Source organism: Tenggerimyces flavus, from assembly GCF_016907715.1.
GTDB classification, from domain to species: Bacteria; Actinomycetota; Actinomycetes; order Propionibacteriales; family Actinopolymorphaceae; genus Tenggerimyces; species Tenggerimyces flavus.
This window is the reverse complement of the sequence record NZ_JAFBCM010000001.1, coordinates 5,461,629-5,687,496: the sequence shown is the minus strand read 5'-3', so window position 1 is coordinate 5,687,496 and position 225,868 is coordinate 5,461,629. Positions and strand designations below refer to the sequence as shown.

General features: G+C 69.3%; 223 protein-coding genes, 1 tRNA gene, 1 pseudogene and 2 riboswitches (2 of these 227 only partly in view). Of the genes and pseudogenes, 149 read left to right on the top strand and 76 right to left on the bottom strand.

The window, feature by feature from the left end; all coding sequences use genetic code 11:
- From JOD67_RS26615 to JOD67_RS26595, 5 genes are all read left to right on the top strand, one after another.
- On the top strand, positions 1-50 hold the 3' end of the coding sequence (locus tag JOD67_RS26615) for a hypothetical protein (protein ID WP_205120435.1). 1,912 nt of this gene lie to the left of the window's left edge; the window shows 50 of its 1,962 coding nt (coding positions 1,913-1,962); its start codon lies off the left edge, out of view; its stop codon occupies positions 48-50.
- A 107-nt stretch (positions 51-157) separates the two neighbouring features.
- A complete protein-coding gene (trpD, locus tag JOD67_RS26610) occupies positions 158-1,186 on the top strand; it encodes an anthranilate phosphoribosyltransferase (RefSeq protein WP_205120434.1) in 1,029 nt (342 codons plus the stop codon).
- A gap of 8 nt (positions 1,187-1,194) precedes the next feature.
- Complete coding sequence (locus tag JOD67_RS26605) at positions 1,195-1,521, top strand: ArsR/SmtB family transcription factor (protein WP_205120433.1); 327 nt, start codon at positions 1,195-1,197, stop codon at positions 1,519-1,521.
- A 13-nt stretch (positions 1,522-1,534) separates the two neighbouring features.
- A complete protein-coding gene (locus JOD67_RS26600; protein ID WP_205120432.1) occupies positions 1,535-1,963 on the top strand; it encodes an SRPBCC family protein in 429 nt (142 codons plus the stop codon).
- Between the two features lie 34 nt (positions 1,964-1,997).
- Positions 1,998-3,083: a DUF2510 domain-containing protein gene (locus JOD67_RS26595; RefSeq protein ID WP_205120431.1), complete on the top strand. Its 1,086-nt coding sequence runs from the start codon at positions 1,998-2,000 to the stop codon at positions 3,081-3,083.
- A gap of 3 nt (positions 3,084-3,086) precedes the next feature.
- Here the strand turns inward: JOD67_RS26595 and JOD67_RS26590 are convergent, their stop codons facing one another.
- Positions 3,087-3,368: an Lrp/AsnC family transcriptional regulator gene (locus JOD67_RS26590; protein WP_205120430.1), complete on the bottom strand. Its 282-nt coding sequence runs from the start codon at positions 3,366-3,368 to the stop codon at positions 3,087-3,089.
- A 118-nt stretch (positions 3,369-3,486) separates the two neighbouring features.
- On the opposite strand from JOD67_RS26590, the gene JOD67_RS26585 reads away from it, so the two are divergent.
- Positions 3,487-4,227: an NPP1 family protein gene (locus JOD67_RS26585; protein ID WP_239554064.1), complete on the top strand. Its 741-nt coding sequence runs from the start codon at positions 3,487-3,489 to the stop codon at positions 4,225-4,227.
- On the opposite strand, the gene JOD67_RS42085 is transcribed toward JOD67_RS26585, so the two are convergent.
- Positions 4,224-5,027, bottom strand: a complete 804-nt coding sequence (locus JOD67_RS42085; protein ID WP_205120428.1) for a rhomboid family intramembrane serine protease — start codon at positions 5,025-5,027, stop codon at positions 4,224-4,226. The genes JOD67_RS26585 and JOD67_RS42085 overlap by 4 nt on opposite strands.
- 13 nt (positions 5,028-5,040) lie before the next feature.
- Positions 5,041-6,858 (bottom strand): DEDD exonuclease domain-containing protein, encoded by a 1,818-nt coding sequence (locus JOD67_RS26575; protein WP_205120427.1) that lies wholly within the window; start codon positions 6,856-6,858, stop codon positions 5,041-5,043.
- Between the two features lie 105 nt (positions 6,859-6,963).
- Between JOD67_RS26575 and JOD67_RS26570 the strand changes: the two genes are divergently transcribed.
- Positions 6,964-7,722: an SDR family NAD(P)-dependent oxidoreductase gene (locus JOD67_RS26570; protein ID WP_205120426.1), complete on the top strand. Its 759-nt coding sequence runs from the start codon at positions 6,964-6,966 to the stop codon at positions 7,720-7,722.
- On the opposite strand, the gene JOD67_RS26565 is transcribed toward JOD67_RS26570, so the two are convergent.
- Positions 7,719-8,720, bottom strand: coding sequence for a Gfo/Idh/MocA family protein (locus JOD67_RS26565; RefSeq protein WP_205120425.1), 1,002 nt, complete (start codon positions 8,718-8,720; stop codon positions 7,719-7,721). The two genes, JOD67_RS26570 and JOD67_RS26565, sit on opposite strands and share 4 nt — an antisense overlap.
- Positions 8,721-9,138: 418 nt before the next feature.
- Between JOD67_RS26565 and JOD67_RS26560 the strand changes: the two genes are divergently transcribed.
- The 6 genes from JOD67_RS26560 (at position 9,139) to JOD67_RS26535 (ending at position 18,322) form a co-directional block, all read left to right on the top strand.
- On the top strand, positions 9,139-12,396 hold the full coding sequence (locus tag JOD67_RS26560) for a GH116 family glycosyl hydrolase (protein WP_205120424.1): 3,258 nt from the start codon (positions 9,139-9,141) through the stop codon (positions 12,394-12,396).
- Between the two features lie 96 nt (positions 12,397-12,492).
- Positions 12,493-12,753 (top strand): hypothetical protein, encoded by a 261-nt coding sequence (locus tag JOD67_RS26555; RefSeq protein ID WP_205120423.1) that lies wholly within the window; start codon positions 12,493-12,495, stop codon positions 12,751-12,753.
- Positions 12,750-14,054 (top strand): NYN domain-containing protein, encoded by a 1,305-nt coding sequence (locus tag JOD67_RS42080; protein ID WP_205120422.1) that lies wholly within the window; start codon positions 12,750-12,752, stop codon positions 14,052-14,054. Before JOD67_RS26555 ends, JOD67_RS42080 begins: the two co-directional genes overlap by 4 nt.
- Before the next feature lie 1,038 nt (positions 14,055-15,092).
- Positions 15,093-15,329 carry a hypothetical protein gene (locus tag JOD67_RS26545; protein WP_205120421.1) on the top strand — a complete coding sequence of 79 codons (237 nt, stop codon included), beginning with the start codon at positions 15,093-15,095 and terminating at the stop codon, positions 15,327-15,329.
- Positions 15,330-15,613: 284 nt separating this feature from the next.
- Positions 15,614-15,774: riboswitch (cyclic di-AMP (ydaO/yuaA leader) on the top strand.
- Between the two features lie 101 nt (positions 15,775-15,875).
- A complete protein-coding gene (locus JOD67_RS26540; protein ID WP_307782562.1) occupies positions 15,876-16,856 on the top strand; it encodes a C40 family peptidase in 981 nt (326 codons plus the stop codon).
- A gap of 95 nt (positions 16,857-16,951) precedes the next feature.
- Positions 16,952-18,322 (top strand): gluzincin family metallopeptidase, encoded by a 1,371-nt coding sequence (locus tag JOD67_RS26535; protein WP_205120420.1) that lies wholly within the window; start codon positions 16,952-16,954, stop codon positions 18,320-18,322.
- A 10-nt stretch (positions 18,323-18,332) separates the two neighbouring features.
- Here JOD67_RS26535 and JOD67_RS26530 read toward each other — a convergent pair whose 3' ends face one another.
- From JOD67_RS26530 to JOD67_RS26505, 6 genes are all read right to left on the bottom strand, one after another.
- Entirely contained in the window at positions 18,333-19,223 is an 891-nt protein-coding gene (locus tag JOD67_RS26530) for a nucleoside hydrolase (RefSeq protein ID WP_239554062.1), read from the bottom strand.
- On the bottom strand, positions 19,223-19,672 hold the full coding sequence (locus JOD67_RS26525; RefSeq protein WP_205120419.1) for a nucleoside deaminase: 450 nt from the start codon (positions 19,670-19,672) through the stop codon (positions 19,223-19,225). The genes JOD67_RS26530 and JOD67_RS26525 overlap by 1 nt, the downstream gene beginning before the upstream one ends.
- Positions 19,659-21,044 (bottom strand): purine-cytosine permease family protein, encoded by a 1,386-nt coding sequence (locus tag JOD67_RS26520; protein WP_205120418.1) that lies wholly within the window; start codon positions 21,042-21,044, stop codon positions 19,659-19,661. Before JOD67_RS26520 ends, JOD67_RS26525 begins: the two co-directional genes overlap by 14 nt.
- Positions 21,045-21,130: 86 nt before the next feature.
- On the bottom strand, positions 21,131-21,511 hold the full coding sequence (locus JOD67_RS26515) for a polyketide cyclase / dehydrase and lipid transport (RefSeq protein WP_205120417.1): 381 nt from the start codon (positions 21,509-21,511) through the stop codon (positions 21,131-21,133).
- 4 nt (positions 21,512-21,515) lie between these two features.
- The gene (locus tag JOD67_RS42075) at positions 21,516-22,652 is read right to left on the bottom strand and encodes a glycosyltransferase family 4 protein (protein ID WP_205120416.1); all 1,137 of its coding nucleotides are present in this window, start codon (positions 22,650-22,652) and stop codon (positions 21,516-21,518) included.
- 20 nt (positions 22,653-22,672) lie between these two features.
- The gene (locus tag JOD67_RS26505; protein ID WP_205120415.1) at positions 22,673-23,284 is read right to left on the bottom strand and encodes a UdgX family uracil-DNA binding protein; all 612 of its coding nucleotides are present in this window, start codon (positions 23,282-23,284) and stop codon (positions 22,673-22,675) included.
- A 51-nt stretch (positions 23,285-23,335) separates the two neighbouring features.
- Here JOD67_RS26505 and JOD67_RS26500 point away from each other — a divergent pair, with 51 nt between their 5' ends.
- Positions 23,336-24,310, top strand: a complete 975-nt coding sequence (locus tag JOD67_RS26500) for a DUF3500 domain-containing protein (protein WP_205120414.1) — start codon at positions 23,336-23,338, stop codon at positions 24,308-24,310.
- Positions 24,307-25,224 (top strand): DUF3500 domain-containing protein, encoded by a 918-nt coding sequence (locus JOD67_RS26495; RefSeq protein ID WP_205120413.1) that lies wholly within the window; start codon positions 24,307-24,309, stop codon positions 25,222-25,224. The genes JOD67_RS26500 and JOD67_RS26495 overlap by 4 nt, the downstream gene beginning before the upstream one ends.
- On the opposite strand, the gene JOD67_RS26490 is transcribed toward JOD67_RS26495, so the two are convergent.
- The 5 genes from JOD67_RS26490 to JOD67_RS26470 all read right to left on the bottom strand — a co-directional run bounded on the left by JOD67_RS26490 (position 25,221) and on the right by JOD67_RS26470 (position 28,156).
- A complete protein-coding gene (locus JOD67_RS26490; RefSeq protein WP_205120412.1) occupies positions 25,221-26,240 on the bottom strand; it encodes an NYN domain-containing protein in 1,020 nt (339 codons plus the stop codon). The genes JOD67_RS26495 and JOD67_RS26490 overlap by 4 nt on opposite strands.
- Positions 26,241-26,328: 88 nt before the next feature.
- Positions 26,329-26,763 (bottom strand): YbaB/EbfC family nucleoid-associated protein, encoded by a 435-nt coding sequence (locus tag JOD67_RS26485; protein ID WP_205120411.1) that lies wholly within the window; start codon positions 26,761-26,763, stop codon positions 26,329-26,331.
- Between the two features lie 39 nt (positions 26,764-26,802).
- Complete coding sequence (locus JOD67_RS26480; protein ID WP_205120410.1) at positions 26,803-27,156, bottom strand: hypothetical protein; 354 nt, start codon at positions 27,154-27,156, stop codon at positions 26,803-26,805.
- Positions 27,156-27,845: a WXG100 family type VII secretion target gene (locus JOD67_RS26475; RefSeq protein ID WP_205120409.1), complete on the bottom strand. Its 690-nt coding sequence runs from the start codon at positions 27,843-27,845 to the stop codon at positions 27,156-27,158. The genes JOD67_RS26480 and JOD67_RS26475 overlap by 1 nt, the downstream gene beginning before the upstream one ends.
- An 8-nt stretch (positions 27,846-27,853) precedes the next feature.
- Positions 27,854-28,156 (bottom strand): hypothetical protein, encoded by a 303-nt coding sequence (locus JOD67_RS26470; RefSeq protein ID WP_205120408.1) that lies wholly within the window; start codon positions 28,154-28,156, stop codon positions 27,854-27,856.
- Between the two features lie 321 nt (positions 28,157-28,477).
- On the opposite strand from JOD67_RS26470, the gene JOD67_RS26465 reads away from it, so the two are divergent.
- From JOD67_RS26465 to JOD67_RS26450, 4 genes are read left to right on the top strand one after another with little or no spacing between them, the layout of a single operon-like run.
- Positions 28,478-28,915: an SRPBCC family protein gene (locus JOD67_RS26465; protein WP_205120407.1), complete on the top strand. Its 438-nt coding sequence runs from the start codon at positions 28,478-28,480 to the stop codon at positions 28,913-28,915.
- A 2-nt stretch (positions 28,916-28,917) separates the two neighbouring features.
- The gene (locus tag JOD67_RS26460; RefSeq protein ID WP_205120406.1) at positions 28,918-29,184 is read left to right on the top strand and encodes a hypothetical protein; all 267 of its coding nucleotides are present in this window, start codon (positions 28,918-28,920) and stop codon (positions 29,182-29,184) included.
- Positions 29,181-30,125 carry an ROK family glucokinase gene (locus tag JOD67_RS26455; protein WP_205120405.1) on the top strand — a complete coding sequence of 315 codons (945 nt, stop codon included), beginning with the start codon at positions 29,181-29,183 and terminating at the stop codon, positions 30,123-30,125. The genes JOD67_RS26460 and JOD67_RS26455 overlap by 4 nt, the downstream gene beginning before the upstream one ends.
- Before the next feature lie 12 nt (positions 30,126-30,137).
- On the top strand, positions 30,138-31,205 hold the full coding sequence (locus JOD67_RS26450; protein ID WP_205120404.1) for an ROK family glucokinase: 1,068 nt from the start codon (positions 30,138-30,140) through the stop codon (positions 31,203-31,205).
- A 333-nt stretch (positions 31,206-31,538) separates the two neighbouring features.
- On the opposite strand, the gene JOD67_RS26445 is transcribed toward JOD67_RS26450, so the two are convergent.
- Both JOD67_RS26445 and JOD67_RS26440 read right to left on the bottom strand, forming a co-directional pair.
- Entirely contained in the window at positions 31,539-31,781 is a 243-nt protein-coding gene (locus JOD67_RS26445) for a hypothetical protein (RefSeq protein ID WP_205120403.1), read from the bottom strand.
- 13 nt (positions 31,782-31,794) lie between these two features.
- Positions 31,795-32,601 carry a helix-turn-helix domain-containing protein gene (locus JOD67_RS26440; RefSeq protein WP_205120402.1) on the bottom strand — a complete coding sequence of 269 codons (807 nt, stop codon included), beginning with the start codon at positions 32,599-32,601 and terminating at the stop codon, positions 31,795-31,797.
- A gap of 193 nt (positions 32,602-32,794) precedes the next feature.
- Here JOD67_RS26440 and JOD67_RS26435 point away from each other — a divergent pair, with 193 nt between their 5' ends.
- Positions 32,795-33,016 carry a zinc finger domain-containing protein gene (locus JOD67_RS26435; RefSeq protein WP_205120401.1) on the top strand — a complete coding sequence of 74 codons (222 nt, stop codon included), beginning with the start codon at positions 32,795-32,797 and terminating at the stop codon, positions 33,014-33,016.
- Positions 33,017-33,536: 520 nt separating this feature from the next.
- Here JOD67_RS26435 and JOD67_RS26430 read toward each other — a convergent pair.
- Positions 33,537-33,800: a phage major capsid protein gene (locus JOD67_RS26430; RefSeq protein WP_205120400.1), complete on the bottom strand. Its 264-nt coding sequence runs from the start codon at positions 33,798-33,800 to the stop codon at positions 33,537-33,539.
- A gap of 193 nt (positions 33,801-33,993) precedes the next feature.
- Positions 33,994-34,743 (bottom strand): GntR family transcriptional regulator, encoded by a 750-nt coding sequence (locus tag JOD67_RS26425; RefSeq protein ID WP_205120399.1) that lies wholly within the window; start codon positions 34,741-34,743, stop codon positions 33,994-33,996.
- A 146-nt stretch (positions 34,744-34,889) separates the two neighbouring features.
- Between JOD67_RS26425 and JOD67_RS26420 the strand changes: the two genes are divergently transcribed.
- From JOD67_RS26420 to JOD67_RS26350, 15 genes are all read left to right on the top strand, one after another.
- Complete coding sequence (locus JOD67_RS26420) at positions 34,890-35,891, top strand: Gfo/Idh/MocA family protein (protein ID WP_205120398.1); 1,002 nt, start codon at positions 34,890-34,892, stop codon at positions 35,889-35,891.
- Positions 35,892-35,908: 17 nt separating this feature from the next.
- Positions 35,909-36,841, top strand: coding sequence for a 5-dehydro-2-deoxygluconokinase (gene iolC / locus JOD67_RS26415; protein WP_239555570.1), 933 nt, complete (start codon positions 35,909-35,911; stop codon positions 36,839-36,841).
- Positions 36,828-37,715: a Cgl0159 family (beta/alpha)8-fold protein gene (locus JOD67_RS26410; protein ID WP_205120396.1), complete on the top strand. Its 888-nt coding sequence runs from the start codon at positions 36,828-36,830 to the stop codon at positions 37,713-37,715. Before iolC ends, JOD67_RS26410 begins: the two co-directional genes overlap by 14 nt.
- Entirely contained in the window at positions 37,712-38,584 is an 873-nt protein-coding gene (iolB, locus tag JOD67_RS26405; RefSeq protein ID WP_205120395.1) for a 5-deoxy-glucuronate isomerase, read from the top strand. The genes JOD67_RS26410 and iolB overlap by 4 nt, the downstream gene beginning before the upstream one ends.
- Positions 38,581-40,449, top strand: a complete 1,869-nt coding sequence (gene iolD / locus JOD67_RS26400) for a 3D-(3,5/4)-trihydroxycyclohexane-1,2-dione acylhydrolase (decyclizing) (protein ID WP_205120394.1) — start codon at positions 38,581-38,583, stop codon at positions 40,447-40,449. The genes iolB and iolD overlap by 4 nt, the downstream gene beginning before the upstream one ends.
- A 12-nt stretch (positions 40,450-40,461) precedes the next feature.
- Positions 40,462-41,958 carry a CoA-acylating methylmalonate-semialdehyde dehydrogenase gene (locus JOD67_RS26395; RefSeq protein ID WP_205120393.1) on the top strand — a complete coding sequence of 499 codons (1,497 nt, stop codon included), beginning with the start codon at positions 40,462-40,464 and terminating at the stop codon, positions 41,956-41,958.
- Positions 41,959-41,989: 31 nt separating this feature from the next.
- On the top strand, positions 41,990-43,012 hold the full coding sequence (locus tag JOD67_RS26390; RefSeq protein ID WP_205120392.1) for a sugar ABC transporter substrate-binding protein: 1,023 nt from the start codon (positions 41,990-41,992) through the stop codon (positions 43,010-43,012).
- Positions 43,012-44,043: an ABC transporter permease gene (locus JOD67_RS26385; RefSeq protein WP_205120391.1), complete on the top strand. Its 1,032-nt coding sequence runs from the start codon at positions 43,012-43,014 to the stop codon at positions 44,041-44,043. The genes JOD67_RS26390 and JOD67_RS26385 overlap by 1 nt, the downstream gene beginning before the upstream one ends.
- Entirely contained in the window at positions 44,040-44,888 is an 849-nt protein-coding gene (locus tag JOD67_RS26380; protein WP_205120390.1) for an ATP-binding cassette domain-containing protein, read from the top strand. Before JOD67_RS26385 ends, JOD67_RS26380 begins: the two co-directional genes overlap by 4 nt.
- Positions 44,885-45,763, top strand: a complete 879-nt coding sequence (locus JOD67_RS26375) for a TIM barrel protein (RefSeq protein WP_205120389.1) — start codon at positions 44,885-44,887, stop codon at positions 45,761-45,763. The genes JOD67_RS26380 and JOD67_RS26375 overlap by 4 nt, the downstream gene beginning before the upstream one ends.
- A 149-nt stretch (positions 45,764-45,912) precedes the next feature.
- Positions 45,913-46,461, top strand: coding sequence for a hypothetical protein (locus tag JOD67_RS26370; RefSeq protein ID WP_205120388.1), 549 nt, complete (start codon positions 45,913-45,915; stop codon positions 46,459-46,461).
- The gene (locus tag JOD67_RS26365; protein WP_205120387.1) at positions 46,454-47,074 is read left to right on the top strand and encodes a DUF416 family protein; all 621 of its coding nucleotides are present in this window, start codon (positions 46,454-46,456) and stop codon (positions 47,072-47,074) included. Before JOD67_RS26370 ends, JOD67_RS26365 begins: the two co-directional genes overlap by 8 nt.
- Positions 47,067-47,348, top strand: coding sequence for a hypothetical protein (locus tag JOD67_RS26360; RefSeq protein WP_205120386.1), 282 nt, complete (start codon positions 47,067-47,069; stop codon positions 47,346-47,348). Before JOD67_RS26365 ends, JOD67_RS26360 begins: the two co-directional genes overlap by 8 nt.
- The gene (locus tag JOD67_RS26355) at positions 47,348-47,680 is read left to right on the top strand and encodes a hypothetical protein (protein WP_205120385.1); all 333 of its coding nucleotides are present in this window, start codon (positions 47,348-47,350) and stop codon (positions 47,678-47,680) included. The genes JOD67_RS26360 and JOD67_RS26355 overlap by 1 nt, the downstream gene beginning before the upstream one ends.
- A 224-nt stretch (positions 47,681-47,904) precedes the next feature.
- On the top strand, positions 47,905-48,072 hold the full coding sequence (locus JOD67_RS26350) for a hypothetical protein (protein WP_205120384.1): 168 nt from the start codon (positions 47,905-47,907) through the stop codon (positions 48,070-48,072).
- Here the strand turns inward: JOD67_RS26350 and JOD67_RS26345 are convergent, their stop codons facing one another.
- Positions 48,073-48,510 carry a hypothetical protein gene (locus tag JOD67_RS26345; protein WP_205120383.1) on the bottom strand — a complete coding sequence of 146 codons (438 nt, stop codon included), beginning with the start codon at positions 48,508-48,510 and terminating at the stop codon, positions 48,073-48,075.
- Positions 48,511-48,980: 470 nt separating this feature from the next.
- Here JOD67_RS26345 and JOD67_RS26340 point away from each other — a divergent pair, with 470 nt between their 5' ends.
- From JOD67_RS26340 to JOD67_RS26285, 12 genes are all read left to right on the top strand, one after another.
- Positions 48,981-49,667, top strand: coding sequence for an endonuclease/exonuclease/phosphatase family protein (locus tag JOD67_RS26340; protein ID WP_205120382.1), 687 nt, complete (start codon positions 48,981-48,983; stop codon positions 49,665-49,667).
- Positions 49,668-49,758: 91 nt separating this feature from the next.
- Entirely contained in the window at positions 49,759-51,048 is a 1,290-nt protein-coding gene (locus JOD67_RS26335; RefSeq protein ID WP_205120381.1) for an ABC transporter substrate-binding protein, read from the top strand.
- Positions 51,045-51,971 (top strand): carbohydrate ABC transporter permease, encoded by a 927-nt coding sequence (locus JOD67_RS26330; RefSeq protein WP_205120380.1) that lies wholly within the window; start codon positions 51,045-51,047, stop codon positions 51,969-51,971. Before JOD67_RS26335 ends, JOD67_RS26330 begins: the two co-directional genes overlap by 4 nt.
- Positions 51,964-52,866, top strand: coding sequence for a carbohydrate ABC transporter permease (locus JOD67_RS26325; protein ID WP_205120379.1), 903 nt, complete (start codon positions 51,964-51,966; stop codon positions 52,864-52,866). The genes JOD67_RS26330 and JOD67_RS26325 overlap by 8 nt, the downstream gene beginning before the upstream one ends.
- A 33-nt stretch (positions 52,867-52,899) precedes the next feature.
- Entirely contained in the window at positions 52,900-53,688 is a 789-nt protein-coding gene (locus JOD67_RS26320; RefSeq protein ID WP_205120378.1) for a VOC family protein, read from the top strand.
- Complete coding sequence (locus JOD67_RS26315) at positions 53,685-54,614, top strand: aldo/keto reductase (RefSeq protein WP_205120377.1); 930 nt, start codon at positions 53,685-53,687, stop codon at positions 54,612-54,614. The genes JOD67_RS26320 and JOD67_RS26315 overlap by 4 nt, the downstream gene beginning before the upstream one ends.
- An 8-nt stretch (positions 54,615-54,622) precedes the next feature.
- Entirely contained in the window at positions 54,623-56,008 is a 1,386-nt protein-coding gene (locus JOD67_RS26310; protein WP_205120376.1) for a GH1 family beta-glucosidase, read from the top strand.
- A 9-nt stretch (positions 56,009-56,017) separates the two neighbouring features.
- Positions 56,018-56,740 (top strand): SDR family NAD(P)-dependent oxidoreductase, encoded by a 723-nt coding sequence (locus JOD67_RS26305; protein ID WP_205120375.1) that lies wholly within the window; start codon positions 56,018-56,020, stop codon positions 56,738-56,740.
- Between the two features lie 115 nt (positions 56,741-56,855).
- Entirely contained in the window at positions 56,856-57,368 is a 513-nt protein-coding gene (locus JOD67_RS26300) for a 2,4'-dihydroxyacetophenone dioxygenase family protein (RefSeq protein ID WP_205120374.1), read from the top strand.
- Between the two features lie 30 nt (positions 57,369-57,398).
- Positions 57,399-58,367 carry a LysR family transcriptional regulator gene (locus JOD67_RS26295; RefSeq protein ID WP_205120373.1) on the top strand — a complete coding sequence of 323 codons (969 nt, stop codon included), beginning with the start codon at positions 57,399-57,401 and terminating at the stop codon, positions 58,365-58,367.
- 129 nt (positions 58,368-58,496) lie between these two features.
- Complete coding sequence (locus JOD67_RS26290; RefSeq protein ID WP_205120372.1) at positions 58,497-59,672, top strand: ADP-ribosylglycohydrolase family protein; 1,176 nt, start codon at positions 58,497-58,499, stop codon at positions 59,670-59,672.
- Between the two features lie 10 nt (positions 59,673-59,682).
- Positions 59,683-60,120, top strand: coding sequence for a DUF6210 family protein (locus JOD67_RS26285; RefSeq protein ID WP_205120371.1), 438 nt, complete (start codon positions 59,683-59,685; stop codon positions 60,118-60,120).
- Between the two features lie 16 nt (positions 60,121-60,136).
- Here the strand turns inward: JOD67_RS26285 and JOD67_RS26280 are convergent, their stop codons facing one another.
- Positions 60,137-60,940 (bottom strand): hypothetical protein, encoded by an 804-nt coding sequence (locus JOD67_RS26280; RefSeq protein WP_205120370.1) that lies wholly within the window; start codon positions 60,938-60,940, stop codon positions 60,137-60,139.
- Positions 60,941-60,979: 39 nt separating this feature from the next.
- Positions 60,980-61,741, bottom strand: a complete 762-nt coding sequence (locus tag JOD67_RS26275; RefSeq protein WP_205120369.1) for an alpha/beta hydrolase — start codon at positions 61,739-61,741, stop codon at positions 60,980-60,982.
- 144 nt (positions 61,742-61,885) lie between these two features.
- On the opposite strand from JOD67_RS26275, the gene JOD67_RS26270 reads away from it, so the two are divergent.
- Together JOD67_RS26270 and JOD67_RS26265 are read left to right on the top strand one after the other, a co-directional pair.
- Positions 61,886-62,644: a lysophospholipid acyltransferase family protein gene (locus JOD67_RS26270; protein ID WP_205120368.1), complete on the top strand. Its 759-nt coding sequence runs from the start codon at positions 61,886-61,888 to the stop codon at positions 62,642-62,644.
- A 232-nt stretch (positions 62,645-62,876) separates the two neighbouring features.
- Complete coding sequence (locus JOD67_RS26265; protein ID WP_205120367.1) at positions 62,877-63,902, top strand: 6-phosphofructokinase; 1,026 nt, start codon at positions 62,877-62,879, stop codon at positions 63,900-63,902.
- On the opposite strand, the gene JOD67_RS26260 is transcribed toward JOD67_RS26265, so the two are convergent.
- Positions 63,872-64,018, bottom strand: a complete 147-nt coding sequence (locus JOD67_RS26260; RefSeq protein WP_205120366.1) for a hypothetical protein — start codon at positions 64,016-64,018, stop codon at positions 63,872-63,874. The two genes, JOD67_RS26265 and JOD67_RS26260, sit on opposite strands and share 31 nt — an antisense overlap.
- A 39-nt stretch (positions 64,019-64,057) precedes the next feature.
- Here JOD67_RS26260 and JOD67_RS26255 point away from each other — a divergent pair, with 39 nt between their 5' ends.
- Positions 64,058-65,371 carry a class II 3-deoxy-7-phosphoheptulonate synthase gene (locus tag JOD67_RS26255; protein WP_239555546.1) on the top strand — a complete coding sequence of 438 codons (1,314 nt, stop codon included), beginning with the start codon at positions 64,058-64,060 and terminating at the stop codon, positions 65,369-65,371.
- A 78-nt stretch (positions 65,372-65,449) separates the two neighbouring features.
- Positions 65,450-65,869, top strand: a complete 420-nt coding sequence (locus JOD67_RS26250) for a hypothetical protein (protein WP_205120364.1) — start codon at positions 65,450-65,452, stop codon at positions 65,867-65,869.
- A 475-nt stretch (positions 65,870-66,344) separates the two neighbouring features.
- Here the strand turns inward: JOD67_RS26250 and JOD67_RS26245 are convergent, their stop codons facing one another.
- The 6 genes from JOD67_RS26245 to JOD67_RS26220 form a co-directional block, all read right to left on the bottom strand.
- Complete coding sequence (locus JOD67_RS26245) at positions 66,345-67,178, bottom strand: class I SAM-dependent methyltransferase (RefSeq protein ID WP_205120363.1); 834 nt, start codon at positions 67,176-67,178, stop codon at positions 66,345-66,347.
- Positions 67,179-67,221: 43 nt separating this feature from the next.
- A riboswitch (guanidine-I (ykkC/yxkD leader) is annotated at positions 67,222-67,326 on the bottom strand.
- Positions 67,327-67,339: 13 nt separating this feature from the next.
- Complete coding sequence (locus JOD67_RS26240; protein ID WP_205120362.1) at positions 67,340-68,137, bottom strand: M55 family metallopeptidase; 798 nt, start codon at positions 68,135-68,137, stop codon at positions 67,340-67,342.
- Between the two features lie 9 nt (positions 68,138-68,146).
- A complete protein-coding gene (locus JOD67_RS26235; RefSeq protein WP_239554056.1) occupies positions 68,147-69,403 on the bottom strand; it encodes a mandelate racemase/muconate lactonizing enzyme family protein in 1,257 nt (418 codons plus the stop codon).
- Positions 69,387-70,217, bottom strand: a complete 831-nt coding sequence (locus JOD67_RS26230; RefSeq protein ID WP_205120361.1) for an RraA family protein — start codon at positions 70,215-70,217, stop codon at positions 69,387-69,389. The genes JOD67_RS26235 and JOD67_RS26230 overlap by 17 nt, the downstream gene beginning before the upstream one ends.
- A gap of 72 nt (positions 70,218-70,289) precedes the next feature.
- Complete coding sequence (gene add / locus JOD67_RS26225; RefSeq protein ID WP_205120360.1) at positions 70,290-71,288, bottom strand: adenosine deaminase; 999 nt, start codon at positions 71,286-71,288, stop codon at positions 70,290-70,292.
- A gap of 307 nt (positions 71,289-71,595) precedes the next feature.
- Entirely contained in the window at positions 71,596-72,636 is a 1,041-nt protein-coding gene (locus tag JOD67_RS26220; protein WP_307782560.1) for a threonine aldolase family protein, read from the bottom strand.
- 224 nt (positions 72,637-72,860) lie between these two features.
- Here JOD67_RS26220 and aroF point away from each other — a divergent pair, with 224 nt between their 5' ends.
- Positions 72,861-73,895 (top strand): 3-deoxy-7-phosphoheptulonate synthase, encoded by a 1,035-nt coding sequence (gene aroF, locus JOD67_RS26215; RefSeq protein WP_239554054.1) that lies wholly within the window; start codon positions 72,861-72,863, stop codon positions 73,893-73,895.
- Here aroF and JOD67_RS26210 read toward each other — a convergent pair.
- Positions 73,892-74,701, bottom strand: coding sequence for an MBL fold metallo-hydrolase (locus tag JOD67_RS26210; protein ID WP_205120357.1), 810 nt, complete (start codon positions 74,699-74,701; stop codon positions 73,892-73,894). The genes aroF and JOD67_RS26210 overlap by 4 nt on opposite strands.
- Complete coding sequence (locus tag JOD67_RS26205; protein WP_205120355.1) at positions 74,701-75,291, bottom strand: dihydrofolate reductase family protein; 591 nt, start codon at positions 75,289-75,291, stop codon at positions 74,701-74,703. Before JOD67_RS26205 ends, JOD67_RS26210 begins: the two co-directional genes overlap by 1 nt.
- A gap of 74 nt (positions 75,292-75,365) precedes the next feature.
- On the opposite strand from JOD67_RS26205, the gene JOD67_RS26200 reads away from it, so the two are divergent.
- The 4 genes from JOD67_RS26200 (at position 75,366) to JOD67_RS26185 (ending at position 77,517) form a co-directional block, all read left to right on the top strand.
- Positions 75,366-75,869, top strand: a complete 504-nt coding sequence (locus tag JOD67_RS26200) for a winged helix-turn-helix transcriptional regulator (protein ID WP_205120353.1) — start codon at positions 75,366-75,368, stop codon at positions 75,867-75,869.
- A 5-nt stretch (positions 75,870-75,874) separates the two neighbouring features.
- Complete coding sequence (locus tag JOD67_RS26195; protein ID WP_205120351.1) at positions 75,875-76,396, top strand: hypothetical protein; 522 nt, start codon at positions 75,875-75,877, stop codon at positions 76,394-76,396.
- 119 nt (positions 76,397-76,515) lie between these two features.
- A complete protein-coding gene (locus JOD67_RS26190) occupies positions 76,516-76,788 on the top strand; it encodes a hypothetical protein (RefSeq protein ID WP_205120349.1) in 273 nt (90 codons plus the stop codon).
- Between the two features lie 72 nt (positions 76,789-76,860).
- Positions 76,861-77,517, top strand: a complete 657-nt coding sequence (locus JOD67_RS26185; protein ID WP_307782559.1) for a molybdopterin-dependent oxidoreductase — start codon at positions 76,861-76,863, stop codon at positions 77,515-77,517.
- Between the two features lie 51 nt (positions 77,518-77,568).
- On the opposite strand, the gene JOD67_RS26180 is transcribed toward JOD67_RS26185, so the two are convergent.
- From JOD67_RS26180 to pknB, 5 genes are all read right to left on the bottom strand, one after another.
- Positions 77,569-78,912, bottom strand: coding sequence for an ABC transporter substrate-binding protein (locus tag JOD67_RS26180; RefSeq protein ID WP_205120346.1), 1,344 nt, complete (start codon positions 78,910-78,912; stop codon positions 77,569-77,571).
- A 12-nt stretch (positions 78,913-78,924) separates the two neighbouring features.
- Positions 78,925-79,767: a carbohydrate ABC transporter permease gene (locus JOD67_RS26175; protein WP_239554053.1), complete on the bottom strand. Its 843-nt coding sequence runs from the start codon at positions 79,765-79,767 to the stop codon at positions 78,925-78,927.
- Between the two features lie 99 nt (positions 79,768-79,866).
- Complete coding sequence (locus JOD67_RS26170; RefSeq protein WP_307782558.1) at positions 79,867-80,694, bottom strand: carbohydrate ABC transporter permease; 828 nt, start codon at positions 80,692-80,694, stop codon at positions 79,867-79,869.
- A gap of 607 nt (positions 80,695-81,301) precedes the next feature.
- Positions 81,302-82,210, bottom strand: coding sequence for a DMT family transporter (locus JOD67_RS26165; protein ID WP_205120340.1), 909 nt, complete (start codon positions 82,208-82,210; stop codon positions 81,302-81,304).
- Between the two features lie 421 nt (positions 82,211-82,631).
- The gene (gene pknB / locus JOD67_RS26160) at positions 82,632-84,593 is read right to left on the bottom strand and encodes a Stk1 family PASTA domain-containing Ser/Thr kinase (protein WP_307782557.1); all 1,962 of its coding nucleotides are present in this window, start codon (positions 84,591-84,593) and stop codon (positions 82,632-82,634) included.
- Between the two features lie 266 nt (positions 84,594-84,859).
- On the opposite strand from pknB, the gene JOD67_RS26155 reads away from it, so the two are divergent.
- The 3 genes from JOD67_RS26155 (at position 84,860) to JOD67_RS26145 (ending at position 86,980) form a co-directional block, all read left to right on the top strand.
- Positions 84,860-85,234, top strand: a complete 375-nt coding sequence (locus JOD67_RS26155; protein WP_205120339.1) for a hypothetical protein — start codon at positions 84,860-84,862, stop codon at positions 85,232-85,234.
- A gap of 191 nt (positions 85,235-85,425) precedes the next feature.
- Complete coding sequence (locus JOD67_RS26150) at positions 85,426-86,619, top strand: NAD(P)/FAD-dependent oxidoreductase (protein ID WP_239554052.1); 1,194 nt, start codon at positions 85,426-85,428, stop codon at positions 86,617-86,619.
- Entirely contained in the window at positions 86,612-86,980 is a 369-nt protein-coding gene (locus JOD67_RS26145; protein ID WP_307782556.1) for an Rv2175c family DNA-binding protein, read from the top strand. The genes JOD67_RS26150 and JOD67_RS26145 overlap by 8 nt, the downstream gene beginning before the upstream one ends.
- Positions 86,981-87,290: 310 nt before the next feature.
- Here JOD67_RS26145 and JOD67_RS26140 read toward each other — a convergent pair whose 3' ends face one another.
- A complete protein-coding gene (locus tag JOD67_RS26140; protein WP_307782555.1) occupies positions 87,291-88,781 on the bottom strand; it encodes an IS1380 family transposase in 1,491 nt (496 codons plus the stop codon).
- Positions 88,782-88,901: 120 nt separating this feature from the next.
- On the bottom strand, positions 88,902-89,645 hold the full coding sequence (locus JOD67_RS26135) for a hypothetical protein (RefSeq protein ID WP_205120338.1): 744 nt from the start codon (positions 89,643-89,645) through the stop codon (positions 88,902-88,904).
- 37 nt (positions 89,646-89,682) lie between these two features.
- On the opposite strand from JOD67_RS26135, the gene JOD67_RS26130 reads away from it, so the two are divergent.
- From JOD67_RS26130 to JOD67_RS26120, 3 genes are all read left to right on the top strand, one after another.
- Positions 89,683-90,075, top strand: a complete 393-nt coding sequence (locus tag JOD67_RS26130) for a guanyl-specific ribonuclease (RefSeq protein WP_205120337.1) — start codon at positions 89,683-89,685, stop codon at positions 90,073-90,075.
- Positions 90,072-90,500, top strand: a complete 429-nt coding sequence (locus JOD67_RS26125; protein WP_205120336.1) for a barstar family protein — start codon at positions 90,072-90,074, stop codon at positions 90,498-90,500. Before JOD67_RS26130 ends, JOD67_RS26125 begins: the two co-directional genes overlap by 4 nt.
- 81 nt (positions 90,501-90,581) lie before the next feature.
- On the top strand, positions 90,582-91,343 hold the full coding sequence (locus JOD67_RS26120) for a mechanosensitive ion channel family protein (RefSeq protein WP_205120335.1): 762 nt from the start codon (positions 90,582-90,584) through the stop codon (positions 91,341-91,343).
- A 77-nt stretch (positions 91,344-91,420) separates the two neighbouring features.
- Here JOD67_RS26120 and JOD67_RS26115 read toward each other — a convergent pair whose 3' ends face one another.
- On the bottom strand, positions 91,421-92,482 hold the full coding sequence (locus JOD67_RS26115; protein ID WP_307782554.1) for a polyprenyl synthetase family protein: 1,062 nt from the start codon (positions 92,480-92,482) through the stop codon (positions 91,421-91,423).
- A 169-nt stretch (positions 92,483-92,651) separates the two neighbouring features.
- Here JOD67_RS26115 and metF point away from each other — a divergent pair, with 169 nt between their 5' ends.
- Positions 92,652-93,569, top strand: coding sequence for a methylenetetrahydrofolate reductase [NAD(P)H] (metF, locus tag JOD67_RS26110; protein ID WP_205120333.1), 918 nt, complete (start codon positions 92,652-92,654; stop codon positions 93,567-93,569).
- Here the strand turns inward: metF and JOD67_RS26105 are convergent.
- The 4 genes from JOD67_RS26105 to JOD67_RS26090 form a co-directional block, all read right to left on the bottom strand.
- Positions 93,566-94,804, bottom strand: coding sequence for a phytoene desaturase family protein (locus JOD67_RS26105; RefSeq protein WP_205120332.1), 1,239 nt, complete (start codon positions 94,802-94,804; stop codon positions 93,566-93,568). The genes metF and JOD67_RS26105 overlap by 4 nt on opposite strands.
- Before the next feature lie 60 nt (positions 94,805-94,864).
- Entirely contained in the window at positions 94,865-95,461 is a 597-nt protein-coding gene (locus JOD67_RS26100; RefSeq protein WP_205120331.1) for a DUF4126 domain-containing protein, read from the bottom strand.
- An 18-nt stretch (positions 95,462-95,479) separates the two neighbouring features.
- Positions 95,480-96,814 carry an MFS transporter gene (locus JOD67_RS26095; protein ID WP_205120330.1) on the bottom strand — a complete coding sequence of 445 codons (1,335 nt, stop codon included), beginning with the start codon at positions 96,812-96,814 and terminating at the stop codon, positions 95,480-95,482.
- Positions 96,815-97,117: 303 nt separating this feature from the next.
- Positions 97,118-97,522 carry an SAV_6107 family HEPN domain-containing protein gene (locus JOD67_RS26090; protein WP_205120329.1) on the bottom strand — a complete coding sequence of 135 codons (405 nt, stop codon included), beginning with the start codon at positions 97,520-97,522 and terminating at the stop codon, positions 97,118-97,120.
- A gap of 333 nt (positions 97,523-97,855) precedes the next feature.
- Here JOD67_RS26090 and JOD67_RS26085 point away from each other — a divergent pair, with 333 nt between their 5' ends.
- From JOD67_RS26085 to JOD67_RS26075, 3 genes are all read left to right on the top strand, one after another.
- On the top strand, positions 97,856-98,695 hold the full coding sequence (locus JOD67_RS26085) for a DUF4097 family beta strand repeat-containing protein (RefSeq protein WP_205120328.1): 840 nt from the start codon (positions 97,856-97,858) through the stop codon (positions 98,693-98,695).
- A gap of 80 nt (positions 98,696-98,775) precedes the next feature.
- Complete coding sequence (locus JOD67_RS26080; protein WP_372442347.1) at positions 98,776-99,543, top strand: methyltransferase domain-containing protein; 768 nt, start codon at positions 98,776-98,778, stop codon at positions 99,541-99,543.
- A gap of 141 nt (positions 99,544-99,684) precedes the next feature.
- Positions 99,685-100,122, top strand: coding sequence for an SCO2097 family morphological protein (locus tag JOD67_RS26075; protein WP_205120327.1), 438 nt, complete (start codon positions 99,685-99,687; stop codon positions 100,120-100,122).
- 2 nt (positions 100,123-100,124) lie between these two features.
- Here the strand turns inward: JOD67_RS26075 and JOD67_RS42070 are convergent, their stop codons facing one another.
- Entirely contained in the window at positions 100,125-101,372 is a 1,248-nt protein-coding gene (locus tag JOD67_RS42070) for an amidohydrolase family protein (protein ID WP_205120326.1), read from the bottom strand.
- Positions 101,373-101,496: 124 nt separating this feature from the next.
- Between JOD67_RS42070 and JOD67_RS26065 the strand changes: the two genes are divergently transcribed.
- On the top strand, positions 101,497-102,099 hold the full coding sequence (locus tag JOD67_RS26065) for a TetR/AcrR family transcriptional regulator (RefSeq protein WP_205120325.1): 603 nt from the start codon (positions 101,497-101,499) through the stop codon (positions 102,097-102,099).
- Positions 102,100-102,106: 7 nt separating this feature from the next.
- Here JOD67_RS26065 and JOD67_RS26060 read toward each other — a convergent pair whose 3' ends face one another.
- The 3 genes from JOD67_RS26060 to JOD67_RS26050 are packed head-to-tail and all read right to left on the bottom strand — an operon-like array spanning position 102,107 to position 106,812.
- Complete coding sequence (locus JOD67_RS26060; protein WP_205120324.1) at positions 102,107-104,485, bottom strand: transglutaminase TgpA family protein; 2,379 nt, start codon at positions 104,483-104,485, stop codon at positions 102,107-102,109.
- Positions 104,482-105,762 carry a DUF58 domain-containing protein gene (locus JOD67_RS26055; protein WP_205120323.1) on the bottom strand — a complete coding sequence of 427 codons (1,281 nt, stop codon included), beginning with the start codon at positions 105,760-105,762 and terminating at the stop codon, positions 104,482-104,484. The genes JOD67_RS26060 and JOD67_RS26055 overlap by 4 nt, the downstream gene beginning before the upstream one ends.
- A 21-nt stretch (positions 105,763-105,783) precedes the next feature.
- A complete protein-coding gene (locus JOD67_RS26050; RefSeq protein ID WP_205120322.1) occupies positions 105,784-106,812 on the bottom strand; it encodes an AAA family ATPase in 1,029 nt (342 codons plus the stop codon).
- 466 nt (positions 106,813-107,278) lie between these two features.
- Between JOD67_RS26050 and mraZ the strand changes: the two genes are divergently transcribed.
- The 6 genes from mraZ (at position 107,279) to JOD67_RS26025 (ending at position 111,863) form a co-directional block, all read left to right on the top strand.
- The gene (gene mraZ / locus JOD67_RS26045) at positions 107,279-107,710 is read left to right on the top strand and encodes a division/cell wall cluster transcriptional repressor MraZ (RefSeq protein ID WP_205120321.1); all 432 of its coding nucleotides are present in this window, start codon (positions 107,279-107,281) and stop codon (positions 107,708-107,710) included.
- 208 nt (positions 107,711-107,918) lie between these two features.
- A complete protein-coding gene (locus JOD67_RS41355) occupies positions 107,919-108,044 on the top strand; it encodes a hypothetical protein (protein ID WP_275577180.1) in 126 nt (41 codons plus the stop codon).
- Position 108,045: 1 nt separating this feature from the next.
- Complete coding sequence (gene rsmH / locus JOD67_RS26040) at positions 108,046-109,011, top strand: 16S rRNA (cytosine(1402)-N(4))-methyltransferase RsmH (protein ID WP_205120320.1); 966 nt, start codon at positions 108,046-108,048, stop codon at positions 109,009-109,011.
- The gene (ftsL, locus tag JOD67_RS26035) at positions 109,008-109,547 is read left to right on the top strand and encodes a cell division protein FtsL (RefSeq protein ID WP_239554047.1); all 540 of its coding nucleotides are present in this window, start codon (positions 109,008-109,010) and stop codon (positions 109,545-109,547) included. Before rsmH ends, ftsL begins: the two co-directional genes overlap by 4 nt.
- The gene (locus JOD67_RS26030) at positions 109,544-111,562 is read left to right on the top strand and encodes a peptidoglycan D,D-transpeptidase FtsI family protein (protein WP_205120319.1); all 2,019 of its coding nucleotides are present in this window, start codon (positions 109,544-109,546) and stop codon (positions 111,560-111,562) included. Before ftsL ends, JOD67_RS26030 begins: the two co-directional genes overlap by 4 nt.
- 1 nt (position 111,563) lies before the next feature.
- A complete protein-coding gene (locus tag JOD67_RS26025; protein ID WP_205120318.1) occupies positions 111,564-111,863 on the top strand; it encodes a hypothetical protein in 300 nt (99 codons plus the stop codon).
- 772 nt (positions 111,864-112,635) lie between these two features.
- Here the strand turns inward: JOD67_RS26025 and JOD67_RS26020 are convergent.
- From JOD67_RS26020 to JOD67_RS25985, 8 genes are all read right to left on the bottom strand, one after another.
- Positions 112,636-113,661: a LacI family DNA-binding transcriptional regulator gene (locus JOD67_RS26020; RefSeq protein WP_205120317.1), complete on the bottom strand. Its 1,026-nt coding sequence runs from the start codon at positions 113,659-113,661 to the stop codon at positions 112,636-112,638.
- A 5-nt stretch (positions 113,662-113,666) separates the two neighbouring features.
- Positions 113,667-114,503 carry a carbohydrate ABC transporter permease gene (locus tag JOD67_RS26015; RefSeq protein ID WP_205120316.1) on the bottom strand — a complete coding sequence of 279 codons (837 nt, stop codon included), beginning with the start codon at positions 114,501-114,503 and terminating at the stop codon, positions 113,667-113,669.
- Positions 114,500-115,381 carry a carbohydrate ABC transporter permease gene (locus tag JOD67_RS26010; protein WP_205120315.1) on the bottom strand — a complete coding sequence of 294 codons (882 nt, stop codon included), beginning with the start codon at positions 115,379-115,381 and terminating at the stop codon, positions 114,500-114,502. Before JOD67_RS26010 ends, JOD67_RS26015 begins: the two co-directional genes overlap by 4 nt.
- Positions 115,382-115,445: 64 nt before the next feature.
- Positions 115,446-116,825, bottom strand: a complete 1,380-nt coding sequence (locus JOD67_RS26005; protein WP_205120314.1) for an ABC transporter substrate-binding protein — start codon at positions 116,823-116,825, stop codon at positions 115,446-115,448.
- Positions 116,826-116,858: 33 nt separating this feature from the next.
- Positions 116,859-118,181, bottom strand: a complete 1,323-nt coding sequence (locus JOD67_RS26000; protein ID WP_205120313.1) for an ADP-ribosylglycohydrolase family protein — start codon at positions 118,179-118,181, stop codon at positions 116,859-116,861.
- A 79-nt stretch (positions 118,182-118,260) separates the two neighbouring features.
- Complete coding sequence (locus JOD67_RS25995) at positions 118,261-119,364, bottom strand: MFS transporter (RefSeq protein WP_275577530.1); 1,104 nt, start codon at positions 119,362-119,364, stop codon at positions 118,261-118,263.
- Positions 119,365-119,375: 11 nt separating this feature from the next.
- Positions 119,376-119,921 (bottom strand): TetR/AcrR family transcriptional regulator, encoded by a 546-nt coding sequence (locus JOD67_RS25990; protein ID WP_205120311.1) that lies wholly within the window; start codon positions 119,919-119,921, stop codon positions 119,376-119,378.
- On the bottom strand, positions 119,918-120,241 hold the full coding sequence (locus JOD67_RS25985; protein WP_239555516.1) for a DMT family transporter: 324 nt from the start codon (positions 120,239-120,241) through the stop codon (positions 119,918-119,920). The genes JOD67_RS25990 and JOD67_RS25985 overlap by 4 nt, the downstream gene beginning before the upstream one ends.
- 357 nt (positions 120,242-120,598) lie before the next feature.
- Here JOD67_RS25985 and JOD67_RS25980 point away from each other — a divergent pair, with 357 nt between their 5' ends.
- The 10 genes from JOD67_RS25980 to JOD67_RS25935 all read left to right on the top strand — a co-directional run bounded on the left by JOD67_RS25980 (position 120,599) and on the right by JOD67_RS25935 (position 132,943).
- Positions 120,599-122,107 (top strand): UDP-N-acetylmuramoyl-L-alanyl-D-glutamate--2,6-diaminopimelate ligase, encoded by a 1,509-nt coding sequence (locus tag JOD67_RS25980; protein WP_205120309.1) that lies wholly within the window; start codon positions 120,599-120,601, stop codon positions 122,105-122,107.
- Positions 122,108-122,112: 5 nt separating this feature from the next.
- The gene (locus JOD67_RS25975) at positions 122,113-123,510 is read left to right on the top strand and encodes a UDP-N-acetylmuramoyl-tripeptide--D-alanyl-D-alanine ligase (RefSeq protein WP_205123177.1); all 1,398 of its coding nucleotides are present in this window, start codon (positions 122,113-122,115) and stop codon (positions 123,508-123,510) included.
- Entirely contained in the window at positions 123,507-124,595 is a 1,089-nt protein-coding gene (gene mraY, locus JOD67_RS25970; protein WP_205120308.1) for a phospho-N-acetylmuramoyl-pentapeptide-transferase, read from the top strand. Before JOD67_RS25975 ends, mraY begins: the two co-directional genes overlap by 4 nt.
- Complete coding sequence (gene murD / locus JOD67_RS25965; RefSeq protein WP_205120307.1) at positions 124,592-126,040, top strand: UDP-N-acetylmuramoyl-L-alanine--D-glutamate ligase; 1,449 nt, start codon at positions 124,592-124,594, stop codon at positions 126,038-126,040. The genes mraY and murD overlap by 4 nt, the downstream gene beginning before the upstream one ends.
- Before the next feature lie 81 nt (positions 126,041-126,121).
- Positions 126,122-127,510, top strand: a complete 1,389-nt coding sequence (locus tag JOD67_RS25960; protein ID WP_205120306.1) for an alpha/beta hydrolase — start codon at positions 126,122-126,124, stop codon at positions 127,508-127,510.
- Between the two features lie 648 nt (positions 127,511-128,158).
- Complete coding sequence (locus JOD67_RS25955; RefSeq protein WP_205120305.1) at positions 128,159-128,365, top strand: hypothetical protein; 207 nt, start codon at positions 128,159-128,161, stop codon at positions 128,363-128,365.
- 12 nt (positions 128,366-128,377) lie between these two features.
- A complete protein-coding gene (gene ftsW, locus JOD67_RS25950; RefSeq protein ID WP_205120304.1) occupies positions 128,378-129,664 on the top strand; it encodes a putative lipid II flippase FtsW in 1,287 nt (428 codons plus the stop codon).
- Positions 129,661-130,776 carry an undecaprenyldiphospho-muramoylpentapeptide beta-N-acetylglucosaminyltransferase gene (gene murG / locus JOD67_RS25945; protein ID WP_307782553.1) on the top strand — a complete coding sequence of 372 codons (1,116 nt, stop codon included), beginning with the start codon at positions 129,661-129,663 and terminating at the stop codon, positions 130,774-130,776. Before ftsW ends, murG begins: the two co-directional genes overlap by 4 nt.
- Positions 130,773-132,197 (top strand): UDP-N-acetylmuramate--L-alanine ligase, encoded by a 1,425-nt coding sequence (gene murC / locus JOD67_RS25940; RefSeq protein WP_205120303.1) that lies wholly within the window; start codon positions 130,773-130,775, stop codon positions 132,195-132,197. Before murG ends, murC begins: the two co-directional genes overlap by 4 nt.
- On the top strand, positions 132,194-132,943 hold the full coding sequence (locus tag JOD67_RS25935; protein WP_205120302.1) for a cell division protein FtsQ/DivIB: 750 nt from the start codon (positions 132,194-132,196) through the stop codon (positions 132,941-132,943). The genes murC and JOD67_RS25935 overlap by 4 nt, the downstream gene beginning before the upstream one ends.
- A gap of 161 nt (positions 132,944-133,104) precedes the next feature.
- Here JOD67_RS25935 and JOD67_RS25930 read toward each other — a convergent pair whose 3' ends face one another.
- On the bottom strand, positions 133,105-133,926 hold the full coding sequence (locus JOD67_RS25930; protein ID WP_205120301.1) for an MBL fold metallo-hydrolase: 822 nt from the start codon (positions 133,924-133,926) through the stop codon (positions 133,105-133,107).
- Positions 133,927-134,114: 188 nt separating this feature from the next.
- Between JOD67_RS25930 and ftsZ the strand changes: the two genes are divergently transcribed.
- From ftsZ to JOD67_RS25900, 6 genes are all read left to right on the top strand, one after another.
- Positions 134,115-135,497: a cell division protein FtsZ gene (gene ftsZ, locus JOD67_RS25925; protein WP_205120300.1), complete on the top strand. Its 1,383-nt coding sequence runs from the start codon at positions 134,115-134,117 to the stop codon at positions 135,495-135,497.
- An 82-nt stretch (positions 135,498-135,579) separates the two neighbouring features.
- On the top strand, positions 135,580-136,299 hold the full coding sequence (gene pgeF, locus JOD67_RS25920; RefSeq protein WP_205120299.1) for a peptidoglycan editing factor PgeF: 720 nt from the start codon (positions 135,580-135,582) through the stop codon (positions 136,297-136,299).
- 13 nt (positions 136,300-136,312) lie between these two features.
- Positions 136,313-137,005, top strand: a complete 693-nt coding sequence (locus tag JOD67_RS25915; RefSeq protein WP_205120298.1) for a YggS family pyridoxal phosphate-dependent enzyme — start codon at positions 136,313-136,315, stop codon at positions 137,003-137,005.
- A 43-nt stretch (positions 137,006-137,048) separates the two neighbouring features.
- Positions 137,049-137,567, top strand: a complete 519-nt coding sequence (locus JOD67_RS25910) for a cell division protein SepF (RefSeq protein ID WP_205120297.1) — start codon at positions 137,049-137,051, stop codon at positions 137,565-137,567.
- Positions 137,568-137,636: 69 nt separating this feature from the next.
- On the top strand, positions 137,637-137,927 hold the full coding sequence (locus tag JOD67_RS25905) for a YggT family protein (protein ID WP_205120296.1): 291 nt from the start codon (positions 137,637-137,639) through the stop codon (positions 137,925-137,927).
- A gap of 97 nt (positions 137,928-138,024) precedes the next feature.
- Positions 138,025-138,840 (top strand): DivIVA domain-containing protein, encoded by an 816-nt coding sequence (locus JOD67_RS25900; protein ID WP_205120295.1) that lies wholly within the window; start codon positions 138,025-138,027, stop codon positions 138,838-138,840.
- A gap of 139 nt (positions 138,841-138,979) precedes the next feature.
- Here JOD67_RS25900 and ileS read toward each other — a convergent pair whose 3' ends face one another.
- Complete coding sequence (ileS, locus tag JOD67_RS25895) at positions 138,980-142,117, bottom strand: isoleucine--tRNA ligase (RefSeq protein ID WP_307782552.1); 3,138 nt, start codon at positions 142,115-142,117, stop codon at positions 138,980-138,982.
- 19 nt (positions 142,118-142,136) lie between these two features.
- On the opposite strand from ileS, the gene JOD67_RS25890 reads away from it, so the two are divergent.
- The 6 genes from JOD67_RS25890 (at position 142,137) to JOD67_RS25865 (ending at position 145,684) form a co-directional block, all read left to right on the top strand.
- Positions 142,137-142,427 (top strand): DUF167 domain-containing protein, encoded by a 291-nt coding sequence (locus tag JOD67_RS25890; protein ID WP_205120294.1) that lies wholly within the window; start codon positions 142,137-142,139, stop codon positions 142,425-142,427.
- Positions 142,428-142,488: 61 nt separating this feature from the next.
- Positions 142,489-143,208 carry a TraR/DksA family transcriptional regulator gene (locus JOD67_RS25885; RefSeq protein WP_205120293.1) on the top strand — a complete coding sequence of 240 codons (720 nt, stop codon included), beginning with the start codon at positions 142,489-142,491 and terminating at the stop codon, positions 143,206-143,208.
- Between the two features lie 41 nt (positions 143,209-143,249).
- Positions 143,250-143,789 carry a signal peptidase II gene (gene lspA / locus JOD67_RS25880; protein WP_205120292.1) on the top strand — a complete coding sequence of 180 codons (540 nt, stop codon included), beginning with the start codon at positions 143,250-143,252 and terminating at the stop codon, positions 143,787-143,789.
- The gene (locus JOD67_RS25875; RefSeq protein ID WP_205120291.1) at positions 143,786-144,724 is read left to right on the top strand and encodes an RluA family pseudouridine synthase; all 939 of its coding nucleotides are present in this window, start codon (positions 143,786-143,788) and stop codon (positions 144,722-144,724) included. The genes lspA and JOD67_RS25875 overlap by 4 nt, the downstream gene beginning before the upstream one ends.
- A 143-nt stretch (positions 144,725-144,867) precedes the next feature.
- Positions 144,868-145,173, top strand: coding sequence for a chorismate mutase (locus tag JOD67_RS25870; RefSeq protein ID WP_205120290.1), 306 nt, complete (start codon positions 144,868-144,870; stop codon positions 145,171-145,173).
- Positions 145,174-145,210: 37 nt separating this feature from the next.
- Positions 145,211-145,684 (top strand): GNAT family N-acetyltransferase, encoded by a 474-nt coding sequence (locus JOD67_RS25865; RefSeq protein ID WP_205120289.1) that lies wholly within the window; start codon positions 145,211-145,213, stop codon positions 145,682-145,684.
- Here JOD67_RS25865 and JOD67_RS25860 read toward each other — a convergent pair.
- Positions 145,657-146,283, bottom strand: a complete 627-nt coding sequence (locus tag JOD67_RS25860) for a hypothetical protein (RefSeq protein WP_205120288.1) — start codon at positions 146,281-146,283, stop codon at positions 145,657-145,659. The genes JOD67_RS25865 and JOD67_RS25860 overlap by 28 nt on opposite strands.
- Positions 146,284-146,573: 290 nt before the next feature.
- On the opposite strand from JOD67_RS25860, the gene dnaE reads away from it, so the two are divergent.
- From dnaE to JOD67_RS25845, 3 genes are read left to right on the top strand one after another with little or no spacing between them, the layout of a single operon-like run.
- Positions 146,574-150,104, top strand: a complete 3,531-nt coding sequence (gene dnaE, locus JOD67_RS25855; RefSeq protein WP_205120287.1) for a DNA polymerase III subunit alpha — start codon at positions 146,574-146,576, stop codon at positions 150,102-150,104.
- A gap of 36 nt (positions 150,105-150,140) precedes the next feature.
- Positions 150,141-150,752 (top strand): hypothetical protein, encoded by a 612-nt coding sequence (locus tag JOD67_RS25850; RefSeq protein WP_205120286.1) that lies wholly within the window; start codon positions 150,141-150,143, stop codon positions 150,750-150,752.
- Positions 150,753-150,789: 37 nt separating this feature from the next.
- Positions 150,790-152,670 carry a DUF3352 domain-containing protein gene (locus JOD67_RS25845; RefSeq protein ID WP_205120285.1) on the top strand — a complete coding sequence of 627 codons (1,881 nt, stop codon included), beginning with the start codon at positions 150,790-150,792 and terminating at the stop codon, positions 152,668-152,670.
- A gap of 181 nt (positions 152,671-152,851) precedes the next feature.
- On the opposite strand, the gene ybaK is transcribed toward JOD67_RS25845, so the two are convergent.
- From ybaK to JOD67_RS25825, 4 genes are all read right to left on the bottom strand, one after another.
- Complete coding sequence (gene ybaK, locus JOD67_RS25840; protein ID WP_205120284.1) at positions 152,852-153,352, bottom strand: Cys-tRNA(Pro) deacylase; 501 nt, start codon at positions 153,350-153,352, stop codon at positions 152,852-152,854.
- Between the two features lie 10 nt (positions 153,353-153,362).
- A complete protein-coding gene (locus JOD67_RS25835; protein ID WP_205120283.1) occupies positions 153,363-154,907 on the bottom strand; it encodes an outer membrane protein assembly factor BamB family protein in 1,545 nt (514 codons plus the stop codon).
- A gap of 140 nt (positions 154,908-155,047) precedes the next feature.
- Positions 155,048-155,713 (bottom strand): LON peptidase substrate-binding domain-containing protein, encoded by a 666-nt coding sequence (locus tag JOD67_RS25830; RefSeq protein ID WP_205120282.1) that lies wholly within the window; start codon positions 155,711-155,713, stop codon positions 155,048-155,050.
- A gap of 64 nt (positions 155,714-155,777) precedes the next feature.
- Positions 155,778-157,148: an MFS transporter gene (locus tag JOD67_RS25825; protein ID WP_205120281.1), complete on the bottom strand. Its 1,371-nt coding sequence runs from the start codon at positions 157,146-157,148 to the stop codon at positions 155,778-155,780.
- 104 nt (positions 157,149-157,252) lie between these two features.
- Between JOD67_RS25825 and JOD67_RS25820 the strand changes: the two genes are divergently transcribed.
- The 10 genes from JOD67_RS25820 (at position 157,253) to hisH (ending at position 169,615) form a co-directional block, all read left to right on the top strand.
- Entirely contained in the window at positions 157,253-158,122 is an 870-nt protein-coding gene (locus JOD67_RS25820; protein ID WP_205120280.1) for a helix-turn-helix transcriptional regulator, read from the top strand.
- 73 nt (positions 158,123-158,195) lie between these two features.
- Positions 158,196-160,355 carry an MMPL family transporter gene (locus JOD67_RS25815; protein ID WP_205120279.1) on the top strand — a complete coding sequence of 720 codons (2,160 nt, stop codon included), beginning with the start codon at positions 158,196-158,198 and terminating at the stop codon, positions 160,353-160,355.
- A gap of 139 nt (positions 160,356-160,494) precedes the next feature.
- Positions 160,495-163,737, top strand: coding sequence for an ATP-binding protein (locus tag JOD67_RS25810; RefSeq protein WP_205120278.1), 3,243 nt, complete (start codon positions 160,495-160,497; stop codon positions 163,735-163,737).
- Positions 163,738-163,821: 84 nt separating this feature from the next.
- The gene (locus tag JOD67_RS25805) at positions 163,822-164,739 is read left to right on the top strand and encodes a phytanoyl-CoA dioxygenase family protein (RefSeq protein ID WP_205120277.1); all 918 of its coding nucleotides are present in this window, start codon (positions 163,822-163,824) and stop codon (positions 164,737-164,739) included.
- A 243-nt stretch (positions 164,740-164,982) separates the two neighbouring features.
- Positions 164,983-166,311: a histidinol dehydrogenase gene (gene hisD / locus JOD67_RS25800; protein WP_205120276.1), complete on the top strand. Its 1,329-nt coding sequence runs from the start codon at positions 164,983-164,985 to the stop codon at positions 166,309-166,311.
- Complete coding sequence (locus tag JOD67_RS25795; protein WP_205120275.1) at positions 166,304-167,149, top strand: inositol monophosphatase family protein; 846 nt, start codon at positions 166,304-166,306, stop codon at positions 167,147-167,149. The genes hisD and JOD67_RS25795 overlap by 8 nt, the downstream gene beginning before the upstream one ends.
- The gene (locus JOD67_RS25790; RefSeq protein WP_205120274.1) at positions 167,149-168,231 is read left to right on the top strand and encodes a histidinol-phosphate transaminase; all 1,083 of its coding nucleotides are present in this window, start codon (positions 167,149-167,151) and stop codon (positions 168,229-168,231) included. Before JOD67_RS25795 ends, JOD67_RS25790 begins: the two co-directional genes overlap by 1 nt.
- Positions 168,228-168,830, top strand: a complete 603-nt coding sequence (gene hisB, locus JOD67_RS25785; RefSeq protein ID WP_205120273.1) for an imidazoleglycerol-phosphate dehydratase HisB — start codon at positions 168,228-168,230, stop codon at positions 168,828-168,830. The genes JOD67_RS25790 and hisB overlap by 4 nt, the downstream gene beginning before the upstream one ends.
- On the top strand, positions 168,831-168,977 hold the full coding sequence (locus JOD67_RS25780) for a CG2302 family histidine operon protein (protein WP_205120272.1): 147 nt from the start codon (positions 168,831-168,833) through the stop codon (positions 168,975-168,977). It begins immediately after the preceding gene.
- On the top strand, positions 168,974-169,615 hold the full coding sequence (hisH, locus tag JOD67_RS25775) for an imidazole glycerol phosphate synthase subunit HisH (RefSeq protein WP_307782551.1): 642 nt from the start codon (positions 168,974-168,976) through the stop codon (positions 169,613-169,615). The genes JOD67_RS25780 and hisH overlap by 4 nt, the downstream gene beginning before the upstream one ends.
- On the opposite strand, the gene JOD67_RS25770 is transcribed toward hisH, so the two are convergent.
- Together JOD67_RS25770 and JOD67_RS25765 are read right to left on the bottom strand one after the other, a co-directional pair.
- Positions 169,612-170,010: a type II toxin-antitoxin system VapC family toxin gene (locus tag JOD67_RS25770; protein WP_205120271.1), complete on the bottom strand. Its 399-nt coding sequence runs from the start codon at positions 170,008-170,010 to the stop codon at positions 169,612-169,614. The genes hisH and JOD67_RS25770 overlap by 4 nt on opposite strands.
- Entirely contained in the window at positions 170,010-170,264 is a 255-nt protein-coding gene (locus JOD67_RS25765) for a type II toxin-antitoxin system VapB family antitoxin (RefSeq protein ID WP_205120270.1), read from the bottom strand. The genes JOD67_RS25770 and JOD67_RS25765 overlap by 1 nt, the downstream gene beginning before the upstream one ends.
- A 121-nt stretch (positions 170,265-170,385) precedes the next feature.
- Here JOD67_RS25765 and JOD67_RS25760 point away from each other — a divergent pair, with 121 nt between their 5' ends.
- Genes JOD67_RS25760 through JOD67_RS25745 form a run of 4 tightly spaced genes read left to right on the top strand, consistent with a single transcriptional unit; the run spans position 170,386 to position 173,433 of the window.
- Positions 170,386-170,901, top strand: a complete 516-nt coding sequence (locus JOD67_RS25760) for a SigE family RNA polymerase sigma factor (protein WP_205120269.1) — start codon at positions 170,386-170,388, stop codon at positions 170,899-170,901.
- Positions 170,898-172,013: a hypothetical protein gene (locus JOD67_RS25755; RefSeq protein ID WP_205120268.1), complete on the top strand. Its 1,116-nt coding sequence runs from the start codon at positions 170,898-170,900 to the stop codon at positions 172,011-172,013. Before JOD67_RS25760 ends, JOD67_RS25755 begins: the two co-directional genes overlap by 4 nt.
- Before the next feature lie 14 nt (positions 172,014-172,027).
- Positions 172,028-173,101 (top strand): winged helix DNA-binding domain-containing protein, encoded by a 1,074-nt coding sequence (locus JOD67_RS25750; protein ID WP_205120267.1) that lies wholly within the window; start codon positions 172,028-172,030, stop codon positions 173,099-173,101.
- Positions 173,098-173,433, top strand: coding sequence for a hypothetical protein (locus JOD67_RS25745; protein ID WP_205120266.1), 336 nt, complete (start codon positions 173,098-173,100; stop codon positions 173,431-173,433). The genes JOD67_RS25750 and JOD67_RS25745 overlap by 4 nt, the downstream gene beginning before the upstream one ends.
- Here the strand turns inward: JOD67_RS25745 and JOD67_RS25740 are convergent.
- Entirely contained in the window at positions 173,395-175,485 is a 2,091-nt protein-coding gene (locus tag JOD67_RS25740) for a S9 family peptidase (protein ID WP_205120265.1), read from the bottom strand. The two genes, JOD67_RS25745 and JOD67_RS25740, sit on opposite strands and share 39 nt — an antisense overlap.
- A gap of 60 nt (positions 175,486-175,545) precedes the next feature.
- On the opposite strand from JOD67_RS25740, the gene JOD67_RS25735 reads away from it, so the two are divergent.
- From JOD67_RS25735 to JOD67_RS25710, 6 genes are all read left to right on the top strand, one after another.
- Entirely contained in the window at positions 175,546-176,085 is a 540-nt protein-coding gene (locus tag JOD67_RS25735) for an isochorismatase family protein (protein ID WP_307782550.1), read from the top strand.
- The gene (gene priA / locus JOD67_RS25730; RefSeq protein WP_205120264.1) at positions 176,082-176,801 is read left to right on the top strand and encodes a bifunctional 1-(5-phosphoribosyl)-5-((5-phosphoribosylamino)methylideneamino)imidazole-4-carboxamide isomerase/phosphoribosylanthranilate isomerase PriA; all 720 of its coding nucleotides are present in this window, start codon (positions 176,082-176,084) and stop codon (positions 176,799-176,801) included. Before JOD67_RS25735 ends, priA begins: the two co-directional genes overlap by 4 nt.
- A 1,192-nt stretch (positions 176,802-177,993) precedes the next feature.
- Positions 177,994-180,279 (top strand): HAD-IB family hydrolase, encoded by a 2,286-nt coding sequence (locus JOD67_RS25725; RefSeq protein WP_205120263.1) that lies wholly within the window; start codon positions 177,994-177,996, stop codon positions 180,277-180,279.
- Complete coding sequence (locus JOD67_RS25720; RefSeq protein ID WP_205120262.1) at positions 180,276-181,457, top strand: zinc-dependent alcohol dehydrogenase; 1,182 nt, start codon at positions 180,276-180,278, stop codon at positions 181,455-181,457. Before JOD67_RS25725 ends, JOD67_RS25720 begins: the two co-directional genes overlap by 4 nt.
- A 24-nt stretch (positions 181,458-181,481) precedes the next feature.
- Positions 181,482-183,062 (top strand): NPN-dependent hydroxyacid isomerase, LarAH14/15/16 family, encoded by a 1,581-nt coding sequence (gene larAH, locus JOD67_RS25715; protein WP_205120261.1) that lies wholly within the window; start codon positions 181,482-181,484, stop codon positions 183,060-183,062.
- Entirely contained in the window at positions 183,063-183,998 is a 936-nt protein-coding gene (locus JOD67_RS25710) for a lysophospholipid acyltransferase family protein (protein WP_205120260.1), read from the top strand.
- 3 nt (positions 183,999-184,001) lie between these two features.
- On the opposite strand, the gene JOD67_RS25705 is transcribed toward JOD67_RS25710, so the two are convergent.
- The gene (locus JOD67_RS25705; RefSeq protein WP_205120259.1) at positions 184,002-184,661 is read right to left on the bottom strand and encodes an alpha/beta hydrolase; all 660 of its coding nucleotides are present in this window, start codon (positions 184,659-184,661) and stop codon (positions 184,002-184,004) included.
- Between the two features lie 187 nt (positions 184,662-184,848).
- Between JOD67_RS25705 and JOD67_RS25700 the strand changes: the two genes are divergently transcribed.
- The 12 genes from JOD67_RS25700 (at position 184,849) to JOD67_RS25645 (ending at position 196,504) form a co-directional block, all read left to right on the top strand.
- On the top strand, positions 184,849-186,441 hold the full coding sequence (locus JOD67_RS25700; RefSeq protein WP_205120258.1) for a DUF222 domain-containing protein: 1,593 nt from the start codon (positions 184,849-184,851) through the stop codon (positions 186,439-186,441).
- Positions 186,442-186,576: 135 nt separating this feature from the next.
- Entirely contained in the window at positions 186,577-187,677 is a 1,101-nt protein-coding gene (locus JOD67_RS25695; protein WP_205120257.1) for a hypothetical protein, read from the top strand.
- A 69-nt stretch (positions 187,678-187,746) separates the two neighbouring features.
- Positions 187,747-188,673, top strand: coding sequence for an alpha/beta fold hydrolase (locus tag JOD67_RS25690; RefSeq protein ID WP_205120256.1), 927 nt, complete (start codon positions 187,747-187,749; stop codon positions 188,671-188,673).
- A gap of 79 nt (positions 188,674-188,752) precedes the next feature.
- Positions 188,753-189,613 (top strand): phosphotransferase enzyme family protein, encoded by an 861-nt coding sequence (locus tag JOD67_RS25685; protein WP_205120255.1) that lies wholly within the window; start codon positions 188,753-188,755, stop codon positions 189,611-189,613.
- A gap of 102 nt (positions 189,614-189,715) precedes the next feature.
- The gene (locus JOD67_RS25680; protein ID WP_205120254.1) at positions 189,716-190,687 is read left to right on the top strand and encodes a Gfo/Idh/MocA family protein; all 972 of its coding nucleotides are present in this window, start codon (positions 189,716-189,718) and stop codon (positions 190,685-190,687) included.
- Positions 190,684-191,433 carry a creatininase family protein gene (locus JOD67_RS25675; RefSeq protein WP_205120253.1) on the top strand — a complete coding sequence of 250 codons (750 nt, stop codon included), beginning with the start codon at positions 190,684-190,686 and terminating at the stop codon, positions 191,431-191,433. Before JOD67_RS25680 ends, JOD67_RS25675 begins: the two co-directional genes overlap by 4 nt.
- Before the next feature lie 18 nt (positions 191,434-191,451).
- The gene (locus tag JOD67_RS25670) at positions 191,452-192,213 is read left to right on the top strand and encodes an amidohydrolase family protein (RefSeq protein WP_205120252.1); all 762 of its coding nucleotides are present in this window, start codon (positions 191,452-191,454) and stop codon (positions 192,211-192,213) included.
- Positions 192,210-193,319, top strand: coding sequence for a mandelate racemase/muconate lactonizing enzyme family protein (locus tag JOD67_RS25665; protein WP_205120251.1), 1,110 nt, complete (start codon positions 192,210-192,212; stop codon positions 193,317-193,319). Before JOD67_RS25670 ends, JOD67_RS25665 begins: the two co-directional genes overlap by 4 nt.
- Positions 193,316-194,197: an amidohydrolase family protein gene (locus tag JOD67_RS25660; protein WP_205120250.1), complete on the top strand. Its 882-nt coding sequence runs from the start codon at positions 193,316-193,318 to the stop codon at positions 194,195-194,197. Before JOD67_RS25665 ends, JOD67_RS25660 begins: the two co-directional genes overlap by 4 nt.
- On the top strand, positions 194,194-194,946 hold the full coding sequence (locus JOD67_RS25655) for an amidohydrolase family protein (RefSeq protein WP_205120249.1): 753 nt from the start codon (positions 194,194-194,196) through the stop codon (positions 194,944-194,946). The genes JOD67_RS25660 and JOD67_RS25655 overlap by 4 nt, the downstream gene beginning before the upstream one ends.
- A gap of 67 nt (positions 194,947-195,013) precedes the next feature.
- On the top strand, positions 195,014-195,988 hold the full coding sequence (locus tag JOD67_RS25650; RefSeq protein ID WP_307782549.1) for a dihydrodipicolinate synthase family protein: 975 nt from the start codon (positions 195,014-195,016) through the stop codon (positions 195,986-195,988).
- A gap of 3 nt (positions 195,989-195,991) precedes the next feature.
- On the top strand, positions 195,992-196,504 hold the full coding sequence (locus JOD67_RS25645) for a GNAT family N-acetyltransferase (protein ID WP_205120247.1): 513 nt from the start codon (positions 195,992-195,994) through the stop codon (positions 196,502-196,504).
- Here the strand turns inward: JOD67_RS25645 and JOD67_RS25640 are convergent.
- The 3 genes from JOD67_RS25640 to JOD67_RS25630 form a co-directional block, all read right to left on the bottom strand.
- The gene (locus JOD67_RS25640) at positions 196,486-197,205 is read right to left on the bottom strand and encodes a class I SAM-dependent methyltransferase (RefSeq protein WP_205120246.1); all 720 of its coding nucleotides are present in this window, start codon (positions 197,203-197,205) and stop codon (positions 196,486-196,488) included. The two genes, JOD67_RS25645 and JOD67_RS25640, sit on opposite strands and share 19 nt — an antisense overlap.
- Before the next feature lie 259 nt (positions 197,206-197,464).
- A complete protein-coding gene (locus JOD67_RS25635; RefSeq protein WP_205123172.1) occupies positions 197,465-197,794 on the bottom strand; it encodes a LamG-like jellyroll fold domain-containing protein in 330 nt (109 codons plus the stop codon).
- Between the two features lie 681 nt (positions 197,795-198,475).
- A complete protein-coding gene (locus JOD67_RS25630; protein WP_205120245.1) occupies positions 198,476-198,949 on the bottom strand; it encodes a hypothetical protein in 474 nt (157 codons plus the stop codon).
- A gap of 178 nt (positions 198,950-199,127) precedes the next feature.
- Between JOD67_RS25630 and JOD67_RS25625 the strand changes: the two genes are divergently transcribed.
- The 3 genes from JOD67_RS25625 to JOD67_RS25615 all read left to right on the top strand — a co-directional run bounded on the left by JOD67_RS25625 (position 199,128) and on the right by JOD67_RS25615 (position 200,626).
- Complete coding sequence (locus JOD67_RS25625; RefSeq protein WP_307782548.1) at positions 199,128-199,520, top strand: STAS domain-containing protein; 393 nt, start codon at positions 199,128-199,130, stop codon at positions 199,518-199,520.
- Between the two features lie 46 nt (positions 199,521-199,566).
- Positions 199,567-200,148, top strand: a complete 582-nt coding sequence (locus JOD67_RS25620; RefSeq protein WP_205120243.1) for a TetR/AcrR family transcriptional regulator — start codon at positions 199,567-199,569, stop codon at positions 200,146-200,148.
- 154 nt (positions 200,149-200,302) lie between these two features.
- Positions 200,303-200,626: a DUF1330 domain-containing protein gene (locus JOD67_RS25615; protein WP_205120242.1), complete on the top strand. Its 324-nt coding sequence runs from the start codon at positions 200,303-200,305 to the stop codon at positions 200,624-200,626.
- 3 nt (positions 200,627-200,629) lie between these two features.
- Here the strand turns inward: JOD67_RS25615 and JOD67_RS25610 are convergent, their stop codons facing one another.
- The 3 genes from JOD67_RS25610 to JOD67_RS25600 all read right to left on the bottom strand — a co-directional run bounded on the left by JOD67_RS25610 (position 200,630) and on the right by JOD67_RS25600 (position 202,748).
- The gene (locus tag JOD67_RS25610; RefSeq protein ID WP_205120241.1) at positions 200,630-201,400 is read right to left on the bottom strand and encodes a hypothetical protein; all 771 of its coding nucleotides are present in this window, start codon (positions 201,398-201,400) and stop codon (positions 200,630-200,632) included.
- Positions 201,401-201,477: 77 nt separating this feature from the next.
- Positions 201,478-202,077, bottom strand: coding sequence for an Hcp family type VI secretion system effector (locus tag JOD67_RS25605; RefSeq protein ID WP_205120240.1), 600 nt, complete (start codon positions 202,075-202,077; stop codon positions 201,478-201,480).
- Between the two features lie 14 nt (positions 202,078-202,091).
- The gene (locus tag JOD67_RS25600) at positions 202,092-202,748 is read right to left on the bottom strand and encodes a type VI secretion system tube protein Hcp (RefSeq protein WP_205120239.1); all 657 of its coding nucleotides are present in this window, start codon (positions 202,746-202,748) and stop codon (positions 202,092-202,094) included.
- A gap of 350 nt (positions 202,749-203,098) precedes the next feature.
- Here JOD67_RS25600 and JOD67_RS25595 point away from each other — a divergent pair, with 350 nt between their 5' ends.
- The 8 genes and pseudogenes from JOD67_RS25595 to JOD67_RS25560 form a co-directional block, all read left to right on the top strand.
- Positions 203,099-205,069: an ABC transporter substrate-binding protein gene (locus JOD67_RS25595; RefSeq protein ID WP_205120238.1), complete on the top strand. Its 1,971-nt coding sequence runs from the start codon at positions 203,099-203,101 to the stop codon at positions 205,067-205,069.
- A 30-nt stretch (positions 205,070-205,099) separates the two neighbouring features.
- The gene (locus tag JOD67_RS25590; RefSeq protein ID WP_205120237.1) at positions 205,100-206,092 is read left to right on the top strand and encodes an ABC transporter permease; all 993 of its coding nucleotides are present in this window, start codon (positions 205,100-205,102) and stop codon (positions 206,090-206,092) included.
- Positions 206,089-207,270, top strand: coding sequence for an ABC transporter permease (locus JOD67_RS25585; RefSeq protein ID WP_205120236.1), 1,182 nt, complete (start codon positions 206,089-206,091; stop codon positions 207,268-207,270). The genes JOD67_RS25590 and JOD67_RS25585 overlap by 4 nt, the downstream gene beginning before the upstream one ends.
- An 8-nt stretch (positions 207,271-207,278) precedes the next feature.
- The gene (locus JOD67_RS25580) at positions 207,279-208,412 is read left to right on the top strand and encodes an ABC transporter ATP-binding protein (RefSeq protein WP_205120235.1); all 1,134 of its coding nucleotides are present in this window, start codon (positions 207,279-207,281) and stop codon (positions 208,410-208,412) included.
- Positions 208,412-209,455 (top strand): ABC transporter ATP-binding protein, encoded by a 1,044-nt coding sequence (locus JOD67_RS25575; RefSeq protein WP_205120234.1) that lies wholly within the window; start codon positions 208,412-208,414, stop codon positions 209,453-209,455. Before JOD67_RS25580 ends, JOD67_RS25575 begins: the two co-directional genes overlap by 1 nt.
- 56 nt (positions 209,456-209,511) lie before the next feature.
- The gene (locus JOD67_RS25570) at positions 209,512-210,315 is read left to right on the top strand and encodes an IclR family transcriptional regulator (RefSeq protein WP_307782547.1); all 804 of its coding nucleotides are present in this window, start codon (positions 209,512-209,514) and stop codon (positions 210,313-210,315) included.
- Between the two features lie 57 nt (positions 210,316-210,372).
- Positions 210,373-211,383: an acyltransferase domain-containing protein gene (locus JOD67_RS25565; RefSeq protein WP_205120233.1), complete on the top strand. Its 1,011-nt coding sequence runs from the start codon at positions 210,373-210,375 to the stop codon at positions 211,381-211,383.
- Positions 211,384-211,401: 18 nt separating this feature from the next.
- Positions 211,402-211,671, top strand: a pseudogene (locus JOD67_RS25560) (hypothetical protein); the annotation flags it as partial.
- A 64-nt stretch (positions 211,672-211,735) separates the two neighbouring features.
- On the opposite strand, the gene JOD67_RS25555 reads toward JOD67_RS25560, so the two are convergent.
- On the bottom strand, positions 211,736-212,482 hold the full coding sequence (locus JOD67_RS25555) for a hypothetical protein (RefSeq protein WP_205120231.1): 747 nt from the start codon (positions 212,480-212,482) through the stop codon (positions 211,736-211,738).
- A gap of 74 nt (positions 212,483-212,556) precedes the next feature.
- Here JOD67_RS25555 and aroH point away from each other — a divergent pair, with 74 nt between their 5' ends.
- The 6 genes from aroH to JOD67_RS25525 all read left to right on the top strand — a co-directional run bounded on the left by aroH (position 212,557) and on the right by JOD67_RS25525 (position 217,001).
- On the top strand, positions 212,557-212,958 hold the full coding sequence (gene aroH, locus JOD67_RS25550) for a chorismate mutase (RefSeq protein ID WP_205120230.1): 402 nt from the start codon (positions 212,557-212,559) through the stop codon (positions 212,956-212,958).
- Entirely contained in the window at positions 212,955-214,037 is a 1,083-nt protein-coding gene (locus JOD67_RS25545) for a prephenate dehydrogenase (protein ID WP_205120229.1), read from the top strand. The genes aroH and JOD67_RS25545 overlap by 4 nt, the downstream gene beginning before the upstream one ends.
- 28 nt (positions 214,038-214,065) lie before the next feature.
- Positions 214,066-214,764, top strand: coding sequence for a (d)CMP kinase (cmk, locus tag JOD67_RS25540; RefSeq protein ID WP_307782546.1), 699 nt, complete (start codon positions 214,066-214,068; stop codon positions 214,762-214,764).
- Complete coding sequence (locus JOD67_RS25535; RefSeq protein ID WP_205120228.1) at positions 214,761-215,510, top strand: lysophospholipid acyltransferase family protein; 750 nt, start codon at positions 214,761-214,763, stop codon at positions 215,508-215,510. The genes cmk and JOD67_RS25535 overlap by 4 nt, the downstream gene beginning before the upstream one ends.
- Positions 215,507-216,877 carry a ribosome biogenesis GTPase Der gene (gene der / locus JOD67_RS25530; protein WP_205120227.1) on the top strand — a complete coding sequence of 457 codons (1,371 nt, stop codon included), beginning with the start codon at positions 215,507-215,509 and terminating at the stop codon, positions 216,875-216,877. The genes JOD67_RS25535 and der overlap by 4 nt, the downstream gene beginning before the upstream one ends.
- 50 nt (positions 216,878-216,927) lie before the next feature.
- A tRNA-Pro gene (locus JOD67_RS25525) sits at positions 216,928-217,001 on the top strand.
- A gap of 119 nt (positions 217,002-217,120) precedes the next feature.
- Here JOD67_RS25525 and JOD67_RS25520 read toward each other — a convergent pair.
- The 3 genes from JOD67_RS25520 to JOD67_RS25510 all read right to left on the bottom strand — a co-directional run bounded on the left by JOD67_RS25520 (position 217,121) and on the right by JOD67_RS25510 (position 220,157).
- A complete protein-coding gene (locus JOD67_RS25520) occupies positions 217,121-217,993 on the bottom strand; it encodes a phosphotransferase family protein (protein WP_205120226.1) in 873 nt (290 codons plus the stop codon).
- Positions 217,990-219,042: a LacI family DNA-binding transcriptional regulator gene (locus JOD67_RS25515; protein ID WP_205120225.1), complete on the bottom strand. Its 1,053-nt coding sequence runs from the start codon at positions 219,040-219,042 to the stop codon at positions 217,990-217,992. The genes JOD67_RS25520 and JOD67_RS25515 overlap by 4 nt, the downstream gene beginning before the upstream one ends.
- A 71-nt stretch (positions 219,043-219,113) precedes the next feature.
- A complete protein-coding gene (locus JOD67_RS25510) occupies positions 219,114-220,157 on the bottom strand; it encodes a questin oxidase family protein (protein ID WP_205120224.1) in 1,044 nt (347 codons plus the stop codon).
- A 226-nt stretch (positions 220,158-220,383) separates the two neighbouring features.
- On the opposite strand from JOD67_RS25510, the gene JOD67_RS25505 reads away from it, so the two are divergent.
- Positions 220,384-221,685: a lysine N(6)-hydroxylase/L-ornithine N(5)-oxygenase family protein gene (locus JOD67_RS25505; RefSeq protein ID WP_205120223.1), complete on the top strand. Its 1,302-nt coding sequence runs from the start codon at positions 220,384-220,386 to the stop codon at positions 221,683-221,685.
- Positions 221,686-221,699: 14 nt separating this feature from the next.
- A protein-coding gene (locus tag JOD67_RS25500) for a non-ribosomal peptide synthetase (protein ID WP_205120222.1) crosses the window boundary here: on the top strand, positions 221,700-225,868 show its 5' portion. Its footprint extends 13,867 nt past the window's final position; 4,169 of the gene's 18,036 nt are visible here — the first part of the coding sequence; its start codon is at positions 221,700-221,702; its stop codon lies beyond the right edge, outside the window.

Sequence of the window (225,868 nt, the reverse complement as noted above, 5' to 3'; positions counted from 1 at the left end):
CTGTGAAGGTGACACTGCCCGCGGGCGGCACGGCGGTGGTACGGCGCTGAGCTGGCCGGCGCTACCCGTTCCCGTTCTGCCTGGACAAGCCGCCCGGTAGGGTCGCCGTGCCGGATTCTCAGCTGACCAGGGAGGCACAGCCGTGGCGGATCAGCCCATGTCCACGTGGCCGCAGGTCCTGTCCGCGTTGCTCGCCCGCACCGACCTCGCGGTCGAGCAGGCGCAGTGGGCGATGGGCGAGATCCTCAGCGGCGAGGCCACGGGTGCCCAGATCGCCGGCTTCGTGATCGCGCTGCGGGCCAAGGGCGAGACCGTCACCGAGATGGACGGCTTCGTCCAGGCGATGTACGACCACGCCGTCACGATCACGGTCCCCGGCAAAGCGGTCGACGTCGTCGGTACGGGCGGCGACCGGGCTCACACGGTCAACATCTCCACGATGGCCGCGATCGTCGCCGCCGGCGCGGGCGCGAAGGTGGTCAAGCACGGCAACCGTTCGGCCTCCTCCCTGTGCGGCGCCGCCGACCTGCTGGAGGAGCTGGGCATCCCGCTCGACCTCGCGCCCGAACGAGTCGCCAGCCTCGCCGACGAGGTGGGCATCACGTTCTGCTTCGCCCCGCGGTTCCACTCCGCGCTCCGCCACGCCGCCCAGACCAGGCGCGAGCTCGGCGTTCCCACCCTGTTCAACTTCCTCGGCCCGCTCGCCAACCCGGCCCGTCCGCAGGCCCAGGCGGTCGGCGTCGCGGACAGCCGGATGGCTGGCATCCTCGCCGGCGTGTTCGCCGCCCGCGGTGTCGACGCGTTCGTGTTCCGCGGCGACGACGGCCTGGACGAGCTGACCACCGCGACCACCTCGCACGTGTGGGTCGTGCACGACGGAACGGTGCAGGAGGAGTCCGTCGACCCGGCGAAGCTCGGCATCGCGCCCTCCCCGGCCGACGCGCTCAGAGGCGGCGACGCGACGTTCAACGCCGACGTCTGCCGGCGGCTGCTGGCGGGGGAGCAGGGACCGGTACGCGACGCCGTCGTGCTCAACGCCGCCGCCGCGCTGGCCGTGCTCGACTACACCGACGACACCCTCGCCGACCGGTTGGCGAACGCGTTCGAGAGCGCCGAGCAGTCCATCGACACCGGGGCCGCCGCCACGCGTCTGGGGGACTGGATCGCCGCAGCTCAGCCGGTATAGTCAAGGGCGTGCTTGACCATCAGGCGTCGTGGGACCGGCTGTTCCACGCGCTGTCCGATCCGCACCGCCGGGCGATGGTCCAGCGCCTGACGCACGGGCCGGCCTCGGTCAGCGAGCTCGCCAAACCCCTTCCGATGTCGCTCGCCGCCGTCGTCCAGCACCTGCAGGTCCTGCAGGCCGCGGGACTGGTCCGGTCGGAGAAGGTCGGCCGGGTACGGACCTGCCAGCTCGACCCCCACGGCCTGCGCGCCGCCGAGGACTGGCTCAAGGACCAGCGCACGACCTGGGAGCGCCAACTCGACCGCCTCGGCGACCTGCTCGCCGAGGAGCAGTAGGAGGAGCACCGCGATGACCGTGCTGCACTCGACGTTCACGCTGGAGCGCACCTACCCGGCCCCGCCGCCCAGGGTGTTCGCCGCGTGGGCCGACCCGGTGTCGAAGGCGCGCTGGTTCGCCGGACCCGGCGCCGAGCACGCGCTGGACTTCCGCGTCGGCGGCCAGGAGCGGGTCGCCAAGGACGGCCTGCGGTTCGAGGCGACGTACGCCGACATCACCGCCGACGAACGCATCGTCTACTCCGGCACGATGTACGCCGCCGACCGGATCACCACGCTGTCGCTGACCACCGTGCAGTTCGAGAAGGCCGAGAGCGGCACCAAGCTCGTCCTCACCGAGCAGGGCACGTACCTCGACGGCCAGGAGCACCCCACCTGGCGCGAGCAGGGGACGGGCAGCTGGCTCGACGCGCTGGTGACCGAACTCCAAGCGAACTCTTAGCCCCCGTTCAGGCATCCGGTTTAGCCTGAGCGCCATGACGCAGACGCCTGCTGGCTGGTACCGCGATCCGTCGGGGCTGCCCGACGCGTACCGCTGGTGGGACGGCAGCCAATGGACGACCGGACTGACCACCACCGCCGACGCCCCGCCGCCCACGTCGGCCGCGCCCGTCCGGCCACCTGCCCAGCCGGCGCAGCAGGAAGAGCCAACCCAGCAACAGCCCACGCAGCCGCAACCGCCGCAGCCGTCGGTCCCGCCGCCGCCGGGAGCGCCCGGGCCCGGGTACGTTCCGCCGCCGCCCTGGGCCGTTCAGCAACGCGGCCCGCTGCCCGACGTCGTCGAGGTCGCGCCGAACGCGGCGCCGAACAAGCGCAAGGCGGTGATTGCCGCGATCGCGGTGGTTTGCGTCGCGCTGCTCGGTGCCGGCGGCTACTTCATCCTGACCAGTTCCGGCGAGCGGACCCCGTCCGCGGCGCCGTCCCCGCCGCAGGCCGGCGAGAACGAGTCGCCCGACTCCGACCCGCCGCCGCAGGGGGAGCCCGACCCGTCCGACCCTTCCGACCAGCCGACGGTCGAGCCGCCGGGCGAGGGCCAGCCCTCGCCGGACCCGACCGAGCAGGCGCCGGACCAGCCGCGCGTCACCTACACCGCGCCGGGCGGCAAGTGGTTCGACAACCCCCTCGCCGGCGAAGCCCTGCCGTTCGGCACGGCGCAGAACTTCGTGACCGAGAACAACTACCGGGGCGAGCAGGACTGGGTCGCGCTGATCAGCGCTGGCTACAGCCAGCCCGGCTGGTACGACGATGACGACCTGGCCGGAACGGCGAAGCGGGCGGCGGCCTGGTTCGCGGACACGAACTTCGGCGAGTTCCCGGTCGACCGCAAGCAGCTCTCGGCCAAGGCGGTGAAGGTCGACGGCCACGACGCGTACGAACTCAAGGAACGGTTCAGCTACACGATCGAGAACCTCAAGGCCAAGAGCGAGGACGTCACGATCGTGGTCGTCGACCTGGGCCTGACCGAGGCAGGCGGGGTGTTCCTCGCGTCGCTGCCGGACACGCACCCGGGGGAAGCGGCGACGGTCACGAAGGCCCGCAACTCGCTCCGGGTCGAGGAGTAAGCCCTACTCAGGCTGGCCGATGCTGAACGCGCTCTCCAGGTCGTGCTGGGAGTACGCCCGGAACGCGATGTGCGTCTCGGTCGCGAGCACGCCGTCGACCTTGTTCAGCTGGTCGGCGACGACCTCGGCGATCTCGTCGTGCTCGCGGACGCGGACGAGCGCGATCAGGTCGATGTCGCCGGTGACCGAGTAGACCTCGCTGACGCCCTGGAGGGCAGCGATCTCCTCGGCGACCTCGGGGATGCGGGCCACGTCCGCGGTGACGAAAACGATCGCAGTGATCATGCGGCCGACCCTAGCCGGACTTCCCGATGGACAGGGGCTTGCCCCCGGGTCGCGCGCGCCGCGAGACTTGCGGACGCATTCGTTCATGTCCGGCATGTCCGCCGAATATGGAGAAGCCATGACCGCGATCCGCGTCATCGTCGCCGCTCTCGTTCTCGCCTTCCCGACCGTCGCCCTCGCCGACCCGCCGGGCGCGTTGCCGGCCACCGCCGACGGGCTCGAGCAGACCTTCCAACCCGCGTTCGACTACGACACCGACGGCTGTTACCCCACGCCGGCGATCGGCCCGAACGGCACGCTCGCGCCCGGCCTCGACCTCGGCGGCGCGCCGAACGGGCAGTGCCGCGACTCGTGGGACCTCGACAACACCAACGGGTACGCGCGCTACAAGTGCAACAACGGCTGGTGCGCGATCATCTACGGCCTCTACTTCGAGAAGGACCAGGCCGGCGTCGGCCCGATCGTCGCCGGCCACCGGCACGACTGGGAGCACGTCGTCGTGTGGGTCCAGGACAACGAGGCGAAGTACGTCTCCACCTCCGAGCACGGCAACTTCGCCATCCACGACCGTTCCGCGATCCGCTGGGACGGCACCCATCCCAAGGTCGTCTACCACAAGGACGGCGTGAGCACGCACGCGTTCCGCGCGGCGAACGCCAACGACGAACCGCCGGAGAATCATAAACACACGTGGCAGTTCCCGGACCTCGTGGGCTGGAACGGCTACCCGCCCGGGATCCGCGACGCGCTGTCCTCGGCCAGCTTCGGCGACGCGGTCTTCGGCCTGCCGGACGGCCGCTTCGAGTCCCATCTGGCCAAGGCGAAGCCGGCCGCGATCCCGTTCGACCCCAACGGCTAGTAGGGGCGGTAGCGCCACTGGGGAGCCGGCGGTGGCGGCGGAGGTTGCCGCCGGCCGAACAGGAACGCGCCCGCCAGGCCGGCGACGAAGCCGGCGACGTGCGCCATATACGCCACGCCGGCGCCGTCGGCCATGGTCATGCCGGTCGTGTAGAACCACTGCAGCAGGAACCAGCCGCCGAGCACGATCCATGCCGGCAGCCGGATCGGGATGAAGAACAGGAACGGCACCAGGCTGGTGACCTTCGCCCGCGGATACATCACCAGGTACGCGCCGAGCACGCCGGCGATCGCGCCCGAAGCGCCGACCAGTGTCGTCGTCGACCCCGCGAAGGCGAACGCGTAGGCGTACGTGGCGATGAACCCGCAGACCAGGTAGAAGACCAGATAGCCGAGTCGCCCGAGCCGGTCCTCGACGTTGTTGCCGAACACCCACAGGAACAGCAGGTTGCCGATCAGGTGTAGCCATCCACCGTGCAGGAACATCGCGGTGAGCGCCGACAGGGCGGGGATCTTGGTGTAGTCCGGCTGGACGAGCGCGCAGCCGATCTGCCCGTCCTGGGTACGCACCGGGCCGCCCACCGCGCGGTCGAGCGACTCGTTCGTCGTCAGCTCGGCGGGGATCGCAGCCCACTCGTAGAAGAACCGCTGGATCCCGCACTCCTCGGCGACCGTGGTGCCGTTGAGCGTCGCGAGTCCGATCGGCGAGATCAGGAACACGACGATGTTGATCGCGATCAGCGCGTACGTGACGTACCCGGGACGTCGGGTCGGGTTCGCGTCGTGCACCGGGATGACCACGGCGGCTCCCTCCCTACGGTTGGGGCTGTGCTCGCACGGGCTGGTGGATCGGCCGCAGGCCCCGGCGATCCTCGGAGGATACGGCGCCTTCCTGTGCCTTCAACGTCGAGTCCAGCCACGACGACTGCCCCTGCGCTCCGGACGTCGGGCAGGTCCACTCGCCCTCGACCTCGACGAGCCGGATGCCCGGCTGCTCGAGCCAGGCGAGGATGCGTTCGGTCTCCTCGGCGGTGGCCGCGGGCGTCGGCGGAGGAGGCGGCTCGACCACCTCGGCGTCGGTGAGCAGCAGGTCGATCGTCGGCTGCGGATGAGCGCCGGCGGGGGAGACCGCGGCGCCGGCGAGCCGCCCGTACCGGACCAGGTGCAGCTCCCAGCCGCCCTCGTCCGAGCGCTTCGCGGCGAGGATCTGCGGGCAGCGGGCGAGGGCCGCGATGCGTTGCGTACGGGCAGTCGCGCGGACGAACGCGGCCATCCGGTCGCGATGCCGGCTGGCCTCCTCGTACCGCTCGAGCGCTGCGTACGAACGGATCCGCTTGACCATCGCGTCAACCACGGGTTGCGGGTCGTTCTCGATCGCCGCCTTGGCCTGCGCGACGTGCTCGGCGTACGCCTCGGTGTCGATCGCGCCGACGCACGGCGCGTCGCAGCGGCCGAGCTCGTACAGCACGCACGCGTTGGCGCCCTGCTTGGGAATGCGGCCGAGCTTCTGCGTGCACTGGCGGATCGGGAACGCCTCGTGCAGCGCGGCGACCGCCTTCTCTGCGACCTTGCGTGAGCCGAACGGGCCGAGGTACGTGGCGTCGTCGCGGCGTACCTCCTTGACCAGCGACACGCGGGGGAACGGCTCGACGGTCAGTTTGACCCAGGTGACGCGCTCGGGGAACCGCGAGCGCCGGTTGTACCGTGGCTTGGTCGCGGCGATGAGGCGCAGCTCGCGGACCTCGGCCTCGAGCGGCGTCGTGCACTCGATCGCCTTGACCTGGGTGGCGAGGCCGACCATCTCGCCCATCCGCGAGCGAGTCTCGGACGCGGTGAAGTACGTGCGGACCCGCGTGCGCAGGTCTTTGGACTTGCCGACGTACAGGGTGCGGCCGCGGTCGTCGCTGAAGATGTAGACACCGGGCGCATGCGGCAGCTTCTCGGCGAGGTGGCGCTTGCGTCGTTGCTGTGGGGAGACCCGGCTGGTGAACGTCGCGAGCTCTTCGAGGGTCTGAACGCCCAACGGGCCAAGGCGTTCGAGTAGTCCGTGCAGCACGTCAACGGTGGCTTGCGCGTCGGCGAGGGCGCGGTGGACGGGCTTGACGCGAGTGTGGAAGACGGTGGCGAGCGTGGAGAGCTTGCAGTTGGGGGCGTCGTCCCTGGTGAGGACTCGGCGGGCGAGCAGGGCGGTGTCGACGACGTGGAAGCTCGGCCAGTGGTAGCCGTGCTGCAGCGCCGCCGTACGCAGGAACCCGACGTCGAACGGCGCGTTGTGGGCGACGATCACGCAGCCCTCCGCGAACTCGAGGAACGCGGGCAGCACGGCCTTGATGTTCGGCGCGCTCGCGACCATGCCGTCGGTGATGCCGGTGAGCACGGCGATGAACGGGGGGATGACCGTGCCCGGGTTGACGAGTGTCTGGAACTCGCCGAGCCACTCGCCGGCACGTACCTTCACCGCGCCGACTTCGGTGATCGACTCGCTGGCGTGACTGCCGCCGGTGGTCTCGAGGTCGACGACGCAGAACGTCACGTCGCGCAGGGGCGTGCCGAGCTCGTCGAAGGCGGCCTGCACGTAACCGGCACCGGGTGCGCTCGGAGCGCTCGGAGCGGGAAGTGCGTGCGCCGTCATGTCCCAAGACGCTAGAGGCGCCCACCGACAATGCCTTGGACGGCGCGCCGTCGATGCCTTACTCGGACGCTTGACAAGAAATCTTGTCAATGGTTACGTGAGGACATGACCTTGCTGACGAACAAGAACGCGATCATCTACGGAGCCGGCGGTGCCATCGGTGCGGCGGTGTCGGAGGAGTTCGCGCGCGAGGGGGCGCGCGTGCATCTCGTCGGACGGCGGTTGTCGACCGTCGAGCCGGTGGCTTCGCGCATCACGGCCGCCGGTGGCCTCGCGGAGGTCGCCGAGGTGGACGCCCTAGACGAGTCCGCGGTGCGCTTGCATGCGGACGAGGTGGCGTCGCGCTTCGGGACCGTCGACGTCTCGTTCTCCCTGGTGTCGGTGGGCGACGTGCAGGGAACGCCGATCGTGGAGATGTCGCTGCGGGACTTCGAGCGACCTGTGCACAACCAGGTCCGCTCGCTGTTCACGACAGCGAAGGCCGCGGCTCCGCACATGATCCGGCAGCGGTCGGGCGTGATCCTGACGTTCGGCGGACTCGGGGATCCCCTGCGGGACTACCACATCGGCGGCTTCGTGGTCGGCCTCGGCGCCGCCGAGACCATGCGCCGGCAGCTCGCGGCCGAGCTCGGCAAGCACGGCGTACGTGTCGTCGGCATCACCACGGGCGGCCTTCCGGAGACGTTGCCGGACGCGTTCGAGGGTGCCGCTGAGATCAAGGAGTCGCTGCACGAGGCGACGATGACCGGCCGCGCGGCGGAGCTGTCCGACGTCGCCGCGATCGCGGCGTTCGCGGCTTCGGACAAGGCGCGTACGGTCACCGCGTCGACGATCAACATGACCGCCGGCGCGATCGTCAACTAGCCGGGCGTCTCCACTTTTCCGGAGGCGAGCGACCGTTCGATCGCGCAGATCACCTCGGTCACCAGGACACCTTCGTCGAGGGACGGGCTCAGGTCGGCGCCGGTCTCGAGCTGCCGAACGAAGTGCCGCGCCATCCACACCGGCGCGCCGATCAGCTCGCCGGGAACGGTGCCGCCGACCGGCCACAGCGAGCGCTGCTGGTCGGTCGCCAGCACCAACCCCTGGTGGCCGAGGTCGCCGCGTACCGAACCGTTCGATCCGATCACCTGGAACGTGAAGTCGACGATCCCGTCCATCGACTCCGGCAGGATCCACGCCGAGGTGAGATTGGCGGTCGAGCCGTTCTCGAACGTGATCAGGGCGTGGACGACGTCCCAGGTGTCGACGCCGCGCTCTTGGAGCAGGCCGCGCGAGCCGCTCGCGTAGACGCTCGCCGGCCTTGATCCGGCGAGCCAGATCGCGAGGTCTGTCGTGTGCGGCATCAGGAACCAGGCGGGGGAGGACTTCGCGGCCCAGGAGAGCATCTTTGTGGGCACGAAGTACGTGTTCGACAACGTGTAGTTCTGCGAGGTGACCGCGCCGAGCTCGCCTTTGTGGACGGCTTCACCGACGCGGACGAGGTGCGGGTTCCACCGATTTTCGAAGCCGACCATGCAGCGCACGCCCGTTGCTCGTACGGCGTCGCGGATGGCGTACGCGTCAGCCAGGCTCGTCGCGACCGGCTTCTCCAACAACAGCGCGCACCCCGCGTTGGCCGCCGCGACGGCCGCGTCCTTGTGGGCGAAGTCGGGGGTCGCGACGATCACCGCGTCGGGGCTTTCGTTCAGCAGCTCGTCGTGGCTCGGGTGGACCGTGAGCCCGGTCGCCTCCCTCGCCTCACGGGCGACGCGTTCGGACGAGTCCGCCAGCCCCACGACCTCGACGCCTTGCACGCCGGCCAACGCCTGGGCGAACAGCCGGCCACGAATCCCAGCTCCGACAATCCCCACTCGCGGCATGACGTCCCATCCTCCCTCGCCGTGATCATGTACGTGATCATGAAGCCATACCAGCCGTATACGCCAGTTGGTCTTCATGATCACGTACATGATCACGGGGCTGGCGGGACCGTTTCGAATGAGGGCGTCCCTGTAGCGATCTATTCGATAGAGGGCGTCCCTGATTCGAAACGTGGCCGGGGTGTCGAGGTGGCCGGTGGTGCTGGCGCTGGTGGCGAGGACTGGTTGGGTCGGGGGCACCCTCGTCCGAACCTATGGGACCAGGGTGCCCCCGACCCCAACCGACCAGGCACGCTCACGGGGTGGCGTGGACCGGACGGCGGCATTGACCGGTCGAACGTGCGGCGTTAGCTTCGGTAGAAATCGATTGCTCCCGCGTCAGAGCAGCCGGCAGCCACGTTACGGGAGAGGGCCGCGCATGACCCAGCATCTGGAGCACGACCGCACGGGTACCCACGGGCACGGGGTCGACTGCTGCCCGGGCGGCAGCTGCAGTCCGTCCACCAGCGACGTCGCAAGACGCGCGTTCCTCGCGCTGTCCGCCCTTGGTGGCGCCGGCGCGTACCTCACCGTCCGCGCCACCGCGGCACACGCGCTCGGCATCGACGAGAAGCAGCTCCAGGAGTTCACGCCCACCGAGCCGCCCACGCCAACGCAGTTCAAGCAGCTCGCCGCGCGCGGCACCCCGACCACGTACACAGGCGAAGACCTGAAGTACATCGGCATGCCCGTCGGCGGAGTCGCCGCCGGCCGCCTCTACCTCGGCGGCGACGGCAAGCTCTGGCTCTGGGACGTCTTCACACCGGTGAACGTCACCGCCTCGTTCTTCGAGGGCGGCGCCTACCGGACACCGTTCCAGCAGCAGTCCCCGTTCAAGCACGGCTTCGCGCTGCGAACGACCACAACGGACGGCACGAAGACCAGGTCGCTCGACAAGGACGGCTTCGACGACATCACGTTCCGCGGCCCGTACCCGCTGGCGAACGTCACCTACAAGGAGGCAGACGTCGAGGTCAGCCTCGACGCGTACTCACCGTTCGCCCCGACCAAGGCCGACGACTCCTCCTACCCGGCGACCGTCCTCGCCTACACGGTCAAGAACACCAGCACCGCGCCGATCGACATCGCGCTCGCGGGCTGGAGCGAGAACCCGATCAGCCTCGAGTCGCGCAACGAGCAGCCCACGATCCTGCGTGCCGGCACGTTCCAGAACGGCACCGCGCGCGGTGTCGAGTTCACCACCAAACCGGGTGAGATCGGCGGCGATCCCCGTCCCGAGATCGTGTTCGAGGACTTCGAACGCGACACCCATGAGGGCTGGACGGTCGAGGGCGACGCGTTCGGCACGCGGCCGGTCACGAAGGACGAGGTGCCGGACTACTTCAAGCGGTTCGGCGACCTGCACGTGCACGGCACCAGGTTCGTCACGTCGCACGCGTTCTGGGCGGGCGACGCAGGCTTCGCCGACTCGCTGGTCGGCAAGCTGATCAGCCGCCCGTTCACGGTCGAACGCCGCTACATCACCGCCGGCGTCGGCGGCGGGCACTGGGCCGGCCAGACCTGCGTGAACGTCGTCGTCGACGGCGAGGTCGTCGCCAGCGCCGCTGGTGCGGACGCCGAACCGCTCGCGACGCGCGTGCTCGACGTGCACAAGTACGAGGGCAAGACCGCGCACCTCGAGCTCGTCGACGCGCACACCGGCGGCTGGGGTCACGTGAACTGCGACTACATCGTGTTCACCGACAAGCCCGACGTACGGCCGCTCGACGAGCTGCACGACCACGGCACGTTTGCCCTTGCGGCGTTGGATTCTCGCGCCACCACGCACCCGTCGCTCGCCAAGGCCGGCACGCTCGACGACATCTTCGACTCCGCCGCCGCACCCACGGACGTCGACGCGTCCGAACGCACGCAGACCGGCGCCGTCCGCGTGAAAGCACGGCTCGCGCCGGGCCAGCAGACCACGGTGCGCTTCGTCGTGAGCTGGTACTACCCGAGGCTCCGCGAGGCGCTCTACCACTGGATCAAGGGCCCGCAGCCGGCCCGCAACCACTACTCCACGCGCTTCCCGGCCGCGCGCGCCGTCGTCGCCGAGATCGGCAGCCGACTCGGCCAGCTGGACAAGGCGACGCGCAGCTGGGTGAAGACCTGGTACGACGACTCGACGTTGCCGCACTGGTTCCTGGAACGTACGTTCGCGCCCGCCTCGACGCTCGCGACGACGACCGTCTTCCGCTTCTCCGACGGCCGTTTCTACGGCGAGGAAGGGGAGTACTGCTGCGTCGGCACCTGCACGCACGTGTGGAACTACGCGCAGTCGGTCTCGCGCCTGTTCCCCGAGCTGGAGCGCACTGTTCGCGACCTGCAGGACCTCGGCGTGGCACTGGACGAGAACGGCGCGGTCGGGTTCCGCGGCGAGTTCTGGCCCGGCGCGGTGGCGCACGACGGGCAGGCGGGCATCCTGCTGCGTACGTACCGCGAGCACCTGATGTCGCCGGACGACTCGTTCCTTCGCAGCGTGTGGCCGCGCGCGAAGAAGGCGCTCGAGCTGCTCGTTCGCGACGACGCGACGCCCGACGGCGGCACGCCGGACGGCATCGTGGAGGGCCGCCAGCACAACACGCTCGACCAGGACTGGTACGGCGAGATTCCCTGGCTGGGTGGGCTGTACGTCGCCGCGCTGCGCGCCGGGGCGGCGATGGCGGGGGAGTACGGCGACGCTGCCGACGCCGCGCGCTACACCGCGTTGGCCGAGAAGGGCTCGGCGCTGATCTCGCAGAAGCTGTGGAACTCCCAGTACGGCTACTTCGAGCAGCTCATCGATCCCGCTCACGCGTCCGCGACGAACTCCAACCGCGGCTGCTTCGCCGACCAGCTCTTCGGCGAGCTGTACGCGCGGCAGCTCGACCTGCCGCGGATCTTCCCGGCGGACAAGACGAGCTCGGCGCTCAGCACGATCTACCGGAACAACTTCCAGTCCGACCACGAGGGCTATCGAGAGAGCATCGACATCCATACGGGCCGGTGGTTCGCGGTGCAGGGCGAGGCCGGGCTGCTGATGTGCACCTGGCCGTACGGCGGTGACGACGAGGCGTCCGGCGCGGGCGATCCGGTGCTGGTCGGCTACTTCAACGAGGTGTGGACCGGGCAGGAGTACCAGGTCGCCGCGCACCTGATCCATGAAGGCCTGGTGGCGGAGGGGCTGGCGCTGACGCGGGCGGTGTACGAGCGGTACGACGCGGCATTGCGCAACCCGTACAACGAGATCGAGTGCAGCGACCACTACGCGCGGGCGATGATGAGCCACGCGGTGTACCTGGCGGTGTGCGGCTACTCGTACCACGGGCCGCGCGGGCGGCTGGGGTTCGCGCCCAAGCTCACGCCGGAGGCGTTCCGGGCGGCCTTCACGGTCGCGGAGGGCTGGGGCTCGTACTCGCAGCGGCGGGTGCCGACTACACAGACGGGGCGGCTGGAGCTGCGGTACGGGCGGCTGCGGCTGACCGAGCTCGCGTTCGAGACCGCCCGTCCGGCGAAGAAAGCGACCGTTCGGCTGGCGGGCAAGTCGGTCGGCGTCGCCGATCTTGCGGTGGACGGCACCCAGGTCGTGGTGAAGCTGACGGCGCCGGTGACTCTGACGGCCGGGCAGGCCTTGGAGGTCATGCTGGACGTGCGCTGACCTCTACACCACGCCCTTCTGGCTCGTCGCGGCGGTATCCACGGGCTTATTGGCCGCCCGGTCGTTACCCTCGCAGCAGGTCGAGAGGAGCGTGCCGTGGTCGTGCCCGTACCGTCCGCCACCACCCGGTGGCGCTGCACCACGTGCGGCAATCTCACGCGCTTCGACGTGATTCGGTCCGCCCGGACGCGGGAGTTCTGGCATGTCGATCTCGGGGGAGATACCAGTGTGGAAGAGACCGAGCAGCTCGCCGGGTCGATCGAGCAGGTGCGGTGTCGTTGGTGTGGCTCGGTGAACTCGGTGGTCCTCGTTCCCCGACCGGACGCGGCCGTCGTGGAGGAGTCTGACCGCAGGTGACCGAAACCCCCGAGGCGCTCAAGGGGCCGCTACCGGAGCCGGTACGGCAACGAGTGGTCGCGCTCGCCTCGGACACGCTCGGCGAGCTGGCCGCGGACGAGGTGCCGTCGACTCTGCGACCCTTCGCGCGTTTTGCCCCCGGGCGGCGGGCCCGATTGGCGGCGACGCCGCTGGCGGCGGCTCTGGAGAGCGACATCGTGTTCCGGCAGCGGGTGTCCGAGCGGATCCGTTCCGCCGTACCCGACCTCGCCGAAGCCGTCGGCCACGGCCAGGCACCGCCCGCCGCCGACCCGTTGGACGTGGCCGCCGCGGCCTTCCTGCTGCGGCCAGTGGGTTGGGCGAAGATCGTCGACGACGTCGCGGACCATCTCGAACGCGAGGCTTTGGCTCAGACGAGCGGCGCTGAGGCGGAGACCGTGGCGCGGCTGCGCGAGCAGGTGTCGGCGGCGCGAACGGAGGCGCGGGCGGACCGGGACCGGCTGCGAGGCGAGCTGGCTTCGCTCAAGGAGGAGAACGCGACGCTGCGCAAGACGTTGAAGCAGGCGCGGGATCGGGCTTCCTTGGCGGAGAAGGAAGCCGCGAAGCAGGCGGAACTGGCGGCGGAGATCCGTGACCAGGCCACGTCGGACTCGGCGCGGGCCGACTCCGAGCTGCGGCGGATCCGTTCCCGCCTGACCGACGTTGAGTCGTCGCTCGAGACGGCACGCCGGTCGGCGCGCGAGGGGCGGGACGTGGCGTCCGCGCGGCTGCGGCTGCTGATGGACACGCTCGTGGACGCGGCCCAGGGTTTGCGGCGCGAACTGGCACTCCCGCCGGTCACGACACGCCCGGCGGACACGGTGGCCGCCCATTCGCCGGCGTCGTCCGGCGCGGCGGCTGCTGGGCCGGAGGACGCGGCGTCGCTGGAGACGTTGTTGGGGCTGCCGCAGGTGCATCTGGTGGTCGATGGCTACAACGTCACGAAGACGGCCTGGCCGACGCTGACGCTGGAGACGCAGCGGTCCCGGTTGGTGACGGGACTGGGCGGTCTGGCGGGGCGTACGGGGGCGGAGATCACCTGCGTGTTCGACGGGGCGAAGCTCGACGTGACGCCCGCGGTGGCGGTGCCCCGCGGCGTCCGGGTGCGCTTCAGCCCCGCCGGCGTGACGGCGGACGAGGTGATCCGCCGCCTGGTGGCTGCCGAGCCGCCCGGCCGCCCCGTGGTGGTGGTGTCGAGCGACCGCGAAGTAGCGGACGGCGTCCGCCGCGCCGGAGCCCGCCCCGTCGCCGCCACAGCCCTCGTGCGCGCCCTCAGCCACTAGCGCCTGTGACGAACCTCGCTGAAGCGACGCAGTGGCGTCTCGGCGTGCCTGACGAGCAGGCCGCCCCAGGAGCTCCTGGATGGGCTCTCCGGTGGCTCCCGGGTGGCGGCAAATGATCATGTTTACATGATCATTTGCCGCTCTACGTGGGATACACCCCGCGTAGAGCACCCACTCGCCAGGTAAAGCGGCATCGGTGCCCATCCGCCAACACCACCGACTTACCCAACAGCGACCGCCTGCCACCTCCCCATGAACGTGGAGACTTTTGGTCGCTATAGCGACCAAAAGTCTCCACGCTCATTCTTCTCTGCCCTCGCAGGCCATTTGCCCGCTGGCAGTTCCCGCTCCCATTCGGGGAGTCATCCCGTTCAGCGGCGCCGCCAACATCTCCTCGACGCCGACGCGCCATGCCGGTCACGTCGCAGGCATGCGACCCCGCCAGCCCTTCGCCCATGTCGGCCCGCCCATGTCGGCCCGCCCATGTCGGCCCGCCCATGTCGGCCCGCCCATGTCGGCCCGCCCATGTCGGCCCGCCCATGTCGGCCCGCCCATGTCGGCCCGCCCATGTCGGCCCGCCCATGTCGGCCCGCCCATGTCGGCCCGCCCATGTCGGCCCGCCCATGTCGGCCCGCCCATGTCGGCCCGCCCATGTCGGCCCGCCCATGTCGGCCCGCCCATGTCGGCCCGCCCATGTCGGCCCGCCCATGTCGGCCCGCCCATGTCGGCCCGCCCATGTCGGCCCGCCCATGTCGGCCCGCCCATGTCGGCCCGCCCATGTCGGCCCGCCCATGTCGGCCCGCCCATGTCGGCCCGCCCATGTCGGCCCGCCCATGTCGGCCCGCCCATGTCGGCCCGCCCACCGCGGCCTGGCCACCCTCCCCGACTTGGCCACCATCCCCGCACCCCAGCCACGGGCCGAAGCAGGTCGCCGCGGGCGTTGTCAAGGGGTTGTCGGTGGGCCCGTCTAACGTGCGGAGCGGATCGCCCAGCCGCCTACTTCCCCCTTGGCAGGGCGCAGACCGGATGGAGTGGAAGATGCGGATCGACTGTGACAGCTGCGAGGTCCGGGGCCTCGCGTGCGGCGACTGTGTGGTCGCCGTCCTGCTGGGCGCCCCGCCGAGTGAGCTCGACCTCGACGATGCCGACAGGGCGGCTTTGCAGGTGTTGGCCGATTCCGGCCTGGTGCCGCCGTTGCGCCATGCCAGCATCGAGATTCGGCCTCGCGTGCCCGCCCAGGTGAGCCAAAAGCCCGCCCTCAGGCGCGGCGCCTAACGAGCCCCAAAGACAGTTGCGGAGCGTGATCGACCAGGCTCTGACCTGCGCAACGCCAGTCCAAGAGGCGTCCCGCCAGGAGGAAGCAGAACCCGCATCGCGGGACGGCGCGACACGTTATCTGACACTGCGTAGCCAACTTGACACGGAACGTGATGGACGGTTTTCTTCCCCAGAACGACACAACACGCCAACGGGGATTTGAAGGATCACGAAATGGTCACTAGAGTCCCCCGCCAGGTACTTGTTCCACGGTCGGCCGTAGGGCCGACGCAGGTACCTCGCTGAGTCGAAGGCCGGAAGCCATCCGGCTAGAGAACCGGGGAACCACGCACTTGGGGTGAATCGGAGCCGGCGCGGAGAAGTCAGACCGCGACGGTGACGTAGGGCAAACTTCCCGGCCCGAACCCGTCAGCTCACCCGGTAGGCGTCTGAGGAAGGAAGGAACCACCTCCCGTGCCAATTGGCCGGACTCATCGCACCAAAGGTGCGTTGCTTGCCTTTGGTTCCGCACTTCTCGCGGCCACCGTTCTCATCCCAGGCTCTGTGGGGTACGCCGACCCGCAGAAGAAGCTCGAAGACGTGCGCAAGCAGGTCGAGGAGCTCGAGCACAAGGCCGAGGAGTCCGCGGAACTCTCCAACGAGCTGACCGACAAGAAGGAATCCAGCGGTCGCCGGTTGGACAAGCTCAAGGCGGACACCAAGCGTCAGCAGCAGAAGGTCGCCGCGCTGCGCCGGCACATCGGGCAGCTCGCCGCGGCCGACTACCGCACTGGCGGCATGGACACGACCGTCCAGCTGTTGCTCGCCAAGAACCCCGACGACTTCCTCGCCCACATGACCACCGCTCAGGCCTTCGCCGGCCAGCAGGGTGACACGCTCACCCAGCTGAAGGTGGAGCAGAAGCGGCTCGTCGAGCGCCAGTCGCTCGTGCGGGCGGAGCTCAGCCGCTTCAAGGAGGCGGAAGAGGGCGCCGCGGCCAAGATGAAGGAAGCCGACGACCGGCTGGCCGCATCGAAGGCCGTGCTCAAGCAGCTGACCGCCGACGAGCGCGAGCGCCTCGAGAAGCAGCGTGAAGAGCGCGAGGAGCGCGAGCGCCGCCCCAGCCGCGACAAGGACCGCGACAACCCGGGCGACCCCGCACCCGACGAGGACCCGCCGGCGCCGCCCCCGGGCTCCGGTCGCAACGCGATCGCGTTCGCCGAGGCCAAGCGGTACATCGGCGTTCCGTACGTCTTCGGTGGCGAGAGCATGAGCGGCGTCGACTGCTCCGGCCTCACGTTGAAGGCCTGGGAGGCCGCGGGCGTCAACCTGCCGCACTCCTCCCGCAGCCAGTACGCGGTGTCGACGAAGATCTCCAAGTCCGAGCTGCAGGTCGGCGACCTGGTGTTCTTCTACGGTCGCCGCAGCCACGTGGGCCTCTACGCCGGCAACGGGATGGTGCTGCACGCACCGCGCCCGGGCAAGAGCGTGACATACATCAAGATGTCCTACATGCCGGTCAACGGCTACGGCCGCCCGGGCTGAGCCCGAGCACCAGCCTCAACGAACGGCCCCGGCCCGCTACTCGCGGGTACCGGGGCCGTTCGGCATGTCGGCGCACGTTCCGTACGATGCCTTCCGTGCGTCCGTCGAGCCCGACCGTCCTGGTGCGGTTCCTGCTCGCGGTCGCCATGCTCGTCGTGGCCGCCGTCGTGGCCGGGTTCTTCACCGCGCGCGGTGGGCCGGTTCCGTCCGCGGCGAACGCACGCGGTTACGTCGCCGAAGACCGACCGCCCGTCCGCGTCACCCCGACCACGCCCACGCCGGAGCCCACCACCAGCTCCCGCGCTGGCGCGCCGCGCCCCACCCGCGTCGAGCAGGCCGAGGAGCTGCTGACCCGCCAGGCCGCCGCGGTGACGAGCGAGACCAAGGCCGCCTACCTCGCGACGATCGACCCCGAGGGGGCGGCGTTCGCGCAGACGGCGGAGCGTACGTACGACAACCTCGCCAAGCTCGACGTCGCCGCCTACACCTTCGGCCAGCTCCAGGAGGACGTCGGCGCACTGGCGCACGCCCGCCGCAAGCAGCTCGGCGACACCGCGTGGGTCGCCGACGTCGAGGTCGAGGTCACGTTCAAGGGCAGCGATCCCGAGCCGTGGCGGTACGAGCAGCGCCTCGTCTTCGTCGAACGCGACGGCGTGCTCTACCTCGCCGGCGACCGTGAGGGCGAGGAGACCAAGCGGAGCAAGCCGATCTGGCTCGAGGCCGAGATCAACGTGCTGCGCGGCAAGCGCAGCCTCGTGTTCGGCACCGGGTCGAAGAGCCGGCTGCGCCCGTACGTCACCGCCGCCGACCGCGCGGTGCCGCGCGTGACGAACGTGTGGGGCGAGTTCTGGGCCCAGTACGTCGTGGTCGTCGTCCCGAAGAACCAGGGCCAGATGGAACGCACCGTCGGCACCGACGCGGGCAGCCAGAGCGCCGTCGCCGCCGTGACGACGTCGGTCGGACGGTCCCATCCCGAGCTTGCCAGCCACATCGTCGTCAACCCCAGCACGTTCGACAACGTCGGCGACCTCGGCCGGCTGGTGGTGCTGACGCACGAGATCACCCACGTCGCGACGCACGCGACGGTGACGGGGATGCCGATCTGGCTGTCCGAGGGCTTCGCGGACTACGTCGGCTTCCGCGACGCCGGCCTGTCCACAGCGGTGGTCGCGCAGGAGGTGCTCCGCGACGTTCGCGAGAACGGTGCCCCCAAGGCGCTGCCGAGCACGGAGGACTTCGACCCGAGCTCCGACGGCCTGGACGAGGCGTACGAGGCCGCCTGGCTGGCCTGCAAGTACCTCGCGGCCCATTGGAACGAGCAGAAGCTGGTCGCGTTCTACCGAGCGATGAACGACGCCAGCTCCGAGGCCGCTCGGACGGCCGCGTACCGCACGGTGCTCGACACCACTCCGGCCGCCTTCCTCAAGGGCTGGCGGGCGTACGTGGAGGAGAAGGCCGGCAACTGAGTCCGGGCAACTAGCGGCGGCCGAACGCGCGGAGCTTGGCGAACATGTCCTCGAGCAGGAACCGGGTGTCCAGGTCCTCGCACACCCTGATCGGATGGTTCGACCCCGGCAGGTAGGCACCGTCGAGTCCGAAGCGCGGCGCGGGACGGACCCGGAACGAGCCGCTGGGTGGATAGAGCATCAGGGCGATGACGGGGGAGTCGCCGAGTGAACGGGACTCGATCGGTGTCCCGTGCCACCGGGCGTTCCACTCGCGCAGCTGCTGGATGAGGTAGTCGGCCAGCGGGCTCGTGCCGCCGATCCTGTCGTCCAGCTCGGCGTAGCTCACCGAGACCTTCGTGAAGACGTCGCTCGGCACCTGCCAGATCGTGATGCCGGAATCGAAGACGACGTTCGCGGCGGCGATGTCGTTGGACAGGTTGAACTCGACCTTGGGCTCGTGGTCGAAGCCGCGATAGCCGCGCCCGCCGATCCAGATCACGACGACGTCGCGGTGCACGATCTCGGGGTCGAGCAGGATCGCGGCGGCCATGTCGGTGAGCGGACCGAGGAACGCCACGTACAGCGGATCGTTAGCCGAGGCGAGCTTGGACTCCTCGATGATCAGCCGCGCGCCGGGGGAGTCCGCCGGGGTCTGCTCGTCGGGGATGCCCGCGGCGGCACCGTTCGCCACGACGACCTTGCCGGTCAGGCCGAGGAACCCCAGCAGGAGGTCGAGCTCCGCCCGCGACTCGAGCATGCTGCGGTCGCTCCGTCTGGTGCCGAAGTGCGCGGCGATCAACCCACGGATGTCGAACGTCGGCGACAGCAGCCCGTGCACGATCGCGAACTGGTCGTCGGCCTCGTTCTTCGCATCCGAGTTGATGATCACCCGGCGCTGGGTCGGCCTGGACACGTTCATCAGGGCTCCTCGCCGATGTCCTCGTTCCACACTTCGGGGTGGGCGGCGATGAACGCGTCCATCAGCGCCTTGCATTCGGCGGAGTCGAGGTTGACCACCTCGACGCCGTTCGCCCGCAGCAGTTCCTCGGCGCCGAGGAACGTGGCGTTCTCGCCCAGCACCACGCGCGGGATCTTGTAGAGCAGGATCGCGCCGGAGCACATGTGGCACGGCGAGAGCGTCGTGTACATCGTGGCCCGCGCGTACGTCGAGCCCGGCAGCCGTCCCGCGTTCTCCAGGCAGTCCGTCTCGCCGTGCCGGATCGCGCTGCCGAGCTGCACCCGCCGGTTGCGCCCCGTCGCCACCACAGCACCGGAGACGACCAGGGCGGCACCGATCGGCACGCCGCCCTCGGACAGCCCGAGCCGCGCCTCGGCAATGGCCGCGGAAAGGAAGTCAGCGTCGCTCATTCGGCATCACCCGATTCAGCAGCAGGTACAAGAGCCCGGCGACGAGCAGCCCGGCCAGCCAGGACAGGTCGATCCCGCCCAGCGCCCGCGCGATCGGTCCCTGCAGCGGCCCGACCAGGCCGAACTCGAAGGACCAGGTCGCCACGATGCCGACGACGAACGCGATCAGCGCCGGCCACCCGTACCGGGGTAACCGCGTCCCCGTGTCGTCGAACAGAGACTCCACGTCGATCTCGCGCCGCCGAACCACGTAGTAGTGCATGAGCATCACGCCCGCCCACGGCGCGACCCAGGTGACGAGCCCGGCGAGCCACGCGTCGAGCTGTTTCGCGAAGTCGCCCTGGAACACCAGGTAGACCGTGAACAGCGCGGCGAACGCGCCGACGAGCACGGAGAGGTTGCGGCGGTCGATCCGCCAGCCGATCGTCTGCGCGCAGAGCGCACACGAGTAGACGTTCAGGATGTTCGTCGCGATCGGGCCGTGGATGACCAGCAGGATCACCGGGATCGCCAATCCTCCATAGGCGTTGACGATCAGAGCCCCGGGATCTGCCGTCGCGCTCACGGTCGCGAGCGACGCGCCGAGAACGCCGAGCCACACGACCGGAATGAACTGGCCGAGCACGCTCGCCGCGTACACCTTGCCGGCGGGCACCGAACGCGGAACGAAGCGCGAGTAGTCCGAGGCGTACGCGAACCAGGTGATGCCCCAGCCGATCCCGATCGCGGTCATCACCGCACTCATCATCGCGATCCGCTCGGACCCGGTGACCGTGCCGGGGAGCGACCACTGCACGTCGAGGCGGGTCCACGCGATCACGCTCATCGCCACCAGCACGAGCAGCGTGATCGGGACGGTCCACTTCTCGAACTTCGCGATCGCCTTGAACCCGGTCGCCGCGATCAGCACCTGCAGGCCCATGATCAGCACGACCAGGCCGAGCTTCAGCGCGATCCCGCCGGTGATGCCGAGCTCGCCGAACAGCGCGAGCAGCAGGTCCAGCACGATCCAGGTGTTGATCGCGCACCAGCCGGCGGCGATCACGCCCTGCAGGACCGTCGGCAGGTGGGCGCCGACCCGGCCGAACGCACTGCGGGCGAGGACCATCTGGCTCACGCCGGTGCGCTGGCCCATGAGGACGAACGTGCCGAACAGGGCCATGCCGATCAGGTTGCCGATCACCAGCACGAGGATCGTGTCCATCACGCTGAGGCCGAGCTTGATGCCGAGCGCGCCCAGCACCCAGTTGATCGGCGCGATGTTGGCGCCGGCCCAGATCCAGAACTGCGCGGCCGCGTTCGACGTACGTTCGGACTCGGGGATCGGACGTAGTGCCTGTTCGTCCGCCTCTGTCGCGATTCCGGTGCCCACGATCGGAGCGTAGCTGGATCGTGTTTCGAAGGAGCGATCGTTCGAGGTGCCGCGCCGGCCAGTCCCGGCCGTGCGGCACTCCCGCGCTAGCCCTTCCGCCCCACGCCGGGTGGGCGCCCGGCCTCGAGTTCGAGCTTGAGGCCGACCACGGCGTCTTTGAGCGCGATCGTATAGCGCTTGCGGAGCTTGTCGACCGTACGCGGTTTCGCCTTGTCCGGTGCGGGATCGGCGCGTAGGAACAGGTGCACGACGGTGCCGTCGCCGTACGGTTCCAGCCACAGCTCGGCGGAGCCGGTGACCTCGCCGTTGACGTACCAGCGCCTGCCCTCGAGGCCTCGGTCCTGGTAGCTGTCAAGGCTGACTTGCGGCCAACACTTGCGCCAGAACGCCTGCTCACCAAGGCGTTTCGCGAGCACCTTCGGCGGCGCGACCACGAACGTGTCGTCGGCGAGGTCGAGGGCGGTCATCGGCTCAGTCCGGGTACGCCAGCAGCTTGCGGAGCGTCGCGACCGACGACTCCCACGACCACTCCGCCTTGACCCACTCGCGTCCGAGCGCACCCATCTTCCGCGCCAGCTCGGGATCCTTCAGCAGGTCGGTGACCTTGGCCGCGACCGCGACGGGGTTGTACGGGTCGACGACATACCCCGTCTCGCCGTGCCGCACCGCGTCCGGCGCGCCGCCGGAATCGCCCACCACCACAGGAAGTCCGGACGCCTGCGCCTCCAGGAAGACGATGCCGAGAGCCTCTGGCTCCAGCCCGCCGAGCCGGGTCCGGCACGGCATCGCGAACACGTTGCCGGCGTCGAAGTACGGCGGGATCTCGGCCCACGGCACCGCACCCGCGAACACGACGTGCTTGCGTATGCCGGTCTCGTCGGTCAGCTTCTCCAGCGTCTCCCGGTAAGGCCCGTCGCCGACGATCAGCAGCGTCGCGTCCGGAATCTCCCGCAGGACATGGGGGAGTGCGCGGATCAGCGTGTCCTGGCCCTTGCGCGCGGTGAGCCTCGCCACGCAGACGATGACCGGCTTGCCGGCGTCGATGCCGAACCGCTCCCGGATCTCCTTGCCGCCCGTACCCGCCTTGAACGCGTCGGCGTCCACGCCGGGCGTCAGCCGGGCCATCCGGGCCGCGTCGGACGGGTCGAGCGCCTTCGCGATCACCGAGCGGGTGTACTCGCCCAGGTAGGTGAGGACGTCGGTGGTCCGGCCGATCCGCCGCAGCGCGTTCCGGGCGCCGGGGACGCGGGCCCACCAGGTCTCGTGCCCGTGGGTGATGCCGACGATCCGGTGCGCGCCGGCCTTGCGCAGGTCGGCGGCGAGCAGGCCGAGCGAGGCCGCGGCGCCGAACAGCACGCGGTCGCAGCCCTCGCCCTTGAGCACGGCGGTCGTCCGCGTCGACACGGCAGGCGTGGGGAGCAGCGTGCCCGTCGGATCCCGGACGACGGCGAACGGCAGCTTGGCGTCGTACGCGCGGTCACCCGGCATCGAGGCCGTGTAGACGACGACGTCGTCCGCGGGCAGGCGCTGGCAGAGCGCGAGGACGAACGCCTCGATGCCGCCCTGCCGGGTCGGGAAGTCGTTGGTCACGACGAGCGTACGAGCCACTCGCTGACCTTAATGCCTGGTCAGGGCAGGGCTCGCGCCGCAACCCGCAGATCCGCGACGAACTCCGCATAAGCGGCCTCGCGGTCGTCGGCGCGCAGGACCGCCGAGGGGTGCACGGTCGCCACGATGACGCCGTCGTGGTCCGGCCAATCGAGGACCTCGCCGCGCTGCTGGGTGACGCGGAACGACGGCCCCATCACCGAGCTCGCCGCGACCGCGCCGAGGAGCACCAGCACGGCGGGCTTGACGGCTGCCAGCTCGCGTTCCAGCCACGTCTGGCACGCTACGATCTCCGACCGGCTGGGCGTCTTGTGCAACCGCCGCTTACCGCGTTCCTCGCGGGTGAACTTGAAGTGTTTGACCGCATTCGTCAGGTACACCCCGGCGCGGTCGATGCCCGCGTCGATCAGGGCCTCGTCCAGCAGACGCCCGGCCGGGCCGACGAAGACGTGGCCCTTCTTGTCCTCCTGGTCTCCGGGCGTCTCGCCGACCATCATCAGCGGCGACTTCTTGGGACCCTCGCCGAAGACGGCCCGGTCGGCGTCCTTGTAGAGATCACAGTTGCGACAGTGCTGGACGGCCTCGCGCAGCTTCGACAGAGCTGTCGTCTCGGGGACGGTGACGGTGGCCATGTCACGTCACCTTCCCCGCTGGCGTCCGATCAACCCGTACGCTGGCGGACGATGACCGCGCAGACGATGACTCAGGCCGCGCAGGCGTTCCTCGCCAGTCTCGACGACGGGCAACGGGCGCAGGCGACGGCACCGTTCGACACGCCCGACCACCGGGAGTGGACGTACGTCCCTGGCCCGCGTCCCGGGCTGCGGCTGAAGGACATGTCCGAGGAGCAGCGGCGGCTCGCGTTCGCGTTGCTGGACACCGGCCTGTCCGAACGAGCCCAGCAGACGGCCCGCGGGATCATCGGCCTCGAGCCGATCCTGGGCGAGCTCGAACGAGTGAGCGGCACCGTCCATTTCGAACGGGACCCGGAGCTGTACTGGTTCCGTGTGCTCGGCACGCCGGGAGCCGCCGAGCCCTGGGCGTGGCGGACGAACGGGCACCACATCGCCATACACGTCACCGTCGTCGGCGACGACGTCGCCGTGACCCCGCACTTCTTCGGCGCGAACCCGGCCCGCGTCCCGAGCGGCCCGCAGGAGGGTCTGCGGGCGCTGCCGGACGAGGAGGACCTCGGCCGCGCGCTCGTGCTGGCTCTCGACGACGACCGGCGCAAGATCGCGATCGTGGCGGAGACCGCGCCCGACGACATCATGAGCCGGATGGACCCGGTCGTGGACCGGAAGGCGATGCCGTCCGGGCTCGCGTACGGCGACATGACCGACGACCAGCGCGAGCTGCTGCGCGGCCTCGTTCGCCACTACCTGACGCGCCCGACGCCGGCGCTCGCCGACGAGGCGTGGGCGCGGGTGGAGGGTGCCGGCCTCGAGCCAGTGACGTTCACCTGGGCCGGTTCGCTCGAGCCCGGCATCGGCAACGGGCACTACTACAACGTGCTCGGGCCGACGTTCCTGCTCGAGTACGACAACACGCAGAACAACGCGAACCACATCCACAGCGTCTGGCGGGACTTCGCCAACGACTGGGGCGAGGACCTGCTCGCCAAGCACTACGCCACGGACCACCGGGAGGACTCATGATCGCCGCGGCCGCGACCGCGTTCCTGGACGCGCTCGATCCCGCGCAGCGGACGACCGCCACGGCACCATTCGACACGCCCGATCGGTCGGAGTGGGTGTACGTTCCGGCGCAGCGTCCGGGACTGCCGCTGCGGGACATGACCGAGCGTCAACGCGAGCTTGCGTACGAGATCCTGCGTGCCGGACTGTCGGAGCGCGCCTTCGCCGAGGCGCGGCAGATCATGTCGCGCGAGCGCGAGGGCCGGACGATCCACCCGCTGTCGTATTACTTCCGCGTCTTCGGCGACCCTGCCGGCGCCGGGCCGTGGGGCTTCTCCGCGTCGGGCCACCACGTGGTCGTCAACCTCACGGTGGTCGGCGACACGGTCGCCGGCACGCCGCAGTTCCTCGGCGCCGAGCCGGCGATGATCGTGTCTGGGCCGGACGCCGGGCTGCGGTTCCTGCCGTTCGAGGAGGATCTCGCTCGGGACCTGCTCGGCGGCCTGGACGACGCGCGCCGCGAGGTCGCGATCGTGTCGGACGTCGCGCCGGACAACATCCTCACCCGGAACGACCCGGTCGCCGACCCGGCGGTGTTGCCGAAGGGCCTGTCGTACGCCGACCTGACGAACGACCAACAGGCGTTGCTCGAACGGCTCATCCAGCACTACCTCACCCGGCTGCTGCCGTCGGTCGCCGACGCCTCGTGGCAGCGGCTGGGTGACGCCGGGCTCGACCCGGTGACGTTCAGCTGGGCCGGCTCGACCGAGCGGGGGATCGGCAACAAGCACTACTACGCGGTGCAGGGGCCGACGTTCATCCTGGAGTACGACAACACCCAGGACGACGGCAACCACATCCACAGCGTGTGGCGCGACCTCGAGCGGGACTGGGGGACCGACCTGCTCAAGGCCCACTACGCGTCTGGTCACTAACCTTCGTTGGCCCGGCGGCGCAGGCGGTAGCCGAGCGCCGCGGCGGCGAGCGCGACACCCCAGATCGGCCAGAGCAGCTCGGGGCCGAGCGTGGTCCAGCTCATCTCCATCTCCATCGGGCCGGCCAGGACGAGGCGCCAGTACTCCAGGCCTGCCGACGTCACGAACACGGCCACGATCGTGGCGGGGACGACGGCGAGGTTCGGCGGCACGCGGCGGCCGCCGAGCAGCGGGAGCCAGCGCGGGAACTCCTCGCCCCAGCGTTGCCAGAGGCCGAGCGTGAGCAAGGCACCGACGACGGCGAACGAGGCCAGCCCGGCGCCGGCGATCCACAGGCCGGACTCCTGGCCCTCGCGGAAGAACTCCTCGCTGATCCCGAGCGGGATGCCCAGCGCCCAGGCCCAGCGGGTCGCCGCGTACAGGACCGGGATCGCGACCGCGATGCCGACCGCCCACGGGCCCCAACGGCTCACGGCCGCCAGCGTGGTCCAGGGCGCTGCCTCGTCGTGTCGAACACGTCGGCGGTAGGCGAGGGCGGCGCCGAGCAGCAGGACGCCGCCGACCATCAGCACGAGCTGGTTGAGGACGGGCCAGGGGATGGCGTCGAGGAAGCTCACGCCTTCCGGCCAGCCGAACGGGGCTCCGATGAGCAGGATCGGCGCGTACGCGACCGCGATCAGCGGCCTCCGGTCGGGGATCACGACGAGCAGGCTCGCGCCGAGGATCGCGAGGTAGCCGAACGCGGCCTTGGCCAGCACGTTGGTTCCGCGCAGGGCGAGCACGGCGGCCGCGGCGAGCAGGCCCGCGACGGCGACGACGGGGGCGAGGAGTCGCGGGTCGGCCGTTCCGAGGATGGACTCGCCGTAGCCGCGGTCAGCCGCCTTGCCGAACGGGAAGCCGGGGCCGCCGAGCGTCCAGAGGATGCCGAGTCCGCCGTACAGCAGCGCCCACCCGACCGCCACGGGCTCCACCCAGCGGGTCCATGACGACTGGCGACGCGTCGTGATCGTTGTCATGCCTCCAGCATCGGCCGCGCCGGAGCGGGACGAATCAGCCGAACGGCAGATCGTCCACCACTCACGGCGAGGTGGCTCGACCTTTCGGTCAGGGCTGGGGATTGGGGAACGTCGGAGGCTTGGGCAGGTCGTCCATCCGGCCCAGGCCGAGCGACTCGGACACCTTGTTGAACGCGTCCATGTCCAGCCCGCCGGACGAACCATCGGTCAGCTTCTGCCAGTCGACGCCCTCGCCGAGGAGGGTCTCCATTGCCTTGCGGGTCTGGGTCGCGGCATCCTCGGCGGCGGCCTTGGAGAGGTCGACGATGGTCTTCGCCAGATCCTCCGACGGCATTCGCATGGCGCGGGGGTCGAGCTCGATCGACTCGAGCTGGCCCATCGATCCGACCTCGACCTTGACGCGCTCGTCGTCGGTCTGCGCCTTCCCCCTGACCTGGTTGATCTGCTGCGTTACCGAGGCGGCCTGCGCCTGCCGTTCGCGAACCGTACGCATGGCCTGCTCAATGGCGTCCCGAGGATCCACGATTCCATTCCTTCGTAGCGAACATTTCTGGGCAACTGTTCAGGCGTCCGGCTGCTGTGTTCCCTGACCGGGCACGCCGCGGGCGCGCAGCACGCGCACCAGCGGATGGACGAGGAAGACGTAGAACGCGCCGAGCAGGATGACACTTACCAGCACGAACGCGAGCTGTGCTCCGAGGCTGTCCGCCATGCCGACGATCGTCACGATCAGCGCGCCGGCCACGGCCAGCACGATCACGACCGCCGCCGCGAAGGCGAGCCAGGTCAGACCTTGCAGCCGATTCCAGGGCGGAGGAGGGGTCTCCTTGTTCCGGCGCACGAGATTGACCGCGGCGAAGGCATAGACCACGAGTGCAACGGCTGCGACGACCAGAATCAAGGACAACGGTTCCATCAGGCTGGCTTAGCTCCCTCTTGGCTCGTTCCCCAGTCGATCTCGATCTTCGTGAAGTCCACGTCCGAACCGCGGTCGCCCTTGCCGGCCTCGGTTTCGAACTTGATCTTGGAGCTGCTGTCGCTGTACGCGATGAGCGCCATGATGAGGGCGAGAATGCCGGCGATGATACCGAGAATCGCGGCGACCGTGCCCCACGCGATGCCCGTCTGGACGCCCTCGACGGCGGGCGCGCCGACGATGGTGGCCTTCAATGCCATCAACGAGACCAGGATGATCGTGCCGGCGAGGACGATGCCGAAGATCGTCGGCATCGCGATGTTGTACCACTTCTTCGCCTCGTCCAGGGCGGTCGCGTTGCCTTCGAGGACCTTCTCGATCGACGCGAGTTCGTTCGCCACCTTGGTGATGACCGCGTCGAACTTGGCTCGGTCGTCTGTTTCGTCCCACGACTCGAGCGGAGGGCTCGCCTCGTTCTGGAACTTCTCCGCGAGCTCGGAGATCTTGCCCTTTGCCTCCCGCCACTTGGCCGCGGCGTCCTCGAGGGCCTGCTCGTCGGGGTCGGCCTCGCCGAGCGCGGCGATGAGCACGATTGCCGCGGTGGCCGCGCCGATCGAGTAGATCGCCCAGCTCGAGCCCATGACCGCGCTGGAGATCATGAACGGGTTGTAGATGGGAAACGGCGCCATCGGTCCTCCTAGTATCCCGGGGTCCCCTTGACCACCCACTGCTCCTCAGACCTGCGCCAGTTCTCCGCGGTGCGCATCATGCCGTCGTGCAGCGTCTGAAAGTCCTCGACGCCCTTCTTCAGGTTCTCGACGTGGGCGGTCTTGCAGGTGTTGTGGCTCGTCACCGCGGACTGCCCGATGCTGCCCATCGCGTCGTCGTGCAGGTTGATCTCTTCGAGCTTGCCCTTGGCAGCTTCGATGAGTGGCTTGAGGACTTCCTGCACGCGCTTCGCGCGCGACTCGATGTCGTCGCACTTGACCACTTTGGTCATCGTCCACCTCGTCCCCGTTTAGGAAGCTTGCAGCAGCCTAGCCGAGGCGTACCCGCCGACCGCGGCATCGACTCGGGGGCTGTGGATAATGCGCCGCACCCGCCCAGCCGGCCCCCGCGCGTGCCGCGACCCGGCTGCCTCGCTTGTGCCACCTGCCCTCGGCCACCCGCCTGGCGCCGCCCGTCCCTAGCCGCGTCCCCGACCTGGATGCCGCGGGCGGGTAGGGTCGCCGGGTCGCGTCCGGCGTGGTCGTTGTCATGCTCGCGGCTTCGGTGTAGGAGAGTGGTCGGTACATCGGCTCCTCGGAAGGCAGGCGGCTCAGTGGCGGACCAGACGACGTCCAGCATCACCATCGCGGCGGAGCCGGCACAGATCATGGCCGTGATCGCCGACTTCGCGGCGTACCCGACCTGGGCAGCCGCCGTGAAGGAGGTCGAGGTCACGTCCACGTACGAGGACGGCCGCGCCGCGCAGGTGCGGTTCGACCTCAACGCGGGCGCGATCAAGGACGAGTACACGCTCGCCTACACCTGGGACGCCGACCGCGAGGTCCGCTGGACCCTCGTCGAGGGCAAGGTCCTCAAGGCCCTCGACGGCGCGTACACCCTGCGCGACAAGGGCCGCGGCAACACCGAGGTGACCTACCGGCTCGTGGTCGACGTCTCGATCCCGATGATCGGCCTGATCAAGCGTAAAGCCGAGAAGGTCATCATCGACACCGCGCTCAAGGAGCTGAAGAAGAAGGTCGAGGGCGTCTGAGCGTGCCCGAAGCACCCGACGAGCCGGTCGGCTCCCTCGCGGAGGAGACGGCCAAGCTGCTCGGCACGCTGGCGGAGTGGGTACGGCACCACGCGGACGCGTGGGAGGCCGACCTCGAGGCCTGCCCGCTCTGGCAGGAGGTACGGTCCGCGGTGGCTGATCTCGGCCAGGCCGTGAACGACCTCCTCGACCCCGCTGAGGCGGATGGTCGGGCAAGATCGAGCGCGGGGTTCCAGACCATCGACCTCGACGACCCGGAGGGCACATGACCAGGACGATCGGCGTCGACGTGGGTGGCACCAAGATCGCCGCCGGGGTCGTGGAGGCCGACGGGACGATCGTCGACGAGGCGCGCCGCGACTCCCCGGCCACCAGCCAGCCCGCGATCGTCGAGGCGATCGTGGACATCATCGACGAGCTCGGCAAGCGGAACGAGGTCGAGGCAGCGGGCGTCGGCGCGGCCGGGTTCATCGACGCGGCCCGCTCGACCGTTCTCTTCGCGCCGAACCTCGCCTGGCGTGACGCCCCGCTCAAGCGCGACGTCGAGGCCAAGGTCTCGATGCCGGTCGTGGTCGAGAACGACGCGAACGCGGCCGCCTGGGGCGAGTTCACGTTCGGCGCCGGCGCGGACGTCGCCGACATGATCTTCCTGACCATCGGCACCGGGCTCGGCGGCGGGTTGGTGCTGGACGACGAGCTCTACCGCGGCGCGTACGGCATCGGCGGCGAGGTCGGCCACCTGCGCGTCGTTCCCGACGGCCACCTGTGCGGTTGCGGCAACAAGGGCTGCTGGGAGCAGTACGCGAGCGGCAGCGCGCTGGTCCGCGAGGCGCGTGAGTTCGCCCGTTCCGGCTCGCCGCAGGCAAGCCGGCTGCTCGAGCTCGCCGGCGGCCGCTACCAGGACATCGACGGGCCGATGGTGACCAAGGCCGCGAGCGAGGGCGACGGCGCCGCGATCGAGCTGCTGGACGACCTCGGCCGCTGGCTCGGCGAGGGCATCGCGACACTCGCCGCCGTCCTCGACCCCGCCGTGGTCGTCATCGGCGGCGGCGTCTCCGCGGCCGGCGACCTGTTGATCGAACCGGCCCGGCGTGCGTTCGCCCGTAACCTGACAGGGAGAGGACACCGCCCGCAGCTCGAGATGCGGCTGGCGACCCTCGGGACCGAAGCCGGGATCATCGGCGCCGCCGACCTGGCCCGACGACGCTAGCGGAGACGAGACATGCCGTTGATCCAGGCGCTCACGATCGGCGTCGACATCGGTGGGACGAAGGTCGCCGCCGGCGTGGTCGACCCTGACGGCAACGTGCTGCACCACGTCCGCCGCGACACCCCGTCGAGCAGCCCGCAGGCGACCGAGGACACGATCGCCGACGTCGTCGACGAGCTGCGGCGGCGGTACGAGGTCACCGCGGTCGGCATCGGCGCCGCCGGGTGGATCGACGTGACCGGCTCGTCGGTGATGTTCTCGCCGCACCTGGCCTGGCGGCACGAGCCGTTGCGGGACGCCGTACGCCGCCGGATCCGGCTGCCCGTCGTCGTGGAGAACGACGCGAACGCCGCCGCCTGGGCCGAGTGGATGTTCGGCGCCGGCCAGGGCGAGAGCCATCTCGTCTGCGTGACGCTGGGGACCGGCATCGGCGGCGCGGTGATCACCGACGGGATCCTGATGCGCGGCAAGTACGGCGTGGCGGGGGAGTTCGGGCACCAGACCGTGGTGCCGGGCGGGCATCGCTGCGAGTGCGGCAACCGCGGCTGCTGGGAGCAGTACGCGAGCGGCAATTCTTTGGTGCGCGAGGCCCGCGAGATCGCGGCGTCGGGGTCGCCGGTCGCGCAATACCTGCTGGACAAGGCCGGCGGCGATCCGCAGAAGATCACCGGGCCGATGGTCACCGAGGCCGCGAAGGGCGGCGACCCGGTGGCGGTCGAGCTGCTGGAGGAGGTCGGCCGCTGGCTCGGCGTGGGCTTGGCGAACATCGCGGCGGCGTTCGATCCCGGCACGTTCGTCATCGGTGGTGGCGTGTGTGAGGCGGGGGAGCTGTTCCTCGGTCCGGCGCGCGAGACCTTCCGTCGTACGTTGACCGGCCGCGGCTTCCGTCCCGAGGCCCGGATCCTGCGCGCGGCGCTGGGCCCGGACGCGGGGCTGGTCGGTGCGGCGGAACTGGCCCGCGAGAACGCCCGGCTGTTCCGTCGCCGGCGCAAGCCCCGTCCGCCCGCGTCAGCCCGCCTGCGTGCGCGTGTCGACCGGCTCACGGAGGGGCTGGCGGAAGAAGGCCCCCGCCTGCGGTAGGGCGAGCAGCACGCGCGGGAGACGCTGACGAAGGAGCACATCGTCCGGGCCGCCTTCGCCTGCTGGACGAGGAAGGGCTCGAGCGTTTCGAATGAGGGCGTCCCTGTAGCGATCTATTCGATAGAGGGACGCCCTCATTCGAAACGTGGCGGCGCTGGCGGGAGGCCCTGGTCCGGGCATTGGATGAAGGTGTCCTTTCATGCAATGGAAACGCTCTGACCTGCACGTAGGTTCGATGCAGGCAGTCTGATCTGGGCAAACGTGTTCCCATTGGTTCCGGTTGGCTGCCCGTTATGACCGGTTCTAGAGTGCCCTGGATGTGCCCTGCGTGCCCTAGATGTGCCCTGGCTGGAACGGCGGCGGTAGCTCGCCAGCCGGCCAGCCGTGCACCGGGCAGATCTGACGCTGGCTACGGAGCACGTAGTCGGTGAAGGGCTCGCCAGCGTCGTCTACCCCGTCGTAGTACGTGCCTTCGCGTTCCCGCCATCGGCAACAGCAGCGGGCCGGGAGGTGCTCGGCGGTCGTCTCGCGAACCACCGTGATGCCCGCTAGGTCACACATCATTAGGTCGCTCATCATCGTATCCCCTTCACTCGTCGGGTGGCCGGCTGTAGGTGTCGAGCGTGGCTTGGGAGGTGGACGCGTCACGGAAGGTCAGCGTCCACGGGCCGGTGTTCACGTCGAAGCCCTTCCCAAACCCGAGCCACTTGCCGGCTATCCGGCGCCCGGTCGGTTCCACGAGCATCTGTATCGCGCCGTGGTAGACAGCTCCGACGTAGAAGCCGCTCGGGCTCGTCTCTTCCCGCCATGTGCCGGTGACCACGTTCTGGTCCACTTCCAGCGCCATCGTCAGCGTGGAGCCCGGGGCGTCCGCACTCTGCGGCAGGCTGCGCACCGTGAGCCGGTTGCCGTGGTGGAGCAACACCACGTAGTGCCGGGCCGTGAACGATGCGTCCCGGCTGGACGAGTAGTACTCGTACTCGCTCAGCCACACGCCCGTGTAGTTGCCGGGAATCGTCTTGCTCTGTGCGGTTTCGGGTGCTGCTTGCGGGTCGTCTGCCGGCTCTGCGTTCCCGTTCCCGCCGTGCCCACCGTTGGCGGCCAGGTCATGCCCACCACGCCCGTCCGGGGTGACGCGAGTGCTGAATCCTAGAGCTTCGACGGGAAGCCCTGCGACCGCTTCCAGAGCGCGTGCGTAGACGGGCCGGACCGTTCGGGTGGTGCCGGACTCCCACCGCTGCACAAGCCGCTTGGACGCGTCGTTGGGGCGGCCGGTCGCCTGGCCTGCATCGCGGAGCATGCGGGCCAGATCGTCTTGGGACAGGTGCTGACTCATCCGCCATGCGCGGAGCACGTCGTTCGGGGTCCGGTCTGCCCGGTCCATGCTCGCGGTCATGCCCACAGAGCCTAGTCGAATGACGCCGGTTTGACGCCCCTTGGACGCCCGTTGCGTCGTCGTTGTGGTCGCGTGTGGACACCTACGGTCGTGACCACGGCGCACGGCTGGACGGGCTTTGGCTGTCGGGAAGCGTTCCCGGTCGTGCGCCGCACCAACGAGCGAGCTGAACGACGACAAGGCCGGGGTACCGATGGACGAACTACAAGACGCCAGCGACGACAAGGCGGCCATGTGGGTCAAGGTGCTGTCGATCCCGTGCCCGACCTGCGGGCGTCGGGCCGGACAACGGTGCGTGGACGCGGGCGGTGCCGAGTGCTACGGGCTCGGCCGGCAACACGTGCTGCGGGTCGAGCGGTCCGGGGTCCGGGTCGGCACGCTGCGCGCGTTGCTTGCGAAACGCGGCCTGATCTAGCCACTTTCCAGTTTCGGCGACGGCGGCATGTCGCCCGTGGGACCGTGGGAATGCGCGATCGCACGAACGCGCGCCAGGCTCCGCGCTAATGGAATGGGGGCATTCGATGACCGCGAAGACGGTGCCCCGATCGTGTGCAGTCTGTGGCAACGTCGCCGATCCTTCGGCATCGGTGATCATCCTGTTCGTCGGTACGCAGAAGCAGAAGACGTTCCAGCTCTGCGCGGGCCATGGGGAGACAGCGACCATGGGTCGACTTCGGCAGATCGCTCGGGGTGCGGCTCCGGCCTGGACCGACGACACCGACCAGCGGAAGTGGCGCGGCGACACGGCCCGCAGTGGGGCGAAACGACGGACTTTGCCCAGAGTTGTCAAGTCGGTGGTATCGGGCGGGCTGCTTGGCCTTGGGAAACGGCGCTAGAGCGGGCTAGAACGCCCTGGACGTAGCGTCAAGGCAAGGTTGACGGCAGCGAGCGGCCCGCGCTGCCCTTCTGCGAGCGCGGGCCGTTCTGCATGTTCGCTATGCAGCCAGGTCGACCGTGGCGAACGCTCCCGGTCGGGTGATCGCGAGTCCGACGCGCGTCTCGGCACGGAACACGATCTGATTGCGCTGGAACGACTCGCCCACCGACTCGGACCAATCGATGCGGATTCCTTCACGCGTCAGCAAGGTCGCCATGCGGAAGTCGCCCACGAGCGCGGACCCCTGGTCAGTGCCCTGGCGGGGCACTTTCGTTGCATCGATGCAGGTCAGCGCGATTTCCCGTATGAAGGGCACCTTCATCCAACGCTCCGCTGGTGTGTCGGTTGCTTCCCGCATCGTGACTTTGCCCACCAAAGGGGCGTTCCCACCCCCCTTGGAGCGCCCTCGGAACGCCCCCTTCATGGGCAAAGTGGGTGCTGGCTACCCCCTACCCCCGGCGATCTATTCGATAGAGGGACGCGCTGATTCGAAACGGGGGGCGGGGTGGCCGGCGTTAGCGGTCGACGAGGGTGAGCTCGAAGGAGTAGCGGGAGGCGCGGTAGAGGTGGGTGCCGTACTCGACGGCGTTTCCCCTGTCGTCATACGCGATCCGCGTCATCGTCAGCAACGCCGCGCCCTTGGGTTCGCTCAGTGAGCGAGCTTCCGACGCGGAGGCCACCTTCGCCCCGACCGTCTGCTTCGCGACCCGGAGGTTGATCGCCGCCTCGCGGATCAGCGCATACAGGCCGACCCGTTCCAACGAGGACACCGACAACGACACCAGGCCCTCGGGCAGGTGGTTCGTCATCAACGCCAACGGTTCGCCCGACGCCGAACGCAGCCGCCGCACGCGCACCACCGGTGAGGAGACCTCGATCCCCAGAGCCGAAGCGACCTCAGCGGACGCGGGCACCGTCCGCAGATCCGTCACCGAGGTCGAAGGCCGCTGCCCAGCCGCCGACAGGTCGTCGTACAGGCTCGACAGCTCCAAAGACCGCCGCACCTGCGAAGACCCAGACCCCACCACCTGGGTCCCCACCCCGCGCTTGCGAACGAGCAGCCCCTTGTCCACCAGCGCCTGGATCGCCTGGCGCAACGTCGGCCGCGACAGCGCGAGCCGATCGGCCAGCTCCACCTCGTTGGGCAGCCGCTCCCCAGACGGGTACCTGCCGGAGAGGATCTCCCGCTCCAGTTGCTGAGCGACCTGCAGGTAGAGCGGAACCCGGCTCGACCGGTCGACCGAGACGTCCAGGGCTCCCGTCATAGTCCGCAGTCTGCCGCACCGGGCCAGACTTTGTCAGGATGTCTTAATGTCCTGACAAAGTCTTGACAGCCCTCAGAACCGGAGCAAGACTCGACAGGCGTCGCCGCAACATGCCCGAAACACAGCAATGAGAACGAGGACCCCGCATGAGAGTTGGCCTCGTCGGAGTCGGACGCATCGGCGTCCTGCACGCCGAGAACCTTCGTGAACTCCCGCAGGTCGAGCAGCTCGTGGTGGCTGACGCGGATCCCGGCCGAGCGCGCGCCATCGCTGAGAAGCTCGGCCTGCGGGCCGCCGACAGCGTCGACGACCTCCTGGCCAGCAAGCCCGACGGCATCGTCATCGCCGCAGCCACGCCCGCGCACACCGAGCTGGTCACGAAGGCGGCAGCAGCCAAGATCGCCACGTTCTGCGAGAAGCCGCTCGCCCCGACCGTCGAGGGCACCAAGGACGTCATCAAGCTGGCCGACGACGCCGGCATCAAGCTCCAACTCGGCTTCCAGCGACGGTTCGACCCCGGCTACCAGCAAGCCAGGGAACGCGTCCAAAGCGGCGAGCTCGGCTTCCTCCACACCATCGTCGCCACCACCATGGACCAAGCGCCCCCGCACGCCGACTACATCCCCACCTCCGGCGGCATCTTCCGCGACTGCGCCGTCCACGACTTCGACATCGTCCGCTGGACCACCGGCCGCGAGATCGTCGAGGTGTACGCGACCGGCGCCAACAAGGGTGCCGATTTCTTCAAGCAGGCAGGCGATGTCGACACCGGCCAGGTCCTCGTCACGCTCGACGACGGAACGCTTGGCACGATCGCCGTCACCCGCTACAACGGCGCCGGGTACGACGTCCGCCTCGAGGCCCACGGCGAGAAGGGCATGGTCGCGGTCGGACTCGACGACCGCGCACCGCTCCGCTCCACCGAGGCCGAGGCGCTCTGGCCCGCCGGCCCCGCCTACCAGACGTTCTCCGAACGCTTCGCCATCGCGTACGCCGAAGAGCTGAAGGCGTTCGTCGACCTGATCGCGAACGGCGGCGAGCCCAAGGCCACCGCACGAGACGCCCTCGAAGCGCTCTACCTCGCCGAGGCCGCCGAGAAATCCCGCAAGGAACGCCGCCCGGTCAGGGTCGAGGAGGTAAGGGTGTGACGTTCGACCTGATCACCATGGGCCGGGTCGGCGTCGATCTCTACCCGAACGACCTCGGCGTTCACCTGCAGGACGTCACCACGTTCAGCAAGTTCCTCGGCGGCAGCGCCACCAACGTCGCCGTCGCGGCGGCGCGGCACGGCAGAAGATCAGCGGTGATCACGCGGACCGGCGCAGACCCGTTCGGTGAGTACATTCACCAAGCCCTGCGGGGATTCGGCGTCGACGACCGGTACGTCACCCCGGTCGAGCACCTGCCGACCCCCGTCGTCTTCTGCGAGATCTTCCCGCCCGACAACTTCCCGCTCTACTTCTACCGCTTCCCCAAGGCGCCCGACCTCGAGATCCACGAGCACGAGCTCGACCTCGAAGCGATCAAGGACGCAAGGATCTTCTGGGTCACCGGCACCGGCCTGTCCGAGGAGCCGAGCCGAAGCTCCACGCTCAAAGCGCTACAGGCCAGAGAGCACAAGACCCACACCGTCCTCGACCTCGACTACCGCCCCATGTTCTGGCCAGCGGAGAACGAGGCCCGCGAGGTCATCGGCAGCGCGGTCGAACACGCCACGGTCGCGGTCGGCAACCTCGACGAGGTCGAGATCGCCGTCGGCACCCGCGACGCCGACAAGGCGGCGCAAGCCCTCCTTGACAGAGGCGTCGAGCTCGCCGTCGTCAAGCAAGGCCCGCGCGGAGTCCTCGCCAGAACGAAGGACGAGGAAGCACGCGTCCCACCCGTTCCGGTCGAGGTGGTGAACGGGCTCGGCGCCGGCGACGCGTTCGGCGGCGCGCTCAGCCACGGCCTGCTCAGCGGCTGGCCGCTCGAGCGCGTCATGCGTTTCGCCAACGCAGCAGGGGCATACGTCGCAGCGCGCCTCGCCTGCGCCGACGCGATGCCGAACGAGGAAGAGGTCGACGCACTGCTCCGAGAGGCCGGACATGCGGAACGTTGACCTCCGGCAACTCACCGAGATCCGGATGCGCGATCCGCAATCCATCGCCGAGGCGTACGACTCGCGCCGCCGCCGCCCGTTCGTCGGCCCCTCCGGCCGGCTGATGATCATCGCCGCTGACCACCCAGCAAGAGGTGCGCTGCGCGCCGCCGGCCGGGACAACGCGATGGCCGACCGCCAGGACCTGCTCGAAAGGCTCCAAACAGCCCTCGCGCGACCTGGCGTCGACGGCATCCTCGCCGCCCCCGACGTGATCGAGGACCTGCTGCTGCTCGGCGCCCTCGAGGGCAAGGTCGTGATCGGTTCGATGAACCGCGGCGGTCTGCCCGGCGCCGTCTTCGAGGCCGACGACCGGTTCACCGGGTACGACGCGAAGAGCATCGACAAGCGCGGCCTCGACGCCGGCAAGATGCTGCTCCGCATCGACCCTGAGGACGCCAAGACCGCCGACACCATCGAGGCCTGCGCGCGGGCGGTGTCGAAGCTCGCCGACCACGACAAGGTCGCGATCGTCGAGCCGTTCATCTCTCGCCGCGTCAATGGGCAGTTGACGAACGACCTCAGCCCGGACGCCGTCATCCAGTCCATCGTGATCGGCTCGGCGCTCGGCACCACGAGCGCGTACACCTGGCTCAAGCTGCCCTGTGTCGAGGAGATGGAACGCGTCGCGTCCGCGAGTACGCTGCCGATCGTGCTCCTCGGCGGCGAGGGCGGCGACCCGGACGAGTCGTTCGCCAAATGGGACAAGGCACTTCGGCTGCCGACGGTTCGTGGCCTCACCGTCGGACGAACGCTGCTGTACCCGCCGAACGACGACGTCGCCGCGGCCGTCGACACCGCCGTCAGCCTGCTGCCGACAGAGGAGCCGACGTGAGCGAACACCACCGGCCAGCGGGAACGTTGGTCAACCCGCCGTGGGCGCTCGAGCTCACGCCGAAGCAGGCGGGCTGGACGTACAGCAGCCTGCGCGTGCTCGAGCTGAGGCCGGGCCAGTCGCACACGTTCGACACCGGCGAGGAGGAGATGGTCGTCCTCCCGCTCGCCGCGCGCGACCTGCAGGTCGAGGTCGACGGCGAGCCGTTCGCGCTCGCCGGCCGCGACTCGGTCTTCGCCGGACCGTCCGACTTCGTCTATGCCCCGCGCGAGTCCGAGGTCACCGTACGTTCCGCGACCGACGCCCGCGTCGCGTTCACCGGAGCGAAATGCAACCGGCGCTTGACGGCACGGTATGGCCCGGGCACCGAGGTCCCGGTCGAGCTGCGCGGCGCGGGGCAGTGCAGCCGCGAGGTACGCAACTTCGGCGCCGCCGGCGTGTTCGAGGCCGACAAGCTCATCGCCGTCGAGGTCGTCACGCCCGCGGGCAACTGGTCGTCGTACCCGCCGCACAAGCACGACGAGGACCGGCCCGGCGAGGAGTCGGTGCTCGAGGAGATCTACTACTTCGAGGTCGGCGACGGCCCGACCGGCCCGGGCCTGGCGTATCAGCGGGTCTACGGCACGGCCGAGCGGCCGATCGACGTGTTCGCCGAGGTGCGGACCGGCGACGTCGTGGCGATCCCGCACGGCTGGCATGGCCCGTCGATGGCGGTGCCGGGCTACGACCTGTACTACCTGAACGTGATGGCCGGCCCGAGCGACGACCGAGCCTGGCTGATCTGCGACGACCCGGCCCACGGCTGGATCCGAGAGACCTGGGCTGACCAGCCCGTCGACCCGCGGCTTCCCATGGGAGGACACACGTGAGGCTCACCGTCGGACAAGCACTGGTGCGCTTCCTGGCGAACCAGTGGACGGAACGCGACGGCGTCGAGCAACGCCTGATCGCAGGCTGCTTCGGCATCTTCGGGCACGGCAACGTCGCCGGCATCGGGCAGGGGCTGCTCGAGGCGACCGTCGAGGATCCCGAGCAGCTGCCGTACTACCTCGTCCGCAACGAGCAGTCGATGGTGCACGCCGCGGTCGGCTATGCGCGCATGAAGAATCGGCTGTCAACGTACGCTTGCACCACGTCCATCGGACCTGGCGCGACCAACATGGTCACGGGCGCCGCGCTCGCCACGATCAACCGGATTCCCGTTCTGCTGCTGCCGGGCGACATCTTCGCGACCCGCGTGGCCAACCCCGTGTTGCAGGAGCTGGAGGACCCGCGGTCGTACGACGTTTCGGTCAACGACGCGTTCCGCCCAGTGTCGAAGTACTGGGACCGGATCAACCGACCCGAGCAGCTCGTCCCGGCGGCGCTCGCCGCGATGCGCGTGCTCACCGACCCGGTCGAGACCGGCGCGGTCACGCTCTGCCTGCCACAGGATGTGCAGGCCGAGGCGTACGACTGGCCGGAGTCGTTCTTCGCCAAGCGGGTCTGGCATGTCGGCCGTCCCGTACCCGAGCCGGCTGCCCTCGACCGCGCGGTCGAGCTGATCCGATCGGCTCGCCAGCCGCTGATCGTCGCAGGCGGCGGGGTGATCTACTCCGACGCCACCTCGCAGCTTCAAGCGTTCGTCGAGGCGACCGGCGTACCGGTGGGGGAGACCCAGGCCGGCAAGGGCTCGTTGACGTGGGACCACCCTTCGAGCGTTGGCGCGATCGGGGCGACCGGTACGACCGCCGCGAACGCGCTCGCCCGTGAGGCCGACGTGGTGATCGGCATCGGCACCCGCTACAGCGACTTCACGACCGCGTCGAACAGCGTTTTCGCCAATCCTGACGTGAAGTTCGTCAACCTCAACGTCGCGAACTTCGACGCGGTCAAGCAGGGCGCGTCGACGCTGCTCGCCGACGCGCGGGCCGGGCTGGTAGCGCTGGAGGAGCGGCTCGCCGACTGGTCGGTCGATCCGGCGTACCGTACGCGGGCGCAAGTGCTGTCCGCCGACTGGCAACGCGTGGTTGACAGCGCGTACGCCGTGAACCACCAGCCCGTCCCGGCGCAGACGGAGGTGATCGGCGTCGTCAACGAGCTCAGCGGCCCGCGCGACGTCGTGATCAACGCGGCGGGCAGCATGCCGGGCGACCTACACAAACTGTGGCGGTCGCGCGACCCGAAGCAGTACCACATCGAGTACGGCTACTCCTGTATGGGTTACGAGATCGCGGCGGGCCTCGGGGTCAAGCTGGCGGACCCGTCCCGGGAAGTGTTCGTGTTCGTCGGCGACGGCTCCTACTTGATGCTCGCGCAGGAGATCGTCACGGCGGTGCAGGAGAACGTGAAGCTCGTCATCGTGCTCGTGCAGAACCACGGCTTCGCCTCGATCGGCAACCTGTCCGAGAGCGTCGGCGCGCAACGGTTCGGTACGAGCTACCGCTACCGCAACCCGGCCACGGGCGCGCTCGACGGTGACGTGCTGCCGGTCGACCTGGCCGCGAACGCCGCGAGCCTGGGCGCCGACGTGATCCGTACGACGACGATCGACGACTTCCGTTCGGCCCTGCAGAAGGCCCGCGAGGCGACCCGCACCACGCTCGTGCAGATCGAGACCGACCCGCTCGCCGGCGGACCGTCCTCCGAGGCCTGGTGGGACGTTCCGGTCGCCGAGGTCGCGGCGCTCGAGTCGACGCGAGACGCCCGGGCCAAGTACGAGGCGAACAAGCCCAGCCAGCGCAGATATCTCTGACAGGACACCACTATGCGCACCATCGAACACTGGATCGCCGGAGCACCGACGCCTGGCACGTCCACCCGGCGCGGGCCGGTCTGGAACCCGGCGACGGGAGAGCAGCAGGCCGAGGTCGTCCTCGGCACCGCGGAGGACGTCGACCTCGCGGTCCAGGCCGCGACGAAGGCGTTCGAGTCGTGGCAGGACGTCTCGGTCAGCCGGCGAGCGAAGATCATGTTCGCGTTTCGCGAGCTGGTCGACCGGCACGTCGACGACCTGGCGCGGATCGTGTCGTCCGAGCACGGCAAGGTGCTGTCCGACGCGCGTGGCGAGGTCCTGCGCGGGCTTGAGGTCATCGAGTTCTGCTGCGGGATTCCCCAACTGCTGAAGGGCGAATACTCCGACCAGGTGTCGAGCGGCATCGACGCGTACTCGTTCCGGCAGCCGCTCGGCGTCGTGGCGGGCATCACGCCGTTCAACTTCCCGGCCATGGTGCCGATGTGGATGCACCCGGTCGCCATTGCGTGTGGCAACACGTTCGTGCTCAAGCCGTCCGAGCGCGACCCGTCGGCGTCCCGGCTCGTGGCCGAGCTGTGGCAGCAGGCCGGGTTGCCCGACGGGGTGTTCAACGTCGTGCACGGCGACAAGGAAGCCGTCGACGCGGTGCTGGATCACCCGGACATCGCGGCGGTGTCGTTCGTGGGTTCGACGCCGATCGCGAAGTACGTGCACGAGCGGGCCTCCCGTACGGGCAAGCGGGTGCAGGCTCTGGGTGGCGCGAAGAACCACGCGGTCGTCCTGCCGGACGCGGATCTGGACTTCGCCGCGGACCACATCACGGCGGCGGGGTACGGGTCGGCTGGCCAACGCTGTATGGCGATCTCGGCTGTCGTGGCCGTCGGTGCCGCTGGCGACGCGCTGGTCGCGAAGCTTGACTCGCGTGCCGCCGCCGTTCAGGTCGGTGCGGGTGACGACGAGTCCGCGGAGATGGGACCGGTCGTGACGCGGGAGGCGCAGCAGCGCATCACCTCCTACCTCGACGGAGCGGCGGGAGAGGGCGCGCAAGTCGTCGTTGACGGGCGCGGACTTTCGGTCGCCGGCCACGAGAACGGCTTCTTCGTCGGGCCGAGCCTGCTCGACCGGGTGACCCCGTCGATGCGCGTCTACACCGACGAGATCTTCGGTCCGGTGCTCGTCGTGCTGCGTGCCGAGACGTTGGACGAGGCGATCGCACTGGTCAACGCCAACCCGTACGGCAACGGGGTCGCGATCTTTACGGGCAGCGGCGAGGCGGCTCGTACGTTCCAGCGGCGGGTCACGGTCGGCATGATCGGGGTGAACGTACCTATCCCGGTGCCGATGGCGTTCTATAGCTTCGGTGGGTGGAAGGACTCGCTGTTCGGCGACCGGCATATCCACGGGTCGGAGGGCGTGAGCTTCTACACTCGCGGCAAGGCCGTGACGTCGAGGTGGCCTCATGTCGAGCACCCGACCGACGCTGGCTTCCACTTCCCAACCGCGCGCTGATCGCGCCGAACACCCTTCCAGGGGAGGACCGATGAAGTTCCTGAAGTGCCTGGGCGTACTCGCATCCGTCGTCGTACTCGCGGCGGCCGGCTGCTCGAACAACGCGCCGCAGAACACCGGCGGCGGCTCCAGCGGCAGCAACGAGCCCACCAGCTCCGGCTCGCCGGATTCGGGCGGCGGTGCGGCGCCTTCTGACGACATCACCGTCGCGGTGGTGAGCCACGGCAAGGCCGGCGACACGTTCTGGGACATCGTGAAGACCGGAGCGGAGTCCGCGGGCAAGGAGCTCGGCGTCAACGTCACGTACAACGGTGACGGCGACCCGGCCAAGCAGAGCCAGCTCATCGACAACGCGGTCGCGCAGAAGGTCGACGGGCTGGTCGTCTCGATGGCGAACCCGGACGGGGTGAAGGGGAGCGTCGAGAAGGCCGTGGCCGCTGGGATTCCGGTGATCACGATGAACTCCGGGCTCGAGCAGTCGAAGGCGTTCGGTGCCCTGACGCACGTCGGGCAGAGCGAGGAGCTCGCCGGCGAGGCGGCTGGCGAGAAGCTCAAGGAAGCCGGTGTGACCAAGGCGATCTGCGTGGTGCACGAGGCTGGCAACGTCGGGCTCGAGGCTCGCTGCAACGGTGCGCGGAAGACGCTCGGCGGTACGTTGGACAATCTGCAGGTCGACGTGTCGAACGCCGCTGACGCGCAGAACACGATCAAGAGCAAGTTGCTTGCGGACAAGTCGATCAACGGTGTGCTCACGCTGAACCCGGTGGTGGCAAAGGCCGCTGTGCAGGCGAAGTCCGAGGCCGGCAGCCAGGCTCAGCTCGCGACGTTCGACATCTCGGCCGACATCTGCGACGCGGTGGCGGCGGGTGACATGCTGTTCGCCGTCGACCAGCAGCCCTACCTGCAAGGGTATCTGCCGGTCAGCTTCATCGCGCTGAAGATCCGCAACGGCAACGACGTCGGCGGCGGGCAGCCGGTGTACTCCGGGCCTGGGTTCGTCACCAAGGAGAACGCCGCGCAGGTGAAGCAGTTCGCGGCCAACGGCACCCGTTGATGACGGCGGTAGCGTCGGACGATCGGCTGACCCGGGTCAGCCCGGTGACGCGGCTGCTCCGCCGACCCGAGGTCGGGGCGGCGGTGGCGGCGATCGCGGTGTTCGTCTTCTTCAGCGTGATGACCGACGCGTTCCTGTCGCCAGGCGGCGTGGCGACCTGGCTCGAATCTGCTTCGCTGTTCGGGATCATGGCGATTGCCGTTGCGCTGTTGATGATTGGCGGGGAGTTCGATCTATCCGCTGGCACGATGGTGGGGTCGTCGGGACTGATCGTCGGTATTTTGACGACGCACTACAGCGTCAACATCTGGTTGGCAGTGGTGCTGGCGCTGGTGTTCGCGCTGGTGATTGGCGCGGCGAACGGCTTCATGGTGATGCGGACGGGCTTGCCTTCGTTCATCGTGACGTTGGGGACGTTCTTCGTCCTGCAGGGGATCAACCTGGCGTTGACGAAGTCGATCATCGGTCAGGTGGCGATCCAGGGGATGGCGAACATCCCGGGGTTCTTCGATGTGAAGTGGCTGTTCGGGTCGACTTTCGCCTTGTTCGGTGCGTCGTTCCAGGTGTCCATCGTGTGGTGGATCGTGCTGACGGTGGTGGCGACGTGGGTGTTGCTGCGGACGCGGGCGGGGAACTGGATCTTCGCTGTCGGTGGGGCTCAGACGAGTGCTCGGCAGGTCGGTGTGCCGTTGATGCGTACGAAAGTCGGGCTGTTCATGGCCACGGCCGGCGCGGGTTGGCTGGCGGGGATGTTGCAGCTCTTCGACACGTCGACGGTGCAGGCTTCGACGGGTGTGGGTGAGGAGTTCATCTACATCATCTGCGCTGTTGTTGGTGGGTGTCTGCTGACCGGTGGCTACGGGTCGGCGATCGGCGCGGCGCTGGGTGCGTTGATCTACGGGATGACGTACCAGGGGATCGTCTTCGCGCAGTGGGACAACAACTGGCTGAAGGCGTTCCTGGGCGTGATGCTGCTCGGTGCGGTGTTGGTGAACAACTGGGTGCGCCGGCGGGCGGAGGTGAGCCGATGACTGCTCCTGCTTTGTTGGAAGTCGAGGGGTTGGGGAAGTCGTACGGTTCGATCGTGGCCTTGCGCGATGTGACGACTACTGTGCACGCGGGTGAGGTGACTTGCGTGCTGGGTGACAACGGTGCGGGGAAGTCGACGTTCATCAAGATCCTTTCCGGGGCTCATGCGCACTCTTCTGGGGTCTTGCGGGTCGATGGCCGCGCGGTGTCGTTCTCGTCGCCACGGCAGGCTCTGGAGCTCGGGATCGCCACGGTGTATCAGGATTTGGCTGTCGTACCGTTGATGCCGATCTGGCGGAACTTCTTCCTGGGGTCGGAGCCGACGCGTGGGTTTGGGCCGTTCCGGCGACTTGACGTGTCGTTCATGCGGCGTACGACGAAGGCCGAGCTCGCGAAGATGGGGATCGACCTGCGGGACGTGGACCAGCCGATCGGGACGCTGTCGGGTGGCGAGCGGCAGTCGGTGGCGATCGCGCGGGCTGTGTACTTCGGGGCGCGGATGCTCATCTTGGACGAGCCGACGGCTGCTTTGGGCGTGAAGCAGTCGGGCGTGGTTTTGAAGTACGTGGCGGCTGCGCGGGATGCGGGGTTGGGGGTCGTGTTCATCACGCACAACCCGCATCACGCTTACCTGGTGGGGGATCGGTTCGTGTTGCTGAAGCGCGGGGCGATGGTGGGGTCGTACTCGCGTTCGTCTCTGACGTTGCCTGAGCTGACGCGGGAGATGGCTGGCGGGTCGGAGCTGGAGGCTCTGGGGCACGAGCTCGAGCAGCGTGGTGTGGTGTCGTCGGAGGTGTTGTCGGAGGTCGAGGCCTCCGTGGAACCGTCAGGAGGGGTGGAGAAGTGAGCTTTCTGTCGCGCGTCGCCGGGGCGCCCATCACCTGGGGTGTGTGCGAGGTCCCGGGCTGGGGTGTCGAACTGCCACCGTCCGTGGTGCTTTCGGAGATGGCGTCGCTGGGCTTGTCGGCGACGGAACTCGGGCCGACCGGCTACCTTGGCGCGTCGCCTTCGGACGTCCGTTCGGCGCTCGCCGCCCACGGGATGTCTCTGGTCGGCGGCTTCCTGCCGGTGGTCCTCCATGCCTCACCATCACCGGACCTGTCTGCCGCAGAAGCGGCGATCGCGACGCTGGCGGGAGGTGGCTCCGAGGTAGTCGTCCTGGCCGCCGACCTGGGCGGCTCGTCGTACGACGCCAGGTCCGAACTGACGGACGCGGAATGGTCCAACCTGGTCTCTAACATCGCCGCCGTCAGCGCGATCGCGGAGTCCCACGGCCTGCGCACAACGCTCCACCCCCACGTGGGCACAGCCATCGAATCGGCGGCCTCCGTGACCCGCTTGTTGGACTCGTCCGACGTCCCACTCTGCCTAGACACCGGCCACCTAGCCATCGGCGGCACAGACCCGTTGGCCCTAGCCCAGAAGGCACCGGAGCGGATCGGCCACGTCCACCTGAAGGACGTGAACCTCACGATCGCGAAGTCCGTAGCCGAAGGCACCACGCCGTTCATCGACGGAGTCCGCGCCGGCATGTTCACCCCGCTGGGAGAGGGAGACCTCGACATCGCCGGGATCGTCTCGACGCTGGAGTCAGCGGGCTACCAGGGCTGGTACGTGCTGGAACAGGACACCGCCCTCACCGCCACCCCCACCTCCGGCACCGGCCCCCTAGCCGACGCCCACCGCAGCGTCACCTTCCTGAAGTCCCTCGCCGCAGCCTGATGAACGACGCGATCCCGTTCACCTACAGGGAGTTCTACGACTCTCGCGCCTGATCGTCGTCGTGCTCGAAGGGAGGGAGCCAGATGCTTGAGCGCTTTCTCGACGCGTTCAGGCTGACATCCGGAACGCCGAGCGGTCCGGCTACAGGTGTGACAGGCCTTGACGACCTTCTGGAGGCCTACGGAGGCTGCACGTTCGAGGACGGGCTCTATCGCATCCACACGAGGGCGTCAGCTGACGAGTTCGATCGACTGGTCGGCGCCGCGTTCCCCAACTATCGCTCGCGGCTGGGGTGTTTCGGTTTCGACTGGCTGGGACGCCAGTTCTCGATCGATCGGTCGCGAGGGGTGGAGTCCGATCCAGGTGTGTCGATGTTCGAACCGGGGACGGGCGAGGTCTTCGAGGTGCCTGGGCGGTTCACGGAGTTCCACGATGTCGAGCTGGTCGAGCACGTGGACGAGGATCTCGTCACGGCGTACTTCACCGACTGGACCGCGGAGAACACCAAGCCGATCCCGTTCGACAAATGCGTCGGCTACCGGACCCCGCTCTTCCTTGGAGGATTGGACGACGGTACGAACGTCGACCTCACCGACACGAGCGTCTACTGGCACCTGATGGGAAGACTTCGGTTGGAAGCCATCCGCGTAGGGCTTGGCGGACGGATCTCGAAGATCGACCTCGGCCCGCATGACTAACGAGTTCGGCGCCCACGAAGCCGAGCTGGCGTTGAGGCTGGGTCGGCTCGATCGGCGACGGAGAGTGGCCTTCTCGGCGGCCTGTGCGGAGCGGTTGTGGCCTCTCTACGTGCGGTTCCAGTCGGTCACAGGCGAGGGCGATTCTGAGGCGTTGGCGGCTCTCATCCAGAGGGTTTGGCTTGCGATCACTCGCGATGACGTCGACCTCTCTGACCTGCCTGCTGCCGTAGAGGCGCTCGAGCCGGCCGAAGACCATCCTCGGTTCGTCGAGGCTGGGTACGCCGAGAACGCGACTGCCTGTGTCTTCTTCGCACTCCAGAGTTGGCTCCGAGATAGCGTGCAGGATGCGGTGTACGCCGCACGCCAGGTCTATGACGTGGCGGACTTCGCGGCTCAGCAGTTCGAGTCAGGCAGTACGTTCACGCCGGCCATGGAGGAACGTCTCCGCAGCAGCTTGTTCGTTGTCGAGGCGGTCCGGGGCATCAACGTCGATCTGGCGGCTGTCGAGGTTGATGATCCAGACTGGGACCACCTCCGAGACCGAGCTCGGAGCGAAGGACGCGACTGGGCTCTTGCCTTTCCGCACGGTCCTGAGGGGGTGTCAGATGGTTGAGATCGAGGTGACCTTTCCTGAGGATCTCGATGGCTACGAGGGAATCATCGAATCCAAGGGCTGCCTGTTCGGGGTACGAGCAGTCGTGGACGGCGTCGTGCATGAGGTCACGGTCTACGACGAGGTCCGCCTCATGCAGGAGCTACGGGACGAGTTGCAAGCTCGAGGCAGCAGTCTGATCGTCAAGATGCTGGTGGTGCCGAGGGTGACCCGCGAGGAGATCGTTCAAGCCATCCGTCGCTTCGCCAGGTCCGGCTTCGCGGGGTCGATCTAGTGCGCATCACGCAGGTGCCCAAGGAGGGCTGGCCGGACGGCGACACGGTGCCGTTGGCGGTTCTGCCGTTCGAGCCGGCGGAGCTGGCGGACGTCAGCTTCACTCTGGAGTTGGATGGGCTGGGCGAGTTCTACTACGCGGTGGTCGAGGTCCGCGGGTATCGGTTCGGCCTGGTCCGGCATCTCGATAGCCCGCGTGCGGGGATCGGCGTCTACGTGGTCACGGCGAGTGTGCCGAGCCTCGCGGAGGCGGTGGAGGTACTCGCCGACGGCCTCGGGATCGGAACGACTGATCTCACCTGGGTGACCCCTCTGCTCGGATCAGCGCCGTGAGTCCGATCTCCGACCGAAGCCGAGAGCTGCAAGCCCGGGCGATGGCGAGGCGGCGGGAGCTGGAGCGGAGGGATCTGACGGCGGAGTTGCTTCGGCTCGGGGCCAGTCCGGGTATGAACGCGACGGACGGATGTCGATTCCCTACCCCGGATCGGATTCGACCGGGCGTTCCCGACAACGATCTCGTTGCAGGCGTTGGCGATCGACCTGCGCAGGCTGCAGCTGTGGGCGGCTGCGACGGGATCCTCGTCTTGGAGCTGGGCGGCTGCGCCCATCTGTCGTTGGAGTTCACGACCGAGCGAACGGTGGACGTCGAGTGGACGAGCATGCTGGGCGACGAACGTGCGTGGGTGCGCAAGGAGGCACAGCGGGCGCTGGTCGCGCTGGGGTGATCACCTCGCCCAGATGAACGCCACCGCCTCGCTAGCCTGCAGGTCGCCATAGTTGATCCCGCGTCCGAGCCGGCGAACTCGGTAGGGCAGGACGACGGAAAGGGCGACGCCCTCGGCATGTTCGAGGGTTACGCGTATGCCGTCAGTTCCCTGGTCAGACAACCGGACGTCTGCGACGATCGCGACCGCTCGGAGGTGATCCCGTTGCACGGACAGGCTCGCTATCAGCGTCGTAATCAGGTCCGCTGACGCCGGTTGCTCGCTGCCGACCTCTGCGGCGACCATCCGGTGGTCGCCACCTTCGTCCACGACTACAGCGTATGGGTAGAACTCGTGGTACTTCTCCAGCTGTTGTTGGGCGAATCCGATCGCCGGGTCGAGGAGGCCATCCAGGTCATCCTGCGCTTGCTGAGAGGCCTGGTCACGCCAAGAGACCACGTGGCTCCTCCCCGAGAGATACCGCCTGGTTTGTACTACGGGAACGATAGCTGGGAAGTGCGTGTCTTTGGGTGACCACCTGAGTCAGTGTGTTGGAATCGGCGTCGCGCAGGTACTCACGAGGGATGGTCGGATGGCGACACCGTGCCGATGGCTGTACGGCCGTTCGAGCCGGCGGAGCTCGGGGAGATCAACTTCGCCTTGGCGTTGGACGATCTAGGTGAGATGGTCATGGCAGTCGTGGAGATCCGCGGCAATCAGTTCGGGCCATTTCGCTATTCGACATCCCTCAGCCGGGGTCGCTGTCTTCGTGGTCGCCGCGAGTGTGCCGAGTCTTGCGGTGGCGGTGGCGGTGGCGGTGCTCGCGAGTGGGTTTCGGATTGGGGACCGGTGAGCTCGGCTGGGTCACGCCGCTGGCCTGTGATGAGTCGGCGCGGTGAGGAGGGCACCGTCCGGTAGCGTTCCTGGGTGTGGCGGTGATCAGGGTGCTCTCCTACAACGTGCGGGGGTTGCGGGATGATTTTGGGGCTCTGACGCGGGTCGTGCAGGGGGCTGGGCCGGATGTTGTGGTCGTGCAGGAGGCTCCCATCTACCTGCGGTGGCGGTCCAGGTCCGCCAAGCTGGCGCGCAGCTGTGGGCTGGTCTACGTCGCGGGTGGACGGTCGGCTGGCGGCAACCTGATCATGGTCGCGCCGCGCGTCATGGCTCGCGGGGCGAACGAGCTGCGGATCAGGCAGCCGCTGCGGGATCCGATTCGGGGCGTCGTCTCGGCGCGGGTTGAGGTCGCCGGCGTGAGGTTTGGGGTTGTCGGGTGTCATCTCGGGCTCAAGCCCGATGGCCGGCGGGATCAGGTGCAGGCGGTGATCGAGGTCGCGAACGGGCTGGGGGCGCCCGGCATCGTGGCTGGGGACTTCAATGAGCCGCCCAGTGGGGCTTGCTGGCGGGCGCTCGAAGAGGCTGGGTACAAAGATCCCGCCAAGGGCGAAGGGGAGGACACGTTCCCGGCCAGAGGCCCGAGGACAAGGATCGACGCCGTCCTCACCACCAGCGGCATCGAGGTCAAGGAGTACGGCGTCCTCGAGCATGATCGAGCCGATCTAGAAGCAGCCACCGACCATTTGCCCGTTCTCGCGGTCATCGATGTGCCGAAGGAATAGCTCGTATCCATCCCGCGAATGATCTTTGACACCGGCCCTCAGCCTGCCCAGGATCCCCACACGGGGATCCCTTCGGTGGCGAGGAGGATCGATGTCCGGCATCACACGTCGAGACGTGCTCAGGGCCGCGGGCGCGACGGGCCTGGCGCTGGCGACCGCGGCGGCCTGCAGCGACGGCGGCAGCTCCGGCAGTAACGGCGGCAAGGCCAAGGTTCGCATGTGGACCTGGTACGGCGAGCAACGCGAACAATGGCCCGCGCTCATCAAGGAGTTCGAGGCCAGTCACACCAACATCACCATCGAGAATCGCATCTTCGGCGACACCGACGCCTACCTGCCCGCGCTGCAGACGAGCGTCACCGGCGGCGACCCGCCGGACATCTACGCGCCGCACGTGCTCGCGATCGAGTACGGCAAAGCCGGCATCGCCCTCGATCTGAAGGAAGCCTTCGGCGAGGACTTCCTCAAGGGCTTCTTCCCCTCCACCAACGACGAGTACACCGACGACGGCAAGCAGTACGCCCTCGGCTGGATGGCCCAGACGTTCGGCATGTACTACAACCCCACCCTCCTCGACAAGGCCGGCGTCGACGTGCCCGAGACCTGGGACGACCTCATCGCCGCCTCCAAGGCGATCAAGGAGAAGACCGGCCTGATCCCCTGCTCGCTCTCCAACAACCCCGGCCCCACCGGCCTCGACTTCATGCTGCCGCTCATCACCCAGGCGAGCGACAAGCCGCAGCTCATCCTCGACCTCGACGCCCAGCGCAACGGCGCCAAATGGAGCGACAAGGCCGTAGTAGAAGCCCTCGCCAAGGTCAAGCAGCTCGTTGACGAGGAGTGCTTCGCCCCCGGCATCAACGGCGTCACCAGCGAGCAGGCGAGTACGGCCTTCACCAACTCCAAGGCCACGATGTACTACTCCGGCTCCTGGGAGCCGCAAGGCTTCCGTACGTCCGCGCCCAAGGCCTTCGTCGACGCCTACCAGGTCGCCGAAACCCCGGCGTGGAAGCAAGGCGGCAAGCACTGGTGCGCCAACCAGGCCGGCGCCGGCCTCGCCGTCTCAGCAGCGAGCAAGAACGCCGAAGCCGCCGTCGAGTTCCTCAAGTGGGTCTACGAACCCGACCGGTACTCCAAGATCATGAACGACTCCAACAGCATGCCCTCCACCATCGCCGCGGCGGAGCAGATCTCCGACCCGTTCATGAAGAAGATGACGAGCTGGCTCACCGCCGGCAACGGGTGCGGCCACATCCTGTTCGGCAAGGGCTCGTCCGACGCCGCGGCCGGCCAGCTCGCCGCGGTGATCGCCGGCGACAAGACACCCGAGGAAGGCGCGAAGGGCATCCAGGAAGCGGTCGAGAAGGCCCAGGCCCGTTGAGCGCGAGCACCGCGACAGTCGGCAGGTACAGCGGCCCGAAGCTGCAGCGCTACCTGGTCGGCTACCTGTTCATCCTGCCGATCGTCGCGTTCTTCCTCACGTTCGTCCTCTACCCGTTCGCCAGGTCGTTCTACATCAGCCTGACGCAGTGGGCCGGCTTCGGCGTGCCGCGCTTCGTCGGGCTGATGAACTACCAGAACCTGCTGGACGACCCGATCTTCTGGCAGTCACTCAGAACGACCCTCGTCTACACCGTCGTCTCCACGATCCTGCAGACGATTCTCCCACTCCTGTTGGCCGTTCTGCTCGCCGCCGGCTGGCGGGGGAGCGTGCTGTTCCGCACGATCTTCTTCATGCCGCAGGTCGTCTCGCTCGTCGTCAGCGGCGTGCTCTGGCAGATCATGTACGACGGCAACTTCGGCCTGATCAACGAAGCCCTGAAGGGAATCGGGCTCGGCGGCCTCGCGCACAACTGGCTCGCCGACCCCAACACCGTCCTGCCCGCGATCCTCGTCGTCTCGCTCTGGCAGTCCGCCGGCTTCTTCATGCTGATCTACTTCGCCGGCCTACAAGGCATCGACCAGACGTTGTACGAGGCGGCGAAGGTCGACGGTGCCACCAAGCTCAAAGAGCTGTGGTACATCACGGTTCCGATGCTGCGCCCCGTCACCGCCGTGGTCGTCACGCTCAACGTGCTCGGCGGGGTCAAGGCGTTCGAGCTCATCTTCGTCATGACCGGCGGCGGGCCGAACCACGCGTCGGAGGTCCTCGGCACCTACCTGTACGGCCTCGCGTTCGGCTCGACCGCCGGCGCGATCCCCGTCGTCGGGTACGCGACCGCGGTGAGCATGGTCGTGTTCGTCCTCGGCATGGCCGCCGTCTTCCTCCAGTTCTGGATGACGAGGAGGGCGCGCGATGTCTAGCACCCTTCAACAAGCAACAGTGACGAGGAACGGCCAGGCCGAAGCAGACAGGCAGAGCCGGCGCCGCTACCAGACCAAACGAGGCATCGCGCGAACGATCGGCTACCTCGCGCTCACCCTGCTCTCGGTCGGCACCGCGTTTCCCTTTGTGTGGATGGTGTTGACGTCCCTGCGCGCGAGCAACACCGTCTTCAGCGAAGGCATCATCCCCAGGACCTTCACGTTCGCCGCGTACGTGCAGGTCTGGACCCAGGTGAACCTGCCGAGGAGCTTCCTGATCAGCCTCTGGATCACCGGGGCCACCGTGCTCGCGGTGGTGTTCCTCGCCACGCTCGCCGGGTACGCGTTCGCCAAGCTCGACTTCCCCGCCAAGCGCATCCTCTACTTCACGCTGCTCAGCACGATGCTGCTCCCCGGCACCGCCGTGATCGTGCCGCTGTTCCTCGAGCTGAAGCAGTTCAACCTGCTCGACACCTCGTCCGGGCTGATCTTGGTGTACATCGGCACCAGCCTGCCATTCGCGATGTTCCTCATGCGCGCCTTCTTCGAGACGCTCCCCGCCGAGCTCGCCGACAGCGCCCGCGTCGACGGGGCCAGCGAGTTCCGCATCTTCTGGAGTGTGATGCTCCCGCTCGCCGGCCCGGGCGTCGCCACGCTCGTCATCTTCCAGTTCATGTTCACGTGGAACGAGTTCATCCTCGCCAACACCCTGCTGCAGACCCCCGACAAGCTCCCGCTGCAGCCCGTGCTGCTGTCCATGCAGGGCCAGTACTCCACGAACTGGCCGATCCTCTGCGCCGCGCTGGTGATCTCGATCGTGCCGATTGTGGTCGTCTACGTGCGGATGCAGCGTCAGTTCGTGCAGGGTCTGACCATGGGTGCGCTCAAAACCTGAGATGACTGAGTTCAAGCAATGAAGGAGATCCGCGTGACAGACGCGATAGGCATGACGTACGTCGAGATCGGCGTCACCGATCTCGGCCGGTCGGAGGAGTTCTACGGCGGCCTGCTCGACCTCCCGCTCGGCGACACCAGCACCGACGCGGACGGGCACAAGGTCCGTACGCTCCAGGCTGGCCCCGCCGAGGTGAGGCTCGTCGAGGTCGGCGCGGACGGTCGGGAGAACAACTGGGACCGCGACGACCTGCAGTGCGGGATCCGGCACTTCGGGCTGAAGGTCGCCGACATCGACGGCTGGGTCGAACGGCTCAAGGCCGCCGGCGTCCAGTTCACCCTCGACCCGCTGGACGCGTTCGGCGGGGTACGGATCGCGTTCTTCTTCGACCCCGATGGCGCCTACCTGGAGTTCGTCCAGGGGTACGTCCAGCACAACAACCTCTGGTCGCAGGAGCTGGTCGACGCCGAGATCTCCGCCGACAAGGGCTGGGTCGGCGCGCCGCGCTTCGACCACATCGCGGTCACCGTGCCCGACCTGGACGAGGCGCTCGGGTACTACCGCGACGAGCTGGGTCTCGGCGTCGCCGGGCAGCTCGTCCGCGAGGACGACCCGCGCGGCTTCCTCATCACGAACCTGCGCAGCCTCGACGGCGCCGGCACGCTCGAGGTGTTCACGTACGGCGAGGCCACGCACCGCCGCGACGGCGTGGGCGAGCCGGACCGGATCGGCCTGCGGCGCTTCGGGTTCGACGCCAAGGCCGGCGCACCGGCAGGCAGCGCGGTCGGTCCGGGAGACGTGCCGCTGGTGGTCGCCGGATGACCACGCTGGAACGCCGGCCGCTCGGCGGCACGGGGCTCGAGGTCACGCCGGTCTGCCTCGGCGGCGGCGTGCTCGGCAGCATGCCCAGCATCTTCGGGTACGACGTGCCGGCCGAGCAGGGGATCGCGACCGTACGGGCGGCGCTGGAGTCGCCGATCAACTTCCTGGACACCTCCGCGGGCTACTCCGACGGGGAGAGCGAACGCCGCGTCGCCGCCGCCCTCGCCGAGGTCGGCGGGCTGCCCGAGGGGCACGTGCTCGCGACCAAGGTCGACCCGGACCCGGAGACCGGCGAGTTCGACGGCCCTGCCGTACGCCGATCCGCCGAGGCCAGCCTGGAGCGGCTGGGGCTCGAACGGTTCCAGCTGCTGCATCTACACGATCCGGAGGGCATCGGGTTCGAGGCCGCGATGGCACCGGGCGGCGCGGTCCACGCGCTGCTCGCGCTCAAGGAGGAGGGCCTCGCCGAGCACCTCGGCGTGGCCGGCGGCGACATCGAGCTGATGCGGCAGTTCGTCCGGACGGGCGCGTTCGAGGTCGTGCTCACCCACAACCGGTTCACGCTCGTCGACCAGTCCGCGACGCCGTTGCTGGACGAGGCGACGGGTGCAGGGGTCGCGGTGCTCAACGCGGCGCCGTTCGGCGGCGGCATCCTCGCGAAGGGGCCGGAGGCGTTGCGGAAGTACGCGTACGCCGACGCCAAGCCGGATGTGCTCGAGCGTGTACGCGCGATGGCCACCCTGTGCGCCGAGGCCGGCGTACCCCTGGGCGCGGCTGCCCTGCAGTTCTCGACCAGGGATCCGCGGATCACCTCGACGGTCGTCGGCATGTCGTCGCCGGAACGGGTCGAGCAGGCCGTCGACTGGGCCACCTGGCCGATCCCCGACGACCTGTGGCAAGCCCTCTCACCTCTCACCAAGGACTAGGAGCCGACGTGACCAACAGCTTCCCGGAGGGCTTCGCGTGGGGAACCGCCACCGCGAGCTACCAGATCGAAGGCGCTGTGGACGAGGACGGGCGCGGGCCGTCCATCTGGGACACGTTCGCACGGACGCCCGGCAAGACCGCGAACGGCGACACCGGTGACATCGCGTGCGACCACTACCACCGCTACGCCGAGGACGTCGACCTGATGGCGTCGCTCAACTTCACCCACTACCGCTTCTCGATCGCCTGGCCCCGGATCCAGCCGACCGGCAGCGGCGCGTTCAACCAAGCGGGCTTCGACTTCTACCAACGACTCATCGACAAGCTGCTCGAGACCGGCGTTCAGCCCTGGGTCACGCTCTACCACTGGGACCTGCCGCAGCCGCTGGAGGACGCGGGCGGCTGGCCCGTACGGGACACGGCCGAGCGGTTCGCCGACTACGCCGCCGAGACGTACGCACGGCTGAACGACCGGGTCCAGTACTGGACCACGCTGAACGAGCCGTGGTGCTCGGCGTACCTCGGCTACGGCAACGGCGTCCACGCGCCCGGCCGGCAGGAGCCGGAGAAGACGATCGCGGCCGTGCACCACCTCAACCTCGGCCACGGCCTCGCGGTCGAACGGATGCGCTCGATCAGGGCCGACCGCCAGCTCGGCATCACGCACAACACCCCGATCGTCGCGCCCGCAACCGACAGCCCCGAGGACAAGGACGCCGCCCGCCGCGCCGACGGCTTCGGGCTGCGGATGTTCCTCGACCCGATCCTGCTCGGCCGCTATCCCGAGGACATGCTGGAGGACCTGAGGGCGGCGCAGGTCGACCTGAGTTTCCTCAAGGAGGGCGACGAAAAGCTCATCGCGCAGCCGATCGACGTTCTCGGCATCAACTACTACAACCCCTCGACCGTCCGCCGGCGTGCCGAGCCGGAGCCCGAGGGCACGGTCCGGCTGTATCCCGGTGGCGGGGACCTGGAGGGCGTCAAGCGCGGCTTCCCCGAGTCCGACATGGGCTGGGAGATCGAGCCGGACGCGCTGCGCCGCCTGCTGGTGAAGATCCACACCAACTATCCGCCGATCGCGTTGTACGTCACGGAGAACGGCATGGCGTGCAAGGACGTCGTCGCCGACGACGGCACGGTAGACGATCCCGACCGGATCTCCTACTTCGACGGGCATCTGCGCTCGTGCCGGCAGGCGATCGAGGAGGGCGTCGACCTTCGCGGCTACTTCGCCTGGACGTTCACCGACAACTTCGAGTGGTCGTTCGCGTTCACCAAGCGGTTCGGCCTGGTGTACGTCGACTACGCCACGCAGGAACGGATTGCGAAGTCGAGCGCCGCCTGGTTCGCCGGTGTGGCGAAGTCCAACGCGCTGCCAGAAGCAGCGGTCTGAGGAGTACAAGTGGACACGGTCCTCCGCCCTGACCTGTTCGCCGGGAGGTCGGTCCTCGTCGTCGGGGGCACGGGCGGCATCGGCGGGGCGGTGGCCGAACGGTTCGGCGAGCTCGGCGCGAAGGTCACCGCCGCCGGGCTGCCGAGCGACGCCCCGCTCCCGACGGGCACGAAGTTCGTCCAGGTCGACATCTCCCGCGACGGCGAGCTGGAGAGCGTCGTCGAGGAGTTGGGTGAGCTGCACGTCCTCGTCAACTGCGCCGGCATCATCCGCCGCAAGCTGGAGTACAAGCTCGACGTGTTCGCGCAGGTCGTGGACGTCAACCTGACCGGAACGATGCGCGCGTGCGTCGCCTCCCACGACCTGCTGGCGGCGTCGCAGGGCTGCATCATCAACATCGCTTCGATGTTGAGCTACTTCGGCGGGCCGCTCGTGCCGGCGTACTCGGCGAGCAAGGGCGGCGTCGTCCAGCTCACCAAGGCGCTGGCGGTCGCGTACGCCGAGGACGACATCCGGGTGAACGCCGTCGCACCCGGCTGGATCCGTACGGACCTGACGGCCGCGCTCCAGGACGACCAGGAGGCCGAGCGGCGGATCCTCGACCGGACGCCCCTGCGTCGGTGGGGGATGCCGGCGGACGTGGCCGACACCGTGGCGTTCCTGGCCTCGCCGGCAGCCGCGTTCATCACCGGCGCGGTGGTGCCGGTCGACGGGGGATACCTAGCGGCCTAGCGGTCCGGCTCGTCGAAGAAGCCCAAAAAGAACATCGGATCGCCGCCCGACAGGCGGTGGCGTGCGGCGAAACTGAGCGAGCCGGAGCCGCTACAAAGATGGCTAGAGGAGATCGATGAGCGACGACAACAACATCGTGTTCGGCAAGGTCCTGGAGTCCCAGGGCGTCCTGCAGGAGATCGCGATCCCGGCGGTCCCGGACGACGACCGCGTCTGGGTCGAGCAGGAGCCGAACGTGTTCTTCCGGCCGCTGATGTTCAACACCGTGGTCGGGCAGTGGTGCAACCTGCTCCGCGTCACCCGGTCTGGGATCGTGTCCAGGCACCGGCACCCGGCGGCGGTGTACGGCTATGTCATCAAGGGCAAATGGCACTACTACGAGCACCCGTGGATGGCCGAAGCCGGACACTTCGTCTACGAGCCGCCGGGGGAGATCCACACGCTCACGGTGCCCGAGGACTGCGAGGAGATGATCACGTTCTTCAACATCACGGGCGCGATGATCTACCTCGACAACGAGGGCCGGCAGATCGGGTACGAGGACGTCTGGACGAAGATCGAGCTGTGCCGCCGGCACTACGAGAAGGTGGGGCTCGGAGCCGACTACGTGAACCAGTTCCTCAGGTAGCGTGGAGGTCTGACGCAGCAGGAGGCCGGCATGGACCTGGCGCAGATCTACCGGTACCGGTTGGACTGGATCGCGAGCTTCGTCGCGGTCGCGCAGTATGGCGGGTTCTCGGCGGCGGCCGGGGCGCTCTACCGTTCGCAGCCGCGGATCAGCATCTACGTGGCTGAGCTGGAACGCGCGTTGGGCGTGAAGCTGTTCGACCGTTCGATGCATCCCGCCGTCCTGACGCCGGAGGGGCGGGCGATCCTGCCGCACGCGCTGGAGATGCTCGAGCAGCTGCAGGCGTTGGCCGACGAGGCCTCCGCTGCAGACGGCGTCATGCACGGCGAGGTCCGGCTCGGCATCTATCCGAGCGCTTCGGCGTTCCTCATCCCCGAGCTGTTGGTGCAACTCGGGCGCGTCCATCCGCACGTCAAGCTCGTCTTGCGCGAGGGCGCGACGAAGGAGCTGGACAGCATGTTGCTCAACGGAGACGCGGATCTCGCGATCCGTCCCGTTCTGCCGCCGGTGATGGGCGACAAGCTGGCCCGCGCGGTGCTGTGGCGCGAGCCGCTCGTGGCGGTCGTGGGCGCTTCGCATCCGATGGCGCGGGAACCGTTCGCGCAGCTGGGCGAGCTCGCGGGGATGGACCTGATCACGATCGGCGAGGACGAGGACCGGACGAGCTCGCAGTTCGAGACCAACCTCGCGTTCGACCAAGCGGGGTTAACGCCTCATGTGTCGTTCCGGACCAACCAGCCGCAGACGCTGGTGGCGCTGGTGCGGCGCGGGTTGGGTACGGGCGTGACGAACTGCCTGGCGATGACGACGTCCAACCTGGACGGCGTACGCCTCGTACCGATCGCCGACGCCCACTGTCAACGCGAGGTTGCGATGTGGTGGCGGTCGGACCATCCGCGGTCGCCGGCGACGTCGGCCGTGCACGACCTGGTGTCCGCGATCGCGCCGCCGCGGTGGTCGTGGATCGAGAACGTGTTGCAGCCGGCGTCGGCTGAGTGATCGGAGTCTTTGATGGAAGACCACGGGATAGATTTGCGTGTCCTGGCGCAGAACGAGCTCGCACAGGCTCGGGAGACGGGCCACGACGTCTCTTCGTATTCGTCACGGGTCGAGTCGGATCCGGGTGCTGTGCTGGACGAGCTTGGTGCGTTGGGGTTGGCCCCTGGGTGGACGTACTCGGAGCCGACGGAGTGGGAGGCGCTGTTTGCTTCGCTGCCTGCCGTTCCGGTCGTTCCGGTGGCGTTGGACGCCACGTACCGGGACCGCGTGCACGGCGCGTGGGCAGGGCGGATCGCGGGGAACATGCTGGGCAAGCCGGTCGAGGACGGCGACTTCTGGACGGTCGCGAAGCTGCGGCGGTACCTGGAGCTGGCTGGTGCGTACCCGCTGACCGACTACGTGCCGGTGCTCGACGCGCCGCCGGAGGAGTTCGCATTCGTCTCGCGGTGGACGGAGACGGTGCGCGGGCAGGTCGACGGGTCGTCGCGGGACGACGACGTCGACTACACGGTGCTGGCGTTGCATCTGCTGGAGGTACACGGGCGTGCGTTGACGCCTGAGGACGTGGGGGACGCGTGGCTGGAGCGGTTGCCGTTCCGGCAGACGTATACGGCTGAGCGGGCGGCTTACCGGAACCTCGTGCGTGGGCTGCCGGTGCCGGAGACGGCGACCTGGCGGAACCCGTACCGGGAGTGGATCGGAGCGCAGATCCGGGCCGACGCGTTCGGGTACGTGCTGCCGGGCGACCCGTTGGGCGCGGCCCGGTTGGCGTACGCGGACGCCTCGCTGTCGCACGTCGCGAACGGGGTGTACGGGGAGATGTGGGCCGCGGCCCTGGTGTCGCTGGCGTTCGGTGCGTCGTCCGTGCGGTCCTTGGTGGAGGACTCGTTGGCCGTCGTACCGCCTCAGTCGCGGCTCGCCGAAGCGGTGCGCGACGTCCTCGCCCTGTCGTCGCGCGGGCTGTCGTGGGACGCGGCGATGGAGGAGATCGAGTCGCGGTATGGGCACTACCACTGGGTGCACACGATCAACAACGCCGCAGTGCTCACGGCGGGCTTGTTGTGGGGCGAGGGCGACTTCACCCGAACGATCGCGCTCACCGTGCAAGGAGGCCTTGACACCGACTCGAACGGAGCGACAGCGGGCTCGGTGGCGGGAATCCTCAACGGCCTCAGCGGAATCCCCCCGCACTGGGTCGAACCGTTGCACGACCGCGTCCGGTCGGCTTTGTTCGGCTTCGACAACGTGCGCATCTCCGACCTCGCCGACCGCACGATCCGCGTAGCCGAGTCGTTCCGAGGTTAGGCTCCGCGGCGTGCGCTACTACGACGTCTTCGAACCCGACCCGCTGGGCGACATCGCCGAGCTGGGGTTCGTCATCGTGCATGCGAAGACGGGTGTGGGCTGGTTCAACCAGTACGGCGGCTACAAGTGCAAACACGGACGGGTTGAGGGCTTTCTGCTGCCCACCCACCTTTCCGATGCTCGGCCGTTGTTGGACCAGCTCTTCCTGAGGGACCTGGCGATGTCCGGCAGCCCGGTCGAAGGGCTGACGCCTCCACAGCAAGGTGCGCTCGCGACGGCTGTCGAGAAGATCTGTGTCGGCAAGCCGACGACGGATCTAGGTGACTGGCCGCTTGATTACGACTGGTTGCGGCTGGATCCAGCTCGGATCGCGGAGGCGGACGAGGCGTGGGTGCCGGTGCTCGTCGACGGTGAGCCGGGGACGCTCGTATGGATGAACTCCGACTAACACCGGCAGCGCCGCCTCAGACGACGGCGCCGTCGCTGTCGTCGGGTGGGCCGCCGCGGGTGCGGAACAGCAGGATCAGGAGGCCGGCGACGAAGGCGACGACGCCGACCGGGGCGAACCAGTACGGGACGTAGCCGGCCGCCATCACCGACAGGATCAGCAGGATCGGGCCGCCCAACGCGCCGGCCCACGCGGCCTTCATCAGCGGGTCGAGGCGGGGGAGCGGCGGCGGGGGCGGCGGGATGAAGCGGTCGGCTGCCCGGGCCGCCTCCTCGCGCTTGGCCTCGTTCGCCTCGGCGGCCGAGATCGCCTCCGCGGCGGCCACCTCGGCATCCGAGGGCGAGTCGTCGGAGTCGTCGGAGGACGGCTTCTCCTCCGTGGACACCTTCTTGGCCGACGGCTCGTCCACATCCTCCTGCGCCGGCCACGGGTGCACGTCCCGCGCGGGGTCGGCGTCGGCGTGGAAGCCCGCGACGATGTCCGCCCAGATCCGGTCCTCGTCCCGTTCGACGGCCGGCGCGGCAGCCGACGCCGAAGGCGCCTCGGGCAGCGGAACGGGCGACGCCAGCTCCTCCAGCTCAGCGAGCTGCCGGTCCAGGATCTCCCGCGCCGACTCCTCGGCCCCGGAGTCCACGAACAGCCGTTCCAGCGGCCGGACCGGCTGGGTGAGGTTGATCGCCGCCGTGGGCGACGCGGCGGTCGGCTCGACGTACGCCGCGATCCCGCTCTCGCGCAGCGCCTCCAGCACGACGTCCGCGGTGCTCGGGTCCAAAGAGGCGATCGCCACGTACGACTCGGCCTGTAGGCCGTTTCCGCGCAAAATCGCCTCCCCTGCTACGCGCGTCTATTTCGATCGAATCTACCCGGTGGCCCGCATCCGAACGAGCCGCTCGACGAACACGAGAGACTCCTCGAAGATCGTCGGCGCGTCGTTGTCGAGCGTGGCCACATGGTAACTGTCGTGGAGCACGTGCTCCTCGATTTCTCGCGAGCCGACCCTCGCCCGCAGCAGGCGCATGCTGGCGCCGTCCACGACGTGGTCGACGGTCGAACGGAACACCAGCAGCGGCTGCGTCACCCGCGGCAGCGCGGCGCCGACCTCGCGCCACAGGTCCTTGAGCGAGGCGAGCGCGTGCAGCGGGAGGCGGTCGTACGCGTTCTCCGCGACGCCCGGCTTCTTGATGTCGTTCCCGAGACCGGGGAACGACGGCGTGATCCGCCGGAGCAAGGGCAACGCGATGAGGCGCGGGTCGTTGTTGACGAGGGACGGGTTCACGACGATGACGCCCGCGACCTTCGCGCCGTGCTGCTCGGCGAGGCGGAGGACCAGCGCGCCACCCATCGACTGGCCGGCGACGACGACGGTCTCGCACTGGTTCGAGAGCTCGAGGAACGACTGCTCGACGGAGGCGTACCAGTCCGGCCAACCGGTGTGGTTCATCTCCTGCCAGCTCGTCCCGTGCCCCGCCAGTCGGGGCGACGCGACGCGGAGGCCGTTAGCGGCCAGGTACTCGGCCCACGGCCGCATCGAGGCGGGGGAGCCGGTGAAGCCGTGCGAGAGGAGCACGCCCACGGGACCGTCGCCGGCGAGGTAGGGGACGGCATGCGGCTGGACCTGCACGGACACCTCCTGCATGGGTTTGCGCGCATCGTCGCACGCCGTGGTGGCTCAGTCGAGGAACTGTACGTTTACGGATGCGTCACGTTCTGGCATTGCCCCTGCGCGGAGCGGGGCCTAGGGTGCGGATGAGAGACGGAGGTCGGCTTGTTCTACTGGTTCCTCAAGGTTTTCGCCCTGGGCCCGCTGCTCAAGGTGATCTTCCGCCCGTGGGCCGAAGGGCTCGAAAACCTCCCGAAGGAAGGGCCGGCGATTCTCGCCAGCAACCACCTGTCGTTCTCCGACTCGGTGTTCCTGCCGTTGGTCTCGAAGCGTCGGATCACGTTCCCCGCGAAGCTCGAGTACTTCACCGGCAGGGGGCTCAAGGGTCGGCTGACGGCGTTGTTCTTCCGAGGGATCGGGCAGGTGCCGATCGACCGTTCCAGCGGCCGTGCGGCCGAGCCGGCGCTCGCGGCGGGGCTGAAGATCCTCGAGCGGGGTGAGCTCTTCGGGATCTATCCCGAAGGGACGCGGTCGCCCGACGGCCGGCTGTACAAGGGCAAGACCGGCGTCGCGCGGATGGCCCTCGCGTCGGGTGCGCCGGTGATCCCGGTCGCGATGGTCGACACGGACAAGATGCAGCCCCCAGGCCGCGCGCTGCCGAAGATCATGCGGCCGGGCGTGAAGATCGGCAAGCCGCTGGACTTCTCGCGGTACGAGGGGATGGAGGACGACCGGTTCGTGCTCCGGTCGATCACCGACGAGATCATGTACGAGCTGATGGAGCTGTCCGGCCAGGAGTACGTCGACGTGTACGCCCAGTCGGCGAAGGACGAGCTGACGGCCCAGAGCAAGCGCCGCTCGGGGACCGAGGCGGCGGAGCTGCCCAGCACCGCGGCCGAGGCGGACGTCCGCAAGGCCAGCTGACCCCCGACCCACCCCTCGCGCCGCCGTGATCATGTACGTGATCATGAAGCCGTAGCCGCCGTATACGCCAGTTTGCCTTCACGATCACGTACATGATCACGGGGCAGGTCAGCGGCGTCTCGCGTGGTGGACAGGTGGTCCGTACCTCGAAACCCCCTGCCCGCATCCCGTTCAGCTGGCGCCACTACGCTCGACCCGACCGGTTGTTCTTGCAGTCTTCGAAAGGACTGTCATGCGTGTCGGTGTCCTCACCGGCGGGGGCGACTGCCCTGGCCTCAACGCCGTGATTCGCGCCGTCGTGCGCAAGGGCGTCAGCCAGTACGGCTATGAGTTCCTCGGCTTCCGCGACGGTTGGCGCGGGCCGTTGGAGAACGTGACCACGGAGCTCGGCATCCCGCAGGTTCGCGGCATCCTGCCGCGCGGCGGAACGATCCTCGGCTCCTCGCGGACGAACCCGTTCAAGGTCGACGGCGGCGTCGAGCGGATCAAGGAGAACCTCGCCAGCAACAGCGTCGACGCACTGGTCGCGATCGGCGGCGAGGACACCCTCGGGGTCGCGACGAAGCTGGCCGAGCTCGGCGTGCAGGTCGTCGGCGTTCCCAAGACGATCGACAACGACCTGAACGCGACCGACTTCACCTTCGGCTTCGACACCGCGGTCAACATCGCGACCGAGGCCATCGACCGCCTCCACACGACGGCTGAGTCGCACCACCGGATCCTCGTCGTCGAGGTCATGGGTCGGCACGCCGGCTGGATCGCCCTGCACTCCGGCCTCGCCGGCGGCGCGAACGTGATCCTCATCCCCGAGCAGCCGTTCGACATGGACAAGGTCGTCGGGTACGTCGAGAGCCGGTTCCAGACGCAGTACTCGCCGATCATCGTCGTGTCGGAGGGCGCCTCCCCGAAGGAGGGGACGTTCGCGCTGCACAACGAGGAGCTGGACGCGTTCGGCCACGTACGCCTCGGCGGCATCGGCAACCTGGTAGCGGCGGAGCTGGAGAAGCGCACCGGCAAGGAAGCCCGCGCGGTCGTTCTGGGTCACACCCAGCGCGGCGGTACGCCGACCGCGTTCGACCGTTGGCTGGCGACCCGCTTCGGCCTGCACGCGATCGAGGCCGTGCACGACGGCGCCTGGGGCCAGATGGTCGCGCTGCGCGGCACCGACATCGTCCGCGCGCCGCTGGGTGACGCGACGAAGGAGCTCAAGCTGGTGCAGCCGGAGCTCTACTCCGAGGCCGAGGTGCTGTTCGGCTGACCCAGCCTCGGCTGGTCATAGAACGTGACGTTGCCGTCGGTGCCGAACGCGACACCGACGAACGTCTGCGGCGCCTCCGGGCTCTCCCAGAGGAAGCGCAGGATGCCGTCTGTCACAGGCGCGAAGGGTACCCCGTAGCCTTGGTTCTCGTGGAGCTGAATGACGCCTGGCGGGCACTTCCGGCCGCCCAGCAGCCGGAGTGGCCCGACGGCGGTGCAGTCGACGACGCGATCCGGGAGCTGCGGACGTACCCGCCGCTGGTGTTCGCGGGGGAGTGCGACGCGCTGAAGACCAAGCTCGCGGCGGTCGCGCGCGGCGAGGCGTTCATCCTGCAGGGCGGTGACTGCGCGGAGACGTTCAACGGCGTCGGCGCGGACGCGCTGCGGAACAAGCTGCGCACCTTGTTGCAGATGTCCGTGGTCCTGACGTACGCGGGCTCGGTGCCGGTGGTGAAGCTCGGCCGGATCGCGGGGCAGTACGCCAAGCCGCGCTCGAAGCCGACCGAGACCCGCGACGGCGTCGAGCTGCCGGCCTATCGGGGCGACGCGGTGAACGGGTACGACTTCACCGCCGCCTCGCGCGTGCCCGATCCCTCGCGGCTGCTCCGCATGTACCACTCCTCGGCGGCCACACTGAACCTCGCCCGCGCGTTCGTCTCCGGTGGCGAGGCGGACCTGCGGCAGATGCACGCGTGGAACACCGACTTCGTCCGCGACAGCCCGGTGGGCAAGCGGTACGAGCAGATCGGCCGCGACATCGACAAGGCGATCGCGTTCATGGCCGCCTGCGGTGCGAACCCGTCGGTCTTCCACACGGTGGACTTCTACTCCTCGCACGAGGCGCTGCTGCTCGACTACGAGCTGGCCATGACGCGCATCGACTCGCGGACCGGGACGCCGTACGACACGTCCGGGCACTTCCTCTGGATCGGCGAACGGACCCGTCAGCTGGACGGCGCGCACGTGGAGTTCGCGCGGTCTTTGCGTAACCCGATCGGCGTCAAGCTCGGGCCTACGACCACGCCCGAGGACGCGCTCGCGTTGATCGAGCGGCTGGATCCGGACCGGGAGCCGGGGCGGTTGACGTTCATCACGCGGATGGGCGCCGGGGTGGTGCGGGATCGGCTGCCGGAGCTGGTGGAGAAGGTGACCGCGTCGGGCGCGTCGGTGGCGTGGATCTGCGACCCGATGCACGGGAACACGTTCGAGACGCCGAGCGGGTACAAGACGCGGCGGTTCGACGACGTGATCGACGAGGTGCAGGGGTTCTTCGAGGTGCACCGCGCGCTGGGGACGCACCCGGGTGGGGTGCACGTCGAGCTGACCGGCGACGACGTGACCGAGTGCGTGGGTGGCGGTTTCGCCTTGGCAGAGGCGGATCTGGTGCACCGGTACGAGTCGGTGTGCGACCCGCGGTTGAACCGTTCGCAGTCGCTCGAGCTGGCGTTCCTCGTCGCCGAGATGCTCTAGTTTCTCCACAGGCTGGGTTGTCCACAGGCCTTGTTTGCCTGCCGGCGTTGGGGGTTGTGGTCGCCTAGCGTTCTTGGCATGACGACGACAACGACCGTCGGCAGCCATCGGTATGAGGTGGATGTCGACGAGACAGATGACGACCGCCTTTCGGTGACGGTGGTCGGCAGCGATGCCGACGGCCAGATCGTCGGCGAGCTGACCGGCGTGCTTCCGGCCACGGATCTGGCCGCGATCGCGCGGCGACTCGCGCGTGGGACCGGGCCAGCCCTCGACCTCGCCTCGATCCGGCGCAAGTACCCGAACGCCTACCAACCCTGGACCGCCGTGGCGGACCGCCAGCTGATGGAGAAGTACCAGAACGGCACGACGGTCGCCGAGCTGGCCGACCACTTCGGTCGCCACCGCAACGCGATCCGAACCCGCCTCACCAAGCTCGGCATCGACCCCGACGGCCCACGTGGACCTGGGGTGGTCGCGAACGAAGAGCAGAGCTAATGCGCACGCCCGCGACCGGCACAGGGCACCGCGACCGATCGTCAGTCCGGCCACCAGCCGCCGCAACACGCGCGGCTCGACGCGCGGCGACACGCACGGGCACCGCGGCATGGTCGCTCGGCGATGGCCCGCAACGCGACCGGCCTGCCCAGCGATCGCGGCCATCGCGACCGCCACTGGCTGCCGGAGTCGGGACCGTCAGCACGGCCATCGGTAGGCCGCCGTGACGCGCGAGGATTCGCCGCAGGCGTCGCGGCGTGGCCGCTCGGCGATGGGCCGCAACGCGACCAGCCTGCCCGGCGATCACGGCCATCGCGACTGGCCACTGGCTGCCGTGACTCGGGACCGCCAAGACGGCCACCGGGCGACGTGGGTCGACTGACGGGCGATCCGCCACGGCGCCGCGGCTGAGCGACGGGCTGCAGGTGCGCGTCAGCGTCGCTCGCTGTCCACGTCGTCCACAGCCGAGCGCACTTCACCCACCGAACGGGGGCTGAGGCATGCCCTCGGGTTCTTCGGAACCCCGGCCCGGTGGGTGAAGTCGCCGAAACTGTGGACTGTCGAGGCGGGTGGCGACGAGGAGCTGCTCGGGGTAGACCGGGACGGGTTCGTCCGGCGCCGAGGCCACGGCGCGTTCGAGGCGGTCGAAGCCCACTCGGATCTCCTCGTCGGTCAGCTGCTCGAACGTCGACAACGTCCGATACCGCAGCCGCGACAGTTCCTCGGCACGCGTCAGCGAGGACGGCGAGGTGACCGAGGTGAGCTCCTCCACGTGCCAGCCGGCGGAGGCCAGCAGGGACGAGACCGAGTCGACGGTGTCGTACATCGCGGCGTCCACCTCGTACCCGCGCGGGAAGTGCTCCAGCCACCACAGCCGGGGCATGCGGTCGCTGAACTGGCTCCGCAAGAACAGCACCCCGCCGGGTCGGGTCACGCGCGCCAGCTCCCGCGAAGCGAGCGGCTTGTCCTGCACGTGATGCCAGGACAGGTACATCACCGTGTAGGCCACCGACTCAGCAGCCAGCGGGATCGACTCGGCCGACCCGGCCAGGTACCGCACCAGGGGATGGGCGGGGGCGTGAGCCCGCATCCGGGCCGACGGTTCGACGCCGACAAGCGGACCGAACGTTGAAGCCAGGGCTGGGGAAAGGCGCCCGGTCCCCGACCCCAGGTCGAGCCCGGAGAGCGGCCGCCGCGCGGGGAGCCGCAAGGCGAACACGTCCATCCACGAGCGGAGGGTGGCCGGAGACATCGCGCGGCCACGCGCGTAGTTCTGGTGCTGACGGGCGTCGTAGTCGACAGGCTTCATAACCAAGGCTCCCGGGAGGTGGCAGGTCTAGGACCCGACATCACTCAACCAGGCTTTTGTCCCGTCAGATGCCCACCACCGGAGCGGTGGGTCGCGGCGCTCGGACCAGTCCCTCAACAAGCGAGGCGGAACCCTAGCCACGTCCAGTCGTACGACCCACCCTACCGGTAGACGATCGAACGGATCGACTCCGACCGGAAACGGACGGTCTGGTCGTCCACCCGCTCCGCCCCGGGCAACGCACCCGACGCATCCGCCGCGTCGGTGTGGAAATAGCGCTTCTCCAACACGTACGGCCCCGGCCACACCGTCGGCGCGACCGGTCGCGAACGGTGCTGCAGGACAGCCTCCCGCACCCCGTCACGGATCAACGCCCGCGCCCGAGCCGGCGACAAGGAGATCGCCGAACCCCGCGACAACCCCCGCTTCACCGAAGCCGTCACGATCTCCGGCACGACCTCCGAAGCCTCCTCGCAAGCCGCCGACTCCCCGCTCAGGAAGACGAACGGCATCCCCGCATCCCCGCGATACAACGCCGACTGCGCGATCTCGCCGATCGGCGCACCGTTCAACGTGAGAGAGTCGATCGAACGGCTGCTCTGCGTGTGGTTCATGTTGCTCGACCGCACCCCCGCCCGAGCATGTTGCCCGACGATCAGGCCCACGTCGTACGCGTCCACGATCGGGTCGATCACCGAGAACGGCGCCAACGGCAGCCCGTGCATCAGCTGCGCGGCCGGGTGCAGGTCCTCGTACCAGAGCCCGCCGCACCCATGCCCGTCCCACACGAGGATGTCCGACACCCCGGCGTCCACGAGCGCCGTGACCGCCGCGTTGAGCTCGGCGGTCGCCAGCCGGCGCGAGCGGTCGAGGTAGCGCGCGTCCGGGTACGCCTCGTCGGCGAACGACGTGACGCCCGCCGTGCCCTCCAGGTCGGTGATGATGAACGCGCTACTCACCAAGGGGATTCAGCTCCACAGGCGGTCGTTGGAAAGCTCACCGTCCCAGCCGGACGTCTCGATGAAGTATGCCGGGTCGGTCGGGTCGAGGTGCTCCCGGAACAGGTCCTCGTTCACGTCCGAGAAGCCCAACCCCGGCGCGTCCGGCACCGTGATGTGCCCGTCGACGATGAGTGGAGAAGGCAATCCCGTCACGAGATCCGCCCACCACGGCAGGTCCGCCGCGTGGTGCTCCAGCGCGAGGAAGTTCGACGTCGCCGCCGCGATGTGCACCGCGGCCAGCGTCGCGATCGGCGTGGCGGCCATGTGCAACGCCATCGGGATCCCGTACTCCTCGGCATAGTCGCCGATCCGCTTCGTCTCCAGGATCCCGCCGGACGTCGCCGGGTCCGGGTGGATCACGCGTACGGCGCCCGCCTCGATCAACGGACGGAAGCCCTGCAGCAGGTAGATGTCCTCACCCGTGCACGTCGGCGTCGCGATCGCGTCGGTCAGCGAACGCCACTGCGACGTCAGCTGCCACGGCACCATGTCTTCCAACCAGGCAAGGGTGAACGGTTCCAGCGCTCGCCCCACGCGAATGCACGAGTCCAACGCGATGTGCCCGAAGTGGTCGACCGCCAGCGGCACGTCGTCGCCCACGACCGAGCGCACTGTCGAGACATACTCCACGAGCTTCGACACCCCGAGCGACGTGACCTGAATCCCGGTGAACGGGTGCATGGTGTCGCGTCCGTCGAGCGATCCCGGCAACGAGATCAGCGCGCCGGGGATTGTGCGGAGCAGGTTGATCCCGACGTCCATCTTCAGGAACTGGTAGCCCGCCTGCCGCCGCTCCAGCAACCGCTTGCCCATCAACGACGGGTCGGCCACGGTCGGCGTGTCCGCGTACAGCAGCACCCGATCCCGGAAGCGGCCGCCGGCGAGCTGGTACGCGGGCACGCCGTACGCCTTGCCGGCGAGATCCATCAGCGCCATCTCGATGCCGCACACGCCGCCCGCCTGCCGCGCGTGATGCCCGAACTGCTTGATCTTCCGGAAGATCTTGTCGATGTTGCAGGGATTTTCGCCGATGATCCGGTTCTTCAGCAGCAGCGCGTACGTCTTGCTCGCGTTGTCGCGCACCTCGCCGTACCCGCTGATGCCCTGGTTGGTGTCGATGCGGATGATGCTCGACCGGAACGGCACTCCGGCGAGCGTCGCGACCCGCAGATCGGTGATGCGAAGGTCGCTGGGACGCGAGTACTGGCTAACGTTCTCCTGCAAGATTCTCCTTCCACTGTTGGAAATCCTGCTCGATGTGGTCAGCCCAGTTCGGTACGTCGATGTCGGCACTGGTGTAGCGCTGCTCGGACAACCGCTGCTTGCCGAAGATGTCCCGCACCCGGACGTCGGCGGAAGTTTCGGCGACGAGCTGAGCAAGTTGCGGCGGAATGAAGATGATTCCGCTCGGCGTACCGAGCACGATGTCGCCCGGCAGGACGGTCGCCGGGCCGATCCGGATCGGTACGTTGATCCCGTCCAGTGTCACGTCCCGGATCGGCGTCGGGTCGACGTCGCGAAAGAAGATGTTGACGCCGCCCTCGAGCTCCATCAGCCCCTGGTAGTCGCGGATTCCGCCGTCGATCACCGCGCCGACGCCGGTACGGGAGGCGACGGCGGTCCCGAGGTTGTCGCCGACGACCGTGCCCTCGTACACCTTGCCGAAGATGTCCGTCACCATCACGTCGCCCGGTTGCAGCGTCGAGATGATCCACGAGTTCTGCCGGTCGGCCTCCAGATGCGACTCGCGCGCACCCGCGGCGACCACGGCCTCGTCGAAGTCCGGGCGGTGCGGGAGGAACCGCGACGTGACCGCGCGGCCGACGATCACGGTGCCCGGGTGGGTCTCGCGCCAACTGCCGGCGAACTGTCGTGCGTAGCCGTGCTTCAGCAGTACGCCCCACGCCTGCTCGGTGGTCGCCTCGCGCAGCAGGTCGAGCACCGCGTCGGGTACCTGGGGGCGGCCGTCGGGGAACCGGTCACCGGTCCAACCGCTCGTGAGCTCGATGATGTCGTCCCGACTGGGTTGGATCCGCATGACTTCCATCGTGCCGGCAAACGACCTTCCACCAAAGAAGATCGCGCGGCTGGTCCGGTCCTGGTCGCGAGGTCAGGGGTTGACCGCGGCGAGCTCCTCGCGGAGCCGCTGCTTGAGCTCGGGCTCGCAGAGGGCCGCCTCGATGCCGGTACGGGCGATGGCGGCGAGCTCGGCGTTGCTGAAGCCGAAAGTTTCGGCGGCGAGCTCGTACTCCCGGTTCAACGTGGTCGCGAACATGCCGGGGTCGTCCGTCGCCAGTGTGACGGGTACGCCGTGGTCGAGCAGCCGGGGGAGCGGATGCTGGGCCCAGGACTGGGTGGCTCGCGTACACACGTTGGACGTCGGGCACACCTCGAGCGGGATCTGGTGCTCCCGCAGGTGGTCGAGCAGCCGCGGGTCGCTGACGGAGCCGATGCCGTGGCCGATGCGTTCGGCGCCGAGATCGTTCAACGCCGACCACACCGTCGACGGGCCGGTGACCTCGCCGGCGTGGACGATCGAGTGCAGGCCGGCTTCGCGCGCGACCCCGAACTGACGGGCGAACTGGGCCCGCCCGACGCCGACCTCGAGGCCGGCGAGCCCGAGCGCGACGAGGCCTTCGGGCCGGTAGCGCAAGGCGTAGTTGACGGTCTCCCACGCGAGGTCCTGACCGAGGCCGCCCGCGATGTCGAAGATCCAGTTCAGGTGGACCCGGTGCTGGTCGAGGGCGATCTTCCGCCCGCGGTTCAGTGCGTCGATGGTCTCCTCTGGAGCGATCCCCGCGAGGTGGTGGGAGGACGGGGTGACGGTGACCTCGGCGTACCGGACGTTGCTCGCCGCGGCGTCTCGGGCGAGACCGTCGAGCAGCGCAACGATGTCGTCGCCGGTACGAACGAGCGCGCTGACCAGCCCGTACACCTCGATGAAGTGCGGGAAGTCGCGGAACGCATAGAACGCCTCGAGCTCCGCCAGCGTCTGGGGAAGCCCGGCGTCGGGATGGCGACGGGAAAGCTCGAGCACGGTCGCGGGGGAGGCCGAGCCGACGAGGTGCAGGTGGAGCTCGACTTTGGGCAGGTCGGTGATGAACGACATGACGGAATCCTCAACAGGCGTGGGGTGAACGGGGTCGTCGAACGAGCCGTTCGCTCTCACGGTGCGAGGTCGCCGCGGTCGTGGCACTCGCCGTACAACGGCAACGAGTGGTCCACGACGAGCAGGCGGCGCATGGCTTCTAGTCTAGTCGCACAAGAGTCGGCGGCGCCGTTGCTGTCTCGGCCCCCGGTGCAGCGACGGCGCTGAACCAGCAACGGTCACTGGACCGGCTGCGCGGCGCCGTCGGTGCCATCCGTCGAGACGGCGACGGCTATGCCGCCGACCGGTGCGACAAAGCAACACGAGTTTAGGAGACCTTGAGGGTCTTGGCGATGGCCTCGGCGGCACGCTTGCAGCCGGCGGCGTCGACGTCGAGGTGGGTGACGAGGCGCAGCCGGTCCTTGCCTCCGGCGAGCACGATGCCGTCCTTGCGTACGGCCTCCGCGACCTCGGTCCCGGTGCGGCCGGTGGAGGACAGGTCGAGGATCACGATGTTCGTGTCGACCTCGGCCGGGTCGACCGATCCCGGCACCGCGTCGGCGAGCAGCGTGGCGATCGCCTTGGCGTTCGCGTGGTCGTCGGCGAGCCGGTCGATGTGGTGGTCGAGCGCGTAGAGCCCGGCTGCCGCGAGCACGCCCGCCTGACGCCAGCCCGCGCCGTACCGCTTGCGCCACACCCGCGCCTCGGCGATCTGGTCCGCGCTGCCGACCGCGAGTGAGCCGATCGGCGCGCCGAGGCCCTTGGACAGGCAGACCGCGATCGTGTCGAACAGGTCGGCGAACTCCGCCAGCGGCAGGCCCGTCGCGATATGCGCGTTCCACAGCCGCGCGCCGTCCAGGTGCAGCGCGACGCCGGCCGCGTGGGTCTCCTCACGCAGCTTGTGGAGCACCTCGATCGACTGGACGCTGCCGCCGCCGAAGTTGTGGGTGTTCTCGACGGCGACGGCCGCCGTCGAGACGAAGTACGGGCCGGAGTCGGGGGCGAGCAGGACGCGGATCGCGTCGAGGTCGACCTGCCCTCGCGGCGCGGTCCAGGTGCGGGTCGTCGTACCGGCGAGGATCGCGTGCGCGCCGAGCTCGGCACGGACGATGTGGGCGGTGGCCTCGCAGATGACCTCGCCGCCGGTGGGGACGAGCGAACGGATGGCAAGCAGGTTGGCGAGCGAGCCGGTCACGGTGAAGATCGCGGCCTCGTGCCCGAGCTCCTCGGCGACGCGCTGCTCGAGCGCGTGGCAGGTCGGGTCGTCGCCGAACACGTCATCGCCGACCTCGGCCTTCGCCATCGCGGCGCGCATGCCCTCGGTCGGTCGGCTGACGGTGTCGCTGCGAAGGTCCACGAGCTCGGTCACACCGGCACGCTATCGCGCCTCGCGGAAGGCGCCCACGGCCCGTCTCGGCGGGTGAAAGGGGTGTCCGTTTCCCGCACGTTGGAATGCCCTCAACCTGTTACTCACTCGTGACGTCCAGATGACGGATTGCGGCCGTTGCGGGTCGTTTTTCGGTTCTACTCTTCAGTTCCCCAGCGCATCGAGCGCCGGTCCGTACGAGGAGCCAGCCCGCCATGGTGGTCGTGATGTCCGCCGACGCATCGCAGGAACAGGTCGATGCCGTCGTCGACCGGGTCGAGTCCGTAGGCGGTCAGGCGTTCGTGAGCCGAGGCGTGGTCCGGACGATCGTCGGACTGGTCGGGGACGCGGACCGGTTCCACGAGCTCAATCTGCACACGCTGCCGGGGGTGACCGAGGTCATCCGGGTGTCCGCGCCGTACAAGCTGGTCAGCCGCCGGTTGCACGACTCGAGGTCGGTCGTGCTGGTCGGACCGCCGGAGCGCCAGATCCCGATCGGGCCGGGGACGTTCACGCTGATCGCCGGACCCTGCGCGGTCGAGAGCGCGGAGCAGACGCTCGGCGCGGCCCGGTTGGCCGCGGCGGCGGGTGCGACAATGCTGCGTGGCGGCGCGTTCAAGCCGCGCACGTCGCCGTACGCGTTCCAGGGACTCGGCGAGGACGGGCTGAAGATCCTCGCCGACGTCCGCGAGGCGACCGGGCTGCTCGTCGTGACCGAGGTCGTCGAGGCGGGCGACGTCGAGCTGGTGGCGTCGTACGCGGACATGCTGCAGGTCGGTGCCCGCAACATGCAGAACTTCGCGCTGCTCGAGGGCGTCGGCAGCACCGGCAAGCCGGTGATGCTCAAGCGCGGCGTGCAGTCGACGGTCGAGGAGTGGCTGCTGGCCGCGGAGTACGTCGCGCAGCGTGGCAACCTCGACATCGTGCTGTGTGAGCGGGGGATCCGTACGTTCGAGCCCTCGACCAGCTCGACGCTGGACGTGTCCGCGATCCCGCTGGCGCAGCAGCTGTCGCACCTGCCCGTGATCGTCGACCCGTCCCACGCCTGCGGGCGCCGCGAGCTCGTCGTGCCGCTCGCCCGGGCCGCGATCGCCGCGGGGGCGGACGGGCTGATGGTGGACGTGCATCCGGAGCCGGAGTACGCGCTGGTCGACGGCCAGCAGGCGTTGGCGGGAGCCGATCTCCGCGAGCTCGCCGCCGCCGTACGCCAGCTGCCCCCGATGTTCGGCCGCTGCCCCGCCGCGGTCGTCGCGCAGAGCTAGCTGCCTGGGCCGAAGTGTTGTTGTTGTCCGGTGTGGATGTCGCTCACCCATTCCCAACCGGGCTTGGCCGATGGGCCGATCCGCGGGTCGTTGGGTTCCTTGCCGTCGCGCAAGGCCTGAACGTACGCGCGATCCAGCTCGATCCGTGCCCGCAGCTCGCCAGCTCCGCCGACGGATCCGTGGCCCGGGACCACGAAGTCGACGTCGCCCGCCACGTCCTCGAACAGCCGCAGCGCGGCGAGGTAGTCCTCGAGCGGGTCGGCGGTGTCGTAGCCGAACATCGGAACCAGCACGTCGGACAGCATGTCGCCGGCGACCAGGACGCCGCGTGCCTCGACCAACAGCGCCGCGTGGCCCGGAGCGTGCGCCGGAAGCTCGATGATCCGGACCGTGGGGCCGTCCCAGGGAAGCTGCGTGGTCTCGGCCGGCAAGCCGGTGATGAGGCCGTACAGGTCCAGCGGTACGTCGTCGGCGATCTCCTCCGGAAACCCCTCGGCGGCGCGGGCCTTCCAGTCCGGCTTCGACCGTACGTCCTCCATAAACGCGGCGCAGCGGGCCGTACCGTAGCGAGGAGCGTCGCCGAGCTCGGCGTGCCAGAGCACGTGATCCCAGTCGGGATGCGTCGCGAAGCCTGCCACGACGGGCTGGCCCAGCTCCCGAAGGTCGTTCGCCAGGCAGGCCAGCTCGGCGCCGGTCAGCCCCGGGTCGACGACCAACACGCCGGCTCGGCCCTGCACGACAACGGCGTTGTTCGCGATCAACTCGCTCTGGTGGGTCAGCACACCCTCCGCGACCTGCTTCAGCACTAGCTCGACTCCTTCGCATCCCGGATCGTGTAGCGGTGCATCGTGACGCCCTGGTTGAACGTTTGCTGCTCGAGCAGGTCGAGCTCGATCGGCAGGTCGTAGTCGTCGAACAGCGGCCTGCCGAAGCCGAGGATCGCCGGATGGGTCCACAGCATCAACTCGTCGAGCAGCCCCGCCCGGAGCAGCTGCGTCGCAAGCGTCGCGCCGCCCACGCTGATGCTGCCGTCGGTCTCGGCACGCAGGGTGGCGAGCTGCTCGATCGCGTCGTCTCCGCCGATGACCCGGGTGTTGTGGTCGGCACTGTGGCGGGTGTGGGAGACGAGCACCTTGGGCTTGGCGGTCCAGATCTCGCCGTACTCGTGCATGAAGTCCGGCAGCGACGGATCCTCGTGGGTCCGTGGCCAGAACTCCTCCATGACCTCGTAGAACACCCGGCCATGGACCATGAGCGCGAGCCCCCGCGTCCGCGCGTTGGCCTCGCGGTGCAGCTCCTCGTCGATCCGCAACCACTCGCCGGCGCCGTTGTCGCCCGGGACTTGCTCGATGCGCAGGTCGAGGGACACCTGCATCGAGTAGACAAAGCGGCCCATCGGCTCTTCTTTCACCTAGTGGTTGCGTTTCGCAATCACTATAGTGAGGGCGGATAACGTGTCAAGGAGGAGTCGTGGAGCCACGGTCGGGGTGCCCGATCAACGCCGCCGTCGAGGTGCTCGGGGACCGCTGGGCGCTGCTCGTCCTGCGCGATCTGATCTTCGGTGACCGCCGCTACTTCCGGGCTCTGCTCACCGGGTCGATCGAGGGCATCGCTTCGAACATCCTCGCCGACCGCCTGGTACGGCTCCTCGACGCGGGGATCCTCACCCGCGGCACGGCGGTACGGGGGCAGCGCGCTCGCTACAGCCTCACCGAAGCGGGCATCCAGACCCTGCCGATCATCTACGCCCTCGGCAACTGGGGCCTCGACTGGCGCCCCGGTAGCGCCGAGCTCCGGATCCGTCAGCAGCTCATGCACGACGAGGGTCCGGCGTTCCTCGAGGAGCTCATGGACGAGCTTCGCGTCCGCCACCTCGGCGCCCCGCCGAAGCCGTCCAACGGCCCCAGCCCCCTCGAACGCCTCGACGCCGCCCACGCGGCGGCCGCCGAGCAAGACCAACGAGAGCACGGGTAGCCGGGGTGGACTCCGACCTGCTGCTGATCGCCGGTCGGTCCGCGGCCGGGAAGACGACCGTCAGCGCCGAGGTCTCCGCGCAGCTCCAGCAGGCAGGTGTCGGCCATTGCCGCATGGAGGGCGACTGGCTGGACGTCGCCATCCCGCAGGCACCGCCCGAGCTGTTCGACCGGAACTTCCAGGCCCTCTGGGGCAACTATCGCGACTTCGGCTGTACGCGCCTGATCTTCACCAACTGGGCGAGCATCAAGAACGCCAGCAGGTTGGTCACGCTGATGGGTGGTCAACCTCGGGTTGTCGGCGTGCTGCTCACCTGTACCGACGAGACCGCGCGGCAGCGGCTCGGTGAGCGCGAGAGGGGAGCGGGGCTCGGCTGGCACCTCGCCAACCTCGAGGCGACGCCGGTCGGCGAGCGGGACCTCGATCGCCTCACGCCGGAGTGGGCGACGCGCGTCCGCACCGATCACCGCCGGGTCGAGGACCTCGCCGCGGAGATCGTCGAGCTCACCGGATGGGCCAGGTCATAGCGATCGCTCGGCGGCTACCGGTGAGTCAACAAAGTTCTCGGGAATCGCGTCATGCTTCGCCGCCTTCGGTGTCATCTCCAGTGGACGGACTGGGACGACGTCTACAGAGGAGACAGACCATGCGACAGGACGGCCCGAGTGAGGAGGCCGTGGAGCTCGCACTCCACTCGTTTCTGGCGGAACATACCGAGGCGCTGACGACCGCGCTTGCCGAAGTGCAGGCGAACGGGAGCGGACGGGGCGCCGAGGGTTCAGCCGAGGACGACGACTACGTGGTGACCGGGGTGACCGCGTTCGCGGCCGCTGGGGAACCGCTCGACCGCGGGGTCGTCCTGCACACCCGACATGTCGACATCCAGCTGGTGATCCGGCTGCGAGCACCGGCCGCGTGAACGGGCACAATCCGTTCTCGGCGAGGGGCCCAGCGTGACCGGTCGAAGGCGCGTCTGGGAGCATTGACTCTCGTGCGGGGCCAGCGCGGAGAGGACTCGGCCGCGACCTCGTTCGCGGCCAGTGCGAACGCTCGAAGGGGCGTTCCGCCCGGTCAGCGACCCTCCGAGAACTGGCCCGTCACGCACTACGGACCGGTCCCGCGGCGCAAGCTCGAGGACTGGGACATCCGGGTCTCCGGCGCCACCGCTTCGGGCAGTGAGCACGTGCTGAAGCTGGACGTGCTGGACGAGCTGCCGCATCGTACGGTCTACGCCGACCTGCACTGCGTGAGCGGGTTCTCGGTGCTCGACCTCACCTGGGAGGGCATCCCGAGCAGCGCGCTGCTCGAGGTCGCGCCGCCGCGCACCGACGTGTCCCACGTGATGGTGTACGCCGAGTACGGCTACTCCGCCAACCTCACCCTCGCCGACTTCGCCGCGGCGACCACGCTGCTCGCCACGCACGTCGGCGGCAAGCCGCTGCCGAGGGAACGAGGCGGCCCCATCCGGCTGGTCGTTCCCCACCTGTACGCCTGGAAGGGCCCGAAGTGGCTCCGGGCGATCGAGTACCTCACCGAGGACCGGCGCGGGTTCTGGGAGGAACGCGGCTACCACAACGTCGCCGACCCGTGGGCGGAAGGCCGCTACACCCACCAGGAGAACCACGGCGACGGCCCGCCGATCTTCTGACCAGAAAGCAAGAAAGGGGCGCCCCCGCGAAGGGGACGCCCCAAATCTCAGCTACTCCGGATTGCCCAAGGTGAACGGGCAGAACTGTTTCATCTTCGGACCCACCCGTGCCTGCACGATGTCGAGTGCCTTCTCTGGCGTCTCCTCACCGAGCAGCACACCGGACTGGGCCGCGTCCATCGCGTCGGAGATCTGCGCACCCACCGGCAGGGCCGGACGCGCCAGGGTGTCCGCCATCATGCTCGGGAAGATGCCCTGGTCCTTCGTGACCTCCGGGTCTTCCAGCAGCGACTTCCAGGTCGGGATCTTGCTCTGGTTGCTCATGTAGATCCGCTGGCCCTGCTCGCCGGCGAAGTACTTCATGAACTTCCAGGTCAGCTCCTGGTTCGGCGCGCCCTTCGGCATCGTGGCCGCGAAGCCACCGGCCCAGCTGATCGGCTTGTCGCCCTCCTTCGGCACCGGTAGGTACGTGATGCCGTAGTCGAGCTTCGGCGCGTACTCCTTGATGCTCTGCAGCGACCAGTTGCCGTCGATCGCCATACCGATCTTGCCGGTGTAGAGCGGCGACTGCTGCGGCGGCTGGTTCGGCGGTCGTACGCGGGCGATGAACGCCTGCACCTGCTGGTAGCCGAGTTCCTTCGACCACGACTGGAAGTCCTCCATGGTCTTCTTCCAGCCGGGGCTGAGGAACGTCGTGTCGCAGGTCTGGTTGTCGAACCACTCCGCGTGGTTGATCAAAGCCCAGGTCGCGTGGAAGCCCTGGCCGTCCCACGGGATGAAGCCCATCCGCGTGTAGTTGCCGTTCTTGTCCTTCTGGTTGATCTTCTCGCCGAGGTCCATCAGCTCGTCGATCGTGAGCGCCCCGTTCTTCGGGTCCATGATCTCCGGGTCGATGCCGGCGTCGCGCAGCACGGCCTTGTTGTAGAGCACCCCGCGCGCGTCGGTGTCGAACGGCAGCGCGTACATGTCGCCGTTGTACGACGCCTCGTCGGCCGCGAACGGCAGGTACTCGTCGCGCAGGTTGTCGCCGTCCTGGTCGATGAACGTCTGCAGGTTCGACAGCAGACCGACCGACGCCTGCTGCGCGGTGGTGAACCGGTCGATCACGTACACGTTCGGCGACTGCTTGCCGCGGACGGCCGCGATCAGCGCCGCGTTGTCGCCGGTGAACTGGCCCGCCTTCGGCACCAGTTGCACCGTGACGCCCGGATTCTCCTTCTCGAACGCGTCGATCACGGCGTTCTGCGCCTCGAGCTCGACCGAGCCACCCAGCACGGTCCACACCAGCAGCTCGGTGTTCGGCCGAGCCTGCGCACACGCACCGGCGACGGCGATGAGAAGTACGGCCAGAGCGGTCATCCCGATCCGGCGCCTCAGTTGACTACGAAGTCTCATCAGTCGGTGTCCTTACTTGAAGCTGCCGAGCGTGATGCCGCGGATGAAGTACCGCTGCGCCGCGAAGAACAGAATCACCAATGGCAGCAGGATCATCAGCGACGCCGCCATGAGCTGGTTGAACTGAATGTCATGGCTGGTCCGGAACGCCTGGATGCCGATCGCGAGCGTCTGCCTGGACTCGTCCTGCAGGTACAGCAGCGGGCCAATGAAGTCGTTCCACGAGCCGATCGCTGTGAAGATCGCGACCGCCGCGACGGCCGGCAGCGACATCGGGAGCACGATCCGCCAGAGGATCTGCCACTCGCTCGCGCCGTCGACGCGGGCAGCGTCGAGGTGGTCCTTCGGTATCTGCAGCAGGAACTGTCGCAGCAGGAAGATGAAGAACGCACTGCCGAGGAAGTTCGGCACGATCAGTGGCAGGAACGTGTTGATCCAGCCCAGCCAAGCGAACAGGTCGAACGACGGGATGATCGCGATCGGGAACGGGATGAACAGCGTCGCGAGCACGAGGTAGAAGACCTTCTCGCGGCCGCGCCACTCGATGCAGGCGAACCCGTACGCCGCGATGAGGCAGGACAGCACCGAGCCAAGCACGCTGAGGACGGTGATGATGAGCGAGTTGCCGAAGAACGTCGCGAACGGGAACGCGTCGAACGCGGCTGTGTAGTTCTCCCAGTGCCACTGCTGTGGCCAGATCGTCGAGGGGGTGATGCCGAGCTCTTCGTTGGACTTCACCGAGGTGATGAGCATCCAGTAGAGCGGAAGCAGGAAGACGAGCGACATCACGATGAGGAAGATGCGGACCGCGATGCGGTCCCAGATCAGCCTGGCCCGCGCTTCACCCGCGGACATGACCGGACCCTGGCCGCGGTGCCGGCCAAGCTCAGCGGTCTGAGTGTCAACAGCCATCGAAGTCTCTTTCTCTCCAGGTCTGGTGGGGTCTACGCCGGGTCAAGCCGCGACTTCATAGTTCGTGAAGCGGCGCGACACCCCGTAGAGGATCACCGCGAGCGCGAGACCGACGATGAAGAGACCGATCGCCAGAGCGGACGCATAGCCGAGGTCCGCGTAGCTGAAGGCGTTTCGGTACAGGTAGAGCATGTAGAACAACGTTCCGTTGTTCGGTCCGCCCCTGGTCATGATGTAGGCCTGCGTGAAGACCTGGAGTCCGCCGCTGACGCCGGTGATGAGGTTGAACACGATCGCCGGGGTCAGCAGCGGGAGTGTGATCCGGCCGAACTGTTGGATCGGGCTCGCGCCGTCGATGCGGGCGGCCTCGTACAGCGTCTGCGGGATGTTGTTCAGACCCGCGAGGAAGATCAGCGCGGCGTTGCCGGCGCCCAGCTGGGCCATCGCGACGATCACGAGCTTCGCGGTCGTCGGCTCGGCCAGCAGGTCACGTTCCTGACCACCGAACAGCGTGATGAGCTGGTTCGCGATACCCGTACCGGGGTTGACCAGCACGATGAAGATGAACGACAGCGCGAAGATCGGCGCCAGCGAGGGGATGTAGAGCGCGGTCCGGTAGACCACGACCTCGCGTACCTGCCGGTTCATCGCCAGCGCGAGCAGCAGGGCGACGACGAGGCCGACCGGCACTGCCCAGGCCGAGTAGTAGAGCGTGTTGCCGAGCGACGTCCAGGTCAACGGGTCGGCGAGCATGCGGCCGTAGTTGTCGAGGCCGAGGAACTGCGCCGACTGCAAGCCCGTGTACTGGAACATGCTGATCGCGAGCGAGTACACGATCGGGAAGACCACGAAAGCCAGGAAGCCGATCACCCAGGGGCTGATGAACAACAGCCCCTTACGCAGGTTTGCTTTCTCCTCGGGTGACCAACCCCTGCGAACCCGGGGAGCCGGCCTGACCTCCCGGACCTGTTCGGTTGTTGCTGTCAACGTTGTACCTCCGATTCGCAACTGGCGTCCGGTACGACCGGCAGCGCCTGCCCGCGGGACCCGGCTAGCGGGCCGTGGGGTGTGAGGAGAGACACGAGTCCGGTGTCGGCCACCAGCGAGGGGACGAAGAGAAGTGACACATGGCGAGCCTTGGCCGGCTCCCGCGCATGTGCTGCCCCTTTCATAACCAAACGGGGAACACGCGCGGCCGCTAGGGCCCGCGAGTCCCCCCGTATGTGTCTTGTGGGACGAAGCATGGTAGCGATCCCAGGCGGATGCAAGCACATCCCGTCCGCTGGGACGACCAAGATCAGACGGTACCCCGGAATGCTGGGAGTCGGAGGCCGCGAAGGGACCATTTCGGTCTCGCTAGGCGTACCTGGTCGCAGTCCGACTCGCTCAGTTTCGCCGCACGCCAACGCCTGGCAGATAACGATCCGACGTTCACTTTGGGCTTCTTCGACGAGCCGGCTGCGACGAGGCCACGGGGCTACAGCGGGAGATGAGGTGTCTCGTCGGGTAACCGGCGGCGGGGAGCGAGCTCGGCGAGGTACATGGCGCCGAGGACGAACGCGCCGCCGACCAGCATGCGGACGGTGAGGTTCTCACCGCCCAGCATCACGGCGAAGAAGGCCGCCCAGACCGGCTCCATGCACATCACGATCGCGGCCCGGGTCGGCGGCAGATGGGCCTGCGCCCAGGTCTGCATGACGAGTGCGAACGCGCCGGCGATCAGCGCCATGTAGATGACCGACAGCCAGTCCGCGCTCCGGTCCGGGATCGTGATGCCGTCGGGTACGGCCGCGACCAGGCAGACGACGGCGATGACTGCCATCTGCACGACGGACAGTCCGAGCGCGTCCTTCGCGGAGGTCCACGCGCCGACGCCGACGATATGGAGAGCGTAGAGCGCGGCGGCGAGCAATGTGAGGAATTCGCCGTACCCAAAGGCGAAACCACGTAGGGCGAGAACACCCAGCCCGGCCGTGGCGAGGACGACCGCGATCCAGACGGCGGGCCCGATCTTGTTGCGGAGCAGGATGCCGGCGAGCAGCGGGGTGATGACGACGTACATGCCGGTGACGAAGCCGGACACCGAGGCCGAGGTGTGCTCCAGGCCGGCGGTCTGGAGGATCTGCGCGACCCCGTACACCAGGCCGAGGATCACGCCGCGGTTGCGCGTCGCGCGGGAGAGCTTGAGGACCGAGCGGTGGGCGATGACCCCGAGCACGATCGCGGCGATCGCGAACCTGACGGCGAGGAAGTCGACGACGGGTACGCGGGTGAGCAGGTCGCGGATGAGGAAGAACGTCGAGCCCCAGACGGCCGTGACGGAGACCAGCCCGACAACGGCGAGCGTGGTCGTGCGCGTGCTCTGCGGGGACGTGCCGCTGCTCATGGCATCGTTCCCATGGCCGAGGCGCAAAGCGAACGGCCTTGCCCAGCGGTGGGTTCGAGCCGAAGCAAGGGCGCCTTGTCATGGCTCCCGACCGGGACAGCGGAACGACGCGGCACGCCTCGCAGCTTGTCACAGCCAGGTCGCGAACCTCGTTGTCGGGGTTGCCGACCCCTGAGCGCATTGAATGAAGGGCACCTTCATCTCAACCTATTGAATGAAGGTGCCCTTCATTCAAAGCGGCGCGGCAGCTGGGTCGGGGGCACCCTGGTCCGAACCTTTGGGACCAGGGTGCCCCTCACCCCAACCTCCGCCACCTACCCGTGATCATGAACGTGATCATGAAGGCAAACCCGTCGTATACGACCAGTTCGGCTTCATGATCACGTTCATGATCACCGCGGTGGGTGGGTGCGCCGGTGGGTTAGACGATCGTGATGACGATGGTCGAGCCGGCGGGTGCCAGCTGGCCGCCGTTCGGGGACTGCTCGACGACGTAGTGCACGCCGACGTACAGGGGGCTCTCGCGGACGTCGGTCTTGAAGCCGTCCCGCTGCAGCCGCTGCTTCGCCGCCTCCTCGCCCATGCCGCGGACGTTCGGCACCTTCACCAGCGCCGGGCCCTTGGACACGACGAGGCGGATCTTGTCGCCCTTGTAGCCGTTGCCGTTCGGCGGATCCTGGCTGATCACCCGGCCGCGTTCGACGGTGTCGGAGAACTCCTCGCTCGCGACGACCTGGAAGCCGGCCTTCTTCAGCGTCTTCTCGGCCGCGGTGGAACGGTCACCGACCACCGACGGGATCTGGACGGGCTTCCGGCCGCGGCTGACGACGTACGCGACGGCGGCGTTCGGGCGCAGCTGCGTGCCCGGCTTGGGGGAGAAGCGGATGATCAGGCCGGTGTCGACCTTGTCGCTGTACTCGCGGCCGATCCGGCCGACCGCGAGATGCGCCTGGTCGAGCAGCTGCTTGGCCTGGACCTCGGTCTTGCCCGACAGGTTGGGCACGGGGTAGCGCTCCGGCCCGCTGGACACCCACACCTGCACGACCGAGCCCTTGCGGACACGGCTGCCGGCGGCGGGCTCCGAACGGACGGCGCGGCCCTTCGGGATCACCTCGGAGAACGCCGTTCCGACCGTCTTCAGGTCGACCTCGCTGCCCTGCTCGAGCTGGGCGAACTGCTGCTGCGTGGCGTTCGTGACCGGAGGCACCCGGGTGAAGCGGGCGATGCCGACGTACCAGGCGCCGACGCCGACCGCCACGGTGAGGATCAGCACGATCAGCAGCGCGAGCGGTCCCTTACCGCGCTTGGGCGGCTGCGGCTGCCGGCGCGAGTCCTGGCGCGGGCCCGGCGGCGGGCCGGGCGGGAACGGCGGCGAGGTCGGTGTGTACTCGTCGACCTGCATCGGCGCGCCGATCGGGATCGCGCGCGTGTGCTCGGTTCCCGGCGGGTCGTCGACAATCTGGCGCCGGAACAGCGTGAGGTCCTCGGTCAGCTCCGGGTCGTCGACGCCCTGCACGAGCGCGGACCTCGCGCGGCGTACGTGCTGCAGGAACACCCGCGCGTCGGCGGGGCGGACGTCGTGGTCGCGGGCGGTCGAACGGAGCACGAGTCCGTCGACGTACGGCGGCAGCCCGGGCACGCGCCCGGACGGCGCGGGAACGTCCTCGTGGACATGCTTGTACGCGACCTGGATCGGGGAGTCGCCCTCGTGCGGCTTCGCGCCGGTGAGCAGCTCCGACAGCATGATGCCGGCGGCGTACACGTCCGTGCGGGTGTCGGCAGTGCCGTGCACGACCTGCTCGGGCGCGAGGTAGGAGACCGTGCCGATCAGCAGGCCCTGCGTCGCCGTTCCGGACGTTGCGGCCGAGATCGCCCGGGCGAGCCCGAAGTCGGCGACCTTCACCGAGCCGTCGTTGCCGAGCAGAACGTTCTCTGGCTTGACGTCGCGGTGGATGATGCCCGCGTCGTGCGCGGCGGCCAGCGCCTGCAGCACCTTCTCCATCAGCTCCAGCGCCGTGGCCGGGGGGAGTGGGCCGCGCTCGCGCATCAGCTGCCGGAGCGTACGGCCGGGGACGTACTCCATCGCGAGGAACAGCGTCCCGTTGTCCTCGCCCTGGTCGAAGACCGCGACGACGTTCGGGTGGCTGAGCCGGGCGGCCGACCGCGCCTCGCGGACGAACCTGTGCGCGAACTCCGCGTCGTCGCCGAGCCCGGAGTGCATGATCTTGATCGCGACGACCCGGTCCAGGCGGGTGTCGAGGGCCTCGTAGACGGTCGCCATACCGCCGCGCGCGACGCGCTTGCCGACGCGGTACCTGCCCTCGAGCAGGCGCCCGACGAGCGGGTCGGTGACGGTCACGTCCACAGAGTTTTCCCTCCTCACGCCGTTCGAGTGTAAGGACGGCTACCCAGTGTGCTTTGGTTGCCGCGCCGATAATGCCCGCCTTGCCCCGGTCGACGTCAGCACGCCGGCATGACCGGTGAGACGGTACGCGCCGGTCCGTTCGACCTTGTCGCGCACCCTGCGGGCGGCCGCGGCGAGGTAGTCGGGCCAGGTCACGCCTGGCGGCAGGTCCCGGTCTGGTCGCCGCCCACGCTGTCGACGAACGCGATCACGGGGTCGGCGCCGGGGACGACGATCTCGGTGCGGTGCTCGCCCGACTCGACCTGGTCGAACGCGTCCGCCAGCAGGCGGCTGGCGTCGTGGAGGAGGAACGAGCCGTCGATCCGCGGGTACGGCGGCGGGTCGGCGACGCCGCGGGCACGGCGCCGGCCGACGCGGTCGCGAACGGCAGCCGGTCCGCCTCGCCGACGACCTCCGGGCGCAGGCCGGGGGAGAGGTCGATCGGAACGACCCGCAGATCCTCGCGCTCGCTCCGCGGCCGGTTTGCGCAGGTGCCGTTGCCCCAGCCGACGTCGAGCACCGGGCCGGTCGCGCCGCCGAGTGCACCGCGGCCAGACGGGAAGCGTCGTGGTCGCCTTACCCGGCCAGTGGCCGCTCTACCTGGCGTCCACCCCACGTAAAGCGGCGGCTGATCATGTTTACATGATCATTGGCCCCAGGGCGGGGCGGATCGGTCGAACCCACCGCCGGACGAAAGATCAAGGCTAGGTCCGACCGCCGGCTGCTCCACTGGTAGATCGAGATGCGCTCAGCCGACTCCCGTCGGCATACGCCTGACTGACCGGCACGCCCGCCACTCTAAGCTCGAAACATGCAACGGGTAGTGGTCGTCGGATCCGGTCTGGCCGGCACGCATGCGGCGATGGCGCTGCGCCGGCAGGGGTACGAGGGCGAGCTGGTGCTGGTCGGTGCCGAGGAGCACCAGCCGTACGACCGGCCGCCGCTGTCGAAGGCCGTGCTGCTCGGCAACCAGGACGACACGTCGCTGACGTTCTCGCTGGACGAGCTCCGCATCGAGCTGCGGCCGAACGTGCACGCCACCGGCCTGCGCTCAGGCGTGGTCGAGACCTCGGTCGGCGACCTCGCCTACGACGGGCTGGTGCTCGCGACCGGAAGCGAGCCGGTGCGGCTGCCTGGGACGGGCGGGCGCTACCTGCGGACGAAGACCGACGCGCTCTCACTCCGCGCGAGCCTGCGCGAGGGGGCGCAGGTCGTGGTCGTCGGCGCGGGCTGGATCGGTGCCGAGGTCGCGACCGCAGCGGCCAAGCACGGCTGCCAGGTGACCGTGCTGGAGCTGGCCGCGACGCCCGTCGCGCACGCGTTGCCGGCGGAGATCGCTTCGCACTTCGTGCCCTGGTACGCCGCCGCGGGCGTCGAGCTGCGGACGAACTGTGCTGTCGCCGAGGTCGGGCCAGACGGGGTGTCACTGGTCGACGGCTCCTCGCTGGAAGCCGACGTCGTGGTGGTCGGCGTCGGCGTACGGCCGGCGGCCGGCTGGCTGGAGGGCTCGCCGATCCCCGTCGACCGGGGCGTGCTCGTCGGCGCGGACCTCGCGACCGGCGTCGAGGGTGTCTACGCGGTCGGCGACCTCGTCGCGCGCTGGTCGCCGCGGTACGGCGAACGGATCCGCGGCGAGCACTGGGACGACGCGCTGCGCTCGCCCGCGGTCGCGGCAGCCAACCTGCTCGGCGGCGCCGAGGAGTACGACCCGGTGCCGTACGTCTGGAGCGAGCAGTTCGGCCGGATGATCCAGTTCGCCGGGAATCTCGGCCCGGAGTCGAAGGGCAAGCTGGTCTGGCGCGGCGACCCGGCCACCGGCGAGGGCTGGTCGGCGTTCTGGCTGGACTCGCGGTCCTGCGTCGCCGCCGTGCTCGCGGTCGATCAGCCGCGCGACTTCGTCCAGGGCCGCCGCCTGGCGGAGGGCTCGGTCCCGCTCGATGTGGACAAGCTCGCGGACCCGGCCGTCATGGTGAAGGCAACCGTGGCAGAGTTTCAGCGTGACTGAGAACAACGTCGCCACGCTGGAGACCCTGGTGCCCGGGTGGCTGACCGCGCCCGAGGTGGCCGAGCGGCTGGGCCTGTCGGTGACCCAGGTCAAGACGATGATCCGCGAGCGCGAGCTGGTGGCCCTGCCGTACGGCGAGCGCGGGGTGGCGCACGTTCCCGCCGCGTTCCTGGTCGGGAACGAGGTCGTGAAGGGCCTCGCGGGCACGTTGACGCTCCTCAACGACGCGGGCTACACCGTCGAGGAGTCCGTGCGCTGGCTCTTCACCGAGACCGACCTGCTGGGGAGCACCCCGATCGCGGCGCTGGTGGAGAACCGGCGCAAGCAGGTGCACCGCGAGGCCCAGGTCCTCGGCTTCTAGGGCGTGTCTCTCAAAGAGCGTCGGCAAGGGCGCGCGTGCGCGCGGCGCCCCGCGCCCGGCTGGGCGTGGTGCAGGAGGAACTCATATTGGTTATATGGGTGACGAGCTGGACCGCGGCCAGGCGGGATGTGGGGTGTCGCGCGCCCGGCGATATTTGAGAGACACGCCCTAGCCTCGATCTTTCACGTGGCTTGGTGAGTTGGGGTTTTGGCGGGGTTGTCGTCGGCGTGTGGCGTGGGCAGGGGGAGGTCCCCGGCGCTGGGTTCGCCGGTTCTCCTGGTCCTTGGTGGTCGGGTCTAGGGCTGAGTGGCTAGGTGGCGTGGAGCGTGGCCCAGCCGGTGTCGATGAGGTGGTTCCAGGGCCAGTCGCGGGGGAGTCTGAGTCGGCGCCGGCGGCCGCTGTGGATGAGGCGTCCGGCGACGGTGAGGATCCGGAGGCGGAGTCGTTTGGGTTCCCACCGGCGGGCGGGTTCGTGGGTGTGCCAGGCCAGGGTTTGGGTCCAGGTGAGGAGGTCGGCGGCGAGGGCGACGATCTCGAGCCAGATCTGGTTCTGGGCGTAGCTATGGAAGGGCAGGTTGCGCATGCCGGTGTCCTTGAGGCCGCGGATGCGGTCTTCGCAGCGGGCGCGCAGCCGGTGCCGAAGCTCGAGGACGTCCACGGTCCAGCCCGGCCCTGTTGTGCTGATGGGGGTGCTGATGGGGGTGCTGATGGGGGTGTTGGTGGGGGTGTTGGTGGGGGTGTTGGTGGCGAAGCAGGTGATCCGCCACCCGTTACGGTCGGTCAGCCGGAGCTGGGCGCCGGGGTGCGGGCGTTCCCGGCGGGCGATCACCCGCATCCCGTCGGGCCAGTGCTGCGGCCCGAACCGGGCGGGTGAGCGGGTTGGTGTGGTGGGGGCCGGCATCCAGGGGGTGAGGTCGGCGACCTGGGCGTCGTCGCGGGGTTCACCGTCGGCGTTGATGGCGTTGATGGCGTTGATGGCGTCGATCCAGGCGTCGTCGGGGATGGCGGCGATCGCGGCCTGCACGGGGCCGTGGGCGGGGAACCCGATCGAGTACTCCAGACCGAGGTCGGTGATGTGGTGCAGCAGCGCTTTCGACCCGCCACCGGCATCGGCACGGACCAGCACCTGACCACGCTCGGAGGAGGGGAGCTGCGCCAACGCCGCATCCAGGCAGGTGATGTGGTCGGCGCTGTTGAACGGTGAGGCGTTCCCCGGCCGCAGATCGACAGCCAGCGTCTCGCCGGTGCCGTGTTCGCCGTGGTCGACGAACGCGCACATCGGCGCGAACCCGAACGTCTTCTTGAACGTCGGCGCGGCGTGTTCCTTGTCCGAATGCGCCGTCGACAGGGTGGCGTCCAGGTCCACGATCACCTGCCCACCGTTCCGGCTGCCCGGTGTCCCGGCCAGCGGCCGCCGCCGACCCCACACGACCGCCCGGGCCTGAGCCCTGGCGGCCCGGATCGCCGGCAACGCCGTGTCGACGTCGGCCGCCAGGGTGGTGATCAGCCGCGACACCGTCGGATCCGACGCCACCGGCCCGAACAGCTCCGGCTGGGCCCGCACCACGGCGATATCGGCCGCGCAGTCCCCACCTAACGCCACCGCCGTGGCCACATCCAGCAGCACCTTCCCCGGATCATGGCTCGCCCGCGCCGCACGCCACGGCGACAACGCCGCCGACAACTCCCGGTCCAACCCGGCGACCCGGACCGTCTGCCGCACCAACACCGCACCCGACGACGAGATCAACGACTCGCGGACAGGATCCAAAACCAGACGCCGACCTCGGTTACGCTTCACCTACGGAGTGCCTCTCTGCGCGGCGGACCTTGACCTTCGACAAGCCAAGAATCCCCCACCAGACAGGCACTTCCGTGCGTTACACGCCGACTCACCCCACCACCAGATGAAATCTCGAGGCTAGCGCCAGGTGATGCCGCCGAGGTCGTAGTAGTCGTTGAACTGCGGCGGCGCGTCGTCGAAGAGCTGGAGCTCCTTGCCGTACGGCGGCTCGTCCCACACGAAGCCGCGGATCGGGCTGGATCCCGTGCCCACGGCGATCGCGCAGGTGGCCCAGCGGGCACCCTTCACGTCGAACGAGCTGGGGGCGGAGCCTTCCGGGCAGATCGTCTCGAGCTCGCCGCCGATGAGTGCGAACGCCGGGCCGCGGCCCCGGCTGCGTACGCCCTCGAGCGACGGCGTGACCGCGGCCGACAGGTCGCCGCTGACGAGCGCGATGTCGACGCGGGCGTAGTAGACGTACTTGCCCTTGAGCAGGTCGCGGCTCTTCTGGTCGAAGTTGCCCGCGAGGTTCTTGGTCGACGTTCGCCGGATCGGTTGGACCGTGACGGTGACGACGCCGTCGGAGTACGTGTCGGTGAAGCTGTCGCGGTAGCGCATCGGCACGACCGCCTTCTGCCCGAAGCGCAGGCTCGATCCGGGCTTGGTCATGCCCTTCGTCACCTGCAGCGGGCCGGACGGACCTGTCGGTGACGGTGGTGCCGGCGGCTCCGGTGGCGGGTACACGATCGACACCGTGGGGCTCGGGCTGGGCGTCTCGGTGGGCGTCTCGACCGGTGCCCGCACGGTCGGAGTGTCGTCGGCGCAGCCGGCGAGAAGGGCAGTGAGAACGACGGAGACGACCACCATGCCTCGGGCGCGCATGAGATCGACTCTACGACTGGCCCTACGATGTGCGCCCATGCGACTACGGATCGCGCTGCTCGTCGCGGCGCTCGCCGCCTTCCTCGTGGGGTGCGGCGTCGCCGCCCCGCCGACGAGTGCGCCGACAAGCGCTCCGACGGACACGGCGAGTGGGTTGGCGTTCGTCGAGCTCGCCGAGCTGCCGCCCGAGGCGCGCGAGACGGTCGAGCTGATCGACGACGGCGGGCCGTTCCCGTACCGGCAGGACGACCAGACGTTCGGCAACCGGGAGAAGCTGCTGCCCAAGCAGCGCAACGGGTTCTATCGCGAGTACACCGTCCCGACGCCAGGCGAGGACGACCGCGGCGCGCGGCGCATCGTGGCCGGCGACGACGACGCCCTCTACTACACCGACGACCACTACCAGAGCTTCCGGAGGATCCGCCGATGAAGGGCCTCGTCTCCCTGCTGACTGGCGAGCACAGCTCCGGCGTGTACGACTGGCCGTCGGCGCTCTCGATCGACGACGTCGCGGTCGCCTGCTCGGACGCGGGCTGGCGGTTCGTGCTGCTGGACACGTCCGGCGTCGAGGACAAGTCCGGGCTGCTGGACGCGGTCGCGACCGCGTTCGAGCTGCCCGCGTACTTCGGCCGCAACTTCGACGCGCTCGCCGACAGTCTCAGCGACGTGTCGGGCGGCCGGGGCGTGCTGGTGCTGTGGGACGGCTTCGAACGGCTCGCGAGCGAAGCCCCGAAGACGTACGGGACCGCGCTCGACATCTTCCGCGAGCGGGCCACGCAGGAAGGCTTCGGCGCGTTCGTCCTGCTGCTGCGCCGGGACGCCGATGACGGAGAGTTACCGCATTTCGGACGTTAACGGTGTAGCTCCTCCTAAATCGGGTACAAAGGCGTCACTCTTTCAGGCGTTTTGCCCGAAATGACAGTAGGAGGAGACTCCATGGACATCATGGGCGGCCTCAGCCAAGCATGGTCCTCGATCGCGACGTTCGTGCCGAAGCTGGCGCTGTTCCTCGTGATCCTGGTCGTGGGCTGGTTCATCGCGAAGATGCTCGCGAAGTTCGCCGAAGCCGGACTGCGGAAGGTCGGCTTCGACCGCGCCGTGGACAAGAGCGGCCTCGGCCGGATGCTGGAACGGAGCAACTACGACGCGATCAAGCTCGTCGCGAAGCTGCTGTACTACTTCGTGCTGCTGATCGTGTTGCAGGCTTCGTTCGCGGTGTTCGGGACGAACCCGATCAGCGATGCGCTGAACAGCATCGTGTCCTGGCTGCCGAGGGCCGCGGTCGCGATCATCATCGTGGTGATCGCCGGCGCGATCGCGAACGCTGTCAAGGACGTGTTGACAGGCGCGCTGTCTTCGGTGTCGTACGGTCGGATGCTGGCGAACATCGTTGCTGTGTTCATCATGGGCCTCGGTGTCGTGGCCGCGCTGAACCAGATCGGCGTCGCGGGCTTCGTGACCAGCTCGGTGCTGACCGCGGTGTTGGCGACGATCGCCGGTGTGCTGATCATCGGCATCGGCGGCGGACTGGTGCGACCGATGCAGGATCGCTGGGGAAAGTGGCTCAACCGGATCGAGGAAGACTCGGCGAACGTGAAGCCGTCGGGCGAAGCCAAGCCGACCGTTCCGCAGCCGATGCAGCCCCCGACCGGTGGCGCCGGTGCGCAGCCTCCGCCGCAGGAGGCATGGCGCAAGTAGCGGCCACGTTTGAATGAAGGGCACCTTCATTCAATAGGTTGAGATGAAGGTGCCCTTCATTCAATCGGCCGAGCCGGTTACAGCGAGCGCTTCGTCGCCGCGGTGACGAGTTGCTCGAGCGCCGTCCTGGCCCTGTCGTCCACCACGGGCGCCGCGGCCAGGGCGGCGTACGCCTGATCGGTGAGCTCGTCGATGAGCCGCTCGACCGCGGCGAGCGCACCGGTCGCGACGATGATCTCCCGCGCGTCCGCGACCTGCTCGGTGGTGAGCTTCGGGTCGCCGAGGCAGGCTTCGAGTCGTTCGGCCTGCTCGGGAGTCGCGTTCTCGCGGGTCTTCGCCACGAGCACGGTCCGCTTGCCTTCGCGCAGGTCGTCGCCCGCCGGCTTGCCGGTGACCGCGGGGTCGCCGTACACACCGAGGATGTCGTCGCGGAGCTGGAACGCCTCGCCGAGCGGCAGGCCGTACGCGGAGTACGCCGCCAGCAGCTCCGGCGTCCCGCCGGCGAGCGCGCCGCCGAGCTGGAGCGGCCGTTCGACCGTGTACTTCGCGCTCTTGAACCGCAGGACGCGCAACGCGAACTCCAGCGAGGACTCCGCGCCGGAGCCCTGGATGACGAGGTCGAGGTACTGGCCGGCCATGACCTCCGCGCGCATCGTGTCGAAGTAGCTCATCGCGGGGAGCAGCCGTTCGGCGGGCAGGCCGCTCTGGCGCAGCATCTGGTCCGACCAGGACAGGCACAGGTCGCCGAGCAGGATCGCGCCGCCGCGGCCGAACGCCTCGTCGGAGCCGGACCAGCCGCTCTCGCGATGCAGCGTGGCGAACCGCCGGTGCGCGGCCGGCTTGCCGCGGCGCAGGTCGGAGTCGTCCATGACGTCGTCGTGCAGGATCGCGCTCGCCTGCAGCAGCTCGAGCGCTGCGGCGGCGGTCACGATCTCGTCGCCGTCCTCGCCGCCCGCGCCGCGCCAGCCCCAGTAGCAGAACGCGGGCCGCAGCCGCTTGCCGCCGGCGAGCAGGTCGGCCAGCAGCTCGAGAGGGTGCACGAGGTTGTCGTCGACGCCGGTCAGCTCTTCGCCCTGCTCGCGCAGGAACTTCCGCAGTTCCTGCTCGACCCGCGATCGAAGCTGCTCACTGTGTGACACGGAGCGCAGCCTAGTCGCCGCCATCGGTCCAGCGGGCCTGCGTTGGCGGACTGGGTCGGGGGCACCCCGGTCCCATAGGTCGGGACGAGGGTGCCCCCGACCCAAGCGCTCCGCTCAGTGGCTGGAACGGACGTCCCCGGTGACACGGGGGCTGGCTAGCCTTGCGGTTATGGCTCTCGGACTTCCCTCGACCCTGCCGGGTGGTGCTACGACGATCCGCGAGCTGTTGGCGGGCGGCAACCGTTCGTTCTCGTTCGAGTTCTTCCCGCCGAAGACAGACGCCGGCGAGCAGCAGCTGTGGCGCGCGGTGCGCGAGCTGGAGCCGTTGGCGCCGACGTTCGTCTCGGTGACGTACGGCGCGGGCGGCACGACGCGCGAACGAACGGTGCGCATCACCGGGCGGATCGCCTCGGAGACGACGCTGACGCCGGTCGGGCACTTCACCTGTGTGGGGCACTCGCGCGCGGAGATCCGTTCGGTCGTCGGTGCGTACGCCGACGCTGGGGTGCGCAACGTGCTCGCGCTGCGCGGCGACCCGCCCGGTGGGCTGGGGCAGCCGTGGGTACGGCATCCGCTCGGGCTGGACCACGCCGACGAGTTGGTGTCGCTGGTTTGTGAGCTCGGCGACTTCTGCGTCGGTGTGGCGGCGTTCCCGGAGAAGCACCCCGAGGCTTCGGACCTGGACTCCGACGCTCGATTCCTTGCCCGTAAGGCGGAAGCGGGCGCGGACTACGCGATCACGCAGTTCTTCTTCAACGCCGACGCGTACTTCGCGCTGGTCGATCGCGCCGCTCGGTACGGCTGCACGATTCCGATCATCCCCGGCATCATGCCGGTGACGAACGTGATGCAGATCGAACGGATGGCGCTGCTGTCCGGTGCCGAATTCCCTTCCTGGCTTGCGGATCGGCTGCACTCGGTGGAGTCCGACCCGGACGCCGTACGCGCCGTCGGCATCGAGGTCGCGACGGAGCTGTCCTCGCGGTTGCTCGCCGGCGGAGCGCCGGGGCTGCACTTCTACACGTTGAACAGGTCGACCGCGACGCGCGAGATCTACGCGAACGTGGCGCCTTCGCCGGTCAGCTAGTTGGCCTGCGCCTGCTGGCGCTGCGCCTTGCCGATGTCCTCGGCGACGAGCGCGGCGCCGAGCATGACGTAGGGGAGTCCGGGACCGGGCCTGGTCGTACCGCCGACATGGAACAGGCCGTGGGTGTGCGGGTCCCTGTTCGGGGTGAGCGTGCGCCACGACCAGGGCGGTCCGTACTGCGGGGTCTGGAGGTCGCGTCGGGTAAGGACGTACGGGCGGATGTCGATGCCGCGATCGGCGAGCAGGTCGAGCGGATCGCCCTCGCCGTAGCAGAGAATCGTCCACGCCCGTTGGCTTTGTGGCGCACGTACGACCACGAGAGGATCGCCGTGCACGACGGTCTCGTGCGGCAGCACGGGCGCCTGGCGGTCGACGCCGATGCAGGTGAGCCGCACGTCGCCCGTACGCAGGTCGGCGGTGCCGTCTGCGGCGACGACGAGGTCGGCGGTGATCTCCCGGCCGTCTTCGAGGACGACGCCGGTGATGGTGCGGTTCTTGCTGGTGATCTTCGCGACCGGTGCTCCGAGACGTACGTCGACCTTGCGCTCGGCGAGCCGCCTGACGAACGCGTCGACGAGCCCGGTGAGGCCGCCCTCGCAGGTCCAGAGGCCGAACGTGCGCTCGACGTACGCGTGTACGGCGAGGTAGGCGGGGGCGGTCCGCGGGTCGGTGCCGGTGACGATCAGATGGTGCTCGAGGACGGCGCGGAGACGTTCGTCGGGAAGCTTGAGCTCGGCCAGGTTGCGCCACGGGGCGAGCGTTCTCGCGCCCTTGACGCCGAGCGCTCGGATGCCCTTGTAGGGCTGCTCGAGGGCTTGCGCTCTGAGCAGCTCCCAGGTGGGGCCGAGCTGGTCGATCGTCAGCTCCCACGCGTCGGCGGCGCTCTTGCCGAGCGTCTGCTCGAGCTCGGCGCGCTGGCCTGATCGGCTCTGGATCGGGAGGTCGATCGCGCTGCCGTCCTGGAAGACGTGCCAGCGCGGGGTCTCGACGGGGACGAGGTCGCGGACCTGCTCGAGCGGACGTCCGGACTTGCGGAACGTGTCCCTGATCGCGGCGGGGAGGGTCATCGCGGTGGGGCCGATGTCCCAGCTGAAACCGTCCTGCTCGACCTTGCGTACGGCGCCCCCGAGTTGCTCGGTGCGTTCGAACAACCTCACCCGGTGACCGAGCTTGGCGAGCCGTGCCGCCGCAGCCATTCCACCGAATCCGCCGCCGATCACCACGACTCGCGCCACGGGCCGGGAGCCTACACGGTTCTGGCCAGCCCAACTCCCGGTTTGGCAGGCAGCGACCGGCTATGGACTTGCTAACGCCTGGCTTCGGCGTTGTCGCCATCGGCGGAAGCCGCGGCGGACCTTGCGGGCGAGGATCACGACGAGGGTGGCGGAGACGACGAGGAGGATGGCGGCGATGATCAGGGCCGGCACGGGGTGGAAGACCGCCAGGGTGATCACGCCGGCGACGGAGAAGTCCTCGGTGACCGACAGCGCGATGTTGCTGACCGGTTCGGGGGAGGTGTTGGCTGCTAGCCGCATGCCGGCTTTCGCGAGGTGGCTGAGGAGCGCGGACGAACCGCCGATGGTCGCGCCGATCGCCTGCTCGAGGCTGGTCGCGTCGCCGACGATCAGCAGGCCGAGGATCGCGCCGACCGTGGGCCGGATCGCGGTCGAGATCGCGTCCCAGCCGGAGTCGATGTAGGGGATCTTGTCCGCGACGAACTCGATCACGTACAGCGCGGCCGCGGCGATCAGGACCTCGGTGCGTTCCAGCGCCGGCGGGATGCCGTCGATGCCGGCGAACCTGCCGAGCAGGCCGAGCAGCAGCACGGTCGCGTACGCGTTCACGCCGCTCGCCCAGCCGCTGGTGAAGACGAGCGGGAGGAACTCGGTCACGGGGCAGGTTCTACCACGTCAGCGGACGTGATGGATGGAGGTGAGCCGGCTGGCCGACTTGTGCTCGGTGGCCTGCCTCGCGTCGCGCAGCTGGCGGCGCATCCGGCGCAGCTGGCGGGGGTCGGCGCGGTGCCGGCCGCCGTGCGGCGAGCCGACGGCGGAGACGACGAACACCGCGGCCACGGCGCCGATGCCGGACCAGGCGAGGACGCTGCGGAGCGAGGTCTGCTCGGCGACGAAGCCGGCGAGCAGGATCGCGATGCCCTGGCCGAGCTGCAGGACGGTGTTGCCGAGGCCGATGATGCGACCCCGTACGTCCGGCGTGATCAGCCCGACGATCGAGGCCTGGATGTGGGCGATGTGGCCCATGAAGATGCCGGCAAGGAACAACCCGATCGTGATCACGATCGGGAGGGGGATGAAGCCAGTGAGGGCGACGCACAGGCCGACGGCCATGGAGAACGGGATGAGGACTCGTTCTCGCCTCCGTTGGCTCATCCGTCCGACGATGCCGAGCCCGATCGCCTGACCGAACGGCGCCGCGGCGAGGAACAGGCCTGCGACCGTATCGCCACCACCGAGGATGTCCGCATATGGGATCGCGAGGCCCTCCGCCGTGGCGAGGACGGTCGGGCCGAGCATGAGCAGCCAGAACAGCGTGGGCAACCGACCCGTCTCATGGACGATGCGGATGCCCTCCATCGTGTCCTTGAGCAGGTGCGGCCGCTTGCCGTCCTTGGGCGCCGGAGTGGGGCGGGCGACGATGAACATGCCGAGGATGACCGCGGACACCGCGTAGGAGAGCGTGTCGGCGAGCAGCGCGGTCTGGGCGCCGACCGTGACGACGACGAAGCCGCCGACGCCGAAGCCCGCGACCTGCACCACCTGCTGGCTGGCGCCGACGAGCGCGTTGCCGGCCGCGAACCGGTCGCCCTCCAGGATGTCGGCCAGCATCGCCATCCGCGCGGCGCCGAACGGGACGCGCACGAACTCGACGATCAGCAGGATCCCGAGCGAGGCCAGCACTGGCATGAACGGGCTGCCGAAGACGATGATCGCCATCAGGCTCGCCCGGATGATGTCGCAGGTGATCAGCAGCTGGCGTCGTGGGTACCGGTCGGCGAGGGTGGCGAGGATCGGGCCGCCGAGCAGGCCGGGGAGGAAGGTGACCGCGAACGTGATAGCGGTGAGTGACGTCGATCTCGTACGGTCGTAGACGAGAGCGGCGAGCGCGAACTTGCCTAGCTGGCTACCGACCTTGGAGAGGACGTCGGCGACAAAGAGCGCGCTGAACTCCCGGTTCCGGAACAGGTCTCGGTACCGGACGGCGGACGTTCCACCGTTGCTGCTCACAAGACCGCATCATGCCTCATGGCGGACACGGACGGTGGCTTTGCGGTCACCCATAAGTTCTGAACGGGGTCTGATGATCTTGGTTCACGCCTGCGCTCGGGCATGGCCCGGAACCTTATCGCCCTGGTCAGAGCGATGGTTGGCCCGGTTGAAGATCGTTCACGGCAGTTGCCGGATGCGCCGAGATTTGTCGAGATTGTCGACTGGGCGAGATTTTATTGCGCAGCGTGCCGGCCCGGCCACCCGGGGGAGCGGCGGCCAGGCGGCGGCCGCCTGGCGTCGGCTTGTGCCGGTGATCTCTACCTAGGCGGCGGCGGGGATGTCGAGCAGCGTCTCCACCACGTCGAGGAAGCGCTCGGCGTCCCGCATCAAGTCGTCGGCCTCTCGCGCGCTCACCGCGTCGGCCAGGCCGGCCTCGGCGGAGGCGCGCTTGTTGGCGCCCGCGGAGAAGAACGCGGCCCACTCCGACAGCTCCGGGGCGACCTGGGCGAGCAGCACCCAGGCGTTGTACTGGCGCCGGCGGCCCGTCGGGCGGGCTCGGGCGGCGAGAACGGCCGCGGTGATGCGGAGCGCCGCTACGTGGGCGGCCACGTAACGCTCGGCAGGTGTCCGGGCGGTCGCCGCCTCGGCGAGCGACGCCTGGGCACGGTCGAGGGAGGTGAACACGGCAGGCCCCAGCGGGACCGGCCCTCTACGTACGGCTGGCATCTGCTGCCTCCTCACAAACCAGGGATCGGGCCGGGATGGCGAGTTCCCTTGCTGCCCCACACGCCACTCCCGGCCCGGCGGCCACCTGACGACGAGCGGGGGTCGAGGCCACTCGTTGCCTGGTTGCTGCACCCGTCGCGCCGGGGGCCCAACTCCCCGGCGCTCGTTCGAACGCGTGTTCGAACGAGAACAACGCTAGCGTCCGCACCCCGACCCGTCAACAGGGCTCGCCAGGGACTCGCCAGGGTGTTTCCCGATCCCCTGGCGACCCCTCTGAGACCTACTGTCGGCGTGGAGCTACTCACAGCAGAAAGCATCGCAGGGAGGACCGACATGAACCGGCCGGCAGCGTTGGCAGTGGTCGCGGTCGCGGGGGTGGCCGCGTTGGCGGTCGGCGTCGGCGGCTGGTCCAGCGGAGGTACGCGGCACCAGGAGCAGACCTTCGATCAGAAGATCACCGAGGTACGACTCGACACCGGCGGCGGCGACGTCGAGATCGCCGCGGGCGGTGTGGACAAGATCGAGGTCAAGCAGAGCTATCGGAGCTTCTCGATCTTCAAGGGCAAGCCGAAGAAGATCGAGGTGGACGGCGAGACGCTCGTGCTCCCGGACGGGAACTGCGGCTGGAACTGCAGCGTGAACTTCACCGTTCGCGTCCCCGAAGGCACCAAGATCACCGGCCAGACCCACTCGGGCACGGTCTCCCTCACCGACGTCGCGAGCGTGGACCTCGAGGTCGACTCGGGCGACGTCGACATCGCGAACGTCGCGGGCGCGGTCAACGTCCGCTCCCAGTCCGGCACGGTCGACGTGCAGCAGGCCCGGGGCGACGTGAACATCCACTCCCAGTCCGGCGACATCTCCGCCGACGACGTGAACGGCAAGAGCGAGTTCCGGGCCAACTCCGGGACGGTCAACGCCGACAACCTCCGCGGCGCCGTGGACGCCGAGACGTCCTCGGGCGACATCAGCGTCAACCTCGCGGTGCCCGCGTCGGTCCGCGCGCAGGCCAGCAGCGGCTCGGTCGACCTGCGGGTGCCGGAGGCGGCGTACAAGGTCCGCACCGACACGAGCTCGGGCGAGGCCGACGCGCAGGTCCAGAGCGACCCCAACTCCTCGTTCACCCTGGACGCGACCACCTCGAGCGGAGACATCACCATCGAGCGCGACTAGCGACAACCAGGCACGGTCTGGGCGAGAGCCTCACCCCGGTTAGGGTGGGGCTCTCGTTCCGTTCTGGAAAGGTGCCGAACGTGCCCGAACGCACCGCCGCCAGGTCCACAGGGCACCGACGATCCGCCCGGACCGAGCTGGTCTGGCGGCTGCTGCGCGAGGCGTTGGACGAACGAGCCGCCGCCGCGGGCCGGAGCAGCCTGGAGGTCGTCGACGCCGGCGGCGGAACGGGGAACTTCGCCGTACCGATCGCCGAGCTCGGGCACCGGGTCACCGTGGTCGACGCGAGCCCCGACTCGCTGGCCGCGCTCGAACGCCGCGCCGCCGAGGCTCGGGTCAGCGATCGGATCAGGGCACTCCAGGGTGACGCGGCGAGCCTGCCGGACCTGGTCGGCCGGGAGTCGGCGGACCTCGTGCTGTGCCACAGCGTGCTGGAGTTCGTGGACGAGCCGGCCGCGGTGCTGTCCGCCGTGGCGGCAGTGCTGCGCCCGGAGGCGCCGCTGTCCGTCCTCGCGGCCAACCGACACGCCGTCGTGCTCGCGAAGGCCGTCTCCGGTCACGTCGCCGAGGCCCAGGCTGCGCTCGTCGACCCGGCGGGGAGATGGGGCGCGGCGGACCCCGTGCCGCGCCGGTTCACCCTCGACGAGCTGCGCGACCTGCTCGGGGTGGCGGGGTTCCGTACGGCTGCCGCGCACGGGATCAGGGTGTTCGCCGACCTTGTCCCGGGGGCGCTGACCGACGACCCTGCCGGCTTCGACGCGCTGCTCGAGCTGGAGGCGACGGCGGCGGAACACCCGGCATTCCGGGCACTCGCGGGGCAGCTCCACGTACTCGCCCGGAACGGTTGAGAAGGGACCGACCGGGTAACTTTGTGGGGTACCTCTCCCCGTCTCTGAGGAGTCCGGGTACCGTCCTGGACTATCCCTGCCTAAACTTGTCGGTAGCCCCGTAACGGCGACCCCGCCGCCGCGTCCGTTGGAGGTCAACAGGTGCCTCTCTCCGATCACGAGCAGCGCCTGCTCGAGCAGATGGAGCGGGCGCTCGCTGCCGACGATCCAAAACTCGCCTCGGCGCTGCGCGGAGTCGACCTGCGTACTAGGCAGCGTCGACGTGCTCTCATCGCCGCCGTGGTCTTCGTGCTCGGTGTGGCTCTGCTCTTCACCAGCGTGATCGTGTTCACCAACAACGTCGGCCTGCAGATCGGCGTCAGCGTCGTCGGCTTCCTGGTGATGCTGGTGTCGGCGTACTACGTGGCCACCAGCCTGCGGCAGATGCCGGCAGCGGGGGAGATGCCGAAGGGCGTGATCCCGATCAAGGGCCGAGGTCGCCGCGGTGGCGGCGGCAGCGCCCGGCAGAAGCGCCACGGCAACTTCATGAGCCGCATGGAAGAGCGCTGGCGCCGCCGGCGCGAGTCCGGCGGGCTCTAGCTCTACGACGCCGTACGGTCGAGCCGAGCGCCGTTCCGCCACACACCGGAGATCGTGCGCAGGTCGGTGATGTCCCGAGTCGGGTCGCCATCGACCAGCACCAGGTCCGCCCGTCGCCCGGGAGCGATCCGTCCGCGATCCGCGAGACCGAACGCACGCGCCGGGTTCGCCGTCGCCGCAGTGAGCGCGTCCAGAGGCCGTAGCCCCGCCGCGACGAGGAGCTCGAGTTCGGCGAGCAGCCCGACCCCGTTCGGGATGCCCGGGTTGGCGCCATCCGTACCCGCCAGGATCGGCACACCCGCCGTGTGCAGCGCGCGTAGGTTCGCTGCCGCGAGCGAGAGGTCGATCGGGTCGCCCGGGAAGTCCGGCGGGTACGGCGTCTCGATCAACGCCCGCTGCGAGGGCGTCAGGTACGGCGCGACCCGCGGATCGGAGAACACCGCCCGCAGCGCGGTCTGGTCCTCCAACGCGTGGAAGATCGACAGCGTGCTGGTGACGAACACGCCCGACCGCCTGGCCAGCCGGAGCGTCCCGGCGTCGATCGGGTGCGAGGTCGGCGTGTGGACCAGCCCGTCGACGCCTGCCTCGCAGAGCCAGCGCGTGTCGGAGATCGTCGAGACGTGCGCCATGCTCAACACGCCGCGCTGCCGCGCCCGCCGGACGATCGCGCGCCCCTGCCGGGGCGAGACCGACGGCCACGGATCGGCGAGGTGCATCGGCTCGACGACGAACTTGACGTAGTCCGACCCCTCGGCCAATCGGCTGTCGACGTGCCGCGCTGGATCGTCACCGGGGCGCAGCCATGGGAAGTCCGGAGGCAAGGGTGGGTCGAGCTGCGATCCATGGCCGCCGGGAACGGTGATCATCGTGCCCGCCGTCCACAGGTCGGCGGTCGCGGTCGGCCGGAACGAGCGGCGCTGCGCCACGTAGTCGCCGAGGTCGCGGCGCAGCCGGTCGACGAAGTTGAACATGTCCAGTTCGGTGGTCACGCCGAACCGCGGGGGATCGGTGCGCGGGAACCCGAGGTCGTGGATGTGCGCGTCGATCAGGCCCGGCAGCAATGTCCGGCCGCGACCGTCGACGACCTTCGCGTCGGCCGGGATCCGGACCGGCCCGGGCAGGACCGCCACGATCCGGCCGCGGGCGGTGAGAACGGTGGCCCGGTCGAGCACCCGCCGGCCGTCGAAGACGCGGACGTCCCGGAACGCGAATCTGCCGGGATCGCCGCCGGCGAGAGCTGGAGCGGGCACAGCGGAAAGGACGACGGCGCCCAATGCCGCTTTGAGGAGAGTGCGACGGCCAAGACAACAGTGCGATACGTTTGACTCGATCATGAGTCGAACGTATCAGAGGCGAGTCAGGCATACTGGCGTGATGCCGACCACCTCCGTCCCCGAGGCCCGCCGTCTGGTGATCGGAGAGGCGCTGCTGCGGTTGGTGGCGCGAGAGGGCCTGGAGGCGGTCAGCCTGCGGGCGGTCGCGGCCGAGGCCGATACCTCACTCGGTATGGTCCAGCGTCAGTTCGCGACGAAGGACGACCTGTTGTTGTTCGCCGCGAAGCTGGTGGGGGAGGCGATGGCCGAGCGGGTGCGCCGCGTCCCGTACCGGGCGCCGGTCCTGGAGACGCTGCGCCGCATCGTCGACGAGCTGCTGCCCCTCGACGCCGAGCGCATGGTGGAAGCGCGGGTCTATCACGCGTTCACGGCGAGGGCTGCCACCCGACCGGACTTCGCCGCGATCGTCGCGCGGCAAGACGGCGAGCTGCAGGAGACCTTGGCCAAGGTCTTCGCGATCGCCGAGCAGGAGGGCGAGCTTCCGGCCGGACAGGACCACACGGCCCTCGCCCGCCTGTTGAGCTCCGTTCTCGACGGCGCCAGCCTGGCACTTGTCACCCGGCCGCCCGAGGCCGACCCCGCGACCTACGTCGCGGGCGTCGACCTCGTCCTGGACCTCATCAAACGTCCAGCAACGAGCTGAGGCGTGCTCAGGAGTCGCGGTGGCTCACGGCCTGGGGCACCCGGCGGAGGCGGTTGGACAGAGCGTGGAAGACCGTGTCCCAGCCGTCCAGCAGCCAGCCGAACAACCGGCTGACCTGACGGAACTGGCGCCACAGCGACGGCGGGAAGACGAAGGAGAGCACAACCCGGCTCCGACGGGTGCCGGCGCGCAGCGCGGAGATCAGCGTCGACAACGCCCCGCGTACGTCGCCCAGGTCGCCCGGGTCACGCGCATACCGAGCCCGTTCCACCGAACGCACTAGCTGCTCCAGGGCGGCATGTCCCGACGCGGGCACCCGGTTCGCCAACCGCTGCCCGGTGGCCCGAGGCGTGGCCGCCTCGTTCCAGGGCAGGCCGAGGTCGACCATCGTGTCCGCGAGCTCGTTCCACGCGCCCTCGGCCAACCGGTCCGGTTCGACTCGTCGCAGCCGGGCCCGCCGCATCAACAGCCGGCTCACCCCTGGCGAAGCGAGTAGCAGCAGGACGCCGATGACGATCAGTGCCGGGATGAGTCCGGCCGGCGGACCGCCCGACTGGGGGCCGGCGAGCGGGATCCCGTTCGGTCCGCGTAGCGGGTCCTCCGGGTCGCCGCCGACCGGTCCGCCGGTGAACGACGGGTCCGTCGTCGGCAGGTCGGAGGAAGGGCCGGTCGTCGGCGTCTCCTGCGGGTCGAAGCGCTCCGCCCAGCGTGGGGTGAACGGCGCGCGGCCGGACGGGGTCGGCTCGAACGCGAGCCAGCCGTAGCCCGCGAAGTAGACCTCGGTCCACGCGTGCGCGTCGTGCGCGCTGATCGTGTACGTGTTGCCCTTCGCGACGCCCGGCAGGTAGCCGACCGCGACCCGAGCCGGGATCCCCAGCGCCCGGGCCATGATCGCCATCGTCGCGGAGAACTGCTCGCAGTAGCCGCGCTTGTCCTCGATGAAGTCGATCAGCTCGCTGCCGCTGTGCCCGGTCCGGACCGTGGTGTCGTAGGTGAACTCGCTCCGGAACCAGTTCTGCAGCGCCACGGCCTTCTCGTGTGCCGTGGTGGCGCCGGCTTCCTTGACGATCGAGGCCGCGAGGTCGGCGACCTGGTCCGGGATGTCGCCGGGCAGTTCGGTGTACTGCTTCTCGATGTCTTCGGGCGCCGCGCCGGCCCTGTTCAGGTCCTCCGGCGACGGGTTTACGTTCAGCGCGTCGACCCGGTAGCTCATCCCCGCCGTCGACCGCGTGGTCACGACGTCGAGCGTGCCGGCGTCGTACCGCAGCGTGCCCGGCGCCTCGATCGTGCTCGCCGGGTACGGGAGCGGCAGCCACTTCGAGTCGAGCTTGGAGACCTCGAACGAGAACGAGTACGACTTGGCCTGTGTGCTCGCGTCCAGTCCGGGCGGCCGCGGCAGCTGGCCCTGGTCGTTCGCACCGCGCCGCTGGACGTCCTGCACCGAACGCTGCGACGGCGACCACACGCCGTTGTTGAACTGGTCGAGCACGACCAACCGGATGTACCAGGGATCGCTGGTGTTGTTCTCGTAGTTGGTCGTGAACTTCATCAGCTCGATGTTCTGCGGGAGGTTCAGGTTCCGCTTCAGGTCGAGCACCGGGTTGTTGACCCGGATCGTCGTGTTGCCCTTGCCGAAGCCCGGCCCCGAGCCGGTGCCGAACACGCCCTCCGGCAGCGCCGGGATCAGCGCCGGAACGATCACCGCGAGCCCGATCACCGCCGCGCCGACGCGCCGGCCGGTCTGCCCGAGCAGCGACGTCTGGACGCCGTCCTGTGGGGTCGGGGACTCGCGGAAGCCGATGATCCGGCCCCAGTGCGAGAGCCGGTCGCGACCCTCGCTCATCAGCAGCAGGATGTAGCCGACCGCGGCCGGGACGAACGCGAGCGCGGACACGCCACCGGACACCGTGGTCGCCGGGATGCTGTAGAGCAGCAGCAACGGCAGGCCCGCCCACGGCACCAGCTTGACCGTCACGGCGAGGGTGTCGACGGCGATCGCGACCAGCCCGATGCCGAGCGCGGTCACGACCACGAGGTCGGCGTCGTACGGAACGGGCGGTGCGAAGCGGACGACGATCAGCAACCCGTCGTTGATCCGTTCGGCCAGGATCTGCACGGCCTCACCGGTCGGCAGGAAGCCGAACTTCAAGCCCTCGTTGGCACACAGCAGGATGAACGCCCAGCCGAGCGCGGCGAGCTGACCGAGCGGAACGAGGAAGCGCGGCGTCCCGAGCTGGCGCAGCCCGAGGCCCACCGCGCCGACGAACGCGATCGTGACGAGCGACGCCCACAGCCACTGCTGCCCGTCGTATGCGGGGAACAGCGACAGCGACGCGAGCACCGTCGCGAGCGCGGCGGCTCCGGTGACCTTGAGCGACCAGCTCATACGCGAACCTCGACCCTCTGCGCCAGCAACAGCTCACTCCAGACCGAGCCGATCGCGGCACCCGCGGAGACGGTGATGACTCGCCAGCCGCCCTGCCGGAGCATGCGAACGCTCTCGGCGAGCTGCTCGGCGACGAGTTCGGGGGAACGTTCCTTCCCGATCGCCCACGACGGGGTGTCGATGACGATCGCGAACGCGTTCGTGGCCCGCTGCCGGATCCGCACCATCGCCTCGGCCTCGGCCGGCGTGATCACGCCGAGCATCGCGATCAGCAGCCCGTGCGAGCCGTCGTGCGGGAGTCCCAGCGACAGCTGGGTCAGCTGACCGACCGACGACGTGCCGACGACCGCGAGCGCGTCGAGCAGCAGTCCCTCGCCGTCGGACGACGGCGACGCCTCGCGCGCGGCGACGGCGAACGAGGCGCCGACGTCGGTCGCGAGCCGCACCGAGTAGCCGCGGTGCAGCAGGTGCGTGCCGATCGAGGCCGCGCCGCTCACCGCCCATTCGAAAGACGACGCCGGCCCGGTGCCGCGGTGCCCGATGCGGCGGGTGTCGAGGAACACCGTCGCCCGGCTCTGCCAGGGCTGCTCCTCGCGGCGCACCATCAGCTCGCCGCGCCGAGCGCTGGACCGCCAGTGCACCCGGCGCAGGTCGTCGCCGAATCTGTACTCCCGAACGGTGATGTCCTCCTCGCCGTCGGCGGTCGCCGCGCGCGGCCGGCTCTCGCCGCTGGCCGCCCACTCACCGCCGAGGCGGACGTACGGCAGCGGATGCACCTCGGGCGTGACGAGCAGGACGTCCCGCGTCTTGAACGCGCGGGTCAGCTCGACCAGCCCGAACGGGTCGGTCACCCGCAGCGTCAACGGGCCGATGGTGAACTTGCCGCGCACATCAGAGCGCACCGGATAGGCGACATCGCGGCGCCAGCGCGCGGACATCCGGTCGAGCACGAACCGCGGCCGGGCGCCGAGGACGTACGGCACCTGGTCCTCGAGCAGCAGCAGACCGGTCGGCATCCGGCCCACGTTCTCCAGATGCAGCCGGACCGTCGCCTGCTTGCCGACCGGCACGCGTACCGGCTCGATCGACCGGGTGGCGGCGATCCGGTAGCGGGTCCGCGCGACCACGAGCACGGTGACGACCGGGAGCGCGATGAGGAAGATCGCGACCCGGAGCATGTCGTTCTGCCCGAGGGCGAGCGCACAGACGGCCGCCGCGATGCCCGCGGCGAGGAAGGCGCGGCCGCGGGTGGTGAGGCTGGAGAAGCGACCGGCCACTCGAGTACTCCTAGGCGAAACTCAGCGAGTGCGGCGCTGCGGCTCGGGCACCGGAACGCTACGCACGATGTCGGCGACCACCTGTTCGGCGGTCCGGCGCGCGATCTGTGCTTCGGCGGCCGGCAGGATCCGGTGCGCGAGCACAGGGATCGCGAGCTCCTGCAGGTCGTCGGGAAGCACGTACTCGCGGTCACCCAGCGCCGCCGCGGCGCGGGCGGCCCGGATCAGCTGCAGCGTCGCGCGCGGTGAGGCGCCGAGCCGCAGGTCGGGGGAGTGCCGGGTCGCGGTGACGAGGTTGACCGCGTACTGCTTCACCGGCTCCGCGACGTACACGCTGCGCACGATGTCGATCAGCTTGGCGATCTCGCGCGCGTCCGTGACCGGCTCGAGCTCGTCCAGCGGGGAGCTCGCACCGTGCGTGTCGAGCATCTCCAGCTCGGCCGCGGCGCTCGGGTAGCCCATGGAGACGCGAGCGGTGAACCGGTCCCGCTGAGCTTCGGGCAACGGATACGTGCCCTCCATCTCGATCGGGTTCTGCGTCGCGATCACCATGAACGGGGCGTCCAGGACGTACGTCGTGCCGTCGACGGTGACCTGGCGCTCCTCCATGCACTCCAGCAGCGCGGACTGCGTCTTCGGCGAGGCGCGGTTGATCTCGTCGCCGACCACGATGTTGGCGAAGATGCCGCCCGGCCGGAACTCGAAGTCGCGGGTCTCCTGGTTGTAGACGGAGACGCCGGTGACGTCACTCGGCAGCAGGTCGGGGGTGAACTGGATCCGGCGTACGGTGCAGTCGATCGAACGCGCGAGCGCCTTCGCCAGCATCGTCTTGCCGACGCCGGGGACGTCTTCGATCAGCAGGTGGCCTTCGGCCAGCAGCACCGTCAGCGCGGTCTTGACGACGTCCGGCTTGCCCTCGATGACCCGCTCGATCGTTTCGCGGATCCGGGTCGCGGTCTGGGTGAGGTAGGCGAAGTCCGTGGCGGGAGCTCCCCACTGCTCGCCTCCATGTCGCCCGCTCGGCTCGACTGTCGGGCCGGTCGACACCATGGCCTCCTAGGTACCAGCTTGGCGCCGCCGACGCGGCGATCTGACTTCGACGGTTGTTTGACAAGTCTCTCAGGTTCACGCACGTTCGGGCACTGCGGTTCGGCGAGCAAAGCGTCACTCTGCCGGGCGTCTGCCTAAGACAGTACGTCCTTCCCCAGGGATACCCGGCCGTGCGGTGCTCCACTCTCCACCACCTACGCACTTACCGACGCCTGCGTTCCCCGGTTTGTTGTCGATCTGTGTTGCGTTTGGGCCACTTCGGGCCTTCGAACGCTGGACCACCGGCCCAGGACGCGCCGTTTCACCCCACTTTCCACCACCGCCTCTGACCAGGTCGTTTGCCGCCTGGGAGGGGGCGAGTGGAGCGAGGTGTGGAGTGAATGTGGTTGACGGTGGGGTGAAGTGGAGTAAAGTGGCGCTCGGTGGTGGAGTTGACCGAAATCCCACCGGCCGGGAGGTGCGAGCCGTGTTCCTGGGCACGCACACGCCCCGACTGGACGAGAAGGGTCGGCTCTTCCTCCCAGCGAAGTTCCGAGACGAGCTGGCGGAGGGTCTTGTGGTCACACGAGGACAGGAGCGATGCCTGTACGTGTGGCCACTAGCCGAGTTCGGCCGGTTGACGGAGCAGATGCGGCAGGCGCCGGTGACGAACAAGGCGGCCCGCGACTACCTCCGGATGCTGTTCGCCGGCGCGTCTGACGAGAAGCCGGACAAGCAGGGGCGGTTCACGATCCCGCCGATGCTGCGCGAGTACGCGGGCCTCACCCGCGACTGCGTGGTCATCGGGGCGATGAACCGGGTCGAGATCTGGGACTCCGAAGCCTGGACCAACTACTCCGGGCAGCAGGAGCAGGCCTTCGCCGAACTCAGCGAGGAGGTTCTCCCAGGGATTTTGTAAGGCGCGGTCCGTACTCGTCGTACGACGAGGTCTCCGGCCCGCTCCGCGCGTCGCGGTCTGGCATCACTTCCCCGGTGCCAGAAGGCGGCGAACAAGCGCCGAGCGGGCGGGGACCTGGCCGTACGAACACCAGGAAGCCCAACTCCTGGCCGGGCCGGTTCAGCAGTAGGCAGGGAAGCAGTACAAGCAGTGCAGGGGGTCGAGAAACATGAACGGGACCAGGACGGGGCTGCGCCAAGAGTTGCGCACCAACCTCGCGGTCGTGGCGGTGTCCTTCGGCGTTTCCGTCGGAGTCACCGCGATCTTCTCCCTCCTGCTCGGACTGGGCGGTTGAGATGGCGGCCGCGGCGCACGTGCCAGTCATGGCAGAGCGCGTCGTCGCTTTGTTGGCTCCGGCCCTGGACAAACCCGACGCTGTCGTCGTCGACGCGACCCTCGGCCTCGCCGGTCACGCGAGCGCCCTCCTCGAGCACAGCCCGCGGGCTCGGCTGGTCGGACTCGACCGCGATCCCCGCGCGCTGAGCGCGGCGGGGGAGCGGCTCGCCTCGTCGGCGGACCGGGTCGAGCTGGTGCACGCGGTGTACGACGAGCTCCCGGACGTTCTCTCCCGGCTCGGCATCGACCGCGTCGACGGGGTGCTGTTCGACCTCGGCGTCTCGTCGATGCAGCTCGACGACGTCGACCGCGGCTTCGCGTACAGCCGGGACGTCGCGCTCGACATGCGGATGGACCCGACCACGGGCATCACCGCGGCCGAGGTGCTGAACAGCTACCCGGCGGCGGACCTGGCGCGGATCCTGCGGACGTTCGGCGAGGAGCGGTTCGCCCGCCGGATCGCCGACGCGGTGGTCCGGGAACGGTCGAAGGCTCCGTTCAGCACGAGCGGCCGACTGGTCGAGCTGCTGCGTACGGCGATCCCGATGGCCTCGCAACGAAGCGGCGGACATCCAGCCAAGCGGACGTTCCAGGCGCTGCGGATGGAGGTCAACGGCGAGCTGGCGGCGCTCGAACGTGCGCTGCCCGCGGCCGTCGCGGCGCTCGCGGTCGGTGGGCGGATCGTCGTGCTCGCGTACCACTCGCTCGAGGACCGGCTGGTCAAGCAGACGTTCGCGACGCTCGCCAAGCCCGACGTCCCGGACCGGCTGCCGGTCATCCCGGCCGGTCACGAACCGGTCGTACGGCTGGTGACCCGCGGCGCCGAGAAGCCGTCCGCCACGGAGGCGGCGGACAACCCACGAGCCAGCTCGGCCCGGTTGCGGGCCGCGGAGAAGATCCGCCAAGGAAGGGGTGAAGCGGCATGAGTCTGCTCGACATTCTCGACCCGGCGCGCCGCGAGCTCGTTCCGGAGCAGGAGCGCGAGCGCTGGCTCGACGTCGTACCGAAGGCACCGTTCAAGGCGCCGCGCGTGCCGTTCGTTCTGCTCGTCCTCGCCGTGCTCGGTGTGGGCCTGGTCGGGCTGCTGCTGCTCAACACCTCGTTGCAGCAGGGCTCGTTCGCGATCCACGACCTGCAGCGGCAGACGTCGCTGCTCGCCGACCGGCAGAGCGAGCTCGAGCGCAAGGTCGCGGTGCTGCAGGCCCCGGAGAACCTCGCGGTGCGCGCGGTGAAGCTCGGCATGGTGGCGAACCCGAACCCGGCGTTCCTCCGGCTGTCCGACGGCAAGGTGCTCGGTGACCCGACGCCGGCGACGGCGCCGCCGAAGCCCAAGCCGAAGGTCGCGGCGAAGCCTCCGGTCAAGCCGATCACGGGCGCGAAGCCACCGGCCAACCAGAAGCCGCCAGCGAACCAGAAGAAGCCGGTGCAGACGAACAAGCCGGCGAGCGGCGGCACCCGATGACCGAACGTCGGCTGCCACCGGGCGCCCGCCGTCCCGGCCCCGGCAACGAGAAGCAGGGGACACCCCGTCGCCGCGTCCCGGCAACGGGGCGTCCGCCGCGCCCTGCCGGCGGCCGGGTGCAGTCGCCGGCCCGCCGGCGCTCGCCGGAGGAGCAGCGCCAGCCACGGCTGATGCCGCCGAAGGAAGGCCAGCAGCAGCGTCGTCGTCCGCCCCAGTCCGTACGCAAGCCCCAGCCGGTGCGCAAGCCGAAGCCGCCGCGCCGGCCCAAGCCGCCCCGTACGTTCAAGCTCGGCACGTCCAGCCGGCGCCTGCGCGTCGGCTTCCTGTTGATCGCGATCATCGGCTCGGTCTTCGCCGGGCGGCTGATCGAGGTGCAGGGCGTCCAGGCCGCCAAGTACTCGGCGATGGCGACGAGCCAGCGGCTGCACGAGGTCGTCCTGCACGCGTCGCGCGGCGAGATCTCCGACGCCGCCGGAAAGCCGCTCGCCACGACCGTCGACACGGTCGCCGTGACGGCGGACCCGAAGATGACGCGGGCGAAGGCGGCGCAGATCGCCGCAGTACTCGGCCCGCTGCTCAAGGTGCCCGCGACGTCGTTGACGCCGAAGCTGGCGAAGAAGGACACCCGCTTCGTCTACCTCGCGCGGTACGTGTCGCGCGACGTGTGGAACAAGGTGCGCGACCGGCTCTCCAAGCAGAAGCTGGTCGGCGTGTTCAGCCAGCCCGACCCGTTGCGTACGTACCCGTCGAAGAACGTCGCGGCGAACATCGTCGGCTTCGTCGGTTCTGACGGCAACGGCCTCGGCGGTCTGGAGTACGCGCTCGACAAGCAGCTCAAGGGCAAGGACGGCAAGGCGCAGTACGAGATCGACGCCTCCGGCAGGCGCATCCCGCTCGCGACGAATTCCAGCCAGGCTCCGGTGCCGGGTGCCAACGTACGGTTGACGATCGACCGTGACGTCCAGTGGGCGGCGCAGCGCGCGATCGCCGACCAGGTGCGCAAGAGCAAAGCGACGAGCGGCGACGTCGTCGTCATCGACACCACGACGGGCGAGATCATCGCGCTCGCGACCGCGCCGACGTACGACCCGAACCAGGCCGGCAAGGCGAAGGCGGCCAACCGCGCCAACCGACCGCTGACCGACATGTACGAGCCGGGCAGCGTGATGAAGGTGCTGACCGCCGCCGCGCTGGTCGACGCCGGGTACGTCGACGCGTCGACGAAGATCAAGCTGCCGAGCCGGCTGCCGCGCGACGGCAAGTCGATCGGTGACTGGTGGGGCCACGGCACGATCGACCTCACCTTCGCCGGCGCGCTCGCGCGGTCCAGCAACATCGGCACAGTGCTCGCGGCGGAACGGATGCCGAAGGCCGAGCAGCGCGCGTACCTGGCGAAGTTCGGCATCGGCACGGCACCGGGAACGGGCTTCCCGGGCGAGTCGTCCGGGCTGCTGCCGGCGCTGGACAAGTGGAGCGACCTGCAGCGGGCGACGATCTCGTTCGGCCAGGGCGTCGCGGTGAGCGCGGTGCAGATAGCGTCCGGGCTCGCGACCGTGGCCAACGACGGCGTACGGATTGCGCCAACGCTGGTGAAGGGTCACGTCGATGACAAGGGCTCGTTGACACCGGCGCCTGCCCCGAAGACGTCGCGCGTCGTCAGCAAGGAAGCGGCGAACGCGGTCGCGCTGATGATGGAGCAGGTCGTCCAGGGCGACAGCGCGCTGGCCAAGAAGGCGCAGATCCCGGGCTACCGCGTGGCGGGCAAGACGGGCACGGCACAGAAGGCCGACCCGACCTGCGGCTGCTACCGCGGCTACACAGCCTCGTTCGGTGGCTTCGCCCCGGCAGACGACCCGCGCTTCGTCGTGTACGTCGCGCTGCAGGACCCCCAGGGCGACCACAGCGGCGCCTCGAACGGTGCTCCGGTCTTCCACGACGTGATGTCGTTCGCACTGCAGAAGTACGGCGTCCCGCCGACCGGGTCGAAGACGCCCGAGCTCCCGCTCAAGTGGTGAGATGCCGGTCTACTCCCTCTGGGTGAACGGCTCCGGGTCGGAGCGCGAACCCCTCACCGAAGCCGAGCTGGACGTCCTGCGCGCGCGGGTTGCCACCGAGTTGGTGTCGCGGGCCGGGTCGCCGGCGTCGGTGATCAAGGGGCAGTTGAACGTGCCGCAGGATCGGGCCAAGGGTCCGCTTGGCGGGGTCTACTTCCTCGACGCGCTGGACGACGAGACAGCGAACGAGTGGGGCTGGCAGCTCGAGGAGCTCGTAGGCCTCCCCGTCCACGTAATGCTCTACCGCGAAACCTGGCACTGACCCACCGCCGCGTTTTGAATGAAGGGCACCTTCATTCGAACCTATTGAATGAAGGTGCCCTTCATTCAAACGGCCGAGCGGGTGAGTGACGTAGGGAGCGGTCAGCCCCGGCTTCATCTGAACCACAACAGACCGTGGGCCAACAAGCGACCGCAACACGGCAGCAGACCGGAACCGCAAACAGACCTAGCCCGGGCACCCGTTCCCGGGGGTGGGGCGGCGCGTTAGAAACTGGTGGCCGGGCCGGGGCGAGTCAAGGGTCGCAAAGCGATCGCGAAGCGACGTCGTTTGCCCATCTGCGCGAAGCGCCGCCCAAACGGCGCCCTTGACGCGCCCCGGACCGGCCACCAAAATCGACCGCCGCAACAGCCCCACGGGGAGCACCAACCCCCGACCAGCTCGCCGAGAACACCGCACCAAGAGAGCACCATCGCCGGAGAGCTTCGCTCGCGACTTCCCTCACCAGACCGGGGGCCTGAAACCCCGTTTCGGCTAGGGAAGTGCGCACGAGCGTGACCGGTGGCGAGGTGGCCGGTGGCGAGGTGCCCGGTGCCGATGGCGAGGTGCCGGTGAGGAGGTGCCGGTGAGGAGGTGCCGGTGAGGAGGTGCCGGTGAGGAGGTGCCGGTGAGGAGGTGCCGGTGGCGAGGTCGCGAGGTGGCGGAGTGGCGAGCTGGCCAGAGTGGCGAGCTGGCCAGAGTGGCGAGCTGGGCGGGGTGGCGAGCTGGGTGGGGTGGCGAGCGGGCGAGGTGGCCGTGGCGACGTGCCCGGGGCTCAGGTGGTCTCCCGAACAACCAGCTCATAAGGGATCTCCACCGATCGCCCCACACTAGGCGCAGGGCCGCGGAGGCGTTCGAAGAGCAGCTCTGCCGCCTGGCGGCCCAGCCGGTCCTGGAACAGGTTGACCGTCGTGAGCGACGGGCTCACCAGCTTCGCCGCCGGGATGTCGTCGAAGCCCATCACGGCCACGTCGTCAGGCACACGCGCCCCAGCGTCGCGAAGAGCAAGCAACGCGCCCATCGCCATCAGGTCGTTGGCCGCGAACACCGCGTCCGGTGGGCGCCGGGAACGCAACAGCCGGCGCATCGCGGAGTAGCCGCCCGACTCGGTGAAGTCGCCCTCGACGATCAGCGACTCGACCGCCTTCATCCCGTGGGCGGCCAACGACTGCCGCAACCCCGACAGCCGCGCCGGGCCGGGGCCACTCCGCCCCGAGATCATGCCGATACGGCGATATCCCTTGTCGACAAGGTGATCCACGGCCGTACGAGCCGCTGCCACGTTGTCGGTGAACACGTTGTCCAGCGGCAGGTCCGACACTCGTCGCGCGCGCGGCTCCAACCGGACCACCGGCACTCCGTGTTCCAGCAGGGGCCGGAGATCGGTCGTGGTCATGCGGAAGAACGACGCGATCACGCCGTCGACACCGCGCGACCGTACCGACCGGATCGCCTTGCGTTCCTTCGCCTCGTCGCCGTCGGCGTTGTAGACGATGACGTCGTACCCGTACCGCTCCGCCACGTCCTGCACGCCGCGCTCGACCGCCGGATAGAACGGGTTGGTGATGTCCGGGATGATGAACGCCACCGTCTGCGACGAACGGACCCGCAACGCCCGGGCCGTCGAGTCGGGTACGTAGCCGAGCTCCTCCGCCGCCGCGAGGATCCGCTGCCGGGTCTCGACCGGCACCATCGTCGCCTTGTCGTTCAGCACCTGCGACACCGTCGCCTGCGACACACCGGCGAGCCGCGCGACGTCCATCTGGGTCGGGCGGCCGGGACGGCGCGACGCGGCAGCCATAGGACTCAGATCCCACCGAGTCCGGACGCGGTGATCCCGTCGACGAAGCGGCGCTGGAGCGCGAGGAACACCACGAGCATGGGGGCGAGCATAAGCAACCCGGCCGCACCGATCAGCGGGTAGTTCTGGCTGAAGCCCTCCTTGAACGAGAAGAAGCCCGTCGAGACCGGCAGATACTCCGGGCTCTGGATGAACGTCACCGCGAGCAGGAACTCGTTGTACGCGGCCAGCGCCGTCGTCAGCGCGATCGTCAGGAAGCCCGGCCAGGACAGCGGCAGCACGACCCGGACCAGCACGGTCCACTCCCGCGCGCCGTCGATCCGCGCGGCCTCCTCGTAGTCGCGGGGGATCGCGAGCATGAACGAGCGCAGCAGCAGCGTCGCGAACGGCGAGAAGATCGCCCAGTAGATGACGATCAGCCCGAGCAACGTGTCGTAGATGTGCAGCTTGGTCCACAGGAAGAACAGCGGGACGAGGAACAGCTGGATCGGCAGCGAGCCGCCCACGAGCAGGTAGACCAGAACCGATCCGGCGCCGGGCAGGTCGAGCCGCGCCATCGCGTACGCGGCACAACCAGCGATGAGGCAGACGCCGGCGACCGTACCCACCACGATGATCGCGGAGTTGACGAACCCGACGCCCATCCGCGCGGTGGTCCAGGCCTGCAGGAAGTTGCCCCACTGCCAGCTCGTCGGCGGACCCATCGGGTTGTCGCCGAGCTCGGCCTGGGTTTTGAGCGCGCTGAACAAGAACACCGTCAACGGACCGAGCGAGAACGCGACGAGCAGGCTGAGCACCAGATAGCGCAGCCCAGAGATCGGCGCGAACCTACGACGCCTCACGTGTCCCACCTCCGTACGCGCCGGATCACGAGGTACGTACACACGACCAGGAAGCTGATCAGCGCCATCACGATCCCGACCGCGGCGCCGTAGCCGGCCTCGTGCTCGCCGAACGCCGCCGTGTAGAGCAGCGTGCCGAGCACCTCGGTGGCGCCGGCCGGTCCGCCTCTGGTGAGGATGTAGACGTAGTCGAAGACCAGGAACGACCAGATCACGGTCATCAGCATCAGGAACACGAGCGTGGGTCTGATCGCCGGCAGCGTGACGTGCCAGAACTCGTTCCACGGGCTCGCCCCGTCGAGGCGAGCTGCCTCGTACAGATGCGGGTCCACGCCCTGCATCGCGGCGAGGAAGACGACCAGCAGGAAGCCCCACCACTGCCAGTTGTTGACGAACGCGACCGACGGCAGCGCGAGCCGGCCGTCGCCGAGGAAGTTCACGTCGTCCAGCCAGTGGATGCCGAGCTTCGACAGCTGCGCGCCGATGCCGTAGTCCGGCGACAGGATGTTCTGCCAGATCGCCGACGACACCACGGTCGCGACGATGTACGGGATGAAGTACGCGATCCGGAACAGGATCCCGAACCTTCGGGTCCGCGACAGCAGGTACGCGCCGAGCAGTCCCATAGCCATCGGGACGGTGAGGAAGAACAGCGTCCACCAGAGGTTGTTCAGCAGCGCGCCGAGGAAGTCGTCGTCGGTGAGCAGCCGCCGGTAGTTGTCCAGCCCCACCCACTTGGCCTCGCCGACGCCGGACCAGGAGGTGAACGAGTAGTAGAAGCTCGAGAGCCCTGGCCCGGCGATGACGACGCCGTTCACGAGCAGCAGTGGCAGCATGAACAGCCACGCCATCAGCGCGCGCCGGCGTCGCGAGGTCATCCGGCGCCTCGGCGGCGGGGCCGTTCGAACGGCCGTGCCCGCGGTCTGGGTCGTGGTGGCCATCTCACGCCCCAGCGGGCTTGGGGATCGGCGGCACCTTCTTCGCGGCGAGCTCCTCCTTGAAGACCTTGTCCAGCCCCGCGCAGTAGTCCTTCGGCGTGAGCTTGCCGGTGATGACCTTGTCCATCTCCTGGTAGATGTAGACGTCGGACTTCGGCGGCCAGCACGTCCAGGTGACGTAGCCCCACGCCTTCGACGCGGCCATGTCCACGTAGAGCCGCTTGATCCGCTCGTCGGTGTTCGCGGGGAAGTCGTCGGCGGAGAAGTTCAACGGGTACGGCTGAAACGCGACCTCGGCGACCGCATCGGCAAGGCGCTTGCGGTCGGACAGCAGCCAGGTCAGATAGTCCGCGGCCCCGTCCTGGTTCTTGGAGTCGGCGTTGACGGAGTAGGTCCCTCCGACCGACAGCGCGTACAGGTCCTTGGGCACGCCGTCACGGAATGCGGGCAGCGGGGACCAGTCCCACGCGTCCGGTCCCGCGCCGACCTTGCCGTCGAAGAAGCTGCGCAGGTCGCCGAACGCCCAGGAGCCGGTGATGTCCAACGCGATCTCACCCTTGGCGAACCGGGTGTTCAACGTGTCGAACCTGTTCGTGAAGTACTCCTTGACGCCGCCGCCGAACCAGCCCTTCTGGAAGTAGCCGTTCAGGGCCGTGATGGCGTCGACGAACACCGGGTCCGTCCACGGCGTTTCGCCGATGAGCGCTGAGTAAACGGCGTCCGGACCCGAGTAGTGGTTGAACATCACCGACACGAACCACTCGGTCGCGGGCTTCCATTCGGCGCTGCCGGCGAGCACGGGCATGATGCCGCGCCCCTTCGCGTCGGCGCACAGGTCCTCGAACTCCTGACGAGTGGTCGGCGGGGTCCAGTCGTACTTCGACATGACCTCGTTGTTGGTGAACATCACCATGGTCTCGAAGGAGTTCGGGATCGAGTACAGCTTGCCCTCGACCTTGCCGGCGTCGTACGCCCAGGTCTGCAGCTTCTCCTCCCAGCCGCCGGCCTTGGCGTAGTCGTCGAGGGGCGCGAGCTTGCCGGCGTTGATGTACTCCAGCGCGTACGAAGGTCCGCTGGTGAGCACGATGTCCGGGCCCTGCCCGGAGGCGATCGCGGTCTGCTGGAGACGTTCGAGGCTCTCGTCGTCCTTGATCGTCAAGCTCACCTTGTCGTCGTGGTCGGCGTTGTAGTCCGCGACGAAGTGCTGCTCGAAGTACTTCCTGTCGGTGTCTCGGTCGAACGCCGCCCAGAACGTGATCGCGCCGGCCGTCCGGCGGGTGGCGGAGCCCTGGGTGCAGCCCGCGAGTGCCGCGGCTGCCGCCGTTCCGGCGCCGAGAGCGAGGAATCGCCTTCGGTTGAGGCCGCGGGGTGAGGTGGTGGGCATCGTTGCCTCCTCGACAACGTTCATGGATGTGGTTCAGTTGCCCCCGGAGATGTCGTGCGCCACCTTGACGGTGCGTTCCGCCAACGCGGAGATGCGGGATCCGTCGAAGCCGAACAGCGCGCTCCGCAAGGTGTCCTCGAGCGGGTCTGTCCAGTGCGGCGGGATCTTCGTTGCCCCGTTGAGGATTCCGGCGACCGAGCCGGCGGTCGCGCCGTTGGAGTCGGTGTCCAGGCCACCGAGGACGGTGAGCGCGATCGTGCGGGTGAAGTCGCCCTCGCCCCAGAGCAGTCCGGCGGCGATGACGGCCGCGTTGTTGATCGTGTGCACCCAGCTGTAGTGGCCGTACCGCTCGCCGATGTGCGCGATCGCGGTGTCCCAGTCCTTGCCTTGACCATGAACGTCGAGCACGTCTCGGAGTGCTTCGGCGAGCCGGGACTGGGGTGGGACGACTTCCAGCGACCGTTCGAGAGTCGCGCGTGGGGTGTCGCCGTGGAACGCGGCGGCGACGAGCGCGGCTGCCCACATCTCGCCGTAGACGCCGTTCGCGACATGGGAGACCGCGGCGTCGGCGTACGCGAGCTTGGCGGCCGCCATCGGGTCGCCCGGGTGGACGAAACCGAACGCGTCGCCGCGGATCTGGGCGCCGATCCACTCGCGGTACGGGTTCCTCCTATCGGCGGTGTCCGGCGGGCGGAGGCCGGTGGCGAGGTTGCGGTAGGCGACCCGTTCGGCGGTGTATGTCTGGTGCATCGGGAGCAGCAGCAGCCAGCTGTCGGCGACGTGTTGGGAGGTGAGCCCGGTGCCGTGTTTCTCCAACAGGTGCAGGCCGAGGATCGTGTAGTCCACGTCGTCGTCGCGCGAGCTCCCGCGCACGTTGCCGCGGGTCGTGTCGACCCAGCAGTGCCGGAGCTTGTAGCCCTCGGGCATCGGGTCGAGAACGGGAACGTAGTCGTCGAGCGGCCAGGCGTCCGCCTTCTCGAGATAGGACCTGAGGTGTTGCGGCGTCCAGTGGTCGCCGTTCTCGACGGGCTTGCCGAGCATGTTGCCGGCGACGCGGCCGAGCCACGCGCCGAGGACCCTGTCGCGGTACTCGCCGTTGGCGCTGTCGAGCTGGTCGGCTGGCTGCGGAGTCAGGGTCTGGACCAGGCCGTCCCAGGGCGTGGGCTCTTCGTAGGCCCAGCCGTCGGAACGGGGGAGTTGGTCGAGCTCGTCGAGGAGCGCGTCCAGCTCGTCGGTGGCGGCCGGGTCGAGCTGCTGGAACCGGCGCTCGAGCTCGCCGACCTCGTATCCGCTCTCGCGACGTTGCGCGATCTCGTTCAGCACCAGATCGGCGAGAACACTGGCATCATGCGGCATCGACACCTCGCAGTGATCGACATCTAGTAATACGTATAGGCTATACGTATTCATCGTTGAGAGCGCTGGCCGAATGCGGTCAGGAGTCAGGCGGTCTCGCGAGCCCTCGGGCCAGGACCGCGGCCGCGACGACACTCACCGCGGCGCAGACCAGATGGGCCGGCCGGTAGCCGATCGCCTGGGCGAGCGAGCCGCCGACGATTCCGGCCGCCAACGAGCCGGCGGCTCCGCTGTTGGCGAGCAGCGCGGTCGCCCGGCCGGGCTGGTCTGGCAGCAGATCCTGGAAGTACGTGATCCCGAGCGCGAGCACCAGCGAGATCGCGCCGCCGCGGACGGCCTGGGCGAGCAGCACGACGAGCACGTTGGGCGCGAGCGCGATGATCACGAAGTGCGCGGTGAACAGCACCATGCCGAGCACGATCAGGCGTCGGCGCGACCAGCGCGCCGGGAGGAACGTCAGCGCGAGCGCGGCGAGCACCTCGACCGCGGCGCACACGCTGAACGCGAGGCCGACGTTCCCGTACGAGCCGTCGACCTCCCGCGTGACGAACAGCGGCAGCACCACCGATCCGACGAACATCGCCGTGTGGAACAGGCCGAAGCCGATGACCGCGAGCACCATGCGCCGCGGGAGGCGCTGCCGGCCTTCCATCTTCTTCGCGGACCCGACAGGTGGGGGACCGAGCAGCCACACCGCGACGGCGACCAGCGCGAACGTGGCGGCGGCGGTGACGAACAGCCAGGTGAACCCGGACCAGGCGAGCAGCGCGCCGCCGATCAGCGGCCCGATCGCCCAGGCAGCGGACCAGACCGATCGCAGCGCTGGCGTGCCTCGTTCGGCCTGGCCTGCCACGTCGAGATGGCCGCGCGCCAGCGTGAACAGCTGCGGGAACGTGGCGCCGCTCGCGCCGAGGAACACGGCGGCGAGGGCGAGCAGGACGAGCGAGGACGTCGCGAGGGTCAGCAGGGCGAAGCCCACGACGGAGCCGGCGACCGAGACGATGGCCGGCAACCGGCTCGGCGCCCGGTCGTACCACCGCCCGCGGACGACGCTCGCGATCATGCCGCCGAGCGAGACGGCCGAGAGGAGCGTTCCCGCGGCCGCCGGCGACAGACCAACGGCGTCGGTGCCGTACAGCATCAGGAATGTGCCGGAGACCGAGTCCCCGATACCCAACAACAGCGTGGCGGCGATCAGGCCGGGTAGCGGCCGAGCAGGACGGCGATCACGCGGGCGAGACGGGCGGAATCGACCGGTTCGTCCCGGATCAACGCGTGCATGACCACGCCGTCGACGAACGCGGCGGCGTCCCGGGCGGCTGCCTGGTCCGTCGCGTACGCGGTGAGCAGGTCGGCCAGGCCGTCGCTCCACACCCGCGCCAGCGCGCGGAGCTCGGGGCGGTGTCCGGCCGCGGTGTAAAGCTCGTTCCAGGTCGCCAGCTGCTCGCCGTCCTCCACCCACTCGCCGACGAGCTCCGCCAGTGTGGCGGGGACGTCTGTACTGGCCTCGAGCCGCTCGGACCAGTCCCGCAGGCACTCGGTCGTGACGTCCGTGGCCGCGGCCAGCGCGGCGTCGACGAGGTCGGCGAGCGTGGCGAAGTAGTAGGTGGTGGACCCGAGCGGTACGCGCGCCCGTTCGGCGACCAGCCGGTGCGTGAGGCCCTGCACGCCGACCGCCGGGATCAGCTCGTGCGCGGCCTGGATGATGCGCTGGCGGCGTTCCTCGGCACTGGGCCTCAATGCGATGCTCCCGACAGGTTGAGCGTGACGACGCCGGCCACGACCAGGGCGACGCCGACCGCTTTGGTGAGGTTGACCGGCTCCTGCAGGAACAGCACGCCGATGATCACGATCAGCGTGGTGCCGAGGCCGGACCAGATCGCGTACGCGACGCCGACCTGCATGCCCCGGACCAGCGCCTGGGTGAGCGTGTAGAACGCGCCGCCGTACAGGGCGAGGACGCCGACGGTGGGCCACAGCTTGGTGAAGCCCTCGGTCGACTTCAGCAGGCTGGTCGCGAGCACCTCGGCGCCGATGGCGATGGCGAGGAACAGATACATCACGGCGGTCTCCCCAAGGAGTAGTACGTTTGTACATGTACGAATGTACAAGCTCTCAGCGGTGGTCGCTCCCGGGTGGTGGCAAATGATCATGTTTACATGATCATTTGCCGCTCTACGTGGGTTACACCCCGCGTAAGGCACCCACTCGCCAGGTAAAGCGGCATCGGCGCCCATCCGCCCGCATGAGCTGCACGCCGCGCTGTCCTGAGCCCAGGGCAACGCAGGACCACCACCACGCCCAGAAGAAGGCGGCGCGATACCCTCACGAACCGGAAGACCTGGTTCCGGGGGGTCCCGCCTTCCGACTGATCGTCCGTTGCCCTGGCGCCTAGACAACGAGGACACCCGAGGACGTTGGCCGCCCCCGCCCACCGACCGACGACGCACCAGCCGCGCCGCCTCAGCGAGGCCGCGGCGTTCCTCGGTGTCGCCGCACCGGCGGAAGATCCCGAGCTCACCGGCATCGCCCAGGACTCCCGCCGCGCCCAGCCCGGCGACCTCTACGTCGCCCGCCCCGGCGAGTTCGCGCACGGTGCGCAGTTCGCCGACAAGGCCCGCGCAAACGGCGCCGTCGCCGCCCTCACCGACGAGGCTGGCCAGGAGGACTGCGTACGCGCCGGCCTGCCCACGCTCGTCGTCGGCGACCCGCGCCAGCTCCTCGGAACGATCTCCGCCTGGGTGTACGGCGACCCGGCCGACGCGCTCACGCTGCTCGGCATCACCGGGACGAACGGCAAGACCACCACCTCGTACCTGGTCGACGCCGCGTTGCGCGCGGCCGGCAACGGCACCGGGCTGATCGGCACGATCGAGACGAGGATCGGCGACGACGTCGAGGTGAGCGCTCGTACGACCCCCGAGGCGCCCGACCTGCACGCGCTGTTCGCCGTCATGCGCGAGCGGGGCGTCACCGCCGCGACCATGGAGGTCTCGAGCCACGCGCTCACGCTCGGCCGCGTCGACGGCGTCCGCTTCGACGTCGCCGGCTTCACCAACCTGTCCCAGGACCACCTCGAGATCCACGGCGACATGGAGTCGTACTACGCCGCGAAGGCGTCTCTGTTCGGCAAGGATCGCGCGCAGCTCGGTGTCGTGAACGTCGACGACGCGGCCGGCGCCCTCCTCGCCGCCGAGGCAGAGATCGAGATCGTCACCGTCTCGCCCTCGGGCGACCCTGCCGCCAACTGGCGCGCGAGCGACGTCGCGCTCGAGCCGACCGGCGTCGCGTTCGACGTGCACGGCCCGGACGACACCCGCCTGCGCGTCAGCCTCGGCATCCCGGGCGAGTTCAACGTCGCCAACGGGCTCGTCGCGGTCGCGATGCTGCACGCGGTCGGGATCGACGGCGCGGCGATTGTCCGCGGCCTCGCGACTGCGACCGTGCCCGGCCGGATGGAACGGATCCAGGCCGGCCAGGCGTTCACCGCGATCGTCGACTATGCCCACACGCCGGACGCGATCGAACGTGTCCTCGCCACCGTACGACCGCTCACCGAGGGCCGCGTGATCGCGGTCGTCGGCTGCGGCGGCGACCGCGACCAGAGCAAGCGTCCGCTGATGGGCGCCGCAGCGGCGAACGGGGCGGACGTCGCGGTGATCACCGACGACAACCCGCGTTCGGAAGACCCCGCCGCGATCCGGGCCGCCGCGATCGCCGGCGCGAAGGGCCGAGCGGAGGTCGTCGAGATCGGCGGCCGGCGCGAGGCCATCGGCTGGGCACTGGACACCGCACGCCAGGGCGACACCGTCGTCGTCCTGGGCAAGGGGCACGAGCTCGGCCAGGAGATCGCCGGCATCGTGCACCCGTTCGACGACCGGCAGGTCGTCCTCGAGCAGCTGCGTCGGATGGAGGAACGGTCGTGATCCGGATGGACCTTGGCGAGATCGCGCGCGTGGTCGGCGGGGAGCTGTCCGAGGCGGACCCGAGTACGCGGATCACCCGCCCGTTCTCCGCCGACTCGCGCGTCGTCGAACCCGGTGGCATGTTCCTCGCGGACCTGGCTGGCCACGACTTCGCCGCCGACGCCATGGCGAACGGTGCCACCGCCGTCCTCTCCTCGCGCCCGCTCGCGGGCATCCCGTGCGTGGTCGGGCCACCCGCGCCGGGCAACGAGGTCGACGCCTCGGTCGTCGCGCTGGGCGTGCTCGCGCACCACGTCGTCGGACGTCTCCCCGACCTGACCGTGATCGCGGTCACCGGATCGCAGGGCAAGACCACGACGAAAGACCTGATGGCGAAGGTGTTCGGCGACGCCGGACCCACGATCGCGCCGGCCGCGTCGCTGAACAACGAGCTCGGCGCGCCGATCACCGCGCTGCGCGCCGATGCCGAGACTCGGTATCTCGTATTAGAGATGGGCGCGCGCAAGATCGGCAACCTGGCGTACCTCACCAGCCTGATCCGGCCGCACGTCTCGGTCGTGCTGAACGTCGGCATGGGCCACGTCGGGTTCTTCGGCAGCAAGGCCGGCATCGCGCAGGCCAAGGGCGAGCTGATCGAGGCGCTCGACGCCGACGGGACCGCGGTCCTCAACGCCGACGACCCGCTGGTCGAGGCGATGGCGCCGCGGACGAAGGCGGCGGTCGCGTCGTTCGGCCTGGCCGCCGACGCCGACGTGCGCGCCGAGGGCGTCGAGCTCGACGACCGCGGCTGCGCGGGCTTCGTTCTCGTCACGCCCGAAGGCAAGGCCGACGTGCAGCTCGGCTACGTCGGCGCACACTACGTCACGAACGCGCTCGCTGCCGCGGCGTCCGCTCGCGCGGTCGGCCTGGACGTCGACGCTGTCGCGGCCAGCCTCACCGCCGCGAAACCCCAAGCCAGGTGGCGGATGGCGGTCAGCGACCGCGCCGACGGCGTGCGAATCGTCAACGACGGTTACAACGCCAACCCGGACTCGATGCGGGCCGCGTTGGAGACGTTGCCTACGCTCGCCAAGGAGCGGCGTACGTGGGCCGTGCTCGGCGAGATGCTCGAACTCGGCGCGGCATCCACCGATGAGCACGCCGCTGTGGGCAGACTGGCCGTACGACAAGGCGTCTCGCGCCTCGTCGTCGTGGGGGATGGTGCACGCGCGATCTATGACGCGGCGCTCGCGGATGGGAAGGAGTCGGTCTTCGTGCCGGACGCCGACAGCGCTTACGAGCTGTTGCGCAACGAGCTGCGACCCGGTGACGTCGTCCTGGTGAAGTCGTCCCGGGACGCGGGGCTGCGCTACCTCGGCGACCGGCTCGTGGCCGACGTTCCCCCGGTGGAGGGCCCGGCGTGATCGCGATCCTCCTCGCCGGCGGGCTGGCGTTGTTGCTGGCCTTGCTGGTGACGCCGGTCGCCGTCCGGATCCTCGCGCGGGCCGGGTACGGGCAGATCATCCGCGACGACGGACCGACCTCGCACCACACCAAGCGCGGCACGCCGACGATGGGCGGCACGGTCATCATCGGCGCCGCGGTCGTCGGCTACATCGCGGCGCACATCTTCACCTGGAACTGGCCGTCACCCTCGGCGTTGCTCGTCATCCTGCTCACGCTCGGACTCGGGCTGGTCGGATTTCTCGACGACTTCCTGAAAGTTTCGCGGCAACGCAGCCTCGGTTTACGGGCGAAGGCCAAGCTCGCCGGCCAGACGCTGATCGCGATCGTGTTCGCGATCCTCTCGCTGCAGTTCCCGGACGAACGGGAGATCACGCCGGCCTCGCCCGCGATCTCGTTCATCCGCGACATCGACTGGCTTCCGCTCGCGTGGGCCGCGTCGGTCCCGTTCGTGCTGTGGGTGCTGCTGCTCATCTCCGCCTCGTCGAACGGCGTCAACCTCACCGACGGCCTGGACGGCCTCGCGACCGGCGCGTGCGTGATGGTGTTCGCCGCGTACACGCTGATCCTCGTCTGGCAGTTCAACCAGGACTGCGTCCGTTCGCCCGGCCCGAAGTGCTACGAGATCCGCGACCCGTACGACCTCGCCGTGTTCGCGTTCGCCCTGGCCGGCGCCTGTTTCGGCTTCTTATGGTGGAACGCGTCGCCGGCGAAGATCTACATGGGCGACACCGGCTCGCTCGCACTCGGCGGCGCGGTCGCGGGCTTCGCGATCATGACGCGGACCGAGCTGCTGCTCATCCTCATCGGCGGGCTGTTCCTCATCGAGACCGCGTCGGTGATCCTGCAGACGAGCTTCTTCAAGTTCACCCGATGGCGAACGGGCACGCCTAAACGGCTGTTCCGGATGACTCCGATCCACCACCACTTCGAGCTGAAGGGGTGGAACGAGGTCACGATCACGATCCGGTTCTGGATCATCTGCGGCATCCTCGTGGCCGGCGGCATCGGCATCTTCTACGCGGAGTGGGTGGCGGGGATATGACGGCCTTGTCCTGGCTGGACGGCGCGCATCAGCGGTCGCCGTGGGACGAGGTCTCCGCGGTGGTCGCCGGCTTCGGCGTCTCCGGCTACTCGGCGGCGGCCGGGCTGCTGCACGTTGGCGCGCACGTCACCGTGCTGTCCGACGGCGAGCCCGACGACGCGGCCCGCGAACGCGCCACGATCCTGGAGACCCTCGGCGCGGACATCCGGCTCGGCGAGGGCGCGACCGAGTCGCTGCCCGACAAGACCAACGTGCTCGTGGTCTCGCCCGGGCTGCCGCAGCAGCACCGACTCGCGGTGGCCGCCCGTTCTCGGTCGTTGCCGATCCTCGGTGAGGTCGACCTCGCCTGGCGGCTGCGTTCGCCGGAGCGGCCGGCGCCCTGGATCGGTCTCACGGGGACGAACGGCAAGACCACGACCGTGCAGATGCTGACCTCGATCCTGCGCGCGGCGGGCCTGCGTACCGCGGCCGTCGGGAACATCGGCGACCCGATCGTCGACGCGGTCATGGACCCGACGCCGTACGACGTGCTCGCGGTCGAACTGTCGAACTTCCAACTGTGGTGGAGTCCTGGGCTACACCTGCGATCGGCGGCGGTGCTGAACGTGGCGCCGGACCACCTCGAGTGGCATCCGACGATGGACGAGTACACGCGTACGAAGGGCAAGATCTACGACGGCTGCGAGGTCGCCTGCGTCTACAACGTCGAAGACCCGGTGACCGAGCAGCTGGTCCGGGACGCCGACGTCGTGGAGGGGTGCCGGGCGATCGGCATCACTGTGGGCGTGCCGGGAGTGAGCATGCTCGGGATCGTGGACGACGTTCTCGCTGACCGCGCGTTCATCGAGGAACGGCAGACGGCGGCGGCCGAGCTCGCGACGCTGTCCGACCTGCCGTCGCTGGCGCCGCACAACATCGCGAACGCTTTGGCCGCGGCGGCTCTGGCCCGTTCCTTCGGGGTGCCGACGGTCGCGGTGCGGGACGGGCTGCGCGGGTTCCAGCTCGACAAGCACCGGATCGAGCAGGTCGCGGTGTCGGAGGGTGTCACGTACATCGACGACTCGAAGGCGACGAACACGCACGCGGCCCAGGCTTCGCTGCTGGCCTTCTCGAACGTGGTGTGGATCGCCGGGGGACAGGCGAAGGGGCAGTCGTTCGACGAGCTCGTGCGTGTGGCCAAGGATCGGTTGCGCGGGGTTGTGCTGCTCGGCGTCGACCGTGGCGTGATCGCTGATGCGTTGGCGCGGTTGGCTCCTTCGGTGCCGGTGATCGACGTCGGCACGCCGGAGAGCGGCGTGATGGACCACGTCGTCCTCGCCGCTGGACGGTTGGCACGCTCGGGAGACACCGTGCTACTGGCGCCAGGGTGCGCGTCCAAGGACCAGTTCCCCAGCTACGGCGCCCGCGGCGACGCGTTCGCCGCCGCCGTGCACCGGCTCGGCTGACCGGGGTCTTCCCGGGTCGTTCCCGGAGATCCGCGCGGCTCTCTGGTGTGCGTTCCTCCCGCTCTGCCATCGTTTGCGGTCATGCGCAGATTTGGGGCGGTTTTGGTCGCGGTCGTGCTGGTCAGCGGCCTGTTCGGGGCGGGGGTCGCGGAGGCTGGGGCAGTCTCCTGGTCGCCGTGTGAGGGCGCGCCGGCGGGGCATCCCGTCGAGTGCGCGACTCTGACCGTTCCCGCCGATTGGTCGACGGGAACGGGCAGCGTCGCGCTGCGGGTGTCACGGCTGCGGGCGACTTCTCCGGAGCGGCGCGTCGGTGTGCTGATGTTCAACCCCGGCGGGCCGGGGACCGGCGCGGCCGGCTATCTGATGGCGCCGCAGTACGCGCGGGCGTACTTCGGTCCCGAGGTGCTCGCTCGCTTCGATGTCGTCGGCGTGGACCCGCGCGGCGTCGGGGGCAGTACACCGGTCTCCTGCGCGGTGCCGGCTGACGACCCGTCGGTGGACCGGTTCCCGTCCTCTGCCGCTGGCGTGCGGGCATTGGTGCGTTCGAACGTCGCCTTCGCTCGATCCTGCGACCACGCTGAGCAGCTGGACACGGCGAGCGTCGCGCGGGACCTCGACGCGGTGCGGGCGGCGCTGGGGGAGCGGCAGCTCAGCTTCCTCGGGGTGTCGTACGGAACGATGCTCGGCCGTGCGTACGCCGAGCTCTTCCCGCATCGGCTCCGCGCGCTGGCGCTGGACGCGATCGTGGACCGGTCGCTGCCGGTGAGCCGGCTCGTCGCCGACGACGCGGCTGCCGTTCAGGACGGGGTCGAGCACTTCGCGTCCTGGTGTGCTTCCTCCTCGTGCGGAGTGGACGTTCTTCCTGCGCTGCACTCGGTGCTGGCGTCGGCCGACCGGGGCGAGCTGCTCGCCGGTGACCGGCCGGTGACTGCGTACCAGGTCTCGGCTGGTGTGAACGCGCACCTGCAGAGCCCGTTGCTCTATCCCGCGCTGGCCACGGCGCTGCGGGCGGCCCTCGCGTTGGACGGCTCCGGCCTGGTCGGGCTGGGTGCGGATCCGCTCGGGAGCGCGATGTACCGGACGATCGTGTGCCAGGACTTCGACACCCGCGCGTTCACCGCCCAGCTGCCTGGTCTGGCCCGCCGGGTCCAGCGCGCGGGGCCGGCGCTGCGGGGGTACTCGGAGTTCTGGGACATTGCCTCAGGCTGCGCCGGCTGGCCCGTCGCCGCCGCCTGGCGCCCGCACCGGTGGCCGCACCTCGACCTCCCACCAGCGCTCCTGCTGTCGGGCGCCCACGACGTCGCCACCCCCCGCCGCTGGGCCGAACGCACCCGGCGCCAGCTGCCGGAGAGCACCCTGCTCCGCTGGTCAGAAGCCGGCCACTCGGCCTGGCACCTGAACAGCGAGTGCGCGACCCAGGCCACGATCGCCTACCTGCTCACCCGCGAGCTCCCCACCACGACCTGCTGACCGGCTGGCCCGACCCCTCATCCGAGGAGTGGCCGTGATCATGAACGTGATCATGAAGCCAGACCCGTCGTATACGACCGGTTCGGCTTCATGATCACGTTCATGATCACCGCGGGGGCGCCTGGGGATGAGGGCGCCTTTGCATGAAGGGCACCTTCATTCGAACCTATTGAATGAAGGTGCCCTTCATTCAAAACAGCGGGGACGGAACGGCCCGGCTTCATCGCCACCACAAGAAGCCCGGGGGCCCCACAAGCAACGCGAGCACGGCAGCAGACCTGGGCCTAAGCAGGCCTGTCCCGGGACACCTGTTCCGGGGGCCGGGGGCGGCGCGTGAAAACAGGTGGCCGGGCCGGGGCGAGTCAAGGGCCGCTCCGCGGTCGCGAAGCGACGCCTCTCTCCGTCTGCGCGAAGCGCCCCCTGGGAGGCGCCCTTGACGCGCCCCGGACCGGCCACCACCATCGACCGCCGCCACAGCCCCCGAGAGCACCAAACCCACGGAGAGTTCTCACAGAAACACCGCACCAAGACAGCACCAGACCCAGAAGAGCTTCGCCAAAAGAGAACCGAGCCCCCGCCCATGATCATGAACGTGATCATGAAGCCAAACCCGTCGTATACGACCAGTTCAGCTTCATGATCACGTTCATGATCACCGAGGCGAGGCGTGCCTTGGGATGGGGTCGCCTTTGGATGAAGGGCACCTTCATCCAAACCTATTGGATGAAGGTGCCCTTCATCCAACGTCGCGAGGTGGGCCGGCGCGACACGCGACCTCAGCCTCCCAGGGATCGGCGGCTCGGCATTCGACACTGGAAGCTGATCACGGGCCGCAACCCGGCTCGTGCGCCGTGACCTGGGAGGGGCATGACGACCGCCGCGGACGACCGGGAGCTGGCCAAGCCAGCAGGTGAAGCGACGGCAGGGACGGAACGTACCGGGTTCGGCTGGGTCGCGGCGGTCAAGCGCTCCCTCGACCGTCCGCTCGCCTCCTACCACCTCGTCCTCGGCGCCAGCGGCATGCTGCTCGCGCTCGGCCTGGCCATGGTCCTTTCAGCCTCGAGCGTCGAGGCACTACGCCATTACGGCAGCTCCTACGCGATCTTCGAACGCCAGATCATCTGGGTCGTCGCCGGCCTCCCCATCGCCTGGCTCGCCTCGCGGCTCCCGAACAAGGTCCTCAGAGCCTTCGTCTACCCAGCCCTCGCGCTCTCCGTCATCCTGCTGCTGCTCACGTACGTACCCGGCCTCGGCCACGAGGTCAACGGCAACCGCAACTGGCTCGACTTCGGCGGCCCGTTCAAGCTCCAGCCCAGCGAGATGGCCAAGCTCGCACTCGTCCTCTGGGGCGCGGATCTGCTTGCCCGCAAGGAGAAACTGCTCTCCCAGTGGAAGCACCTCTTCGTGCCGTTCCTCCCCGTCACTGGCCTCGTCCTCGCGCTCGTGCTCGGCCAGGGCGACCTGGGTACGTCGCTCGTGCTGTTCTCCGTCGTGCTCGTCCTGCTGTTCGTCGTCGGCATGCCGATGCGCTTCTTCGGCTTCCTCGTGATCGTCGTCGGCGGACTCGTCGGCTACCTCGCCACCACCAGGGACTACCGGCTGGAGAGGCTCACCAGCTTCCTCAACCCGTTCGAGGACTACGCCAACACGGGATGGCAGGCCGCGCACGGCTTGTTCGCGCTCGGGACGGGTAGCTGGTTCGGCGTGGGCATCGGCAACAGCCGGGAGAAGTGGGGCCAGCTCCCCGAGTCGCACACCGACTTCATCTTCGCCGTGATCGGCGAGGAGATGGGCCTCGCCGGGACGCTGGTCGTGCTGGGGCTGTTCCTCCTGCTCGCGTTCGCCGGAGTACGGATCGCCCTGCGCGCCACCGACACGTTCACCAAGCTCGCCGCGGCCGGGATCGTCGGCTGGATCATCTCCCAGGCGCTCGTCAACATGGGCGCCGTCGTCAACCTGCTGCCTATCACTGGCATCCCTCTTCCGCTCGTGTCGTACGGTGGGTCCGCCATGCTGCCCACCCTGTTCGCCCTCGGCCTGCTCGTCGCGTTCGCGCGCAACGAGCCCGAAGCCCGAGCGGCCCTCGCCGCGAAGCGGCAGGCCAGGCGCGAGGCCAAGCAGTCCAAGCAGTCCAACGACGATTCCGACGAGTGAGGAAGCCCGTGCACGTCGTGCTCGCAGGCGGAGGCAGTGCCGGTCACATCTCACCGGCGCTGGCCGTCGCCGCCGCGTTGCGCCGCCTGGACCCGACGATCGGCCTGACCTTCCTCGGCACCGAGGAGGGCCTGGAGGCCCGTCTGATCCCCGAGGCGGGGTACGACATCGCGATGATCCCGCGCGTCCCCCTGCCGCGGGAGCTCACGCCGCGCCTGCTCACCGTCCCGGGCCGGCTCGCCGGCGCGGTCAAGGCCGCCAGCGCCGTCCTCGCCAAGGTCGGCGCCGACGTTCTGGTCGGCCTCGGCGGGTACGTCGCGATGCCGGCGTACCTCGCCGCGAAGCGGCAGAAGGTGCCTGTCGTCGTCCACGAGCAGAACGCGCGGCCCGGAATAGCCAACCGATTCGCCGCTTCGCTCGTCACTACGAACGTGGCAGTGAGCTTTCCGAACACCCCGCTGCGGCACGGCGTCCACGTCGGGCTGCCGATCCGGCGCGAGATCGCCACGCTCGACCGGCAGGACCTCCGGCCGATGGCACGGGCCGCGTTCGGGTTCACCCAGAAGTCGCCGACGCTGCTGGTCACGGGCGGTTCGCAGGGTTCGCAGCGGATCAACCAGGCCGTCTCGGGCGCCGCGCCGGCACTCGCCGAGGCTGGAATCCAGGTCCTGCACCACTACGGCCAGGACAAGCAGATCGACGTCGAACTGCCGCCGAACGCGCCGCGCTACGTCGCACTGCCGTACATCGACCGGATGGACCTCGCGTATGCTGCGGCGGATCTCGCGATCGCCCGAGCCGGCGCCAACACGGTGACCGAGCTTGCCGCGGTCGGGCTGCCCGCCGTCTTCTGTCCGTACCCGGTCGGCAACGGTGAGCAGCGGCTGAACGCGCGTCCGGTCGTCGAGGCAGGTGGCGGTGTCATGGTCGACGACGCCGCGCTGACTCCCGAATGGGTGCGGACGAACGTGATCGCGCTCATCAACGACACCGCCCGGCTCGCCGCGATGTCGAAGGCGGCGCGCGACCTGCTACCCGCGGACGCCGACGACCGGTTGGCGGAGATGGTCATGAAGGTGGCCGGAAAGGGGTCTTCGGAGGTGCGACGGTGATCGTTCCCCCGCCGCTGGAGGTACTGCCGGCGGAGAAGCTGGGCCACGTCCACTTCGTGGGCATCGGCGGAGCCGGCCTGTCCGGCATCGCACGGATCATGCTCGCCCGCGGCATCAGCGTCACCGGGAGCGACGCGAAGGACTCCCGTACGCTCACCGCCCTCCGTGCGCTCGGCGCCGAGTGCTGGGTCGGCCACGATCCCGCGCACGTCGCCGAGGCCGACACGCTGGTGATCTCGACCGCGGTCAAGGAGACGAACGTCGAGGTCGTCGAGGCGCAGCGCCTCGGCCTCCGGCTCTACTCGCGCGCGGCTGCGTTGTCCGCCGTGATGGTCGACCGCCGCGTGGTGGCGATCTCCGGCGCGCACGGCAAGACCACGACGTCGTCGATGATCGCGGTCGCGCTGCAGCACTGCGGTGCGGACCCGTCGTTCGCGATCGGCGGAAACTTCAACGACACCGGGACGAACGCGCACGACGGCACCGGCGACATCTTCGTCGTCGAGGCCGACGAGTCCGACCGCGCGTTCCTCGAGTACTCCCCGGAGGTCGCGGTCGTCACGAACGTCGATCCCGACCACCTCGACATGTACGCCTCCCGCGAGGACTACCACGACGCGTTCGACCAGTTCGTCGACCGCATCGTTCCCGGCGGGTATCTCGTTGCCTGCTTGGACGATCCCGGCGCGCGTGCGCTGGCGGAGCGGTCCCGCGCGCGCGGGTTCGACGTCCGTACGTATGGCGAGGCACCCGACGCGGACGTCCGCGTGGACCGCGTCGAGCTCAAGCCGCTCGGCTCGACGTTTGAGCTGGTCGTGCAGGGGCGCCGGCAGGGCACGGTCGACGTGCACGTCGCCGGCAAGCACCACGCGCTGAACGCCGCGGCCGCGTACGCCGCCTGCCTGGGCGTCGGGTTCCCGTCGACGGAGATCCGCGAGGGGCTGTCGAGCTACACCGGCACCCGCCGGCGGTTCGAGTTCAAGGGTGCCGCGAACGGGATCCGCGTCTACGACGACTACGGGCACCACCCGACCGAGATGCTCGTGAACATGCACGCCGCGCGCGGCGCCGTCGGCGAGGGCGGACGGGTCGTCGTGGCGTTCCGGCCGCTGCGGCACACGCGGACGAAGTTCTTCTTCAAGGAGCTCGGCGAAGCGCTGGCGCTGGCCGACGAGGTCGTAGTGATGGACCCGACCGGCGACGACCCGATCCCGGGCGTGACCGGCGCGATGATCGTCCCGCACATCCCGCTGCCGCCCGAGCGCATCGTGTACGAGACCTCCTGGTCGGCCGTACCGCACCATCTGTTCGAACGCGCTCGGCCGGGCGACCTCGTGCTCACGCTGGGCGCGCCGGACGTGGCGCTGATCGGGCCGGAGTTCCTGGAGCTCGTCGAGGCCTCCCTACCTTCCTCGTCATGACCGCGGACGTGTCGTCGAGCTCGGCTCGCCGGTTCAAGCGGCGGCGGTTCTCTCGGCGGCTGCTCCGGCTGCGGCCCCTGCTCGTGCTCGTGGCCCTCGGGCTGGTCGTCGGCGCGGTGGTGTGGGTCGTCGGATTCTCCACGGTGCTGGACGTCCGGGCCGTCTCCGTACGCGGGCTGCCGGCCGCGTCGCCGCTGTCGTCGGACGACGTCGTCGGCGCCGCCGCGGTCGGAACGGGCGGGCCGCTGGCGAAGGTGGACGTGGACGCGGCGCGTTCGCGGGTCCTCGCGAAGCTGCCGGCGTTGGCGTCCGCCGAGGTGAGCCGGTCGTGGCCGCACACGGTGTCGATCTCGGTGGTGGAGCGCACGCCGGTCGTGGTGCTGTCCGACGGCGGCTCGCTGCAGCTGGTGGACGCTTCCGGCGTCGCGTTCCGTACGGTGCCGGCACGCCCGGCGGAGTTGCCGGTCGTGACACTGTCGGCCTGGGGCGCCACCCGCGCACCGACGCTCGCCTCCGCGGCCGGCGTGGTCGCGAGCCTGCCGCCGGCGCTGAAGACGAAGCTGGTCGCGGTGTCGGCCCGGACCGCCGACTCGGTGACGTTGCGCCTCACCGGGAACGTGGCGGTGATGTGGGGGAGCTCCGACGAGTCGGACAAGAAGGCTCGCGTCCTCGCGGCTCTGTTGGAGCAGGGCGGCGCGAAGGAGTACGACGTCAGCGTCCCCGACCTACCGACGACGAAGGCCTAGGCCGTGTCTCTCAAGTAGCGTCGGTCATCGCGCGTAGCGCGATGGCGCGCGGCGCTCCGCGCCCGGCTGGGCGTGGTGCAGGAGGAATTCATATTGGTTAGATGGGTGACGATGTGGACCGCGTCCAGGCGGGATGTGGGGTGTCGCGCGCGAGGCGATAGTTAAGAGAAACGGCCTAAGTCCTCGTACCCCTTGGACACCGCGTCCCGTACGTACTTCTCCTCGTACGGCCACGTGCCCGCGGCGAGAGCCTCGTCCACGGGGACGTCGGCCTCCCACAACGCACGGACCGTCTGGGCGATCGCCGCGAGCTCGTCGCGTTGCGTCGTGAGGAACGTCCTGTCGACGAACGGTCCGTGCCCCGGTACCACTGCGGTGTCGGCCGTGAGCAGCTCGGCGACGGCGTCGAGCGTGGCCGGCCACTCCAGCGGGAACGCGCCCGGGCTGTAGGACGGTGGCGTCGCCGACTTGATCAGGTCGCCCGCGTACATCACGTCCGCGTCCGACACCCGGATCACGATGTCGCCCTCGGTGTGGCCGCGGCCCGGGTGGACCAGCTCGACCTGCCTGTCGCCGAGGTCGAGCGTGAGCGTCGAGGCGAACGTCTCCGTCGGCGGCGTGATGACGGTCTCCTTCACCTCCGCGGTGACGTCGGGCACGCGGCGCACGAGCGCGTCGCGCATCGGCTCACCCCACTCCGCGAGCATGCTGGGCACTGTCGCGTGCGCGTAGATCGGCACGCCCAGTTCGGCGAGCGCCGCGTTGCCGAACGTGTGGTCGCCATGCCAATGGGAGTTGACGACCCAGCGGACCGGAAGAGGGGAGAGGTGGCGGAGATCGGAGACGACCTCGTGACCCTGCCGCGTCGCGCCTCTCGTGTCGATCACGAGCAGCCCGTCGGTGCCCACGACGACTCCGACAGCGACGTTGAAGGTCTCGTACCTACGGGCGAAACAGCGCTCGCCGATCTCGTTCCAGCTCATACGCCAAGGAAAGTGGGCACGGTCACGTTCCGCAACTCCCACGCTCGGCGTGGCGGCTTGGTTGGTCCCGAACGCTTGCGTACGTTGCTGTATCAGGTCGAGGTTGACATAACTATAACTCTCTAGTTGAGGGTGAGGGTTACGCCGGCCGAAACCCGAGAAGTGATTTCTACCGAGAGGCGAGCGACGTGGCGGCACCGCAGAACTACCTCGCTGTCATCAAGGTCGTCGGTATCGGCGGCGGTGGTGTCAACGCGGTCAACCGGATGATCGAGGTGGGACTCAAGGGCGTCGAGTTCATCGCGATCAACACCGATGCGCAGGCGCTGTTGATGAGCGACGCCGACGTGAAGCTCGACATCGGACGCGAGCTGACCCGCGGTCTCGGCGCGGGTGCCAACCCCGACGTCGGCAAGAAGGCCGCCGAGGACCACGCCGAGGACATCGAAGAGGTGCTCAAGGGCGCCGACATGGTGTTCGTCACCGCAGGCGAGGGCGGCGGTACGGGTACGGGTGGCGCGCCGGTCGTGTCGCGCATCGCCCGTTCGCTCGGCGCGCTGACCATCGGTGTCGTGACCCGGCCGTTCGCGTTCGAGGGGAAGAAGCGCGCGACGCAGGCCGAGGACGGCATCGGGTCGCTGCGGGACGAGGTCGACACGCTGATCGTGATCCCGAACGACCGGCTGCTGTCGATCAGCGACCGCCAGGTGAGCGTGCTCGACGCGTTCAAGCAGGCCGACCAGGTGCTGCTGCAAGGTGTCTCGGGCATCACCGACCTGATCACTACGCCCGGCCTGATCAACCTGGACTTCGCCGACGTGAAGAGCGTGATGTCGAACGCCGGCTCGGCGCTCATGGGCATAGGTTCGGCGCGCGGGGAGAACCGCGCGGTCGCGGCCGCCGAGATGGCGATCTCCTCGCCGCTGCTCGAGGCGTCGATCGACGGGGCGCACGGCGTGCTGCTGTCGATCGCCGGAGGGTCGGACCTGGGCCTGTTCGAGATCAACGAGGCCGCGCAGCTCGTCTCGTCGGCGGCGCACGCGGACTCGAACATCATCTTCGGCGCGGTAATCGACGACGGCCTCGGCGACGAGGTGCGCGTCACGGTGATCGCGGCGGGCTTTGACGGCGGTCAGCCGCGCAAGCAGACGTCCGCGCAGTCGCAGCAGTCGCAGAACTCCCAGGCTCAGCAGACCCACACGGCCCAGGTGCCGGCGCAGGGCACGCCGCGACCGACGTTCAACCCCTCGCCGCCCACCCCGGCGCCCGCTCCCACCAACCCGGTGCGGCGACCCGGTGAGCTCGGCCGGCCGGTGTCGACGCCGGAGCCGCAGCCGACGGCGAGCAACGGGAACGGCAACGGGTCGCCGGCCACCCGGCCTGCCGAGGAGTCGGTGGAGTCCGCCAAGCCGGAGCCTTCACCTGTACGCCCCGAGGCGCCCAACGCGCCGGTGAGCGACTTCCCGTCGATGCCGCCGGCGCCCACGCCGCCGAGCAGCGTCCGCGCGCCGCGCCGGATCGTGTTCGACGACAGCACCGAAGAGCTGGACGTTCCCGATTTCCTGAAGTAACGGGGAGTTCCACACAATCGTGGCCACTAGTGGTCCGGTGATAGGTCGTTGCGGGTAACGCTCGGCCGGCAGGATCGCTGTTGTGTTCGTGTGGCGAGAAGACCTCGGCGGGGCCCGCATCGCCTTCACCGACCGCAACGGTGGTGTGAGCGAGTCTCCGTACGGCTCCCTGAACCTGTCCTCGGTGACCGGCGACCGGCCGGAGCGCGTCAGCGCCAATTGGGACCTCGTCTGCAACGGGCTCGGCGTCGGCGCCGAGCAGCTCGCGATCATGCGGTGCGTGCACGGGACCGACGTCCTGGAGCTCACCGAGCCACCCCAGCGCACCCGGCCGGCGGTCGACGGCCTCGTCACCAGTACTCCGGGCGTGGTGCTGGTCGCGCTCGTGGCGGACTGCGCCCCGGTGCTCTTGGTCGACGCCAAGGCACGCATCGTCGGTGCGGCCCACGCCGGGCGGCCCGGTCTCGCGGCGGGCATCGTGGCCGCGACCGTGGAACGGATGCGTTCGTACGGCGCCGACTCGATCGTTGCCCGGGTGGGGCCGTGCGTGTGCGGTGAGTGCTACGAGGTGCCGCAGACCATGCAGGATGAGATCGCGTCCGCCGTACCCGCGGCCCGCTCGACCACGCGCTGGGGGACGCCCGGCCTCGACATCGGCCACGGCGTGCTCGCCCAGCTGACCGACCTCGGCATCGAGGCCGCGCACCTGCCGATCTGCACGATGGAGTCGCCGGACCTCTACTCCCACCGACGCGACGGGAATCGGACCGGTCGAATGGCGGGGTTGGTGTGGCTGGAGTGACAAGCTTGAAGTCGTGACCCGACTGGACGACCTCGCCGCCAACCTCGCGACCGTGCGCGAGTCGATCGCCGCCGCCTGTGCCGCGGCGGGTCGTTCGCCGGGGGAGGTCACGCTGGTGGCCGTCACGAAGACGTTTCCCGCCAGCGACGTACGCCTGCTCGCCGAGCTCGGCGTCCGCGACATCGGCGAGAACCGCGACCAGGAGGCCCGTACCAAGGCCGCCGACTGCGAGGACCTCGATCTCGACTGGCACTTCGTCGGGCAGCTGCAGACCAACAAGGCGCGCTCGGTGGCGAGGTACGCGACCGTCGTGCACTCCGTCGACCGGCCCGAGCTGGCCGCCGCGCTCGCCAAGGCCGCCGCCAACGCCGGCCGCGAGCTGCGCTGCCTGGTGCAAGTCAGCCTTGACGCTGAGCCAGGACGCGGCGGCGTACGTCCGGACGACGTTCTCTCCCTGGCGGACGAGATCGCCCGCGCGGACGGCCTCGAGCTCGGGGGAGTGATGGCCGTCGCGCCACTCGGCGAGGACCCGGAGGAGGCGTTCGAACGGCTCGCGAAGGTCGCGGCGACACTCCGTACCGCCCATCCGGCGGCGACCTGGGTGTCCGCCGGCATGAGCGACGACCTGGCGGCGGCGATAACGCACGGCGCGACACACGTGCGGATAGGGCGCAGGTTACTAGGTCAGCGGCCTTTGCTCAGGTAGCGTCGACGCGGAAGAAGCCTCGCAACTGGAGGGCAGAGGTCACATGGCAGGCGCGATGCGCAAGGTAGCGGTTTACCTGGGGCTGGTGGAAGACCAGGACCGCTACGACGATGAATACGACCCTGCCTTCGACGGGGAGTACGACGACCGTGAGCCGCGCGAGGCTGAGGCACAGCCGCGCCGCGACGAGCGTGTCCGCGAGAGCGGTTTCGAGCGCGAGGCCACGGTCTCCGCGCTGCCGAACAGGCCGCCCGTGCAGGTGGCACCCGATCCGACCGACCGGTCGTCGCGGATCACCACGCTGCACCCGCGTACGTACAACGACGCCCGCCTGATCGGCGAGCACTTCCGCGACGGCACCCCGGTGATCATGAACCTCACCGGCATGGACGACTCCGACGCCAAGCGACTCGTCGACTTCGCGGCCGGACTCATCTTCGGACTGCACGGCAGCATCGAACGGGTGACCGCCAAGGTCTTCCTGCTGTCGCCGGTCAATGTCACGGTCAAGGCCGAGGACAAGGCCAGAATCGCCGAAGGAGGGTTCTTCAACCAGAGCTAGCGAGGCTCGTTAAGCGACCGAAGCAGGTAGTGTCGGCAGCAGTTGCCGATCCCCGTCCAAGGAGCATCTGTGGCGGTCGTTTTTCAAATTGTCTACGTGCTGCTCTGGATCTTTCTGATCCTGCTGTTCGTACGACTCGTGGTCGACTGGGTTCAGTTCTTCGCCCGGTCCTGGGAGCCCCGAGGCATTTTGCTCGTGGCTCTCGAAGGTGTCTACACCGCGACCGACCCGCCTCTGAGGGCGCTACGCCGCGTGATTCCGCCTCTTCGACTCGGAGGTTTCGCGCTCGATCTCTCGTTCCTGCTGTTGATCCTCATCATCTACATCCTGCAGGCGATCGTGATCAGTTTGGCGACCTAGTCGGCTTTCGGGGCATCCCCCGCTGCCAACTATGCCGAGACCGGGTACGGTAACTCCCTGAACCACGATGTCTACCCTGTGAGCCCGAGGTGAGGTCATGCCGCTGACGCCCGAGGACGTGCGCAATAAGCGCTTTACGCCCGTCCGCCTGCGCGAGGGCTACGACATGGGCGAGGTCGACCAGTTCCTCGACGAGGTCGAGTCCGAGCTGGAGCGTCTGAACCACGAGAACAACGACCTCCATCAGAAGCTCGCAGCCGCCCAACGTGGCGAAGGCGCGGCCTATGTCAAGCCCCCGACTGTCCAGGAGCAGCCGCCCGAGCCGGTGGTCCAGCCACCGCGTCAACCGGCGCCCGCGCCCGCATCGGTCGCCGAAGCGTCCACCGCGGCCGCTCGGCTGCTCGAAATCGCCACCCAGAACGCCGACCAGCTCGTTGCCGAGAGCAAGGAGCAGGCCAACCGGATCCTCGCCGAGGCGCGGGCCCGGAGCGAGCGGATGGAGAACGAGGCTCGCGGTCTGGCCGCGCGTCTCGAGTCCGACGCCCGCGCGAAGTCCGAGCAACTCGAGCGGGAGACCAACGAGAAGCGGGCTTCGATGTTCGGAGCACTGGAGAAGGACAAGCAGCGCCTGGAGCAGGAAGTCGACACGCTCCGGACGTTCGAGCGCCAGTTCCGGAGCCGCCTGAAGGCCTACTTCGAGGCGCAGCTGCGCACACTGGCGAGCCAAGGCTCGCTGGGTTCGCAGGGCGGCCCCGACCAGGGCATCTCGGCACCGGAGTCGAACGGTCCGCGTCCAGTCAACTCCCACCGCCCGCAACCGGTCCCGGCCGGCGGCGAGCGCCTCGAGCGTGGCGGCGGCCAGACCCCGCGTCTGAACGCGCTGCTCGAGGACGACGACGAGTCATCGCTCTAACTTCGAGAAAGTCCTACGAGGACGAGCTGCGAGCGCCTCGGGTCCCCCATGGGACCCGGGGCGTTCGCTCGTTCTATGGAATGAGGGCGTCCCTGTAGCGATCTAATCGACAGAGGGACGCCCTCATTCCAAACCTGGCCTAGCTGGCGCTGGCTTTCCGGAACCAGAGCGTCAGGCCGAGGTCCTCCGACAGCTCCACCGCGAAGCCCGCATCCGGCTCCGGCGCGTCCTCCTCGACCGACGTCGCCAGGACCTCGTCGCCGAGGAACGAGCCGTGCTCGCGCAACGCCGCGGCCAGTTCGTCCGACTCGGCGGACCAGCGCAGCTCGATCCGGTCGCTGACCTCGAGGCCGCGCGCCTTCCGCGCCTCCTGGATCAGCCGGACGACCTCGCGGGCGAGACCGGCCCGGCGCAGCGCGTCGGTCACGTGCAGGTCCAGCGCCACGGTCTCGCCGTGCGCGTTCGCGACCGCCCAGCCCTCGCGCGGCCGCTCCGACACGATCACCTCGTCCGCCGTCAGCGACACCTCGGCACCGTCGACCGTCACGACAGCCGAGCCCGACTCCCGCAGCGCCGTCGCCACCACACCCGCGTCCGCGGCCGACACCGCCGAAGCCACCGTGGGCGTTCCCTTGCCGAAGCGCTTGCCCAACGTGCGGAAGTTCGGCTTCACCGCGTACTCGACCAGTTCCTCGCCCGCCTCGACGAGTCCCTGCAGCCGCAGCACGTTCAGCTCCTCCGCGACCTCCTGGCGCAGCTCCTCCGGCAGCGACGACCAGCCCGGCGCTCCCACCAGAGCCAGCGCCAACGGCTGCCGCGTCTTCACCTTCGCCTCCGCGCGGGCCGCGCGGCCCAGCTCGACGACCCGCCGCGCCAGCGTCACCTGCGTCGACAGCGCGTCGTCCACCGCCCCGGCGCCGGGCCAGTCCGCGAGATGCACCGAGACCGGCGCCGACGAACGCACCGGCCGTACGAGGTCCTGCCACACCCGCTCGGTCACGAACGGCACCAGCGGCGCCATCACCAGCGTCAGCGCCTCCAACGTCGCGTGCAACGTCGACAGCGCCTCGGCGTCGCCGGCCCAGAACCGCCGCCGCGACCGCCGCACGTACCAGTTCGACAGGTCGTCGACGAACTCGCCGAGCCGCTGCCCGATCCGCTGCGTGTCGAACGTCTCGTACGCCTCGGTCAGGTCCCGCACCAACCGCGCGGTCTCCGACGAGAGCCAGCGGTCCAGCACGTTCGACGACTCCACCGGCGCGGACGGCGTCCAGTCCGCCAGCGAGGCGTAGAGCGTGTGGAACGCGACCGTGTTCCAGTATGTCAAGATGACCTTGCGCACGACCTCCTGGATCGTCGTGTCGCCCACGCGACGCGCCGTCCACGGCGAACCCGAGCACGCCATGAACCACCGCACCGCGTCCGCGCCGTGCCGCTCCATCAGCCCGATCGGCTCGAGCACGTTGCCGAGGTGCTTGCTCATCTTCCGGCCGTCCTCGGCCAGGATCAGCCCGAGGCACAGCACGTTCTCGTACGACGACCGGTCGAACACCAACGTCCCGACCGCCATCAGCGAGTAGAACCAGCCGCGGGTCTGGTCGACGGCCTCGCAGATGAACTGCGCCGGGTACGCCTGTTCGAACGTCGCCTTCGACCCCTCCGCGTACGGATAGCCGAACTGCGCGAACGGCATCGAGCCGGAGTCGTACCAGGCGTCGATCACCTCGGGCACGCGCCGCGCCTCTCCGCCACAGTCGGGGCAGGCGATCGCGATGTCGTCGACGAACGGCCGGTGCGGATCCACGTCACCGTGGTCGGCGCCCGCGAGATCGCCCAACTCCGCAAGGGATCCGACGCAGGTGAGGTGTCCCTCGTCGCACTCCCAGATCGGCAGCGGCGTGCCCCAGTAGCGGTTCCGCGACAGCGCCCAGTCCACGTTGTTGCGCAGCCACTCGCCGTACCGGCCGTGCTTGATCGTGTCCGGGAACCAGTTCGTCTTCTCGTTCTCCGCCAGTAGCGCCTCGGCGCGCTCGGTCGTCCGGATGAACCATGACGGGAGCGCGTAGTAGAGCAGGGCGGTGCCGCAGCGCCAGCAGTGCGGGTACGTGTGCTCGTACTTCTCGCCGCGGAACAGCAGCCCGCGTTCGCGCAGCGACACGACCAGCGAATCGTCAGCCTGCTTGAAGAACTTGCCGCCGACGAGGTTCAACGACTCCTCGAAGGTGCCGTCCGGACGGACCGGGTTCACCACCGGCAACCCGTACTTGCGGCCGACCCGGTAGTCGTCCTCGCCGAACGCCGGCGCCTGGTGCACCAGGCCCGTGCCGTCCTCGGTCGAGACGTAGGGGTCGACCACCACGTAGTTGGCGTCCTCGAGCTCCACCAGCGAGAACGGGCGGGAGTACGTCCACCGCTCCATCTCCGCGCCGCGGAACCGTTCGGTGACCTTCCAGCCCTCGCCGAGTACCGCCAGCAGGTCGGCCGCGACGATCAGCGTCTCCTTGCCGTCGGTCGCGGCGACGTACTCGACCTCGGGATGCACGGCGACGGCGGTGTTGGAGACGAGCGTCCACGGCGTCGTCGTCCAGATCAGCAGCGACGCCTTGCCGGCGAGCGGGCCCGAGGTGAGCGGCATCCGTACGAACACCGAGGGGTCGGCGACCATCTGGTAGACGTCGGGCTGGCCGAGCTCGTGGTCGGACAGTGTGGTGCCGCAGCGCGGGCAGTACGGGCTGATCCGGTAGTCGCGAACCAGCAGGCCCTTGTCGAAGATGACCTTGAGTGACCACCAGACCGACTCGACGTAGGACGGGTTCATCGTCCAGTACGCCTCGGACAGGTCCACCCAGTAGCCCATGCGCTCGGTGAGCTCGGTGAACGCGCCGACGTACCGCTTCACCGACTCGCGGCACTTCGCGTTGAACTCCGCGACGCCGTACTCCTCGATCTGCGGCTTGCCCGAGATGCCGAGCTCCTTCTCCACCGCGACCTCGACCGGCAGCCCGTGGCAGTCCCAGCCGGCCTTGCGCTCGACGAACCGCCCGCGCATGGTCTGGTAGCGCGGGAACATGTCCTTGAACACGCGCGCCTCGACATGGTGCGCCCCCGGCTGCCCGTTCGCGGTGGGCGGGCCCTCGTAGAACGTCCAGCGCTCGCCGTCCTGAGTCCTGGCGAGCGACTTGGCGAACACGTCGTTGTCCCGCCAGAACGAGAGGATCGCGTGGTCGAGCTCGGGCAGGTCGACCTGGGGCGGGACGGGGCGATAGCTAGCGGTCACGCTTCGCGATGATAGGCGAGTGGCCGAGTCGTTCCGTATCGCCCTGCGGGTCAAGCCCGGTGCGCGCCGCGCTCGGGTCGGTGGGCGCTACGCAGGGGCGCGGGGCGAGGCGCTGGTGGTGGCGGTGACGGAGCGTGCTGTGGACGGGCGGGCGACCGCGGCAGCGTTGGCGGCGGTGGCGGCCGCGTTCGGCGTCCCGAAGTCCGCGGTCACGCTGGTTTCCGGAGCGACTAATCGGGACAAAGTTGTCGATATCGGCGCGTCGGATGTACAGAAAAGGTTTGCGGACTTGCTCGGCGCGGATGATTGAAGGTCTGGAACGGCCGGGCCTATCCTTCCGGCACCCCGGCTAGCCTGAACGGAGGTTCGCAATGGCGCGTACCAGTGGCGGCACCCGGGCGGCCAAGAAGGCCGCGCCCGCGAAGAAGACGGCTGCGAAGACGACGGTCGTGAAGAAGGCCGCACCGGCGAAGAAGGCTGCCGCCAAGGAGCCGGCCAAGAAGGCGCCCGTCAAGAAGGCTCCGGCGAAGAAGGCTCCGGCGGAGAAGGCTCCGGCGGAGAAGGCTCCGGCGGAGAAGGCCGCGGCCAAGGCTCCTGCCAAGAAGGCCCCAGTCGCCAAGAAAGCCCTGCCAGCCAAGAAGGCCCCAGCTGCCAAGAAGACGACTCTGGCTAAGAAGGCGCCCGCGAAGAAGACGGCCCGCGACCTGGTCGTCCGCGCCGACGAGTCGCCCTGGTCCGACGCCGAGCTGCAGGAGGTCGCGGACGAGCTCCAGGCCGATGCCGACCGGCTGCAGGCCCAGATCGACGAGACCGACCACGACCTCGCCGACCTCACCCGCGACGCCGGAGACGGAGCCGGCGACGACCAGGCCGACCAGGGTTCGAAGGCGTACGAACGCGAGCACGAGATCCAGCTCGCCAACAACGCCCGCGAGATGCTGGCCCAGATCGCCCGTGCCCAAGCCCACATCGCGGACGGCACGTACGGCATCTGCGAACGCTGCGGCAACCCGATCGGGAAGGGTCGGCTGCAGGCATTCCCGCGTGCGACACTGTGCCTGACATGCAAACAGCTGGAGGAGCGTCGCTGAACGACGACGCCATAGGACCCGACGCCCCCGCGGACCCCCCGGTGGAACCGCCTCAGCCGCCCAAGCCGCACCGCCCACGCGGCGTGCTGCTCGCGTTCTCCGGCGGCGTCGCCGCGGTCGTGATCCTGATCGACCAGATCACCAAGCTGATCGCGCTGAACGAGCTCAGCGACGGCCCGATCCAGTTGCTGAACGGCCTGCTGACGCTCGTGCTCGTCCGCAACGGCGGCGCGGCGTTCGGCATGGGTTCGGCGTTCACGCCGGTCGTCGTGTGCTTCGTGCTGATCGTGGTCGCCGTGGTCATCCGGCTGACGTTCAAGGCCGGCAGCGTCGCGTGGGCGATCACGCTCGGCTTCGTGCTCGGCGGCGCGTTCGGCAACCTGATCGACCGGTTCTTCCGCGACCCCGGCGTGATGCGCGGGCACGTCGTGGACTTCCTGCAGCTGCCGTACTGGCCGGTGTTCAACGTCGCCGACATGTCGATCACCTGCGCGGTCTGCCTGGTCATCCTGCTCACGTTCACCGGGCGTCGCCTCGACGGCACGCGCGAGGTGCGTGAGGTACGCGAGGGCAAGGAGTGAGCGGGGAGCGTCGCAGCCTCGCCGTACCCGAAGGACTCGAGGGCGAACGGCTCGACACCGCGCTCGCTCGGCTGTTCGGAGTGTCGCGGACGAAGGCCGCCGAGCTGGTGGAGTCGGGGCTGGTACTGCTCGACGGCACTTCGCCGATGAAGTCCGAACGCGTGTCGGCCGGCACCTGGCTCGAGGTCGAGATGCCGCGGCCCGCTGAGCCGGTCGCGCCGGAGACCGTCGAGGGCATGCGCGTGGTGTATGACGACGCCGACCTCGTCGTCGTCGACAAGCCGGTCGGCGTCGCGGCGCACCCGAGCCCGGGCTGGCGCGGTCCGACCGTGGTCGGGCACCTGGCGGCGGCGGGCTTCCGGATCTCGACGTCCGGGGCGGCCGAACGCCAGGGCGTCGTGCACCGGCTCGACGTCGGTACGAGCGGGCTGATGGTCGTGGCGAAGTCCGAACGCGCGTACTCGGTGCTGAAGGACGCGTTCCGCGAACGCACCGTCGACAAGATCTATCACGCGCTCGTGCAGGGGCACCCGGATCCATCGCGCGGAACGATCGACGCGCCGATCGACCGGCACCCGGTGCACGAGTACCGCTGGGCCGTCGTCGCGTCGGGCAAGCCGTCGGTGACGCACTATTCGACGCTGGAGGCCCTGCGGCACGCGTCGCTGCTGGAGATCCGGCTGGAGACGGGGCGGACGCACCAGATCCGCGTGCACATGTCGGCGGTACGTCATCCGTGCGTCGGCGACCTGACCTACGGTGCGGACCCGGTGCTCGCGCAGCGGCTCGGGCTGACCCGGCAGTGGCTGCACGCGTACGAGCTGGCGTTCACGCATCCGGGGACGGGGGAGCGGGTGTCGTTCTCCTCGTCGTACCCGGACGACCTGACCAGCGCGCTCGAGGTTGCCCGATCGGTGGACAACTCGCCCAGCTAGTCGAGCCGGCTCGTCGAAGAAGCAGCCCTATTGCACATCGGCCAGGCCGCTGACAGACGGTGACCAGACGGTCCGGCGCGAAACTGAGCGAGCCGGCTCGACCATTTTGGCTAGCGTGGATGGCCGGCGCTACGGTGCTGGTCATGGACCAATTGGCAGAGGCCGTACGCCCGCTGTTGCCTGCCACGCGTCCGTCCACGTTGGCGGAATGCCGGGCAGCGATCGACGAGATCGACACCGCTCTGGCCGTACTCCTGGAGCATCGCGCCGCGTTGACCGAGCAGGTGCAGCGCATCAAGCCGGTCGGCGGGCATGCCGGCCGCGACCTCGACCGCGAGGAGGAGATCGTGGCCCGGATGGCTGAGCTCGCCCCGCGCCTCGGCGCCGACCAGCTGCGGCGGATCGTGACCGCGATCATCGAGGCCAGCCTGGACGTGGCGAAGCACTAGGACCGGGTTGTCGGTGGCCAGTGCTTGGATCGGCGGCATGCTGCGAGAAGTCACCCCCGAAGACCTGCCGGCCCTGTACGAGCAGCAGCTCGACCCGGAGGGCCACCGGATGGCCGCGTTCGGCCCGCCGAAGCCGCGCGACTGGGAGCAGTTCACCGCGCACGTGGCGAAGATCCTCGCCGACGACGCCTGCGTGATGCTCGCGATCGTCGAGGACGGCCAGGTCGTGGGCAGCGTGGGTGCCTTCTGGATGGAGGGCGACCACGAGGTCACGTACGGCATCGCCCGCGAACACTGGGGTCGCGGCCTCGCGACGAAGGCGCTCGCCGAGCTCCTCACCACGCTCCTGGACCGCCCGCTGCACGCCCGAGTGGTCCAGGACAACGCGGGCTCGATCAAGGTCCTCGAGCGCAACGGCTTCGTCCGCATCGGCGACACCCGCGCCTTCTCCGACATCCGCCAGGAGGAGGTGGAGGAATGGATCTACCTGCTCGCGTCGCAGTCGGCCTGACCGAGCGCCACCACAACGCGGGTCCGGCCGCGGCGGGCCGTGGTGATCTCGAAGGTCGCGCAGGTGCTGGACTCGGTACTGAGCACCCCACCGAGATACGTGGCGGCACCACCGCAGCCTGCGAACGTCACCCATCGGGACTCGTAGTCCGCCAACGAGTAGTCGCGTCTCGGGTCGGTCCACAGGTAGCCCGGGACCCAACCGAGCGTCACTCCTCGGGGTTCGATCACCCGGATCGACACCGGACCGGAGGCCGGCGGCAGCTGGACCGGCGCCTTGGCGAAGTAGCGCCGGTCCGTTGAGGGAACACTGGTCAGGACGTCCGCGGCCGGAGACATCGGACTGCCAGCTGGCCCCCATGACTCGATCACGACGTCGTCGATGACCAGGGCACCGCGACGCGATCCGCCGTCTCCTGTCGTGCTCGCCACGGCGTCGCGACAGCGCAGCACCACCTGGCCGGGAGAAGTCCGCAACGGCTCGATGGACGACTCGACACCGGGCGTGGTGGGCCGACGCTCGGCTGGGTGATCCTGCGGTACGCAGCCAGCCACCGCGAGCGTGACTCCCAGAGTGATCGCACCCAGCCTGTAGGCCACGGGACGCCCTTCCGCGACATCGCCGCCCGGTGTGTTGCGTGGCGACCCAACTCTACGGTTGCGGGAAAGCCCGCCTGCGGAAACAGCGGCCGGGCCGATCGGATCGTGAGACTTTCGACAGGCCTCGGAGTGTCCCTCTGAGCCCTCCGGCGAGTTGTCGGCGGGGCCCTCTAGAGTCGGAGTTCCGCGGTAGCCGACCACACCTTCCCCGATCGGCGATCCCCGCAAGTGACGTCGCGACCCGGCAGCACACCGGCTGCACAGAGGTAGTTCAGGAGGCGCAGCAGAGCATGTCCGACTCGTTCGTGCACCTGCACGTACACACCGAGTACTCCATGCTCGATGGCGCTGCCAAGCTCAAGGACATGTTCGCCGAGGCCAATCGGCAGGGCATGCCGGGGATCGCGATCACCGACCACGGCAACCTGCACGGGGCGTACGACTTCTTCACCAAGGCCAAGGGCGCCGGCGTCACGCCGATCATCGGGGTCGAGGCGTACGTCGCGCCGCACAGCCGGTTCCACAAGGCGCCCGTCAAGTGGGGGCAGCCGCACCAGAAGGACGACGACGTCTCCGGTGCCGGCGCCTACACGCACATGACGATCTGGGCCAAGAACGCGGTCGGCCTGAAGAATCTCTTCAAGCTGCAGACCAGGGCCTCGCTGGACGGCTTCTTCCGCAAGCCGCGAATGGACCGCGAGCTGCTGTCCACGTACTCCGAGGGCCTGATGGCCACCACCGGCTGCCCGTCCGGGGAGATCCAAACGCGAATAAGGCTCGGCCAGGAGAACGAAGCAAGACAGGCCGCCGCCGACTTCCGGGACATCTTCGGCCAGGAGAACTTCTTCGTCGAGCTGATGGACCACGGCATCGACATCGACCGGCGCGGCCGCGCCGGCCTGGAGAAGATCGCCAAGGAGTTCGACCTCAGGTTCGTCGTCACCAACGACAGCCACTACACCTACGAGCACGAGTCGACCGCGCACTCCGCGCTGCTCTGCGTGCAGACCGCGAGCACGCTCGCCGCTCCCACGTTCCAGTTCGAGGGCTCCGGCTACTACCTCAAGACCGCCGACGAGATGCGCGGCATCGACAGTGGGGACGCCTGGCAGGAGGGCTGCCGCACCACGCTGGAGATCGCCGAGCGGATCGACACCGCGGGCATGTTCGAGTTCCGCAACCTGATGCCGAAGTTCCCGGTGCCGGACGGCGGCGACGAGGCGTCGTTCTTCAAGGCCCAGGTCTGGGAGGGCATGGACCGCAGGTTCCCCGACGGCTACCCCGACCACGAGCGGTACAAGAAGCAAGCCGAGTACGAGATGGACGTCATCCTCCAGATGGGGTTCCCCTCGTACTTCCTCGTCGTCGCCGACTTCATCATGTGGGCGAAGCGCAACGGCCACCCAGTCGGCCCGGGCCGCGGTTCCGCGGCGGGCAGCCTGGTCGCGTACGCGCTCGGCATCACCGACCTCGACCCGATCCCGTTCGGCCTGATCTTCGAACGCTTCCTCAACCCCGACCGCGTCTCGATGCCTGACATCGACATCGACTTCGACGAGCGTGGGCGCGGCGAGGTCATCCGGTACGTCACCGAGAAGTGGGGCGAGGACAAGGTCGCGCAGATCGCGACGTTCGGCACGATCAAGGCGAAGGCCGCGATCAAGGACTCGTCCCGGGTGCTGGGTTACCCGTACGCGCTGGGCGACAAGATCACCAAGGCGATGCCGGCCGCGGTGATGGGCAAGGACATCCCGCTCAGCGGCATCTTCGACGACAAGCACCCGCGCTACAACGAGGCCGGCGAGGTCCGGAGCCTCTACGAGCAGGACGTCGACGTCAAGAAGGTCATCGACACCGCGCGCGGCCTGGAGGGCCTGATCCGGCAGACCGGTGTGCACGCCGCTGGCGTGATCATGTCGGCCGAGCCGCTGATCGACCACGTCCCGCTGATGAAGCGGGAGGCGGACGGGGCGGTGATCACGCAGTTCGACTACCCGACCTGCGAGACGCTCGGCCTGCTGAAGATGGACTTCCTCGGCCTGCGCAACCTGTCGATCATGGACGACGCGGTCAAGAACATCGAGCAGGCCCGCGGCATCAAGATCAACCTGCTGGAGCTCGAGCTCGACGACCGGCCGACGTACGAGCTGCTGGCCCGCGGCGACTCGCTCGGCGTCTTCCAGCTGGACGGCAACGGCATGCGGTCGCTGCTGCGGCTGATGAAGCCGGACAACTTCGAGGACATTTCGGCGGCGCTCGCGCTCTACCGCCCGGGCCCGATGGGCGCGAACTCGCACACGAACTACGCGCTGCGCAAGAACGCCCAGCAGGAGATCACTCCGATCCACCCCGAGCTCGCCGAGATGGGCGACGAGCTGCTGGGGGAGACGTACGGCCTGATCGTCTACCAGGAGCAGGTGCAGAGGATCGCGCAGAAGGTCGCGGGCTACACCCTCGGCCAGGCCGACCTGCTCCGCCGCGCGATGGGCAAGAAGAAGAAGGAGATCCTCGACAAGGAGTACGGCCCGTTCGCCGCGGGCATGAAGGAGCGCGGCTTCACCGACGGCGCGATCAAGTCGCTGTGGGACATCCTCGTTCCGTTCTCCGACTACGCGTTCAACAAGGCGCACACCGCGGGCTACGGCCTCGTCGCGTACTGGACCGCCTATCTCAAGGCCAACTTCCCGGCCGAGTACATGGCCGCGCTGTTGACCAGCGTCCAGGACGACAAGGACAAGATGGCGATCTACCTGAACGAGTGTCGCCGCGCCGGCATCAAGGTCCTCCCTCCCGACGTCAATGAGTCCGCCGGTGACTTCACCCCGATCGGCACCGACGTCCGCTTCGGCCTCTCCGCGATCCGCAACGTCGGCGGCAACGTCGTCGACGCGATCGTCGCGGCCCGCAAGGAGAAGGGCCGCTACACCGACTTCCGCGACTTCCTCAAGAAGGTGCCGCTCGTCGTCTGCCAGAAGCGCACGATCGAGTCGCTGATCAAGGCCGGCTCGTACGACTCGATGGGGCACCACCGGCGCGACCTGGTCGCGAGGTACGAGGTGATGGTCGACGACGTCGTCGACCTCAAGCGCAACGAGGCCAACGGGCAGGACGCGCTGTTCGGCGGGCTCGACTCGCCGGCTGACTCCGACACCCCGGAGGAGCCGTTCGTCAGCACGATCCCGGAGTGGGACAAGCAGACGCTGCTCGCACACGAGCGGGAGATGCTCGGCCTGTACGTGTCGGACCACCCGCTGTTCGGCATCGAGCACGTGCTCGCGACGGCCTCGGACTGTACGGTCGGCACGCTGCTCACCGACGAGGACCGGGCGGACGGCTCGACGGTCAACATCGGCGGGCTGATCACCGGCATCACCCGCAAGATGACCAAGCGCGGCGACCCGTGGGCGATCGTCACCCTGGAGGACCTCGAGGGTGGCATCGACGTGATGTTCTTCCCCTCGACGTACCAGCTCTACGCGTTGCAGCTCGCCGAGGACGCGGTCGTCGTGGTGAAGGGCCGGCTGGACAAGCGCGACGACCAGCCGCAGCTGATCGCGATGGAGCTCTCGGTGCCGGACATCACCGAGCAGCAGACCGGGCCGGTGAAGATCGGCCTGCCACGGGAGCGCTGCACGCCGCCGGTAGTGGACCGGCTGAAGGAGATCTTCGGCACCCACCCGGGGATGACCCAGGTGCACCTGCATCTGCGTTCGGAGACCAAGACGCTGGTCTTGCGACTGGAGGACCGCTGGCGGGTGACGCCGTCGATCGCACTGATGGCCGATCTCAAGGCGCTGCTCGGTCCGGGCTGCGTCGCCTGACCGAACTCAGGTTGCCTGGCTAGAATTCCGCTCACTGTGACTATCCCTTACCCTCCGCAGTCCGAGTTCTCCGCTTACCTGCCGCGCCGCGAGCGCGAGCCGAGCCGGCTGAAGGCCGTACTGGTGATCCTCGGCGTGTTCGTGCTCGCCGGCGTTGGCTCCGGACTGGTGTGGCCGCACCTGGTGCCCCAGGTCCAGATGGTGATGACCGACTTCGGGCCGTTCCCCCTCAGCGAGGCCGAGGCCGGGCAGCTGATGGCGATGGACGGAACGTACGCCGCGCTCGCCAGCATCCTGGGGCTGCTGCTCGGCACGACGCTGTTCATGATCTTCCAGCGCCGCGGGCCGGCCGTCGTCGTGGCGATGGCCATCGGCGCCGGGATCGCGGCGGCGCTCGCCCTCACCGTGGGCAGCTACTTCGCCGGCGGCGAGCTCGTCCTGGCCTGGCAGCCGCGCGCCGAGGTCGGCACCGAGCTGGCCGCGCCGCTGGGGCTGCACGCGTACGGCGTGATGTTGATCTGGCCGATCGCCGCGCTGGCGCCGATCGTCCCGCTGGTATGGCTCACCTGGCGCGAACGATGGGGAGCCGAAAGCGTTGTCCACACGTCCCAGGACTCGGACGAACCCGCACCACGACCGGTGCAGTAACGTCCTACCTCGTTCCTTCTCTTCGGGGGGTGTCCCTGTGTCCCAAGACGATCAACGGCCGCCGTTCGGCCCTGGTCAACCGAACCAGCCAGGCCAGCCGGGTCAGGCCGGTCAGCCTGGCCAGCAAGGTGGGCCTCCGCCCGGCCAGCACTACGGCGCGCCGCAGCAGGGTGGTTACCCGCCGCAGCAGCCGCCGCAAGGACCTCCGCAGGGTCCGCCGCCGCAGCACTACGGTCCGCCGTCGCAGGGCGGCTACCCGCCCCAGCAGCCGCCGCAGGGACCTCCGCCGGGTCAGCATTACGGCGCGCCCCAGCAGGGTGGCTACCCGCCGCCTCCGCAGGGACCTGGTGGCCCCGGTGGACCTGGTGAGGGTGGCCTGCCACCCGGTACGCCGTGGCGTCCCGGCCCCGGTGCCGGGCAGCCATACCCGCAGCGCAAGCGCAGCCGGCTGCCGATCATCATCCTGGCCGCGGTGCTCGTCGTGCTCGTCGGTGGTGGCGGTGCGTTCGCGTTCAACCTGCTCTCCGGTGGTGGCACGCAGCCGCAGCAGGTGCTGCCGAGCAATGCGCTGGGCTACGTACGGATCGACCTCGACCCGTCGGCCGGGCAGAAGGTCGCGATGCTCGACTTCGCCCGCAAGTTCCCCGAGCTGAGCAAGAAGATCGGCCAGGACAACGACCTGAAGAAGGCGATGTTCGAGAGCGCCAAGGCCGAGGACAAGGACCTCGCGAAGCTCGACTACGCCAAGGACATCGAGCCCTGGATCGGCGACCGTGCCGGCGCGGCGATCATGCCGCCCGCCGACGGCGAGAAGGAGCCGGGCGGCATCGTCGCTCTGCAGGTCAAGGACGAGGAGAAGGCCCGCGTCGGGCTGGAGAAGCTGCGCGCGGCGAGCGAGTCCGGCAAGAAGGACCCGTCCGGCATCGCGTTCCTCGACGGCTACGCGATCCTCGCCGAGTCGCAGGGGCAGGCCGACGCCGCCGTCGCGGCGGCGGGGAAGAGCCCGCTGGGCAACGAGGAGCAGTTCAAGGCCGACTTCAAGGCGATCGGTGACGACGGCATCTTCTCGTTCTGGGTGCACATGGGTCGCCTCGCGACCGTGGGCGCCTCGACGCAGGAGCTGCCCGAGGGCGCTTCCGCGGAGAGCCTGGCCGCGCTCAAGGACTTCCGGTACGCCGGCGTGGTCCGCTTCGACGGCAACTACGTCGAGCTCGCGAGCCAGAGCTTCGGGCTGAAGGTCCCTGTGGTCAAGGACACCGTGCCCGTACGGCTCGGCGACCTGCCCGACTCCACTGTTGGCGCCCTCTCGATCTCCGGGCTCGGCGACGGGGTGGCTCAGGCCTGGCCGAACCTGCTGGAGACCGCGAAGAAGGCGGGCTTCGACGCCCAGCTGCAGGCGTACCTGTCGATGGCCGAGGACCAGTACGGCCTGAAGTTGCCGGCCGACCTGCAGACGCTGTTCGGCAAGAACTTCACGCTCGCCGCGGACGGCGGATCGATCAGCAAGAACCAGCCGATCCCCGAGTTCGGCGCGAAGATCCAGACCGACGTGCAGAAGGCCGAGGACGTCTTCGGCATCGTCGAGAAGGCCGTCGCCGACACCGGCGAGGTCGAGCTGTCGTTGGCCAAGGCGAAGACGTCCGACTCGTTCATCGTGGCGACGTCGCAGAAGTACGCGGACACGTTGGCCGCCGGTGGCAAGCTCGGCTCGAGCGAGGCGTTCAAGCTCGCGGTGCCGAACGCCGACAAGGCGACGTTCGCGATGTTCGCCGACCTCGACAAGCTGGAGCCGCTCTACATAGAGCGGATGCCGGAAGAGCAGCGCGCCAACGTCGAGGTGCTCCGCTCCATCGGCATGAGCGGCACGCAGACGAGCGACGGCAACGGCACGTTCACCGTCCGGGTGGTCGTGAAGTAGCCGAGCAACACCAGTACAGCGAACAGGCCCGCCCCTCCACCACGGAGAGGCGGGCCTCTTCATGCCCCACCGCCCACAGCTCGTCCCGACTTTCACCCACCGGACCGGGGTTCGCAGGCCCGTTGCTAGGTTGCACAACCCCGGCTGGGTGGGTGAAGTGCGGTCGGGCTGTGGACGGGGGTCAGGCGGGGCGGGCGATCTCGGCGGTCTTGGCGTCGGTGAGGCGGACGAGGTCGGCCGGCGTCAGCTCCACCTGCAGGCCGCGCCTGCCCGCCGACACGTACATCGTCGCCAGCGACAACGCGCTCGCGTCGACGACGGTCGGGAGCCGTTTGCGCTGTCCCAGTGGGCTGATCCCGCCCACCACGTAGCCCGTCGACCGCTCGGCATCGGAAGACTCCGCCATCACCGCCCGCTTCGCGCCGAGTGCCGAGGCGAACGCCTTCAGGTCCAGCGACGCGCTCACCGGGACGACCGCCACCGCGAGCCGGTCGTCGCAGGAGGCCAACAGGGTCTTGAAGATCTGCTCCGGCGGCACCCCGAGCGCGGCGGCCGCCTCGAGGCCGTACGCGTGCCGCGAGCCGTCGCTCGCGACCTCGTACGGATGCACGGTGTGCGTCACCCCCGCGCGCTGCAGCGCGAGGACCGCCGGCGTGCCTTGCGTGTTACGACTCTTCGCCACGACTCCACATCTACCCGAACGCCCACACCGACGACGGGGGAGGGGCGCCGATCACCGACGGCAGCTCCTTCCACGGCACCATGATCACCTGGTTGTCCGCCCAGATCATCCAGGTGAGGATCGGCGTCGAGATGTAGTCCCGCGGGTACGGCGGCCCGAGCTCGGCCCGCTTCCCGTCGGCCGCCGCGTAGCGCAGCACCTGCGGCGGATCCTGGTACGTGCCCGCCGACATCGCGATCGCGCCGTCCTTGTCCGCGCCGACGACCTTCACGGTGTCGCCGTTCCCGGCCTTCCCGGTCCACCGCGGTTTACCGGTGGCGAGGTCGAACGCCACCACGACGTTCTCCTGGCCAGACTGGGAGACGCCGAGCACCGTCGTCGCGTACAGCGTCCGCCCGTCGACCACCGCCATGCGGAACCGGTCCCGCCCGGCATCGGGGACCGCGACGTCGGTCGACGATCCCGTGGCCGTCAGGTCGAGCGTGCCGTACGAGCCGGTCTGCGGGATGGACAAGGTCGGCTTCCCCGCGGCGTCGAGCACGACGATGCGACCCTTGCCCTCCGTGTCCGTGCCGGAGGTGGATGGGATGACGACCACCGTGGGCTCGGTCGAGGCGATGCCGATGCCACCGGCCCAGCTCGGGTCGATGCTGCCCTTGGGCAGGTCCGCGACCTGGCCGATCCGCCCGGAGGCCGGCGCGACGATCCCGGTGAACATCGTCGTCGCGGCGCCGAAGCCGCATCGCCACAGCCCGACGAAGTGACCCGCGGTCGGGTCCGGCATCAGGTCCTGCGGCGTGCAGTCGTACTCGCCGCGCTTGAGCTTCTGGGTCGACCAGAGCCGCTTGCCGGTCGTCACCTCGACGCCGAACCCGTCGGCGTCACTCTGGAAGATCACGACGTTCCCGACCAGCTCCAGGACCGCGGAGCTCGGCGTGCCGGTCGCCGTCTTCGCCGGGAAGTTCGTGGTCCAGCGCGCCTGGCCACTCGACAGATCGACCAGCTGGACGTCCTTGCAGACACGTTCGGGAAGCTTGGTGAGCTCCGACCGCTTGGTCGACTCGACGTCGAGGGCGAGCGCGCCCGTCCGGCCGTCGGTGCTGGTCGTCATCCCGCAGAACTTGCGGTCCTTCGGGGCGTCCAGCTGCCAGACCTTCTGGCCGGACTTGCGTTGGTACGCGACGAGCCGGCTGTGCGAGCCGCGGACGAACGTCGAGTCGGTCAGCCAGTACCCGATCGGATGGGCGTCGAACGGGTCGTTCTCGACGAACGTGTCCGACCAGGCGACCTTGCCGTTCAGCACCGCGCCCGGCCCGGGCTGCCAGTCCTTCGCGGGGTCGTTGTCGAGCGGATCGGCGCTGATCGGCTGGATGCCCTTCATCATCCGATCCACGAAGCCGACGTACACGCCGATGCCGCCGGCGACCACCAGCCCGAGCGCCACCACGACCGCGCCGACCACGAGCAGGATGCGCTTGTTGCCGTGCCGCGGTGGCGGCTGCGATGGACCGGGCGGCTGGGGTGGCTGCTGCGGCCACGGCCCCCATGGACCCATCGGCTGTTGCCCTGAACCGGACGGCCGAGCGCCAGGCGGGCCTTGCGGCGGAACCGATCCCTGCGTGTTCACGGGTGAATTCTGGCAAACCGGACGTGCCCGCGCGAGTCCGTCAGGTCACGACTCGTTCAACAATGTGGCTAGTTCGGCGTATATCCGAACCTGGTGACCTCCGTCGCCGGCAACGAAGGCACCGCGCGCATCGCGAGAAGCTCGTTCCGCATCAGCCCGGCGACCGCGATCAGCCGCGCGGTCGCGTCTGGAATCTCCAACAGGCGTTGGCGAACGAACGTCGGCGACACCACGGCCGCGCTGAGGACGTACGACAGCTGCACCGGATCGTCCGGCAGGTCACCCACCACGACGCGCAGGTCGCGCAGCTGGATCAGCACGTGCTGGTAGCGCGCGAACACCAGCCGCGCGACCGACGCCGCCTCCTCCGCGTCGTCGCCGATCGGCTCGTCGACCAGGTCGACGTACGCGACGAGGTACGGCCCGGTGGTGTCGAGGTCGGCGAGGGTGAACCGGCGATGCCCGTGCGTCACCAGGTCGTACCGGCCGTCCTCGTACTTCGTCACGTCGTCGACGACCGCCGAGCAGCCGATGTCGAAGTAGTCCAGCGCCGCGCCCTCGCCGACCTCGAAGCCGCGCCGGATCGTCAGCACCCCGAACTCACGCGCGTCCTTCGGCCCGGCGAGCAGGTCCTCGACCAGTCGTCGGTAGCGCTCCTCGAACACGTGCAGCGGCATCGCGCAGCCCGGGCAGAGCACGGTGCCGAGCGGAAACAGCGGCAGCCGGAGGCTCACGCGGACACCATAGAGGCCGCCAGCCCGGCGGATGCCTCAAAACGCCCAACCCACGGCCTGATCCTCACGACCGGTGTCGACCGAGCAGCGTCACGGTGACCGCGACCAGCAGACCGCCCGCCCCTAGGAGCACGCTCGCCACGAAGCCGGCGTGGAACGAGCGCAGGCCGACCGCGAGCGAACCGAAAACCGCGATCGCGAGCCCGCCACCGAGCTGCCGCGCCGCGTTGAACGCGCCGGCCGCGATCCCGGCGTGCTCCGGCGCCACGCTGTCCAGCAGGACGGCCGTGAGCAGCGGAACGGCTGTCGACGCACCCAGCCCGAGGGGGAGCAACAGCAGGGACGCGAGCTGCATCGGTCGCGGTCCGCCGATCAGCAGCAACCCGAGCATGCCCGCCGCCATCGTCAGCTGGCCGGCGACGATCGTCCGCCACGTTCCGATCCGGGCGGCGATCCGCGGGGCGAGCAGGTTCACCGCGACGACGACCAGGCTCATCGGTACGAACATCAGCCCGGTGGACAACGCCGACTGGCCGAGCTCGCGTTGCGCGTACAGGCTGAGCACGAACACGACGCCGTAGTACGCGGCGTTGTTCGCGAACCCGGCGAGCAGCACCGTGACCGCCGCGCCGGAACGGAACAGCGCGACTGGAAGCATCGGCCGCCGGACCCGCGCCTCGACGGCGAAGAACGCCGCGGCGGCGAGCACCGTGACCAGCGCGGACAGCAGGACCGGGGGAGCCAGGATCCCGTCCCGGCTGCCCTCGATCACGCCGAACGTGAGTGCCAGCAGCGCGACCACCGCCAGCACCTGCCCGGGCAGGTCGACCGGAGCGGGCCGCCGCGGCGAGGGACGCGTCCGGGCGAGCAGCAGCAGGCCGATGATCCCCACCGGCACGTTCACGAGGAAGATCGCGCGCCAGCTCCAGGCGGTCGTGAGCAGCCCGCCGAGCACCGGCCCGAGAGCGATCCCGCCCGCGCCGCTCGCCGTCCAGATCCCGATCGCCCGAGCGCGGCTGCTGGCGTCGTCGTACGCCTGCCGGACCAGCGCGAGCGACGACGGGAGCAGGGCGGCCGCCGCGGCACCCTGGACGACTCGCGCCCCGATCAGCGCGGGCATGGTCGGCGCCAGCCCGCACGCGACGGAGGCGAGCGTGAACGCGGCCAGGCCGATGCCGAGCGCCCGGCGCGCGCCGATCCGGTCCGACCACGCACCAGCGGACAGCAACAGCGCGCCGAACAGCAGCGTGTAGCCGTCCACGACCCACTGCAGGCTCGACATCCCGCCACCGAGGTCGGCGCCCATCGCGTTCAGCCCGACGTTGACCGCGGAGGTGTCGAGGATGATCAGGAGGAACCCGAGCGAGGCGACCGGCAGCGCCGCTCCGGCCGCCGCCCTCCCGGAAGTCGCGGTCCGTGGGGCGTGCGTCGTCATGCCGTTCACCCTGCTGGCCGGCGGGCGCGCGAGGCAGGACGCGTTCTGCCGGGGTGCGACACGGCCCCCCAGGTTCGCGAGCGGCGTGGGCACACTGGGAGGTGATGAGCGAGTTGGGCAGGTTCCTCCGGACCCGGCGCGAACGCGTGCGGCCGGCCGACGTCGGGCTGCCGGCCGGGCCTGGCGTACGTCGTACTCCCGGGCTCCGGCGCGAGGAGCTGGCGACGCTGGCAGGCGTGAGCATCGACTACTACACCCGCCTGGAGCGCGGCAAGGAGACGCATCCGAGCGACGCCGTGCTGGGGGCGTTGGCACGGGTCCTCCGCCTCGACGGCCCGGAGGCCGAGCACCTCCGCGCGCTGGCCGACGCGGCCACCCGCGGCCCGGCGCCCAAGCACCACTGGTCCTCGCGCACCGTCCGGCCGAGCACGATGCTGCTGCTCGAGTCGGTGCGGCCGAACCCCGCGTACGTCGTCAACAAGATCAACGACCTGCTGGCCTGGAACCCGGGCGGGATCGCACTCTTCCCCGGCATCGAGGAATGGCCCAGGGAACGCCGCAACCTGATCCGGTACGTGTTCCTGCACCCCCACGCGCGGACGCTCTGGGTGAACTGGGAGGACCTCGTCACCGGCAGCGTCGCGGGGATGCGCGCGTTGGCCGGTGCCGAGCCCGACGCGCCCGACCTCACCGCACTGGTGGGCGAGCTGGTGATGAAGAGCGAGGAGTTCGCCCAGCTGTGGAGTCAGTACGACGTCCGGCCGCGCACCGCGGGGGAGAAGAAGTTCCAGCACCCGGTCGTGGGGCGGATGACCCTCGCGTACGAGTCGCTCCAGCTCACCGGCACCGACGGGCTGCGGATGGTCGCGTACCTGGCCGACCCAGGCACGCCCGACCACGACGCGATGGTGCTGCTCGACCTCGCCTCGACCCCGTCCGCGGCGTCCCCGCCTGACCGCGAGAGCACTCCTTAAGTCAGCTGAAAGTCGGCGTTGCCAAGCTCGACCACAGCACACGGGAATCACGCTGTGGGAGGGAACGTCAGCCATGTCCAGGCTGCTCGCCATGCTCGGAACGTCGGCCGCCCGCCATCCGTGGCGCACGCTCGCGGCCTGGCTCGTCGTCCTCGCCGCCGCCGTCGCGGCGGCCGTCACGCTCGGCGGCGCGATGCACAACGTCTACGAGCTACCCGGCGCGCGCTCGCAGGCCGGCATCGACCTGCTGGAGCAGCGCTTCCCCGCGTACGGGGGAACCTCGGCCCGCGTCGTCGTGCACGACCGCGAGGGCGATCCCGTCCCCGCGGCCGAGCTCACCCGGCTGCGCAAAGAGCTGCTCACGGTCGACCACGTCACCGAGGTCTCCGCGCCGCAACCGAGCGACGATGGCGACACCGCGATCCTCACCGTGCAGTACGACGAGCCGGTCACCGACCTCGTCGAGCCCGTCACCGCGCTCGAGGACGCGACAGCCGCCACCGAACGCGCGGGTTTCCAGGTCGAGCTCGGCGGCGAGGTGCCCGAGGACATCTCCGTACCGAACGGGACGGCCGAGGCCATCGGCGTCACCGCGGCGCTGGTCATCCTGCTGCTCGCGTTCGGCTCGATCGTCGCTGCCGGACTTCCCTTGCTGGTCGCGGCATTCGGGCTCGGCATCGGTCTCGCCGGCGTTTCGCTGATGGCGGCGTTCACCGACGTGAGTACGACGACGCCGACCGCGGCGACGATGGTCGGGATCGGGCTCGGCATCGACTACGCGCTCTTCATCGCGACGCGGTTCCGCGAGGAACTGCGCGCCGGCCGTTCGGTCGTGGCGGCTGCCGGGCGCGCGAACGCGACCGCCGGGCAGTCGGTGGTGTTCGCCGGCTTCACCGTGCTGCTGTCGATCTGCGGGCTCGCGTTCGTCGGCATCCCGTACTTCGCGACGATGGGCTTCGCCTGCGCGATGGTCGTGGCGATCACCGTCGTCGCCGCGGTCTCGCTGCTGCCGGCGTTCCTCGGCCTGGCGGGACATCGCGTGCTGGGCAAGAAGGAACGCGCCGCGCTCGCCGCCGGCGAGGTCGTCCCGGCCGCGGTCAAGCAGCCGTGGACCGCGCGCTGGGCCCGGCGGGTGGGCCGGAACCCGCTGCCGTGGGGACTCGCCGCGCTGCTCTTCCTGGTCGCGTTGGCGGCACCGTTGCTGGCGATGCGCACCTGGCCGAACGACGCAGGCAGCGAGCCCGAGTCCAACACCGTACGGCGCGCGTACGACCTGGTCGCGGCCGAGTACGGCGAGGGTGCCAACGGCCCGTTGACAGTGCTCGTCGACCTCGACAAGGTGGCGGCGAACGAGCTGCCTTCCTTGCAGGCAAGGCTTTCCGACACCTCTGGCGTGGACATGGTCACTGGTCCGTTGTTCTCTCCGGATCGCGACGCGGCGTTGTTCACCGTCGTTCCGGACACCGGGCCGCAGGACGAACTGTCCGCCGAGCTGGTGCACCGGCTGCGCGACGACGTGCTGCCGTCGGGTGGCGAGGTGGTCGGGCTGGTCGCGTCCCAGACCGACATCGCCGACCGGATCGAGGAACGGCTCTGGGTGATCATCGGGCTCGTCGTCGCGACCGCGCTCGTCCTGCTGCTGGTGGTGTTCCGGTCGCCGGTCGTGGCGCTGAAGGCCGCGGTGATGAACCTGCTCTCGATCGGCGCGGCGTACGGCGTGCTGGTCGCGATCTTCCAGTGGGGTTGGGGAGTCTCGCTGTTCGGCATCCCGCACGCGGTGCCGGTGTCGAGCTGGGTGCCGATCCTGATGTTCGCATTGCTGTTCGGGCTGTCGATGGACTACGAGGTGTTCCTGCTGTCGCGGATCCGGGAGCGCTTCCTCGCGACCGGCGACGGGCGGGGGAGTGTCGTGGACGGACTCGCCGCGACCGGTCGCGTGATCACCAGCGCGGCGCTGATCATGGTGGCGGTGTTCGTCGGGTTCGCGCTCGACACGAACCTGGTGATCAAGATGCTCGGCCTCGGCATGGCCGTCGCGGTGGCGGTCGACGCGACGATCGTGCGGCTGATCCTCGTTCCCGCGACGATGGCGATCCTCGGCCGGGCGAACTGGTGGCTGCCGAACTGGCTGGACCGCCTCCTCCCGCACGTCGCCCCGCACGGCGTGGACGACGAGGAGGACGGAGACTCGACCGGCTCGACCCCACCTCGGAAGCGCGTCCCCGTGGGCTGACCGGTCACAAACTGTGGGGTTCTGGTAGCGACACGCTGGCGTGTCGCTACCAGAACCCCACAGTTCGCGCGGTGAGTGAGCGCGGTGAGTGAGTGCGGTGAGGGAGGGGGAGTCGGGCACCGTCGTAGGCTGGCTGGCGGTGGTTGCCTTCACGGTGCTCGGCGGGTTCGGAGCGCTGCACGACGGTCGGCCGATCGACCTCGGCGGGCCGCGGCAGCGCTCCGTTCTCGCGCGCCTGCTCGTCGCCCGCGGGCGCGTCCTCCCGGCCGACACGCTCGTCGAGGACGTCTGGCCGCTGGACACCCCGGTGAGCGGCCAGGCCACGCTGCAGACGTACGTCTCCCACCTCCGCCGCGCCCTCGAGCCCGACCGCCAACGACGCGCGCCGGCGACGCTGCTGCTCAGCGTCGCGCCCGGCTACGCCCTGAGGCCGGAGCAGGACGACGTCGACGCCTGGCGGTTCGAGAGCCTCGTCCGCAAGGCCGTCGACGCCCACCCCGTCGAGGCCGCCCGCCTGCTGGACGACGCGATCGCGGTCTGCGCCGGACCGGCCTACGGCGAGTTCTCGAACCACCCCTGGGCGCGCGCCGAGCAGGCACGCCACGACGAGCTCGTCGCCGTCGCCAGGGAACGCCGCGCGGCCGCGTGGCTCGCGCTCGGCAGAGCGGCCGACGCCGTACCCGACCTCGAGGTGTACGTCCGCGAGTACCCGCTCCGCGAGGAAGGCTGGCGGCTCCTCGCCCTCGCGCTCTATCGCGTCGGCCGGCAGGGCGACGCGCTCGGCGCGATCCGGCGCGCGCGGGCCGAGCTCGTCGACGCACTCGGCGTCGACCCCGGCCAGGCCTTGCGCCAGCTCGAGGCGATGGTGCTCGACCACGACCCGCGCCTGCACGAGGAGGAACGCCAGCGCGCCACCGCCGTGAGCAAGGCCGAGTTCGTCGGCCGTACGCAAGAGCTCCAAGCCCTCGCCGCCGCTGCCGAACAGGCCCGAACGTCCAGCGCCGTCGCGCTGATCGCCGGCGAGCCCGGCGCCGGCAAGTCCGCCTTGACGACGCGGTTCGCCGACGAGCTCGCCGACAGCGGTTGGCTGGTCGCGTGGGGGAGTTGCCCCGAGGGCGATGGCGTTCCCGCGGCCTGGCCCTGGACCGAGGTCCTCGGCACCGTGACCACCGCCGAGACGCCCGACGCGACGACAGCCTCCGCCCTCGCGCCCCTCCGCGCGGCAGGCGACGCGGAGACCGCCGACCCGTCCGACGGCAGGTTCCGGCTGCACCACGCCGTCGCGACGTACCTGAACCACGTCGCCACGACCCGCCCGGTCGCGGTCGTCCTCGACGACGTCCACCGCGCCGACACCGAGACGCTCGCGCTGCTCGGCACGGTCACCGACCTCGCCGGGCCGAGGCTACTCGTCGTCGCCACGATGCGACCGAACGAGATCACGCAGGCCCTGCGCGACCTGCTCGCCCGACTCGCCACGAAGCAGCCCGTCCGCCTCGACCTGCACGGCCTCGCCGCGACCGAGGTCCAGCAGCTGGTCGCACAGCTCTCCGGCCGCGCCTGCGACGAGCCGACAGCCCGCAGGCTCGCCGAGCGTACGGACGGAAACCCCTTCTACGTAGGCGAAATCGCTCGCCTCCTCGCGGCCGGCGACGGTGCCGAGAACGCGCTCCCCGCCGGGGTCCGCGATGTCATCCGCCGCCGGATCGACCGCCTCGGGGACGAGACCGGCCGCGTGCTCAACCTCGCCGCGGTCATCGGGCGCGACCTCCCGATCGACGTCCTGCTCGAGGCCGCCGGCACCACGGCGATCGACGCGCTGGAGTCGGCGGTCTCCGCCGGGCTGCTCGTCGAGGCGGGACCGGGACAGCTGCGGTTCGCGCACGTCCTCGTTCGCGACACGCTCTACGAGGAACTGCCGGTCCTGCGCCGTACCCACCTGCACGGCGTCGCCGCGGCCGCACTGCGCACCGTCCGGCCGAACGACCTGGTCGGCCTCGCGCACCACTACGGGCAGGCCCGCGACGCCCGGCCCGCGGTCGACTACGCCCGTGCCGCCGCCGAGCAGACAGCACGGCGGTACGCCTCGCGAGCTGCCGCCGGCCTCTGGCGGCAGGCGCTCGCCGCCCTCGACCACGTCCCAGACGCGACAACGGACGAACGGATCGAGCTGCTCGCCGGCCTGGTCCGCGCCGAGGCGGGCGCCGGCAACGCGATGGCCGCCCGCGGGGCGCGGGCCGACGCGATCAGGCTGGCTGCCGCGACCGGCGACCAGGACCTCGTCGAGCAGGCCGTGACCGCCTGGGACGTGCCGGTCTCGTGGGCCGTCCGCGACTACGCCCAGGTCGACCCCGATACGGCCGGCATCATCTGGGCCGCCGCCGAAGCCGTCCCGCCGGAGGATGCCGAACGCCGCAGCCGGCTGCTCGCCTGTTACGTGATCGAGACCGAGGGCAACGACGAACGGTCCGGGTTCGCCGCCGCCGAAGCGCTCCGGCTGGCACGTACGACGGACAAGCCCGAGCTCGTCGCGCTGGCCCTCAACGCTTGGTACTACTGGACCCAGGGTGAGATCAGGCCGACCGAGCACGGCGAGACCGGAGCCGAGCTGGTCGAGCTCGGCCACCGGACGCAGCAGGTCGGCTACCGCGTCCTCGGGCACATCGCGAGCATGCAGGCCGCCGCCACCCGCGGCGACCTCGACACCGCATCGCGGCACGCGGCGACCGTCCAGCTGCTCGCCGAGGACCACGAGCTCGGTGGCCCGGCCGCGGAGATGAAGCTGTTCGAGGCGATGCGGCTGGTCGTCCAGGGCCGGCTTGAGGAGGCCGCCGCGAAGTACGACGAGGCGTGCGACCGGCTGCGCGAGATCGGGTCGTTCAACGCCGAGGACGTGCGCTGGATCTGCCGGTACACCGTGGCGTACGTGGCGGGCCGGCTCGCCGACCTGGCCGACTCGATCCAGCCGATGGTCGAGCGCTACCCGGAGGTGGCGCGCGACCCGTACACGCTGATCCTGCTCGCGCAGGGCCGGGTCGAGGAGGCGCGCCAGGTCTGGCGACCGGACGGGCCGATCCGGCACGACTACTTCCGGCTGATGTTCCTCGCGCTCCGGGCGGAGTGCGCGATCGCCCTCGGCGACGCCGACGCCGCCGCGAAGCTGTACGACACGCTGGAGCCGTACACCGGGCTGCTCGCCGGCGCGAACAACGGCGCATTCCCGGTCGCGCCGGTCGACCAGCAACTCGGCGGCCTCGCGCTGGTGCTCGGGCGGTCCGACGACGCCCGTGCGCACTTCGGCGTGGCGCTCGACCTGGCCCGGAAGGTCGGGTCGCCGATCTGGGTGCGGCAGGCGCAGGCTGGTCTGTCAGAATGCGGCTGAGCGAGTGTCGAATTTTGCGCAACCAACGTTTCTAAATTAGCGTCCCTCCCAAGAAGAGACCGCGATGAGAAGAGGGGGTCTGGCGTGACTGCAGCGCCATACGCCGACGCAAACACGGGTTACGAGCCGATCGACGACACGGCCCGCAAGGAGTTCGAGACCCAGGGGTTCTTGCTGCTCCGCAACGTGCTGACCGAGGACCATCGGGCCGCTCTCGAAGAGGCGATGGACCGCGTGTACGCCGAGGAGGGCGAGCGCGGCACGCACAAGCCCGACGGCACGCTGCACCTGCTCGGGTTCCTGACCCGCGACCCGCTGTTCGGCCAGCTGCTCGACCACGGCCCGACGTTCCGGTACATCTGGGGCCTGGCCGGCTGGAACGTCTACACGCACCACAACCACCTCGATGTCACCCCGCCGCAGGGCCCGGAGACGGGCAAGCCGATCTGGGGTTGGCACCAAGATGGCTACCGGCAGAACTCCGACCCGGAGGTCAACGGCCAGCCCGAGCTGCCGCGGCCGATGTTCTCGCTGAAGATCGCGTACGTGATCTCCGACCTGGCCGAGACCAACCGCGGCGCGACGCTGGTGGTCCCGGGTAGCCACCTGTCGAACTCCTTCGCCCGCCCCCAGGGCGAGTGGGACGGCGTCACGCGTCCCGAGGGCGCGCTGGAGATCACCGCGAACCCGGGCGACGCGTTCATCTTCGACCGCCGCCTGTGGCACTCGCGGTCGCAGAACGTGTCCGACGTCACGCGGAAGATGCTGTTCGTCGGCTACACGTACCGCTGGATCCGCCCGCTCGACGACATGCCGTACGAAGAGTCCGGCGAGTGGTTCCAGGGCCTCACCCCGGTGCAGCGGCAGATCGCGGGCGCGTCGCCGTCCACGGCGAACCGCTGGGGCATCAACTGGAACGGCTACATCGACGACGAGATCCCGGTCCGCAAGGAGCTCAAGACCCGCGGGCTCCTCGACCGCTCGATCCCATACCTGCGGTAGTCGACCGCCCTTCGCGCCTGCACTGAGGTTGGGTCGGGGGCACCCTTGTCCCATAGGTTGGGACAAGGGTGCCCCCGACCCAGTTCTCTGGGACCCACTCCCGCGCGCGCCCGAACTGGAACGTTCTGGTACCCGGCAAGCGCCTTCCGCGTTCCAGAACGTTCCAGTTGACGTGGGAGCGTGCCCATCCTGGGCCGTATTCCAGTGGCCGACCCACCCGGTCGGTTTCGTAGACTCGACGACGTGATCCGTCGACTCGACCTTCGAGGTCGCCTCGCCACTGGCGAGCGCCTCGACTACCGCGCCCTCGTTCCGCGCGCCGAGCTCGCCCTCGAGGAAGCCCTCGACGGCGTCCGGCCGATCCTCGAGGACGTGCGCCATCGCGGGGTCGAGGCGCTGCTGGAGTACGCGGAACGGTTCGACGGCGTCAAGCTCGCCAGCGTCCGCGTGCCGCCGCAGGCGATCACCGGCGCGCTCGAGACGCTGGACGCCGACGTGCGGGCCGCGTTCGAGGAGTCGATCGCCCGCCTCCGTGCGGTGAGCGAACGCGAGCGCGAGCAGGACACCACGGTCGACGTCGTTCCCGGCGGCACGATCACCAACCGGCTCGTCCCGTACACGCGGGTCGGCGTCTACGCACCCGGCGGCCTCGCGCCGCTCGCGTCCAGCGTCGTGATGACCGTCGTACCCGCGCAGATCGCAGGCGTCGGCTCGATCGCGCTCGCGAGCCCGCCGCAGAAGGACTACGGCGGCCTGCCGCACCCGACGATCCTCGCCGTCTGCGCGCTGCTCGGCGTCGACGAGGTCTACGCGGTCGGCGGTGCCGGCGCGGTCGCGATGTTCACGTACGGCGTCGACGGCTGCGAGCCGGCGGACTTCATCGCCGGCCCCGGCCGCATCTCCACCGTCGCGGCGAAGCGCCTGGTCAGGGGCATCGTCGGCATCGACTCCGAGGCCGGTCCGACCGAGATCGCGATCCTCGCCGACGAGAGCGCCGATCCCGCGTACGTCGCCGCGGATCTGATCAGCCAGGCCGAGCACGACCCGATGGCCGCGAGCGTGCTCGTCACGCCGGACGAGTCGCTCGCCGACGCGGTGGTCAAGGAGCTCGAGCTGCAGGTCGAGGCCACCAAGCACCTCGGCCGGATCCAGGCCGCGCTCGCCGGCGAGCAGTCCGGTGTCGTGCTCGTCGACGACCTCGAGCAGGGCCTCGCCGTCGTCGACGCGTACGCGGCCGAACACCTCGAGATCCACACCGTCGACGCCGCGCGGTGGGCGAGCCGCGTACGGAACGCCGGCGCGATCTTCGTCGGCGCGTGGGCGCCGGTCTCGCTCGGCGACTACGCGGCCGGCTCCAACCACGTGCTGCCCACTGGCGGCTGCGCGTGCCACTCGTCCGGCCTGTCCGTGCGCAGCTTCCTCAAGGCCGTGCACGTGATCGAGTACGACCAGGCAGCCCTCCGCGACGTCGAGCCGCACGTCAGCGCGCTCGCCGACGCCGAGGACCTGCCGGCGCACGGCGCCGCCGTACGCATCCGCTTCGCGAGAGAAGGCGACCAGCCCGGTGACTGACCCGGCCTCTGCCGAGACCCCCGAGAGCCCCGAGAGCCCCGAGAGCCCCGAGAGCCCCGAGACCGCCACGTTCCACGCCGACCTTCGCGACCTCGCGCTCGCGGCCGCCCAGGTCGGCGCGCACGCGATCCTGCGCGAGCTGCGGCGCGGCGACCTCCGCGTCGAGACCAAGGCGCACGCGGCCGACTTCGTCACGACAGCTGACCAGGCCGCCGAGGTCGCGGTGCTCGGGCTGATCCGTTCGGCCCGCCCGGACGACGCGATCCTCGCCGAGGAGTCGGGCAGCCACGCGGGAACGAGCGGCGTCCGCTGGCTGGTCGACCCGCTCGACGGCACGATGAACTTCGTCCACGGCCGCCGCGACTACGCGGTCTCGGTGGGCGTCGAGCACGAGGGCTCGATCGTGGCCGGCGCGATCGTCCGGCCGGCCGACGGCGACTGGGCCGCCGCCGGCGGTGGCGAGGCGGTGGCACGCGACGCGACGCCGCGCGTCTCGGTCGCCTCCGACCTGACCGACTCGCTTGTCGGCATCGGCCTGCCCAGCCCGATGGAGCAGCGCGTCCGGGTGCACGGGATGCTCGGCGAGCTCATGTACCGCGCCCGCGACTACCGGCGGACGGGATCGTCGGCGTGCGAGATGCTCTCGGTCGCGACCGGTGCGCAGGAGGGCTACCTCGGCTTCGGCGTCAACATCTGGGACGTGGCCGCGGGCATCGCGTTGGTCGAGGAGGCCGGCGGTACGACGCAGTGGCTGACCACCGCGAGCGGCATCGAGGTGCTCGTCGCCGGTACGCCTGGCGTGGTCGACGCGCTCGTCGAGCTGGCGAAGGTCGTCTGATGGGCCTCACGTTCGACGACCTGCCGCTGCGGCCCGAGTTGCGCGGCGAGGAGCCGTACGGTGCGCCGCAGCTCGACGTTCCCGTTCTGCTCAACGTCAACGAGAACCCGTACCCGCCGTCGGAGCGCATCGTCGCCGACATCGCGTCCGCCGTCGCCGAGGCCGCGCGGTCGCTGAACCGCTACCCGGACCGGGAGGCGTGGGCGCTGCGGCAGGACCTCGCCGCGTACCTGGGGCACGACCTCACGGCCGCGCAGGTGTGGGCGGCGAACGGGTCGAACGAGGTCATGCTGCACCTGCTGCTGGCGTTCGGCGGACCTTCGCGGGTCGCGCTCTCGTTCGCGCCGACGTACTCGATGTACCCGGAGTACGCGCGCGACACCCTGACGACCTGGATCACCGGGCGGCGGGCCGACGACTTCACGATCGACGTCGAGCACGCGGTCGCGCAGATCAAGCAGCACGCGCCGTCGGTCGTGCTGCTGGCGTCGCCGAACAACCCGACCGGGACGGCGCTGCCGCTGTCGCTGGTCGAGGCGGTCTGCGACGTCGCGCCCGGTGTGGTGGTCGTCGACGAGGCGTACGGGGAGTTCCGCCGCGACGGGACGCCGAGCGCGCTGTCTCTGCTGCCGCGGTTCCCGAAGCTCGCGGTGAGCCGGACGATGTCGAAGGCTTTCGCCTTCGCTGGTGGACGATTGGGCTATCTCGCGGCCGACTCGGTGGTGGTCGACGCGCTGCGGATCGTGCGGCTGCCGTACCACCTCTCGGCAGTCACGCAGGCCGTCGCGCGCGCCGCGCTGCGCAACGCCGACGAGCTGCTCGCCCGGGTGGCCGAGCTGCGCGTGCGGCGGGACGAGACCGTGCTGTGGCTGCGTTCGCTGGGATTGGTCGCGGCGGACTCGGACGCGAACTTCGTTCTTTTCGGCACGTTTCCCGATCGCCACGCGGTCTGGCAAGGTCTCCTTGACAGGGGCGTGCTGATTCGCGAGACCGGTCCGGACGGCTGGCTTCGCGTGTCGATCGGAACGGCCGACGAGATGGCGGCGTTCCGGGCCGCGCTTCAGGAGGTGCTGGGCTCATGAGTACGCGTACCGCGCGGATCGAACGCGAGACCAAGGAAAGCAAGATCGTCGTCGAGCTCGACCTCGACGGCTCCGGCCGGGTGAACGTGTCGACGGGGGTGCCGTTCTACGACCACATGCTCGACCAGCTCGGGCGGCACGGGTTGTTCGACCTGACCGTGCAGGCCGAGGGCGACGTGCACATCGACGCGCACCACACGGTCGAGGACACCGCGATCGTGCTGGGGCAGGCGTTCCGGCAGGCGCTGGGGGACAAGCGCGGCATCCGGCGGTTCGCTGACGCGACCGTGCCGCTGGACGAGGCGCTGGTGCAGGTCGTCGTCGACGTGGCGGGGCGGCCGTACTGCGTGCACACCGGCGAGCCGGAGGGGCAGGAGTACGCGATGATCGGCGGGCACTTCACCGGCGCACTGACGCGGCACGTGCTCGAGTCGTTCGCGTTCCACGCCGCGTTGTGTCTGCACGTCCGGGTGTTGGCGGGGCGCGATCCGCACCACATCGTGGAGGCCCAGTTCAAGGGGCTGGCGCGGGCTTTGCGATCCGCCGTCGCTCTGGACCCGCGGGAGACTGGTGTGCCTTCGACCAAGGGTGCGTTGTAGATGCAGTACGTGTGGTTCGCGCTCGCCGGGCTGAGTGCTGGCGGGATCATCGCGATGCGGCAGCAGAAGCGGCCTTGGTGGGTGCTGGTCGTTTTCGCCTTGCTGGCTGTGGCTTTCGTGTGGTTCGGGTTGCGGGAGTCGTCGTGAGCGTCGGTCCGTCGGTGGTGGTACTCGACTACGGGTCGGGCAACCTGCGTTCGGCCGAGCGTGCGTTGGCGCGGGTGGGCGCTTCGGTGACGGTGACGTCCTCGTACGCCGACGCGTTGGCCGCTGACGGGCTCGTGGTGCCGGGGGTCGGCGCGTACGCGGCCTGCATGGAGGGGCTGCTCTCGGTCCGCGGCAACGAGCTGATCGGCCGCCGCCTAGCGGGTGGGCGTCCGGTGCTGGGGATCTGTGTGGGGATGCAGATCCTGTTCGAACGTGGGGTCGAGCACGGCGTCTCGACCGACGGCTGCGGCGAGTGGCCGGGGACCGTGTCGCGGCTGGAAGCCCCGATCGTTCCGCACATGGGTTGGAATGTGGTCGAGCCGCCGGTGGGGTCGGAGCTCTTCGCCGGGGTGGAGTCGGAGCGCTTCTACTTCGTCCACTCGTATGCGGCGCGGTCGTGGTCGCTCGAGGCCTCTGGCCCGTTCAAGCCCCCGCTGGTGACGTGGACGCCGTACGACACCGACCGCTTCGTGGCCGCCGTGGAGAACGGCCCCCTGTGCGCCACCCAGTTCCACCCCGAGAAGTCCGGCGACGCCGGCGCCCAACTGCTGTCGAACTGGCTCAAGACGATCCGCTAGCCCGGAAGCCGCACCGTGTCGATGTCGGTCCGGCCGAAGTCCTTGCCCTTGTAGAGCAACGGCTCGCCGCTGACCTTGGCGAGCGCGTACGCGAAACAGTCGCCAAAGTTCAGCCCGGCCGGGTGAATCCCCTTGCCGTACTTGCGGTAGGCGGCCCGCGCCACCTCGGCCTGATCAGGATGAACGGCGACGAGATCCACCGTGGCCCGATGGAGCCAAAGGTCCAGCTCCCGCCCGCCGGGCTCACCGAAGCGGCGCTCGATCACGATCGCGGTCTCGACGTAGGAGGCTGTCGACATCAGCAGGACGGTGTCGTCCTCGATCGCTGCTTCGAATCGCTCCGCGTCCGGCTCGTTGCCGAGCATGGCAACCATGGCGGAGGTGTCGATCACCATCAGGTGGGCAGCCCGTCCTCGTCGTAGCCGATGATCTCGTCGGCTGTCCGGTGGTCGAGCACGGGTAACGCCGCACAGCGCTGCCTGATCGCCGCGAGCTCCTCTCGTAGTGGCACAACCCGCGCGCGCCCGGTCTGTCGGGCGAGTCGCTCGCGCAGGGCGATCACCACGGCCTCGGTCAGCGTCTCGCCAGTCTTCGCCGCGAGCTCACGAGCGAGCCGATCCGCCTCAGGATCCTTGATGCTCAACGCCACGTCGAGATTCTATACCCATTGGCACTTTCTATACACCACTCCTCGACGTCAATTGACGGCTCCGCCAACTCAACCTTTTGCCGCTTCTCGAGGGTCTGGGAGGGTGACGAGGGGAGGCTGGGTGGACTCGCAGGATGAGGAGACGTTCCGCGCGTTCGTGACCGCGCGCTGGCAGGCGCTGGTCCGGGTGGCGTTCCTGCTCGTGGGCGACCACGGCTACGCGGAGGACCTGGTGCAGACCGCGCTCGCCCGTACGCATCGGCACTGGCGGCGCATCGAGCGGAAGGACGCGCCGGAGGTGTACGTGCGGCGGGTGCTGATCAACCTCGCCAACTCCCACTGGCGGCGCCGCCTCAGGCTGCGCGAGGTCTTCGCGACGCCCGAACGAGCGGCTGCCGACCCGACCTTGGCGCACGACCAGCGCGACGAGCTGTGGACGGCGCTCAGCACACTCCCGCCCCGGACCCGCGCGGTGCTCGTGCTGCGGTACTTCGAGGACCTCACCGAAGCCCAGATCGCCGACGCCCTGGGCTGCTCGGTCGGCACCGTGAAGAGCACGGCGTCCCGAGGCCTCGCGAGATTGCGCGAGACGTACGCACCAGCTCTGCCCGAAGTGAACGGAGGTGTCAGCGCATGACCACGCCCGTCGAGAACGACCTGCGCGCCGAGCTCGCCCGCCGCGCCGACACGGTCCCGGTCCGTTCGGACCCGTACGGCCTGGTGACCGCGCGCGTAGCCACCAGCCGCCGGCGCCGCCTGATCGCCACCGCGGTCACGGCCGCCCTCGTCCTCCTCGCCGGCATCCTCAGCGCGCCCGTGGTGACCAAGCTCACCGGCCCCGACGTCTCCCCGGTCGAGTCGCCCGCGACCTGGCCGGCGCGCGGCGAGCTCGCCGACGACCCCGGCGTCCGGGCCTACCTCAGCCGCCTCTACAAGGATGACGCGGAGGATCTGCAGATCCTCTTCGCGGGCGACGTGGCAGACCGCCGCTACGTCATCGTCCGATCCGTCGGCGACCCCGCGATCCTCGCCCTGATCTCACCTGCCGGTACCTACGCCGACAAACCATCGGGCGGGATCGTCAACGGAGTCCCTGGCCAGACCGCCTGGGCGTTCGTCGACCGGCGGAAGGCGGACGGGCCGACGACGGTGTTCCTCGTGGCCGCGCCCGGGATGGAGACCGCCGAGTACTCCGCGGCTCCGATCGTCGACGAGGACGGCCGGATGGTTCGGGACTGGGAGCGGATGGAACGCGAGGACGACGGGGTGTTCCTCGCCCAGTCGCGGTCCGATCCGTCCTGGTTGTTCCGGACCCGTGCCGCGAAGGACGGGCAGGTGGAGGTCGATGTCGACGCCGACTTCCCCATGTCCCGCGCGCCCGTCCCGAGTGCCCGCTTGATGGCGTTGGCGGCGGACGCGGCACCCGAGCAGGATCTGCCCAAGCTCGCCGATGCCCTCCTCCAGCTCGAGCGCCAACACCTCGGCGTGGGCGCCATCACCACGGTGTCGGTGCGGTGGCGAGACCAGAAGACCCCGACAGATCTCTACGCCGGGATCGCGCTCGACGTCACGGGCGGCGGCTCCGTCGAACTGGTGGTCAAGGACGACGGCAACTTCTTCGAGGCGCGCCCGGTCGCACGCGGTCAGGCCTGGAAGCAGACCCCGGCACCGGGCACGTACCCGCGCGACGCGCCCAAGCCGAGTGACGTCCTCGACGTACCGTCCACCGTGGGGGAGCGGCTGCGCTAATAGGCTCCTCGCTCATGGCCGGTCCGATCCTCACCAGCGAGCAGCTGGGGCGCGCGACGTTGGCGCGCCAGTTGCTGCTGGAGCGACGGCCGACCCCGGTGAAGCGGGCGGTGGCGCGGCTGGCCGGAGTGAACGCTCAGGGGACCGAGCAGCCCTACCTCTCGCTGCTCGCCCGCGTCGACTGCTTCCAGCCCGGTACGGTCGTCCGCCTGCTCCGCCGCCGCGAGCTCGTTCGGGCGACGGGCATCCGCGGCACGCTTCACCTGCACACTGCCGACGACTTCCTCGCCTGGCGCCGGGCGCTCGCCCCGGTGATCGAACGCGTCGCACGGAACGACAACTCCCGCGACTTCCAGACGCTCGACCTCGACGCCCTGCTCGCGGCCGCACGACAGCTCTTCGACGAACGCCCACGCACCCGTGCCGAGTGGATCGAGGAGCTCGCGCCGTTCGCCGAGCAAGCCCGACGCAAGGACAGCGTCGGACTCGTCGTCCGAGCCTTCCTCCCACTCGTCCAGCTCCCGCCCGCCGGCGAGTGGGGGAGTAGCGAGGCGCCGGCGTACCAGCTCGCCGAGACCTGGCTCAAGCGCCCGCTCGGGCCGGCTGACGAAGGGCTGCGCAGCCTCGTGCTCCGCTATCTCGCCGCGTTCGGCCCCGCCACCTGGAAGGACCTGCAGTACTGGTCCGGCCTCACCGGACTCCGCGAGGTTCTCGAGAAGCTCCAACCCCGCTTGCGCATTCTGCACGACACCGTCGGACGGGAGTACTTCGACGTGCCTCGCGCCCCGCTCCCCGACAAGAGCATCAAAGCGCCGCCGCGGCTGCTGCCGGCGCTCGACAACCTGTTGTACGCGCACGACGACCGCTCCCGGTTCATCGAGACCGACGCACCGTACGATCGCCGCCGCGCGGTCAACACGTTCCTGCTGCACGGCCGCGTCGCCGGCACCTGGACGATCGAGCGCGATCGGCTCGCGCTGCACCCGTTCGACACGATTCCGCGCAACCAGCGGGCACCGTTGCGTGCCGAAGCCGAACGGGTGTTGACGTTCCTCGCCCACGAGACGATCACGGTGGACCTGCCATGAGCAAGGAACGTCAACGCCGCCGAGAGGAACGCGAACGCCTGCAGGCGATCGCGGCCGCGAAACGCGAACGCCAGGTCGCCAGGCGCCGCAAGCGTCAGCAGACCGTGAAGGCCGTTCGCGACGCCCTGCCGAGGCGCACCAAGTGGAGCGTCCAGCAGGGCCGGCTCGCCGACAAGCGCAGACGCCGCGCGGGCCTGCTGATCGCGATCTTCCTCGTCGCGCAGGTCCTCACCTGGCTGCTGACCCCGAACTGGTACGCCCGCGGCGCCGCGGTCATCGTCGGCCTGTTCGCGCTACCGGTCGCCTGGACGCTGTTCTTCCGTAAGTCCTAAAGATCGGCGCAGGAACTCCACCTGCAGCAGCATGTGCTGCGCGCCGCCGGCCATGTGCGTCACGCCGGAGAGCGGCAGCACCTCGTGCGGCTTGCCGGCCGCCAGCAGCGCGGACGACAGCCGCAGCGTGTGCGCCGCGACCACGTTGTCGTCCGCGAGCCCGTGCACCAACATCAGCGGCCGGGACAGCCGTGCCGCGTCGGGCATGACCGAGGAACGGTCGTACGCCTCCGGGTTCTGCTCCGGATGCCCGAGGTAGCGCTCCTGCCAGTGCGTGTCGTACAGCCGCGCGTCGGTCACCGGCGCACCCGCGACCGCGGCGTGGATCACGTCCGGCCGGCGCAGCACCATCGCCGCCGCGAGCGTGCCGCCGTACGACCAGCCGCGGACCCCGACGCGGTCCAGGTCGAGGTCGGGGTACAACGCCGCCACCGCGTGCAGCCCGTCGACCTGGTCGGTCACGGCATGGCTGATCTTGTCGCCGTAGATCGACTTCTCCCACGACGGCGAACGACCGGGCGTCCCGCGGCCGTCGATCGTGACCACGACGAACCCGTGCTCGGCGAACCACTGCGACGTCAGGTGATGCCGGGACAGTGCCGCGACCACGAGCTGGGCACCGGTACCGGCGTACGGGCTGAGCAGTACCGGCAGCTTGCCGGACCCGCGCTCGTACCAGCTCGGCCAGAACACCATCGCCGGCAGCCCGCGCTCGCCGACCGACAGCAGCTCGGCCCGCGGCGTCAACACGGGCTTGGCGCCGTGCGAGACGAGCTCGGCGGCAGGCGAACCGTCGCGTACGACCAAGGTCCGCACGCCGTCCATCGTTCGCTCGACGACCACCGTCGTCCCGCCTGCCCGCTGCCCGGTGAAGACGCCGACGCCCTCGCTGACCTGCTGGACGCCGTCGGCCGCGGAGTAGGTATAGAGGTGCGTCTGCGGCTGCTCGGGCGAGGCCGCGAACAGCACCGTCTCCCCGTCGACCGAGCAGATCTCCCTGACATGCAAGCCGATCGGCGTCACCAGCTCACCGTCGATCACGAGCCGCCTCGTGTCGTCGGCGTCCCTCGTCCACACGAGCGCGCCGCTCGACGTGCGCGCCGGCGCGCCGCCGACGAGCTCCCACCAGGCGTCGTCGTGGTCCTCGTGGACGAGGTCGGTCTGTCCGGTCGCCGGATCCACCGCCAGCACCTGGACCGTGCGCTGGTCGCGGCTCTGCACGAGCACCAGCAGACCGGTCCCTGTCCAGGTCACCGCGACGACGTACTCGAACGCCGCCCGGTCCCACCCGACCTCGACGCGAGCGCCGGTCAGGTCGACGAGGTGGAGCGAGACGTCGGCGTTCGGAGTGCCGGCGGCCGGGTACGCCATGACCTGCGGCGGCTTCGCCGGGTTGGCCGGGTCGGCGATGTACCAGCGTTGTACGGGCGCGGTGTCGACGCGCGCGACCAGCAGCCGCTGCCCGTCGGGAGACCACCAGAAGCCGCGGTACCGGTCCATCGACTCGCCCGCGACGTGCTCGGCGAGCCCGTACGTGACCTCCTCGCCGTCCGGTTCGAGCAGCGCCCGGTCCCCGTCGCCGTTGGCGCCGATCACACGGAGCGCGCCGTGGCTGACGTACGCGACGTGCCGGCCGGTCGGGTCGGGCCGCGGGTCGACCACGCCTTCCGCGGCGGGCAGCGGGTTGCCGCCGTTCCCGTCCACGAGGTCGGCGGTCCACAACGTGCCGCCCAGTGCGAACGCCGCGAGCCGGACGTCGGCATCGGTTGCGTAGTTGACCACGCCGCCTCCCGACTGCCGCGCGCGCTCCCGGCGAGCGCGTTCCTCCGGCGGCAGGTCGGCGTCCGCGTCGGCGCTGGCGGTGAAGACCAGGCGCTCGGTGCCGGTGGCGACGTCGTACGACCGCAGGCTGGCGCGCGAGTCCGTGCCGCTGTCCGAACGGAGGAACACGACGCGGGCGCCGTCGGGGGAGATGGTGAACGACTTGGGGTGGCCGAGGGTGAGGCCGCGGGTCTTGGCGATCTGTTCGATGAGCTGCTCGGTGGTCACCATGGAGAGGTATCACAGGTTGGTCCCGTCAGGATGTCGTTAGCCGGCTGTAGGTTGGGACTCGTGACCGAACTCGATCTCGATCCCGCGACCACCGCGCTCGTGCTCATCGACCTGCAGGTCCGGCTCGTGACTCGTCCCTTCGAGCCGCGATCCGGCGCCGAGGTCGTCGATGCCGGGCGCCAGTTGGCTGACGCGTTCCGCACCGCTGCGGCGCCGGTCGTCCTCGTCCGCGCGGTGCGACCGGTGCCGATGGACTTCTCGTCGCCGGACGATCCGCAGAACCAGGTGGTGCCAGAGCTGGGGACGCCGGATGTGCTGATCACCAAGCACACCTGGGGCGCGTTCCACCAGACACCGCTCGACTCGGCGCTGCGTGAGCGTGGGATCGACACGATCGTTCTCGGCGGCGTCGCGACGAACATGGGGGTCGAGTCGACCGCGCGGGCGGCGGACGAGCACGACTACCGGCTGGTGTTCGTGGAGGACGCGATGAGCGGGCTCGCCGCGGACGAGCACGCCTTCGCGGTCGCGCGGATGTTCCCGCTGCTCGGCACGGTGACGACGACCGCGGCGGTCGTCGCTAGGCTCTCGGGATCATGAGCTTGGACCTTCTTCCCGCTGTCGATGTCGCTGCTGGCAAGGCCGTTCAGCTGGTGCAGGGCGTGGCCGGCACCGGCGGTCAGTACGGCGACCCGTTGGAGGCGGCGCGCAACTGGGAGCGCCGCGGTGCGCAGTGGGTGCACCTCGTCGATCTGGACGCCGCGTTCGGTCGTGGCGAGAACCGCGCCTTGCTGGCGCGGGTGATCGACTCCTTGTCGGTTGCCGTGGAGCTCTCGGGTGGGCTGCGCGACGACGCCGCGCTGTCGTGGGCGATGAGCACGGGGTGCCGGCGGGTGAACCTCGGCACCGCGGCGCTGGAGAACCCGGAGTGGTGCGCGAAGGCGATCGCCACGTACGGCGACCGGGTGGCGGTCGGCCTCGACGTCAAGGGCCGAACGTTGGCGGCGCGCGGGTGGACACGTACCGGCGGCGACCTCTTCGAGACGCTGGCGCGGCTGGACTCGGAGGGGTGCGCGCGCTACGTGGTGACGGACGTCGACAAGGACGGCATGCTGCAGGGCCCGAACCTCGAGCTGCTGCGCTCGGTCTGCGCGGCGACGTCCGCGCCGATCGTGGCGAGCGGCGGCATCTCCACCCTCGACGACCTCCGCGCGATCGCCGCCCTCGTCCCGGACGGGGTGGAGGGGGCGATCGTCGGCACCGCGTTGTACGAGGGCGCCTTCACGTTGGAGGACGCGCTCGCCGCGGTGGCCTGACTGAGTCGGCCCATGCGCCAGGTGCCCTCGAGGCCGCCGTGATCATGATGGTGATCGTGAAGCCGAACTGGTCGTATACGGCGGGTTTGCCTTCATGATCACGGTTGGGTGGCGCGGCGGGTGCGGGTGGTGCGGGTCGGGTTCTTGGCGAAGCTCTTCTGGGTCTGGTGCTCTGTTGGTGCGGTGTTCGCTGAGAGCTCTCCGGGCGTTTGGCGCTGTCCGTGGGCTGTTGCGGCGGTCGAGTGTGGTGGCCGGTCCGGGGCGCGTCAAGGGCGCCTCCCTGGGGGCGCTTCGCGCAGAACGAGAGAGGCGTCGCTTCGCGATCTTCGACCCTTGACTCGCCCCGGCCCGGCCACCTGTTTTTCACGCGCCGCCCCTGCCCCCGGGAACGGGTGCCCGGGCCAGGTTCCTTCTTGCTGGGGTTTGTTGCCGTGCTTGGGCTTCTTGTTGGCCCTCGGTCTCTTGTGGTTTCGATGGAGCCGGGGGTTCCGTCCGCTCTGGGTTTGAATGAAGGGCACCTTCATTCAATAGGTTCGAATGAAGGTGCCCTTCATTCAAAACGCTACGGGGAGGCTGCCCCTCGATGAGCCCTCCGCGATCGTCGGCACCGCTTTGTGCGAGGGCACGGTCACGTTGGATGAAGGTGCCCTTCATCCAATAGGTTTGGATGAAGGTGCCCTTCATCCAAACGGCCATCGCGTGAGCGGCTCGACTCGCATCCGGCCAGCCGGGCGCAGGCGCAGATCGGATGCCGATCGAGTTGGCGCCGAGGGGCACGCTCGGGTTCACTACGCTCGCGGCGGGCCGGTCCACACCTGTCCGAGATCGGCGGCCCGTCACGGCGGTTGGACCTCCTCCATGTCCACGGACGCCGCGGCCACCAGGCCCGTGGGCTCCGTGAACACGACCAGCGGCGCACGGCCACTGCGAGGGTGAGATTCACCACGCCGCGCTGACGCGCCGGGGCCACTATCGTGCTCCCCGTCCTGCCTGAGCTCGCTCCACACAACCTTCATCATCGGCCTCCACAAGGATTCGAAAACGCGTTCGAACCCTACCGGACCTGGCCGACAACCGGAGGCCGAGAACCCACAGGACCCAGATATGGTGTGGCGGATGACGGTCTGGAGGACCGCGCATCGACACACCGTTGCCAATCACCAGACCGAGCCAGACCAAGGGGGCCGCACGCGTGAGGCTGAGCGAACGACTCCGGGGGAAGCGGATCCTCATCACCGGGGTTACCGGCTTCGTCGGTGAGGCCCTCCTGCACCGGATCCTGGCCGACCTGCCGGACACCACCGTCGTCGCGCTCGTTCGCCCCAAGGGAAGCCTCTCCGGCCGCTCCCGCATGGAGCAGGTCCTCAACAAGAAGATCTTCGAGTCCAGCCGCAACGCGGCCGGTGGCACCACCGAGCTGCTGGAGCAGCGGATCGACGTCGTCGAGGGCGACCTGAGCACGATCCCAGGCCTCCCGACAGGCATGGACATCGTCATTCACTGTGCCGGTGACGTGAGCTTCGACCCGCCCATCGACGAGGCGTTCCGGACGAACGTGCTCGGCACCCAGCAGTTGCTGGAGAAGATCGAGGCGAGCAGCCCCGACACCCACTATGTGCACGTCTCCACCGCGTACGTCTCCGGAAGAAGAAGAGGCGCGATCCCCGAAGGCCCCGTCGACCACGTCGTCGACTGGCGCACCGAGGCCAAGTGGGGCCAGGCCATGCGCGACCGGGTCGAGGAGACCTCGCGCAGCCCCGGCATCCTGTCCAAGCTGCGCAAGGAAGCCGAGCGCGAGCACCGGCGAGCCGGCCCCATCACGGCCGCGCAGGACGCCGAGCGGCGCCGGAACGAGTGGGTCCAGAAGAAGCTCGTCGAAGCCGGCGGCGAACGCGCACGTTCGCTCGGCTGGACCGACGTCTACACGTTCACCAAGGCCATGGGCGAGCGCGTCGTCGAAGAGTTCGCGCAGCGCATGTCCGTGACGGTCGCCCGCCCCAGCATCATCGAGAGTGCCCTCGAGACGCCGCACCCCGGCTGGATCGAGGGCTTCAAGATGGCCGACCCGTTGATCCTCGCGTACGGACGCGGCGAGCTGCCGGAGTTCCCCGCGAGCCCGGACGCGATCATGGACGTCGTTCCCGTCGACCACGTCGTCAATGCGATCCTCGCCGCCGCGGCCGAGAGCCCCGAGAAGGGCAAGCCCGCCTACTACCACATGGCCTCCGGCGCGCGGAATCCCTTCACCTACGCGAAGGTCTACGAGTACATCCGGGAGTACTTCGACGAGAACCCGTTCGACATGAGCGAACGAGGCGCCGTCCGCCTCGCCACCTGGCGGTTCCCCGGCGGCGAGCGCGTCGAGCGCATCCTGGCGATGAGCGAACGAGCGCACAAGATCGCCGAGTACGTCGTGACTCACGCCCCCAGAGGCGAACGCATCCGCAAGATCGCCCGCGAGGTCGACCAGCTGCAGCGCCGGCTGGAGTTCCTGCGCCGCTACATGGATCTCTACCGCCCGTACGTCGAGGCCGAGCTGCTCTTCACCGACGACCGGCTGATGGAGCTCTACCACCGGCTCGAGGAGGCCGACAAGGAAGACTTCCCGTTCGACACCGGCATCGTCGACTGGCGCCACTACATGGTCGAGGTGCACTGCCCGAACGTCACCGAGTCGATGCGCAAGTACGACGTCATCCGGCGCCGCCGCGGCCGCTCCGCACCGACCGTGGCCAAGGAGCTGCCGGAGAGCGGCGAGATCCTCGCCGCGTTCGACATGGACGGCACGCTGCTGTCGTCGAACGTGATCGAGACCTACCTCTGGCTGCGGATGCCCGAGCTCGACCGCACCGAACGCGTCCGCGAGATCGGCACGATGCTCCGCAAGGTGCCCGGCTTCATCCGCGCCGAACGCCGCGACCGCGGCGCGTTCCTCCGCTCGGTCTACCGCCGCTACGCCGGCGCCGACCTGGAGGAGCTGGAGAACATCGTCGACAGCGTGCTCGCCAAGCACGTGCTCGAACGCGTCTCCGCCGCCGCGCTGCGACAGGTCCGCGCGCACCGCGCCGCGGGTCACCGGACCGTGCTCATCACCGGCGCGATCCGCCCGCTGACCAGGCCGCTGGAGCCGTTGTTCGACGAGATCGTCGCCGCCGAGCTCGCTACCGACGACCGCGGAAGATGCACCGGCTACCTCTCCGGCCCGCCGCTGGTGGGGGAGTCGCGCGCCGCCTGGCTGATCCGGTACGCCGGCCAGCACGGCTTCGACCTGACCAAGTCGTACGCCTACGCCGACAGCCACTCCGACCTGCCCATGCTCGAGGCCGTCGGCCGCCCGGTCGCGGTGAGCCCGGACGTGCACCTGTGGCGGCGAGCCCGCAAGGGCCGCTGGCCGGTCGAGGAGTGGAAGACGTCGTCGGCGGCGAACCGCCTCGCGATCCCGTTCGCCGACGAGCTGCCCGCGGAGCGCACCTCATGATGCTCGCCCTGGAGATGTACCGGTCGCTTCCGCGCTACGTCGCGGCGAAGGCGATGGGTGGACGGATCCCCGGCGTCCTCACCGGCCCGGCGGCGCCGATCCGGCTGATCACGCGGGACGCGCCGAAGCCGCGCGGCCCCGGCTGGGCCCGGGTCAAGCCGATCCTGTCCGGCATCTGCGGCTCCGACCTCGGCGCGATCTTCGGCCACACCAGCCTGTACTTCTCCGCGCTGGTGTCGATGCCGTTCGTTCCCGGCCACGAGGTCGTCGGCGAGCTGATGGACGACTGCGAGGACCTCCCGAAGGGCACCCGCGTCGTGCTCGACTCCGTGCTCGCCTGCGCGGCGCGCGGCGTCGAGCCGTGCCCCTCGTGCGAGTCCGGCAACACCAACCTGTGCGACCGGATCACGGTCGGGCACGTCTCGCCCGGCCTGCAGACCGGCTACTGCGCGGACACCGGCGGCGGCTGGGGCGGCGAGTTCGTCGCGCACCGCAGCCAGCTGTACGCCGTTCCCGAGGGACTGAGCGACGAGCGCGCGGTGCTCGTCGAGCCGATCGCGTGCGCCGTGCACACGGCGTTGAAGGCAAACATCCCGGAGAACGGCTCGGTGCTGGTGTCCGGTGCCGGAGCGGTCGGACTGTTCGTGACGCTGGCGCTGCGCGAGCTCACCGGTGCCGGGCGGATCTCGGTCGTCGCCAAGCACGCGCGACAGGTGGAGCTGGCCCGCGCGTTCGGCGCCTCCGACGTGCTCGCGCCGGACGAGGTGCCGGCCCGCGTACGCAGGGCGACGTCGGCGTTTCGGCTCTCGCCCGAGCGCGGACCGGAGTTCCTGCTCGGCGGTGTCGACGTCGCGATCGACGCGGTCGGCAGCAAGAGCTCGCTGGACACCGTGATGCGGACGACCCGCGCAGGGGGCCGGGTCGTGCTGTCGGGCATGCCGTCGACGGGCGCCGACCTGTCGCCGGTGTGGTTCCGCGAGCTGGAGATGGTGGGCACGTACGCGACGGCCGGCGCTGAGGCGTTCGGCAAGGCGTTCGAGCTCGCCGCACACGCGCCACTCGACGGCGTTGTCGGGGGCAGATACCCGCTGTATCGGTGGCGCGAGGCATTGGACCACGCGCACTCCGCCGGTCGGTTGGGGACTGTCAAAGTCGCGTTCGATCTACGAAACTCATAAGGACCGGGAGAGGGAGTCACCAAGGTGAGCCGACCAGGATTCGTACTCGAGGTCGACGACCGGACGCCGCCACTCCTCGTCCACGAGGGTGAGGGTTTCCGGCTCGAGCGGTTCCCCACGGGGACCCGCGTGATCTATCCGCCGGAGTCGCTGCCGGGCATCCGGGACATCGACGCGGCGATCGCGAACGCGTTGGAGAACCCGGAGAACTCCGAGCCGCTCCGCGCGCTGCTGCGTCCGGGCATGCGCCTCACGATCGCGTTCGACGACGTGTCGCTGCCGCTGCCGCCGATGAAGCGGCCGGACATCCGGCAGCGCATCATGGAGCAGGTGCTGACGCTCGCCGCGCAGGCCGGCGTCGACGACGTCGAGATCATCGCGGCGCTCGCGCTGCACCGGCGGATGATGCCGTCGGAGCTGCAGCACGCGCTGGGGGAGCGGATCTACCGTTCGTTCGCTCCGCAGGGGTTGTTGTACAACCACGACGCGGAGGACAAGGACAACCTCGAGTTCATCGGCGAGACCGAGAAGGGCGAAGAGGTCGAGATCAACAAGCGGGCGGCGACGTCCGACCTGATCGTCTACGTCAACATCAACATCGTGCCGATGGACGGCGGGCACAAGTCCGTCCCGATCGGGCTCGCTTCGTACCGCTCGCTGCGGCACCACCACAACAGCCACACGATGGTGCACTCGCGATCGTTCATGGACGCCGAGAAGTCGGCGATGCACCACTCCGCATGGCGCATGGGGCGTTTGCTCAAGGAGCACGTCAAGATCTTCACGGTCGAGACCACGCTCAACAACGACATCTTCCCCGAGCCCATCGGCTTCATGAACAAGCGCGAGTGGGAGTGGGGCGTACGCGACCAGGCCAACATGCTCGCGGCCAAGCGCGGCATCGCGCTGGCGCCGAAGAAGCTCAAGCGCAAGATCTTCGAAGACGTGCGGTCGGCGTACGGCATCACCGGCGTGCACGCGGGCGAGACCGAGGCGGTGCACGCGAAGACGCTGGAGAACTGCTTCAAGCAGCAGGCCGTCGAGGTGCAGGGCCAGACCGACGTGCTGATCATGGGCGTGCCGTTCATCGGGCCGTACAACGTCAACGCGGTGATGAACCCGATCCTCGCGACCTGCATGGGCTTGGGCTACTTCTTCAACTCCTACCGGAACATGCCGGTCGTCCGTAAGGGCGGCGCGGTGATCCTGTACCACCCCGTGCAGTACGAGTTCAACCAGCTGCACCACCCGTCGTACGTCGACTTCTTCGAAGAGGTGCTCGCCGAGTCGACCGACCCGGCGACGATCGAGAAGAAGTTCGAGAAGCAATACGCGACGGACCCGTGGTACATCCACCTGTACCGGACGTCGTACGCCTACCACGGCGTGCACCCGTTCTACATGTGGTACTGGGCCGCGCACGCGATGGACCACGTGGGTGACGTCGTCTGGGTCGGCGGCAACCGCAAGGCGGTCGAGCGGATGGGCTTCCGTGCCGCGTCGACGCTGAACGACGCGCTGGAGATGGTGAGCCACACGGTCGGACGTTCGCCGTCGATCACGTACACGCACAACCCGCCGCACCTGATCTCGGACGTGCGCTAGATGGCTTCGTCGAAGAGCCCGGTGAAGTTCGTCCGGGACACGGTCAAGGACGTCCAGCAGGTCGCGCGCGGCTGGCGCTGGGGCCGGCGGCCGCTCGTGCCGCGGTCGGCTCAGCAGTGGCAGCCGGACAAGCAGCCTTCGGTGTTCCCGACGACGTGGGCGCGGACGCCGGCGGCGAACGCGGTGCGCGACGTCGTGCAGCGCTTCGGCCTCGGGCCGCTGCTGCGGTCCACGGTGACGCCTTCGGTGACGGGGCTCGATGTGCTGCAACGGTTGAAGCCGCCGGTGCTGTTCGTGGCCAACCACACGTCGCACCTGGACACGCCGCTGATCCTGATGACGCTGCCCGGCCCGTGGCGTCGCCGTACGGCGGTGGCCGCGGCGGCGGACTACTTCTTCGACACCTGGTGGCGGGCGTCGGGGTCGGCGATGGTGTTCAACACGTTCCCGATCGAACGTCGCGGTGGCTCGCTGTCGCAGACGCCGGGCGACCTGCTCGCCGAGGGCTGGAACGTCGTCGTGTTCCCGGAGGGGACGCGATCGGTGGACGGCTGGGCGAGCCGGTTCAAGCTCGGCGCGGCGTGGCTGGCCGTCGAGCACGGCGTGCCGATCGTGCCGGTGGGAATCCGCGGCTCGTTCGCCGCGATGCCCCGCGGCCGTGGCTGGCCGCGGCCCGGCCGGCTGCCGGTGCGCGTACGGTTCGGTCCGGCGATCTGGCCGGTCGAGGGCGAGGGGCCGCGCGACCTGGCGCCCCGGATCCGCGAGGGTGTGGCGCAGCTGCTGGACGAGGACGCGACGACCTGGTGGGAAGCCGCCAAGCGCGCGGCCAAGGGCGCGACCCCGGACCCGAGCGGTCCGAAGGCCGCGTCGTGGCGTCGCGTGTGGGAGCAGACCGCCCCGCCGCGCGAGGGCCGCAAGCGCCGCGCCTGGGAGTAGGCCTCAGCGGTTGAACGCCCAGGCGACCATCCGCGGGAACTCCTCCTGCCAGAACGGGTCGCCGTGGTCGCCTTCGCGTTCTTCGATGACGACGTCCGCGCCGGCATCGCGTAGCGCGTCCGCCCAGCGGGTGGCGTTCTCCAGGAACCAGGGCTCCTGCCTGCCGGCGACGAGGTACGTGCGCGGCAGCGGGGCCACCAGGTCGGCGGGCGGGCGGTAGCCGCCGCCGGGCGAGGCGGAGAAGACCGCGCCGTAGACGTCCGGGTGCCTTACCCCCAGGGCGAGGGAGAGCTCGGCGCCCGCGGAGACGCCGCACACCGCGGTGCGTTCGGCCGGCAGCGCGACGCCGAAGCGCTTCTCGACCCAGGCGCGGACGTTTTCGACGAAGAAGCGCTCGTGTGCGGCGAACCGTTCCTCGTCGAACGACGGTGAGTACTCCTTGATGCGCGCCATCTCGTCCGGGTCGTCCGTCCGGTACGCGCCGACGACCAGCGTGGGCGGGACGTCGGCGGCGTCGAGGTCCTTGCCCCACTGCGAGATCAGCTGCCCATCCCCGGCGTACACCACGGCCTCCGGCTTGTCGGGCGGCACGTACACCGCGACCCGGCGGCCACCGTCGTACTCGAACGTCTCGGTGACGAGCTCTCCCGCTCGGTCAGCCATCGGTCTCCTCCGTCGTCGTCAACCTGAACGTGCACACCCTGCCACCGGCGCCGCGACTCGTTGCAGTCACGTCACCTTGCGACCACCTCGTGGGGTCCGTGGATGACCGGCGCCAGCGGCAGCTGTCATCACGGTTTCTTCTTGTTCTGTTGGGCATTCGATTGATTCATGCGGTAGAATCAAGGACATGTTCGATACGACGATGCCGGATGGGCCGCAGCTGTGGGCTGCGGTTTCAGCGGACCGTGCGAGTTGCAACGGCTATCAGCTGGAGGAACGTCTTCGTGCTCGGGAGCGGATGACGGCGTGGCTGGACTCCGAGTCGTTGTTGGATGTGGAGGCCTTGGCGCATACACCACCCGGGCCTGACGACTGCTCGCCGCGCCGTACCTCGCTGCGGGATCCGCACGTCGGGGACGTCGTCGCGGCCACCTTGTCGTGGACCCGGTACACCGCGGAGACGTTCGTCGGGTTGGCGCAGTCGTTGACCGAGTTGCCCGGCACCTTCGCCGCGTTGCGAGCGGGGCGGATCGACCTGCCGAAGGCGAAGGTGTTGGCCGCAGGCGTTGCCGTGTTGGCCGATCCGCTCGACAGGCAGAAGGTCGAGAACGCCGTTCTCGGACGAGCCGAGACGAAGACCACCGGCTGGTTGCGGGCCGAGGTGGCCGCGCAGGTGTTGCGGATCGACCCTGATGCGGCGAAACAGCGGCATGACGAGCGGGTTCGGGATCGCGGGGTCGACTTCTACCCCGACGAGGACTCCACCGCCACGGTCCGCGTGTTCGGGCTGCCCGTGGACGAGGTCGCCGAAGCGGAAGCGTTCCTGCGGTCGATCGTCGACACCCAGAAGGCCAGAGGCGACGAACGCTCTCGCCCGCAGCTCCGCGCCGACCTCGCCTCCGCACTCCTGCGCGGCAAAGCCAAGATCGACGACTGCGACCGGGATCACGCCGAGACTGCCGACCTCACCGACACCGACACCGATCCCGTCAACGTCGAGGACATCGAGGACGTAGGTTCGGACAAGGGTGCCCCCGGCCCAAGCTCGGGTGGCGGCGACGTTGGCGGCGACGTTTCGGGTGAGGGGCTCCCTGGTCCCATAGGTTCGGACAAGGGTGCCCCCGGCCCAAGCTCGCGTGGCGGCGACGTTGGCGGCGACGTTTCGGGTGAGGGGCTCCCTGGTCCCATCGAGGACATCGAGGAGACCGACAGCGCGGCGCCAGAGCCGGCGGCGCGGGTGGTACGGCGGCGGAACGGATCGAAGCTGGTGCTGACCGCGCCGATCCCCACCCTGCTCGGCCTCGCCACCCGCCCCGCCGCGCTCGGCGGCTACGGCCCCGTCCTCACCGACATCGCCCAACAACTCATCGCCAAACTCGCTGGCGATCCCGACGCCACCATCTGCTGGGCCGCCACCGACCCCGCCACCGGACACACCGTCCACACAGGGCGAAGCAACACCCGGTACCTCCGCGGCCTCCTCGACGAGCATGTCAAGATCCGCGACGGCACCTGCCGCTTCTACAACTGCCGCCACCCTGCCAGCGTGTGCCGCGCCGACCACACCGTTGACCACGCCGACGGCGGACCCACCTGTTCGTGCAACGCCGGACCGTTGTGCGCCCACCACGACACCGTCAAACAGGCAGGCGCCTGGAAGATGAGCCAACCCGAGCCGGGACGCTTCTCCTGGACGGATCCGCACGGTCGCGAATACACAGTCGAACCACAGCAGCTCACCGACGCCATCGCCGCCGACCCCGACCCGGCGCCGTTCTAGCTCCCTTGCTGGGAGTCGTTGCTGTCACGTCACCTTGCGGCCACCTCAGCAGGCATGAAAACCGTTAACGTAGTTCCGTCTAGCGTTGGCGGTTTTCCACCAAGTGGAAGTCCTGGGAGGGCGTTGCGGATGCGGATGAGCAGGCGTGCGGTTGTGGCCGGCATGCTGGCCGTGCCGGTCGTGGGCGGGGGAGTGGCGCGGGCGGCGGAGCCGATCAACTACGGCGGGTTCCGGCTCGTCAAGACGAGGCCGAGCGCTCCGACCACCCCCGAGGTGATCCTGTCGCCGGGGTACGAGCTGAGCCCGACCGCGAGCCACCGGTTCGCGAGCCGCGGCGAGTTCTACGCGTACGTACGCGGCCCGCGCAGCGCTGCCGTGGACGTCACCGTCCGCTGGCCCGGCGAACGGGTCAAGGACATCGTCACGCACGAGTCGCGTGTCCCATTCACGCGGAACGGCGACGAGACCACGTTCCAGCTCCCCGTCAACGGCGGCACCTCCGCCAACCAGGGCACGGTGCAGGTCTTCAGCTACCACCACACCGCTCCCGGCACGTACTGGCGGATCGAGCACAACCAGGCCGACCGCGCTGCCGGCTACTGGTCCACGGTCGCCTGGCCGAAGGGCGAGGCCGACGCCGCGATCAACCTGCTCGTCGCCTGCGAGGCGATCCTGGTCGACTCCGGACTCGCCGCCGAGGCCGCAAGGCGCGGGCACTTCTACGCGCTGATGGGCTTCGAGACCAACAACCTCATGCACCTCGACAACCCGCCGCACTGGCACCTGTCGTACTACCCAGGCCCCGACTTCGGCGCCCCAAGAGCGTCGGTTCCGCACTTCTGGCTCGACGCGCAGGGCAAGACGTTCTACAACGGCATGGACGTCCAAGGCCTGCCGCCGCGGCAGAAGTACTACGTCGGCGACCCCGCGCCGATCTACGACGCGCAGGGAACGTTGATCGTCACGCTCACCATCCGCGCCGACGGCGGCCTCGACATCACCCCGCCCGGCGGCGAGCCGTACTCGATCACGCCGGACCGCGACGGCACGCTCAGCAGCGCGGTCCGCCTGCTCAAGCACGGCGCCCCGTGGCGGCGGATCGTCAGCGACGACAACGTCGACGAGGGCCTGACCACCTGGACGATGTCGAGCCTGCGGACGCCCACGTTCCACCGGGTCACCCGCGCCTACTACGACCCGCTCACCGGCGTCCTGCAGCGCACCGTCGTCAGCTGACATCGCCGACCCGGCCCGTGTCAGGCCGGCGACGGGTCGATGTCAGGACCGCCGGACATCGTTGACGGCATGACGAACAACACCGCTGACAAGACCGAGTTCATCCCTCCGATCGGATCCTTCCAGGAGGTCGACGGCCACCGCCTTTTCGTCCACCAGGAGGGCGACGGCGGACCGGCCGTCGTCTTCCTCCCGGGCGCGAGCGCGGTCGGGCTCGACTACCTGCACCTGCAGCAGCGGGTCGCGCAGTTCACCACCTCGGTGGTGTACGACCGCGGCGGCACCGGCTACAGCGAGCTGCTCCCGTTGCCGCGCAGCGGCGAGGAGGTCGCCACGGAGCTGCTCCACCTGCTGCGTGCCCAGGGCATCCCCGGCCCGTACGTTCTCGTCGCGCACTCCCTTGGCGGCGGGTACGCCCAACGGTTCACGCAGCTCTTCCCTGCGGAGGTCGCCGGGCTGGTGTGGCTCGACGCGCTCCACAGCGACTGGGACAAGTACGCGCCGCCCGAGGGGAGCCTGGCCGCGAGCGCGCAGATGGCGCCTTCGCTGGAGCAGGTCCGCGAGCTCCGTCCGGCCCTGCGCGCGATGGGCGACACGCTGTTCGCCCTCCACCCGGCGGACGTCCGGGAGGCGCTCACCGAGGCCCACCTGAGCGACGAGTGGCTCGAGATCGGGTTCCTCGAGCGCGGCGAGCACATGGCCGCTCTCGCCGAGGAGCTGAAGCCCGGGCCGGGCTTCCCCGACGTTCCGCTGATCGCGCTCACCGTCGAGGGCACGCCCGACGCCGCCGACGAGGCGATGCTGCCGGAGCACCTGGAGCTCGTCCGGAAGGCGCGTGAGGGCAAGAAGCATCTGGACCAGGCGCTGGTGAGCACGGTGACGCGTGGAGAGCATCGGGTCCTCGAGGCCGGTCACACGTTCCTGCTCGTCGAGGCCGCCGACGAGGTCGTCCAGGCGATCCACGACGTCGTGGACTGGGCTCGCGACCCCCGCTAGAGTTCTGGCGGGGCGCCTCGAGGGTTCGCAGGGGCGCCCTCCCCGGTACTGCCTCAACTACCGGGAAGGAGCGCCCCTGATGGTGCTCGACCACCTCATCCAGCTCGTTCTCGCCGAGTACGACCTCGGCGAGATCACGGGATTCCGACACCTGTTCTCCAGCGTCAACGACACCTACGCCGTCGAGTTCGGCGCAACGTCGTACGCCCTGCGCGTCCACCGCGCCGATCCCTGGTGGATCGGCCACGACGACGAGCTCCGCTTCGAGCTCGACCTGCTCCACCACCTGCACGGCGCCGGGATCAACGTGCCGGTGCCGATCGAGCGGACGAACGGCGATCCGCTCGGCCGGCTCGAGAACGGCCGCCACTACTCGCTGTTCAGCTGGGCGCCGGGCAAGCCCGGAGAAGGCAGCCCGAAGCGGGTCGGGCTCGTCGGCGAGACGCTCGCCCGCATCCACGTCGCGTCGGACGGTTTCCAGAGTCCGTATGGCCGGTACCACCTCGACGAGGCCAACCTGCTCGACCGCTACCTCGCCAAGCTCCGCCCGACCGACGGCCAGGCCGCCTACATCGAGGAGCACGCCGCCGAGATCCGGCGGCGGCTCGCGACGTTCGACCCCGGCCCGACCGGCTGGGGCGTCGTGCACGGCGACGTGCAGAGCCTGAACTTCCACTTCACCGACGACGACCAGATCACGTTCCTGGACTTCGACCTGTCGGGGTACGGCTGGCGGGTGTACGACCTCGCGTACTACGTCACTCGCATCCGGGAGAAGCACCGGCAGCCGTTCCTGGACGGCTACGAGTCGGTCCGTCCGCTGACCGACGCCGAACGAGAGATGATCCCCACGATCGGCCGGCTCGCCTGGATCCGCGAGGAGATCGGGGCGACCGCGCTGGTCAAGCGGCTGCGGAAGCCCTACATGACAGATCTCTGACGGATGTCTGACTGGTCTCGGCCAACCGGTTGAGCCCATGACCTCGCGTCGATACTCTCGCACGAGATACAGAAGACATCTCTGAAATACCGGAAGGCGCGCGTGGCAGGGAGCGTACGGCTCGTCTTGGTCGGGCTGGGGGACATCGGGGTCAAGGCGCACCTGCCTGCCCTCCGGCGGAACGAGCGCGTCCAGCTCGTCGCCGGGGTGGACCCCGACCCGGCCCGCCGGGCGGCCGTCGCCGACCTCGACACAGTCGCGGACGTCGGCGAGCTGGACGAGAAGCCGGACGGATACGTCCTCGCCACGCCGCCCTGGGTGACGACGGGTCTCGCCGCGCGGCTGCTCGGCGAGGGGCATTACGTGCTCGCCGAGAAGCCGCTCGGCACCTCCACCGACGCGCTCCGGCCGCTTCGTGACCTGCCGGACCGGAGCAGGTTGCAGGTCGGTCTCACGTACCGCCACGACCCGGCGATCGAACGGCTGAGGGACTGGATCGAGCACGGCCCGCTCGACGGCCCGCTGCTGGTCCGCGCCCACATCTACGACGAGCGCCGCGACCCCGACGACGCGGAGCACGAGCGGCGCATCCGCAGGACCCTCGAGCACGGCTCGCCGGTCATGCACGAGGGCTCGCACGTCTTCGACTGGCTCGCCTACCTCCTCGGCGAGACGCCGGAACTGCACGACGCGTGGAGTGTGAGGACCGACGCGACGTTCGAACACCCCAACCTCGTCGGGGCGCGGCTGGCGTACGGCGAGAGCGAGGTGCTCACCGAGTTCGGCTGGCTCACCGACGCGCTCCCGCGCTGCGAGCTGACCTTTCTCGGCCAGCGCGCCCAAGCCACTCTCGACGGCTTCACGTTCAAGCTCACTCTCCAGACAGCCAACGAGACAGAGACATTCGACGACCCACGAGACCGCACCGAGCGCTGCTTCGACCGCCAGCTCGACAGATTCCTCGACCTGATCACAGGCCAAGCCGACCGTGCCATGCCAGGCTGGTCGGAAGGGCTCGCCAGCCTGAAGCTGAGCGAGCAGGTCGCCACCCGAGCTGTTGAAGGAGCGCCATGACGGTCCTGCGGTGGGTCGAGCAGACCCGCGAGACGCTGAACGAGATCCTCCCCGAAGCCCTCGTCCTGCTGCCGATCGGCGCCACCGAGCAGCACGGCCCGTACCTGCCGACCGGCACCGACCACCTGATGGCGCAGGAGGTCGTCGAACGCGCCGCCGCCCTCGCCGGCGCGAAGCAGGACGTCGGCCGCCCGCTCGTCATCGCGCCCACGGTCGCGACCGGCGCCTCCGACCACCACCTCCCGTTCGGCGGCACGCTGTCGCTGCAGCCCGAGACCCTGCACCTCGTGCTGCTCGACCTCGCACGCTCCATCTCGGCCTGCGGCGGCCGCAGGCTGGTGATCGTCAACGGACACGGCGGAAACCACGGTGTCGCGCACGCCGCCGGCGCCGCGGCGAGCAACCGGTACGACCTCAACGTCGCCACCACCGACTACTGGCAGCTCCTCCCCAGCGATGCCACCGAAGGCACGAACACCCCCGGTCACGCCGGCGCGTTCGAGGCCTCGCTCGTCCTCGCCACGTACCCCGACCTGGTGAAGGAGCGCCCGACCCGCGAGCGCGTCCCGGACACCATCCCCGAGACGCTCGACGGGTTCGTCCTGCACAGCAAGGCGATCTGGCACGACATGGAGGGCTACACCGACGACCCGTCGCACGCCGACGCGGCCAACGGCGAGGCCTGGCTCGCCGCCATCGCCGGCAACCTCGCGGACAAGCTCGTCCACCTCGCGAAGACCCTGTAGAGCAAGCGGAGCAGAGACTTGATCGACTTCCACACCCACACTCCCGCCTGGAAGTCCGCGACCTGGCTCGCGGGCGCGGCGTTCGGCGCGACCGAGTTCGTCACGTTCATGGACTCCGCCGGCATCGACCACGCCGTCGTGCTCAGCCACGACGGGCTGTTCAACCCGACACCGGAGGCGAACGACGAGGTCGCCGCGTTCGTCGCCGAGTACCCCGACCGGATGGTCGCGTTCGGTACGGTCACGCCGCGCAGCGCCACAGCGGTGCAGGAAGTCGAACGCTGCTTCACCGAACTCGGCATGCGCGGCCTCAAGCTGCACCCGTGGCTGCAGGGCTTCTCGATGCACGAACGCTCGCTCGACCCCATCTGCGAGGTCATCATCGCGCACCAGGGGATCCTGCTCTGCCACGACGGGACGCCGCCGTACTCCACCGGCCTGCAGATCGCCGCGCTCGCTCGCCGTCACCCGGAGCTTCCCGTCGTCCTCGGTCACGGTGGCCTGCACGACTGCTGGCGCGAGGCCCTCCAAGCGACGATCGAGACGCCGAACGTCTACCTGTGCATCTGCGGCACTCCGCCCTATGCCGCAAGGAAGATCCTGCAGGACGCCCCTACCGGCAAGGTGCTGTTCGGGACCGACGCGGGGCTGTCCGACAAGGCCAGCCAGGACTACGCGGTCGCGCGGGTCCGGGAGATCGACGGCTGGGGCATCACCGACGAGCAGCGCCAGAACATGCTGGAAGACGGTCCGCTCGCGTTGCTCGGCAGGGCCGCATGACCGCCCCGACGATCGCGGCGATCCAGACCGCGCCGATCAGCCTCCCTGTCGCCGAGGACCTTGTCGTCCTGGGCGCTCGCGGCTCGCACGACCACTCGAACTTCCTGCTGGTACGGGTGATCACGAGCGACGGCGTGGAGGGCTACGGTGAGGTCAGCGCCACGCCGCTGTGGAGTGGTGAGGACGGCGTCAGCGCCGAGCACTTCATCCGCAACGTGCTCGCGCCCGTTCTCGTCGGCCAGCCACTGCAGCCCGTCGCCAAGCTCGACAACGCGATGGACTCCGTGCTCGCCGGCAACCCGTTCACGAAGGCCGGTGTGTCGATCGCGCTGTGGGACGCGTACGCCAGAAGCCTGAACGTCCCGCTGGCAACGGCATTGGGCGGCCCGTACCGCGAAGAGATCCCGATCAAGCTCTCGCTCTCCGGTGAGGGCGACTACCTCGAGCGCGTCTACGCGGCCGCCACCGCGGCCGGCTTCGGCGCGTTCAAGGTCAAGGTAGGCAAGGGCGTCGACGGCGACATCGCCCGCGTCGCGCAGGCACGCAAGCTCGCCGGCGACCAGACGTTCCTCGGCGTCGACGCCAACACCGGGTGGACGCGTGCCGAGGCGCAGCGTGCGGTGCGCGCGATGGCCCCGTATGGCATCGCGTTCGTCGAGCAGCCGCTCGCCGCGGACGACCTGGACGGCATGCGCGAGCTGCGGTCGCTGGGGTATCCGGTCGTCGCGGACGAGTCGGTGTTCGGGCTCGCGGACCTGCGGCGCGTGATCGCGGCGAGTGCGGCGGACGTGATCAGCGTGTACGTCGGCAAGGCCGGGGGACCCGCGCGTGCGGTCGAGCTGGGCAGAATCGCCCACGCCTTCGGGCTTTCCAGCCTCATCGGGTCGAACGGCGAGCTGGGTCTCGGTGCCGCGGCGCAGGTCCATGTCGCCGCGGCGATCGAGGGGCTCACGGTCGAGTTCCCCTCGGACATCATCGGCGCGCACTACTACGCGGAGGACATCCTCGCCGAGCCGCTGCCGAGCGACGGCCGGCGCGTCGCGTTGCCGGACGGTCCGGGGCTCGGCGTACGACTTCGCGACGACCTGCTGGGGAGCTTCCGTTGATCATCGACGTTCACAACCACACGCCGACGCACCAGGACGCGGTGCCTGACGACGAGCGTTTGGTCTACGAGAGTTGGCGATCCGACCGTCCGGTGGTGACGACGAACTCCTGGGCCGACTACGACGAGCAGCAGGTCGCGGCGGACGTCACGATCGTGTTCAACATCGCGGTCGACGACCCGCTCGCCGCGACCGGTCTGCCGTATCCGCCGGAACGCACGAACGACGCCACCGCGGAGTTCGTCAAGGACGCGCCGGACAAACGGATCGGCTTCATGTCGGTCAACCCGCTGTGGCCGCACGTGTTCGACGAGACCGAACGCTCGCGCGACCTCGGTCTGGTCGGGGTGAAGCTCGGTCCGAACTATCAGAACTTCGACCCGCTGTCGGACGAGGCGTGCGCGTTCTACGCCTACTGCGAGCGCGCGGGGCTGCCAATCCTCTTCCACCAGGGGACATCGCCGATCCAGTCGGCACCGCTGCGCTACACCCATCCGCTGGTGATGGACGACATCGCGCTGCGCTTCCCGGAGCTGCGGGTGGTGATGGCGCACCTGGGGCACCCGTTCGTTCGCGAGACCGTCGCGGTGATCCGCAAGCACCCGCACGTCTATGCCGACGTCTCGTCGATCTACCTGCGGCCGTGGCTGTGCTGGGAGGCGCTCACGTTCGCGTCGGAGTGGGGCGTGCCGCACAAGCTGCTGTTCGGCTCCGACTATCCGATCGCGACGTCGGCCGAGGCGATGGCCGGGCTGCGACGGGTCAACGACATCGTCGAGGGAACGAAGCTGCCCCGCGTCCCGGACGAGCACATCGAGCAGATCATCTCGGCCGACGCCTTGGGTGCGCTCGGGTTGGAAGGGGTACTGAAGGCGTGATCATCGACGCGCACGTACGACTCGGTTCCGGCCGCGAGGTCGACCTATCGGCCGAGGATCTCCTTACCAGCATGGATGAACTCGGCATCGACGCCGCGTTGGTCGCGCCGGGAGAGCGGGAGATCGCGTACGACAACCGGGCCGGCAACGACAAGCTGACAGCGCTCGCGAACGCGTCCGACGACCGGCTGCTCGCGTACGCGGTCGCCAACCCGTGGCGCCGCGACGCAGTCGACGAGCTCGCCCGGGCCAAGGACAACGGCGCTGTGGCGTTGGCTGTGGATTCGGTGTTGCAGGGTTTCGACCCGCTCGACCGGCTGGTCGACCCGCTGCTGGCGTTCGCGCAGGAGGCCGGCTGGCTCGTCTACATCCGGACGGGCACGCCGCCGAGCGCGGTGCCGCTGCCGGTGGCGAGCCTGGCGCGGCGGTATCCAGAGCTGCGGTTCCTGATGGGCAAGAGCGGCGCGACGGACTTCTGGATCGACGCGGCGCCGGCGCTGCGGCACGCGCCGAACCTGTACGCCGACACGTCGTATGCGCCCTGGGACACGGTGCTGAGCGAGTTCGGCCGCGACCCGGAGATCGGGACCGCGCGGTGCGTGTTCACCACCGACGCGCCGTACACCGTTCCGAAGGCCGAGCTCGCGCGCGTCCTCGACTGGACGATCCCGGCGGAGGAGCGTGCTTGGGTCCTCGGCGGGACCGTGGCCGAGCTACTCGGCTCACATGCTCGAAAAGCCTGGCGCTGAAGACAGGTCTACTCGTATAGTTCGATATGTAAGACATAACTACGGGATTTGAGAAATGGCGGCGAGCGTGACGACGACCCGGAACACGGAGGCGGTGGCGACGGCCCGCACGGTCGATGCGACGCCCCTGGTGCGTGGGGTCTCGCCGGTGCTCGAGGTGCCGTTCACCGCGAACGGCGACGTGGACTACGACGGCTTCGCGCGCGTGGTGAGCTACGCGTTCAGCTGCGGCGTGACCAGCGTGATGTTCCCCGGCTTCGCGTCGGAGTTCCACAAGCTGTCCGACGCCGAGCGGTGGGAGCTGTCGCTGATCCTGCTCGACTACACGCGGGACCGGGACGACATCGCGGCCGTGGTGGCGTTGCAGGACCACGCGACGAAGCTGGCGGTGGCGTACGCGCAGCAGGTGGTGGCGGCTGGGGCCGATCTGCTGAACCTGTTGCCGCCGTACCTGCTCGGTCCGTCCTCTGCCGCGGTGCAGGAGCACGTGCGTTCTGTTTTGTCGGCTGTCCCCGACACCCCGGTGGTGTTGCAGTACGCACCGAACCAGACCGGGACGTCACTGGACGCGCCGACGATCGGGGCGCTGGCGCGGGAGCATCCGAACCTGCGGCTGGTGAAGGTGGAGTCGACGCCGCCGGGGGCTCTGATCGCCGCTTTGGGGGCGCAGGATCCGCCGTTGCCGTCGGTGGTGGGGTACGCGGGCGTGCAGCTGCCGGACGCGGTCCGCCGCGGGGCGGTCGGCGTGATGCCGGGGTGCTCGTTCATCGAGATCTACGTGGAGATCTGGCGGCGTTTTTCGACCGGTGACTCGGTGGGTGCGCACGAGCTGCACCGGCGGCTGTTGCCGTACATCTCGTACTGGATGCTGCACACGGAGCTGATCATCGCGGCGGAGAAGCTGATCTCGGTGCGTCGGGGCTTGTTCGCTTCCGCGCATTGCCGTGCGCCGGCGCACGCCTTGGACGCGGAGGAGATCCGTACGGTGGACCGGTTCCTCGACGAGTTCGCCGACTACTTGCCGCGACTCGATACGTTCTAGCGTGTGCTGACTCGACTGGTTACCTCGGACGACGCTGCCGCGATCGCCTCCCTGCTGTCCGCCAACCGCGCGTTCCTGTCGCCGTGGGACCCAGAGCGGTCGGACGCGTACTTCACCGTGGATGCGCAGCGGACTTTGATCTCGACGCAGCTGGCCGATTTCGCTCTGGGCGCGCTGGTGCCGCACGTGATCGTGTCGTCGTCCGGCGAGCTGGTGGGGCGGATCACCTTGAACACGATCGTCCGCGGCCCGTTCCAGTCCTGCGCGGTGGGCTACTGGGTGGGCGAGTCGTACGGCGGCCAAGGCCTGGCGTCGGGCGCGCTGGCCTCGATCATCAAGGTGGCGTTCGGCGAGCTGGGCCTGCACCGCATCGAAGCCGCCACCCTGCTGCACAACGAGCGCTCGAAGCGCGTACTGGCCAAGCACGGCTTCGTTAGGTTCGGTCTCGCCCCGCGCTATCTGAAGATCGCTGGGGCCTGGCAGGACATGGAGTTGTTTCAGCTCCTCAACGAGTGACCGCGTACGGAGAACATCGAGGGCGACCTGCCGTCGTCGCCGGGGAACTCGTGCAGGAACTCCAGCTGAATGCCCGCGTCGATCAGCGCGCTGACGACGTCCCCGAGTGAGTGTTGCCACTCGTGCGACTCCTGGTGGGTCATGCCGGGGTCTGTCACCGCGTACGAGCCGTCCTTCACCACCACGGCCGGATCGCTGGCGTGGAAGTAGCCGCTGTCGCCCGCGGTCACGAGCGGATGGAGCTCGTAGAGGTAGAAGGTCCCGCCGGGCCGGAGCAGGCGTGCACAGATGCTGGCCAACGCCGTGAGGTCTTCGAGCCACACGAGTACACCGCGGGAGAGGAAGACGATGTCGAACGTGTCGTCCAGCTCGTCGGCCGCTCGCATCACGTCGCCTTGCTGGAACGTCGCCTCGATTCCCGCGCGCTTGGCCAGGTCTCGGGCGATCGCGAGTGCCTCGGCGGAGAAGTCCAGGCCGGTGACCTGCGCGCCACGGCGAGCCCAGGACAGCGTGTCCTGGCCGAAGTGGCACATCAGGTGCAGCAGCCGCTTGCCGCGTACGTCCCCGACCTCGGCCACCTCGACGTCGGCGAGCGTGTCCTTGCCCCGCAGGAACGCGTCGACGTCGTAGAACTCCGACGCCGCGTGCAGAGGGGCCAGCTCGTCCCACAACCGTTGGTTCGTCGCCGTGTGCGCGTCCATGAGCTCGACTCTCGCACAGCCCCCGCACCACCCGCTTGCCCGGTGATCATGTACGTGATCATGAAGGCCAACTGGGCGTATACGACCGGTACGGCTTCATGATCACGTACATGATCACGGCCGGGGCGCGCCGGTGCCGGGGCTAACGATCATGTTTACATGATCAGTGGCCACTTTACGCCGGGTAGACGCCAGGTAGAGGGGCCACTGGCCGTGTGAGGCGGCCATGGGCGTCGGCAGCCGGTCATGAACTCCCGAGCTAGAGCATGAACGACCGCACCGGCAAGGTGCGGTTGACGATGCGGACGTCGCCGAGCCAGCCGTAGAAGCTGCGCTCGATCACGCGGTCGTAGTGGTACGCCCCGAGCATCCAGAACTCGCTCGTCGTCCGCAGCCCGGGCGCCGGTGTCGACGGGTTCCGCAGCAGCTCCGAGCCGTCCACGTAGAGGATCGTGTGCCGTCCGTCGTTCACCACGGCCGCGTGCCACCAGGTCTCGCGCGGCAGCTCGTGGCCCCAGTTCGTCGAGATCGCGTCCCGGTTCGTCGCGTATGTCGCCCACTGCAGCGCGCCGCCCTCGTTGAGGTTCAGCGTCGCGAGCGGCTCGGCCGGGTCGTCGCCGTTCTGTCCGAGCCCGAGGTCGCGCCCCGGACCCCATCCGCGTGAGCAGCCCGCACCAGGCGTGGTTCCCGTCGAAGTCCGCGGGCAGCTTGAAGAACGCCTCGATCGTGTAGCCGCGCGCGAACGTCAGCCGGTTCAGCGGCGCGTCGTCGGCAGTCCGCAGGTACGAGCCGACGCCGCGCGCACCCAGGAACCGCAGGCTCGCGTGCGCAGGCTGCCCAGGCCGGTGGTCGGACGACCAGGTCAATGTCGAGGCGGCACTGCCCGGCAACGTCACCCGCCGCAGGTCGTTCCCCGACCCTGACAGGTCCCGCACCAGCACCGCCGAAGCGGGCCGCGGTGGCCGCGGCGGAACGGGGGCGAAGCCGGCGAATCGCGCGGAGAAGTCGAGCGGCACCGAGAAGGAGTCCTGCGGCCCCGGTCGCTCCAGTTCCACGCTCTCCAACGCGTTCCGCGCCCGCACCGACTGATCGAGGATCCACGGCGACAGCGTCCGTACGTCGATCGTGTCGCGCGCGAGATCGAACGAGTACAGCCGGACCATGCCCGCGCCGCCGTAGTACCGGTCCTGGTAGTCCCACAGCTGTTGACCAAACCCCGACCGCTCGGCGGTCCCGCTGTCCGCCACCACGAGCTCGTGTGTGGTGAGGATCACCGGCGTACGCGGATGCTCGGCCAGCACCGAACGAGCCCACTCCAACCCGCCGGGCGACGGCCGCCAGTCCATCGCGAGCACCATCCACTCGCGGCCCGCGGCGCGGAACAGGTGTAGCTGTTGTAGCCACCCGGCGAAGACCCCTGGAACGTGGGGGAGTGCGCGAACCGGTGCGGACCGAAGGTCTGCAGGTACGCCGAGTCGCCACGCTGATCATCAGTAGAGGAACGAACGAGGTGCTTGCCGGCGAGCACCGAGTACCCGAAGCGCTTGCGGTCCAGGACGTCGAAGACCTTGTCGATCGAGGCGAACTCGCTCGGCTGCCCGTTCTCGGTCAGATCGCGCAGGTGTGCGAGGAAACGATGTTCTGATCCGCCGCGGCGCCGAGCAATGCCGAGGCTCACCGCTCCGGCACCGGCAAGTCCGGTCGTGCGAAGAAACGCACGCCGGCTGGATCCTTCGTTCGCCATCGCTCGGAACCTAGGCCGTTTCGGCAGCCCAGATGGGGGATTGGCTACCCAACGTTGACCAAACCCGGCGTGAACAGTGATGTGATCTTCCGTTCATCCCCTGAAGTCAACGGCCACGTACCCTTTCCAGGCGGGCTAGACGCGAGTAACTTCACACCTGAGCACTCGGGTGGACCGCATGGTAAGGCGGATCGTCCAGCCGGAGGGGGCCCGAATGGGTTTTAAGGTCGCTGTGTCCGAGCGTCCCGAAGGGATGCTGGTCCAACCGGTGGGACGTTTGGTCGCCGGGACAGCCGGCCTGTTGCACGAACGAGTGTTGGCGATCTTGAGCAGATCCCCGCGCACCGTGATCCTCGCGATGGACCAGGTGCTCGAGCTCGACGCCGCCGGAACTTCCGCCCTCGTGGCGATCAACCGTCGCGCCGGCCTGATGGGCACGGACCTCCGTTTCGCCGAGCCACGCAACGAGATCGCTTTGCAGATCGAGAACGAGGGTCTCGACCGGGTGTTCTCGATGTACCCGACGATCGACGCCGCGCTGAAGACGGAGCAGGTACGCAAAGCAGGTTGAAGTCCGCCCTGGAGTAGCCTTGGCACTCGAAACATAGTGTCTCAAAGTGCCTTCGGGGGCGACGTTGTCGGACGAGGTGTCGGGCTGGCTGGCGGGAGTCGCCGAGACGCGGTGGACGGGTGAGGCCTCGCCCGCGCCGGCTTCGCCGGCTGAGCCGGAGCCCGCGCCGGTGGTCGAGGAGCGGCCCGCGACCGGCGTGGCGAGGCGCCGCCGGCGGTTGTCGGACACGGAGACCGCGGCCCGGATGCTGGCCGCCGGTGCGAAGTTGGTCGGGCGTACGGGGCTGACCGTGAGCCTGGAGCACCTGAGTCTCGAGGACCTGATCCACGCCGCCGGAGTGGCCCGCAGCGCGGTCTATCGGCGGTGGCCGTACAAGGATCTGTTCTTCGGCGACCTCCTCCGAGAGCTCGCCGCCTCGCTCTCCCTACCGGTCGAGCTCGACGCGGCCGCCCCACAGTGGCGTACGTACCTCGCGCTCCGCGCCACCGTCGCCGGCCTCCCCGACGACGCGTTGCGCTCAGAGCTGCGGAAGCTCCTCGCAGAGGTCGATCAGGAGTTCTTCGCGCAACTCCCCGGCGGCGAAGCCGAAGGTCTCGTCCTCCTCGGCCGCGCCCTCACCGGGCCGTGAAAGTTGCTCGCCGACGGCAGCATGCCTGAGCGGCAGCGGTGGATCGACACCTTCTGACTACGTCCTGGCGCATGACCTCCGAGGTAATCGACCGGATGACCCACAGGCCGCGAGAGTGGAGGCACCAAGCCAACCAAGCAGAAGGACAAAGAGCATGAAGGCCTACGGAGTCGCTCGCCTGCGCAACGTCCACCTGGGACCGGCGATCGTCGAGTACCTCGAGAAGATCGACGCGACCCTCGCCCCGTTCGGCGGCACGTTCATCATCCACGGCGACCGGCCGACCAAGGTGGAGGGGGACTGGGCCGGCGACCTCATCGTGATCGAGTTCCCCAACCGTCAAGCCGCGGTTGACTGGTACGAGTCGCCCGCCTACCAGGCGATTCTGAAGCTCCGCACCGAGAACTCCGACAGCGACGTGATCATCGTCGACGGCGTCGACGAGACCCACAAGGCCACCGACGTCCTCCAAGGCTGAGCCTCAACGGATCCGGCCGCCCTCAGTCACCAGCCACTCGCCGGTCTCCCAGTCGGTCGGGCCGTCGTCCACCCGGTAACACAGGTCGAAGCGGATGCCGAGGCCCGGCCAGGGGTGCCGGATCGCGACGACGCGGAAGATCGTCTCCAGCCCCGGGAACGTGGTGCCGAACGGCTCGGGAAACAACGTCTCCAGCTCCGCGCGGGTCAGGTCGGTGAAGAGCGCGAACTGCCATTCGGGCTGGGTCCGCCATTCGTCGTAGACCAGTTCGAACCGAGGCTCCCGGCCGACGACGAACGCGCGGATGTCGGAGGCGAGCTCGGCCTCGGTCGAGGGGAGGACGAACGGCCAGTCCTCGCCCGTCGGATAGCGGTAGGTCGTCGCGGCCGAGGTGATCGCGCCCAGCAGGTGCTCCCACTGCGCGGGCGAGGTCGTGCTCCGAGGCAGGTTCACGCCGGTGTGGTCGACCCGCCGGACGTGCCCGGCGAGGCGGCGGCGTACGTCCGCGAGCTCCAGCAACCCAGCGGAAGCGCCCGAGGACGAGACGCCGAACGTAACGCCAGTGGAGAGAGCGATCTCCGGCGTACGGACGTCGGCCAGCGAGAACTCCGTCACGGGAAGAGCGCCGGCCGGTGCCGGCGGTGTGAGCGTCAGGCGGTCGCCGGTGAACTCGCCGTACGGCACGTCGGCGAGCAAACCGCCGAGCTCGCCGAGCCAGGCACACGACTCCGGCGTCGCCGGCAACCGGAAGGCGATCGAGGTCAGACGGCCCATGGTCCAGCAACGTACCGAAAGCGAAGCCGCCGCCTCCAGCTCAAGGTGGCGGCGGCATCGCGCAATTTCAGACAGCGCTACTTACACACCTGGACGGTCGGCTCCTTGCTCCCGTCGGCCTTCTGAGCGGTGTAGCTCCAGCAGATCTTGGTGAACGAGAGCTTGACAAGCTCGGTCGGGACGTCGCCCTTCCACTGCGTGCTGACGCTCGTCACCTTCACGTTCGTCAGCGTGACGCGGTAGTACTCGAACGGCTGCGTGCCGGCCTTGGTGAACGCGAACGTCGCGGTCGGGAGCACCGTTCCCAGCGTCGCCGCCTTGACGAACGGCATCGACGAACGGTCCATCCGCTTGCTGAGCGCGATCGGCGCGGCGGCGGCTCCACAGGTCGTGACTCCCGCGCCGGTGACGTCGGTACGGAGCTTGTTGACCACGATCCAGCTCGGATACTTCGCGAGCGTGGAGTCGCCCTTGATGCCAGGCACGAACAGGTAGCCGTTGGCGCCCGTCCCGGTCGCCTCGAACGGGGCCACGTTCGGGCACGGGTCCGGTGCGGCGGCGACGGCATCGGGCGCGGCCTGGGCCGGCTGAGAACGCCAGGCGCTGGCGCCGACCACGACGCCGGCCGATCCGGTGAGCAGCGCGACCGCGATGACGGTGGCGAGAGTACGACGCATGGTTGCCGCCTTCCTTAGCACTTCGTCAGTGTCTTGACGTCGAAACAGAACTTGACCGCGCCCGTGCCGTTGACGTTCGGACGGACCTCCCACTCGTACCTCGTGGCGGTCACGCGCACCTGCTCGACGGGAGCGCCGGCCATCCACTGCAGGCTGTCGCTGACCACGACGACGTCGCTCAGCACCAGCCGGAGCGGCTCGTGCCCGTCCGTGTTGCGGCGCACGGCGATCTTGAGGGTCTTGCTGTGCGTGCCGACCGCGACCCGCTCGATGAGCTTGGGGGTGGCGATGTCGACGGGCTTGGTGAAGACGAGGTCCTCGAACCACGGCTTGCCCGTGCCTCCGCCCGCACCGCCGCCGGACGCGCCCGTCCCGCAGGCGATGCTCGAGACGGCCTTCGACTGCAGCTTGCTGATCTGGAAGTCGCCGACATGGCCGGCGAGCGTGACCGGACCCACGACGCCGTCGAGCTTGGCGAGCAGCTGGAAGCCGGACCCGCCGGCGGCGAACGGGAAGTCCGACTCGCACGGGACGCCAGGCGTCGCGACCGAGGGAACGGCGGCGTTCACCGGGGTGGGCCGCCAGCCACCCGAGCCGACGACCACGCCGGCCCCGCCGGCGAGGATCACCGCGGCCGCGAAGCCGGCGACCACGGACAGGGACTTGTGCATGATGCCTCCCAGAACGAGGGTTCGGCGGCATCGTGGCACCGGGACGTCCGATTGTGGGCAGATTGCCCGAAGATCAGTACCGACCGCGGGAAAGATACGTACTCGTACGTGTCCAGAGCCGAACGGGGTACGTCGAACGCCCGATGGCCATTCCCAAGACGCGGCAAAGGCACGCGCGCGAACTGACCTGGTTCGGCACAGATTACGCGGCCCACTGTTCATAGGGTCGGACGCGCGCTACTATCCGGAGAAAATCTCGTATCTCGTAGATGTATCTCGTTTCCCGGAGATTGCGGGACCGTGCAAGGGCGCACGGAGATGCCTCACCGGATAGCCCCTGGAGGCGGAGCATGTCCAAGTACTCGCGCAGGGATCTCATCAAGGTGGGCGGGGGCGCACTGGTGGGAGGAGCAGTCTTCAGCGGCTGCTCGTTCCTGGAGACCGATCCAGCGAAGAAGGGCGGCAACGCGCCGCCCGCGTCCACGGCGACGGACGCGAAGGAGTCGCCGATGCTGGCCGCACTGGTCAAGGCGGGCGAGCTCCCGCCGGTCCAGGAGCGCCTGCCGAAACAACCGATGGTCGTCAAGCCGCTCACCGAGCCTGGCGTGTACGGCGGCACGATGCAGCGGGCGCAGGTCGACCGCAACTTCTCCAGCAACCAGTACATGACCTGGGCTGGCCTGGTGGAGTGGACGGCGACCGTTCCCGCCGAGGTCGGTCCCGGCCTCGCGCACAAGTGGGAGGTCGAGGACGAGGGCAAGACGTACGTCTTCCACCTGCGCGACGGACTGAAGTGGTCGGACGGGCACCCGTTCACCACCGACGACCTGATGTACACCTACAACGACATCTACCTGAACAAGGAGATCAGCCCGGTCTTTCCGACCTGGTTGAGCTCCGGCGGCAAGCCGGCCAAGTTCGTCGCGGTCGACAAGCTGACGCTGCGCGTGGAGTTCGAGACGCCGCACAGCCTGCTGCTCAAGTTCCTCTGCTTCATGGGCACCTCGAGCGACCTGCTGCAGCCGAAGCACTACCTCGAGAAGTTCAACCCGAAGCACACCGACAAGGCCACCCTCGCCGCGGCGATGAAGAAGGCCAAGGTCACCAAGTGGCAGGACCTGTACGGGCAGCAGCGCAACATCTGGAACTACGCCGGCCTGCCGGTGCTCGGTCCCTGGATGATGGAGAAGCCGGCCGGCGCGGGCACCTCGGGCACGATCGCGCGCAACCCGTTCTACTGGAAGGTCGACGAGCAGGGGCGCCAGCTGCCGTACGTCGACCGCGCGATCTTCACGATCCTGCCCGCCGAGCCGCTCGGCCTGCGGGCTGCGAACGGCCAGATCGACCTCGCGGCGTGGGACATCCAGTCCGCCGTCATCCCGCAGCTGATGCAGAACGAGCCCACCAAGCCGTACCGCGTGCTGCGCTGGACGCCGGACGGCATGTTCGCCGCGATCAACCTCAACCAGAGCCACCCCGACGCGGTGCTGCGCACGCTGTTCCAGAAGGTCGACTTCCGCGCGGGCCTCAGCCACGCGATCAACCGGGACGAGATCAACCAGGCGCTGCTCGCCGGCCAGGGCCGGATCCAGCACCCCTGCGCGCAGCCCGAGGACCCGTACTTCGAAGAGGGCATGGGACAACGCTTCATCGAGTACGACGTGGCGAAGGCGAACGAGTACCTTGACAAGGCCGGCTTGACGGCGCGCGACAGCAACAACATGCGACTGCGCCCGGACGGCAAGCCGATGAAGTTGATCGCGACCACGTTCCTGGTCGGCGTCGGCGTCGACAACGTCGACATGCTCGAGTACGTGAAGCGCTACTGGGCCGCCGTCGGCATCGACCTGGCGATCAAGAACATCGCCCAGACTCTGTGGTACAGCTCGGTCGGCCAAGGGACACACGACATTCTCGTCTACCCGCCCGCTGGGTACCTGTGGGACATCGACTCGCTGTGGTACATCCCGACGAACGGGCTCACGTACTGGGCGCCGCGGTACGGCAACTGGTACGGCGATCCGAAGGGCCAGTTCTCGGCGAAGCCGGAAGGCGAGATCCGCCAGCTGCAGGTGCTGTACGACCAGCTGCTGCAGGCACCGGATGACGCCACCCGGATGGACCTCGGGCGCCAGATCCTCCGCCTGCACGACAAGAACGTGTGGATCATCGGGACGGTGCAGCCGCCGTTCAGCCCGGTCGTGGTGAGCGAAGACCTGGTCAACGTGCCGGAGAAGGGCGTGGCGAGCTTCCGTACGCACTACGAAGCCGCCATGAACCTGCCTCAGGTGTTCTTCAAGAACCCCGACAAGCACGCGTGACACCCGCACCTACATAGCAAGGAGCCGCCTATGGGTGCGTACATCCTGCGTCGACTCATCGCGATGATCCCGACGATCTTCCTGATCTCGTTGGTCGCGTTCCTCATCATCCAGCTGCCGCCGGGTGACTTCCTCGACACCGTCATCGCCAACATGCAGAAGGCCGGGCAGACAGTCCAGCCGGAGGCGGTCGCGGCGCTGCGCGAACGGTACGCGCTCGACCAGCCGCTGCTCGGTCAGTATCTGCACTGGTTCACCAGCATCATCACGCGCGGCGACTTCGGCTCGTCGATGCTGTACGGCCGGCCGGTGTGGGACCTGATCGCCGAGCGGATGCCGCTGACGCTGCTGCTCGGCATCTCCACGGTGCTGTTCGGCTGGATCGTGTCGCTGCCGGCCGGCATCTACTCGGCGGTGAAGAAGTACACCGTTCCCGACTACGTGATGACCGCGCTGGCGTTCCTCGGCATCGCGATCCCGGGCTTCCTGCTGGCGCTCACGGTCGCCTTCCTGCAGTTCAAGTACGGCGGGAAGGCGGTCGGCGGGATGTTCTCGCCCGAGTACGCCGAGGCGGACTGGAACCTCGGCAAGCTGCTCGACTTCCTCGACCATCTGTGGTTACCCGTGCTGGTGCTGTCGATCGGTGGCATCGGCGGAACGATCCGCATCCTGCGGGCCAACCTGCTCGACGAGCTGCGCAAGCCGTACGTCGTCACCGCTCGGTCCCGCGGGCTGTCCGAGCGCAGGCTGATCGCGAACTATCCCGTCCGCGTGGCCCTCAACCCGTTCATCGCCACGATCGGCTGGCTGATCCCGGCCCTCTTCGACGGCGAGGTGCTGGTCGCCACCGTTCTCGGACTCGAGACGACCGGGCCGTTGTTGCTGCGCTCATTGGAGAGCCAGGACATGTACCTCGCGGGCAGCATCATCTTCATCGCCTGCGTGCTGACCGTCATAGGCACGTTGATCTCAGACATCCTGCTGGCGTTGATCGACCCGCGGGTCCGGGCGGGAGTCATATGAGCGACCCGAACATCGCGCTGCACCGGTCGGCCGAGGAGGGACCGCCGGTCACCACGGAGGAGCATCCGCCGGTCCTGCAGAGCGGCGGCGACAAGGGCGACGAGATCAACTTCGCGCCGCAGTACAAGCTCGTGTGGTGGCGGTTCCGCAAGAACAAGCTCGCGGTCATCGGCCTGGTCCTGATGGCTGTCATCTACCTGCTCGCGATCTTCTGCGAGTTCCTCGCGCCGAAGGTGCAGGACTTCAACCGCGCCACGTACTCCTTCGCGCCGCCGCAGGGGCTGCACGTGGCCTGGGACGGCGGCCCGCACGTGTACGTCAACGACTGGATAGGCACGCCGAACGCGCAGCTGCTCACCCGCGACTACGTGGTCAACGAGGACAAGCGCATCTACCTGCGCTTCTTCGCCAAGGGCGATCCGTACGAGATGTGGGGGCTGTTCCGTTCCGACATCCACTTCTTCGGTCCCGTGCACGCCAACGACGCGGTGTACCTGTTCGGCGCGGACGAACAGGGCCGCGACCTGTTCAGCCGGATCATCTACGGCACCAGAATCTCCATGTCCGTCGGCCTGATCGGCGTGTTCTTAGGCCTGATCCTCGGCGTGATGCTCGGCGGCATCTCCGGCTACTTCGGGGGAACGACCGACACCCTGATCCAGCGCGGCATCGAGTTCTTCATGTCGATCCCGACGCTCCCGCTCTGGCTCGGCCTCGCGGCGGCGATCCCACCAGGGCTCGATCCAGTGAAGGGGTACTTCCTCATCACGCTGATCCTGTCGCTGATCAGCTGGACCGGGCTCGCCCGCGTCGTCCGGAGCCGGTTCATGCAGATCCGCGGGGAGGACTACGTGCTCGCCGCCGAGCTCGACGGCGTCCCGCGGATGCGCATCATCCGCCGGCACATGGTCCCGGCGTTCACCAGCCACATCATCGCGTCGCTGACGCTGTCGATCCCGGGCATGATCCTCGGCGAGACCGCGCTGTCGTTCCTCGGCTTCGGCCTGCAGGCGCCGGTCGTCTCGTGGGGGGTTTTGCTCAACGATGCACAAAACATCCGGGTGTTGTCGTTCGCACCTTGGTTACTCTTGCCAGGATTGGTCGTCGTGATCACGGTGATGGCCTTGAACTTCGTGGGTGACGGCATGCGCGACGCCGCCGACCCGTACGAAAGCTGAGGTGTCCGATGGCTGAACGGGTGGCTGAACAGGTGGAGGAGCCACCGCTGCTGGACGTGCGCGGCCTGAAGACGCACTTCCACCTCGACGAAGGACTCGTCCGAGCCGTCGACGGCGTCGACTTGGCCGTACGGCCTGGCGAAACCGTCTGCGTCGTGGGGGAGTCCGGCTGCGGCAAGAGCATCACCGCGCGGTCCATCCTGCAACTCGTCGAGGAGCCTGGCCGGATCGTCGAGGGCGAGGTGCTGCTGCGCATCGACGAGGACCACCAGCTGTTCCGCGAGCAGCACAAGTCGCGGCGCGACCGGGACGCGATCGCGGCCTATCGGGCGGCCGGTACCGGACAACTCGATCTCGCGCGCCTGGACCCGAAGGGCTCGGCGATCCGGCAGATCCGCGGCAAGGACGTCGCGATGATCTTCCAGGAGCCGATGGTGTCGCTGTCGCCGGTGCACACGATCGGGTACCAGATCGTCGAGAATATCCGTACCCACGAGAAGGTCGACAAGAAGGACGCGCGCGACCGCGCGATCGAGGAGCTGCGTCTGGTCGGCATCCCGCGGCCGGAGCAGCGGGTGGACGCGTACACGTTCGAGCTCTCCGGCGGCATGCGGCAGCGCGCGATGATCGCGATGGCGTTGGCCTGCCGGCCGCGGCTGCTGATCGCGGACGAGCCGACGACGGCTCTGGACGTGACGACGCAGGCGCAGATTCTCGAACTGCTGCAGGGCTTGCAGGAACAGCTCGGCATGGCGGTCATGTTCATCACCCACGACCTCGGCGTGGTCGCCGAGATCGCGGACCGGGTGACGGTGATGTACCTCGGCATCGTGGCGGAGGAGTGCGACGTCGACGACCTGTTCCACGACCCGCGGCACCCGTACACACGGGCGCTGCTCCGGTCGGTCCCGACGGTCGGGCCGCGGGCGCATCGGCGGCTCGCGACGATCCGCGGCATCGTTCCGCACCCGTACAACCGGCCCGCCGGCTGCCCGTTCCACGCGCGCTGTGACTCGGTGATGCCCGGCAAGTGCGACGTGATCGTGCCGCCGGTCGTCTCGGGCGCCGAACGAGCGGTGCGGTGCTTGCTGTACGACAAGCCCGACGACCTGCTTCCCGCGCCGACGACGAGGAGCGCCTGATGACCGCGACCCAGAGCGAGACGCTGCTGTCGATCAAGGGCCTCTCGATGCAGTTCAAGGCGAGCGGCGGACTGTTCAGCCGGAACAAGGTCACCGTGAACGCGGTGCAGGACGTCGACCTCACCGTCAAGCGGGGCGAGACGCTCGGCCTGGTGGGGGAGTCCGGCTGCGGCAAGACCACGCTCGGCCGCTGCATCCTGCGCGCGTACAAGCCGACGGCGGGCTCGATCGAGTACACCCGAGCCGACGGTTCTGTGGTCGATCTGGCGTCGTTGAGCCGTGGGGCTTTGCGGCCGTTCCGGCGGGAGATCCGTACGGTCTTCCAGGACCCGAACTCCTCGCTCAACCCGCGGATGACCGTGCTCCAGATCGTGGGGGAGCCGTTGCGCGTGAACGACCTCGCGTCGGGTGCGGAGCTGCGCGAGCGGGTGGCGGAGACGTTGCGGCTGGTGGGATTGCGGCCGGAGTACATGCGGCGCTATCCGCACGCGTTCTCGGGCGGTGAGCGGCAGCGGATCGGCATCGCGCGAGCGTTGGTGACGCGGCCGCGGCTGGTGGTCGCGGACGAGGCGGTGTCGGCGCTGGACGTGTCGATCCGGTCCCAGATCCTCAACCTGCTCGAGGATTTGCAGGAGCAGCTGGACCTCACCTACGTCTTCGTCTCGCACGACCTGTCGGTCATCCAGCACCTGTGCGACCGGGTCGCGGTGATGTACGTCGGGCGGCTGGTCGAGGAGGCGACGACCTCGGATCTGTACGACCGGCCGATGCACCCGTACACCGAGACGTTGATGCGGGCGCTGCCGCGACCCGACCCGCGGCTGCGCGGGCAGCGGGCGCGGGTGGCGCTGAAGGGCGAGGTGCCGGACCCGTCGAACCCGCCGCGCGGCTGTACGTTCCATCCGCGCTGCCCATATGTGCAGGACCGCTGCTCGGCCGACGAGCCGGTGCTGCACCTGCTCGAGGCGGCGGAGGGGCGGCCGCGGGCGTCGCGGTGCCACTACGCGGAGGAGTTGGATCTGGCCGGCGTGCTTGGCGTGTGAGGTACGGCCCGGGCGGCTACTCTACGAGATATCGTAAAAGGCGCTGAGGAGGACGTGTGGCTGCCAAGCAGATGGTCGCTGACGACAAGACGCGCGCCGCGTCGCCGTCGACCGACCGCGCCCTGACGGTGCTGGAGACGTTGATCGGCTCCGAGACGCCGTTGACGTTGACGTTGCTCGCCCAGACCGCGGGGGTGCCGTTGGCGACGTGTGCGTCGATCGTGCAGACGTTCGAGCAGCGCGGGTACGCCGAGCGCCAGGTGGTGGGGCGGTCGCACTTCTGGCAGCCGACGTTGCGTTTGTACGCGTTGGCCTCGAGCCTGATCCGCAAGCTCGACCCGGCCTCGGTGGCGCAGCCGCAGCTGCGGGCCTTGTCGGACAAGGTCGAGATGCCGGCGCACCTTGGGGCGCTGAACGCCTTGTCTGTCGTCTATGTGGCGAAGGCAGCGACGCCGGGGTTCGTGCAGTTCGACACGTTCATCGGCAAGGTCGCGCCGTACAACCTGACGGCGTTGGGGAAGGCGATCGCGGCTTACCTGCCGGAGGACGAGCTGAAGCCGCTGCTCGTCCGGCTGGCTGCCGGAGCAGGGCCGAACGCGAAGAAGCCCGAGGTGAAGACGTTCCTCGCCGATTTGGAGGAGACGCGCTCCCGGGGGTACGCGGTGGAGGACGAGGAGGAGCAGGCCGACATCAGTTGCGTCGCCGCGCCGGTGTTCGACGCCTCGGAACGGGTGCGCTACGCGGTGGGTGTGACGGGCTTCTCCCAGAAGCTGATGGGCGACAACCTCCCCGGAGTGATCTCCGCCGTGCTTTCCACAGCGGCCGCCATCTCCCGCGAACTGGGGTCCACGGGCCGGTAGGTTTCTGATCAGCGAAGGTTGATCGGCACGGGGCAGGCTTGGGATCGAGGGTGAGGCATGGAGCGCGCGGCGGTGGCGGCGTTTCTGGAGGCGGCGGCGGAGGGCGAGGAGTCGGAGCCCTACTCGGCATGGCTGGACGACCTGGAGAAGGCCGGCCCACCCACGCCCGAGGTCGCTCCGCCGTCTGGCCAGGAGTTCGACGACCTCATCCCCAGGCTCGGCATCCACGAGGACGACGCGCTCGACCTGGCCGAGACGCGGCCGACCCCCACGGACGACCCCGAGCTCTGGTGGCTGCTCCAACGCGTCCATACCGCGATCACCACCAACCTCGGCGACCTCAACTTCGACTGGCGCCGCGACCCCCATCTCCCCAAGGCACTCGGCGCGAAGGGCCGCTTCTTCTACGCCCACGTCCTCCTCGCCTCCGTCCCCAAGATCCGCGCCTGGCACCAGCAGCGCGGCATCCCCGACGACATCAGCTGGGCCACGCTCAGGGACCTCGGCCGGCAGATCGCGATCTACCGCCGCATCCACGGCGTCGGCGGGATGGACGTGCAGTTCTGGTTCACGCTGCACTTCCGCGGCCTCATCTACGACTTCGGCAGGCTCCAGCTCAACCGCGGCGTGATCAGCTACACCGAGCTGCAGATCGAGCAGGCCAAAGCCCCGTTCAAGAAGGGCGACCCCGCGCTCGGCGTCCACATCCCCGAGGCCGGCGCGATGACCCCGCAGGCCTGCGACGAGTCGATCCGACTGGCCAAGGAGTTCTACGCGACGTACTTCCCGGAGGAGCAGTACAGGTACGCCGTCTGCTCGTCCTGGCTGCTCGACCCGCAGCTCGCCGACTACCTGCCCGAGGACTCCAACATCGTCCGCTTCCTGCGCCGCTTCACGCTGGTGCCGAACGGCTACAACGGCGACAAGGACGTGTTCCAGTTCGTCTTCCGGAAGGTCGACCCGGTCCTCGACGAGCTGCCCCAGCGCACCACCCTCGAGCGGGCGATCGTGCAGCACCTCAAGGCAGGCAAGCGCTGGGAGATCCGTACGGGCTGGTTCGCGTTGTAGGCCGGGGCCTCGCGATCCGTCCTCGGCGAACGACTGTGGACCAAAGAGGACCGCGCCACGTTCCCGCCGGAGTTCCGTTCCCGGGCGACGAACGTGGCACTGGGCTTCCAGCTCGTCGGCCTCGTCCCGCTGGTCTACGGCCTCGTCGTCCTCGACGCGATCGCCGTCGTCACGGGAACAGTCATCGTGCAGCTCGCCGCGTCCAGTGATGCGTCGTGGTCGCCTTACCTGGCCAGTGGCCGCTCTACCTGGCGTACACCCCACGTAAAGCGGCCAATGACCATGTAAACATGATCATTGGCCCCAGAGCTGGGGCGGACCGGTCGAACCACCGCCGGACGAAAGATCGAGGCTAGCGTTCCGGCAGCGCCTTGCAGTCGGCCTCGTCCGGCAGCAAGGGCCGGAACGCGACGCCGTACGGGATGTCCGCGTCGAGCCAGACCGCGCCCGGCTTGGCGGCGCGGGCGACCTGTTCGACCTTGCCCATCGTCGGTGCCGAGTACACCGTGCAGAACGCCGTGCCGCGCGCCTCGCCGTGCAGGGTCCCGAACGTCCAGACCCGCCCCGGCGAGGGCGCGTCGTCGGCAGCGGCGAGAACGGCGAGCTTGCTGTGCACGTACAGCTTCGCGCTCCCGCTCTTCGCGTACGCGTGCAGAGCCTCCTGCAGCTCCTTGAACTCGCGGTCGTCGTCCGGCCCGTACCGGCTCGTCCCGGTGTCCTTGCCGGTGTCCAGCGTCAGCAGGAAGATCGGCGTGTCCGGCCCGAGGTCGGTGTCCGGGTTCCGGTTGTCCATCGCGCCGGCGTCCTCGGCCTTCTTCACCAGCTGCAGCACGCGTTCCTGCGGCAGCCGGAGCTGGCGGACGTTCGGCAGCGCGCCGGAGTACGAGCCGGCATCCATCACGATCGCGCGGCCGTCGCCGTACAGCGAGAACGTCGGCACGATCGCGGCTGGCTCACCGGGCTTCGCGAGACCCTGCAGCTCCACAAGCCGGAGGATCAGCGTGTTCGGGTCGGTGGGGAGCTTCCGGGGGCCGCCAGCACCGCAACCGCTCAGCACCACCGCCAGCGCGACGGCGATCGCCACGAGGATCCTCTTCACCCGGAGCAGTCTCTCGTATCCCCGTTGAGGCCCACGGTTAGGGTTGATCACGGAAGCCAAGGCGAGGAGGAACGGTGCCGGTCCGGGCAGTACGAGGCGCGACCCAGCTGGACGTCGACGAGCGCGAGCACCTGCTGGAGCGCGTGGAGGAGCTCGTCAAGGAGGTCCTGCACAGCAACACGCTGACCAACGACGACCTGATCAGCATCGTGTTCACCGCGACGTCCGATCTGCATTCGGAGTTCCCGGCGTATGCCGCGCGGCAGATGGGCATGACCGACGTTCCGCTGTTGTGTGCGCGCGAGCTGGAGATCGAGGGCTCGATGCCGCGCGTGATCCGGCTGATGGCGCACGTGGAGACCGAACGTTCCCGCGACGACGTCGTGCACGTCTACCTGCACGGCGCCGCGGGGCTGCGCCGCGACCTCGCCCACGTGTACGCGCAGGCCGACGACGAGAACGGCAAACAGACATGAGCGAGGGCCTGTTTCGCCGCGTGCTCGTGATCGGCACGGGCTTGATGGGGACCTCGACCGCCCTTGCCCTGCACCGGTCCGGTGCCGAGGTGCTGCTCGAAGACCTCGACGCCGGCAACCTGCGCGTCGCGGTGTCGCTCGGCGCCGGCACCCCGTTCAGCGGAGCGAGCCCCGACCCGGAGCCCGACCTGGTCGTCGTCGGCGTACCCCCGGCGGTGCTCGGCAACGTCGTCGCGGACGCGCTGGAACGGTTCCCGACCAGCCCCGTCACCGACGTGGGCAGCGTGAAGGCGGCGGCGCTCGCCGACGTCGAACGCCTCGCGCCCGACGCGGTCGAGCGGTACGTCGGCAGCCACCCGATGGCCGGCAGTGAACAGTCCGGACCGCTCGCCGCGCGCGCCGACATCTTCGACGGCCGTGCCTGGGCGATCACGCCGCACCCGCGCAGCCGCGACGACGCCATCGCCGTGGTCGAGCAGCTGGCTAGGACATGCGGCGCGTTCCCCGTACGCCTCTCGCCGTCCGAGCACGACGAGGCGGTCGCGCTGGTGTCGCACGTTCCGCAGGTCGCGGCCTCGGTCGTCGCGGGGCTGCTCACGACCGCGGCGGAGGGGCACCTGATGCTCGCCGGCCAGGGCATCCGCGACGTGACGAGGATTGCCGCGGGCGACCCAAAGCTGTGGACCCAGATCCTGTCCGCGAACGCGACGCCGGTCGCACGCCTGCTGCACGAGGCCGCGTCCGATCTGCAGCGGTTCGCGCTGACGCTGGAGAAGCTCGAGCCGGAGGAGCTGCGGGACGCGCTGGAGCGGGGCGGTACGGGCGTTCGCCGGCTGCCCGGCAAGCACGGCGCGCGGCAGGAGTCGTTCACGTCGATCCCGGTGCTGCTGCAGGACCAGCCGGGAGAGCTGGCGCGGCTGTTCGCCGACGTCGGTGGCGCGGGCGTCAACATCGAGGACGTCCGCATGGACCACAGCCCCGGCACGCCTGCCGGTCTGGTCGAGCTGGCGGTCCACGACGACGCCGTTCCCGCGTTGCTCGCCGCCCTGGAGCGGCACGGATGGACCGTCCACGGGTAATCTCCCGTAGACGACTAGGGGAGGTCTGGTGGAGCAGGTACGGCGGCTTGGGATGGTCGTGGCCATCGATGGACCGGCCGGCTCCGGCAAGTCGAGCGCCTCGCGCGGCGTCGCGGAGCGGCTTCGGCTGCGCTACCTGGACACCGGCGCGATGTACCGCGCGATGACCTGGTGGATGCTGCAGCACGACGTGGACCTCGGCGACGCCGAGGAGATCGCGTCGCACGCCTGGGAGCCGAAGATCCGTGTCGGCACCGACCCGACCGGGCCGACGATCACCCTCGACGGCGAGGACGTGTCCGGCCCGATCCGTTCCCGCGAGGTGACGAACGCGGTGAGCGCGGTGAGCGCGGTGCCGCTGATCCGCCAGGTGCTCGTGGAACAGCAACAGGACGTGATCGACGACGGCGCGATCGTCGTCGAGGGGCGGGACATCGGCACGGTCGTCGCGCCGCACGCTGAGGTGAAGATCTTCCTCACCGCCGATCCGGTGGAGCGGGCACGGCGCCGTACGTCCGAGGGGCTCGCCGGCGAGGCCGTGTCGGCCGACGCGAACCAGGCGGAGATGGCCCGGCGCGACCTGTTCGACTCGACGAAGGGCGCGTTCGCGCAGGCGCTGGACGCGGTCGTCGTCGACACCACGGAGCTCTCGCTCGACGAGGTGATCGACCAGATCTGCCGGCTGACGGTCTCGCGGGCCCGGATCGAGCCGGAGGAGTACGCGTGACCGCGTTCGTCGTTCCTCCGTACTGGAGCGGCGCCGACGGGCCGCCGCGGCGGGGCGCTCGGGTGCTGCGGCCGCTCGCGACCGCGCTGGTGCGGGCGATGTGGGACGTTCGCGTGTACGACCGGCACCACGTGCCGACCGGCGGTCCGGTGATCCTGGCGGCGAACCACACGGGGTTCCTGGACGGGCCGCTGGTGTACGCGGTCGCCGCGCGGCCGGTGCACGCGCTGATCAAGCGGGAGATGTTCCGGGGCGCGGTCGGATCGGTGCTGCGGAAGGTCGGGCAGATCTCGGTCGACCGTTCCGTCGTCGACGCCGGGGCGGTCAAGTCGATGTTGGCAGTGCTCGACCGCGGCGACACGCTGGCGATCTACCCGGAGGGCACGCGCGGGGCCGGCGACTTCGCCGAGATCAAGTCCGGCGTGGCCTATCTGGGGCTGTGTACGGGGGCGCCGATCGTCCCGGTCGCGATCCTCGGCACCCGTGTGCCCGGAAGGTCGGTAGGCTCGATCCCGTCGGTGCGTTCGCGGCTCGACGTGGTGTTCGGCCCGGCGCTGTCCATCGACCCGGTGCCGTGGCCGCGGCGGCGACATGTCGTACGCGAGCATGCGATGGCCGTTCGTACCAAGCTGGTCGAACACCTCCGGCACGCGTGCGCTCTGACCGGCCGCTCGTTGCCGGGGCCGGTGGCCTCGCCCGAGCTGGAGCCGGGACCGGTAGTGACGCGTGAAGGAGAGAAGTCGTGAGCGACGAGGAGCTGTACGACGACCTCGTCGACTCCGACGACGATGTCATCGAGGACGTACCCGTGGTGGCCGTCGTCGGGCGGCCGAACGTCGGGAAGTCGACCCTGGTCAACCGCATCATCGGGCGCCGCGAGGCGGTCGTGGAGGACCGGCCAGGCGTGACGCGGGACCGGGTTGCGTACGACGCGAACTGGAACGGGCGCCGCTTCACCGTCGTCGACACCGGCGGCTGGGACCCAGACGCGCGTGGGTTTGCCGCGCGGGTGGCTGCGCAGGCGGAGCTGGCCGTGGGCGCGGCGGACGTGGTGTTGTTCGTCCTGGACGTGACGGTCGGGATGACCGACGTCGACGAGGCGGTCGTCAAGATCCTGCAGCGGTCGGGCAAGCCCGTACTCGTCGCGGCGAACAAGGTGGACGACCAGCGCGGCGAGACCGCCGCGTCGGAGCTGTGGTCGCTGGGGCTGGGGCAGCCGCACCCGGTGTCCGCCATCCACGGGCGCGGGTCGGGCGACCTGCTGGACGCTTTGTTGGCCGTGCTGCCCTCGGCGCCGCCGGACCGCGAGCCCGTGTCGGAAGGGCCCCACCGGGTGGCGCTGGTGGGCAAGCCGAACGTCGGGAAGTCGTCGCTGCTGAACAAGCTCGCGGGCTCTGAGCGAGTCGTCGTGGACTCGGTGGCGGGAACGACCGTCGACCCGGTGGACGAACTGGTCGAGCTGGGCGGCTCGACCTGGCGCTTCATCGACACGGCGGGCATTCGGCGCCGGGTCCGCGAGGCCTCGGGGCACGAGTACTACGCGTCCCTGCGTACGGCCGCCGCGATCTCCCGCGCCGAGGTGGCTGTGGTCCTGTTGGACGCCTCGGAGCCGATGTCGGAACAGGACCTGCGGATCATCTCCCAGGTCGTCGAGTCCGGCCGGGCGCTGGTGATGGCGTTCAACAAGTGGGACCTGCTCGACGAGGACCGGCGCCTGCGGCTGGAGAAGGAGCTGGACCGGCAGCTCGTCCGGGTGACGTGGGCGCCGCGGGTGAACATCTCGGCTTCCACCGGTCGCCACATGGACCGCCTGGTGCCCGCGATCGAGACCGCGCTGGAGGGCTGGACGACCCGGGTCTCGACGGCCCAGCTCAACGCCTTCCTCGGCCGTTTGGTGGCCTCGCACCCGCACCCCGTACGAGGGGGGAAGCAGCCGCGGATCCTGTTCGGGACGCAACCCCAGACCTCGCCGCCGAAGTTCCTGCTCTTCACGACCGGCTTCCTCGAAGCCGGCTACCGCCGCTACATCGAGCGCAGGTTGCGGGAAGAGTTCGGCTTCGTGGGCTCGCCCATCGAGATCTCGCTCCGGGAGAGGCAGCGCCGCAAGCGCTAATCCCGCTGGACCCCCAGGTAGGACCCTGCGGTAGCCTGTCCGAGCGACAACGGGCTGTGGCGCAGTTTGGTAGCGTACTTGACTGGGGGTCAAGGGGTCGTGGGTTCAAATCCCGCCAGCCCGACGTGCTCTGGGGGACCCTGTCCGCGGAAAGCGCGGACCGGGGTCGCCCGTTCCACACCGGGGGGCCGAGCCCCCCGGACCCCCCACGGTGCTGCATGTTTCCCGCCCCGGTGGTTGGGGCTAGTGAGCCGCTAGCGCGGCTTGGATCTCGTTCCTCTTCAACATTTCTACGCACCAGGCGAAGTGGCCGTCTTTGCCTGAGGGGCTGAAAGAGTTGGCTGTTGCCAAGGCGTACGCCGCTCGGTAGATCGCCCTGCGGTGGGGGTCGGGTACATCTAGGGCTTTGTCGAGGGTGGCTTCGGTGTTTGCTGCTTGAGGGCCGTACATGTCGAAGATGCTGGCAGTGATGGCTGCGTCGAAGGCTGGGTCTCCGACGGCTGTCAGGAAGCCGAAGTCGAGGACTGCTACCGGATTGCCTGCCGTGTCTACATGGATGTTCATGGGGATCAGGTCGCCGTGGACCAACGCTGGCTGAGGTTCGGGGAGGGCTTCCAGGTGGGCGATGCAGGACGCGGTGAGGGCGTCGAGGTCTGGCACTGCGGCGGTGAGGGGCTTATGGAAGCGAGCTACTCGGCGTTCGACCAGGCGGGCCAGCGAGTAGGCGAAGGGCTCTGTTCCGAAGGGGGTTTCGCCTTCCAGGATGGGGAGGACGCCCATCTCTGGGGTTGGCGACACTGCGGCCAGCGCGGCGAGGACGGACGTCACGGCTGAGACTGCCGCGGGGGTCGGGTCGTGGGTCAGCGGGACTCCGGGGAGGCGGGCTTCGATGGTTGCCCACTTCCCGTCCACCTCTGCGATCGAGTGGATCGATGGCGTGGCGAACGGCAGGCCGGCGGCTCCCACTGCTGTGTAGAAGCGTTGCAGGGTGGAGAGTTCGGCGGCTGAGCGGCGGTGCCACACCTTGGCTACGAGGTCGGGGCCGAGGGCTATGACCGTTCCCTCCATGCCCGACCCGATGACCTCGCCCGAGCGGAGGGCAGCGGCGAGTGTCACCGGGAACGGCCCGCGGTCGACTCGCGCACGATCAGGTCGTGCCGCACCTGGACGACCTGGGGGTCCGCCATACTGCCGGCCAGTCGCCGGACGATCAGGTCCACCGCGGCCGAGGCGATCGCGGCCTTGTCCGGCGCGATCGTGCTGATCGTCGGCACCGAGATCTGCGTCTGCGCGATGTTGTCGAACCCCACCACCGCCACGTCCTCCGGCACCCGCAGCCCCGCCTCGTAGACGGCCCGCACAGCCCCAAGAGCCAGCAGGTCCGTGAAGCAGAACACAGCATCCGGCGGCGACGACGAAGCCAACAACCCAGCCATCGCCGCGGAGCCGTCCGACGAACGCCGCGCGCCCGCTGCCACCACCAGCGAAGGGTCGTACGGCAAGCCCGCGGCCTCAAGCGCCGACCGGTAGCCCGACAGGCGGAGTGCTGCGTGCTCCTGTTCGTCGTCGTAGCCAGGAGGTAGGCCAATGGCTGCAATGCGTCGTCGGCCGAGCGAGAGCAGGCAAGCGGTCGCATCCGCCCCCGCCGCGACGTTGTCGATCAGTACGTGATCAACAGGCAGTCCCAAAATATGCTCACCCAACAACACGACCGGACCCCGCGCAGAAGACGACAACAGCGACGACAGCTGCGACCGACCGATTCCCTGCGGGGAGAAGATCACGCCGTCCGCCAGCCGCGGCGCGATCCCCGTCAGCAGGTCGACCTCCCGGTCCCGTACGCCGCTCGTCTCGTCGATCAGCACGGTGTACCCCTGCACGCGCGCCGCCGTCACGATCTGGCTGGTCAGCTCGGCGAAGAACGGCACCTCGAGGTTCGGCACCGCCACTGCCAAGATGCCCGACCGGCCGCTGCGCAGCGACCGCGCGTTCAGGTCCGGGCGATAGTCGAGCTCGTCGATCGCCCGCAGCACCCGCGCGCGCGTCGGCTCCGCGACGAAGATCTGGCCATGCAGAACGTTCGACACGGTCTTGCTCGAGACCTGCGCCAACGCGGCGACGTCCTTGATGCTCGGGCGTCGCGGCGGCCGAGCGACGCCTGACATGCCACCTCCGAAGTCGTCCCGCTCACGGTGCTGGCCCACAAGCTGCCATGCGCGGAGGTGTTGCGCCAGCGCTAGCTCAGCGGGTCGGTGAGCTGGGTGGCGCGAACGACGGACGCGAGGACATCCGCGTCGCCCGTACGTGCGTAGACGTCGAGGCAGGTGTCGGCGAGCTTGATCACGTGCTCGTCACCGTGCTCGACCGCGCGCGCGAAGATCTCGTCCGGCGTGCCGTCGGCTGCGGGGAGGTCGTCGCGGTCCGCGGGGATCGCCGGCGCGTACGCCGCGGTCACCGCCGCGCTCGCCGCCCACGCGGCATCCAGGCTGGCCGCCCACTGCTCGCGGGGGATCGCGGGCAGCGTCCGGAGCACAGCGGTGGGCGCGGTCGCGGCATGGACGAGCATGATTGGGCTGCCCTGCGCGGTGGTGAGGTACCGCTTGCTGGCGGCGTTCGCGACCTCCGCGATCCGGTCCCGCGCCTCGTCGGGCGTGAGGGCCGATCGGAGCGAGTCGAGCGAGGCCGTCCACCCGGACAGATCCCGGAGCTGGGTGAGCCGGTGGTTGATGCCCTGTTCCTGTTCTGGCACGCGCGGCACATTGGCGAGCGCCTGGGCCGGCGTGAGCCGGCCATTCGGCCGTACGGCGTTCGGCACCCGCTGCCACCTTGCCGCCCAGTAGCCGAGCGCCTGCCCGAGCTCGGCGCGGCCGGTGGGAACGTCGTGCTTCAACAGGTGGTGAACGACATGCCCGGTACGGATGACGCCGTGCGTGGCGCCGGCGGCGATCCCGGGCACGAGCCGTGGCCACCACGTGGCGAGAACCTCGCGCCAGGGATGATCCTCGACCTCGCGGCTGAAGTAGCCGAGCCAATCTCCGAGCCGCTTGGGGTCGCCGAGCGCGAGCTGCCAGTCGGTGGGGCCGATGGGGTACGTGCCTCTGGGCCGTTCTTCGAGGCGCTTGTTGTACGCGTCGAGCCAGGTGTGGACGCGCTTGGAGTGGCCGTGGCGCACCATCGCCTCGGCCGCCATGGGGCCGTGGTTGGAGAGCCAGCCCTCGAACTCCGGGCCCGTTTCGCCGAGTCGCTCGTACGCCTCTTCCAGCGTGCCTTCGTCTGCCATGCGGCGACCTCATCACAGGAAGGGAGAGGACCGCATCGGGCGGCAGGTGGGGGAGGAGTAGGCCGATCGTCCTAGTCCGGGGTGCGGCCGGATGTGGTCGGACTCACACCAGGGTGCGACGTGGCAATCGCTCTCCGCAGTACTCGGGGATTGACGCTGCCCGGAGCTTAAGGAAGGCTTACCTAAGCTAGCTGCGCGGCGGGATCTTCCGAGTGATGGGACACGAATGACAGCGACGTCTGCTCCTCATGGTCCAGACGAAACACCGGTTCATGACCTCATCGGGGTCGGCTTCGGGCCCTCCAACCTGGCCCTCGCCGTCGCACTAGCCGAAGAGCCAGCGACAACAGCGCAGCCCAGCGCCGTGTTCTTCGAACGGCAACCCCAGTTCGGCTGGCACCGCGGCATGCTCTTCGACGACGCCACCATGCAGGTCTCGTTCCTCAAGGACCTCGTCACCCTCCGGAACCCGACCAGCCGCTTCTCCTTCCTCTGCTACCTGCAGGCCAGGGACCGGCTGATCGACTTCATCAACGCCAAGAACCTCTTCCCCCTCCGCATCGAGTTCCACGACTACCTCGAATGGGCCGCCGCCCAGGTCGACCACCTTGTCCGATACCGGCACGAGGTGGTCGAGCTCCGCACGGCCGAGGTCGGCAGGTACGTCGACGTCGTCACCCGCGGCCCGAACGGCACCACCACTCATCGGGCGAGGAACGTCGTCTTCGCCACCGGCCTCGAGACCAACCTCCCCGACGGCGTCGTCCCCTCGCGCCGCGTCTGGCACAACCGCGACATCCTGCACCGCATCGACGAGCTCAGGACCACCAAGCCCAGCCGCTTCGTCGTCGTCGGCGCCGGCCAGAGCGCGGCCGAGGTCACGTCGTTCCTGCACCGCGAGTTTCCCGACGCCGAGATCTGTGCCGTGTTCTCGCGGTACGGCTACAGCCCCGCCGACGACAGCCCGTTCGCCAACCGCATCTTCGACCCGGCCGCCGTCGAGGACTTCTTCGACGCCCCGCCCGAGACCAAGAAGATGCTGCACGCCTACCACGCCAACACGAACTACTCCGTCGTCGACGCCGAGCTCATCGAGGACCTCTACGCCCGCCGCTACCGGGAGAAGATCCTCGGCAAGGAACGTCTCCGCATGCTCAACGTCTCCCGCCTCGTCGACGCCACTGAGACCCCGGACGGCGTACGGGCCACCATCGAGCTGCTCACGAACGGCGAGAAGATGTCGCTCGACGCCGACCTCCTCGTCTGCGCGACGGGCTACAAGCCGGCGGATCCCTCAGCCCTGTTGGGAAATCTCGCGCCGCACTGCCAACGCGACGGCGACGGGCGACTCGTCGTCGGCCGCGACTACCGCATCGCCACGGCAGCCACGCTGGAAGCCGGCCTCTACCTCCAGGGCGGCACCGAGCACACGCACGGCATCACCTCGTCGCTGCTCTCCAACACCGCCATCCGCGTGGACGAGATCCTGCGGTCCGTACGCGACGCTGAGCTCGCCACGCAACGATGAGCAAGGACATACCGTTGGTCCCACTCAGCCGGGGCCAGGAAGTCATCTGGCGCGCCCAGCAGTTCGACCCCGACGCGACGATCTACAACGTCGCGATGTGCGTCGAGCTGCAAGGCGCGGTTGACACCGACCGTCTCGCCGGCGCGATCGCCACGGTGGTCGAGGCGGCCGAGCCGTTGCATGCCACGTTCGTCGAACGGGACGGCGTGCCGTACCAACGCCTGGTGGCCGAACGCCCACCGGTCGAGCAGCTCGACCTGTACACCCCAGAAGCGGCGGACGCGTGGATGCGCGCTGACTGCGGCACGGTGATCGACCTCGAGAACGGTCCGATCGTTCGCCAAGCCCTGTTGCGCATCGCCGACGACCGCGTGCTCTGGTACCAGCGCTACCACCACCTGATCACAGACGGGTACGCGCTCGCCCTGCTGATGGGCAAGGTCGGCGAGCTCTACTCCGACAGCGCGACCACCGTCCCGCCTTGGCCCCTGAGAGGCCTCGTCGAAGCCGACCAGCACTACCGCCAGTCGCCGACGCATCAGGCGGATCGCGAACGCTGGTTGGAGAAGTACGCCGACAAGATTGAGCCCAGCCGCCTCGTCGAACGCGTCGAGACGCAGTCGAAGCTCGTCCACCACCGCGAAGTCGATCTCACTCTCGCCGAGGCGGATCGCCTGCGCGACCTGGCGGAGAAGGTCGACAGCAAGTGGACCCGCCTGGTCATTGCCGCCTCTGCCGCGTACACGCATCGCATGACCGGAGCGCAAGAGGTCGTCCTCGCGCTGCCGGTCACCGCACGCGTCGGACGCACCCGCGCGATCCCCGGCATGGTGTCGAACGTCCTTCCCCTGCGGGTGAAAGTACGACCCGAGCACACCCCGCGCCAGCTGATCGACGCCACCGCGGCGGAGGTGTGGTCGGTCGCCAAGCACGGACGGTTCCGCGGCGAGGACCTGGCCCGCGAGCTCGGCTTCGACGGTGGTCTCGGCGAGCTGGTCGGCCCGACCGTCAACGTGCTGACGTTCGAACGAGGCATCACGTTCGGCGGCCTCGACTTCTCCATCCGCCCGTTCGTGCCCGGCCCGGTGAACGACCTGTCGATCGCCTACTACGAACGTGCCGACGGCAGCATGCGGATCTTCCTCGACGCCGACTCCGCAGTCTGCACCCCCGAACAGCTCGCCGCCCACGAGCAGCGGCTGCTCGCCCTCCTCGACGCGTTCGTCACCACCCCCGACCAACCGATCGGCACGATCGAGCTGCTGGACAAGGCCGAACGCGAACTCGTCCTGAACGAGCTCGGCATCGACGAGCACGAGAGCCCCGAGCTCACCTGGCCGGCGGCGTTCGAACGGCAGGTCGCCCGCCGCCCGAACGAGCCCGCCGTTGTCTGCGAGGACACCAAGCTCACGTACGCGGAGCTCGACGCCGCGGCCAACCGTGTCGCTCACCTGCTCAAGGCGAAAGGCGTCCAGACCGAGGACGTCGTCGGCGTCGCTGTACCAAGAACGACCGACCTCGTCGTCGCCCTGCTCGGCGTGCTCAAGTCCGGCGCTGCCTACCTCCCGCTCGACCTCGACCACCCGCCCGAGCGCATCGACTACATGCTCGACGACGCCGGTGCCAAGCTCGTCTTGACAGCGAACGAGCTGCGCGACGCGGAAGCGTACGACGACACCAGGCTCAACCTCGAGATCGACCTGGCTCAAGCCGCGTACGTCATCTACACCTCCGGCTCGACCGGTCAGCCCAAGGGCGTCGTCGTCTCGCACGACGGCATCGGCAGCCTCATCGCCACCGCCACCGAACGCATCGGCATTGCCGAGGACAGCCGCGTCCTGCAGTTCGCCTCGATCGGATTCGACGTGACCGTGTGGGAGCTGGTCATGTCGCTCGGCGTCGGCGGTCGCGTGATCGTCGTGCCCACCGAGCGCCGCATCGCCGGACCAGAGCTGACCGACTACATCGCCAAGCACGAGGCGACGCACCTCGCGCTGCCGCCGTCGCTCGTCGCCGCGTTCCCGAAGGACCTCGCGCTGCCGGAGAACGCGTACCTCCTGGTCGGCACCGAGACCGTCCCGCCCACGCTCGTCGCACGGTGGGCACAGAAGCTGAACGTCGTCGCGGCGTACGGGCTCACCGAGGCAACGGTCAACTCCACGCTCTGGAACGCTGGCGACGTCCCCGCCGACTGGACCGGACCCGTACCGATCGGCGTCCCCGACCCGAACACCCGCACCTACGTCCTCGACTCCGCGCTGCGACCGGTCGCTGTCGGCGTCGAGGGGGAGCTGTACGTCGGCGGCCGCGGCCTCGCGCGCGGCTACCTCGGCCGGCACGCGCTCACGTCCGAACGGTTCGTCGCCGACCCGTTCGGCCCACCCGGCAGCCGCATGTACCGCACCGGCGACCGCGTCCGCTGGCAACCCGACGGCACACTAGCGTTCCTCGGCCGCGCCGACAGCCAGCTGAAGCTCCGCGGCCACCGGATCGAGCCTGGCGAGATCGAGACGGTCCTCAACACGCACCCCGAGGTGTCGCAGGCGGCGATCGTGCTGACCACCGACCACCGCGGGATGAAGCGGCTGGTCGCGTACGTCGTCGGCCCGACCCACGCCGACAGCGTCCGCGCGCACGCCCGCGAGCGGCTGCCCGAGTACATGGTCCCGTCCGCCGTCGTGCTCCTCGACGGGCTGCCGGTGACGCCGAACGGCAAGCTGGACGCCAAGGCGCTGCCCGCGCCGGATTGGGCAACGCTGGTTGGCGATACGGCCCCGCGGAACGACACCGAACGGACGCTGGCCGACCTCTTCGCTCAGGTCCTCGAGCTGCCGAACGTCGGCATCCACGACAGCTTCTTCGAGCTCGGCGGCGACAGCATCGTCGCGGTCCAGCTCGTCACCCGCGCCCGCCACGCCGGGCTCGCGCTCACGCCGCGGCAGGTGTTCCAGCGCCGCACGGTCGCCGCGCTCGCCGAGGTCGCGACCACCACCGTCGCCGCACTCGCTGACATAGTGCCGTACGCGCTGGCCCAGCCCACCGATGAAGAGCGCGCCGAGCTGCCCGGGCTGAGCGACGTCCTGCCCGCAACGCCCTTGCAGGCAGGACTGTTCTTCCACGCGCACTTCGACAGCAGCGACACGTACGCGGTCCAGGAGACGTTCGCGCTCACCGGGCCACTCGACGCCGGCCGGTTGCGGCGAGCGCTGCAGGAGACCGTGGACAGCCATCCGTCGCTGTGCGCCGGGTTCCGGCAACGTCCGGACGGGCAGGTGGTGCAGGTCGTCGTCGACGGTCTCGAGGTGCCGTGGGGCGAGATCGAGGGCTGGGACGTCGAGGAGATCGCCGCGGCCGAGCGCGAGGTCGGCTTCGACCTCGGTCGACCGCCGCTGCTGCGCGCGGTGCTCGTTCGGCTGTCCGACCACGAGCATCGGCTCGTTCTCACGCTGCATCACATCGTCGCCGACGGCTGGTCGATGGCGGTCGTGCTGCGCGAGCTGCTCGACCGGTACGAGCACGACCGGCCGGTTGTGGCCGACGGGACGCATCGACGGTACGCCGCGTGGCTCGCGCACCGCGAGGTGTCACTCGATGCGTGGAGTAGTGCGCTCGCCGGCCTCGACGAACCCACCCACCTCGCCCCCGCCCTCGTTTCGAATGAGGGACGCCCTCATTCCAGTCAGCGGCGTGCGCTCTCCGCGGCGCTGACGTCCGAGCTGACCGCGGTTGCCCGCAAGCATGGGTTGACGCTCGGCACGATCCTGCACGGGGCTTGGGGTGTGCTGGTCGGCGCGCTGACCGGACGTTCCGACGTGGTGTTTGGCAGTACGGTGTCCGGCCGCGACGCCGACGTGCCGGGCATCGAGAACGCGGTCGGCCTGTTCATCAACACCCTGCCGCTGCGCATGCGCCTCCGCCCCGACGAGTCGCTCGTGGCCACGCTCATCCGCCTGCAGGACGAGCAGTCCCACCTGCTCGACCATCAGCACGTCGGGCTGGCTGAGATCCAGCGAACGGCGGGGATCGGTGAGCTCTTCGACACGCTCGTCGTGGTCGAGAACCAGCCGGCGGCCACGGACCTCACTGCCGGGGAAGTGGCGATCTCCGGCATCGACGTACGCGACGCTGTGCACTATCCGGTCGCGCTGATCGCCCACCCTGGCGAGCGCTTGAGCCTCGAGCT

What these genes read in the sequence shown, in the direction of transcription:
- JOD67_RS25720 (WP_205120262.1), top strand. Translation starts at nt 180,276, where the DNA reads ATGATGCTCGCCCTGGAGATGTACCGGTCGCTTCCGCGCTACGTCGCG.
- JOD67_RS25595 (WP_205120238.1), top strand. Translation starts at nt 203,099, where the DNA reads ATGTCCAAGTACTCGCGCAGGGATCTCATCAAGGTGGGCGGGGGCGCA.
- JOD67_RS26570 (WP_205120426.1), top strand. Translation starts at nt 6,964, where the DNA reads ATGACCTTGCTGACGAACAAGAACGCGATCATCTACGGAGCCGGCGGT.
- JOD67_RS25685 (WP_205120255.1), top strand. Translation starts at nt 188,753, where the DNA reads ATGGTGCTCGACCACCTCATCCAGCTCGTTCTCGCCGAGTACGACCTC.
- JOD67_RS25900 (WP_205120295.1), top strand. Translation starts at nt 138,025, where the DNA reads ATGCCGCTGACGCCCGAGGACGTGCGCAATAAGCGCTTTACGCCCGTC.
- JOD67_RS26025 (WP_205120318.1), top strand. Translation starts at nt 111,564, where the DNA reads ATGCCGGTCTACTCCCTCTGGGTGAACGGCTCCGGGTCGGAGCGCGAA.
- ftsL (WP_239554047.1), top strand. Translation starts at nt 109,008, where the DNA reads ATGAGTCTGCTCGACATTCTCGACCCGGCGCGCCGCGAGCTCGTTCCG.
- JOD67_RS26525 (WP_205120419.1), bottom strand. Translation starts at nt 19,672, where the DNA reads ATGAGCGACGCTGACTTCCTTTCCGCGGCCATTGCCGAGGCGCGGCTC.
- JOD67_RS26120 (WP_205120335.1), top strand. Translation starts at nt 90,582, where the DNA reads ATGGACATCATGGGCGGCCTCAGCCAAGCATGGTCCTCGATCGCGACG.
- JOD67_RS25705 (WP_205120259.1), bottom strand. Translation starts at nt 184,661, where the DNA reads ATGGCTGACCGAGCGGGAGAGCTCGTCACCGAGACGTTCGAGTACGAC.
- JOD67_RS26565 (WP_205120425.1), bottom strand. Translation starts at nt 8,720, where the DNA reads ATGCCGCGAGTGGGGATTGTCGGAGCTGGGATTCGTGGCCGGCTGTTC.
- JOD67_RS25580 (WP_205120235.1), top strand. Translation starts at nt 207,279, where the DNA reads ATGGCTGAACGGGTGGCTGAACAGGTGGAGGAGCCACCGCTGCTGGAC.
- JOD67_RS25930 (WP_205120301.1), bottom strand. Translation starts at nt 133,926, where the DNA reads ATGAGCTGGAACGAGATCGGCGAGCGCTGTTTCGCCCGTAGGTACGAG.
- JOD67_RS26420 (WP_205120398.1), top strand. Translation starts at nt 34,890, where the DNA reads ATGAGAGTTGGCCTCGTCGGAGTCGGACGCATCGGCGTCCTGCACGCC.
- JOD67_RS26560 (WP_205120424.1), top strand. Translation starts at nt 9,139, where the DNA reads ATGACCCAGCATCTGGAGCACGACCGCACGGGTACCCACGGGCACGGG.
- JOD67_RS26385 (WP_205120391.1), top strand. Translation starts at nt 43,012, where the DNA reads ATGACGGCGGTAGCGTCGGACGATCGGCTGACCCGGGTCAGCCCGGTG.
- JOD67_RS25975 (WP_205123177.1), top strand. Translation starts at nt 122,113, where the DNA reads ATGGACCTTGGCGAGATCGCGCGCGTGGTCGGCGGGGAGCTGTCCGAG.
- JOD67_RS26315 (WP_205120377.1), top strand. Translation starts at nt 53,685, where the DNA reads ATGACCACGCTGGAACGCCGGCCGCTCGGCGGCACGGGGCTCGAGGTC.
- JOD67_RS26395 (WP_205120393.1), top strand. Translation starts at nt 40,462, where the DNA reads ATGCGCACCATCGAACACTGGATCGCCGGAGCACCGACGCCTGGCACG.
- JOD67_RS25625 (WP_307782548.1), top strand. Translation starts at nt 199,128, where the DNA reads ATGGTAAGGCGGATCGTCCAGCCGGAGGGGGCCCGAATGGGTTTTAAG.
- JOD67_RS25740 (WP_205120265.1), bottom strand. Translation starts at nt 175,485, where the DNA reads ATGGTGACCACCGAGCAGCTCATCGAACAGATCGCCAAGACCCGCGGC.
- JOD67_RS26410 (WP_205120396.1), top strand. Translation starts at nt 36,828, where the DNA reads ATGCGGAACGTTGACCTCCGGCAACTCACCGAGATCCGGATGCGCGAT.
- JOD67_RS26470 (WP_205120408.1), bottom strand. Translation starts at nt 28,156, where the DNA reads ATGACCAAAGTGGTCAAGTGCGACGACATCGAGTCGCGCGCGAAGCGC.
- JOD67_RS26545 (WP_205120421.1), top strand. Translation starts at nt 15,093, where the DNA reads ATGCGGATCGACTGTGACAGCTGCGAGGTCCGGGGCCTCGCGTGCGGC.
- JOD67_RS26430 (WP_205120400.1), bottom strand. Translation starts at nt 33,800, where the DNA reads ATGAAGGTGCCCTTCATACGGGAAATCGCGCTGACCTGCATCGATGCA.
- JOD67_RS26250 (WP_205120364.1), top strand. Translation starts at nt 65,450, where the DNA reads ATGACGACGACAACGACCGTCGGCAGCCATCGGTATGAGGTGGATGTC.
- JOD67_RS25825 (WP_205120281.1), bottom strand. Translation starts at nt 157,148, where the DNA reads ATGACGACGCACGCCCCACGGACCGCGACTTCCGGGAGGGCGGCGGCC.
- murD (WP_205120307.1), top strand. Translation starts at nt 124,592, where the DNA reads ATGACGGCCTTGTCCTGGCTGGACGGCGCGCATCAGCGGTCGCCGTGG.
- JOD67_RS26335 (WP_205120381.1), top strand. Translation starts at nt 49,759, where the DNA reads ATGTCCGGCATCACACGTCGAGACGTGCTCAGGGCCGCGGGCGCGACG.
- JOD67_RS25935 (WP_205120302.1), top strand. Translation starts at nt 132,194, where the DNA reads ATGACCGCGGACGTGTCGTCGAGCTCGGCTCGCCGGTTCAAGCGGCGG.
- JOD67_RS26020 (WP_205120317.1), bottom strand. Translation starts at nt 113,661, where the DNA reads ATGGCTGCCGCGTCGCGCCGTCCCGGCCGCCCGACCCAGATGGACGTC.
- JOD67_RS26600 (WP_205120432.1), top strand. Translation starts at nt 1,535, where the DNA reads ATGACCGTGCTGCACTCGACGTTCACGCTGGAGCGCACCTACCCGGCC.
- JOD67_RS26230 (WP_205120361.1), bottom strand. Translation starts at nt 70,217, where the DNA reads ATGCGGATCCAACCCAGTCGGGACGACATCATCGAGCTCACGAGCGGT.
- JOD67_RS26030 (WP_205120319.1), top strand. Translation starts at nt 109,544, where the DNA reads ATGACCGAACGTCGGCTGCCACCGGGCGCCCGCCGTCCCGGCCCCGGC.
- JOD67_RS25695 (WP_205120257.1), top strand. Translation starts at nt 186,577, where the DNA reads ATGAGCAGGCGTGCGGTTGTGGCCGGCATGCTGGCCGTGCCGGTCGTG.
- JOD67_RS25630 (WP_205120245.1), bottom strand. Translation starts at nt 198,949, where the DNA reads ATGGCGAACGAAGGATCCAGCCGGCGTGCGTTTCTTCGCACGACCGGA.
- JOD67_RS26360 (WP_205120386.1), top strand. Translation starts at nt 47,067, where the DNA reads ATGGTTGAGATCGAGGTGACCTTTCCTGAGGATCTCGATGGCTACGAG.
- JOD67_RS25700 (WP_205120258.1), top strand. Translation starts at nt 184,849, where the DNA reads ATGTTCGATACGACGATGCCGGATGGGCCGCAGCTGTGGGCTGCGGTT.
- JOD67_RS26005 (WP_205120314.1), bottom strand. Translation starts at nt 116,825, where the DNA reads ATGCCCACCACCTCACCCCGCGGCCTCAACCGAAGGCGATTCCTCGCT.
- JOD67_RS26190 (WP_205120349.1), top strand. Translation starts at nt 76,516, where the DNA reads ATGCGACAGGACGGCCCGAGTGAGGAGGCCGTGGAGCTCGCACTCCAC.
- JOD67_RS26150 (WP_239554052.1), top strand. Translation starts at nt 85,426, where the DNA reads ATGCAACGGGTAGTGGTCGTCGGATCCGGTCTGGCCGGCACGCATGCG.
- JOD67_RS25750 (WP_205120267.1), top strand. Translation starts at nt 172,028, where the DNA reads ATGGCCGGTCCGATCCTCACCAGCGAGCAGCTGGGGCGCGCGACGTTG.
- JOD67_RS25910 (WP_205120297.1), top strand. Translation starts at nt 137,049, where the DNA reads ATGGCAGGCGCGATGCGCAAGGTAGCGGTTTACCTGGGGCTGGTGGAA.
- JOD67_RS25690 (WP_205120256.1), top strand. Translation starts at nt 187,747, where the DNA reads ATGACGAACAACACCGCTGACAAGACCGAGTTCATCCCTCCGATCGGA.
- iolC (WP_239555570.1), top strand. Translation starts at nt 35,909, where the DNA reads ATGGGCCGGGTCGGCGTCGATCTCTACCCGAACGACCTCGGCGTTCAC.
- JOD67_RS25585 (WP_205120236.1), top strand. Translation starts at nt 206,089, where the DNA reads ATGAGCGACCCGAACATCGCGCTGCACCGGTCGGCCGAGGAGGGACCG.
- priA (WP_205120264.1), top strand. Translation starts at nt 176,082, where the DNA reads ATGAGCTTGGACCTTCTTCCCGCTGTCGATGTCGCTGCTGGCAAGGCC.
- add (WP_205120360.1), bottom strand. Translation starts at nt 71,288, where the DNA reads ATGTCGTTCATCACCGACCTGCCCAAAGTCGAGCTCCACCTGCACCTC.
- JOD67_RS25510 (WP_205120224.1), bottom strand. Translation starts at nt 220,157, where the DNA reads ATGGCAGACGAAGGCACGCTGGAAGAGGCGTACGAGCGACTCGGCGAA.
- JOD67_RS26295 (WP_205120373.1), top strand. Translation starts at nt 57,399, where the DNA reads ATGGACCTGGCGCAGATCTACCGGTACCGGTTGGACTGGATCGCGAGC.
- JOD67_RS26065 (WP_205120325.1), top strand. Translation starts at nt 101,497, where the DNA reads ATGCCGACCACCTCCGTCCCCGAGGCCCGCCGTCTGGTGATCGGAGAG.
- ftsW (WP_205120304.1), top strand. Translation starts at nt 128,378, where the DNA reads ATGACGACCGCCGCGGACGACCGGGAGCTGGCCAAGCCAGCAGGTGAA.
- JOD67_RS26060 (WP_205120324.1), bottom strand. Translation starts at nt 104,485, where the DNA reads ATGAGCTGGTCGCTCAAGGTCACCGGAGCCGCCGCGCTCGCGACGGTG.
- JOD67_RS26500 (WP_205120414.1), top strand. Translation starts at nt 23,336, where the DNA reads ATGACCGCGCAGACGATGACTCAGGCCGCGCAGGCGTTCCTCGCCAGT.
- JOD67_RS26165 (WP_205120340.1), bottom strand. Translation starts at nt 82,210, where the DNA reads ATGAGCAGCGGCACGTCCCCGCAGAGCACGCGCACGACCACGCTCGCC.
- JOD67_RS26265 (WP_205120367.1), top strand. Translation starts at nt 62,877, where the DNA reads ATGCGTGTCGGTGTCCTCACCGGCGGGGGCGACTGCCCTGGCCTCAAC.
- JOD67_RS26495 (WP_205120413.1), top strand. Translation starts at nt 24,307, where the DNA reads ATGATCGCCGCGGCCGCGACCGCGTTCCTGGACGCGCTCGATCCCGCG.
- JOD67_RS25675 (WP_205120253.1), top strand. Translation starts at nt 190,684, where the DNA reads ATGACGGTCCTGCGGTGGGTCGAGCAGACCCGCGAGACGCTGAACGAG.
- JOD67_RS25885 (WP_205120293.1), top strand. Translation starts at nt 142,489, where the DNA reads ATGGCGCGTACCAGTGGCGGCACCCGGGCGGCCAAGAAGGCCGCGCCC.
- JOD67_RS25605 (WP_205120240.1), bottom strand. Translation starts at nt 202,077, where the DNA reads ATGCGTCGTACTCTCGCCACCGTCATCGCGGTCGCGCTGCTCACCGGA.
- JOD67_RS26440 (WP_205120402.1), bottom strand. Translation starts at nt 32,601, where the DNA reads ATGACCGCGAGCATGGACCGGGCAGACCGGACCCCGAACGACGTGCTC.
- JOD67_RS26590 (WP_205120430.1), bottom strand. Translation starts at nt 3,368, where the DNA reads ATGATCACTGCGATCGTTTTCGTCACCGCGGACGTGGCCCGCATCCCC.
- JOD67_RS25640 (WP_205120246.1), bottom strand. Translation starts at nt 197,205, where the DNA reads ATGGACGCGCACACGGCGACGAACCAACGGTTGTGGGACGAGCTGGCC.
- JOD67_RS26445 (WP_205120403.1), bottom strand. Translation starts at nt 31,781, where the DNA reads ATGAGCGACCTAATGATGTGTGACCTAGCGGGCATCACGGTGGTTCGC.
- JOD67_RS25590 (WP_205120237.1), top strand. Translation starts at nt 205,100, where the DNA reads ATGGGTGCGTACATCCTGCGTCGACTCATCGCGATGATCCCGACGATC.
- JOD67_RS25820 (WP_205120280.1), top strand. Translation starts at nt 157,253, where the DNA reads ATGAGCGAGTTGGGCAGGTTCCTCCGGACCCGGCGCGAACGCGTGCGG.
- JOD67_RS25955 (WP_205120305.1), top strand. Translation starts at nt 128,159, where the DNA reads ATGATCACCGAGGCGAGGCGTGCCTTGGGATGGGGTCGCCTTTGGATG.
- JOD67_RS26450 (WP_205120404.1), top strand. Translation starts at nt 30,138, where the DNA reads ATGCCGTTGATCCAGGCGCTCACGATCGGCGTCGACATCGGTGGGACG.
- JOD67_RS26050 (WP_205120322.1), bottom strand. Translation starts at nt 106,812, where the DNA reads ATGGTGTCGACCGGCCCGACAGTCGAGCCGAGCGGGCGACATGGAGGC.
- JOD67_RS26000 (WP_205120313.1), bottom strand. Translation starts at nt 118,181, where the DNA reads ATGCCGCATGATGCCAGTGTTCTCGCCGATCTGGTGCTGAACGAGATC.
- JOD67_RS25835 (WP_205120283.1), bottom strand. Translation starts at nt 154,907, where the DNA reads ATGGGTCCATGGGGGCCGTGGCCGCAGCAGCCACCCCAGCCGCCCGGT.
- JOD67_RS26490 (WP_205120412.1), bottom strand. Translation starts at nt 26,240, where the DNA reads ATGACAACGATCACGACGCGTCGCCAGTCGTCATGGACCCGCTGGGTG.
- JOD67_RS25515 (WP_205120225.1), bottom strand. Translation starts at nt 219,042, where the DNA reads ATGTCAGGCGTCGCTCGGCCGCCGCGACGCCCGAGCATCAAGGACGTC.
- JOD67_RS25600 (WP_205120239.1), bottom strand. Translation starts at nt 202,748, where the DNA reads ATGCACAAGTCCCTGTCCGTGGTCGCCGGCTTCGCGGCCGCGGTGATC.
- aroF (WP_239554054.1), top strand. Translation starts at nt 72,861, where the DNA reads ATGTCCGCCGACGCATCGCAGGAACAGGTCGATGCCGTCGTCGACCGG.
- JOD67_RS25665 (WP_205120251.1), top strand. Translation starts at nt 192,210, where the DNA reads ATGACCGCCCCGACGATCGCGGCGATCCAGACCGCGCCGATCAGCCTC.
- JOD67_RS26585 (WP_239554064.1), top strand. Translation starts at nt 3,487, where the DNA reads ATGACCGCGATCCGCGTCATCGTCGCCGCTCTCGTTCTCGCCTTCCCG.
- JOD67_RS26135 (WP_205120338.1), bottom strand. Translation starts at nt 89,645, where the DNA reads ATGCGCGCCCGAGGCATGGTGGTCGTCTCCGTCGTTCTCACTGCCCTT.
- JOD67_RS26245 (WP_205120363.1), bottom strand. Translation starts at nt 67,178, where the DNA reads ATGAAGCCTGTCGACTACGACGCCCGTCAGCACCAGAACTACGCGCGT.
- JOD67_RS26455 (WP_205120405.1), top strand. Translation starts at nt 29,181, where the DNA reads ATGACCAGGACGATCGGCGTCGACGTGGGTGGCACCAAGATCGCCGCC.
- JOD67_RS26515 (WP_205120417.1), bottom strand. Translation starts at nt 21,511, where the DNA reads ATGACCGCCCTCGACCTCGCCGACGACACGTTCGTGGTCGCGCCGCCG.
- JOD67_RS26175 (WP_239554053.1), bottom strand. Translation starts at nt 79,767, where the DNA reads ATGTCCGCGGGTGAAGCGCGGGCCAGGCTGATCTGGGACCGCATCGCG.
- JOD67_RS41355 (WP_275577180.1), top strand. Translation starts at nt 107,919, where the DNA reads ATGAACGGGACCAGGACGGGGCTGCGCCAAGAGTTGCGCACCAACCTC.
- hisB (WP_205120273.1), top strand. Translation starts at nt 168,228, where the DNA reads ATGAGTACGCGTACCGCGCGGATCGAACGCGAGACCAAGGAAAGCAAG.
- JOD67_RS25985 (WP_239555516.1), bottom strand. Translation starts at nt 120,241, where the DNA reads ATGTATCTGTTCCTCGCCATCGCCATCGGCGCCGAGGTGCTCGCGACC.
- JOD67_RS26180 (WP_205120346.1), bottom strand. Translation starts at nt 78,912, where the DNA reads ATGAGACTTCGTAGTCAACTGAGGCGCCGGATCGGGATGACCGCTCTG.
- trpD (WP_205120434.1), top strand. Translation starts at nt 158, where the DNA reads ATGTCCACGTGGCCGCAGGTCCTGTCCGCGTTGCTCGCCCGCACCGAC.
- JOD67_RS26085 (WP_205120328.1), top strand. Translation starts at nt 97,856, where the DNA reads ATGAACCGGCCGGCAGCGTTGGCAGTGGTCGCGGTCGCGGGGGTGGCC.
- JOD67_RS25780 (WP_205120272.1), top strand. Translation starts at nt 168,831, where the DNA reads ATGCAGTACGTGTGGTTCGCGCTCGCCGGGCTGAGTGCTGGCGGGATC.
- JOD67_RS26010 (WP_205120315.1), bottom strand. Translation starts at nt 115,381, where the DNA reads ATGACCTCGCGACGCCGGCGCGCGCTGATGGCGTGGCTGTTCATGCTG.
- dnaE (WP_205120287.1), top strand. Translation starts at nt 146,574, where the DNA reads ATGTCCGACTCGTTCGTGCACCTGCACGTACACACCGAGTACTCCATG.
- JOD67_RS25575 (WP_205120234.1), top strand. Translation starts at nt 208,412, where the DNA reads ATGACCGCGACCCAGAGCGAGACGCTGCTGTCGATCAAGGGCCTCTCG.
- JOD67_RS25865 (WP_205120289.1), top strand. Translation starts at nt 145,211, where the DNA reads ATGCTGCGAGAAGTCACCCCCGAAGACCTGCCGGCCCTGTACGAGCAG.
- JOD67_RS26325 (WP_205120379.1), top strand. Translation starts at nt 51,964, where the DNA reads ATGTCTAGCACCCTTCAACAAGCAACAGTGACGAGGAACGGCCAGGCC.
- rsmH (WP_205120320.1), top strand. Translation starts at nt 108,046, where the DNA reads ATGGCGGCCGCGGCGCACGTGCCAGTCATGGCAGAGCGCGTCGTCGCT.
- JOD67_RS25745 (WP_205120266.1), top strand. Translation starts at nt 173,098, where the DNA reads ATGAGCAAGGAACGTCAACGCCGCCGAGAGGAACGCGAACGCCTGCAG.
- JOD67_RS26300 (WP_205120374.1), top strand. Translation starts at nt 56,856, where the DNA reads ATGAGCGACGACAACAACATCGTGTTCGGCAAGGTCCTGGAGTCCCAG.
- JOD67_RS26575 (WP_205120427.1), bottom strand. Translation starts at nt 6,858, where the DNA reads ATGACGGCGCACGCACTTCCCGCTCCGAGCGCTCCGAGCGCACCCGGT.
- JOD67_RS25960 (WP_205120306.1), top strand. Translation starts at nt 126,122, where the DNA reads ATGCGCAGATTTGGGGCGGTTTTGGTCGCGGTCGTGCTGGTCAGCGGC.
- JOD67_RS25565 (WP_205120233.1), top strand. Translation starts at nt 210,373, where the DNA reads ATGGAGCGCGCGGCGGTGGCGGCGTTTCTGGAGGCGGCGGCGGAGGGC.
- JOD67_RS26480 (WP_205120410.1), bottom strand. Translation starts at nt 27,156, where the DNA reads ATGGAACCGTTGTCCTTGATTCTGGTCGTCGCAGCCGTTGCACTCGTG.
- JOD67_RS25755 (WP_205120268.1), top strand. Translation starts at nt 170,898, where the DNA reads ATGACCACGCCCGTCGAGAACGACCTGCGCGCCGAGCTCGCCCGCCGC.
- metF (WP_205120333.1), top strand. Translation starts at nt 92,652, where the DNA reads ATGGCTCTCGGACTTCCCTCGACCCTGCCGGGTGGTGCTACGACGATC.
- JOD67_RS25505 (WP_205120223.1), top strand. Translation starts at nt 220,384, where the DNA reads ATGACAGCGACGTCTGCTCCTCATGGTCCAGACGAAACACCGGTTCAT.
- JOD67_RS26530 (WP_239554062.1), bottom strand. Translation starts at nt 19,223, where the DNA reads ATGAACGTGTCCAGGCCGACCCAGCGCCGGGTGATCATCAACTCGGAT.
- JOD67_RS26390 (WP_205120392.1), top strand. Translation starts at nt 41,990, where the DNA reads ATGAAGTTCCTGAAGTGCCTGGGCGTACTCGCATCCGTCGTCGTACTC.
- JOD67_RS26125 (WP_205120336.1), top strand. Translation starts at nt 90,072, where the DNA reads ATGAAGGGCCTCGTCTCCCTGCTGACTGGCGAGCACAGCTCCGGCGTG.
- JOD67_RS25610 (WP_205120241.1), bottom strand. Translation starts at nt 201,400, where the DNA reads ATGGGCCGTCTGACCTCGATCGCCTTCCGGTTGCCGGCGACGCCGGAG.
- JOD67_RS25815 (WP_205120279.1), top strand. Translation starts at nt 158,196, where the DNA reads ATGTCCAGGCTGCTCGCCATGCTCGGAACGTCGGCCGCCCGCCATCCG.
- JOD67_RS25545 (WP_205120229.1), top strand. Translation starts at nt 212,955, where the DNA reads ATGAGCGAGGGCCTGTTTCGCCGCGTGCTCGTGATCGGCACGGGCTTG.
- JOD67_RS26475 (WP_205120409.1), bottom strand. Translation starts at nt 27,845, where the DNA reads ATGGCGCCGTTTCCCATCTACAACCCGTTCATGATCTCCAGCGCGGTC.
- JOD67_RS26595 (WP_205120431.1), top strand. Translation starts at nt 1,998, where the DNA reads ATGACGCAGACGCCTGCTGGCTGGTACCGCGATCCGTCGGGGCTGCCC.
- JOD67_RS26505 (WP_205120415.1), bottom strand. Translation starts at nt 23,284, where the DNA reads ATGGCCACCGTCACCGTCCCCGAGACGACAGCTCTGTCGAAGCTGCGC.
- JOD67_RS25790 (WP_205120274.1), top strand. Translation starts at nt 167,149, where the DNA reads ATGGGCCTCACGTTCGACGACCTGCCGCTGCGGCCCGAGTTGCGCGGC.
- JOD67_RS26425 (WP_205120399.1), bottom strand. Translation starts at nt 34,743, where the DNA reads ATGACGGGAGCCCTGGACGTCTCGGTCGACCGGTCGAGCCGGGTTCCG.
- JOD67_RS25615 (WP_205120242.1), top strand. Translation starts at nt 200,303, where the DNA reads ATGAAGGCCTACGGAGTCGCTCGCCTGCGCAACGTCCACCTGGGACCG.
- JOD67_RS26380 (WP_205120390.1), top strand. Translation starts at nt 44,040, where the DNA reads ATGACTGCTCCTGCTTTGTTGGAAGTCGAGGGGTTGGGGAAGTCGTAC.
- JOD67_RS25770 (WP_205120271.1), bottom strand. Translation starts at nt 170,010, where the DNA reads ATGGTGATCGACACCTCCGCCATGGTTGCCATGCTCGGCAACGAGCCG.
- JOD67_RS26365 (WP_205120387.1), top strand. Translation starts at nt 46,454, where the DNA reads ATGACTAACGAGTTCGGCGCCCACGAAGCCGAGCTGGCGTTGAGGCTG.
- JOD67_RS25710 (WP_205120260.1), top strand. Translation starts at nt 183,063, where the DNA reads ATGGCTTCGTCGAAGAGCCCGGTGAAGTTCGTCCGGGACACGGTCAAG.
- JOD67_RS26205 (WP_205120355.1), bottom strand. Translation starts at nt 75,291, where the DNA reads ATGGGCCGCTTTGTCTACTCGATGCAGGTGTCCCTCGACCTGCGCATC.
- JOD67_RS26435 (WP_205120401.1), top strand. Translation starts at nt 32,795, where the DNA reads ATGGACGAACTACAAGACGCCAGCGACGACAAGGCGGCCATGTGGGTC.
- JOD67_RS26090 (WP_205120329.1), bottom strand. Translation starts at nt 97,522, where the DNA reads ATGCCAGCCGTACGTAGAGGGCCGGTCCCGCTGGGGCCTGCCGTGTTC.
- JOD67_RS25870 (WP_205120290.1), top strand. Translation starts at nt 144,868, where the DNA reads ATGGACCAATTGGCAGAGGCCGTACGCCCGCTGTTGCCTGCCACGCGT.
- JOD67_RS26130 (WP_205120337.1), top strand. Translation starts at nt 89,683, where the DNA reads ATGCGACTACGGATCGCGCTGCTCGTCGCGGCGCTCGCCGCCTTCCTC.